The following is a 209477-nucleotide window of genomic DNA, read 5'->3' on the forward strand; positions in this document are numbered from 1 at the left end:
TTGGTGGAGATAAGCGGGATCGAACCGCTGACCTCTTGCATGCCATGCAAGCGCTCTCCCAGCTGAGCTATACCCCCACATCTGAACATCGTTTTTACCGCGCCAAACTCTTGGGAAGAAGTTTGGTGGAGATAAGCGGGATCGAACCGCTGACCTCTTGCATGCCATGCAAGCGCTCTCCCAGCTGAGCTATACCCCCGAGCCGTAAAAACTGTCGCGTGAAGCGACGGACGGCATAATATGAAACCCCCTTCGGAGTGTCAACGGCAAAATCACTTTCTGTGTTCGATCGCTGAAAAAGGCGGCAATCATCCCGCAATGGCGCGCTACCGCTGCAGTAAGCGCCTCACTCCACTCAATTTTCTGCTTACATAACTGCAAATAAAGACAGAATATTCCAGCTACCTCAAGTTAAATAGCCGTTAAATATGTTATGGGAATTTTCTTGTTTTCACCGAAATGACATGTGAAACTTAGCGTGCTAATTAAGCGGCTGCTGGGAAATCTTCCTGTGCACCGCGCTTCTACCAGGCGTTTGACGCTCCACTATTCAAAAAACGATTGAGATAATATGTCGCTGCATACACCAAAAGAGATCGCTCAACTGGCGATTCAAGCCGGCGTGGTTAAAAGCCGTGCATCCTTCAGTACCTTAATGCTTTTAGGTTTCATGGCTGGGGCCTTCATCGCCACCGGTTTTCTACTTGATCTGCATGTTATTAACTCTTTACCCGCAGATTGGGGTTCGTTTGGCGGCTTTTTAGGCGCAGCCGTCTTTCCGGTAGGATTGATTCTGACGGTGTTGGCGGGCGGAGAACTGTTAACCGGCAACATGATGCTGCTGCCAATGGCGTGGTTCGCTCGCCGTATTAGCTTAGCCAGCGTACTGCGTAACTGGTTGTGGGTGACGTTGGCCAATTTCCTTGGCAGCGTTGCGGTTGCCTGGTTCTTTGGTCACATGCTTGGCATGACTGAGGGAGACTATTTAAAGAAAACCGTCGCCATCGCCACAGCGAAGGCCAATGCTGATTTTCTGCACGCCTTTATTTCTGGTATCGGTTGTAACTGGCTGGTGTGTCTTGCTGTCTGGCTGGCTTTTGCCAGCAAAGATGTTGTTGGCAAAATCTTTGGCATGTGGTTTCCGGTCATGGCATTTGTCGCCATCGGTTTCCAACACGTTGTCGCCAACATGTTTATCATTCCTGCGGCTATCTTTGCAGGACAGATGAGCTGGGCTGAATATTTCCCTAACTTTATTGCCGTGTTTTTGGGTAATGGCGTAGGGGGTGCAATTTTCGTTGGCCTCACTTATTTCCTTGCTTTCCGCCCTGCAAGCGAGCAAGCCAGCGCTGCTCAATAAATATTCCTGCCTTTTGTCGACAGGCAAAAGGCAATTTCCTCTTGAGTTACTTTCACACGTTACGATTTGCTGTAATATGTAGAGCTAATGTATTGAACAGGGACAGCATCGTGAAAAAGGAATGGCTAACCCCCGAAGAGCTTGCAGTTGAAACGGGTTACAGTCGGCAGACGGTGAATAAATGGATCAAGCGTGAGAACTGGACCACTACACCAAAGCCGGGTGTACAAGGCGGTAAGGCGCGATTGATTCATATTGATGAACGCGTTAAAAGCTTTATCCAGTCAACACGTAACCTGAATGAGCCCGCCGCCATTTATGGTGCTCAACCTAATTCATTACCTGCGTTATTAATAAGTTCTGTCCAGCAAATGACGTCAATTGAACAAGATATGTTAGCTGCATTGATTTTGCGGGAAGGAATAAAAGGCGTTTTGCAGCGTCTTGGAATTAGCGAAGAGTGAAAGAAGCCGGAAGCATGATGCTTCCGGCTTTATTTTTAGGCTTGTGCCTCGCGCTCACGAATAAAGGCCAGCGCTTTTTCGATACGCTCTACGCTACGACTACGACCAATCGCTTCTACGGTCACATCAAGACCCGGTGATTGGCCCACGCCAGTAACAGCGACACGCAGCGGCATACCTACTTTGCCCATACCCACTTCCAGTTCATCAGCGGCATCCTGAATCGCCTGATGGACATTCTCAGCATTCCAGTCGCTAATAGCAGCCAGTTTATCGCGAACCACTTCCAGCGGCTGACGCGCTACCGGACGCAGGTGTTTTTTGGCAGCATCAGCATCAAACTCAGCGAAATCTTCATAGAAATAACGGCAAGTGGCCGCCATCTCTTTTAGCGTCTTGCAACGCTCACCCAGCAGCGTCACCAGTTTCGCCAGTTCAGGGCCGGTACGCGTATCAATTTTCTGCTCTTCAATATGCCATTGCAGATGTGTCGCCACATATTCTGGCGCCAGCGTATTAATATAATGGTGATTCAGCCACTGGAGCTTTTCCGTATTGAAAGCGCTCGCTGATTTGCTAACAGCATCCAGAGTAAACAGCTCTTTCATCTCTGGAATGCTGAAAATTTCCTGATCGCCATGTGACCATCCCAGGCGCACCAGATAGTTGAGCAGCGCTTCAGGCAGATAGCCATCATCGCGGTATTGCATAACACCCACAGCACCGTGACGTTTTGACAGTTTTTTACCGTCGTCGCCCAGGATCATTGATACGTGCGCATAAACAGGTACTTCTGCGCCAATCGCTTTCAGGATATTGATTTGGCGTGGCGTATTGTTGATATGATCTTCACCGCGAATAACGTGCGTGATCCCCATATCCCAATCATCTACCACCACACAGAAGTTATACGTCGGTGATCCGTCAGTACGACGAATGATCAGGTCGTCCAGCTCCTGATTACTGAACTCAATCGGTCCACGAATCTGATCGTCAAAGATCACTGAGCCGTCTTGTGGATTGCGGAAACGCACTACGCAAGGTTCATCCGCAGCGTGATGATCATGACTGTCGCGGCAGCGGCCGTCGTAACGCGGTTTTTCACCGTTCGCCATTTGCGTTTCACGCAGCGCTTCCAGACGTTCTTTCGAGCAGTAACATTTATAGGCCGTGCCCGCTTCCAGCATTTCATCAATTACCGCGTTGTAGCGGTCAAAACGTTTGGTCTGATAATAGGGGCCTTCATTCCAGTCGAGGCTCAGCCAGTTCATACCATCCATAATAGCTTCGATGGCTTCCGGCGTTGAACGCTCAAGATCGGTATCTTCGATACGCAGAACAAACTCGCCTTGGTTATGACGAGCAAAAAGCCAGGAATAGAGTGCGGTACGAGCGCCGCCCACATGTAAATAGCCGGTCGGGCTTGGCGCGAAGCGAGTTTTGATTTTCATTGAGTATTGCCTTAAATGCGCGGGTTCTCTGTCTGAATGACAAAAAACGGGTTAGACGCGAAAAACAGTGCGCACATTCTAGCATCTGGTGGTGAATCCTCAATGCATGCGAGCTAACTGGGCCTGATGAAAGGGTTCCTTTCTGCTAATAAAACCAGCACATTGGCTAAAAGCGCTCCAGGATGTTTAAATTTAAACCGAACGAACATTTAAGTTTTAAAAACCGTTGACTCAAAATCAACTATCCCTATAATGCGACTCCACACAGCGGGGGTGATTAGCTCAGTTGGTAGAGCATCTCCCTTACAAGGAGGGGGTCGGCGGTTCGAACCCGTCATCACCCACCACTCTTTAATTAACGTTTAGAGTTGGCCCGCAGTGAACAAGAGATAAGATATGGGTGATTAGCTCAGTTGGTAGAGCATCTCCCTTACAAGGAGGGGGTCGGCGGTTCGAACCCGTCATCACCCACCATATCTTAGTCAGATGACGCTCTTGTTAAGCAGTACCGAAGTGGGTGATTAGCTCAGTTGGTAGAGCATCTCCCTTACAAGGAGGGGGTCGGCGGTTCGAACCCGTCATCACCCACCATATCTTAGTCAGATGACGCTCTTGTTAAGCAGTACCGAAGTGGGTGATTAGCTCAGTTGGTAGAGCATCTCCCTTACAAGGAGGGGGTCGGCGGTTCGAACCCGTCATCACCCACCACTTCGGGTCGTTAGCTCAGTTGGTAGAGCAGTTGACTTTTAATCAATTGGTCGCAGGTTCGAATCCTGCACGACCCACCAATTCAGAGAAAAGCGCCTTTCAGGCGCTTTTTTCGTTTCTGCTGCACAGGTCTTAAACGTGCAGGATGAGAACCTGCAGCAGGTTCGACTGAATCGCCGGGAGCGATTCAGGCTGATGCGTCAGCATCACCCGCAGGGCGAGGCCCCGGATGGGCCGAGGCATATCCTGCACGACCCACCAATTCAGAGAAAAGCGCCTTTCAGGCGCTTTTTTCGTTTCTGCTGCACAGGTTGTGCAGGTTCGACTGAATCGCCCTTCCCCACCTTTTCCAAATCTTAACACTCCAGGCACTCAAGCCATGATCGCCCTCGCCGATAACGATAATGTCTATTTGCAAGGAGAAAACCATGTCCTCAATATCTGGCATTTTAAGCAGTGCCGTTAGTACCGGCAGCAGTGGCGGTGGAAGTGTCACCTCTCAAATCTCAGCGTTGAACAAACAAATCCAAAGCGTCACCAAACAGATAAAAGAGTTATCTGACAATCAGGATCTTACTGACGACCAAAAATCTGAAATGGAGCAGATGTATGAGTCGCAAATTGCCATGTTGGAAGCGCAAATTGCACAGCTTGAGCAAAAACAGGCTGAACAAGCGCAGCAGCAAACCGACAGTGCAAAGCAAAGCAGTGAAATAAAGGCGGACGGTGTAAATCGCCCGACAAGCAGTAATCAGATAGATGTCTACATTTAAAACGCCGGCTTAAGCGCGCGTTGTTGCGTCAGCAGCGTGGCCTGCTGACGCACTTCTTGCCATATCGCTTCCGCCGCAGGTGTTAACGAACGGTTTTTACGTTTAATGAGCGTCAGGCTGCGATTAATCTCGGGATATAAGCGTCGTACCGTTAATGCACGTCCTGCGGGTAAAGGCAAAGCAAGTGCAGGCAAAATGCTAATGCCAATGCCTGCTTCTACCATGGGGAAAAGTGTCGCGGGATGGCCAATCTCCTGTACTACCTCGACATCAACACCTTGTGTACGCAGCGCTGCATCAATTAACACACGACTTCCCGAGGCATAATCCTGCAATACCATTACGCGCTGATTGAGCATCGCCCACTGCGCTTGTTCAACACTCGCAAGTGGATCGTCATTGCGGCACAGTAATAAGAAAGGTTCATCAAGAATCGCCAGACAGCTAAAATCCGCATCGTTAAGTGGACCAATAACAATACCGAAATCAACTTCTGCGTTACGAACACTTTGTAAAACCCATTGTTGCACGCGGTCATGAAGGATCACTTTGATGTCAGGAAAGTTTTCCTGACTCGATGCCAGGCATTGCGGCATCAAATGCGCGGAGATAGTTTGGCTAGCGGCTATGCGTACAGTTCCACTACGTTGCTCGCCATAACTGCGAATATCTAACAGCGTCGTGTTCATCTCTTCCAGCAAGCGCTCCATGCGTGAAGCCAGTTGGTGTCCCGCCTCAGTCAACTTAACCTCACGCGTGGTGCGGTCCAGCAAACGCACACCAATTTCAGCTTCTAATTCTTTAATGCTGTGGCTCACTGCAGACTGGCTCAGTCCGATCGCCTGTCCCGCCTGACTAAATCCGCCGTGATGGGCAACAGCGACGAAGGTGCGAAGTTGACGTAATGTGTAATTCATAGAAATTACTCATAGATTGATGCAATAAATCAATTTTATTTCTAAACCCAGTTATCGCACAATCGGTTCATTGTAATTTTAACCGAGTTTTAACAATGGGATTTTTACGCATCGACCCGATGATGATCAAACTCATCATTACCGTGCTGCTCGCCTCTTTCTTACCGGCAAAAGGAGGCTTTGTTGATTTCTTCGAATACCTGACCACCGCTGCAATCGCCCTGCTGTTCTTTATGCATGGCGCGAAGCTTTCACGTGAAAAAATTATTGCAGGTAGCAGCCACTGGCAGCTTCACCTGTGGATCATGTGTAGCACTTTTGTGTTATTTCCTGTTCTCGGTTTACTGCTGGTGTGGTGGCATCCGGTCAATGTCGGTCCAGAAATTTATACCGGCTTCTTATATTTATGTATTCTGCCGGCAACAGTGCAGTCGGCTATCGCCTTTACTTCTATGGCGGGCGGCAACGTGGCTGCAGCGGTTTGCAGCGCATCAGCGTCCAGTTTACTGGGTGTCTTTATCTCCCCGCTGTTGGTGAATTTGGTGATGGATGTTCACAGCAGCGCGCCAACCGACGGTCTGGAACAGATTGGCAAAATCATGTTGCAGCTGCTGGTACCGTTCGTGTTAGGTCATCTGTCGCGTCGCTGGATTGCGGGTTGGGTCGAAAAACATCGTGGTTTGATTGGAAAAACTGACCAGACATCCATCTTGTTGGTGGTCTACTCCGCCTTCAGTGAAGCGGTTGTAAACGGCATTTGGCATCGCGTGGGTATTGATACGCTGCTGTGGATCCTTGCAGGTTGTGTGCTGCTGCTGTTCTTTGCACTACTGATCAACTACTTAGCGTCACGCCTGTTTGGCTTCAGCCGTGCCGACGAAATTGTAGTGTTGTTCTGTGGTTCGAAAAAGAGCCTGGCGAACGGTGTGCCAATGGCCAATATTCTGTTCCCGGCCAGCGCAATAGGAATGATTGTACTGCCGCTGATGATCTTCCATCAGGTGCAGTTAATGGTCTGCTCGTTTATCGCCGGACGTTATAAGAAAACCAATGAAAAACAGCTGGCGCAGCAGGTTAAAGCGACGGTTGTTGAATCTCAGAAATAATGACGCCAATAAAAAGCCCGCAGAAGCGGGCTTTTTTTATTCACTGCGTTTTAACGGCATCACCAGCCCTTCTAAACCTTCAATCTTAATCGCTAGCGTGAACTGCATCATTTCACCCAAGCGACCTGAAGGAAAGTCACCGCAGCGGGCAAACCACAGCAGATAAGGTTCGGGCAGATCGATCAGCATCCGGCCTTTATACTTGCCGAACGGCATGGCGGTATTGGCAATCTCAACCAGTTGCTGTTTGTCCAATTTATACTCCTAGCAGGCGAATCATTTCAGCTTCGTCAATGATCTCAATGCCCAGCTCCTGTGCTTTAGCCAGCTTAGAACCCGCGGCTTCGCCAGCAATCAGCAAGTCGGTTTTCTTCGATACGCTGCCGCTTACTTTGGCACCTAACGCAATTAAACGCTCTTTTGCATCGTCACGGTTCATCTGTGAGAGCGAGCCGGTTAAAACCACCGTTTTTCCGGCAAACGGGCTGTCGATCTCTTCAGCGTTGACCACTTCAACCTGCGGCCAGTGAATGCCAATATCATCAGTTAGCTGGCGAATAACCTCCCGGTTACTCTCCTCTTCCATGAAATTGCGCACATGTGCTGCCACCACTTTACCGACATCCTGCACGGCAATCAGTGCATCCAGATCGGCATCCATGACTTTCTGCAGATCGCCAAAATGGCCTGCCAGGTTCGCCGCTGTGGCTTCACCGACTTCACGAATCCCTAAGGCATACAGGAAACGCGCCAGCGTAGTGGATTTGGCTTTTTCCAACGCATCAACCACGTTCTGTGCCGATTTTGGCCCCATACGATCAAGGCCAGTTAATTTACCGGCGGTAAGGCGGAACAGATCGGCGGGCGTTTTGACGTACTCTTTTTCCACCAGTTGATCGATGATCTTGTCACCCATTCCATCAACGTCCATGGCACGTCGGGACACGAAATGCTTAAGCGCCTCTTTGCGCTGCGCCCCACAAATCAGGCCGCCGGTACAGCGGGCCACTGCTTCCCCTTCAACACGTTCTACGTCGGAGCCGCACACCGGACAGTGGGTTGGGAACGTCACCTCACGCGCATCATCAGGACGCTCGGTTGTCACGACATTCACGACTTGCGGAATAACATCACCCGCGCGGCGAATCACCACTTTGTCGCCAATGCGTAAACCGAGGCGCTCAATCTCATCGGCATTATGCAAGGTAGCGTTGCTGACCATCACGCCCGCTACCTGGACCGGCTCAAGGCGCGCAACCGGCGTAATTGCGCCAGTGCGCCCCACCTGGAATTCCACGTCACGCACAAAGGTCATCTGCTCTTGCGCCGGGAATTTAAAGGCGATCGCCCAACGCGGCGCACGCGCCACAAAACCTAAACGCTCTTGCAACGCCTGTGAATCTACCTTGATGACGACGCCATCAATATCAAAACCCAGCGACGGACGCTGCTGCTCGACTTCGCGGTAAAATGCCAGTGCTTCTTCAGCATTACGTGCAAGGCGAATGCGATCGCTGACCGGCAAGCCCCAGGCTTTAAATTGTTGTAGCCGCTCCATGTGGCTGTGCGGCATTTCCCCACCCTCTAACAAGCCAAAACCGTAGCAGAAGAAGGTGAGCGGGCGTTTAGCCGTAATGCGCGGATCAAGCTGACGTAACGAGCCCGCAGCTGCATTGCGCGGGTTGGCAAACACTTTGCCATCGGTGCGGCGCGCTTCGTTATTCAACTTCTCAAAACCGCGCTGCGTCATGAAAACTTCGCCGCGCACTTCAAGACGTGCCGGGATGTTATCGCCTTTGAGACGTAACGGAATGGCGTGGATGGTGCGCACGTTGGCCGTGATATTCTCACCAGTGGTGCCGTCACCGCGCGTTGCCGCCTGGATCAACAAACCGTTTTCGTACAACAAACTCACTGCCAAACCATCCAGCTTTAGTTCGCAGCAGTAAGTAATGTCATCGCTGCTTTTTAAGCGATCCTGCACGCGTTTGTTGAACGCGAGGAAACTGGTTTCATCGAAAGCGTTATCCAGCGACAGCATGGGAACTTCATGACGCACTTGCTCAAATACGGTCAAGGGTGCAGCACCAACGCGTTGCGTGGGCGAATCAGGTGTAATCAGGTCGGGATGCTGCTCTTCAAGCGCTCGCAACTCACGCATTATGCGGTCGTATTCAGCGTCCGGCACTTCCGGCGCATCCATAACGTGATAAAGATATTCGTGATGGCGCAGCGTAGTGCGCAGCTCGGTGATGTGATCCTGAACAGATTTCATAAAGCCCCATCAGATAAAAAACCCCCGACAAGCGGGGGTTTGCTAAAAACGTGTGTTAATTGTGCGCGTCGAACCTAAACGTCTACCACTTCGCGAATGCGAGCTTTGTAAGTTTCCAGCTTTTGCGGTGTCATCATGCGACGTTCATCATCCAGAACCACACCACCAACATCGTCTGCGATGCGCTGTGCTGACTGCAGCATCAGCTTAAAGTTCTGATGTGCGTCGCCATAGGACGGCACCATCATAAAGATGGAGATGCCTGGCGTGGAGAAGTCAGTCATGCCATCGGGATTGAATGAACCCGGTTTCACCATATTCGCCAGGCTAAACAGCACAGGGCCGCTTCCCGCTGGACTCAAATGACGATGGAAAATGTTCATTTCACCAAACTGGAAGCCCGCCTGCAAAATACCCTGCAACAGCGCTTCGCCGTTTAACTCACCACCAGAATGTGCCGCTACGTGCAGCACTAAAACTGCTTCTTTCGGTTTGTTCGCCGGCGCTTTCGCCGGTTCAGGCGCAGCAATCACTTCTGGCTCTGGCTCCGCCTGATAGGCAGGTTCAGGTTGTGCAGCTTCAAGTGGATCTAAATCCAACAGCGGATCGGCCTGAATTGATTGCGGAATGAACGGCGACTCAGCAGGCTGCTGAGGAACCGGTTCAGGACGCGGCTGCGGTTTTGGCTGCGGCGCGGGTGCCAGAAGCGGATCGCTTTCAGGCTGAGGCGCAACAGGGCGTGCCGCAGGTTGGCGCACAGGCTGCGTTGGCGCTGGCTTTTGCGGCGCCTCCGGCTGTGGCTCACGAATAGTGTCAAAACGCGGTTCCTGATGGCTTGGGCGCTCGTTGCGCACACGCACTTCACCGACGCCTTCTTCATCGTCGTCGCTCAGGTTCTCATCATCATGTTCGTCACGTTGTTTTAGACGTTTGTGCGGGCGATCGCGGAACACTGACGAGCGCTCTTTACGGCTGGTCCACAGCCCGTGAAGAAGGAGCGCTATAATGGCGATCGCGCCAACAACGATTAATATCAGACGCAAATCCTGCATCATTGTATTCTCTGTTGTTCCAATACCTTGCCACCGCGGCAAACTTTATCCTCTAACTGTATTTGCCCTGCTACACAAGTGCAAGTCTGTGCAGTATTTTCTGACAAATAAGTAGGACGCCCACGCTTTTTCGCTGTTTTTTTACCCAAACGGCATCTTACCATGAGAAAAAGCCAGGTTATTATGCTCGTGCCTTAACATCTTCAGGAGAATTGCCTTTATGGATCGTGAGAATTCTGTCTCATCGTTTAACGGCGTGCATTACTTTAGTCGCGGTTGGAAGCTGGTGCGTATGCCAGGCATCCGCCGTTTTGTGGTTATTCCTTTACTCGTCAATATCGTGATATTAGGGGGCGCCTTTACATGGCTGTTCTATCGCCTTGGTAACTGGATCCCTGCGCTGATGGCACAGATTCCTGACTGGCTGCAGTGGCTAAGTTACCTGCTTTGGCCGTTGTCTGTTATTTCCATTGTGCTGGTGTTTAGCTACTTTTTCTCGACCATTGCAAACTTGATTGCTGCCCCCTTTTGCGGCTTGCTGGCCGAACAGTTAGAAGGTCGTTTAACCGGTAAACCGCTGCCGGACAGCGGTTGGCTCGGCATGATGAAAGATATTCCACGCATTATGAAACGCGAACTGCAAAAGCTAGGTTATTACCTGCCGCGAGCTTTGGGATTACTGCTGCTGTACTTTATTCCAGGCTTCGGTCAAACCGTTGCGCCGCTGCTGTGGTTTTTGTTCAGCGCGTGGATGCTGTCGATACAATATTGTGATTACCCATTCGATAACCATAAAGTCAGCTTCCCGCGAATGCGAAATGCGCTACGCCAGCACAAAACGGCCAATATGCAGTTTGGCGCCTTGGTCAGCCTGTTTACTATGATCCCCATTATTAACCTTGTCATTATGCCGGTTGCCGTCTGTGGCGCCACGGCGATGTGGGTTGATCGCTACCGCGCTGACCTGGTTCGCGCTGACCTGCGTTAAACTTATCAGCCTGCCTTATGCATTTTTCTTCAGGGCTTATTGCCACCTGACATATAGATATGCGATTTCTTTCCTTCCGCAGGGGAGCAGAAAAGGTATGCTCTGAGGGTTCCCAATAATTCATACAGTTAAGGGCAGGCTATGAGTAAGATCTATGAAGACAACTCTTTGACAATTGGTCATACGCCATTGGTTCGACTGAACCGCATCGGTAACGGCCGCATCCTGGCGAAGGTAGAATCCCGTAACCCGAGCTTCAGCGTAAAATGCCGTATCGGTGCCAATATGATTTGGGATGCAGAGAAACGCGGTATTTTAAAACCGGGTGTTGAATTGGTTGAACCCACCAGCGGCAACACGGGCATTGCGCTGGCTTACGTGGCTGCCGCTCGTGGCTATAAGCTGACACTGACCATGCCTGAAACCATGTCCGTTGAGCGCCGCAAGCTGCTTAAAGCGCTGGGCGCAACGCTGGTGCTGACCGAAGGTGCCAAGGGTATGAAAGGTGCAATTGGTAAAGCGGAAGAAATCGTAGCCACCGATCCCGATAAATATGTGCTGCTGCAGCAGTTCAGCAACCCAGCCAACCCAGAAATCCATGAAAAAACGACCGGTCCAGAAATCTGGGAAGATACCGATGGCGACGTTGATGTGTTCATCGCCGGCGTGGGTACAGGCGGTACATTGACCGGCGTAAGTCGTTACATCAAAAACACCAAAGGCAAGAAAGAGCTCATTACTGTTGCTGTAGAGCCAACCGATTCACCGGTTATCGCTCAAGCGCTGGCAGGCGAAGAGATCAAACCAGGTCCGCATAAAATTCAGGGTATTGGCGCGGGCTTTATCCCAGGCAACCTTGATTTGGATTTGGTTGATCGCGTGGTTGCCATTTCTAACGAAGAGGCGATCAGCACGGCGCGTAAGCTGATGGAAGAAGAAGGCATTCTGGCAGGTATCTCTTCGGGTGCCGCGGTTGCTGCAGCACTAAAACTGCAAGAAGACGAAGCCTTCGCCAACAAAAATATTGTTGTCATTCTCCCCTCTTCCGGCGAGCGCTATCTTAGCACCGCATTGTTTGCCGATCTCTTCACTGAAAAAGAGCTTCAGCAGTAAGGCTGATAGTCTGAAATTGCCGAAAAAAGCACCCAAATGGGTGCTTTTTTGTGGTGTAGATCTCACTTTCACTACCCTGCAGATTGATTTCAATGATGCGGCTCTGGTATTTAGACAGCCAATTATTTCGATGCCTGAAATTAATCCATTCTTGAAATGGATCAAGCTGAATCGATTTACGGATTTGGCGAAACGGCGAATCACGGCATAATTAAAAACAGAAAAGCCCTCGACTTGTTTTGTGATGCTTTTCTGGAATGAATAACTCATTCATGCGCATTAATTGGTCAGCTTGACGCTATACCAGCGCACCTACACAGGCTAAAGTGTTGGCTCCAGGCTAGACTTTAGATTCATAACACCAATCCTGATAACGTTGGGGAAATAGAATGTTTCAGCAAGAAGTTACCATTACCGCGCCAAACGGTCTGCATACTCGCCCAGCTGCGCAATTTGTTAAAGAAGCCAAAGCTTTTCAGTCAGAAATCACCGTGACCTCTAACGGTAAATCAGCGAGCGCAAAAAGCCTGTTCAAACTTCAGACTCTGGGTTTGACTCAAGGCACCGTTGTTACTCTTTCCGCGGAAGGTGAAGACGAGCAGAAAGCAGTTGAGCATCTGGTTAAATTGATGGCAGAACTGGAGTAATCTCCTTTTCGCTTTCAGAAAACTGACTCCTCTGCGCCATTGAGTGCAAACATCTTGATCGCGGACAACTTGTCCGCGATATTGCTTCCGTAGAGTACGTGTCCCGTGACAATGGCACCGCAAAGAGTCAATCAGCCATCGTGATTAAAAGGTAGGGTTATGATTTCAGGCATTTTAGCATCACCAGGTATCGCTTTCGGCAAAGCTCTGCTGCTGAAAGAAGACGAGATCGTCATCAACCGCAAAAAGATTTCTGATGACCAGGTTGAGCAGGAAGTTCAGCGCTTCCTCGAAGGACGCGGCAAAGCGGCCATTCAACTGGAAGCTATTCGAGTCAAAGCGGGTGAGTCCCTCGGTGAAGAGAAAGCTGCCATCTTCGAAGGCCACATCATGTTGCTGGAAGACGAAGAGCTGGAGCAGGAAATCATTGACCTCATCAAGAAAGAGCACGCCAGCGCAGATGCTGCGGCTTATTCGGTGATTGATGGCCAGGCGAAAGCGTTAGAAGAGCTGGACGACGAATACCTGAAAGAGCGTGCCGCTGACGTACGCGATATTGGTAAGCGTTTACTGCAAAACATCTTAGGTCTGCACATTGTTGATCTGAGTGCTATTCAAGACGAATCCATTCTGGTGGCTAAAGATTTGACCCCATCAGAAACCGCGCAGCTAAACCTGAAAAAGGTGCTGGGCTTTATCACCGATCTGGGTGGTCGTACTTCACATACCTCAATCATGGCGCGTTCTCTCGAGATCCCAGCGATTGTGGGTACTGGTAATGTTACCACTTCAGTCAAAAACGGCGATTTCCTGATCATTGATGGCGTAAATAACACCATTTATGTCAATCCAGATGAAGCAAAACTGGATGAGCTGAAAGCCGTTCAAACACAATATCTCTCTGAAAAACATGAATTAGCCAAACTGAAAGATCTGCCTGCTATCACGCTGGATGGACATCAGGTTGAAGTTTGCGCCAACATCGGTACGGTACGCGATATCGCCGGTGCCGAGCGTAACGGTGCTGAAGGCGTAGGCCTGTATCGTACTGAATTCTTGTTTATGGACCGCGATTCACTGCCAACCGAAGAAGAGCAATTCCAGGCGTATAAAGCTGTCGCTGAAGGCATGGGTTCGCAAGCGGTAATTGTGCGTACCATGGATATCGGCGGTGACAAAGATCTGCCTTACATGAACCTGCCGAAAGAAGAAAACCCCTTCCTCGGCTGGCGCGCCATTCGTATTGCTATGGATCGCAAAGAGATTCTGCATGCGCAGCTGCGCGCTATTTTACGTGCATCCTCTTTTGGTAAGCTGCGTATCATGTTCCCGATGATCATTTCGGTTGAAGAAGTTCGCAGCCTGAAAGCGGAACTGGAGCTGCTGAAAGCGCAATTGCGTGAAGAAGGCAAAGCATTTGATGAGACCATTGAAGTCGGCATTATGGTCGAAACACCCGCTTCTGCGGTCATTGCGCGTCATCTGGCGAAGGAAGTCGATTTCTTCAGTATTGGGACAAACGATCTGACGCAGTATACTCTGGCGGTTGATCGTGGTAATGATTTGATATCGCACCTGTATAACCCAATGACGCCGTCCGTGCTGAACTTAATCAAGCAAGTCATTGATGCTTCTCATGCTGAAGGCAAGTGGACTGGCATGTGTGGTGAGCTGGCAGGTGACGAACGTGCTACACTACTGTTACTGGGAATGGGGCTGGACGAATTCAGCATGAGTGCCATTTCTATCCCAAGCATCAAGAAAATTATTCGTAATACGAATTTTGAAGATGCGAAGGAGTTGGCGGAGCAGGCTCTGGCTCAACCTACAGCGGAAGATTTAATGAACCTGGTTAACAAGTTCATCAAAGAAAAAACGCTCTGCTGATCCGCTAGATGCTGGCCCCAAATTACTGCTTAGGAGAAGATCATGGGTTTGTTTTCTAAACTTTTTGGCGATAAAACAGATAGCGCTGGGACAATTGACATCGTAGCGCCTCTGTCAGGCGAAATCGTGAACATTGAAGACGTACCAGATGTGGTGTTTGCTGAAAAAATTGTAGGCGATGGAATCGCAATCAAACCGAGCGGCAACAAAATGGTTGCACCGGTTGATGGCAAAATCGGCAAGATTTTTGAAACTAACCACGCTTTTTCAATCGAGTCTGAAAATGGTATCGAGCTGTTTGTTCACTTCGGCATCGACACGGTTGAACTGAAAGGTGAAGGCTTCAAACGTATCGCTGAAGAAGGCCAGCTGGTCAAAAAAGGCGATGTGATTATTGAGTTCGATTTACCGTTGCTGGAAGAGAAAGCAAAATCAACCCTTACACCTGTTGTCATCTCCAACATGGATGAGATCAAGGAAATGATCAAGCTGACTGGCCAGGTCACCGTAGGCGAAACGCCGGTGATTCGCATTAAGAAGTAAGCGACATCAGAATTGAAAAACGGCACCTTCGGGTGCCGTTTTTGTTCATAATAAAACGTGACTACGCTTTATGCTGGGTTAACGCAGCAAAGAGAGTTTTAAAGCTGCCAACGCGGTAGGCGAATCGTTAATTCCAACCCGCCCTCTGGGCGATTCAGCGCTTTGATTTCACCATGATGCGCCAGAACGACTTTGCGGACGATCGCCAGTCCTAAACCATATCCTTTGCCCATCAGCGGTGAATTTACCCGAACAAAGGGATCGAAGATGCTAGAGAGTTTCTCTTCATCAACGCCCGGCCCTTGATCGCAGACGCGAATCGCCAACCATTGGTTTTCGGCCTGCAAACGCACCTCAATATGTTGTCCCTTCATTGAAAAGCGCAGCGCGTTTCGTAACACATTCTCCACTCCGCGCCGAACTAACTCAGCATTGCCGCGCACGGTATAATCTGCATTTTCATCGACAAAAAAATCAACTTTCACGCCAGGAATCTGCGCTTCATAACGCACATCCGTCACCACGGCATGCAGCAGTCCGGTCAGATCAAAGTACTGCTCATCCGGCATGCTTTCATGCTCAGCGCGCGAGAGCGTAAGCAGCTCGCCGATCATTTTATCCAGCCGCCGCGCCTCTTCATCAATGCGATCCAGCGATGCGTTAACGCTTTCAGGCGTTTGTCGCGCCAGGCCGGTTGCCAACTGCAAGCGCGCCAGCGGTGAACGCAACTCATGAGAAATATCATGCAGCAACTCTTCGCGGGTACGCACCAGGGTATCAAGCCGCTCTACCATCGCGTCAAACGCCTGCGCTACGCTTGAAAGTTCGTCATGGCGCTTACGCATTATCGGATAGAGTCGCACGCTTAAATCGCCGTCTGCGACGCGGGAGAATCCTTCCCGCAGTTGACGCATTGGTCGTGTCAGGTTCCACGCCAACAGCAAACTGAACAGCAGCCCTACCGCGCCGGCAAAAATAAACATCGGTGTGGGGATATTCAGAATACTGTGCGGCATATCCATTCGGCTATCTTCGCGCATGCCTTTGACGTCGTAGCGCAGCTCGTACTGTTTACCGTCTGCGCCTTTTACCCAGCGCACAATCACATCAGGAATATGCCCTTCAAAGGGTGGGTTGAATCCTTCCGGCAACATTTCACCTTGTACCGGTTTGTCATGCTGAAGGATTTTAAAGAACTGGCGATCGTTGGGTTCCCAATCCGCCATCATGTCATTCAACGAGCTTGGACCACCGCGCTCAAGCACTGAAACTACCGAGGCCATCTGCAAATTCACAATACGACGAATAGCGATGACTTCTGGCGGTTCATGATGATTACCCGAAATGGAAAACCCAAGCCATATCAACTGACTAATAATAACGAACACCACCCAGAAGCCGATGAGGATCTTCCAGAACATGCGTCCGCGATAGCTGTATTTCATCGAATGCGATAACCAATGCTGCGAACGGTTTCAATATTGACGCTATCTGCGGTTAATGCGCTGAGCTTCTGACGGATATTGCTGATATGCACATCAACGCTGCGATCATAAGCTTCACGCGGACGCCCTAATCCCTTCTCTGATAACTCATCTTTTGACACCACACGATCGGGCGCACGCAACAGCAGATCGAGCAGATTAAATTCTGAGGCCGTGAGATCGAAGGCATTGCCCTGCCATTCGGTCATGCGCGTAGCCGGATTCAGCGTCAACTCGCCCCAGCGCAGCAGCTCCTTTTTATCCGGCAAGGGTGCCTGCTCTTCAAAGCGACGCAGCACGGCGCGCAGTCGCGCAACCAGCTCGCGCGGATAGCATGGCTTGGGTACATAATCGTCAGCGCCCATTTCCAGGCCAATAACGCGATCAATATTATCGCCCTTGGCGGTTAGCATGATCACTGGCATGCGGCTGTTCTGGCGAATTTGGCGTAACACATCAATGCCGCTCATGTCTGGCAGCATGATATCGAGAATAATGGCGGTATATTGCCCAGAAAGCGCGCCTTCAACACCCGCACTTCCGGTTAAAACCAGATGTGCATCAAAGCCTTCCGTAATCAGATATTGGCTCAACATGGTGCCCAGTTCTAAATCGTCATCAACAAGCAGAATTTTCATTTTTATCTCTCGTACAAAATTGCGGCTATTCTGTCCTGAACCAGCCTCGGACGCAGCTGGTTTTACGCGATCCTTACGGATTTAGCGCCAGAAGATTCTCAAGCTGACTATAGACAAAAAAGGCTTGTTGGCCCTAATTGAGCCAACAAGCCTTTTTAGAAAGCGGGAAATTAGCGATAAATGCCGGTTGAAAGGTAACGATCGCCACGATCGCAAATAATCGCGACCACGACGCTGCCAGGATGCGCAGCGGCAATGCGTAAAGCGCCGGCTACTGCGCCACCTGAGCTTACACCACAGAAAATGCCTTCTCTTCTTGCCAGCGCACGCATGGTTTCTTCGGCTTCCTGCTGCGACATGTCCATGACATCATCCACTAAATCGGGACGATAAATACCAGGCAGATACGCCAAAGGCCAACGGCGAATACCGGGAATACTGCTGCCCTCGCTTGGCTGAAGACCAATCACTTGCACACCGGTTTTATGTTCTTTGAGGTAACGTCCCACACCGGTAATAGTACCCGTGGTGCCCATGCTGGAAACAAAATGGGTCATGCGTTGGTGTGATTGTTGCCACAACTCCGGGCCGGTAGTTTGGTAATGACCCAGTGGATTATCAGGATTGTTGAACTGATCGAGCACCCTACCCTCGCCGCGTGCAGCCATTTCTTGCGCTAAATCACGCGCTCCCTCCATGCCCTGCTCGCGGCTAACTAATATTAACTCCGCACCGTAAGCACGCATCGCATCTTGCCGTTCCTGACTCATGTTTTCGGGCATCAGCAGACGCAGCGCATAACCTTTCATGGCGGCAATCATCGCTAAAGCGATACCGGTATTGCCGCTGGTGGCTTCTATCAAGCGATCGCCTGGTTTAATATCCCCACGCAATTCGGCCTGATTAATCATCGACCAGGCGGCGCGGTCTTTCACCGAGCCAGCGGGATTATTGCCTTCCAGTTTAAGCCAAACTTCGCTGCCGTTGGCGGGTGTGAGGCGCTGCAATTTAATCAACGGCGTGTTGCCGATGGTATTTTCGAGAGTTGTCACGGTGCATTTCCCGGAAAAAAAACCTTTTATATCCAAGTCACAAACGCGTTTTTTGCGCATGCTGATTCCAGCCAGTGGCTTCCGTCAGCTAACTCGCTTGCCGCCTTCCTGCGACTTGAATGGTTTAGGTTTTAAAGAAGAAAAGTAAAAAAGGGCGGGATTCGCTCCCGCCCTGTGTTGAAAAGAAAATATCAGGCGCTCTGAGCAAAGGCAACAGCGCGCAGCGGCGTTTTGTCTTGATAGAGACGCGCCTGTTGTAATCCGACAAACAGGCGTTCGCCACGGATTGGCGCCGTTTGGTCACCTTCAAACACCAGCGCGAAAGGCTCACTCTGCCAGCCGCTCGGCTGCACCACCAGCTGCCAGAAATGGCCGCGTGGGCTGACTTCTAAAATTTGTACCGGCAGCGGCGTTTCAAGGCTGCTCTGACGAGAAACGTCAATTTCCCATGGACGCAGGAACAGATCGACCTTGCCTTGATGCGCTGGCGTGTAGCCCAGCGGCCAATGATGCGCACCCACATGGAACTGCGAGCCGTGGATTTCGCCATCAAAGCGGTTCACTTCACCCAGGAATTCCAGCACAAAACGGGTCGATGGATCGCGCCATACGTCGTCTGGCGTACCCACCTGTTCGATGTTGCCTTGGCTCATCACCACGACACGATCGGCCACTTCCATCGCCTCTTCCTGATCGTGAGTCACGAACACGCTGGTAAATTTCAATTCTTCATGCAACTGACGCAGCCAGCGACGCAACTCTTTGCGCACCTGCGCATCCAGCGCGCCGAAGGGTTCGTCAAGCAGCAGGATTTGTGGTTCAACTGCCAGCGCACGCGCCAGCGCCACTCGCTGCTTCTGACCACCCGACAGCTGAGCCGGAAAACGGTTTGCCAGATGAGCCAGTTGCACCATCTCCAGCAAACGCGTCACACGCTGTTTAATCTCTGCCGCAGAAGGACGCTCGCGGCGCGGCAGCACCGTCAGGCCAAAGGCGATATTGTCGAACACCGTCATGTGGCGGAACAGCGCATAGTGTTGGAACACGAATCCCACTTGACGATCGCGCGCATGCAGCGTGCTCACATCTTTGTTATGGAACCGAATTTGTCCGCTGTTTTGATGTTCTAACCCGGCAATAATACGCAGCAGCGTCGTTTTGCCTGAACCGGACGGCCCCAGCAGCGCCATCATCTCGCCAGAAAGAATATCCAAAGAGATATCGTTCAGCACCGATGTGCGACCGAATGATTTATTGATCTGTTTAATCTCAATGCTCATGATTTTCCTCCTGTTGCGAGCGGTTGTGCTGATGCTCTAAGCGCCATTGCACAATGCTTTTCAGAAACAGCGTCACTATCGCCATCAGGGTCAACAGCGCAGCAGCCGTAAATGCGCCTACCGTGTTGTAATCCTGATGCAGTAATTCAACCTGAAGCGGCAAAGTATAGGTTTCGCCACGAATCGATCCCGAAACCACCGAGACCGCACCAAATTCTCCAATTGCGCGTGCGTTGGTCAGCACCACGCCGTACAGCATTGCCCAGCGAATATTGGGCAGCGTTACGCGGCGAAACATCTGCCAACCGGACGCGCCCAGTAACACCGCCGCCTCATCTTCGTGGCTGCCCTGGCTCAGCATCACCGGCACCAGTTCACGCACCACAAACGGACAGGTGACAAAGATTGTCGCCAGCACCATGCCAGGCCAGGAGAACATGACCTGGATATTATGCGCATCCAGCCAGCCGCCCGCCGGGCCGTTAACGCCCCAGAACAGCAAATACATCAGCCCCGCCACCACCGGCGAAACTGCAAACGGAATATCGAACATCGTCAGTAACAGCTGGCGACCCGGAAAGGTAAAACGCGTTACCAGCCAGGCCAGCAGCGTGCCGAAGACCAAATTAACCGGCACGGTAATCAGCGCTACCAGCACCGTTAACCAGATGGCATGCAGCATGTCGCCATCCATCAAGTTGCTGAAAGTCAGTCCCAATCCTTTATGGAGCGCTTCGTAGAAGATTGAAGCCATCGGCACCACTAACAGCAAAATGGAGATCAGCGCACCTGTGCCAATCAAAAACCATTTGCCCCAATTCACCGGCTGACGGTCGGCTCGATTGATTTGCGTAATCTCTGCCATTACTGACCTCCCAGACGGCGACCAAAGCGGCTCTGCAAGGTATTAATACCAAACAGCAGCAGCAGCGACGCAGCAAGAATCACCGAGGCGATAGCGCTGGCCGCAGGATAATCAAACTCCTGTAAACGCACAAAAATCATCAGCGAGGTCACTTCGGTTTTCCACGCGATGTTACCGGCGATGAAAATCACGGCGCCAAACTCGCCGAGGCTACGGGTAAACGACAGCGCGGTGCCGGCCAGCAATGCGGGTGCCACTTCGGGTAGCACGACGCGGCGAAAGCTCTGCCACGGTGTTGCGCCTAAAGTTTCTGCCGCTTCTTCATATTCCGGGCCTAACTCTTCCAGCACCGGTTGCACTGTACGAACAACGAACGGGATGCTGGTAAACGCCATGGCGATGGCAATACCAATCCAGGTGTAAGAAATTTTGATATCAAACTGAGCAAACCATTGACCGTACCAGCCGTTGACCGAGAAGAGACCAGCCAGGGTTAAACCCGCCACCGCTGTTGGCAGCGCAAAGGGTAAATCCATCAAGCCATCAAGAATGGTGCGTCCTGGAAAACGGTAGCGCGTTAAAATCCACGCCATCAACATGCCAAACACGGCGTTAAACAGTGATGCCACACCGGCTGCAATTAACGTGACTTTATACGCCGCGATCAGCTGCGGATTAGTAATCACATCCCAATATTGCTGCAGCGTCATGTGAGATAGTTGCATGATCACTGCACTGATCGGCAGCAGTAGAATTAAACAGGTGAACAGCAGGCTGGTGCCGAGGCTGAGTCCGAAGCCGGGCAGAACCCGTTTTTGGCTAGCTGCAAACATTATCCACGCCCCGCCGCTAACAGTTTGTCCAGTTCGCCACCGCTGACGAAGTGGGTTTTCATTACGTTATCCCAACTGCCGAACGCATCCTCAACCCGGAACAGATCGGTTTGCGGAAAGCGGTCTTTCTGTTCAGCCATCAGCTGTGGATTGCTCACGCGATAGTAATATTGCGTGATGATTTTTTGCGCTTCCGGCGTGTACAGGAAGTTCAGATAAGCTTTAGCGGCCTCTGCGGTGTTGTTGTGCTCGACATTTTTATCGACCCACGCCACCGGAAACTCCGCCAGAATATTGGTTTTTGGCACCACGACGTCGTAGTCATCTTTGCCATATTGATTGCGAATGTTGTTCACTTCAGATTCGAAACTGATCAATACATCACCCAAGCCTCGCTCAGCAAAGGTGGTTGTCGCCCCGCGTCCGCCGGTATCGAACACTTCTACATTCTTCAAAAACTGGGTCATAAATGCTTCAGTTTTGGCTTTATCACCGCCGTCCACTTTATTCGCTACGCCCCACGCGGCCAAATAGGTGTAACGCCCGTTGCCTGAAGTTTTAGGATTAGGAAAGATCAGCTTTACGTCTTTACGGGTTAAATCGGACCAATCATGGATTTGCTTTGGATTTCCCTTGCGGACCAGAAACGCCATGGTGGAATAAAACGGGGAACTGTTATTTGGCAGACGGGTTTTCCAGTCGGCTGGGATCAGATTGCCTTTGTCATGTAACACCTGCACGTCAGTGACCTGATTGTAAGTCACGACATCAGCGCGCAGACCTTGCAGAATAGCCAGCGCCTGTTTGGATGAGCCCGCATGTGACATCTTGATCGACAACTTATCGTTGGGGTGAGTAGCATCCCACTGTGTGGCAAACGGCGCATTCAGGGCAACAAACAGCTCACGTGAAACATCGTAAGAGCTGTTAAGCAATTCAGTTGCGTTAGCTGCGCCTGCCAGGCTCAGTGACAACGCGATACCGCTAACGATTTTTTTCATCGCTTTAAGAGTCATTTGGCACCCTGAAAAAGTTTGATGCGGATCTCGCCCGCTGAGGCACCAGTTTATTTATAACTCAGTGAAAACCTGTAACGGTTTTATATATCGTTTGATGATTTCAAAGTCGAAAAAAGCATAAGACACTGGCAAAGTTTATGTGGGATTCAGTAATGCCTGGCGGGGAATGAGGCTTTGCGCTTTTAATGCGGCGATATTGCAGACAGCGGCGATGTTAGTTCAGTGATTCAGTCCTTTCTGCACTGAATCACTGTTGAACAGTTTTAGTTGATTAAAGCATCAGCGCTGCCAAATTATTTTGCTCAGCTTCCACTTTTTCAGCGTGTCGTCTGACGGCATCAAGCCTTCTGGACCGTGCCCTTCACCGCTATAAACATAGCGTAAATGCTGGCCGGCCGGTGCGCGACACTCAACATCCCGGCTATCCAGACCGGAAGCCAACGCACAGTTGTTGAAGGCTTTGCTGTATTTATCGCTGAAAGCATCACCGATTTTGCTGCCATCGCTGCTAACGATATTGGCGTCCATGACTTCAACGCGCTCAACACGACTCTGGCCGTAAATCACCAGCTTAACCTGGCCTTCATCCAGCGCCTGCCAAAAGGAAACAACCTCACCATTCTGACCGCGCATGCCCTGACGCAAGTCGTAATTGCCGTTCAGCCCCTCTTTAATGGCGCTTTCGGTCATGGGTGTCGCGGCATTAAGGCCGCCGACGCCTTGTTCGGTAGCGGTTAGCGATGCGCCAAACCAGTTCCACGGCAACGCCGATGACCAATGATAACTCAGCGGATTCCACCAACTTACCTGCTGGCTGCTGTTAGCGCCGGAGCCGGAACTGGCGCAGCCGCTCAGCATAACGGCGACAATCAGTAGCGTGGAACGAACAGCTTTCATGCAAACTCCTGTTAATGAAATACTCAGTAAATGAAATGCTCAGTGGCGGAACTGATTGGAGTCGTAAAGCGGCAAAAAGTTTATTCGAGATGATGTTCAGGTGAAAAGCAGTCGCGCAGCCGGGTATTGAACTGGAGCCAGAGCAGCGCCAGCAGATCAAACAGCGTTAACAGCAGCGGCAGCGGAGAACTCAGTAGATCGCCCTGTGTGAACTGAACACCTTGCCACAGCAAATTAATCCACAGTGATAACAGCAGCACGTTGCGCCAGTATTGCCACAGGCGCGGCCAGCGGGTGCGATAACCGGTCAGTAGCATACCGAGCAGCGCCGGTGTGCCTAACGCCAACCCGATCCAAAAAGCCTGTCGATCGGGATAAAATAGCGCCAGGAGATCGTTACCTTGTTGTCGTGAAGCGCCCGCCATCACCAGCAGCAGCCAGGTTCGCGCCAGCAACAGCATTATCGGCCAAAAAAGAAACGGCAGCCGAAGCTGCCCTTTGCCGTCATATTCATCCGGCAGATATTTCAGCACATTAATACTCACGATCTTCTATCAATCGTTTGCCCAGCAGCATCGCGTCAACCGGTTCGTAATCCAGCTTCTCGTAAAACGCTACCACCTGATCATTCTCTTCGCGCACCATCAGATGGATTTTCGGACAGCCGCGCGCAATCAGTTTTTTTTCCAGGCGATTCATCAGCGCATTGGCAAAGCCACGTCCCTGATAATCGGGATGCACGGCCAGGTAATAAGCAGCACCACGATGGCCATCGTAACCGCCCATCAGCGTGCCAACCACTTCCCCACCCACTTCGGCCACAAGGAAAAGTTCGGGGTCGTGATTCATCTTACGTTCGATATCCATTTCAGGATCGTTCCATGGACGTAACAAATCGCAACGTTCCCAGAGCGTAATCACTTCTTCAAAATCTTCCTGGCGGAAGGCGCGGATTTCCATCGTCTTTACCTGCAATTAAGCACAATTTGCTGATTATCACGCATTCTTTGCGCTGCGCAACCCTGGAAAAGCCGAGCGCGGAGAAAAACAACGGTTTTTTCTGTTCGCGAGCTGAAATACAAAGTAAAGCCCTGAAATAGTTCCGTGCTCGCGAGTGGCATAACGTTACGATATAACACTGGGCACTATTTTCGCTGTTCTCGCTACGCTAATGGATTTGCACATGAAATTGCTCAAGCATTTGACCAACCGCCGCCAACTGTTGCTTTCCGGCATCGCGTTGGCCATTTTGTCGCCGCGCGGCGTAATGGCGAAAGAACAAGAGACGACGCTGCGCACCTCATCGCGTCACTCGCAGCCGACTCCATCCGCTAAAAACGGCAAGCGTATCGTGATGATCGATCCGGGCCACGGCGGCATCGATTCCGGGGCGGTCGGCGGTGAAGGATCTGAAGAAAAACATATCGTGCTCGAAATTGCTAACAATGTACGCCGCCAGTTGCAGGATCATCCGCGCATCGAAGTACGTCTGACGCGCGACAGCGATCACTTTATTCCGCTTTATCAGCGCGTGGAAATTGCCCATCAACACGGTGCCAATCTGTTTATGTCGATTCATGCCGATGGCTTTACCAGCCCAGACGCCAACGGCGCGTCGGTTTTCGCGCTCTCGAATCGCGGGGCCAGCAGCACCATGGCGCGCTATCTGTCAAAAAGAGAAAACGACGCTGATAAAATTGGCGGCGCGCAAGTGCAGCAGCAGGATCACTATTTGCAGCAAATTCTGTTCGATTTGGTGCAAACCGACACCATAAAAAATAGCCTGACGCTGGGTAAACACGTGCTCGATCAGATTCGCCCTGTGCATCATCTGCACAGTCAGCATACTGAGCAGGCGGCTTTTGCGGTGCTGAAATCGCCTTCTATTCCCTCGGTGCTGGTCGAAACATCTTTTATTACTAATCCACGCGAAGAGCAGTTACTCGGCACCAGCGCGTTTCGGCAAAAAATTGCCAGTGCCATCGCCAATGGCATCGTCAACTACTTTGATGAGTACGATCGTCGCCCGGCTTAGGTATAATCACGCCAAATTTTTTAACAGTAAGCGATATGCATGTCTGATATTTCCCGCGTAAAAGCCTTTCTGCTGCAGCTGCAGGAAGATATTTGTCACCGTCTCGCCGCTGAAGATGGCAGTGCCAAATTTGTCGAAGATAGCTGGCAACGCCCAGGCGGCGGCGGCGGACGTAGCCGTGTGCTGCGTAATGGCGCGGTATTTGAGCAGGCGGGCGTCAACTTTTCCCATGTACATGGCGACCAAATGCCCTCTTCGGCAACCGCACACCGCCCTGAACTGGCGGGACGCAGTTTTGAAGCGATGGGCGTTTCGTTAGTGGTCCACCCTAACAATCCCTATGTTCCTACCAGCCACGCCAATGTGCGCTTTTTTATTGCCGAAAAACCGGGTGCCGAACCGGTGTGGTGGTTTGGCGGCGGCTTTGATCTCACGCCCTTTTACGGTTTCGAAGAGGATGCGCTGCACTGGCACCAAACTGCCTTTAATCTGTGCCAGCCGTTTGGTGAAGAGGTCTATCCACGCTACAAAAAATGGTGCGATGACTATTTTTACATCAAGCACCGTGACGAGCAGCGCGGCATTGGCGGGCTGTTTTTTGATGACCTGAATGCGCCTGATTTTGAACACTGTTTCAACTTCATGCAGGCGGTTGGCAACGGTTTTCTTGACGCCTATCAACCGATTGTGGCACGTCGTAAAGATCATCCGTGGGGCGATCACGAGCGCCAGTTCCAACTGTACCGCCGCGGACGTTATGTCGAGTTCAATCTGGTGTGGGATCGCGGCACGCTGTTTGGTTTGCAGACTGGCGGTCGCACCGAATCGATCCTGATGTCGATGCCACCGCTGGTACGGTGGGAATATGATTACCAACCTGAAGCGAACTCGCCAGAAGCGGCGCTGTACCGTGATTTCTTACCCGTTCGCGACTGGCTTTCGCTTAATCCGCGAAAGTAACGGCATCGCAGCTTGCCATTGCGCGATTCACTTGCGCTCAGCCTGCCAAAATAATGGGCGCTGTATCAAGGCGGCAAAAAGCAATCATTCCGATGCGCTTACTGATGTCAGTGATTCGGATGATTGCTTGCAGCCAATGCAGAGACAGCGCCAAGTATGAAGGCAGGTTATAAAGGTTGGGTCTGTGCTTCTACCACCGCCAACGCCACCATATTGACAATCCGCCGCACCGAGGCGATGCGCGTCAATATATGCACCGGCTTGGTAATGCCCATCAACACCGGCCCGACCGTGACACCTTCCGAACAGGATACGCGCAGTAGGTTGTAACTAATACGCGCCGCTTCGACGTTCGGCATGATCAACAGATTCGCCGTCCCTTTCAGCGGGCTATCCGGCATTACGTCGCGGCGGATGCTTTCAATTAACGCCGCATCGCCGTGCATTTCACCGTCAATTTCTAGCTCTGGCGCGCGCTGTTTAATCAGCGCCAGCGCGTCACGCATTTTACGTGCGCCTGGCGCATTGGAGGTCCCATAGCTGGAATGCGACAGCAGTGCAATCCGCGGTTCAATACCAAATCGCCGCACGGTTTCAGCGGCCATCAAGGTGATATCTGCGAGCTGGTCTGGCGTTGGATCTTCATTGACGTAGGTATCAGCGATAAACGTATTGCCGCTGGGCAGCAGCAATGCGTTCATGGCACTCGCCACCTTCACGTCATCACGAAAACCAAATACATTTTCAATCACCTCATAATGCTTACGATAATCGCCGATAGTGCCGCAGATTAACGCGTCGGCTTCACCACGATGCACCATGATGGCCCCAATCAGTGTGGGATTGCCGATTACCGCGCGCTGCGCCTCTTCCGGTGAAACCCCACGCCGCTTCATGATCTGGTAATACTCATTCCAGTATTCTTTGAAGCGCGGATCGGATTCATTATTCACCACCTCAAAATCTTTACCCGCCTCAATTTTCAGGCCCTGCTTTTGTAGGCGCATCGCAATGACGTTAGGACGCCCAATGAGAATCGGCTTTGCCATGCCAAGCGACACCAGCTCTTGCGTTGCATGCAGCACACGAATTTCCTCTCCTTCGGCTAACACCACGCGTTTTGGCGCTTTGCGTGCCTGGGAAAAAATCGGCTTCATGAACAGGTTGGTTTTATAAACAAACTCAGTAAGCTGTTCGCGATAGGCATCAAAGTCTTGAATGGGCCGTGTCGCAACCCCAGACTCCATCGCCGCTTTAGCCACGGCGGGCGCGATTTTCACGATTAAGCGCGGATCAAACGGTTTGGGGATCAAATATTCCGGGCCAAAGCTCAAATCCTGATCGTCATACGCCGACGCGACGACATCGCTCTGCTCAGCCTGCGCCAGCGCCGCAATGGCATGCACCGCCGCCAGCTTCATCTCTTCGTTGATGGCCGTGGCTCCGACATCAAGCGCCCCACGAAAGATAAAGGGAAAGCACAGCACATTGTTGACTTGATTAGGGAAGTCAGAGCGACCGGTACAGATAATCGCGTCAGGCCGCACCGCTTTTGCCAGCGGTGGCATGATTTCGGGTTCCGGGTTTGCCAGCGCCAATATCAGCGGATCTTTGGCCATTTTTTCCACCATCTCTGGCGTCAGTGCTTTTGGTCCTGAACAGCCAAGGAAGATGTCTGCATGAGTAATCACCTCTTCCAGCTTACGCTTGCCGTTGTCCTTGATGGCGTACTCCGCTTTGGTCTGCGCCATGTTCTCTTCGCGACCTTGATAAATCACCCCTTTTGAATCGCAGACCACAATGTTGTGCTTCTGCAATCCCAGCGCCACCAGCAAATTCAGGCAGGCGATAGCAGAAGCGCCCGCACCGGAGACCACCAGTCGTACATCAGAAATGGCTTTATTGACGATGGTTAAGCCATTGATCACCGCGGCGGTACAGATAATTGCAGTGCCGTGTTGATCGTCGTGGAACACCGGAATCTTCATCCGTTTACGCAGCTGCTGTTCAATATAAAAACATTCGGGCGCTTTGATATCTTCAAGGTTAATGCCGCCAAATGTCGGCTCCAGTGCGGCAATCACTTCAATCAGCTTGTCAGGATCCAGCTCGTCAATTTCGAGGTCGAACACGTCGATGCCCGCGAATTTCTTGAACAAGACGCCTTTACCTTCCATCACTGGTTTACCCGCCAGCGCGCCGATGTTACCCAAACCCAGCACTGCGGTGCCATTTGAGATCACCGCCACCAGATTGCCACGTGCGGTGTATTTGTGCGCCGCCAGCGGATCTTTAGCGATTTCCAAACAGGGTGCTGCCACGCCTGGCGAGTAGGCCAGCGCCAGATCGCGCTGCGTCGCTAACGGTTTAGTGGGTGAAACCTGAATCTTGCCGGGGGTAGGAAATTGATGAAAATCGAGCGCGCTTTGCTTCAGTTGATCATCCATTTGGCATCCTTAGTCGCCAGGGAAAGTCGCACCAGTATAGGAATCATTACGCAGCAAGACGGTGAAGGCGCTCAAAGAAGCTCATTGTTAAACGGCACAGATTGTCACAGCTCCCCCAGCGTCATTTGCTTCGGCTGCTATGCTTATAGGTGGAATAAGGCGCACCCCACGGTTTAACACCGCATGACGGCAATTTCGCTCCATTCCCCTGGCAACAATCAGAGAAACCGCATTTTCATACGAAAGTGTCTGTTGCAAGGTTATGAGCCTGTGTTACCGGAAACAGAACGGCTGCGAGGCCAAAGGTGTCCCCTTTTCGCTTTAATGATTTCTTTTCAAGGAGTTTAGAGATGAACCAGCTAGAAGCCCTAAAACAGTTCACCACCGTCGTGGCGGACAGTGGCGATATCGAGTCGATTCGCAACTACCATCCTGAAGACGCTACGACCAATCCTTCCCTCATCCTTAAAGCTTCCGGTCTCGACGCCTATAAACATTTGATTGATGACGCTATCGACTACGCCAAAAAGCAAGGCGGCAGCAAAGAGACGCAGATCATCAATGCCAGCGACAAAGTGGCCATTAACCTGGGTATGGAAATCCTGAAAAGCATACCAGGCCGTGTTTCGACCGAAGTGGATGCGCGCCTCTCCTTCGATCGTGGCATGTGTGTCACCAAAGCAGAAAAACTGGTTCGCCTGTACGAAGAGTATGGCATTGATCGCTCTCGTATCTTGATCAAGCTGGCGTCAACCTGGGAAGGTATTCGTGCCGCAGAAGAGCTGGAGAAAAACGGCATCAAATGTAACCTGACGCTGCTGTTCTCTTTTGCTCAAGCGCGTGCCTGTGCCGAAGCTGGCGTGTTCCTGATTTCACCGTTCGTGGGACGTATTTATGACTGGTACAACAGCCGTAAACCGCTGGACCCGTATGTAGCCGATGAAGATCCCGGCGTGAAATCTGTGCGTCGTATCTACGACTACTACAAAAAGCATCGCTATAGCACCATCATCATGGGCGCGAGCTTCCGTAAAGTAGAACAGATCATCGCACTGGCAGGTTGTGACCGCCTGACCCTTTCACCCAACCTGTTGGAAGAGCTGCAAAACAGCGATGCGCCGTTAGAACGTAAACTTGAACCTTCTACTGAAGGCTTCCACCAGCCGGCGTCGCTCTCTGAAGCGGAATTCCGTTGGGAACATAATCAGGATCCTATGGCAGTAGAAAAACTGTCTGAAGGCATCCGCCAGTTTGCTGTCGATCAGCAGAAACTTGAAGATGTGTTGGCTGCTCGTCTGTAGTTTTCATCACATTATTCGTGGGCGAGACCTTTCTCGCCCGCAGGTATAACAAGGGAGAACCCTATGTCATCACGCAGAGAGTTGGCGAACGCGATACGTGCATTAAGTATGGATGCGGTACAGAAAGCAAACTCAGGCCATCCCGGCGCACCCATGGGCATGGCGGACATCGCGGAAGTGTTATGGCGCGATTTCCTGAAACATAATCCAACCAATCCCGCTTTTCTTGATCGTGACCGTTTTATTCTCTCCAACGGTCACGGCTCAATGCTGCTTTATAGCCTGCTGCACCTGAGCGGCTACGATTTACCGATTGAAGAGCTGAAAAACTTCCGCCAGCTGCATTCAAAAACGCCGGGCCACCCAGAAATTGGTTATACACCGGGCGTAGAAACCACCACGGGCCCGCTGGGTCAAGGTCTGGCCAATGCCGTGGGCCTGGCGATTGCCGAGCGCACCTTAGCCGCCCAGTTTAACCGTCCCGATCATGAGATTGTTGACCACTTCACTTATGTGTTCATGGGCGACGGCTGTTTGATGGAAGGCATCTCACACGAAGTGTGTTCACTGGCCGGCACCTTGGGTCTGGGCAAATTGATTGGCTTCTACGATCACAACGGCATCTCCATTGACGGTGAAACAGAAGGCTGGTTTACCGACGATACCCATAAGCGCTTCGAAGCCTATAACTGGCATGTGATCGGCGATATTGATGGGCACGATTCCGAAGCCATCAGCAAGGCGATTAAAGAAGCGCAGAGCGTTACCGATAAGCCATCGCTGATTATTTGCCGCACCGTTATCGGTTTCGGTTCACCGAACAAGGCAGGTAAAGAAGAGGCGCATGGCGCGGCGCTGGGCGAAGAAGAAGTCGCGCTGACACGTAAAAAGCTCGGCTGGAACTATCCGCCGTTCGAAATCCCACAAGATATTTATCAGCAATGGGATGCGAAAACAGCCGGTGCAGAGCACGAAAAAGCGTGGGATGCCAAGCTGGACGCCTACAAGCAAGCCCACCCGGAGTTGGCGCAGGAATTTCTCCGCCGCATGAATGGCGAAATGCCATCGACTTGGGAAGCGGATACCGCGAAATTTATTGCTGACCTGCAGGCAAATCCGCAAAAAATCGCCAGCCGTAAAGCGTCACAAAACTCGCTGGAAGTTTACGGCAAGCTGCTGCCAGAATTCCTTGGCGGTTCTGCGGATCTCGCGCCAAGTAACCTCACCATTTGGTCAGGTTCCAAATCGATTAAAGAGGATCACGCCGGTAACTACATTCACTACGGCGTGCGTGAATTTGGTATGACCGCGATTGCCAATGGTATCGCCCATCACGGCGGTTTTGTGCCGTACACCGCCACCTTCCTGATGTTTGTGGAGTACGCACGTAACGCGGCCCGTATGGCAGCGTTGATGAAAGCGCGTCATATCATGGTTTATACCCATGACTCCATTGGCTTGGGTGAAGATGGCCCAACGCACCAGCCGGTTGAGCAGCTCGCCAGCCTGCGTTTGACGCCTAATATGAGCGTCTGGCGTCCTTGCGACCAGGTTGAAACGGCTGTGGCGTGGAAAGCCGCCGTTGAGCGTCATCATGGTCCAACCGCGTTGATTCTGTCGCGTCAAAACCTGGCGCAACCGGAGCGTACGCAAACGCAGATCGACAACATTGCGCGCGGCGGTTACGTACTGAAAGATTGTGACGGTACGCCGGAGGTGATCCTGATCGCAACAGGTTCCGAGATGGAAATCACGCTGGGCGCTGCGGAGAAGCTGACAACGGGCGGCCACAAAGTTCGCGTGGTGTCGCTGCCGTCAACCGATCTGTTTGATGCCCAGGACAGCGCCTATCGTGAATCTGTGCTGCCATCGACGGTGAGAGCGCGTGTTGCCGTGGAAGCCGGAATTGCCGATTACTGGTTCAAATACGTGGGTATTGATGGTTCCATCGTCGGCATGACCACGTTTGGTGAGTCTGCGCCTGCCAGCAAGCTGTTCACGGAGTTTGGCTTCACGATTGAAAATATCGTTAGCCATGCCGAAGCATTACTCAAGCCGGTTTAATGCTTTCGCCCTTCCCGCTTAGCCGGGAAGGGCCATTTCAGTTCATAGCCTGAAACATAAAAAAATCTTTTCTCCCCTCTTCCTGTCTCGCCCAAACTGATTACTATAGATTTCCATCCGATTCTTATAGCGAACTCTCGTCTGTTGAAAATGCGCACATCTTATTTACTGGCCTTAATGGTTTCTCTGCTTCCATTAAAAAGCATGGCGCAGGTCGCGCCCGATCCATTACTGGCTTCGCAGATCGTTGATCGCTATGCCGAACACATCTTTTACGGCAGCGGCGCAACCGGCATGGCGCTGGTGGCCATTGACGGTAATCAGCGCGTATTCACTAGCTTTGGTGATACCCGTCCGGGTAACAACGTTCGCCCACAAAAAGATTCCCTGATCCGTATCGCCTCGCTGAGCAAACTGATGACCAGCGAAGTGATGGTAAAAATGGCGGAGCGCGGTCAAATTCGCCTTGATGATCCGCTGAGTAAATATGCACCGCCCGGCACGCGCGTACCCAGCTACAACGGTCAACCTATTCGTTTGATCAACTTATCGACTCACACCAGCGGACTGCCGCGTGAGCAGCCAGGCGGGAAACCTCATCGTCCCGTATTCGTCTGGCCTACGCGCAGCGAACGCTGGAACTGGTTGCCACAGGCAAACCTGAAAGCGGCACCGGGTACCGATGCAGCCTACTCCAATCTCGGTTACGATTTGCTAGGCGATGCGTTGTCACGCGCCGCAGGCATGCCCTATCCCGCGCTGTTTCAGCAATTGATTACTCGCCCGCTGGGCATGAAGGACACAACGTTTACGCCTTCACCAGAGCAGTGCGGACGTTTGATGGTAGCCGAGAAAGGTGCCAGCCCCTGTAATAATACGCTGGCGGCAATTGGCAGCGGCGGCGTTTACTCCACGCCCGATGATATGGGGCGCTGGATGCAGCAGTTCCTGAATTCAGCGGTCAGCCGACGTACGCCGCAGGTTGATCGTATGCAGACGCTGATTTATCAGCGCAGTCAGCTGCAGAAAGTGCAAGGTATGGATGTGCCGGGCAAAGCCGACGCGTTGGGCATGGGTTGGGTTTATATGGGTCCAAAAGAGGGTCGTCCGGGTATTATTCAAAAAACCGGCGGCGGGGGTGGCTTCATTACCTATATGGCGATGGTGCCGCAGCATAACATCGGCGTGTTTGTCGTGGTTACGCGTTCTCCGCTGACCCGCTTTACACCCATGAGTGATGGCGTAAATAACATGCTGGCTGAACTGGTCGGCAACCAAATCGGTTCACCCATGATGGTTCAAGCCATTCCTTAACGCTGCTGAGGAGTGGAACGCGACTGGCTCACCCACAACGTGGGCCAGTCATCGCTGCTGTGCCACGCGTCGCACGTTGATTCCTCAGCATATTCCGCCAGCACGAAACTGTTGCCATCGAACTGCCAGCGCGATGCTGAACCGCAATCGCCCAAACCGCGACCTTTTCCGAAGGTATAAAGCTGTCCAGTTGCCGCATCGTATTCGGCATTGATCAATTCAAGTTGACGTTCATTAATGGTTGGCGGTGTAAACGGCAGCGTCAGGCTAATTCCCCGCGCCACATAAGGCTGCTCGCGCGTCACTTCGAAAGCTAAATCAATCACGTTATATGCCCCCATTTCACAGCTCACCAACAGCAATGCCTTGGTATCAGTGAGCGGCGACACGCTGACTTCACGCCGCATCGGATCAAGCGAACAGGAATCGGTGTTAACGCGCCAGGTGCCGTAATCGATTAAACCGCTGGTTTCTTCTCGCGTCAGCGCCGCAGGTTGCGGTAGCGCCTCTGGCAGCGCAGGCACTTTAGGCTGCGGCGGCACATCCCAGATTGCGCGATCGCCGCGCTTTATCCAGGCGCTCATGCCGTTAACACGCCCTTGCACATCATCCATCAGCAGCAGCGCCGCCTTCATGCCGCGCAGGGAGATAAGGGCTTTGGGATCAAACGTGAGTTGCAGGCTTTTGGCTTCCATGACCAGATCAAGAAATTCGTCGATCGCGATGGCGTTGCTGGTAGCGAGATGATGGGGTTCGACCGTCCAGTGTTTCAGGTCGGGTTTCAGGCGGCGTTGATCAATCAGCAGGTTGTCTTTCAGATCACCGCCAGGCAGCTCACCGCTGTAGGCGCTGCCGTAGTCGATGCGCAGCAACGGGCGATCGTTCACCCCGGCGTGGCGCGAAATCGTCATGACTAATCCATTGTCGCCCGGAATATTGCGTGCCACGCAAAATGCCGCATTGTTGCAGGTCATCTGCCAGTCAGAAAATGACTTTTGCAGTGGATCGGCCCGCACGCTGGCAACAAAAAGAAAAGACAACACTAACAGCGATTTAATCCAATGCAACATTAAGAAAACCGGTCCCCAAATCTTTAAAGTGGAGATGATAACGCAACGGCGAACCCAAAGAAGACCGGAATCTGTGACCGCGCCCAGAAAGCGTTATTAACTGGCTAAAAAGCGTTCATCATCGTGATAAGCCGTAAAGAGTGAAGCTTAGGAAAACATCATCGTTTTTGCAGCGCTTTCGCTCAATCAGATTCATCGGACAATTTGCTCTGTTCTCGAATCGGTCAAATACACAGAAACGGTCAAATACGGTCATGCTATAGTCATTGCCCCTTTCTCGCTTATAACGTGAGTCGATCATGGACATCGCCGTTAATACCGCCTTTTTCGTGATATCAATCACATTTTATTTGTACGCCCCCTCCAAATTTTCATAAAAAATTAATAAACATCACTTTGCTCTCGCACAGCAAATATTGCCCTGTGGAGTCGTGTCCAGGACACATTTTTGCCGTGCGCCATCCAGTACTTTATTGTCATCGGAGGCCAGCATGTTGCCGATTGAACGCCAGCAGCGAATTATTGATGAATTAACAATTAATGGTCGGGTTATCGTCACCGAATTAGTTTCACTGTGTCATGTTTCGCAGGAAACCATTCGTCGAGATTTAAACCAATTAGAAAAACGCGGCCTGTTACAACGTAGCCATGGCGGTGCAGTACTGCCTAAAAGGCAAGCAGCCAATATTCAGGGAAATATCCGAGCCATAAATGAATATGAATTATCTTTTCGCCAAAGAATAAATGAACACGTCGATGCCAAAATGGCGATTGCCAAACGTGCGCTCGATTTTATCAGCGTGGGAGATTGTTTATTACTCGATAGCAGTACCACCTGTTTTTATTTGGCTCGGCAATTACCCGATATTGAATTAACGGTATTAACCAATTCATTACGTATTGTGCAGACGCTGGCAGCACGCGGCAGTATTCGCACCATTTGCTTAGGCGGGGAATATTCTGACCGCTATGAAGATTTCCACGGCATTGTTGCCGAGCAGCCGTTAAAAGAGTTTCAAATAAACAAGATCTTTTTTTCCTGTAGCAGTTTAGGTAACGACGGTTATTTACGTGAAGGCAATGAACATAACGCGCATTTAAAACAGCAAATGATTCTGGCAGCAGAAAGAAAACATCTGTTGATGGACAGCAGTAAATTTTTACGACCCTCATTCGCGCGTATTTGTCATTATCGCGATGTGGATTTTCTCATTACTGACCAATTAAAAGATAAAGAGCTGGAACAAGAACTGGCGTGGAACGGCGTGAATATTATTGATTGTTCACAACGCTCGCAGTCAATGCAGCTAATAAAAAATTAAACGGAGTCTTTATGAAAAAACATCTTATCGCCTGTTCTCTCATCGCCTTGTTTGCTGTTCAGGCTCAAGCTGCGGACAAATTACGCATGGGCATCGTCGTGAAAATTGGTGGTATTCCCTGGTTTAACGCCATGGAAGCGGGCATTAAAAGCCAGGCGGAAAAAAGTGGCATTGATGCCTGGATGGTTGGCCCAACGGCGGCTGACCCAGCGTTGCAGGTACGTGCAATTGAAGATTTGATTGCGCAGAAAGTCGACATTATTGGTGTGGTACCCAACGATCCGAAAGTACTGGAGCCGGTGCTGCAACGTGCCCGTGACGCCGGAATAAAAGTGATCACGCACGAATCACCAGGTCAGAAGTATGCCAACTGGGATTTCGAGTTGGTTGACGCACCCACGCATGGCATCAACCACATGAAAGCGCTGGCACAGTGTATGCACGAAGAGGGCAAATACGCCATGTACGTCGGCAGCCTGACCGTGCCATTGCATCAGGAATGGACTGACGCTGCGCTGAATTACCAAAAAGAACACTATCCAAAAATGCAGATGGTGACCGACAAGTTTGGTGTGGGCGAATCGCTGGATGACTCAATTCGCACCACCAACGAGCTGATGTCTAAATATCCCGATCTGAAAGGCATCATGGCCTTCGGCTCACAAGGCCCAATTGGTGCCGGTCGGGCCGTGATGAACCGCAATAAAATCAATCAAGTTTGCGTTATTGGTGCGTTTAGTCCGGGGCAAGGCGCGCAGTTGGTAAATCGCGGTGCGATCAAAGGTGGCTATATCTGGAACCCGGAAACGGCTGGCGAAGTGTTTGTACGGATCGCCGAAATGATGCAGAAAAACCAGCCGATTAAACAGGGTATGACTATCGAAGGCTTGGGCAACGTCAACGTGGATGAAGCTAATCACACCATCATCGGTAACAACACCGAAAGCCTGGACAAAGCCAACCTGCCGAAACTGATCAAACTGGGGCTGTAACCATGGAACGTGTCGAACCACAGACGCTCATCGTCCTCGACAATCTGTCAAAGACGTTTGGCGGTAACCGCGCACTGAGCGATATTTCGCTAACACTACTGGAAGGCGAAGTGCACTGCCTTGCCGGAACCAACGGCTGTGGCAAGAGTACGTTAATCAAAGTCATTTCCGGGGTGCATGCCCCGGACAGTGGCAGCCAGATCCGCCTTGGCAACAGCAGCCAGGGTTTTTCCAGGCTGACATCGCGTCAGGCGCGTGACTTTGGTATCCAGGTGATTTATCAGGATCTGTCACTGTTTCCGAACCTAAGCGTCGCCGAAAACATCGGTTTCGAACACAATCTGCGTGGTCTGTTTGGCTGGCATCGCGCAGGAAAACTGCGTGCCAGCGCACAGCGTATTGTTGAAGAGCTAAATTTCGACCTGAATTTAGATCTAAAAGTGGCGGAGCTTTCCATCGCTCAGCGTCAGCAGGTGGCGATTTGCCGCGCGCTGGTCGCAGATGCCCGATTGGTGATTATGGATGAACCCACCGCGTCGCTGACGCGCACCGAAGTCAACCAGCTGCTGCGCACCGTGCGCTATCTGAAAGAGAAGAACATTTGCGTGGTGTTTGTCAGCCATCGACTCGATGAAGTGCTGGAAATATCCGACCGCGTGACGGTTATCCGAGATGGTCGCAAAATGGGCTGTTGGTCAGCGCGTGATATGACTCCGCACCATCTGACCGAACTCATGACCGGCCTAAAGCTGGATTACTCGTTGAAATCCCCTTCTCACAATCCTGACCGCGTGATGCTCGAAGTCGAGCGACTAAGCCGCGCCGGGCAATATCACGATGTGAGTTTTCGTCTGTACGAAGGCGAAGTGTTGGGGTTATGCGGCCTGCTTGGCTCCGGGCGCACTGAACTGGCGCTGTCACTGTTTGGTATGACCAAACCGGACAGCGGTAAAATCTGGCTCGACAGCAAACCAGTACGTTTTCGTGGGCATGAAGATGCCATCAAAGCCGGAATCGGTTACGTATCCGAAGATCGGCTGACACTGGGTTTAGTGCAGCAGCAATCGGTGGCCGACAACATGGTGCTGCCGATCCTCGACAAGCTGCAAAACCGTTTTCACATTATTGACGAATACCGCAAGAACAAGCTGATCTTACAGTGGATTCAGCAGCTCGGCGTACGCGTGACCGATCCCAACCTGGCCATTTCCACCCTTTCTGGCGGTAATCAGCAGAAAATCGTGTTGGCAAAATGGGTGCTGACGCAACCCCGTATTCTGATCCTCGACTCGCCAACCGTTGGCGTAGATGTCGGTGCAAAAGCCAGCATCTATCAATTAATCCACGAACTGGCGCGTGAAGGATTGTCGATCATCCTGATTTCCGACGAAGTACCGGAAGTTTGGTACAACTGCGACCGTATTCTGCACTTTCGCGACGGCACCATTCATGCCGAATATCAACCCGATACCGTTGAACAACAACAGCTGGCGGAGGTGATCAATGCCTGACTTCTCTCGTTTACGCCCACATTCCAGTCAGGGTTGGCTCACTTGGGTGCTGCTGGCATTTATTGTTTTTTTCTCAGTGGCCAGCGACCAGTTTCTCAGCGTGCAAAATTTGTTAGACCTGGCGGAAAGCTACGCCGTAACCGGCATTTTCGCCCTCGGATTGTTTGTTGTCTTGGTCACTGGCGGCATCGATATCTCCTTTGCTGCGGTGGCTTCGGTGGTGCAGTACCTGATCGCCTCCCTGTTTGTGCACTACCAGTTTGATAACGCCCTTTTGAGCATTGTGCTGGCGGTCGTCTGCGGCACGCTGTTTGGCGTGCTCAACGCCTGGCTGATTACCACGCTGCGAGTGGTGTCGATCATCATCACCATCAGTATGCAATCGCTGCTGTTTGGCCTGCTGATGTGGATGACGGGCGGACGCAGTCTGTATGCGCTACCGGATTGGTGGATCACGTTGCGTAACGTGCTGCCGTTTGAATGGCAGGGTCAAACTTTCCAGGTCGGTTTGCCGCTGATCACCATGCTGGTTATTGCCGCACTCACCGCCGTGATGCTGAACAAAACCCATTTAGGCCGTCAGCTCTATGCGGTGGGCGGTGATGCCGAATCGGCGCGGCGCGTGGGTATTCGGGTTGGCCTGATTCACCTGTTCGCTTACGGCTGGCTGGGTGCAATGGCGGCGATTGGCGGATTGGTACAGGTCTATCGCATGGGTGAAGTGGTACCGAATGCGTTGGTTGGCGGTGAGCTGGATGTACTGGCAGCAACGGTGCTGGGCGGCGCGAGCCTGATGGGCGGCAAAGGCACGGTTAGCGGCACACTGATGGGCGTGTTCCTGATCGCCATCCTAAAAAATGGCCTCAACCTGATTGGCGTCTCTAACTACTTCATGAACATTGTGGTCGGCAGCGTAATCATGGTGGCGATTGCTGTCACTCACTACAAAAAACGCAAAGAAACTGACGTTAGTTTTGTCTGACGGAAGGAGGCGCTATGAAAAGATTTTCTGCATCGTTATCGGCATTGAAACCGGACGGCACCAATATTGGACTGATGTTACTGATCGCGTTTGCACTGGCGCTGTTCAGTATCTTGCTGCCGGGCCGTTTTCTGACTGACTCGACCTTCCTCAGCATGGCGTTTCAGCTGCCGGAGCTGGGCTTGCTGACGCTGGCCATGTTCATCGCCATTTTAAGTGGTGGCCTGAATCTGGCGATTATTACCACCGCTAACCTGACCAGCTTATTTATTGCGTGGGTGCTGTTGAGCATGCTGCCAGAGGGTGCCAGCACAGGTCAGCAACTGTTATGGCTGGCGCTGGCGGTGATTGGCGCGATGATCATCGCCCTTGTGATTGGCGTGATAACTGGCGTGATGGTAACGCGTATTGGCGCTCATCCGATTCTGGTTACGCTCGCCACCATGATGACCATCAACGGCATTGGTATTTGGCTGACCAAAGGTGCAGCGGTAAGCGGTATGCCCGCCGTGGTGCGCGCCTTGGGTTCCAACACCTTGCTGGGCGTGCCGTTGCCGCTGTGGGTATTCCTGATTGCCGCCGCGCTGCTGGCTCTGTTCCTTGGTAAAACCCGTGCAGGTAAATGCATTTACATGGGTGGCAGCAATATCAACGCCACCTGGTTTAGTGGCGTGAATACGCATCGCATGGTGGTGCTGGTGTATGTCATTTCTAGCCTGCTGTGCGTGCTGGCCGGGCTGATCATGATGGCACGCTTCAATTCGGCGCGAATGGGTTACGGCGACGCCTACTTATTGCTGACCGTGCTGGCCATCATCCTCGGCGGCACCGATCCCAATGGCGGATTCGGACGCGTCACCGGCGTGGTGCTGGCCCTGGTTGCGCTGCAAATCCTCTCTACCGGCTTCAACTTAATGAACATCAGCCAGCACGTCAGCCTCGCCATGTGGGGAGCGGTGTTAATCGTGGTGCTGGCCTTTAAACAGGGTAAAGCCCGACTCAATGAAAGCCGTGCCGTTAAGCGCAGCAAACTGCTGAGCACGGCGTTAAATCCTCTGACTCACAAAAAGGAAGTATGATGCGTATTCAAATCTCTCCGTCATTGATGTGCATGAATTTAATGGAGATCAAGCAGCAATTGTCTGTGTTGAACTCGCGAGCAGACTTCCTGCACGTTGACATTATGGATGGTCACTACGTAAAAAATATTACGCTGTCGCCGTTTTTCATTGAGCAGATTCGCCCCCATACGCCAGTAGCCATTGATGTGCATTTAATGGTGGAGCATCCCAACGATTTTATCGAAGCCGTGGCCAAAGCCGGGGCAGATTATATTTGCCCACACGCTGAGACCATCAACCGCGACGCGTTTCGGGTGATTAATCACATCCGTAGCCTGGGGAAAAAAGTGGGTATCGTACTGAACCCGGCCACACCGGTTTCGTTTATTCATCACTACATTCATCTGCTCGACAAGATCACCGTGATGACCGTCGATCCGGGCTACGCCGGGCAGCCTTTCATTCCAGAAATGGTGCAAAAAATTCAGGAGCTAAAAGCGCTGAAGCTGGCGCATGGCCATCGCTATTTAATTGAAATTGATGGCTCCTGTAATCAACGCACCTATAGCACTTTGCTGGACGCAGGTGCAGAAGTGCTCATTGTCGGCACATCCGGCCTGTTTACTATTCATGACGATCTCGCTACCGCCTGGACCATGATGCGTGACAGTATCGATACGGCGCAGGGCTTGCAGCAGGAGTCGGCATGAAATCACGCTGGCTTGGCATTGACATTGGCGGCACCAGTACACGCTTGCAGCTGATGGAAGAAGGTCGGGCATGGTCCGGCTTTCGTAAAGTGTCCACCGCCAGCTGGGCGCAACAACCGGATGCGCTCGCCGCGCTGGGCAATGTCATCAGTGAAACCTTAGAACAGCAGCCGGTTAGCGGTGTGATGCTCGGTTTACCCGGCATTCTCAGTCGCGACCGGCAGCAGGTTATTTCACTGCCCTTTATTCAGGCGCTGGATAACCAGCCGGTTGCCGCCATGCTCAGTCACAGGCTCAAGGTTCCAGTGGCAATGGATAAAGACGTTAACCACCTGATGCTATGGGATTTAATGCAGCTCGATCCCGTGCCAAACTGCGCGGTAGGTTTGTATCCCGGTACGGGTATGGGTAACAGCTTGTGGCTGGAAGGTCGGTTTTATCACGGTCATCATGGTGGCGCAGGAGAATTGGGGCATGTGCCGTTGTCCGGTAATTCCCTGCCCTGCCCTTGCGGCAACATGGGATGCGCGGAAACCTTAACCTCCGGGCATTGGCTGAGCCGCTGGGCCGCTAAATATGCGGCTGAAACCGACATGTCGCAACTGTTCACCCTACAGGGCGCTCACCCGGATTTGCAGGCGTTTGTGCAACGCTTAGCGGAACTCATTGCTACAGAGATGAATATTCTCGATCCAGAATATCTGATTCTTGGCGGTGGCGTGCTGTCGATGACAGATTTCCCGCTGGCTAGCTTGCGCAGCCGTATTCAGCAACATCTGCGTCCACCGGTAACGCGCGAGGGTCTGAAGATTATTTTCAGCCATGCTACCGATCATACCGGTTGTCGTGGCGCCTGCCTCGCAGCCGAACGGCGCTTCAGGAGTGAAGAATGAAAGGCAAAGTCTGTGTTTTTGGATCGTTCAACCTTGATGTTGTCGCCGGTATGACGCGCTTTCCGCTGCCGGGTGAATCACTGATTGCGCAACACAGCATGATGGGGCCCGGCGGTAAAGGCGCAAATCAGGCCACCGCCGCGTTGCGGGCAGGCGCTCGGGTGCATTACATTGGTAAAGTCGGCAATGATGATTTTGGCACGTTTGCCCGACGCCATCTGGAAAAGACCGGCTTTGATGCGATTACGCTGTTTACGTGTAAAGAAAAACCCACCGGCAATGCGTTGATTTACGTCGCCGGTAACGATGCGGAAAATATGATTTCGGTTTATCCGGGCGCGAATTTAACCGTGTCCGCCGCCGAAGTGACGCGCTGTCAGCCAACGGTAGCCGCGGCAGATATTCTCCTGGTGCAGCTGGAGAATAATCTTAGTGCAATAACCCGCATGATTGATAACGCCCGTGCAGCGAACACGTTCGTCATTCTGAATCCAGCACCGTTTCAGAAGATCAGCGACAGGCTGCTCGCCAAGGTTGATTTACTGACGCCCAACAGCACGGAAGCGACGCTGTTAACAGGCGTGACGATAACCGATATCTCCTGTGCACAACGCGCCGCAGAAAGATTGCATCGCAAAGGTGCGCGTCAGGTGATCATTACTTTGGGTACCGCAGGCGCGCTGCTTTCTACGGAAACACAGCAGTTACGTATTCCCCTGTTTCCCGCCACGCCGCAGGACACTACCGGTGCAGGCGATGCATTTAACGGTGCGCTTGCTGCACGTTTGGCGGCGGGCGAATCGCTGGAACAGGCGGCTTTATTTGCGGCGGCGTTTGCTTCGGTGTGCGTAGAGCGCGCAGGCGCGGCACATTCTATGCCGTCCTACGCGGAAGCCTTGTCGCGTCTGCACGCGCATCCGGAATGCCAACCTAATCTGCTGGCCGAAGATGTTAAGGCTTAAGCCAGCCCGCAATCTGGGCGTGCTGCAATAGCATGATAGTTTTGCCGTCGCGGATGCGCCCATCTTTCACCATCGCGAGTGCATCAGGGAATGTCATTTCCAGCACATCAATATCTTCATCTTCTACGCCGCCGCCCGCGTTGTCGCGCAGCGAATCATTATATTCAGCAGCAAAGAAATGAATCAGTTCCGTTACGCCGCCCGGCGACATATAGCAGGCATAGAGTTTTTCTACCTGGCCCACCGCGTAACCGGTTTCTTCTATCGCCTCTTTACGAATGCAATCTTCCGGCGAATCGTCATCGAGTAATCCTGCGCAGGCTTCAATCAGCATGCCGCTTTCATTACCGTTGATGTAGGTCGCGATGCGAAACTGGCGCGTCAGCACCACACTGTTTTTATCACGGTTGTAGAGCAGAATTGTGGCGCCATTGCCTCGGTCGTAAACTTCGCGTTTGTGGCGTAGCACTTCACCTTTTTTATCGGTGAGTTCATAGGTGAAGTTGCGCAGAACAAACCAGTTCTCAGACAGCAACTTATCTTTGATGATATTGATCTTTAACGACATGAAGTCTCCGCTACGTCTTTAAGGGGAGCCTGACATCATAGGACGGTGCCGTTCAGAAAACTATCTGAAACTGGTGCTGAAAGAGAATTTAGCGCACCGCGAGCGGCGATGCGCTAATGGGGTTAAAAGCCGTTTGGCTGATCTTTCATATCTGGCAAGTGGTGTGCGATGCCTTTGTGACAGTCGATACAGGTTTGCCCGGTTTCTACCGCTTTAGCATGCATTTTCGACGCAACGGTTTTCTGCTGGGTGAAATCCATGTAATCGAAGTTGTGGCAGTTTCGACACTCCTGCGAATTGTTGTTCTTCATCCTGCGCCATTCGTTCTGCGCCAACTTGATACGGTGATCCTCAAACTTCTGTGGGGTATCAATCAGGCCAAAAATCTTGGCATAAACCTCTTTGCTCGCCTGAATTTTACGGATCATTTTCGGGCCCCATTCATGCGGCACGTGGCAATCCGGGCAGGTTGCGCGTACACCGCTGCGGTTGTTGTAATGTACCGTTTGCATATATTCCTGATAAACGTTGTTGCGCATCTCATGACAGCCGATACAGAACTGCTCGCGGTTGGTCAATTCCATGCCGGTATTGAAGCCGCCCCAGAAGAGGATGCCTGCGCCAAAGCCAATCAGCAGTAAAGTGCCAAGCGCAAGACGACTTGGACGTCGCCACCAGCGCCACAGGCGTAAAAGTCGCTGTTTCATCCTCGCCTCACCGGCCAAAACCGGCGGCAGGCCGGAAGCTGTTTTCGACAATCGGCTTGGCATCGGTTTGCGGTACATGGCACTGCAAACAGAAGTAGCGACGCGGCGATACACTGCTGCTTACGCTGCCGTCGCGATCGGTGAAGTGCGTTGGGCTGACACGCGGCGCACCGGTGGTTAGATAACTTTGTGTACCGTGACATTGCAGGCAACGGTTCACATTCTTCGTTACCTGATAACCTTCCACGCTGTGCGGGATCACCGGCGGTTGGTTGACATAGTTTAGTGGCATTCTGCCCTGCTGCTTCGGCTGAAAAATCGCGCCACGGTGTCCAGCGTTAACTTCCGGCGAGGAGGAGAGATCGGCGCTTTCGTTAGCCCAGACTGCGCCGCCCAGTAACAGGGTGGCAAGAGTGATAAAGGTAATGATCGTTTTCATTGCGTCCTGCCTTAAATTTTAACCAGCTTAACGGCGCATTTTTTATAATCGTTCTGTTTTGAGAGCGGATCGGTCGCGTCCAGCGTAATGTTGTTCGCCATCACACCCGCATCAAAAAACGGCATGAAAACCAACCCTTGCGGCGGTTGGTTACGACCCCGCGTTTCCACATGAGCGAAAGTTTCCCCGCGACGTGAAACCACACGCACCTGCTCGCCACGGCGTAAACCGCGCGATTTCGCATCCAGCGGATGAATGTAAAGCAGCGCTTCCGGCACAGCGCGATGCAACTCCGGCACGCGGCGCGTCATGGTGCCGGTATGCCAGTGCTCCAGCACGCGACCGGTACAGAACCATAAGTTGTATTCCTCATCCGGCATTTCCGCTGGTGGCTCGTACGGCAGCGCAAAAATCACCGCTTTGCCGTCTGGCTGGCCATAGAAACGCACGCTTTCACCGGTTTTCACGTAGCTGTCGTAACCTTCGCGGTAGCGCCAGCGGGTCTCTTTTCCCTCCACCACGGGCCAGCGCAAGCCACGTGCTTCGTGATAAGCATCGAACGGCGCAAGGTCGTGACCATGACCGCGACCAAAGCTGGCGTACTCTTCAAACAAGCCTTTTTGCAGATAGAAGCCAAACGCACGCGCTTCATCATTCAGGCGATCGTCTGCCACTTCACTCAGCGGAAACCGGTCAACCTGACCATTTGCGTAAAGCACGTCATAAAGTGTTTTGCCACGCAGACTGGGATCCTGCGCCAGCAGTTCTTCCGGCCACACCTCTTCTAACCTGAAGCGTTTAGAGAAATTCACGATCTGCCAGAGATCAGATTTTGCTTCGCCCGGCGCTTTGACCTGCTGATGCCAAAACTGCGTGCGGCGCTCGGCGTTGCCATACGCGCCCTCTTTTTCTACCCACATTGCGGTAGGCAAAATGAGGTCCGCAGATAAGGCGCTGACGGTGGGATAAGGATCGGAGACCACTACGAAGTTTTGCGGATCGCGCCAACCTGGCATGCGATCTTCAGTGAGGTTTGGCCCGGCCTGCATGTTGTTGTTACACATTGACCAATAGGCGTTGAGCTTGCCATCTTTCAGTGCGCGATCTTGCGCCACTGCATGTAAACCGATTTTGGCGGGAATGGTGCCGCTCGGCAGCTTCCACAGCTTTTCAGCCAGCGCCCGGTGCTTATCATTGTTCACCACCATATCAGCGGGCAGCCGATGGGAAAACGTACCCACTTCACGCGCTGTACCGCAGGCGGAGGGCTGGCCGGTCAGCGAGAACGGGCCGGTGCCGGGACGCGAGATTTTACCGGTCAGCAAATGCAGGTTGTAGCAGAGGTTATTTGCCCAGACACCGCGCGTGTGCTGGTTGAAACCCATGGTCCAGTATGAAACCACTTTCACGTTTGGATCGGCATAAAGTTCAGCCAATGCCAGCAGTTGATCCTGCTCCACGCCGCTCATCTGGCTGGCTTTCTCAACGGTATATTCGGAGACGTGTCGGGCAAATTGATCAAAGTTGATCGGCGTTGAATCACCGCTGTCCGGGTTTTTTGCCGTGCTTTGACGTGGATCGCCAGGACGCAAACCGTAGCCGATATCCGTTGCGCCTTTACGTAAGGTGACGTGACGTGCCAGGAAATCTTTGTCGACCCGATTGGTTTGAATGATGTAGTTGGCGATAAAATTCATGATCACCAGATCGGTCTGCGGCGTAAAGACCATCGCATTGTCGGCTAATTCAAAGCTGCGGTGACGGTAAGTTGAAAGCACCGCCACTTTGACGTTTTCATTACTGAGGCGGCGCGCTGTCAGGCGTGACCAGAGAATCGGATGCATCTCGGCCATGTTTGAGCCCCACAGCACAAAGGCGTCGGCCTGTTCGATATCATCGTAGCAGCCCATTGGCTCATCCATGCCGAAGGTGCGCATAAAACCCACCACCGCTGATGCCATGCAGTGACGCGCGTTAGGATCAAGGTTATTGGTACGAAAACCGGCTTTCATCAATTTAGAGGCGGCATAACCTTCCCATACCGTCCACTGACCTGAGCCGAACATGCCTACCGATTCTGGCCCCTTGGCTTTCAGCGCTGCTTTGAATTTTTCCTCCATGATATCGAATGCTTGATCCCAGGAAACCGGGTAAAACTCGCCGTTCTTGTCATAACGTCCGTCGATCATGCGCAGCAAAGGCTGTGTCAGACGATCTTTTCCATACATGATCTTGGGCAGGAAATAGCCTTTGATACAGTTCAGACCGCGGTTCACTTCTGCTTGTGGATCGCCTTGCGAGGCCACCACACGCCCATTCTGCGTTCCTACCAGCACGCCGCAGCCGGTGCCACAAAAGCGGCACGGCGCTTTTTCCCAACGAATCGGTTCACCCATGCCAGGCGTGGCTTGCGTCACCGTCGGGATGGTTAAACCGGCGGCCATCGCGGCCGCGGCCGCCGCGTTAGCTTTCATAAAATCACGACGACTTAAGCTCATGATGCTTCCTTACTCTGTTCCAGCTCTTCGTCCTGCTGGTGATAGACCAGCGAAACGGCTAACACGCCGGGAATCTCTCGCGTTGACTCAATATTTCTCAGCAGGCTGGCGGCATCGGGTGCGCCCAACGTCACGGCCAGCGAGCCTTTCTCTTCTGATGCCGCCGCGACTGCCGCGTCATCCATTGCCAGTAACGCTGACTGCACTGCGGCGATATCCGCCGCGCGCGCCTGAATTACCAGGCCGCAAACATGCCAGCTATTTTCATTACGCATGCGCTAATCCTGTTGCAGAGACCGGGCAAAGCGCGATGCAGGCGCCGCATCCGGTACAGTTTTCGGGGTGAACTTCCGGTTGCGCTACGCCCAACCTGTTGAAGTGGAATGTGATGGCTTGCTGCTCACAACTCTCCTGACAGCTGCGACAGTTCACGCCCTGAAAAGCGATACAGCGCTCATCAATTTTTATTCTGAGTGGCCAAGGCTGAGCATCACGTAAGGTGAATAACGGCTGTGGGCAAGCATCCGCGCAGGCACCGCAAAAGGTGCATTCACCTTGTGAAAAATCTATCTGCGGCTCGCTGCCAGAAAGCAGAACAATAATTTGCGTGTCGCACGCGTCAACACAGCGTGCGCAGCCATCACAGCCGGGTTGATGACGCCACCAAGGCAAAGTGAAACCGTTCGGCCTACTCGTGTGTCGTTGCCCGGTTAAAAATCCTCTGCGTGACAGCGCCATTGCGCCCTCGTCGAATGAACAGTGTGTTGGCGCGTAAAATAGCCCGAGGGTTTACAGGGGTATATCACTCGAAGGGAGTAATTCCTGAAGGTGGATCAAAGGAAGGGGAAGCAGTATGAGGCGAGATCAAAAAAGCCAGCCCGAAGGCTGGCTTTAACGGAGGATCAACGCAAATTAGTGCGAGGATTCATCGGCCAGTTTGCTGGGTTTAACATCATCATCATGGCTGTGCAGATGATCATGTTCGGTCTGAGCGATGGCATTAACGCGCTTGCGCACGCCAAACCAACCAAGCACCAGCACCACAGCAATCAACGGAATTGAGGCGATGGTGTAGGTACCGTTTGGATAATCGAATGCCATTAACACCAGGACGCTGAACAGGAACAGCAGCGTCAGCCACGAGGTAAACGGCGCGCCTGGCAGCTTAAAGCTAACATCATCCGCTTTGCCCTCTTTGATCGCTTTACGCAGGCGCAACTGACACACCACGATAAACGCCCATGAAGAGATGATGCCCAGCGAAGCGATGTTCAGGACAATCTCAAACACCTGCGACGGCACATAATAGTTCAGCACCACGCCAATGATGTAAACGCCAATGGTGACCAAAATGCCGGCGTAAGGGACTTGCTGTCCACTCATCTTTGACATGAATTTTGGCGCCGAGCCGCCCATCGACATAGAGCGCAGAATACGGCCAGTTGAATAGAGGCCCGAGTTCAGACTCGACAGCGCGGCACTCAGCACGACGATATTCATGATGCTACCAATGTAAGGCATACCGAGTTTCGAGAAGAAAGTAACGAACGGGCTTTGACCCGCCTGATACGCATTCCACGGCAGTAATAACACCAGTAAAACAACCGAGCCAACGTAGAACAGGCCAATACGCCAAATCACGCTGTTGATCGCTTTAGGCAGCATGGTCTGTGGATCTTTACATTCGCCAGCGGCCGTTCCGACCAACTCGATAGAAGCGAAGGCAAAAACGACACCCTGAATCAAGACCAATGCAGGCAGCAAGCCGTGCGGGAACATACCGCCATTATCGGTGATCAAATGGAAGCCAGTGGTATTGCCATCCAACGGTTTGCCGGTGCCCAAAAACACCACACCAACCACCAGAAAAACCACGATCGCCAGCACTTTGATCAGCGCAAACCAGAACTCCATTTCAGCGAACCATTTCACACCAATCATATTCATGGTGCCAACAATGGCCAGCGCGCCAAGGGCAAATACCCATTGCGGCACATCACCAAACGCGCCCCAATAATGCATATAAAGCGCCACGGCGGTGATGTCCACGATACCGGTCATTGCCCAGTTAACGAAGTACATCCAGCCAGCCACATATGACGCTTTCTCACCGAGAAATTCGCGTGCGTAAGAGACAAAACTGCCGCTGCTTGGACGGTGTAAAACCAGTTCGCCCAAAGCACGTAAGATAAAGAAAGAGAAGATACCGCAGACTAAGTAGATGATGGCTAACGCCGGGCCAGCCGCTTGTAAACGCGCACCAGCACCGAGAAACAAGCCGGTACCGATGGCACCACCAATCGCAATCATTTGAACGTGACGGTTGCCCATCGCTTTTTGGTAGCCGGTGTCATGAGAGTTCAGCCAGCGTCTTTTCGCAGCGCGCATCTCGGCTGCTGATTTTTTTGTAGATTTCATAGCTTTCCTGTTTGTCCTGACCATCAATCCACGGCAAACCAATCGTTTGCGTTAAACCGTGCGAAATGGGGTATTTTCCTCTGTGCGCCAGCCTGTGAGTGAGAAGAAAGCGGCGCGGGAATTTACGGCGATGAATCCTACCCGTTCTGCGTGAACGAAGCAAAATATACCGCTGGGATGCACAGGTTGAATTGTAAGAAGGGTTTTTAACGCACAAAAAAACCGGCCATTGGCGGGCCGGTAAAAGCTACAGGGATGGAAAGCGGATCGAGATTAACGATAAATTTCTGCGGTGCCGGTCCACAAGCTGGAATCGCCTGGATTATCAACACCTATAACACGGTAATGGCTTGCGCCCATCTCTTCGGCTTTTTGTGAAAGTTGTTCTGTGGCGTCATCCATAGAACCTCTTACACTGGAGACAGAAACGCTACCTAAACTTTGCATGCCTTGCGCCTGCTCTCGATCAATAGGCGCGGCCGCCAGGGCTGTAAATGAAGCAGAAGCCAGCAGGGCACCGGCCAGAACTGCAGTCAGTTTTTTCATGGGATGCTCCTAAGCAAGATGATTTCGGTTATTACGGTATGAATTATTAGCGCCATAATGAAAGCCAACATGGTCACACTGTAAACTTGTTTAATCTTTAACCACCACCAGGTTTTTAATCCTGGATACTGTCAGTTTAGGTTGTTTTTTGTACAACCTGTAACAGTCTGTCTGAATATTGCGGGGCGTTGCTTGGCGCGGTACGCCGACTCTTTTATAATCCCGCGCTCAAACCAGGGATATTAAGGTGATTGTGAAACGTTCTGTTACTCGCAGTATTGCCCAAGCGCTTACCGCTATCGTTCTGCTATCACTGTTGAGTACTGGCTTGGCCCTGATCACGCTTTCCAGCAGCCTGCGCGACGCGGAAGCCATCAATCTGGCCGGTTCTTTACGTATGCAGAGCTATCGTTTGGCGTGGGACGCCACGCGTGAACCGCAACAGCTCGCGCATCATTTAACTCTTTACCAGCAGACGCTGGACGCACCGGCATTACACAATCTTGATCGCCCTTGGGTACCGCAAGAAGTCATTAATCGCTATCACCGACTGCGCAGCGCCTGGCCGCAGCTGCAACAAAATCTGCAACAGGGTGATGCCAACCTCTACCAACAGCAGGTCGCAATTTACGTCAACGAAATTGATCGTTTCGTGCTGGGATTGCAGCATTACGCTGAAGTGAAGATGCATTTGGTCGCTGTCAGTAGCCTGGTGGGCTTGATCGCCATTGTGGCGCTGGCATTGATGACGATTCGTTTTACCCGCCAGCAAGTGGTTGGCCCGTTGAACGCACTGGTTACTGCCAGTCGCTACATTGAGAGCGGTAATTTCGCTTTTCCTCCACTGAATGTCGTGCAGGAAAATGAACTCAAGGTGCTGTCGCAAACCTTTAGCGGCATGGCATCACGGTTGCAAACGCATTATCAGCTGCTGCAAAGCACGGTACGGACGAAAACAAGCGATCTAACCGAAGCTAATCGCACCCTTTCGCTGCTGTACAACAGCTCGCAAATGTTGACCGCCAGCCCGCTGCATCCCGCGCTATTTGAAAGTGTGCTAGCGAACGTGCTGGCGAATGAAAAGGTAGAGGCAATTCGGCTGGAAAGTGACAAGTTTTTGTTTTGCGCGGGTGTGAGTCGCAGCGAAAAAGCGTGGCAGCGCGTGCCATTGCAGCAGGACGAGCAGCAAATTGGCGAACTGCGCTGGCAAGCGTCTGATAGCGAACCACCTGAAGCGTTAATGCGCAGCCTGGCGGCCATGTTGGGGCGCGCCATCTGGATTTGGCAAACTCAAAAGCAATATCAACAGATGCTGCTGATTGAGGAGCGCGCCACTATTGCACGCGAACTGCATGATTCGCTGGCGCAGGGGCTTTCATTTTTACGTATCCAACTTACGCTGTTACGCCGCACCGTGGATAAATCTGATCAGGCCGCACATACAATCATCGCAGACTTTGATCGTGCGCTAGCCGATGTTTATCGTCAGCTGCGAGAATTATTGGCGACCTTTCGTCTGACTATCGAACAAGCCGATTTAGTCGCAGCAATGCAGGCGATGATTTTACCGCTGCAAGAGCAGGTTGATACGCAAATCAGTTTTGATTATCAGCCGGGATTACAAAGCCTTGATGCACAGCAGCAGGTGCACGTGTTGCAGATTGCACGCGAAGCAGTCGTGAACGCCATTCGTCATGCTAACGCGAGCAAAATTGCGGTGGAGTATCAGCGAACCGACGAGGGCGAGCATCTGCTGACCATCACCGATGATGGCGTCGGCATTGCCAGCCTCGATGAACCGCCGGGACATTACGGCTTAACCACAATGGCAGAACGGGCTGCACGACTATCGGGCAGCTTAAGCATCAATGCGCAAGCGCAGGGAACACAGGTGGCGTTGCGCTTTTCGCCGCGTCCGCCTCATCCGCTTGAATAGCGAGATAAAAAGCGTAACCGCAAACAGACTGTTCAAGGCACGACAGCGCCTTTTTACCGGGAGTAAACATGCTGACCTTAATGATTGTGGATGATCATCCGCTCATGCGCCGTGGCATCCGCCAACTGCTGACGCTTGAGCCTCGGCTGGAAGTGGTAGCCGAAGCAAATAACGGCACCGAAGCGCTGGCCGAAGCGCGTCGCCTGACACCCGATGTCATCCTGCTCGACCTGAACATGAAAGGCATGTCGGGGCTGGATACCTTAAAAGCGCTGCGCCATGAAGGGATTTCATCACGTATTTTGGTGCTCACCGTTTCGGATGCCCGTAGCGATATTTACGCCATGGTGGATGCGGGTGCTGATGGTTATCTGCTGAAGGATAGCGATCCCGACATGTTGCTTAGTCAGATTATGCAGGCGGCGCAGGGGCAAAAAGTTTTCAGTGAAGCGGTTGAAAATTATCTCGCTACGCGTCAATACAGTGCCAATCCGTTTCGCCAGCTGACAGAACGTGAACTTGATGTGTTGCAGGAAGTGGCGCGCGGATTATCAAACAAAGAAATCGCTACCACCCTGCATATTTCTGAAGAAACAGTGAAAGTACATATCCGCAATATGCTGCGCAAACTTGATGTGCGCTCACGCGTTGCGGCTACTGTGATGTGGCTGGAGAGCAGAAATAATTAACCTACCGGGCTGTTTTACACTTTCTCCACAATTTCTCCACGATTTACCATAATGTCGCACGTAGAGTAGGTTACGGCAGGAAATCGTGGATGATAGCGTTTCCCTCCCCCCTGCTTCGCGTCCTTTTCATTAAGGAACCGTTTTTTATAATAATGACGATACGCTGCTAAGGAGTGTCGATTCGATGTCGAATTTTTTCATCGACCGTCCCATTTTTGCCTGGGTTCTGGCGATTTTGTTGTGTCTTTGTGGCACGTTGTCCATCATTTCACTTCCTATTGAGCAATACCCCGATCTGGCTCCTCCTAACGTTCGTATCACGGCTAACTATCCCGGCGCATCCGCAGAAACGCTGGAAAACACCGTGACGCAGGTGATTGAGCAAAACATGACAGGCATCGATAACCTGATGTACATGTCATCCAACAGCAGCAACACCGGCCAGGCACAAATCACGCTGACGTTTACCGCCGGGACCGATCCTGATGAAGCCCGCCAGCAGGTGCAAAACCAGCTGCAATCTGCGTTACGTAAGCTGCCGCAAGCCGTTCAATCGCAGGGCGTTACCGTCAATAAAACCGGTGACAGCAATATATTGATGGTCGCTTTCGTCTCAACCGATGGCAGCATGGACAAGCAGGATATTGCAGATTATGTCGCCAGTAACATTCAGGACCCGCTGAGTCGTATTGACGGTGTGGGTCAGGTAGATGCTTACGGCTCACAATATGCGATGCGCATTTGGCTTGATCCCAATAAATTAATTGCCTATTCCCTGACGACAGATGATGTTGTTAGCGCCATCGAATCGCAGAATGCCCAGGTTGCCGTGGGCCAGGTCGGCGGTTTACCGGCGGTGGATAAACAAGCCCTGAACGCCACGGTGAATGCGCAATCAATGCTGCAAACGCCCGCGCAATTCAAAGCGATCACGTTGAAGAATAATCCTGATGGTTCAGTCGTCACGCTGGGCGATGTTGCAAGCGTCGCGTTGGGCGCGGAGAAGTACGATTACCTCAGCCGTTACAACGGCCAACAAGCTTCTGGCCTGGGCGTTAAGCTCGCTTCCGGTGCCAATGAGATGAATACCGACAAGCTGGTGCGCGCGCGTATTGAAGAACTGTCGCACTATTTTCCTCATGGGCTTGAAGCCAAGATCGCTTATGAAACCACCCCGTTTGTCAAAGCCTCGATCACAGACGTAGTAAAAACGCTGCTTGAAGCGATCGTGCTGGTGTTCGCGGTGATGTACCTGTTTATGCAGAATTTTCGTGCCACCTTGATTCCCACCATCGCCGTGCCGGTGGTGCTGTTTGGCACATTCAGCGTGTTATACATCTGTGGGTTCAGTATCAACACATTAACCATGTTTGCCATGGTGCTGGCGATTGGTCTGTTGGTGGATGATGCCATCGTCGTCGTGGAAAACGTTGAGCGCATCATGAGCGAGGAAGGCTTATCGCCGCGGGCCGCCACGCGAAAATCGATGGGGCAAATACAGGGCGCGCTGGTCGGTATTGCTCTGGTGCTGTCGGCGGTGTTTGTGCCGATGGCTTTCTTTGGCGGCACCGTAGGCGCGATCTATCGTCAGTTCTCGATCACTATCGTGTCAGCGATGGTGCTGTCGGTTTTGGTGGCAATTATCCTCACACCGGCACTCTGTGCCACGTTACTGAAGCCAATAGCGCAAGGCGAAACCCATGAACGCCGTGGCTTCTTCGGCTGGTTCAATCGTCACTTCAACACCAATGCTGAGCGTTACGAACGTGGCGTGGCCCGCATCCTGATGAAAGGCGGCCGCTGGTTAGTGTTATACCTGGGCATTATTGGCGTGATGGCGTTTCTGTTTATTAAATTACCGACCTCGTTTTTACCGCTGGAAGATCGCGGCGTCTTCCTGACGCAGGTGCAATTACCCGCGGGTTCAACTTTGCAGCAAACCGCTAACGTGGTGGCCCAGGTTGAGAACTACTACATGACGCAAGAAAAAGAGAATGTGTTGTCGGTGTTTTCAACCATCGGTGCAGGTCCCGGCGGAAATGGTCAAAACGTTGCGCGTCTGTTTGTCCGTCTAAAAGATTGGGAAGCGCGTCCGGGCGCCGATCGCACCTCATTCGCTATCATTGAACGCGCCACTGCCGCATTCCAGAAAATCAAGGAAGGTCGCGTGATAGCCAGTAGCCCTCCAGCGATTACCGGTATGGGCAGCTCATCAGGCTTTGACATGCAGTTGCAAGATCATGCAGGTGCCGGACATAGCCAGTTAATGGCCATGCGCGATAAATTGCTGGAGATGGCGGGTAGCGACAAATTGCTTTCGCGCGTACGTCATAATGGTTTGGATGACAGCCCGCAGCTGCAAATTGATGTAGACGAGCGTAAAGCTCAGGCGCTGGGTGTTTCAATCGATACGATTAATGACACGCTGACCACCGCGTGGGGTTCAACCTATGTTAATGACTTCCTTGATCGCGGTCGCGTTAAGAAAGTCTATGTGCAGGCCGCACCTGAATTCCGCATGCTGCCCGGTGATATTAACAAATGGTATGTACGCAATAGCAGTGGGCGCATGGTGCCCTTCTCTGCTTTTGCCACCAGCCGCTGGGAAACCGGCTCACCGCGACTTGAACGCTACAACGGCTATTCCTCGCTGGAGATAGTCGGCGAAGCGGCTTCTGGCGTCAGCAGCGGTGCGGCAATGGACCAGATGGAAAAGCTGGTGAATGCGCTGCCGCTGGGCGTTGGCTTTCAGTGGACTGGCGCATCCTATCAGGAACGCTTGTCCGGTTCGCAAGCGCCAGCGCTGTATGCCATTTCTCTGTTGGTGGTGTTCTTGTGTCTGGCGGCGCTGTATGAAAGCTGGTCGATACCTTTCTCGGTCATGCTGGTGGTGCCGCTTGGTGTGGTGGGTGCGTTAATCGCGACCTGGATGCGCGGGTTGGAGAATGACGTTTACTTCCAGGTCGGATTATTAACTGTGATTGGCTTATCGGCCAAGAATGCCATTCTGATTATTGAGTTCGCTAATGAGATGAACAGCAAAGGCCGAGAGCTGATTGAAGCGACGCTGGAAGCCTCGCGGCAGCGCCTGCGTCCTATTTTGATGACCTCGCTGGCGTTTATTTTTGGCGTGCTGCCAATGGCAATCAGTTCAGGTGCGGGTTCCGGTAGTCAGCACGCGGTCGGCACAGGCGTGATGGGCGGGATGATCTCAGCCACAGTGCTAGCGATATTTTTTGTCCCGCTGTTTTTTGTTGTGGTGCGTCGCCGTTTTCCGGCGCGTGATAAACCGCATGATTAACGTCTGGCCAGCGTAAAGCGGCATCGTGAAGTAAATTCGAGACAGAGCTCAGCGAGCAAGATCAATGTGACCTGAGTTGTGTCATGAAAAAACAAAGGCAGCCATTATCATGGCTGCCTTTTTATGTGTGTAGTCAGAATTTCAGCAAGGGGGGAAATACCCTGCTTTTTTCATCACGTGTTACTTGTGGCGTAACATCGCTTCGATAAATTCTTTCCAGTTCCCCATTTCTGTATCAATCATAAAAACCTCTCTTATTGTGCTGATAATTTTACGCCTGTTTTTTCTTCAAGTGAATACGTTTACACCTGTTATCACTATCGGCAGAGGCGAATAAAAGCTTTACTTTGCTGGATATGATTGCTGACGCACATTTCAGCAACTTATTAAGGCGACAGGATTTATTTATTTTTAACCCAGCGGTAGCATAAATTTTGTACATGAGGAAATTCTTAGAATGATAATGATGAGGTAAGTAACAATTTAGGACGATATTGAAACCGCTTTCGCAGGGTTAGTTAAGCTTTGTTTTCCCTTCTCTAACAGAGGTCAGATGCCGCATAGGATCACACTATGTTAAACTCGCGCTTTACTTTTATGACAGGAACCAGCGATGACAGCGCATTGGACGATGTTTGGAATAAAAAATTGCGACACGATTAAAAAAGCCCGCCGCTTTTTAGAGGCTGCCAGCATCGACTATCGTTTTCATGATTACCGCGCAGATGGCCTGAACGATGAGCAGTTACAGCAGTTTATTGACACGCTGGGGTATCAAGAGCTCCTGAACACGCGCGGCACGACCTGGCGTAAGTTACCGGAAGCCGAACGTGAAGCGATCACGGATGCTGATAGCGCCAAAGCGTTGATGCTGGCGCAACCCGCCATTATCAAGCGTCCATTGTTACGCGCGCCAGAGGGTTCGCTACTGCTCGGCTTTAACGAAACTACTTACCAGAACTTTATCCAGGAGAAGTCATAATATGTTTTGTCCGGTCATTGAGCTGACACAGCAGCTTATCCGTCGTCCTTCTCTCAGCCCAGATGATGCCGGATGTCAGGCGCTGCTGATTGCGCGCCTGGAAGCGATTGGTTTTCATATCGAAACCATGAACATTGATGACACCCTGAACTTTTGGGCGACGCGTGGACAAGGCGAAACGCTGGCGTTTGCCGGCCACACCGATATCGTTCCGCCGGGTGATGCGAACCGTTGGATTAATCCTCCTTTTGAACCGACTATTCGTGACGGCATGCTGTTTGGACGCGGCGCAGCAGACATGAAAGGCTCGCTGGCCGCAATGGTGGTGGCGGCTGAACGTTTCGTCGCCGCGCATCCGCAGCATAAAGGGCGTCTGGCGTTTCTGATTACTTCCGATGAAGAAGCCAGCGCGGCCAACGGCACGGTGAAAGTGGTTGAACGCTTGATGGCACGTAACGAACGCCTGGATTATTGTCTGGTTGGCGAGCCGTCCAGCACTGAAGTCGTGGGTGATGTGGTTAAAAATGGGCGTCGCGGTTCGATTACCGCCAACCTCACCGTTCACGGTGTTCAAGGCCATGTGGCGTATCCGCACCTGGCGGATAACCCGGTACATCGTGCCCTGCCTGCACTCGCTGAACTGACGGCCGTGGAATGGGATCGCGGTAACGAATTTTTCCCGCCAACCAGCATGCAGATTGCCAATGTGCAGGCCGGAACCGGCAGTAACAATGTGATCCCTGGCGAGCTGTTTGTGCAGTTTAACTTCCGCTTCAGCACAGAATCGACCGACGTGACGATTCGCCAGCGCGTCGCCGAACTGCTGGATCGCCATCAGCTGCGTTACACCATTGAGTGGAAATTATCAGGCCAACCGTTTCTGACCTCACGCGGCAAATTGGTCGATGCCGTGGTCAACGCAATAGCGCACTATAATGAGATTAAGCCGCAACTGTTAACCACCGGTGGAACCTCGGATGGTCGTTTCATCGCCCGCATGGGCGCGCAGGTGGTTGAGCTGGGCCCGGTAAATGCCACAATTCATAAAATTAACGAGTGCGTGAAGGCGTCCGACCTACAAATGTTGAGCCGAATGTACCAGCGCATCATGGAACAATTGATCGCCTGATCGCGATCGTAAGGAGTGGGGAAATGGAGTTTATTAAAGATTACTGGTGGATCTTAGTGATCCTGCTGATGGTCGGCGTGCTGATGAACGTCTATAAAGATCTGAAGCGCATTGATCATAAGAAATTTATGGATAACAAACCGGACCTGCCGCCGCATCGTGATTTCAACGATAAATGGGACGACGACGACTGGCCCAAGAAAAAGTGATTCAACAGCCCTCGCCAACGCGAGGGCTGTTTCACATCATCATGATGACATCATCATCACCCGGTTTCGCCCCACTTAACGCTTCATCAAAATAGCGCTTCGGTACGGTATAACGCAGATGATTTAATGCCAGCTGCATACTGCGATCGTCAATGGCATGCGCCAAATCCTCCACAATATCCAGAGTGACATCGCCACCCAACGCGGTCAGGGACTGCGCCGCTTTTTCGGCATGTTGCACTGGAATGACGTCGTCATCTTCTCCATGAATCAAATGAATCGTGGTGCGGGTGCTGGCCTTTTCCGGCAGGCTCGTAAAACGCCCACTGAAGATAACCGCGCGCCCCGCTAAATCGGTATGGGCTTTCACGCCTTCCAGCACCATGCTGCCGCCCTGCGAAAAACCGATCAGCGCCGTTGCTTCCGCGCGTACGCCGCTTTCCTGCTGCCAATGACGAACCGTATCCACAAATTGCGGCAGTGCGGCATTCACTCGCTGCTGCTCGCTTTGATCGTGGGTTGGCGCTTCAGCGAACCATTGACGACTCAAGCCTGGCGAACCTACCGATACGACCAAGGCTTCCGGGAACGTTCGGGCAAACCAGTTGCCGATTTCACCCATCGCATCAGGATTGTCGCCAACGCCGTGATAAAGCAAAAAGAGTTGTGCAGCCTTAACCGGCTGCTGAACGATAACGTATTGCAATGCCATATTGACCTCCTTCATTTACTTTACGCCGCGGCGCAGTAAATGATATTGGGAATATTTGAACGAGTCTGTGGAATTATTGCCATTGCTGACGCAGAGCCTCCGCGCTTTTTGCATCCAGCGCGACAAGCGCATCGGCTGCCTGTTGGCGTAACGCCGAGACGATCGCTTTGCGTCCGCTTAATCCAGCTTGCTTTGCCAGTGCGCTTAGCGCATCAGGCGTCTCAACGGCAGCCCGAAGCAGTGAAACCGGCTGATCCGTCGCGCTGATTAAACGCTGCAATACCGGCAAACTGGCTTCGAAGGGACGCAGCGCCCATGCAAAACCGGCGACCAGCGGTAAATCTTGAGCAGTAATCCTTTGCTCTATGGGCACCAACGCGAGTTTGATATTGATATGGCGCTGTAAAACGGGCCAGTCGCGCGCAAGCTGCAACGCTGCAGCATCTTGCAAATTTTGCCCCGCGGGTGTGATGGCACGAATCGCCATCGCCGCATAGCAGCCGCTACTGGCCTCGCGCTGGCTACCGATACGCACCAAGGTAAAACCGCAGGCGCGCCAAAAAGCCCAGAGAGATTCAGTGTAGCCGAAGCTGACCGAAAGGTAATCGCAGCCCATTTCGGCAGCGCGCGCTGCCTCAACCAAGGCCAGCCCGATCTTTTGACGGCGACATTCTGCCGCGACGGCGATACGGCTAATGCGTAATGAATGCAGCGTGGCAGCCTCGACAAATCCGCTGTGTGCAGCCAATGATTGTGCGATCAGGTTGCCGCGTGGTCGCCGTCGCCCCGCCCAAACAGCGCGCGCAAGATCGACAGATAAACCGCCCTCCTCCACCAGCCATAATGCGCCGGTTAAACCTGGCGCGTCACCGGCTAGCCACAAATGCATGCCGGGAGCATCAAGCAGTCGCCGTAAATCTACTGGCGAAGTGCGATAGTGCGCGCTGGTCAGCAAGCGGTAAGCCGTCTCAAGCAGCGTTTGGTTTTCGGGCCAGCTCGCCATGTTGAGCCGTTGAATGGATGCATCACGGTTTACTGGCGCCGGTAACGCATCTTCAAACATCAGCGCCTGATTAAGCCATTTTTCGAGCGGATCGGCACGCGACCAGCGCAACGGCTCATCCAGCGTGAAATAGGTAACGTGCGCCAGTTCGGCACAAAATTTCAGTATAAAACCCCGACCTGTGCCTTCGTAGCCTTGCACCGTGGTCGTCAGCAATACCCGCGGAAAACGCGCCAGCAGCGCATGCAGCAGCGGCGCAGGAATAGCAGCGGCCTCATCGACAATCAGCCAGTCAGCGTCTGGCGTTGTCGCCTGTTCGAGAATGGCGTCAGGTGCCATGAAGTGGTAATGCTCGCCGGCAAAACGCGCCAGCACCTCGGTGGACGCTTTTGCCGGCGCGGTGATTAAACAGCGGGTATTTTGCTGTGCCAGCATGCCTGCTAAGGCAGATTTACCGCGTCCGCGCGCTGCAGTGATAACCGCGACGCCACTGGATTGATTAATAAGCTGCGCGAGAATAGCTTGCTGTTGCTGCGGTGCCTGACATTGCCAGTTGGCTAGCATCGGCAAGGGGGTAATCTGCAGGTTCTGTTCTTGACGATGCAGTACAATATGCTCGTTTACGTCAATAAGCTGCTGCAGGCGATGAATGAAATTTGGCGTCGCAATCGGTTCTGCTACATCGCCCCAGCGCACGCTGTCATTGTCAGTGTGCCCGGGCCAATCGCGCCAGGCGGGCGCCAGCAGTAACAGCCAGCTTCCTGCTTTCAGCGTACCGACGAGGGCAGCAAAGGCTTCAGCATGAAATCCCTGACGGGCATCAAACACAGCGTGAAGAAATTCGCGGCCCAGCAAGGTACGTAGTGCGCCGGGCGCGCAGTGTAGCGTGGAAAACAGCGGCGACGCGCTGATACACAGCCAGTCACCGGTTAATCTGTTGAGCCAGTTTTGTGCCGTAGATAAACACCAATCCGCTTCGCCGCTGATAACGCAAAGCCGCCGAATGCCTGCTTGCTGCATCTGGCGGCTGATTTCCTCAAGCGTCATTTATTGTTCGCGAACGTATTACACTGGCCGGGATTGCCGCTGTCATAGCCATTTTTAAACCAGGTGTAACGTTGCTGCGACGTACCGTGCGTAAAGCTGTCTGGCACCACGCGGCCCTGGCTTTGCTGCTGTAAACGATCGTCGCCAATCGCTTCGGCTGCATTCAACGCTTCTTGCAGATCGCCCACTTCGAGGATTCTTTCCTGCTCCATGTAATGACCCCAAACACCGGCAAAACAGTCAGCCTGCAGTTCCATTTTCACTGACAGCTGATTAACCTGCGCCTGACTGGCATTTTGCTGCATTTCGCGCACTTTGGGTTCAATGCCAAGCAGTTTCTGCACATGGTGGCCGACTTCGTGCGCAATGACATACCCTTGCGCAAAGTCACCGCCCGCGCCGAGTTTGCTTTTCATCTCATCGTAGAAAGAGAGATCGATATAAACCGTTTGATCAGCGGGGCAATAAAAGGGGCCCATCACGGATTGGCCCGTGCCGCAGCCGGTACGGGTAGCACCGCGATACATCACCAGTTTAGGCGGTGCATATTGCTTGTTCATCTGCTTGAACAGCTTGCCCCACGTGTCTTCTGTGGTCGCCAGGATCACTGAAGTAAATTTTGCCGCCTCATCCTGATTGCTGTTGATGCTGCGCTGCTGTTGCTGACTGGATGGCGCAACTTGCTCACCCGTTAACAACGCTGTCAGGTCATAACCATAATATCCTGCCACTGCGACCACAATCAGCAGCACAATACCGCCTTTGCCGCGCGGGATTCGAATTTGGCGTCCTGTTCCATAACCCGACGACTGATTACGTCGATCTTCTACATTGTCACTTTCGCGACGCCCTTGCCAGCGCATGCTTCACTCCATTTCGCGTTTTGCTTAGATGGCATGATTTTAGTTGCACGCCGGAGCAATCACCAGCTTTGCTGCAAAATGAAAAAGAGGAGCCGAAGCGCCTCTTTTTACCGCATCAGATCAACGTCACTCAGTCGAGTTTCACGCCCAGACGCTGTGCAACTGCTTCATAGGCTTCAATCACACCGCCAAGGCTCTGACGGAAACGGTCTTTGTCCATTTTATCCAGGGTCTCTTTGTCCCACAGACGCGCGCCGTCTGGCGAGAACTCATCGCCCAGCGTCACTTCGCCGTTGAACAGACCGAACTCCAGTTTGAAGTCGACCAGAATCAGGCCAGCATCATCAAACAGTTTGCTCAGGACGTCGTTGGCTTTAAAGGTCAGTTCCTGCATGCGAGCCAGATTCTCTTTGCTCACCCAGCCAAAGGTTTCGCAGTAAGATTCATTGACCATTGGGTCGTGCTTGGCGTCATCCTTAAGGAAAAGATCGAACAGTGGCGGATTGAGTACCATGCCCTCTTCCACGCCCAGACGCTTAACCAGTGAACCTGCCGCACGGTTACGCACTACGCACTCAACCGGCACCATTTCCAGCTTTTTCACCAGCGCTTCGTTGTCAGAAAGCAGCGCTTCCATCTGGGTAGGAATGCCCGCTTCCTGCAGCTTGGTCATAATAAAATGGTTAAATTTGTTGTTTACCATTCCTTTACGATCGAACTGCTCGATTCGAGCCCCGTCACCTGCTGACGTATCGTTGCGGAATTCGAGTATCAGCAGATCCGGATTGTCGGTGCTGTATACGGTTTTCGCTTTACCGCGATACAACTCAGCTCGCTTTTGCATTTTGTTAACTCCAAACATGAAATAACCGGTGTTCAACGGCTTGAGCCGCTGCGGCGATTGCGCCTACGCAATCGTTTACTTCGCCGCGCGCTATTATGCCAAAAACAAAATAAAAAGGCCGGAGAATCTCCGGCCTAAAGCAATTTATTTGTTTAGCGCGCCTTGGAACACCGCGACCAACGCATCGTTTTGCGACTGGGTTAGCACGTGCCCTTTTGGATCGATAAACTGCAGGCTGCTGCGGTTGTCGAGATCGCCGACCTGCACTTTGTAATCACCGTTTGGCAGTTCAGGATCTTTGGCACCTACTTCATCCCACGTACTGCTGCCCGGCGCTTTGTAAGTCACGTTCAAGCTGCCTTGTGAGCGATTGCTGTCGGTGACCTCCATGCCGACGCGTTTCATCGCATCTGGCAGACGCTGCCAGGCTACGTTGAATGGCGTGCGCAGAACCAGCATGGGTAAACCGGTGTCATCGGCGCCGCTTTGCACATCGATGGCACCATTGACACGACCTGCGGCAGCATTGGCACTGGCGGTGTCAATTTTGTCCAACCCGGTGCTGATGTCATTTAACATCTGCGCGGTATAACGCTGGACTTGTACTGGCGAAGTGATGGTTTTGCCGTTCTGCTGCAGTTCGAGCAGACGCACGGTCAACACTTGCTGATAGCTTTGTGACTGAACGCTGATCTGGTAACGGCCACGATATTGTTCGTCTTCGTCGGCACGATTCCACTGTACCCAATCAGTGCTCAGCTCCTGACCCGCATCGTTACGTGAGGCAATCGGGAATTTGTAAGACTGCACCACGTTAACCACTTGCGGCCAGACCGAGCCACGGCTGTTTTCAATCATTAATGCGCCGGTATTGCTGCTGAACTGGGCACGCGTGCCGTTCATCAACGCCAAAGGCTGTGCCGGTGGACGAATATCAAGCTGTTTGCCAACAGCCGCATTGCTGGTCGTGCGTGGAACGTCGTAGTCACCACGCTGAACCGGCAAAATCATCCCGGCTGGCGCTTTAAGTTCGTGCAATTCGCTGGCCTGCAGATAGGATTCATCCCCACTGACCTGACGCTTATAACGCTGATCGCTCGAACATGCCGACAACAGCATCAGGGTGGAAAGCCCCACCACTGTGGCAACTGTTGACCGCTTAACTGAGTAATTCATTCATTCTCCCTAAATTATCGCAAACCCGCTTTAACCAGCGCCTGCTCCACCTTCGGCTGGCCTGCTGCTGTCAGTGGCGTCATCGGCAGACGCAGCGTGTCGTTAGCGATTAATCCCAGCTGTTTTGCAGCCCATTTCACCGCAATCGGATTGGGTTCACAGAAAAGCGTCTGATGCAGGTGCATCAGACGTTGATTCAAATGGCGTGCTTCAGCAAAGTTGCCTTGCTGCGCCAGGGTGCAAAGTTCAACCATTTCACGCGCAGCGATGTTCGCCGTCACGGAAATAACGCCTTTGCCGCCCAGTTGCATGAAGTCCAGTGCAGACGCATCGTCACCGCTGACCAGGATGAATTCATCATCAACCAGCTCTTGGATCTGACTAACACGCGATAAGTTCCCGGTCGCCTCTTTGATTCCGATAATATTTTTAATTTCAGCGAGGCGCGCCACGGTTTCCGGCAGCATGTCGCAGCCCGTTCGCGCAGGGACGTTATACAACATCTGCGGCAGGCTGGTGCTTTCGGCGATAGCTTTAAAGTGTTGATACAACCCTTCCTGCGTAGGACGGTTGTAATAAGGCGTGACGGTCAGGCAACCAACAACGCCGGAATTTTCGAAGCGTTTGGTGAGAGAGATACCTTCTGCGGTGGCATTTGCCCCGGTTCCGGCAATCACCGGGATACGTCCATCAGCCAGGTCAAGCGTCTGCAGAACCACATCTCCATGTTCGTCATGACTTAACGTGGCGGATTCACCGGTAGTGCCTACAGAAACAATCGCCGCAGTTCCGCTGGCGACATGATAATCAATCAGTTTTTTCAGACTCGCACGGCAGACATTACCTTTGTCATCCATCGGCGTGATGAGTGCAACAATACTTCCCGTAAACATTGGCGATCCCCTCGACAAACAAGTGCTTCATGGTACGTTTTACGCTTAGTGAAAAGCAAGCAAGCCACGCCATTCCGGCGCTTGTCAGCAGTTTTTTTTATGTTTACCTTATAGTTATTAGCGAATGCATAGGAAAACCCATTTTGCCGCAATCTCAGCCCCACCATTTGGTCATCACTGCGTTGGGTGTTGACCGCCCGGGAATCGTCAATACGATTACCCGCCATGTCAGCAGCTGCGGTTGCAACATCGAAGACAGCCGTCTTGCCATGCTTGGGGATGAATTCACTTTTATCATGCTGCTTTCGGGCAGTTGGAACGCCATCACGCTGATTGAATCGACTCTGCCGCTTAAAGGCGCGGAGCTGGAATTGCTGATTGTGATGAAACGCACGAACGCAAAGGTGCGTCCGCCGATGCCGGATACTGCGCTGGTACAGGTTGAAGTGCCCGACTCGCCACATATCATCGAGCGCTTTACCGATTTGATCGATAAACACCAGATGAATATTGCTGAATTGGTTTCGCGCATTACACCCGCTCAACACAATCAGCCGCCAACGCTCTATATTCAAATGACTGCCCACAGCCCAACGCGAACCGAAGGTGCGCCATTTGAACAGGCGTTTAACGCGCTTTGTCAGGAGCTGAATGCCCAAGGCACGCTGCGACTTTACAGTATGTCGGATGTAGAAAGTGTCGAGCAGGTGACGTCCACGCGCTAAGCTGTGCACGTGCTAAACCGGAGCTATTTCTCCGCATTGCTGTCGCTTAGCGGCCTAAAGCTATGTGGTGAAATACCCCCTGATGGTAATTTCCATTTGGCAGTTTCTCGTCAGATGGTGTATTACCCACAGCATGATTAAAAAATGGAGAGATGTGATGAATCCACTGAAAGCCGGTGATACTGCACCGAAATTTAGCTTGTCCGATCAGGACGGCGAACAAGTAAATTTGACCGACTTCCAGGGACAGCGCGTTCTGGTCTACTTCTACCCGAAGGCAATGACGCCAGGTTGTACCGTTCAGGCCTGCGGTCTGCGCGACAACATGGATAAGTTGAAAATGGCGGGTGTGGAAGTGTTGGGTATCAGCACCGACAAACCGGAAAAGCTGTCACGCTTTATCGAGAAAGAGTTGCTGAACTTCACGCTGCTCTCTGATGAAGATCACCAGGTAAGTGAGCAATTTGGCATTTGGGGTGAGAAAACCTTCATGGGCAAAACCTATGATGGTATTCATCGCATCAGCTTTCTGGTTGATGCGAATGGCAAAATCGAAAAAGTGTTCGACGACTTCAAAACGTCAAATCACCACGACATCGTACTGGATTACATTCAGTCTGCCTGATGTACTGCGGGCGCGGCGATCATCGCTGCCGCGCCCCGTTTCTTACCGTTTATGCTCCTCCAGTAAATCATCGGGCCAGGCATGCACCACCGCCTTCACTAACGTCGCGAGTGGGATAGCAAAAAACACGCCCCAGAAACCCCACATTCCACCGAAAATCACTACCGAAAGAATAATCACCAGCGGATGCAGATTAACCGCCTCCGAGAACAGAACTGGCACCAAAATATTGCCATCCAGCGCCTGAATCACTAAGTAAACAATGAACATGGTCCAGAAATCGCTGCCGAGTCCCCACTGAAACAGCCCCACGCCAATCACCGGAATGGTCACTAACATTGCGCCGATATAGGGAATTAATACTGATATCCCCACCAATACCGCCAGCAACAAGGCGTAATTGAGGCCGAGAAACAAAAATGCCAGCCAGCTGACAATACCCACCACCACCATTTCCAGCACTTTGCCGCGAATATAATTGGTAATCTGCTGGTTCATCTCTTGCCACACCACACCGGCTAAACCGCGATTACGTGGCAGCACGCGTCGCACCGCATTCAGCATCTGATCTTTGTCTTTCAACAGGAAAAACACCATCAGCGGCACCAGCACCAAATAAATCATCAGCGTCATCAAGCCAACCAATGAGGCCAGGGAATACTTGACCAGCGAATCGCCAACGCCGCTTAAGCGGCTACGCAAATTCTCTACGATCAGATCGATAATGCCTGCGTCCACCAATGCAGGAAAACGCTTCGGCAAGCCCGCCGCAAACACATAAAGTTTGTTGAGCATATTGGGCAGATCACGCGTCAGGTTGATGCCCTGTTGCCAGGCGACCGGGGCAACAATCAAGACCAGCACCAGCAAGATACCGGCAAACAGTACCAGCACAATCGTCGTGGCCCAGCTGCGAGTGCAGCCAACACGTTGTAAACGCGCGGTTGGCCACTCCAGCAAGTAAGCCAACACCAGCGCGACCAGCAGTGGCGCGAGTAATCCGCTGAGAAAGAAAAGGATGCAGAAACCGGCCAGCAGGATCACCAACAGGGCAATAGCCTGCGGATCGCTGAAACGGCGTTTGTACCATTGAATCAATAAAGCCAGCATACCTTTCTATCCATGACGTCATAAAGGACGACGATTGTACCGGATATTACTGGCCTGAAAAGGTGCTTAGTGCGGCGTCTGGCTTAACAGCGATACGCTTTTTCCTGATACGCATACGCAGTTACGGCCCGCTTGTTTTGCCTGATAGAGCGCAGCATCGGCTTGCTTAAGCGTGACCTCAAGCGCAACGTCCTCCCCGCACCACGCCGCTACGCCAATGGAAAGGGTAATGTTACCCACTTCTTCTATCCAGGCATTGGCTATGCTTTTACGCACGCGTTCTGCCATGACGCTGGCTTCATCGGCGGCGCTGCCGGGCAGTAGCATCAAAAATTCTTCGCCGCCGTTGCGGCACACTACATCCGTTTGCCGGGCGCTGGCAGTTAATGTGCGGGCGACCTGTTGTATCACGTTGTCGCCAACATCGTGACCCCACGTATCGTTAACCCGTTTGAAATGATCGATATCCAATGCCAGCACCGCAAAAGGTTGGCGCATCGTTTGGTAATAATCTAATACCGCATTGAGTCCGCGGCGATTAAACAGTTGGGTAAGGGGATCGGTTTGCGCTTCCGAGTTAAGCCGCCCGATCTTCTCTTGCACCAGGCCAATGCCGGTTAACAGTGCGCGTTTTACCTGCGCCGCTTCAAAATACCAGGCGCGAATAACGCTGATTTCTGTGGATACGCTTTGCGCATCCATCTTGCTGGCTTTGCGAGCAAGCTGCCACAGCGGCAGCGCAATCAGCCGCGCCAATATTACCGCCACCAGCAGCGTTAACAGCGCAAAGGGTACGGAATGCTTGAGCACCTTCATTAATAAGCCGGAAAGCGGTTCCAATGTGACATCCATTGGTTTGAACGTCACAACCATCCAACCGGTGGTGGGCACAATGGCATATCCCGCTAACCGCGTTTTTTCGTCACGGCTGGAAATCTGCAGCGAGCCGTTGGGTTTCTCTTCTCGTTCGTGCTCGCTAATAATGGCTGGCAGCACTTTGCCAATCAGCTGGCTGTTCTGGTGATAAAGCACCTGATTATTGCTGTCGATAACATAAACGCTGGAGCCATCGCGATAAAATTGCTGGCCCAACAGCGCGTTCAGAATGCTTTTCTTTTTGAGATAAATGGTGCCGCCAATATAGCCAAGATAGCGCCCTTCCCCATCCCATATCGGCCAGGAGACAAAAACGATCAGATTGTTGGCGGCTGAAAGGGTCGGTTTACTGATAACAGGCTGGCGCACAGCCAGCGCTTCTTTTGAGGCATCGCTGGTGAGATGCATACCTTTCAACGTTAGCGATTCGGGAGAGATGGCTTTAACAATGCCATTTGCGTCTACCACCGCCACCGAGTTGAAGCTGCTGGTTTGCTCACGCAGCCGGTCGACCTCAGTCGTGAGCAATTTAACATCATCGAAATCATTGCCGAGCAGTTTCGCACTGTAATGCAGCTGTGACTGCGCCAGTTGGAAAAAGATTTCAGTCGTCGACGCCAGCTTTGCCGCATAAGCGCGATTCGCCTCCAGCGTGCTGTCGATCAACACCATACGCTGCACGCGCCACGTGGCGTACATGGCATTGGTCAAGGTCACTACAATGCTGGCGATAACCAATACCGCGATCAGCGTGCGCAGGTCCGTTTTTGGACGTAGTCGCATTAGCATGGCGTTGCCGCCACAGTGAAATCATTCATTATTGGTCTGCCCGACTCTGTTATTTTTGTTAGTGTTTACAGCGTGCCCTGGTCATTTACGGTGTCAGTGTACACCTTGAAACCCAATAAGAGCACGTCTAAGCCGGACGACGCAGCCCGAAAGCAAGGATTTTACTGGTGCTAATTGCCTGAAGCTCTTTTAGGGCAAAACGTCAGAAGCGGGAAAATAAGGCGAGGAAAGCGTGAAAGGATGACAGCGGCAGTGACGCCGCTGTAGAGGAAAATTACAACATCAAGAAAGCGTAACCACTGTTTTGCAGGGTCGCAACGGTAGTACCGCTGGAAATTGTATGCGTCACCATGGGGTCAATCCAGTCGCGCTGATAGTTGTGGAAAGCCACAGATTGATCGCAAATTGATACCTGAACACCGGCTTTTTTTAGTTCGCTGATCAGTTTGAGGTTTGGGTTATCTACGCCGTAGGTTTTGCGGAACTGATCATTGCTCAACGCCGCAGGAACCGCATCGCTGTTGATTGAGACGACAAATTTCAGTTGATCGAGCGGCACGCCCGCTGCGTAATAAAGATTGGTGACGCGCGCTACGCGTTCCAGACCGAGGTTAGGCTGACGAATATCGCCTTCGCTGCGGTTGATCTGGAAAACAATTTTATTACTCAGGCCATCTACTGACCCAGGTTTAAAAGCTGGCGTGTCAACATAATGTATTTTTCCAAACCCCTCAATTGCCGGTGTGCTCCAAAAATCGGCAGGCTCAGATTTATTATCTGCAAATTTCCCGCTGACCTTATCCACTAATTCCGGTAATTGTAAAACATTGCCACCAATAAATCCGGCTACCGCTGCCACCACAATATACGCTGCTGGACGCATCGCTTACTCTCCTGTTTACTTTACATTTGTAGCCATGCATAACCCTGATTTTGCAGAGTCGACACCGTGGTTGGGCTGGAAAGTGCATGGACGACTGATTTATCAATCCAGTCATTAGGGTAATGGTGGAATGCCACCGATTGATCACAGACGGAAACCTTCACGCCAACTTTATTAAGTTCATTGATCAGTTTGATATTCGGATTATCAATGCCGTAAAACTGTTTGAAATGCGCGTTATCCAACATGGCAGGCGTTGCGTCGCCCGTTACTGATACCACAAACTTCAACTGGTCCGCGGGCACACCCGAGGCGATATAAAGATTAACGACGCGTGCGACGCGCTCCAGACCTAAATTAGGGTCGGTCATTGCGCCATCGCTACGCGTAATTTGGAATACGATTTTATTACTCAATCCTGCGACCGGTTTAAAGGCTGCATCCGCTTCGTAATGTATTTTACCGTAACCTTCTACCGCTGGCGTACTCCAGAAACCTTCAGGGTCGCTGGGTTGTGCCGTGAAATGCCGCATGACCTTTTCATAAATTACGCCACTTTGCGTAACGCCCGCGCCAATAGCACCACCAATAATGGCAATCAGCGCGTAAGATACAGCTGAACGCATAGATATCCTCTCATGCAAATAACGCGTTGCAGATTCATTTTTTGAATAGGGCTTATCTATATCACAGCACAATGAAAGTGAGCGCCCTCACGAAATGCGCAAAATCAAATTATAGTTTCCACTAAATATTATTATCAGCGACAATTAAACAAATTCCTGGATGGCACATCAACCCTTGCTTGTCTTATTCATGGCCCTTAATTTCCCACGCAAGCAAAGATAAACTGACCATCAATTAGCTTTTATACTACCAATTATTATTCCTGATAATTTTAAAATTTGACGTTCACGATAAAAAACAGCAATACAACCTCAGTTAATTCTTTATCTTTTTGCGCTATTTTTTCAGAGTAAACCTGGAAAAAAACATGCCACATTCAATTTTTTTGAGTAAATTTACATAACTTTAATTCGAAGCAATTTCGAAGCTAACGCTGTTACTTGGGCAAGAACGCATATTTAAACTTTTTTGTTAATTAGCGATAAGAATACACCGCAATAATTCTCTGTATTCCTGAATAGCGTTGCAAAATATGACAAGTGTTTAACTTTCGTTGACGTTAGCAAGACATTCAATTTTTTGCTGCAACTTAGCCCATTAGGTTAGCAAGGAGCGCGTGCTTTGGCAGAAAACCACATTTCTTTCTTACCGGGCTGTGGTTAAGATAGGCGCGAAGCGTGATTACCCCCTTAAAAAAAAAGAACATTACCGCTGCGCACCTGTCCAATCTCAGGGCTTCTCTACAGGATTACATCATGTTGAACCGGTTAAAGAAAACGCTGCTCGCCGCGCTCATTCCCACTTTGATGCTGACCAGCCTGGCACCTGCCAGTGCCGATGTCAGTGATTCGTTGCCCGATATAGGCACGACTGCCGGATCGACCCTTTCCATTAATCAAGAATTACAGATGGGCGACTTCTACGTGCGCCAGCTTCGAGCCAGTGCACCGCTGATCAATGATCCTTTGCTTAACCAATATATTAATCAGCTCGGTCAGCGGCTGGTCGCACATGCAGATTCGGTAAAAACGCCGTTTCACTTTTTCCTGATTCAAAATGATGAACTCAACGCCTTCGCCTTTTTCGGCGGTAACGTGGTGCTGCATTCAGCGCTGTTTCGCTATACCGACAACGAGAGCCAGCTGGCTTCGGTGGTCGCGCATGAAATATCCCACGTCACCCAGCGCCATCTGGCGCGAGCTATGGAAGATCAAAAACGCAATGCGCCGCTAACCTGGGTTGGTGCGCTGGGATCGATTCTGTTAGCAATGGCGAACCCGCAAGCCGGAATGGCGGCGCTGACCGGTACGCTAGCAGGCACGCAACAAGGGATTATCAGTTTTACTCAGGGCAATGAGCAGGAAGCCGATCGCATTGGTATTCAGGTATTACAACGCGCCGGATTCGATCCCCAGGCGATGCCTAATTTTCTGCAAAAGCTCGCCGATCAGACGCGTTTCTCCTCCAAACCGCCCGAAATTTTATTGACACACCCGCTGCCCGATAGCCGTCTCGCCGATGCACGCAACCGAGCTAATCAGATGCGTCCGGTCGTTGTGCAATCTACCGAAGACTTTTATATGGCCAAGGTACGTGCGCTGGGAATGTATGCCACGGGGCGCAATCAGCTGACCGACGAACTGCTCAGCCAATATGCTAATGGCAACGCACGCGAACAAATGGCCTCGCAATATGGGAAAGCGGTACAATTTTTACAGGCTAAAAGTTATGGCGATGCGAAAAAGATCATCGCGCCCTTGCTGGCGAAGCAGCCGAATAACGTCTGGTTTCTCGATATCATGTCAGATATCGAAATTGGGCTGAATCAGCCGCAGCAGGCGATAGCCTTACTCAACGGGGCAAGCGGCGCGAAAAACAGTCCGGTGGTACAGCTCAACCTAGCCAATGCCTACGTCGAAGCCAAACAGCCCGCCAATGCCAGCCGCATCCTGAATCGCTATACCTGGGCGAATAAAGATGATCCCAATGGCTGGGATTTGCTGGCGCAGGCCTCTGCACAACAGGGTTTGAATGATGAAGAACTTTCGGCGCGAGCGGAAAGTCTGGCGCTTAACGGCCAGCTCGATCAAGCCATTTCTGCGTTGAGCCGTGCCAGCACCCAGGTTCCACTCGGTAGTCTGCAGCAAGCGCGTTATGATGCGCGCATTGACCAGTTACGTCAGCTGCAACAACGCTTTAAGCAGTATCAAAAAGGATAACGATAATGGTGACCATTTATCACAACCCGCGCTGTAGCAAGAGCCGCGAAACGCTGGCACTGCTCACAGCACGCGGCATTGAACCGGAAGTGGTACTTTATCTGGAGACCCCACCGGATCGTGAAATGCTGCAAATTTTGTTGAAAAAGCTCGGTATGACCAGCGCACGGCAGCTCATGCGCAATAAAGAAGATCTCTATAAAGCGCTGGCGCTCGGTGAGGCTGACAAAAGTGAAAGTGAGTTAATTAACGCGCTGGTGGCGAATCCCAGGCTCCTTGAGCGGCCAATTGTGATCAACGGCGAGCAGGCGCGGCTGGGTCGACCACCGGAAGCGGTGCTCGACATTCTTTAAAAACGGAGTGTTAAAGGCCGAGCGTCTCTTTAACGAAAGGAATGGTCAGCTTGCGCTGTGCACTGATGGAGGCGCGATCAAGCCGATCCAGCGTTTCAAACAGCGTTCGCATTTCACGATCGAGACGCTTGAGCAGGAAGCGTCCCACATCTTCCGGCAGTTCGAATCCACGCAGACCGGCGCGCAATTGCAGCGCTTGCAGCTTATCTTCATCAGAAAGCGGCTGTAAACGGTAGATTTGTCCCCAATCGAGGCGCGAAGCCAGATCGGGTAAATGTAGATTGAGTTGTCGCGGTGGGCGATCGCCGGTGATCAATAAACGCGTATTACCGGTTTCCAGAATGCGGTTATAGAGATCAAAGATCGCCATTTCCCATTCAGCTTCACCTGCAATGCATTCAATATTATCGATACAGACCAGCGCCAACTGTTCCATGCCGTCTAAGACTTCCGGTACAAACCAGGTGCGTTTATCCAGCGGAACGTAGCCAACCGCTTCACCACGCGCAGACATTTCAGCGCACGCGGCGTGCAGCAAATGACTGCGTCCTCCGCCTTCGCGTGACCAGAAATAGAGATAGCTGCCATGATGTTGAGTGAGAGCACCCTTTAACGCAGCAATCAGCGACGGGTTTTCCCCTGGCCAGAAGCTGGCAAAGGTTTCGTCGTCAGGTAAATAAAGTGGCAATGATAATTGTGCCGGCGTGTTCAGAAGCACCTCAGCAAGCGAACAAGCTAAAAACCGGGGAAGTCTACCACAGTTTTTAAAAAGAGATGAATGAGGCTTCCCTGCCCCGCTTTGGTCTTAATGGCCGCTTTTTTCTTCGGCGTCCAGCACCACTTCTTCCGGTCGCAGTAGTGAGATGACGCGGAAAATCAACGCCAGCCCAACACCAACCAGCGTCGCTAATGCCATGCCTTTCAACTCAGCCGCGCCGATGTGCACTTTCGCGCCGCTCACGCCAATGATCAGAATCACCGAGGTGAGGATCAAGTTTTGCGCTTTGTTGTAATCCACTTTGGATTCGATCAACACGCGGATACCTGAAGCACCGATAACACCATAAAGCAGTAACGATACGCCGCCCATTACCGGTACTGGCACTGCCTGAATCGCTGCCGCCAGTTTGCCAACGCATGAGAGCAGGATGGCAAAGATAGCTGCGCCGCCAATGACCCATGTGCTGTAAACACGCGTAATCGCCATCACGCCGATGTTTTCGCCATAAGTAGTGTTAGGCGTAGAACCAAAGAAGCCAGAAATCATGGTCGATAAACCGTTGGCGAACATTGAACGGTGTAAACCGGGATCGCGGATCAAATCCTTTTTCACGATATTCGCTGTCACCACCAGATGCCCAACGTGCTCAGCAATGACCACCAGCGCAGCCGGTAGAATTGTCAGCATCGCCACCCATTCGAATCGTGGGGTATAAAAGGTCGGCAACGCAAACCATGGCGCGTTGTAAACGCTGGTCCAGTCGACAATGCCCATAAAAAAGGAGAGCGCGTAGCCCACCAGCACACCCACCAGAATCGGGATAATGGCGAGAAAACCGCGAAACAGCACCGAACCAAAAACCGTGACGGCCAGCGTAACCAAGGAGATGATTACCGTCTTGCTGTCTGGCGAACTGCCTTCAGCAGGTAACAATCCCGCCATATTCGCCGCTACGCCCGCCAGCTCAAGGCCGATGACCGCAACAATAGCGCCCATGGCTGCGGGCGGAAACATCACATCGAGCCAGCCGGTTCCTGCTTTCTTGACGATCAACGCCACCAGGCAGAATAACAGGCCACACAGGATAAAACCGCCAAGCGCCACTTCATAACCCAACGGTAACAGCAGCAGCACCGGTGAAATAAAAGCAAAGCTCGATCCTAAATAGGCGGGGATTTTACCTTTACAGATGAACAGATAAATCAGCGTGCCAATACCATTGAACAGCAACACCGTAGCCGGGTTGATGTGAAACAAAATAGGCACCAAAACCGTTGCGCCAAACATGGCGAACAGATGTTGCAGGCTGAGTGGAATAGTTTGCAGTAGCGGCGGTCGTTCGCTAACGCCAATGGCGCGACGTGTCATCAGTAATCCCCTGTCTCCTGTATACCGCGCATTGCCGTTGCGTTGGCTGCTCTCGCTCACCCGACCCACTTACTTAAGTAAGCTCAACGGTTTGAGATCGTTTGCCGCCTTGCTGCAGCGCGAGATATTTGGAGATGATGTTGTTTTATTTTTGCCAAAAAAAAGCCGACTCTCTCGCCGGCTGCTTTCTTTATTTGGTTCCGAAAATCTTGTCTCCGGCATCGCCGAGTCCAGGAATGATGTATCCCTTTTCGTTTAATCCCTGATCGATAGACGCGGTGTACAGCTCAACATCAGGATGCGCTTTTTCCAGTGCGGCAATCCCTTCTGGTGCGGCGACTAAGACCAACACCTTGATGCTGCTACAGCCCGCTTTCTTTAACAGGTCGATGGTGGCAATCATCGAACCGCCGGTGGCGAGCATGGGATCAACCACCAGTGCCAGACGCTCTTCAATATTAGAAACCAGCTTCTGGAAATACGGCACTGGCTCCAGCGTCTCTTCATCACGGTAGACACCCACTACGCTGATACGCGCGCTCGGAACATGCTCCAGCACGCCTTCCATCATGCCGAGGCCGGCACGCAGAATTGGCACTACGGTAATTTTTTTACCTTTGATTTGATCGACTTGCACCGGGCCATTCCAGCCCTCAATGGTCACGCTTTCGGTTTCCAAATCTGCGGTGGCTTCGTAGGTCAGCAAGCTGCCTACTTCCGAGGCCAACTCGCGGAAACGCTTCGTGCTGATATCGTGCTCACGCATCAAGCCCAGTTTATGTTTGACCAGCGGGTGTTTGACTTCCACGATCTTCATTGGTGTTCTCCCGGAATGAGTTGAGCTAAAAAAAAATCGCGGGATTATACCGCCTTTTCTTGTTTGCGCCATATGCCCTTGCGCAAAGAGGAAAGTTTTACCGCAATAAAATAAGGATTGATTAAAATCGCATGGCGCGCAATCTGAGACTCGCAAACGTTTGCCTGCGCTGTTAGAATTGCCGCGCTTTATTTTAACCACCAACCGCAACTCGCGTGGGGACCTCGCAGTGACCGACAAGACCTCTCTCAGCTATAAAGACGCCGGTGTTGATATTGATGCTGGTAACGCTCTGGTTGACCGTATTAAAGGCGTAGTGAAAAAGACTCGTCGCCCGGAAGTAATGGGTGGATTGGGCGGTTTCGGTGCGCTTTGTGCGCTGCCGCAAAAATACCGTGAACCCGTGCTGGTCTCCGGCACCGATGGCGTAGGTACCAAGCTGCGTCTGGCGATGGATCTCAAGCGCCACGATGCTATCGGCATTGATCTGGTTGCAATGTGCGTTAATGATCTGATTGTGCAAGGCGCTGAGCCGCTGTTCTTCCTGGATTACTACGCGACCGGCAAGCTGGATGTGGAAACCGCATCTGCCGTGATCACCGGTATCGCCGAAGGCTGTCTGCAATCGGGTTGTGCGCTGGTTGGCGGTGAAACCGCTGAAATGCCAGGCATGTATCACGGAGAAGACTACGACGTTGCGGGTTTCTGCGTCGGCGTGGTTGAGAAGTCAGAAATTATTGACGGCAGCAAAGTGCAAGATGGCGATGTGCTGGTTGCGCTGGGCTCTAGCGGTCCGCACTCCAATGGTTACTCGCTGGTGCGCAAGATTCTTGAAGTCAGCAACACCGATCCGCTGGTTGAACAGCTGGATGGCAAACCGCTGGCTGACCACCTGCTCGAACCGACCCGCATCTACGTGAAAAATATCCTCAGCCTGATCGAGCAGATTGACGTGCATGCTATCTGTCACCTGACCGGTGGCGGCTTCTGGGAAAACATTCCTCGCGTGTTGCCTGACAATACGCAAGCGGTGATTGACGAGAAGAGCTGGCAGTGGCCTTCTGTGTTCACCTGGATGCAGCAGGCGGGTAACGTTAGCCGTCACGAAATGTACCGCACCTTTAACTGCGGTGTGGGCATGCTGATTGCGCTGAGCCCAGCTGATGCTGACAAAGCGGTTGAACTGATGAGCGCAGCCGGTGAGAAAGCGTGGAAAATCGGTGTGATTAACGCCTCTGACTCTGAAGAGCGTGTGGTTATTAACGGATGAAAAAACTGGTTGTGCTGATTTCCGGTAACGGAAGTAATCTTCAGTCCCTCCTTGACGCCTGCGCAAGCGGGCGTGTTCACGGCAGTGTCGCTGCCGTGTTCAGTAACAAAGCCTCTGCCTTTGGTTTAGTACGGGCTAAAGAAGCCGGCGTGCCGACACATGCGTTAGCCGCCAGCGACTTCGCCGATCGTGAAGCTTTTGATCGCCAGCTAATGACAGAGATCGATGCTTACGCACCCGATCTGGTGGTGTTAGCCGGCTACATGCGTATTTTAAGCAGCGCTTTTGTGGCGCGTTATCACGATCGCCTGCTGAACATTCACCCTTCCCTTCTGCCGAAATATCCCGGCCTGCATACGCATCGTCAGGCGCTGGAAAATGGTGATGCCGAGCACGGTACATCAGTGCATTTCGTTACTGATGAACTGGATGGCGGTCCGGTTATTTTGCAAGCCAAAGTGCCAGTGTTTGCTGAAGACAGTGAGCAAGAGATTACGCAACGCGTTCAGCATCAGGAACACGCCATTTATCCGCTGGTGATTAACTGGTTTATCGAAGGACGATTGACGATGCGCGACGGAAAAGCCTGGCTGGATGGCGAACAGCTTCCGCCACAAGGGCACGCCCACGAATGATTTTCCAAGGAGAAGCCCAGGCTTCTCCTTTTGGTTTCCTCAACCGTAGCGCCCGGTAATGTAATCTTCCGTGCGACGCTCTTTCGGCGTAGTGAAAATCCGATCGGTTTCATCAAACTCTACTAATGCGCCGTTGTGCATAAAGGCTGTGTAATCAGATACGCGCGAAGCCTGCTGCATGTTGTGTGTTACCAACACCAGCGTGAAGTGCTGCTTTAGCGTGGTCATCAGCTCTTCAATCACCAACGTGGAGATCGGGTCCAGCGCGGAAGTCGGTTCATCCAGCAACAACACTTCTGGCTCGATAGCAATCGCCCGGGCAATCACCAATCGCTGCTGCTGGCCGGTAGAAAGCTTTAGCGCATTTTGGCCCAGCTGATCTTTCACTTCACTCCACAGTGCCGCCGCTCGCAGCGCGCGTTCGCAGGCTTCATTCAACACGCGCTTATCGCGCACGCCCTGCAAGCGCAAGCCATACACCACGTTTTCATAGATCGATTTAGGGAAAGGATTAGGCCGCTGAAACACCATGCCGACCCGCCGGCGCAAGGCAGAAAGATCCTGGTTAGGATTCATAATCGCCCATTGGTCGAGCAAGATTTCGCCCTCAATTCGGCAGTTATCGATCACATCATTCATGCGGTTGAAGCAGCGCAGCAGCGTTGATTTACCGCAGCCAGAGGGACCAATCAGCGCGGTGATGCGATTTTTAGGCACTTGCAGCGAGATATCTTGCAGCGCCTGGCGCTCGCCGTACCACAGCGAAAGATGGTTTACACGCAGCGCAATGTCAGTTTCGGGCGTCATAGTTATAGCCTGTTATTGAGTCATAAGGCGATAGCGCTCACGCAGACGGTGACGCAGGCCCATTGCCAGCAGATTTAGCGACAGAATGATCAGCACCAGCAGCAGTGCGGTAGCAAACACTACTGGCCGATCGGCTTCGATGTTTGGACTTTGAAACGCTAAATCGTAAATCTGAAAACCGAGGTGCATGAACTTGCGGTCAAGATGCAGATAGGGAAAAACAGCATCTACCGGCAGTTCAGGCACCATTTTTACGACGCCCACTAGCATCAGCGGTGCCGTCTCACCGGCAGCGCGCGCCACCGCTAAAATCAAACCGGTGAGCATTGCCGGAATCGCCATCGGCAAGACCACATGCCACAAGGTTTCGGCCTGCGAGGCACCCAATGCCAGCGAACCTTGGCGCAGGCTGTTTGGAATGCGCGACAAGCCCTCTTCGGTCGCGACGATCACCACCGGCAATGTCAGCAGCGCCAGCGTTAATGCTGCCCACAACAAACCTGGCGTACCAAAGGTTGGATTGGGTAATGCGTTACTGTAAAACAGCTGATCGAGCGTGCCGCCAACGCCCCAGACAAAGAAGCCGAGGCCGAATACGCCATAGACAATTGACGGCACACCCGCGAGATTCACCACCGCAATACGCACCAGACGCGTCAGTGCATTACGTCCGGCATATTCATGCAGCCAGACGGCAGCAACCACCCCGAACGGCATCACCACCACTGACATCAACAGCACCATTAATACCGTGCCAAAAATAGCGGGAAATGCGCCGGTTTCACTTTCGCCGTCTGCGGCTGAATCGCTGACAAAATGCCAGAGCTGTTGCACAAAATGCAGCAGCTTTTCATTAAGGTTGAGGGCATTGGGTGTCCATACGTCAACAATCTGCGTCAACGGAATCACATGATTATTGCCTTCCACATCACGCAGGATCAGCACGTCGCGCTGACTTTCATGCTGCAATCTCCCCAGCGTCGCGCTGAGGTGGTCAAAGCGCCGCTGCAATGCCGCCTGATTAGCCTGGTATTCTGACTGCACCTGCATATCAAACTGATTAGCCTGTCGCTGGCGCTCAGCTTGTTCATCCAACATGTCTAATTGCTTGTTGAGCCGCGCCATATCGATGCGCCGAATCTGGTTTATCTCACGAATCATGGTATGAACCTGAGCCAAACGCTGACGCAGCAGCGCATGGATGTTCTGCGCAGTAAGCACTTCATTATCTTCACGCAGGCCAACTAACCAGCCGTAAGCATTGCCGTGGCTGCGGCGTTGCAATACCAAAATATCTTTAGGTCTGCTCACCTCAGCCGGTTCGCGGCTGTAGGCAACGCGAAAATCGGGCGCATCCCAATCGCGGTTACCGGTTTTTATCAGATAACGATTCACATGGCCTGCGCTATTGCCCTGCTCATCCGCGGGGGCCGGAAACTGCTTTTGATGTTCCACGGTTTCGCCCAGTAAGCGGCTTTCGCTGCCTTCAGGCTGAGTGAAGGTGTAAAGATCCACAGGCTGCGGCCAAAAAACGCGTGCGCCCTGCCATGCCAGCAAGGCAATCAGGAGCGCGAACGCCAACAGGCAAACCGTGACAGCGCCTGCGGTTAGCCAGCGCCAGCGGTTATTTTGTCTTATCGCCCTCATGCTTGTTCCTCATGCTGGCTGTAGCGCTGACGCAAACGCTGGCGGATCAGCTCGGCGATGGTGTTAATCACTAAGGTAAAAATCAATAGCATCAACGCACTTAAAAACAGAATACGATAATGCGCGCTGCCCACCGCCGCTTCAGGCATTTCAATAGCAATATTGGCGGATAAGGCGCGCAGGCCGCTGAATAAGCCACCCTCGCTTTGCGGCGTATTACCCGTTGCCATCAGCAGAATCATGGTTTCGCCAACCGCACGCCCAAAGCCGATCATCAGCGCGGCAAAAATACCGGCTGAGGCACCCGGTAAGACCACGCGGGTTAAGGTTTGCCATGGCGTTGCGCCTAACGCTAGCGAGCCCTGCCCGAGCTGAGCGGGCACGCTGAACAACGCATCTTCGGCGAGTGTGAAGATCAGCGGCACCAGCGCAAAACCCATGGCTAATGCGGCGACCAGCAAATTGCGCTGCTCGTAATGCGGCATCCACTCGCCTGCATCACGCATCACCAGGGTCGGCAGCCACAGCGTCAGCAAGGTGACAAGCAGCAACAACGGCAGCAGCAGCAAGACTTCACGTCCCGGTTGACGCCAGCGCGCGGGTAGACGCGCGCTGAGCACGCCACACAGCAGCAGGCTGGCGGCTAAGGTAAGCGGCAGCAACAGCACGCCAATCAGCGCCTGGCTGATATGCGGTGCCAGCCATAAACCGGCAATCAACCCAATCACCACGCTTGGCAGCGCGCCCATCATCTCAATGGCGGGTTTAACCCAGCGGCGTAGACCCGGCGCCATAAACCAGGCGGTGTACATCGCAGCGGCTAAGGCCAGCGGTGTGGCAAACACCAACGCCAGGCTGGCCGCTTTTAAAGTACCAACCACCATCGGCATTATGCTGAACTTGGCTTGATAACTGTCGCCTGCGGCGGTGGATTGCCATACCCAATCAGCTTTCGGATAGTTTTCGTACCAAATTTTCTGCCAGAAACTCCGCCAGGTGACATCGGGCCAGGGATTATCCAGCTTGACGGTTTGCCAACTGCCTTTGCGTTCTATCAGTAAACTGTTGCCACTCGGCGAGAATTGCGCGTGCAGAATTCCGGGTTCAAGCTGACGCTGCAAAATGGGGCCATTCTGCTTGCTGGCAAACAGCTTCACCCTGCCCGTTTCTGAGTAGGTGGCGAATACACGGCGCTGAGATTCGGTAATGATCTGCGTGTTGCCTGCGCTGTGCTCAAAGGTGCGAATTTGATGCAGACGCGGGCCTTGTTCTCCCGCAATTGAAAACCATTGAGTAATTCCCGTTTCATCCTGAATCAGCAATGTTTTTCCGCCGGTTAATATGTGCAGGCTCTGCGGCACCTGCGACAGCGTTTGGGTTTCACGCAGCAGCGCTTGCTGATTATCCAGTTGCCAGACGCGCAGGACATTGCCTTCGCTGGTGTACAGCAGATCGCCTTGCGGCGAGAGAATAAATTGATCGACATGGGACAGCGGCAAATTGATGGCATTTGCCTGACGATCGGTGCCTAGCGTCAGGATGCTCAGCCCATTTTCGGTCAGGGCCGCAATACGCCATTGGCCTTGATTCAGCGACGCCAGCGACATTTTCTTTACCGCGCCCTGCGGCAGATGAAAGGGTTTATCACCCAGCGGGAAACGCCATTGCGCCTCGCCGCTTTGCATTGTCGGTTGCAGCAGCAATAAATCACCCTGCAGGTTGAGCAACAGTGTTTGCCGATCGGCGCTGGATACCACGTCACGCGGCGCAGGCGTCAATGTCAAAGCATGATCGGCGGGTTGCCCATTGAGCGGAATAAAACGGGCGGTGCCTGAAGTACTGATACGCCAACCATTGCTGCCATCATTACCTATCGCCAACGCAGGCGCACGATCCCATAACTGTTGCGTATTAGCCGGCTGCATGCTGGGCGCGCTGAACAGCGGCGTCACCACCCAAATCAGCCAAAAGAACAGCAGCAACATCAGCAACAGGATTGCGATGCCACAAGACGTGACCAGTCGCCGCGTTAAACGGTCGATCGCACGACGTCGGCGGTCGCTAAACTGGACGGGTATGTGGTTTACGCTCATGCGGTCCTAAATGCAGCGGAAAATAAGCCGCTATGTTGCCCGTAGCTGGTTGATAAGACAACTATTGACGTTGGACAAGCTTGCCATACTCTCGCCATAATGATGTTGGATACTGGATCTTCAGTCCTGCAACCGCGATACGGAGTAAGAATGGGTCAGGTAAAGCTATATATTGAAAAAGAATTAAGCTGGTTATCCTTCAATGAACGTGTCTTGCAGGAAGCAGCGGACAAAAGCAATCCACTGATCGAACGCATGCGGTTTTTGGGCATTTACTCCAACAATCTTGATGAATTCTATAAAGTGCGTTTCGCCGATCTCAAGCGCCGCATTCTTATTGGTGAAGAGCAAGGTTCCGCCAGCACGCCGCGTCATTTATTCAAAAAAATCCAACAGCGAGTGCTTAAATCTGACCAAGAGTTTGATACGCTTTATAACGATCTGCTGCTGGAAATGGCACGTAATCAAATATTCCTGATCAATGAACGTCAGCTTTCACCGAATCAACAAGTCTGGCTGCGCCACTACTTCAAACACGAACTTCGCCAGCACATTTCCCCGATTTTAATTACCCATGAAACTGATCTGACCGAATTCCTTAAAGACGATTACACCTATTTGGCGGTTGAAATTATTCGTGGCGAAAACATTCGCTATGCGCTGTTAGAAATTCCATCAGATAAAGTACCGCGCTTCGTTAACTTGCCTGCTGAATCACCGCGCCGACGCAAGCCCATGATTCTTTTAGATAACATCCTGCGTTATTGCCTGGATGATATTTTCAAAGGCTTTTATGACTACGATGCGCTCAACGCCTATTCGATGAAGATGACGCGTGATGCGGAATATGATCTGGTGACAGAGATGGAATCCAGCTTGCTGGAACTGATGTCTTCAAGCCTGAAACAGCGTTTAACAGCAGAACCGGTGCGTTTCGTTTACCAGCGCGACATGCCCGATACCATGGTAGAACTGCTGTGTCATAAACTGTCGATTACCAACTTTGACTCCGTGCTACCGGGCGGTCGCTATCACAATTTCAAAGACTTCATCAGTTTTCCCAATGTCGGTAAAAACAATTTAGTCAACCGACCGTTGCCGCAAATTCGCCATATTGGCTTTGATGGATTCCGCAACGGCTTTGATGCGATTCGTAACCGCGATGTCCTGCTCTATTATCCGTATCACACCTTTGAGCATGTCCTGGAATTGCTGCGTCAGGCTTCGTTTGATCCCAGCGTGCTGGCGATAAAAATCAATATCTATCGCGTCGCAAAACACTCACGCATTATGGATGCGATGATTCACGCTGCTTATAACGGTAAAAAAGTCACGGTGGTGGTTGAGCTGCAGGCGCGTTTTGATGAAGAAGCCAACATCTACTGGGCAAAGCGCCTGACTGAAGCGGGTGTACATGTGATCTTCTCAGCGCCGGGCCTGAAAATCCACGCCAAGCTCTTCTTGATCTCGCGCCGCGAGGGTGAAGATATTGTGCGTTATGCGCACATCGGCACCGGCAACTTTAATGAGAAAACAGCCCGTCTTTATACTGATTATTCTTTACTGACGGCAGATGCGCGCATCACGAATGAAGTGCGTCGCGTGTTTAACTTTATTGAGAATCCCTATCGTCCGGTGACGTTTGAGCATTTGATGGTTTCCCCGCAAAACTCACGTCGGATGTTGTATCAGTTGATCGATGAAGAGATCGCTAACGCGCAGCAAAAATTGCCGTCCGGCATTACTCTGAAAATTAATAATCTGGTGGACAAAGGACTGGTTGACCGGCTTTATACAGCGTCCAGCGTTGGGGTTAAAGTCAACTTGCTGGTGCGCGGAATGTGCTCGCTGATCCCTGATCTGCCCGGCATCAGCGAAAATATTCGCGTCACCAGTATTGTTGATCGTTACCTGGAACACGATCGCGTTTATATTTTTGAGAACAACGGCGATAAGAAAGTGTTCCTCTCTTCTGCGGACTGGATGACGCGTAACATCGATTACCGAATTGAAGTGGCGGTGGCGATTCTCGACCCGCAAATTAAGCAGCGCATCCTCGATATCATTGCTCTTCAGTTAAGTGATACGGTGAAAGCGCGCATTATTGATAAAGAATTAAGTAACCAATACGTTTCGCGCGGCAACCGTCGTAAAGTGCGCTCGCAGCTGGCGATCTATGATTACATCAAGAAACTGGAACAACCTGAATAAATCCTATGCCAATTTCCCAGAAGAGTACGCCTAAACCTCAAGAGTTTGCGGCGATTGACCTCGGTTCGAACAGTTTCCACATGGTTATTGCCCGTGTGGTTGATGGCGCTATGCAGGTGCTGGGCCGCCTGAAGCAGCGCGTGCATCTGGCTGACGGGCTTGACGCGAATAATCGTCTGAGCGAAGAGGCAATGGAGCGCGGCCTGAGCTGTCTGGCGCTGTTTGCTGAGCGTTTACAAGGCTTCAGAGCCAGCAATGTCACCATTGTCGGCACCCACACGCTGCGTCAGGCCGTCAATGCGGAAACCTTCTTGCAGCGCGCTGCGGACGTGATCCCTTATCCGATTGAAGTGATTTCCGGCCATGAAGAGGCGCGTCTGATTTTCATGGGTGTGGAACATACCCAGCCGGAAAAAGGCCGCAAGCTGGTGATAGACATCGGTGGTGGTTCAACAGAACTGGTGATCGGAGAAGATTTCGAACCACAGTTGGTGGAAAGTCGCCGCATGGGTTGCGTCAGTTTTTCTCAACTCTATTTCCCTAAAGGGGAGATCAATCGCGACAATTTCCGCCGTGCGCGTTTAGCCGCGGCGCAAAAGCTTGAAACGCTGGCGTGGCAATATCGCTTGCACGGTTGGCAGTATGCGCTGGGCGCATCTGGCACCATAAAAGCTGCCTGTGAAGTGCTGCAAGAGATGGGCGAGAAAGAGAAATTGATTACGCCTGAACGCCTTGAAATGCTTTATGACGAAGTCATGAAGCATAAATCTTTTGCAGCCTTGAGCCTGCCCGGTTTATCCGAAGAGCGTAAAAGCGTTTTCGTACCGGGACTGGCGATTATTTGTGGTGTGTTTGATGCGCTGGCGATCCGCGAATTGCGTCTTTCTGATGGTGCGCTGCGTGAAGGCGTACTGTATGAAATGGAAGGACGCTTCCGTCACCAAGATATTCGCAGCCGCACAGCGCAAAGTCTGGCTAATCACTATGCAATAGATAGCGATCAAGCTCGTCGCGTACTGGAAACCACCGAGCAGCTTTATCTGCAATGGCGCGATCAGCATCCCAAGCTGGCTAATCCACAATTAGCTGCGCTACTGAAATGGGCGGCGATGCTGCATGAAGTCGGGTTAACCATCAACCACAGCGGCTTGCAGCGCCATTCGGCCTACATTCTGCAAAACACCAATATGCCGGGTTTTAATCAGGATCAACAAATGTTGCTGGCTGCGCTGGTAAGGTTTCATCGCAAAGCCGTCAAGGTAGATGAATTGCCGCGGGTGACGCTGTTTAAGAAAAAGCAGTTTGTTCCGCTTATCTTTCTGCTGCGCCTGGGCACGCTGCTGAACAATCAGCGCCAGGCGACAACCCGCCCAGATTCACTCAAACTACGCTGTGATGATGGACACTGGACCTTAACGTTCCCGACGGGCTTCCTTAGCCAAAATAATCTGGTACAGCTCGATTTAGAGCGCGAACAGATTTACTGGAATGATGTAACCGGCTGGAAGCTGATTCTCGAAGAAGCCTGATGATGTGGGCGTTTAGCGCCCACAACACTAAAATAATGACTATGACGACATTAAAACAGAACATTTTTACTGAAAAATATGGCTTGACGCCAACCCACTCCGAAGTGCTGGAAGCCTTTCCTCAGCTCAAGGTTGGTAAAGCGTTGGATCTTGGCTGTGGCAATGGCCGCAACACGCTGTTTCTCAATCAGCAAGGCTTTGATGTCACCGCCTGGGATCATAATCCGCAGAGTCTGGCGCGCCTGAATAGCATCATCGCGGAAGAGGGTTTACAGGGGATTCATACCGAACAGCGCGATCTCAACAACACGCGTTTTAATGGCGGCTACGACTTTGTGCTGTCTACGGTGGTGATGATGTTTCTTCAACCAGAAACCATTCCGCAGTTGATCGCAGACATGCAGGCCAGCACGGTAAAATATGGCTTCAATCTGATTGTGGCAGCCATGAATACTGATGATACGCCCTGCCCGGCTGATTTTTCCTTTGCCTTTAAATCGGGTGAACTCAGCAATTATTACCGCAACTGGCACATTCTGAAGTACAACGAAAACCTCGGACAGCTGCATCGTACTGATGAAAATGGCAATCGCATTAACTGCCGTTTCGCTACGCTGCTGGCACAAAAAGCCAGCTACTGATTATTTTCGCTGTTTTTTTAGACAGCGATTGATTTCATCCGGCGACTGTGACTAAATATTGCAATCGCCCATTTGGGTCATTACAGGAACCACCCGCGTGAACAGCGCTTTATCCCCTCGAAGACGTCAGAAAACCGGTACCATGACCCGGATTGTTCTGTTGATCAGTTTTATCATCCTTGTTAGTCGCCTGATTTTTCTCCTGCCTGCTGCTTTCGAACATCATCAGCAAAAAAAATCCATGCATGAACCGGTAAGCCTTAGCGTCAACAATTCCCGTTAGCTAAACGTGTTTTTCACATGAATAAGTAAAACGCTGTCCAAATGACAGTGTGATTTTTTGCATCCCTTTTGCAAACGAAACGCTACACTTCGTGCTGGTGCTTTCAGACAAAAGGGACTCAATGTGTCTGCCTCTCACTCTCAACTTTTAAGTGAAATACGTCATCGTATTCTGACGCTGCTGCTCAATGAGCACGATCTGGTTGATGCGCTGCTGGAGAAATCCACCGACTTCAGCCCTGAACAGCAACGTGAAAATTCGATTCAACGCGAAAAGCTCGAACAGGATATCATCCAACTGCATGCCGCAGATTTGGCCGATATTCTTGAAGCGTTACCCGAAGAAGAACGCCAGGCGTTGTGGCGTTTAGTGCCGAATGAACGACGCGGTCATGTGTTAGTTGAAGCCTCCGAAACGGTCTGGGCCAGCCTGACCGAAGAGATGAGCGATCGCGATATTTTGCGCGCCATTGAGCCGCTGGATATTGATGATCAAGTCTGGCTGGCACGCTATCTGCCGCGCGATCTCACTGGACGCCTGCTCACCAAGCTGGAACCCGGATTGCGCGCTCGCATGCTCAACGTGGTGCAGTTTGACCGCGATCGCGTCGGGCGAGTCATGGATTTCAATATCCTGACGGTCCGTGCCGATGTCACTTTAGCCACCGTGCAGCGTTTCTTACGTCATCGTAAGAGCATGCCGACCGGTACCGATAAACTGTTTATCACGACCAAAGAAAATCAGTTACTAGGCGAGTTGCCATTAACTGATATTCTGCTTAATCAACCGCAAAAGCGTGTTTTTGAAGTGATGAACACGCACCCCACGACCTTTCAACTCAATGACAAAGCCGAAGACGCTGCCAGCGCCTTTGAACGCTATAATTTAATATCCGCAGCGGTCATCGACGCCAAAGGCAAGCTTATTGGCCGCGTCACCATCGAAGACGTTATCGATTTGGTGAACGAAGAGAACGAAAGCAATATCCGTAAAATGGGCGGTATCAGCCAGGAAGAAGACGTTTTCGCGCCGGTGCGTAAATCTGTTCGCAATCGCTGGGCGTGGCTGGCACTTAATCTGTGTACCGCCTTTGTCGCCTCACGCGTTATCGGCTTGTTTGAGTCAACTATTTCACAACTGGTTGCGTTGGCAACGTTGATGCCAATTGTTGCCGGCATTGGCGGCAATACCGGTAATCAGACCATTACCATGATTGTTCGCGCCCTTGCTCTGCACCAGGTTGAGCCTGGTAACTTCTCTTTTCTGATTGTCCGTGAATTGGGCGTTGCCTTGATTAACGGTCTTTTCTGGGGTGGCATCATGGGCCTGGTAACGTGGCTGATGTATGACAATGTTGCGCTGGGTGGCGTGATGATGCTGGCGATGGTGCTTAACCTGCTGCTTGCAGCATTAATGGGCGTGCTGGTGCCCTTGGTGATGACCAAAATGAAGCGCGATCCGGCGATTGGTTCCAGTGTGTTGATTACCGCTATCACCGATACAGGCGGCTTCTTTATCTTCCTTGGCCTGGCAACCGTTTTCTTAATAAACCATTGATTCACATAACAACAGGATGGAGAAATGATGTTTAATATTGATGATTTTGTACAAGCAAAAACCGGTGGACCAAAGATGTTAGTTCTGCGAGTGGAAGGCGATACGTTATGGTGCGCACGCGTAGACGACGCGACAAAAAAGGAAATTGAAGTAAAGGCCGACAGCGTGAATGTGTATCACGAAGACGGTGATTTCGGCGTCTGTTAATCAAAAAAGCCCCGCTTTTACGGGGCTTTTTGCATTACGGATTATCTTGCTGAAGGTTGTCATTACCTATCCCGCCAATGAACGGTAAACGCAGACGAAATGGCGTAAAATCCAGCCCCATATTCAAGCCTAAAATGTTAAGTTCAAAGCCCTCTTCCGCACCAAGCGTAATGCCCGCCACGCCCAAAACAGAGACTTGCACACCTCTGCCAGAAGGCGGCAAGCCAATCGGGCGCCACAGCGGACGGTAATCTTTTCCCAACGCATTAGCGGGCAGATCCAGTTTTAGCGCAGGAACGTCGCGGCCAATGTGCGCCAGAAAAGTGTTGCTGTTGGGCCCAGGCCACGCATGATATGTCTGCGGCCAGGGATACGATTTAATGGCTGCTTCAATCTGAGGAATCATCGCTTCAGCCTCAGGTCCGCGATGATTTACCAGCAAGCGCGGTTTCGCACCGTACCAATATCCATCGGCGATGTTGGTGTTGCGTCGTACTTTATCCCCGCTGCCCCAACTGATCACCTCGTAGCGGTTGTATTGCGTTTCCCCGGCACGTTTAAAGATAATCCATGGATGCACCGCCACCGCGCCCTTCCAGCCATAGGTCGGCGCAGCATAAACCTGCACAATCGCTAAGTTGGCGTAAGCACGTGGATCGGGCGCAATCCCGGCAGAATCACGTCGTGCAGACCACCAGCCGCCCTGACTTGGCGCGTCACTATGCCGTGTCGCCTGCGCAATACTTGCACCCAGTGATAGCAGCAATACAGCAAGAAAACAGAGACTGAACACTTTTAGTGGAAGCATGAAGTTATCCCGGTAAGTAAAGGCAGAGAAAGAAAATCGCCAGTCAATCTGGCGATTGAACTGGCGATTTAATCATCAACACATCTCAGGATAAGTCAGAAACTTATTCCCATTCAATGGTTGCCGGCGGCTTGCCGCTAATATCGTAAACGACGCGGGAAATACCGTTAACTTCATTGATAATGCGGTTGGAAACGCGGCCAAGGAACTCATAAGGCAGGTGCGCCCAATGTGCGGTCATGAAGTCGATGGTTTCAACAGCACGCAGCGAAACAACCCAGTCATATTTACGGCCATCGCCCATCACACCCACTGAACGTACCGGCAGGAACACGGTAAAGGCCTGGCTGACTTTGTTGTAGAGATCGGCTTTGTGCAACTCTTCGATGAAGATCGCATCGGCACGACGCAGCAGATCGCAATACTCTTTCTTCACTTCGCCCAGTACGCGCACGCCCAAACCTGGACCCGGGAACGGATGGCGGTAAAGCATGTCGTAAGGCAGGCCCAACTCCAGACCAATTTTGCGCACTTCGTCTTTGAACAGCTCTTTCAGCGGCTCAACCAGACCCAGCTTCATCTCTTTCGGCAGGCCACCCACATTATGGTGTGATTTAATCACATGGGCTTTACCGGTAGCAGAAGCAGCAGACTCGATAACATCAGGATAAATGGTACCCTGCGCCAACCATTTCACTTCAGTCAGCTTGGTCGCTTCTTCGTCAAACACTTCAACGAACACGCGGCCAATGGTTTTGCGTTTAGCTTCTGGTTCGTCAATACCTGCCAGCGCGTCAAGGAAGCGCATCTCAGCCGGTACGTGAATGATGTTCAGACCGAAGTGGTCACCAAACATATCCATTACCTGCTCTGCTTCATTGAGGCGCAGCAAACCGTTGTCGACAAATACGCAGGTCAGGCGCTCGCCAATGGCGCGGTGCAGCAGCATAGCGGTAACGGAAGAATCCACGCCACCTGATAAGCCAAGAATGACTTTATCGTCACCAATCTGCACACGCAGACGTTCAACAGCGTCTTCGATGATTTTTGCCGGTGTCCACAGCGCTTCACATTCACAGATATCGATGATGAAACGCTCAAGCATGCGCAGACCCTGACGCGTGTGCGTCACTTCTGGATGGAACTGCACGCCGTAAAAACGTTTCTCTTCATTGGCCATGATGGCAAACGGACAGGTTTCAGTGCTGGCAACGGTCACGAAGTCAGCGGGGATTGCCGTGACTTTGTCACCGTGGCTCATCCACACATCCAACAGCGGCTTGCCTGTGGCGCTGATCGCATCTTCGATGTCGCGAACCAAGGCACTTTTGGTGGTCACTTCAACCTGAGCATAACCAAATTCACGCTCGTTAGACCCTTCAACTTTGCCACCCAGCTGAATCGCCATGGTCTGCATGCCGTAGCAAACGCCCAGCACCGGTACGCCAGCGGTGAAGACATATTCAGGTGCACGTGGGCTGTTGAGTTCGGTGGTGCTTTCCGGGCCGCCGGAAAGGATGATGCCGCTGGGATTGAACTGGCGGATCTGCTCTTCGGTGACATCCCATGCCCAGAGTTCGCAGTACACGCCCAGTTCACGTACGCGACGTGCAACCAGTTGAGTATATTGAGAACCAAAATCGAGAATTAGAATGCGGTGCTTATGGATATTTTCCGTCGTCATTGAGGTGTTTCCAGAACGGTGACTTGATAATAAAAGCGCCCGGCTTGAGCCGGGCGGGAAATCTTACGGGATTATGAACCCATGCGGTAGTTCGGTGACTCTTTGGTGATGGTCACATCATGTACGTGGCTCTCATTGATGCCCGCGCCGCTGATGCGAACAAATTCAGCTTTGGTACGCAGATCGTCAATGGTTGGGCAACCGGTCAAACCCATGCAAGAGCGCAAGCCGCCCATCTGCTGGTGAACGATCTCTTTCAGACGACCTTTATAAGCTACGCGACCTTCGATGCCTTCCGGCACCAGTTTATCTGCGGCGTTGTCAGTCTGGAAGTAACGGTCAGATGAGCCTTTAGACATCGCACCCAGTGAACCCATACCACGATAAGATTTGAATGAACGGCCTTGATACAGCTCGATTTCACCAGGTGATTCTTCAGTACCCGCCAGCATGGAGCCGACCATCACACAAGATGCGCCCGCTGCGATAGCTTTCGCAATGTCGCCTGAGAAGCGAATGCCGCCATCAGCAATAACAGGAATGCCGGTCCCTTCCAGGGCTTCTACTGCGTCGGAAACTGCAGTGATCTGAGGTACACCCACACCGGTAACGATACGCGTAGTACAGATTGAGCCAGGGCCGATACCGACTTTTACTGCGCTCACACCTGCTTCTACCAGCGCTAATGCGCCCGCTCCGGTTGCCACGTTACCGCCAAGAATTTCGAGATCGGGGTATTTTGCGCGGGTTTCGCGAATACGCTGAAGTACCCCTTCAGAGTGTCCATGGGAGGAGTCGATAAGCAGCACGTCAACACCTGCCGCCACCAGCGCATCAACACGCTCTTCGTTGCCAGCACCGGCGCCAACAGCAGCACCCACACGCAGACGGCCTTGAGCGTCTTTACAGGCGTTTGGTTTACGTTCCGCTTTCTGGAAGTCTTTGACAGTGATCATGCCCAGCAGGTGGAAGCTATCATCCACCACCAGCGCTTTCTCAACACGTTTTTCATGCATTTTTTGCAGAACCACGTCACGCGCTTCGCCCTCTTTCACCGTCACTAAACGCTCTTTCGGCGTCATGACCGCAGAAACAGGCTGCGTTAAATCAGTCACAAAGCGAACGTCACGACCGGTAATAATACCGACCAGTTCGTTGCGGGTGTTTACAACCGGGTAGCCTGCAAAGCCATTGCGCTCAGTCAACGCCTTCACGTCTGCCAGCGGGGTAGTTGGCAGCACGGTTTGTGGTTCGGTTACTACGCCGCTTTCATGTTTTTTAACTTTGCGAACTTCATCCGCCTGGCGTTCAATCGACATATTTTTGTGAATGAAGCCCAAGCCACCTTCCTGCGCCAGCGCGATGGCCAAGCCCGCTTCAGTCACGGTATCCATGGCAGCGGAAAGCATAGGAATGTTTAAACGGATATTTTTGGTCAGCTGAGTGCTGAGGTCAGCCGTATTTGGCAAGACGGTGGAGTGTGCAGGAACGAGCAAAACGTCGTCGAAAGTGAGTGCTTCTTTAGCGATTCTTAACATGGCAATACTCCACCTCGGGTGAATGAGAATAGATAAAATATTGCCGCGGCATTATACAGGGCGTAATCGATTGCCTCCAGCTTTATTTAAGAAAAAGTCTTGATCCGCTGTATCAGCCCTGTAGTATCGACTAATTAACCTGCTGATTTGGAATTTGATCTTCGTCACATGTCGCTACCTCAAACTGCCAATATTTTTACTGTCAGCCGCCTCAATACCACGGTGCGTCAGCTACTGGAAAAAGAGATGGGCCTGGTTTGGCTGAGCGCGGAGATCTCAAACTTCACTCAACCCGCTTCGGGTCACTGGTACTTCACGCTTAAAGATGACGGCGCCCAAGTACGCTGCGCCATGTTCCGTAACAGTAATCGTCGCGTTACCTTTCGTCCGCAACACGGACAGCAGGTTTTAGTCCGCGCCAATATCACGCTGTATGAACCACGCGGCGACTATCAGCTCATTATCGAAAGCATGCATCCCGCAGGTGAAGGTTTGTTGCAGCAACAATTTGAGCTGCTGAAAACCAAGCTAGCGAGTGAAGGCCTGTTTGAGCCACAGCATAAACAAGCCTTGCCGGACCCGGCGAAACAGGTTGGCGTGATCACCTCTTCCACCGGCGCAGCGCTGCATGATGTGCTGCGTGTGTTGCATCGCCGCGACCCTTCCTTGCCCATTGTGATTTATCCGACCGTCGTTCAGGGTGTAGACGCCCCCGCCGCGATTGTTCGTGCGATTGAAGTAGCAAACCTGCGCAACGAATGTGATGTCTTGATCGTGGGCCGCGGCGGTGGCTCACTGGAAGATTTATGGAGCTTCAACGATGAGCGTGTCGCACGCGCTATTTTTGCCAGTCGCATTCCTATCGTCAGCGCAGTAGGCCATGAAACTGACGTGACCATTGCCGATTTTGTTGCCGATCTGCGAGCGCCAACGCCTTCTGCTGCCGCAGAAATTGTCAGCCGCAATCAGATTGAACTGCTGCGTCAGTTGCAGGCTCAGCAGCAGCGGATGGAAATGGCCATGGATTATTATCTGGCTCGTCAGCAGCGCCTGTTTAGTCGGCTGGATCATCGCTTGCAGCAGCAACATCCACAGTTGCGTCTGGCGCGTCAGCAAACGGCCCTGTATCGCCTCCAGCAGCGTTTGGATGATGCCATTGACACACGTCTGCGTACGGCGACGCGCCAGCAAGATCGCTTAACGCAGCGGTTAAATGCGCAGCAACCTCAGCAGCGTCTGTTTCAGGCGCAGCAATCATTGCAAAACTGCCATTATCGTCTGCAACAAAGCATGGAAAAATTGCTGAACCGCGATAAACAGCGCTTCGGCACCTTAGCCGCTCAGCTTGAAGGCGTTAGCCCTTTGGCCACGCTGGCACGTGGTTTTAGCGTCACCACCGATACCGCCGGCCAGGTAGTAAAAAACCGTGGTCAGCTTCATGAAGGCGATTTGCTTCGCACCCGACTCGATGATGGTTGGGTAGAAAGCCAGGTCACAAAGCTTCTGCCCGAAAAACCGCGTCGCCGCAAAACAACTTCCTGAGGTCGTTACTATACTTTTTGGCACATTCATCGTGCCAAGGAGTTGGAAATGGCTTTCAGTGTTATTCCCCCTTACATCTTAAGCAAAATCATTGCGCACGGTTCTGGCCATCAGCAGGAAGAAGCGCGCCGTACATTAACCCATGTCCAACATTTGATGGCTGAACCCTGGCATAAACCCACTGGGGTAAAAACCGCTGTAGGCGGTCAGGTCGAACGTGAAATTTACGACGCGCAAAATGAGCAAACGCTGCCAGGCAAACTGATTCGTCAGGAAGGTCAGTCGTCAAATGGTGACATTGCGGCTGAAGAAGCCTGGAATTATCTGGGCACCACCTATGATTTTTTCTGGCAGGTTTATAAGCGTAACTCCCTCGATAACCAAGGGCTTAAGCTGCCAGGCACCATTCATTACGGCAAAAATTATCAGAACGCCTTCTGGAATGGTCAGCAAATGGTGTTTGGTGATGGCGACGGTGAGATTTTTAATCGTTTCACCATCGCTATTGATGTGGTCGCCCATGAACTGGCGCACGGCGTGACTGAAAATGAAGCCGGGTTAATCTATTTTGAGCAGGCTGGCGCACTGAATGAGTCACTTTCAGACGTGTTTGGCTCACTGGTCAAACAGTTCAGCAAGAAGCAGAGCGCCGATCAGGCTGACTGGATTATCGGTGAAGGCTTGTTGGCAGAGGGCATCAAGGGTCGTGGATTACGTTCCATGTCAGAACCCGGCACGGCTTATGACGATCCGATGCTTGGCAAAGACCCGCAACCCGCACATATGAATGATTACATTCAGACCCGCGATGATAACGGCGGCGTGCATCTCAATTCTGGTATCCCTAATCGCGCTTTTTATCTCGCGGCAAAAGCGCTGGGTGGTTATGCATGGGAACTGGCTGGTCAGGCCTGGTACGACACCTTGTGCGATAAAGAGCTGCCACAGGATGCCGATTTTAAAACCTTTGCTCAATTTACTGTGAAGCACGCTGAAAAGCGTTTCAATCGTTCAGTTGGCAGCGCAATTGAGAATGCATGGAAAGAGGTTGGCATATTATGAGTGACCTTCCCCCACTCACCGACGATGCGGTCATTGTCGTGGCACGTGAAGGCGGCATCGCTTTTTTCCCGGGTCTACGCGGTGAGCGACGTTTCACGCTAGGCCAGCTTCCTGATCCGCAAAAGCAGCGCGTGTGTCATGTGCTTGAACAGGCAATGCCATTGGGCGAGCCGGAGGAGAAAGCCGCTCAGGTTGGGCGCGGGGATCAGCGCTATTTTCGTATTCAAATTCACTATGCCACGCATCAAGAGGTCGGTACCCTGGTCCTGTTGATACCGGAACAGGTTGCGCCACCCGAACTCGAATCGCTCTGGCGTGACGGCGAATAGCCATAAAAAAAGGCCGACATTGCTGTCGGCCTTTTCATTACTTCACATTACTTGTTATCAGGTAATGCGTAAGCAATTACGTAATCACCACGATCTGGCGACTGGCGTGCGCCACCGGCCGAGATGAGGATGTACTGCTTACCGGTTTTCGGTGAAACGTAGCTCATTGGGCCGCCTTGGCTGCCCACTGGCAGACGTGCTTTCCATACTTCTTTACCGGTTGAGCTGTCGAAAGCGCGCAGATAGTAATCCTGCGTACCGGCGATAAACACCAGCCCGCCCTGCGTCGCCAGCGTACCACCCAGCGTTGGCATACCGACTGGCATTTTCACGCGCATTTTGATGCCAAATGGACCGGTATCCTGCACGGTACCCACTGGCACCTGCCAAACTATTTTCTGCGTTTTCATGTCAATCGCAGAGAGCGTACCGAATGGCGGAGCCTGGCACGGAATGCCCAGCGGTGACATGAAGCGGTTTTTGTTAACCGCATATGGCGTGCCTTTCAGCGGAACCGCGCCCATACCCGTATTGATGGCTTCACCGCCGTTGCTACCGCGTGAAATCTTACTGGTATCAGCTGGGATCATCTGCACCCACAGGCCCAGACGCATATCGTTAACGAACAACAGATTGTTATTCGGATCGGTCGACATGCTGCCCCAGTTCATCCCACCCAGTGAACCTGGGAAGCTCAGGGATTTATCCGTATCTGGTACAGTAAACAGCCCGTTATAACGCATTGATTTAAAGCCGATACGGCACACCAGCTGATCAAACGGCGTTGCACCCCACATGTCAGACTCTTTCAGCGTCTGGTTGCCAATCTGTGGCATACCGGTCGAATGAGGCTGAGTTTTGGTGTATTGCTCGTTCGGGATGTGGCCCTGCGGCATTGGCAGCTCTTCGACCTTGGTCAACGGCTTACCTGTCATGCGATCCAGCACGAAAATCATGCCAGTCTTACCACCGATAACCACAGCAGGTTTCGTGCTACCGTCCTTCATCGGGAAGTCGATCAGGCTAGGCTGCATCGGTAAGTCAAAGTCCCACAGATCGTTATGAACGGTCTGATAAACCCACTTCTCTTTACCGGTAGTCGCATCCAGTGCCAGCACAGAGGCGCCATATTTGTGATCAAGCTCGTTACGGTTAGCCCCCCACAAATCCACTGACGAACTGCCCATTGGGATAAACACGGTGTTCATAGCCGGATCATAGGACATAGGTGCCCAAGAGTTCGGCGTGCTGCGTGCAAAATCTTTACCTGGCATCAGGATCGCATTCGGATCCACATTACCTGGATCGAACGCCCAACGCATTTTACCGGTGATAACGTCAAAACCACGCAGTACGCCACCAGGCATATCGGTTTGAACGTTATCCGCCACGCGACCACCAACGACAACGGTGGTGCCCGCAAGCGTCGGGGCAGAAGTCAGCTGATATTGTGGATCAGGCGCCTGGCCCAGACCCGCTTTCAGATCGACCTGACCGTTGTTGCCAAAGCCCTGGCACAATTCGCCATTGTCAGCATTGATAGCAATCAGGCGCGCATCGATCGTATTCATCAGGATACGGCGCTGACAGGTATCGCCGGTTGGCAAATTCACCGCAGTCACCGGCGTTGAGTCCGGTTTTGACGGCTGCGTCAAAGGTTTGGTCGCATCAAAGTACGCCAGACCGCGGCAGCGAGGCCATACTTCAGCCTGTGCATTGATCTCACGTTTCCAAATCTGCTTGCCGCTGTCTGCTTCTACTGCAATGACGTTGTTATGCGGAGTACAGATATAGACCGTGTTTCCTACCTGCAACGGCGTTTCCTGATCTTCTGCACCGTTACCGGTTGGACTGTCTGGAATATCACCCGTGCGGAAAGTCCAGGCAACCTGAAGGTCTTTTACGTTGTCGCGGGTGATCTGATCCAATGCAACAAAGCGGCTGCCTTCCGGCGTATTGCCATAATTATCCCAGTCTTTCTGTTGTTTCGCTTTATCAACAGGGATAAGCGGCAACTGCTCGCCAGTGGCGGCGACAGTCGGATGAGGCTGGAACATTTGAACAAATGTCACCACCATACCCACAGCTAACACGGCAGACAGCACATAAGAAATTTTAGCCAGCGAGGCTTTGCCTTCACGCTTACGCAGCGCAGGCCACGTTAAAAAGGCCAGGATCATCAGCCCTGTTGGTACCATTAGACGCGAAACCAGCGGCCAGAACACCAAACCAGCGTCAAAAAGCGACCAAATCAAGGTGCCGACAAACATCAGCAGAAACAGCGTCACTGCGGAAGATTTACGGCGGAAGAACTGAATCGCCGACAAAATCGTGACGATACCCGCAATTAAGAAGTACCAGCTTCCGCCAAGACCGACGAGTTTACCGCCGCCGATAGCGAAGAACAGACCGATGGCAAGCAGCACCAGTCCGAGCAGTACAGACCATATTCCCAATCCTTTGCCGGAGCGGGACGATGTTTCAGCCATAACACTAACTCTCCTGAAAAAATAAAGCACCCGCGCCTCAGTAAACGAATGAAGACGTAACTGAGGCTAATGCATTGGATATCACTTTATTTTAAATCGAATTTGAACGGACTCGCGTCCGTGATGCAGGCTATGTGAGCCAGTAGACATAAAGAATCGTCTGGCTCTGCCTCACAAAGCGGCAGGATTGTACCACTTGGTACATTAAGAGGTGAACATCTATAACGCGGTAGTTACGATGCAATAGCATTTTTGCTACAAAGATGAGGTTAAGTGTTTAAAATTACACGCTTCCCGCCAATGGCAGCGTTTTGTTTATAGAAGTAAAAAAATGTGTCACGCGCTAAGGGGTATAAATTTCACTCTTTTTTTGGAAATTAACCCATGACCCTGAGGGCAAAAGTAATCCACTGCACCGCACGCTTTTAGTACGTTCAGTGGCTGGAGACAATCTGGACAGACCGCTTGTGCCGGCAAATGGAAGCCGCATGCTTCACAGATAAACACACCTTCTCTCAGCGTTAGCGTCTGCTGACATTTTTCACACGTTACATTCATAACCGCACCTCGCCTTATGAGTTGGCTGCTCAAACCAAAAAAAGAGGGCCAATTGGCCCTCTTTTATTAACGCTTATTTTTTATTTTTCTTGAGGTGCGCCATCAAACGTTTACGTTTACGCATCTGCGTTGGATTAAGCAGGTTACGTTTACCTTCGTACGGGTTATCACCCTCTTTGAACTGAATACGAATCGGCGTTCCCATCACATTCAGAGAACGACGGAAGTAGTTCATCAGGTAGCGCTTGTAAGAGTCTGCCAGGTCTTTCACCTGATTACCGTGGATCACGACGATTGGCGGATTATAACCGCCAGCATGCGCATACTTGAGTTTCACGCGACGACCACGTACTAACGGCGGCTGATGATCTTCAGCAGCCATGTTCATGATACGCGTCAGCAACGAGGTGTTAACACGTTTAGTCGAACAGTCGTAAGCTTCGGTAATCGATTCAAACAGATTACCCACGCCGCTGCCATGCAGCGCAGAAATAAAGTGGATGCGAGCAAAATCGATGAAGCCCAAACGGAAATCGAGCGTCTCTTTCACTTCGTCACGCACTTCCTGTGACAGGCCATCCCATTTATTGACTACGATCACCAATGAACGCCCACTGTTCAGAATGAAGCCCAGCAGGGAGAGATCCTGATCAGAAATACCGGTACGCGCATCGATCACCAACATCACCACGTTAGCGTCTTCAATCGCTTGCAGCGTTTTAATGACTGAAAATTTCTCTACGGTATCGGAGATTCTGGCGCGCTTACGCACACCTGCAGTATCGATGAGTACGTATTCGCGCCCATCACGCTCCATTGGGATATAAATGCTGTCTCGCGTCGTGCCCGGCATATCGTATACCACCACGCGATCTTCGCCGAGGATACGGTTAGTCAGGGTAGATTTACCGACGTTAGGACGCCCTACAATAGCCAGCTTGATTGGCAAACCGGTTGGGTCGAATTCTTCCTCTTCCTCTTCCGCCAGCTCATCGCTCTCTTTCGCCGCCAATGCTGCCCAGTAAGCTTCGTTTTCTTCCTCTTCCGTGACTTCAACTGGCTCAACCTGCTCCATCCACGGCAACAGCGCGGTTTCTAACAGGCTGGTGACACCGCGGCCATGGGAAGCAGCGATAGCGTGAATCTCACCCAAACCCATCGAGTAGAAATCGACAACGGCTGAATCAGGATCGAGTCCGTCAGTTTTGTTCGCGACCACGAAAGTGGCTTTGCGACGTGAACGCAGATGATTTGCGATCTGTTGATCAGCTGGCATCATGCCTGCACGTGCATCCACCATAAAAAATACGACGTCAGCTTCTTCAATCGCGAGCAACGATTGCCCCGCCATACGCACTTCGACACCATCTTCAGTACCGTCAATACCGCCGGTATCGATGACAATAAATTCGCGCCCTTCCACTTCGGCGCGACCATATTTGCGATCGCGAGTCAGTCCAGGAAAATCCGCTACCAGCGCATCACGTGTGCGGGTTAAGCGGTTAAATAGCGTAGATTTTCCCACATTGGGACGCCCAACTAGCGCGACCACAGGTACCATAACAATGCCTCAATAAATAATTAATCGCCTGAATGGCGTGATTATAACGGTTCTTGCCGCTAAGTTCAGGCTTAAGGCGCAAAGAATACCATGCCTGACTAAAAACGAAACGGCCCCTGATCAGTCAGGAGCCGTTTTCATGGAAGGATTTCACCTACCTGACGCTTACCCTTTAGCGGGTAATCGCATAAACCTCACCATCTTTTGACTGGATCAGTAACTTGTCGCTGGCCACCACAGGTTCTGTCTGGAAGCCAGAGCTGTCCAGCTTCTGCTGGGCAACAAAGCGGCCATCCGTGGTGTTCATCCAGTGCAGATAACCTTCGCTGTCACCCACAACGATGTAGCCGTTGTACAATACTGGCGACGTTAGGTTACGGTGCAGCAGATCGCTTTGACGCCAAATCGCTACGCCACCATCTGTGTTCAACGCTATAACGCGGTCATCCTGATCAACCAGGTAAATGCGGCCCGCATCAACAATCAGATCTTTCACACCGCCGATTTCACGTTTCCACAAAATCTGACCTGAACGCAGATCTAACGCCGTTAAATCACCGTTGTAAGCCAGGGCGTAAACCACACCGTTAGCGACAACAGGCGTAGTATCAACATCGTTGAGACGATCAATTTCAGTTGCGCCACTTGGCTGCGAAATACGTTGCTGCCAAATCAACTGCCCCTGATTCAAGATCACCGCGCTGACGCGGCCGTTATCGCCGCCAACAATCGCACCGCCGAACGCCACGGCTGGCGCAGATTCACCACGCAGAGAGAGTGCAGGCATATCAAGGTTGACGCTCCACTTGATTGCGCCGCTGCTCTGATCCAGACCCTGCAACATGCCGTTGCTGGTATGAACCAGCACTAAACCATCGCTGACAACCGGACGTGATAGCGCTTCGCCAGCCACTTTAGTTTGCCAGGCAACCGCGCCGTCGCTGCTGTTTAATGCATAAACCTGTCCGCGCTCGCTGCCAACATAAACGCGATCGCCATTCGCTGTCAGGCCGCCGGAGAGCAAGGCTGAGCGATTACTGGAAAAGAAGCCGGTTTTCTCAGAAAGATCGATTTTCCATTTTTCTTTCCCGTTTGCTGCATCTAACGCTTTCACGATACCGAAGCGGTCGGCAGCATAAACGGTGCCATCCAGCCAGGCAGGATGCAGATTGGAATAGAAATCACCAATGCCATCGCCAACCGATGTGCTCCACGCTTCTTGTGGTGTGAATTGGTTTTCGACCTTAGGCAACGGGGCCATTTTTACTACATCTTCTTCGCCGCTAAACAGCGAACAACCGCTGAGCAAAGTGACTGAAATCAGCCCCGGCAGCAGGTATTTACGTAATTCCATGCGCTCTCTCTCGACTGGCTTAGCTTAAGTTATTCATCTTCATCTGCATCATTTGCTTCAATGCCGGAGAGGCGTCAGATTCTACCCCTTTACTCCATGCATCGCGCGCGCCCTGCTTGTCGCCTTTGCTCAGCAGCGCTTCGCCGCGAATGTCGGCGACAATGGCTGTCCAGCCATCACCCTTTACACCGTCAAGGGTTTTAAGCGCCGCATCAGCTTGATTCTGTTGCAGTTGAATGCGAGCCAGGCGCAGGTTAATGACTGCCTGCAGGTTGGCATCTTTAGTATCTTTCAGGCCGTTCTGTAACTGCGTTGCCGCTTTATCGAGCTGGTTGCTGTCAACATACTGTTTTGCCACATCCATAGAAGCCAGCGCACCGTAAGTGTTGCTGTTTTCATTGGCAAAGTTGCTGACAGCTTCCAGCGTCTGAGGCTTATCTGCCTGCATAGCGCTGGTAAGCTGCTGATACTGTGCCGAAACGGCTTTGGCCGAGCTTTCTTGCTGACTCGCCCAATAGCGCCAGCCACCCAACGCGGCAATGCCGATCACTACGCCAACGGCTAACGCCTTGCCATTGTTGGCAAAAAAGCGGCGAAGCGCATCAACCTGTTCGTTATCATTGCTATAAACTTCCACGCAATCCTTCTCCTTTCAATGGTCGTTGCTGTGACACGCTTACTGTAACAGCGTGCGCAATGCAGCAGCAGCCTCTGCCTGCGCCAGCGTTTGCTGATCGCCACTGCGCAGATCTTTAATCACCACCTGGCCAGCTTTCACTTCGTCTTCGCCCACGACCAGCGCGACGCGTGCGCCCCACTTATCAGCGCGTGCAAATTGCTTTTTGAAGTTGCCGCCACCGAAGTTGGTCATCAACTTCAGTTCTGGCACTTCATCACGCAGTTTTTCTGCCAGCTGCATCGCTGCTGACTGCACGCCCTGACCCGAAGCGATAACATAGACATCGACAACGCGAGTCGGTTCAAATTCAGGATTAACCGCCTGAACCAGTAACACCAGACGCTCCATGCCCATGGCAAAACCTACGGCTGGTGTAGCACGACCGCCGAGCTGTTCAACCAGGCCATCATAGCGACCACCGCCACATACCGTGCCTTGCGAACCCAGGCTATCAGTAACCCATTCAATCACGGTGCGGTTGTAGTAATCGAGACCGCGTACCAGACGCTGGTTAACGGTATAAGCAATGCCTGCATCATCCAACAGCGCACAGAGACCATCAAAATGCGCTCGCGACTCGTCGTCGAGATAGTCGCCCAGTTTTGGCGCGTCATTCAGTAATTGCTGGATATCAGGGTTTTTGCTGTCTAATACGCGCATGGGATTGGTGTACATGCGGCGTTTGCAATCTTCGTCCAGCGTCTCTTTATGCTGTTCAAGGAAAGCGACTAACGCATCACGATAATTGGCACGCGCTTCAAGTGAACCGATGGAGTTGAGTTCCAGGCGAACGTGATCGGCAATGCCCAACGCTTTCCACCAACGGGCATTAAGCATGATCAATTCAGCATCGATATCCGGTCCTTGCAGACCAAACACTTCGACGCCCATCTGGTGAAACTGGCGATAACGGCCTTTTTGCGGGCGCTCATAGCGGAACATCGGTCCCATGTACCACAAGCGCTGCTCTTGATTGTAAAGCAAACCGTGTTCGATGCCGGCACGCACGCAACCTGCGGTGCCTTCCGGGCGCAGCGTCAGACTTTCACCGTTGCGGTCGTCAAAGGAATACATCTCTTTTTCAACCACATCGGTGACTTCACCGATAGCGCGTTTAAATAACGGCGTTTGTTCAACGATCGGCATGCGAATTTCGCTGTAGCCATAGCTCGCCAGAACCTGTTTCAGAACGCCTTCAATCCGTTGCCAGATGGCTGTATCCGCAGGCAGATAATCGTTCATCCCGCGAATAGCTTGAATATTCTTCGCCACGTTAGAATCTCTTAATGCAAAAAAACCTGTGCGGCATCATACCTTATGAGGATGAAACCGCACAGGTTCAGTCAAAAAAGTCACGCGCGCAGCCTGCGCACGCCATTATTTTTCCAGGTGCTGTACGTCAATGCGACGGCTTTCGTCGAGCATTGAGGCTTTAGCGCGAATGCGCGCTTCCAGCTGATCGATCATATCGTCATTGTCGAGACGAACGCGCTGACGCACGCCATCTTCGTAAAAACCACTCTTCTTGCTGCCACCGGTTACGCCAAGCGTAGAGATAGTCGCTTCGCCTGGACCGTTGACGACACAGCCGATAATCGAAACGTCCATCGGCGTGATCAGGTCTTCAAGGCGTTGCTCCAGCGCGTTCACCGTGCCAATAACGTCAAATTCCTGACGCGAGCAGGTTGGGCAAGCGATGAAGTTAATCCCACGCGAACGAATACGCAGCGACTTCAAAATATCGAATCCGACTTTTACTTCTTCTACAGGATCGGCAGCCAGCGAAATACGCAGCGTGTCACCGATACCTTCTGAAAGGAGAAGGCCTAAGCCAATCGCTGATTTCACTGCACCTGCGCGTGCGCCGCCTGCTTCGGTAATACCGAGATGCAACGGTTGTTCAATTTGTTTTGCCAGCAGGCGATAAGATTCAACAGCCAGGAAAACGTCAGACGCTTTCACGCTGACTTTGAACTGATCGAAATTCAGGCGATCAAGGTGATCAACGTGACGCATGGCGGATTCGAGCAGCGCCTGCGGCGTCGGCTCGCCATATTTTTCCTGCAGATCTTTTTCCAGCGAACCGGCATTTACACCGATACGAATGGGAATGTTGTGGTCACGCGCGCAATCAACAACCATACGAATACGTTCGTTGTTGCCAATGTTACCTGGATTGATACGCAGACAATCGACGCCATATTCAGCGACTTTTAGTGCAATGCGATAATCAAAATGGATATCGGCGACCAGCGGAACGTCGACTTGCTGTTTAATCAGCTTGAACGCTTCGGCGGCATCCATTGTCGGCACGGAGATGCGAACAATGTCCACGCCTACGCGCTGAAGGGCTTTAATTTGATTAACTGTTGCAGCCACGTCGGTGGTGCGGGTATTGGTCATCGACTGAACGGCAATAGGCGCACCGTCGCCGACTGGCACCTTGCCGACGTAAATACGTTTAGATTTACGACGGATAATGGGTGCTTCGTTATGCATATTTCTTCTCCACAATTGCCCGGTACGCAATACGCTGTTATTGCGCACCTAATGTCAGGCGAGCAACCTGGTTAGTACGGATAAAACGACTCAAATCAACAGGCTGGTTCTGGTATTGCACCTGAACTGCTGATGGCGCGCCAATTTTCAGGCGATACGGCGCAGTTCCGGCAAGGCTAAGTTTACCGCCGCTGCGTTGCAATCCGCTGAACAATTTTTTACCGGTCGCGTCTGTGACTTCTAACCAGCAATCCGCGTTAAATGTCATAACAACGGCATTAGGATCGGTTGCTGGTTCACTTACTGCAGCGGCACCCACCGGCATTTGTGGTGCGGTTGGTGCTGCTGATGTGTTTACCGGCGGCTGGCTAGGTGAAACCACAGCATTGTCTTGTGGCGACGGTACCGTGTTATTCGCGTTAGTCGCAGGTGCAGGCGTATTAGCAACGCTGTTTTCTGTTGCGGCAGGCGCGGTATTGCTTTCGTCTGGTGCGGCAGGCGCAGCGGTGTCATCCGCTCCGCCGTCGCCCGCGTTTTCACCCAACGGGATGGATTGACTGTTGTCACCGTTGCTGCTGCCGTTCTGATCGGCCATCGTGACCAGTTCATCTTGCGACGCTTTGTGGTTTTGCCACCACCAGGCGCCCGTCAGACCCACGACCACAAACAACACCAGCCAGGTGAAGATCATCAACCAACCGTCGCGCTTTTTGCGGCGCTTGCCCAAGGAGAAACTTTGCATCGGTTCGATTTTTGCTGCACGCACCGGCGTTTGTTTCGCCATCATTGGCAGCAATTCCTCTTCAGGAATATGCACCAGACGTGCGTAAGAGCGAATGTATCCGCGCAAAAACGTTGAGGCTAAATCAGCAGGCGATTTATCTTCCTCAATGTCTCGTACGGTAGAAAGTTTCAGACACAGGCGTTCAGCAACGTTCTGCTGCGTCAGTCCCATCTGCTCACGGGCCAGACGCAGGCGTTCGCCTGTAGAATGTACTGCAGAGTTCTCTTGAGTGGCTTCAGTATTCATTAGCTAAATAACGCTGGTACTGTATCGATTGTGGAAAACGTCGCGCTAACTGGTCGCCATAACGAGTAATGTCTGCGGCATTTTCCTGTTGCGCGGCGAAACGTATGTGTAACGCCAGACTGCGTGCCGTTTCTGGCAAACGTTGCTGGTAAATCTCTAACAATAACGGTGTGTTAACCGATTGGTGAGTCTCCACCAGCCTTTCAGCTTCGGCCAACATGGACTCTCCTTTGCCCCGATCCGCATCCAGCGCGTGCAGTATGGCTGAACGTGCTGACTCATCGTCGCCTGCCTGCAGATAACAATATCCCGACAGTTCGAAAGCATCGATGCGGGCGTCTCCTTCCTGCGCATCCATTGCCCGTTTAAACTGTTGATGCGCTTCGTCATACTGCCCTAAAGCGCAAAGAAACGCACCGTAATTGTTAGCAACGTATCCATTCTTTGGTGCCAGCCGCTGAGCCACAAGAAACTGCCTGGTCGCGGCAGCAGAATTTCCCTGTAGCCGCGCCAGTCGAGCCAGCGCCAAAGGCACCCGATAATCACGGGGCGCAGCAGCCTGAGCGCGCAGAAAGTTGCGCTGTGCTGCGGCATAATCTTCTACTGCTAAATAATGCATACCTAACTGTAGACGGACTTCTGCCGCGCCAGGTTGTGGTGTATTGCTGACACAACCGCTTACAACAAACAGCGCCACTAATTTTGCTAACACGCCTGCAGGTAATCCTTTACGCATTTTACTTCCCCCATGTCGCTTGATTAGCTGGCAGCAGCCTGCCACGAGCGACACCAACGGGGAATATTATGCGTCAGGGTTTCAGAGCGCCTTCACAGAGATCAGTTCGCCTGCCATTTTTTTCTTCAGGGTACGTTTGGTACGGTCAATGACTTCACCCGCCAGCTGACCACAAGCAGCATCGATATCATCGCCACGGGTTTTACGCACAATAGTGGTAAACCCGTAATCCATCAGGACTTTTGAGAAGCGGTCAATGCGGCTGTTTGAGCTGCGTCCATAAGGTGCCCCTGGGAAGGGGTTCCATGGAATCAGGTTGATTTTACATGGCGTCTCTTTCAGCAGTGCGGCAAGTTCGTGCGCATCATCAGTGCTGTCATTAACGTGATCGAGTAAGACGTACTCGATGGTGACACGTCCCTGGTTAGCATTGGATTTTGCGATGTAGCGTTTTACCGCTGCCAGGAACATTTCAATGTTATATTTTTTATTGATTGGCACGATATCGTCGCGCAGTTTGTCGTTTGCGGCATGCAGCGAGATCGCCAACGCAACGTCAATCATATCGCCGAGTTTGTCGAGCGCAGGCACCACGCCAGAGGTAGAAAGCGTCACACGGCGTTTAGACAATCCAAAACCGAAGTCATCCAGCATGATTTCCATCGCCGGAACCACGTTGTTCAGGTTAAGCAGCGGTTCGCCCATGCCCATCATCACAACATTGGTGATCGGACGCTGGCCGGTCAATTTTGCGGCACCGACAATTTTTGCCGCGCGCCATACCTGACCGATAATTTCGGACACGCGCAGGTTGCGGTTGAAACCCTGTTGGGCAGTCGAACAGAATTTACACTCCAGCGCGCAACCTACTTGTGATGATACGCACAGTGTGGCGCGATCGCCTTCCGGAATGTACACGGTTTCCACCAGCTGATCGCCCACGCGGATCGCCCACTTAATGGTGCCATCGGCGGAGCGCCACTCTTCTGCCACTTCCGGCGCGCGGATCTCGGTCAGCTCCATCAACTTAGTGCGCAGCTTTTTGTTGATGTCAGTCATCTGCTCGAAATCATCGCAGCAGTAGTGATACATCCACTTCATAACCTGATCGGCACGGAAAGGCTTTTCGCCAAGCGAAAGGAAAAATTCGCGCATCTGCGGACGACTCAGATCCAGCAAATTAATTTTTTGGCTTTTTGGGGAAACAACAATGGGGGATGCGGACGATGGCGTCACAATCTGTTCGGACATAATGTTCTCTGGCCTCGTTGTTACACGTTATGGCTCTGGTTAAGAATAGGTAAAAAATTGCGCCCTCACTAAGAAAGCTTAATGAGGGCGCAATATTGTACAACATCTGCTGCCTGATGCCAGGCGGGATCGAAATCCTTGCGCAGATTTTTGTAAAGCCAGCTATCCGTTTATCGCGAAGCGATTAACGAGTGCGTGGGCAAATTTCGTTTTCGCCGAAGAAGTAAGCGATTTCACGTGCTGCGGATTCTGCTGAATCTGAACCGTGAGTCGCGTTCTCAGTGAAGCTGTCAGCGTAGTCTGCACGCAGCGTGCCCGCCAGCGCGTTCGCTGGGTTGGTTGCGCCCATCAGATCGCGGTGACGCTGAACGGCATTTTCGCCTTCCAGCACTGAAACTACTACTGGGCCAGAAGTCATGAACTCAACCAGACCGTCAAAGAAAGGTTTGCCCTGGTGCTCAGCATAAAAACCTTCAGCCTGCTCTTTGCTCAGCTGCAGCATTTTCGCGCCAACGATTTTGAAGCCTGCGCTTTCAAAACGGTTGTAGATTGCACCGATCACGTTTTTAGCGACGGCGTTTGGCTTGATGATAGAAAAAGTACGTTCGATTGCCATGATGACCTCTGTCTTGATGTCCTGAAGAAACCGGGAAGCGCACGCCCCGGCTAAGAAACGGCGCCGATTATAGGGGTTGAGTCAGGCATTGCCTATCAGAGATCCCATAATTTGTTGAAAAATATTGATCTCTGTCGAAGTAATGGCTCAGTAAGTGTGCAATCAGCCGGTTTGCCCTCATTGAACGGTAAAGTTCACCGAGGCGAGTTGACCGGTTTCATCCATCACCACCAATTGATATTCACCCGGGGTGTTCAGGGCCAGCGACTGCGTATTGGTTGGGCTCTCCTCTGCCAACGGCTCACCATTAAGAAACCACCAGCGTTGATTTCCCTGACCGCCTTGCACCGTAACCGGTAAAACCAATGATGTTTTCCCGGGCAGTGGCTGCACGATCTGCCCCTCAATCACCCCGGTTAAAATCAGCGGCAGCACATTTCCCTGCTGTAGCGGTGGGCATTGCAGATCACCAGGCGGCAACCTTTGGCTGCGACGCTCAGCTTTTGCCAACCATGGCTCCAGCGGCAGCGGCCACATAATTTGCTCGTGAGGTGTGGCTTGCGGACAATCCGCAGCAACACGTAACCCTTTGGCATTTTGCCAGTAGCGCAGCCGCAAACCGCTAAATCCCTCCTGGCCGGGCGCAAGCAGCGTGGGTGGCAGCGTATTATCCAGCACCCAGCTTTGTCGCCGTTGTCGGCAGTTTGTGTCACCCGCCGGTAAAGGTTGTCCGCCAGGCCAGCAAATGCTCGCGCTGCTGACGGAGGCAGGACGCGGATCGCCCGGTGCGCGGTTGCCCGATAAGCGGCTCATCAGCACGCTATTCACCTGATTCAGTATCGGAATGGCGGTGGCAACGCCATATTGCCCTGCAACCGGGGTTGCATCGGGCCGTCCAACCCAGATTCCGATTAAATAACGTGGATTAATGCCTATCGCCCATGCATCACGATAGCCATAACTGGTACCGGTTTTCCACGCCAGCGGCACCACATCCGTCACAGTGCCATTTCCCGCAGGTTGTGCTTCACCGGCCAAAATGCGCCTTACAATCCATGCCGCGCCCGGCGAGAGCAAGGGACGCTCATGCAAAGGCTGATCCGCCAGCCAGCGCAAATTTGCCGCATTGCCATGACGAGCGAAAGCGCTGTAAGCCGCCAGCAGTTCATCCATGCGCGTGCCAGTGCCGCCAAGGATCAGCGAAAGATTAGGTTCTGCGGCGGGCGGAAAGCGCAAATTCAATCCTACGTTGCGCAAACGCGCAGTGACATTTTTTGGCCCTAGCGCTTCCAATAGTTGCACTGCTGGCAGATTGAGCGAGCGTTCCAGCGCGTCACTGGCGCTGACCGGCCCATGAAACCCGCTATCAAAATTGCCGGGGCGATAGTTACCAAAACGGCGAGGAACATCCTGCAACAGTGATTCCGCATGGATCAATCCGTCATCCAATGCCATGCCATATATAAAGGGTTTGAGCACCGATCCTGGCGAACGCACGCTGGAAATCATATCCACATGGCCAAAGCGGCTGTCATCGTTGAAATCGACTGAGCCAACGTAGCCACGCACCTTCATCGACGTATGATCCACCACGAGCATCGCTAACGAGCTCCGGGGCGGCAGTTGCGCTTTCAGGTTTTCTGCCACCCTCTCCAGTTCACGCTGCAATGCGGGATCGAGGGTTGAGACGATTTTGTTTTCGTGGGTTTGCGTTAGCAAACGTCGCGCCAGCAGCGGCGCCATTTGTGGCATTTGGCGTGGCGGCAGCCAAACCGCTTCCTGCCTGATTTCTGCCACCTCTTTTGGGGTCCAAACGTGGTATTCAGCCAAACGATCCAGCACTTTGTTACGCGCTTTTTCTGCACGTTGCGGCCAGCGATCGGGACGTAAACGGCTGGGCGCCTGCGGTAATACCGTCAACAATGCCGCTTCGCCTTTGGTCAACTGTGAAGGCGGCTTACCCAACCAGCTCCAGCTTGCCGCACCCACACCTTCTAAGGTGCCGCCGAAGGGTGCTCGATTGAGATAAAGGGTTAAAATTTCCTGTTTAGAGAGATGCCATTCAAGCTGCACGGCACGCCACGCTTGAATGATTTTGCCACGCAGGGTACGCGGTTGAGGATCGACCAATCGCGCCACTTGCATCGTTAAGGTACTGCCACCCGAGATGATTTCACCGCTGGAGAGATCTTGCCAGGCGGCACGAATTAACGCGAATGGATTGATACCCGGATGGTGCCAGAACCAGCGATCTTCATAAGTCAGTAGCGCTTCTACGTAAGCGGGCGCGACATCTTCCGGCGTGACGGGATAACGCCAGATGCCCTGCCGATCGGCAAAGCGCCACAGCGGCGTGCCATCTTCCGCCACGACGACACGTGCAGGTTGCACCTGATGCAAGGGAAGAGGGAATAACCGATCCAACGCCAAAGGAAGCGCGAATAATGTCAGAAAAAAAAGCGGCAGCCCGAGCCACCGCTTGTTGAAGTGCACGCGCTTCACCCGCACGCATCCTGCTTAACGCACATGAAGCATCTCTGCCGTATTGCCCACCGCGCGCCATTCCGGCACATACATTGACTCCACCTGCGGCGGCGGCATTTTATAGCGGCCTGGCGTAACGGCACGTGCCAGATAGATCAGCGTGGCAGGCCGATAGGTATCCACAGCCAACGCCGCCACGAAGCGATCGTCACGAAACTCAATGTGTTTGATGTCTACCTGCTGCATATCCATCATGCTCTCCTTGAGAGCATCGGCGCTGTCGCCGAGGCTGGCACTGCTGTCAGCGAGGTTCTGATTCTCCAGTTCCAGACCCGCAGGCAACATATCGACCACCAGCACATCGTTAACGCTTTTCTTCGCTGACACGGTTAAACGCACCATGATTAATTCACCGCTGTTCAAATTGTCGAGATTGGCGGCTTTGCCGTTGAGTGTGAAATACTCGCGCTTGATACCCAGCACGTTACTCATCGGTGCAGGCGATGAAGCGGGATACCCCACCACGTTGAGACTGGCATACAGCGGCGAACGACTTTCATTGCTAACCTCCACGCCACGCATCAGCTGCGTTTCATTCAGTGCGGTGTTCAGCAATCCGTCACTGCTCAGCGGTTCCCGATGACCGGTCAGTGTCGCCTGCCATTGGTCACCTTTACTGTTTTGCAGCGTTCGTGCCGCCAGGAACAACGCATTATTTTCTTGTGTAGAGAACCAGCGCTTGCCATGAACCGCTTTGGTCAGCGCCAGCAGCAGCGTGTTTTGTAAATCCGGTTGGAGATTATTTTCCGCCAGCAAAGCGATCATTAATGCGCGGTCGCGAACGTCACTGCCGTAATCACCAAATCCATCATTGTCTGGACGATTCATCGCAGCGCCCTGCCCAATGGCCAGCTGCGCACGCTGTTCATCGCCCATCAGTTTTAACGCAATACCCAATTGCATGAGCGCCAGCCCTGATTTCGCCTTGTCGCGTTTTTCATATAGCGCACGCAACGCCCCTAACGGCGCTTTCTGCTGCCGTGCCAGCACCAGTCCCGCGTATGCCTGAACGCTAAAACGCAGCGCCTCAACGTCATTGCTCCAGCCTTTGTCAATTTGTGACGGATCTTGCAGATAGCGCAGCAGACGCTCATCGGCGCGGGCGATGACACCTTCTGGCAGCGCATACCCCGCTTCGTTGGCACGCAATAAAAAGTCAGCGACATACGCTGTCAGCCAAAACTCCTCTTCGCTTTGTTTGCTCCACAAGCCGAAGCTGCCGTTGGGCCGCTGCATTCCCGCCATGCGAGCAATACCGGTATCAATGGCGGCACGACGCGCATCGTCGCTGCTGCTTTTGATGCCCATTGCCATAAGTTGCGCATGGCGGGTAAATACCGACGGCCAGATTCCGCTGGCGGTTTGTTCCAGGCAGCCATAAGGATAAGCGTACAGCTCGCTGATGTAGCTGGCGATGTTCAGCGGTGGACGATTGCTGAGCGACAATCTGCCGCTTAAGGTCTCTTTCTCCATTCCGCTGAACGCAGTTGCCATCACTTGCCACGGCTGATTGGCCGTAATCACTGCATCGAAATTCAGTGTTTCCGCTGGATAAGCGGGCCGCACGCCTATTTTCCACTGCTGCTTGCTGGACTTGAGATTTTCACCCGGCAGATTCAGGCCAGACACTTCAACGTCTACGCTGCCATCACCAAAGCCGTTCAGCGCTTTAACCGGCACTTTCAGCGTGGTTCGCGCGCCTTTCGCCAGCGTCACGTTTTGTGTCACTGCGCCATTCAGTGCAACCAATCCGTTGGCAGAGAAATTCACTTTTAACGTTTGCGGGAGATCGGTGAGATTAGTGATATCCAGCGCCAGGTTCGCTTGGTCGCCGCCCGCCAGGAAGCGCGGTGTGGCGAGTTCGGTAATAAGCGGTGCAGCGACCACCAGCTTGCGCTCTGCTGCGCCAAAACTCTCCTCACTCCAGCCTTGGGCCATCAGGCGCAGCTCACCGTTAAAGGTTGGAATCGGCAGTTCCAGCGTGCCTTCCCCGTTTTCATCCAGCGTGACCGCCTGTAATTGCTGCGCCACAATATTGACCTGTGTGACCGGCTTTTTGCCGCCGCGCCGCATGGCATCTTCGCTGGCATCGCCGCCGAAGCGTAATGCCGCCAGCCGCCCTCCGCCTTCAATCAGCTGGCCAAATACATCATATTGATCGGCGTTGTAACGTTTACGGCCAAAGAAGGCGTCCCACGGGTTCGGGGTTGAATAATCCGTGATGCTGAGTACGCCGCTATCCACGGCCGACAGCAGCAGATGAATCTGCTGCGGTAGTGCGCCACCTTCCCGGCTGGCTTTTATGTTGATTTTCACCGTTTGATCGGGACGAACCTTGTCAGGTGCGTCGAGTGCCAGCGTTAAACGCCGCGCTTCTGTTGCCATGGGTAAATGCAGTAAACCCACCGCGCGTTTTGGCGTAGCACCGCTGACTTTATCCCCTTCACGCACCACGATGGCGCTGAGATAGAGATCGTGGCGCTGCCAGCTTTTATCGATGGGCACAGCGAGGGTGGTACCGCCAGCGGGAACATCCAGTGCCTGCCACCAAAGCGTGCCACTGCTCGATTCAACCAACAGATAACCTTTGCCCGCTGCGGGCGATTCCACCTGTATCTGTGCAGTATCACCCGGTTGATAAGCCGCTTTATCGAGCTTCAACTTGACCTGATCCGGGCGTAATGCGCCAGTGCCGTTGGTGTTATCCTGCCAGCTGTAACCGGCCTGGAATCGCACGCTACTAACAATTTTCTCACCGGCCTGCACTTCCAGACGATAGGCGCCCCACTCCACCGGGAAACTGACTTTGCTGCTGCCGCCAGCAGGAATCGTGATGCGCTGTTCATCTTCCTGCAGATCTTTTTGATCGAAGCGTGATTGCCAACCTTCGCTGTCGGAAAAGCTCCAGTAATAGTCGTGGCGTTCACGAATGAGTCTGACATCCAGATTGTTTACGGCGAGCTTTTCACCCTTGCTGTTGGCATACAGGATATCAAACTCGGCCTGGCTATTTTCTGGCACCGTGGGTTCGTCATGGTAGCTATCGTTGCGGTAGTCATAGACGGCTTTGCTGCTGAACAGCGGGCGAATACCCGGCAGCGCATCGGCTGGCCAAATCGCCTGGGTTACACGACGCGTGACCGGACGACCACCGGTTTCAAGCAGGCTGGCTTGTAGAATCAGATTGAGCGGCGAATGACTTTCTGCCCACTGACTTTCAACCGCCAGTTGCGCCTGACCTTTTGCATCCAGCTTGAGGTCGACGTCACCCAGGCTGCGCGTTAATCCCTCTTCGGTGATATCACCAAACTGATAACCTGGCAGCGCAGCAACTGCTTCACGTGCCGGACGAAGATAAAGCTGGCCTTGCAGCTGATTTCCCGCGGCGGGTGCGCCATAAAGATAACGCCCAGCAATATCAAAAGTAATGTCAGCATCAGCGTGTTGCGGCTTATCGCTGTTTTTCAGAGTAAGCGCCATGCGCTCTGGCAAAAAGTCCTCTACCTGAAATTTCCACTGTCGCGGCAAATTGTCACCGGTATTCAGGCGCAATGACCATTCGCCGGTCATCGCAGAGGCTGGTAACGTCAGACGCTGTTGGTAAAAACCCTTTTCCGTCTGCCAGACAAAGCTGCGCGACACTTCACCATCCGGTTGCAGCAGCTCAGCTTTGATGGGCTGCGCGGGCAACGGATTGCCATAAACATCACGCAGCAGAGCGTTAACTATCACCGTTTCGCCTGGACGATACAGATCGCGTGGCCCAAATACGAACAGCTGTTTTTCGTAACCTTGCGGCCCGGCGACAGGGAATTCAGCCAGATCGAGCGCCGGGCGAGTGAGATCAATTAATGAAGTCTGTTCACCCAGGGTGGCGAGTAGCAGCTTGCCTTTGGGTTGAGCTTTGAAGCGTAAATGCCCGTTATTATCGCTCTCGCTTTTTTCCAGTTGCTGCCCTTTCTCATCCAGCAACTGCACGCTGACGCCTGAAAGCGGTGCGCCAGTTTCCAGGCTTTGGGTAAAGAGATCATATTGCGTAGGGAAGCGATGCAGCGACAGACCAATATCGCTGAGCGTAAACAACGTGGCGGGCGTGCTGTAGTGATAACTGCCAGCCTGTTTCATCACCGCCAGATAAACACCCGGCTGCTTGAGAGCATCCACGTTGCTCAGCGGTAGCTGCAATTTTTCACGTGTATTGCGTGCTGGATTGAGATCAAAGCGGCCGGTATAGACCAAATCTGCGTTTTTCAGTAAATCGTCAGATTGCCAACTCGACAAGTTGCTGCCGTAATTCCACTGAGCCAAAAAATCTGCCAGCGTGGCGTTTTTAACCCGGAAAAAATCCACATCAACGCGCGCAATATTTAGCGCAAGAACCGGTAAACCTTGCGTCAAACGCAGCGGCAACAATGAACCCCGGCTGGCAAATCCCACCATCGGTTGAATATCGCGGGTGGTAAGCTTTTGCGAGAAAGGCGCGCTAAGGCTTTCACCGCTGGCGGCACGCAGCGCGGCATTGACCTTCAGTGACAGCTTACGGGAGGGTTCAGGGTGACGAAAACGCAGCGCTTTACGGTTGTTTGAAAGCTCCCAACCGCCGTCAACTTTTCCGCGTTCATCATCGGTCAGTGTGACCAGGCGAGAGAAATCCTGCTTTTCATCGAGCGGAGCATTGAAGGTCAGCACTAACGTCGCTGCGCCGTCCAGCTGTAATTCAGAGAGATCACTCACCTGAAGCGGCTTGGCTAGCGATGTTGCCGTCACTGACTCAGCGGCAACAGCTGAAAAAGAAGTAAGCGCTGCGGTACTCAGCAGCACACTGCTCAACAGCATGCTGAGCAGCAGCCGGTTAATGCGTTTGTTCATGGTAAATCCTTCACCCAGACCCAGAAGAGGTTGTAAATAACGCTGCGCAATTTCACATCAACGCCGCCATTTAATCAACGCTTTCCCTTGAGATAGCGCGCCCATTACCGGAAACTGGCTCTTCCTGAATCTTGAGAAGAGGTTGCTATGACAGCTCCCCTGTTTGTATCCGCTGACTGGTTGAATGAACATTACACCGACAAAGACCTGCAAGTGCTGGATGCGCGAATGCTGCCGCCAGGCATGGAGGCGGTGCGGGATATTCAAGCCGAATATCTGACAGGCCATTTACCTGATGCGCCTTTTTTCAATATTGAAGCGCTCTCCGATCACACCAGCCCCTATCCGCACATGATGCCGCGCGCCGAAGGTTTTTCAGTGGCGATGCGCGAACTGGGCGTCAGCAGCGATAAACATTTAGTGGTGTACGATGAAGGCAACCTGTTCTCGGCACCCCGTGCATGGTGGATGCTGCGCGCTTTTGGCGTACAGCAGGTTTCTATTTTAGCGGGCGGTTTGCAGGGCTGGAAAGCGGCAGGCTTCCCGGTAGAAGCCGGCCCGGTTACGCTGCCAGAAGGCGAGTTTGAAGCCACCTACGATGAAAGCCAGGTTAAGCGTTTGAATGATGTGTTGCTGATCAGCCATGAAGGCGGTGCGCAGATTGTCGATGCGCGAGCCGCGAATCGCTTCAATGCAGAAGTGGATGAACCGCGGCCCGGACTGCATCGTGGTCATATCCCGCGTAGCCTGAATGTGCCGTGGAACAATCTGGTGGCGAACGGCGAGTTAAAGCCGGTAGCTGAGCTGCGCGACCTGTTTGTTAAAGCGGGTGTGGATATTGAAAAACCGGTGGTTGCCAGCTGTGGATCGGGTGTGACTGCGGTGGTGGTGATTCTGGCGCTGACTGCGCTGGGTGCGCGTAATGTCGCGCTGTATGACGGTTCGTGGGGCGAATGGGGCAGCCGCGACGACTTACCCATTGAGAAATAAACGTATTAATTGAAAAAGTGCGGCCTGTTTAACGATAAACAGTGCCGCACTTTTTTTAGATAATACGCTGGCTGCCCTTGAAGTCGCGCAGGAAACTGCCCCAGCGACGTTCATAAAATGGCGTAATGTGGGCGGTAAAAAAGTGGCTGATGCCGCGATCGTCCAGCGTCACTTCGCAAATATCGATGGGCGCATCATCCGGTAAGGTATCAGTCGCTACGCTGCCTGCAGCCTGAATGATGGCGTCAATATCGCTTTCCGCCTCGATGCCAATCAGCAGATTTGGCTCTTCTTCCGCACTTTCACGAATGCTGGCGACAAAGGCGCGTCGCACCTGTTTGTACTTGCTGAACAGCTGGGTCAGAGAATCGATCATCTGCGCAGGCGGTTCCGCCACTTCTGATAACAGCAGCGCATGCCCGCCTTCCAACACTGTTTGTTGGCTCAGCGCATCGCCCTGCTCGCCCAACAGATGGCTGATCTCAGCCGCAGAAAACTCTTTACCGCTCGGCAATTTTGGGTTCAGAAACAGCGCTTCGCCACGTGTCATTTCGAACAGCGTGCGAACCGGCAAACGCAGATAAGCTTGTTCAGCACTGATGGCTTCGCTCATCGCGTGTTCAGAGGTAAAAAACGGAATGACGCTGCTGCCATCTTCTTTTTCCCAGTGCTGCAAATCGACCGGTGTATTGGCATCCAGCTGCTGTGCAGTGCTTTCACCTGGCACCCAGGCATCTGCTTCCAGCAATAACTGGAAAAACTCGGGACGATGCGCAGGCTCGGTTGCCGCCAGCTTCAGCACTTCTTCAAGACGATTCATAATCTACTCTCAAAAAAGCGGCGGCCTGTTTGCCGCCGCTGGGATCGTTTACTTCAGTAACAGGTTTGCCAGCGTACGTACGCCAAGACCGGTTGCACCCGCAGACCACTGATCCACTGCGGCTTTGCGATAGGTGGCGGAGCAGTCAATGTGCAACCAACCTTGCTGATAATCGCTGACAAAATGCGACAGAAAAGCAGCCGCGCTGCTGGCACCCGCAGCATGTGCTGGGCTGGCAATATTGTTCAGATCGGCAAAGTTTGATGGCAAATGGCTACGATGGAATTCTGCCAACGGCAAGCGCCAGAACGGCTCGTTCTCACTGACTGCGCTGCCCATCAGTGACTGCGCCATGACATCATCAAAGGTAAACAGGGCGTGATAATCGTTGCCGAGCGCCGTCTTTGCCGCACCGGTCAGCGTTGCCGCATCAATCAGTAAAGTCGGCTTTTGCTCGCTGGCATCAATCAGGCCATCGGCCAGGACCAAACGCCCTTCCGCATCGGTATTCATGACTTCAACGGATTTGCCGTTACGATAGCGAATGATATCGCCCAGTTTGAAGGCATTGCTGCTAACCATGTTATCCGCGCAGCAAAGATAGAGTTTTACGCGCTTATTAAGACCGCGTGAAATGGCCATCGCCAGCGCGCCAGTCACCGTTGCCGCACCGCCCATATCGGATTTCATTGAGTCCATGAAGCTGCTCTGCTTCATGCTGTAACCGCCAGTATCAAAGGTGATACCTTTGCCGACCAGACAAGCGTAAACCGGTGCTTTGTCGTCGCCGGTTGGGTTGAAATCCAGGGCAAGAAAAGCGGGTGGGCGATTTGAACCGCGCCCAACCGTATGCAAGCCCATGTAACCTTGCTCGCGCAGATCCTCGCCTTTGGTAATGCGATAGCTAACAGCATCGCCGCCTACTTCACTGATCAAATCCACTGCGCTGTGCGCTAAATCTTCTGGCCCCAACTCTTCTGCTGGCAGGTTAATGGTGTCACGTACCCAATCAACGATTTTCAGGCGGCGAGCAAACTCAGCTTGCTCATGCTCACCCAGTGTCGGCCAGTCAACCTGACGTTTGCCTTTTGGTCCACGATAGCCTTGCCAGAAAGCCCAGCACTGTTCGAGGTGCCAGCCCTCACCGACCAGCGCGACATGGCGAACGCCCTGACCATCAATTTTGCGTGCGCCGCGTTGAATCGTCATCAGCGCATCAGCGCCGGTAATATGCAGCGTCATACCGCTGTCGTTGCTGGTCAGAATGGCTTTTTCGCCCCAGCGCGCATCGGCGGGCTGGTTGCTAAGAGTGATGTTCATCGGTTGCGTGGTCATCGCGAAGCTCCGTATACGTTATAAGTGTCATCCAGGCAAAGTGTAGGTACGGCCTGTGAAGGTGTTACATGGAATGTGCAGACAATCCTGATAACAGATTATTTCAGGCGATGCCAGCGCATCCCGGACAATAGCGCCCTTTCCAGAATCATGCGGCTTAACGATTAGCGTGCAGCAGAATTCAAGGCGCGCAGACGTGTGACCGATTTTTGCACCAATGTGATGGCGTAATCGATCTCTTCTTCAGTGGTAAAACGGCCAAGCGAAAAGCGCAGCGAACTGTGTGCAAGTTCGTCGCTCAGGCCCAAGGCTCGCAGCACGTAAGAAGGTTCAAGACTGGCAGAAGTACAGGCTGAACCCGAGGAGAGCGCTAAATCTTTTAGGGCCATGATCAACGATTCGCCATCAACATTGGCAAAGCTGACATTAAGGATATTGGCAGAACTTTGCTGCAGATCGCCGTTGAGGTAGACATTATCGAGCACGCTAAGCCCTTGCCATAAACGATCGCGCAGTTGCTGCAAACGCGCCATCTCTTGTTCACGCTCTTCATGGGCGATACGGTACGCCTCACCCATGCCGACAATCTGGTGCACCGGCAACGTTCCCGAACGCATACCGCGCTCATGACCGCCGCCATGGATCTGGGCCGCAATTTGAATACGCGGTTTACGCCGCACGTAGAGCGCGCCAATGCCTTTCGGGCCGTAGATTTTATGCGCTGAAAAGGACATCAAATCGACGTTTAGTTTGCTGAGATCAATGGGTAATTTGCCGACGCTTTGTGTGGCATCAACATGAAAGAGAATATCGCGCTCACGACACAACTCGCCCATGGCAGCGATATCCTGAATGACACCAATTTCATTATTGACGTGCATGATTGAAACCAACACGGTGTCATCACGCAGCGCCGCGCGCAGCGCATCCAACGTGATGATGCCATTAGCGGCAGGCGTTAAATAGGTCACGTCAAAGCCTTCGCGCTCAAGTTGTTCACAACTGTCGAGCACCGCTTTGTGTTCCGTTTTGCTCGTGATGATGTGTTTGCCGCGCGCCTGATGAAAATGGGCAGCGCCTTTTATGGCGAGGTTATCTGATTCAGTCGCGCCGGAGGTGAAAACAATTTCACGTGGATCGGCATTAACCAGTTCCGCCACTTGATTGCGCGCAACGTCGACCGCTTCTTCAGATTGCCAACCAAAACGGTGAGAACGCGAGGCCGGATTACCAAAGGTGCCGTCCAGCGTCAAAAATTGCATCATTTTGCTGGCCACACGCGGATCGGCCGGCGTGGTTGCGGCGTAATCCAGGTAAATCGGTAATTTCATTGCGCTACAGCTCCGTATAAAAATTCATACGTATTTATAGCAGAAACGGCCCTGACCGCGTTAGCAGTAAGGGCCGAAGAGGCAGGGATTAAGAGGCGCGTAGGTTAACGTTAATTTCCTGAGCACGCGGCTTCTGGAAGCGACGGTTGTCATTCGCATTTTGACGATCGGCAACATCAAGGATTTCCTGATTGTTGACCAATTCAGCCAGCGTAATGTTGTTCAGGAACTCACTAATGCGCACGCTCAGATCGCGCCACAGAACGTGAGTCAGGCAACGCTCGCCGCCCTGGCAACCTTCTTTGCCCTGACATTTAGTGGCATCGACAGATTCGTCAACCGCCGTGATCACTTCGCCTACCGCGATAGCATTCGACTCTTTACCAAGCAGATAACCGCCACCCGGGCCGCGAACACTGGCCACTAAGCCATTTTTACGTAAACGCGAGAATAACTGCTCCAAATACGACAGCGAAATGCCCTGACGCTCAGAAATATCAGCTAGCGGAACCGGGCCTTCATGGGAATGAAGGGCAACGTCCAGCATAGCAGTAACGGCATAACGTCCTTTGGATGTCAGTCTCATAGCGTACGACCTCAATAGCGTCCGGTTATCGGAGGATTAGCGAAAGATGTCCGAAGTCTGACATTCCCGAGTAAATTGGTCAACTATTTAACCGAGTATTTTAGTCAAGTATTTAACCAAGTAATTTACTCAACTATTATCGTCGCCATCCTTGCTGTTTTTACGCTTCTCAAATGAAGAAAGCATGCCGCGCAAAATATTGAGCTCATCACGTTCTGGACGCGCACGGGTATAAAGGCGACGCAATTTGCTCATTACCTGGCCCGGATTGGCTTCACGAATAAAGCCGCTGCGCAGCATCATCTGTTCCATGTGCTGATAAAAGCGCTCAAGATCGTCGACCAGCGGATAAGGTGACGCTTGATACTCTGGTTTTGGATCGGCTTTTTCTTGCGCCTGCAGCCATGCCATGCGCACTTCATAGGCGATGATCTGTACCGCCATCGCCAGGTTCAGTGAGCTGTACTCTGGATTAGCCTGAATCGCGACGTGATAATGGCATTTCTGCAATTCGTCGTTAGTTAGCCCCACGCGCTCACGACCAAACACCAGCGCGACCGGCGCTTGCTGGCCCTCTTCCACACTTTTGATGCCGCATTCGCGCGCATCGAGCATTGGCCATGGCAGCGAACGTGAGCGTGCGCTGGTGCCAACAACAAGGCTACATCCGGCGATCGCCTCGTCGAGCGAGTCAACGATTTTGGCTTCGCCAATAACATCGCTGGCGCCTGCGGCCAGGGATATAGCTTGGGAATCCGGCTTCACCAGCGGATTAACCAGATAAAGATTCGTTAAACCCATGGTTTTCATGGCGCGCGCAACGGAGCCCATGTTGCCGGTGTGGGAGGTTTCCACCAGCACAATTCGAATATTTTGCAGCATAATTGGGATTGGTCAGAAAATGATGGCGCTCAGCCTAACATAAAAACAGGACATTTACCGAACACGCTGATATACTCCGCGCCGTTTTCCCCGTTCTTTAACATCCAGTGAGAGATACCGATGCATCCGATGCTCAACATCGCCGTGCGCGCAGCGCGCAAGGCCGGAAATTTAATTGCCAAGAATTATGAAACCCCGGACGCCGTCGAGGCTAGCCAGAAAGGCAGCAACGACTTCGTTACCAATGTTGACCGCGACGCAGAACGCCTGATTATCGAAGTTATTCGTAAATCATATCCGCAGCACACCATTATCACCGAAGAAAGCGGTGAACTGGCGGGCGAAGATCAGGACATTCAATGGGTAATCGATCCGCTGGATGGCACCACCAATTTCATCAAACGTCTGCCCCACTTCTCTGTTTCTATCGCTGTGCGCATCAAAGGCCGCACCGAAGTTGCCGTGGTTTACGATCCAATGCGCAATGAGCTGTTCAGCGCAGTACGTGGTCAAGGCACACAGCTTAATGGATATCGTCTGCGCGGAAGCATCGCTCGCGATCTGGATGGCACTATTCTGGCAACCGGCTTCCCGTTCAAACTGAAGCAGCACGCGCCAACTTACATGAACATCGTTACCAAACTCTTTACTCAGTGTGCCGATTTCCGTCGCACCGGTTCAGCTGCGTTGGATTTAGCGTATGTTGCAGCAGGACGCGTTGATGGTTATTTCGAGATCGGCCTTAAGCCGTGGGATTTCGCAGCAGGCGATTTGCTGGTGCGTGAAGCAGGCGGTTTGGTCACGGATTTCACGGGTAATCACGGCTATCTGCACTCAGGTAACCTCGTAGCGGGTAATCCTCGTGTCGTAAAAGCGATGCTTTCCTCTATGCGTGAAGAACTGAGTGAAGCGCTGAAGCGCTAAAAGCAGAGAGGTATCGCGCGACAGCGTGAACGAAAAAGGCGGCATTCCTATGCCGCCTTTTTTATTGCCTTTCAGAGACTAAAGAAAATTAACGACGTTCGTGGCTCAGAACCTGATGCGGCTGAGTACGACGGCCAATCATTCCCATCACACCGGCCAGGATAGCTTCAATAATTAGCATGAAGAAAGCGTACCAGCTGGCTTTTGCCGTAGCAGCGGCAGCCTGCTCAGCCGCTTCACGCGCTTTTTGCTCAGCCTGCTGTTTGAGTTCCTGATATTTCTGCATCGCCTGTTGGTAGCTCTGTTCAGTCTGGGCCACAATCTGATCGACTTCCTGATCGCTTTTCCCAGTACGCGCTTTAATGATATTTTTCAAAGCGTCACGATCGGCTGCTTGTAATGTATCTGAGTGACGATCCATGATGCCGCGCAGCCAGTTTGTTAAGTCAGTATCAGCATTTTGTGGCTGCTTAGCTGTATCCGCCGCTTGGTTCTCTGCATTTTGCGCTTCTTTATTTGCATCCTGCTGTAAGTTCTCTGGCTGTAATTCCGGCTTGCCCGTTTGGCGCAGCGTGGTTTCCAGCTCATTTTGCAGATCGCCTAAATTAATATTATTTTCTTGTAGCTTATCTTTTGCCATTTGCGTAACCGACGGCGCGGCGGCGGAAATACCACTACCCAATGCCTGAAATCCTGAACCCACAATATTCATTGCACCGCCTAATACGCTGCTGGCGAGTGAAACTGCGAGCCAAATGGTAAATAATGTGCTCAGGCCGAACATTAACAAACCATGCATTGCACCTTCACGCTGCGCTAAACGTCCGGCAACGTAACTACCTGCAGCCATAGCCAGCAGCATATTAATGGCGGTCCACACCAACGCACCTGTGCCGAGATGCTGCAGTGGATTCTTTTCTTCCATAGGATCGATGGTGGTGGCGCCAATTGCGGTTCCAAGCAGGGCTAATAAAATGTGCACGATCAAAGCACATATAACCCCTGCGAAAACAGCGCTCCAGGAAATACGTTTCAATGGTAAGCCGGCAGGCGTTGTTGCCACCGTTTGCGTAGTACCATTACTAATCCGAGTTTCAGCCATAATGTATTCTCCTTGCGACAGACGTAAGTAAAAACTTTTAATTATCTAACCGAGTGAGTTAATACCCTTTGGTTGTTATTCAGCGTAGACAGAGAAAACTCATTTCACCAGCAAAGCGTGAAGAGATAAAAATATTACCGAGGCGTGAAAAAATAACTAGCGAGGAGAATAGCGCGTGGAAATATAAATTCCGCTGCGCTTTTTTAATAATTAGAAAGGGCGAATTCCACCGGTTAATGCGGGTTGTGCTGATTGCCATAATAGTGTTCCGGCAAATATTAATAGCAGGCTACACAACAGCGCCAGCAGGGGCATCAAAAGGCGTGCACTTTTCGCTACACCGCTGACGCGTGCCAACCGCTGGGCTAAAGCACGTGATCGCTGCACGAACAAGCCAATGGCGGAGATAGTCAGTGCGGTGCCCACGGCCATTACTGCTGCCGATGCCACGCCCCAGAGATAGACGCCGATGACCTTAGCGAACAGCAGCATCATGATGGCACCCGAGCAAGGGCGTAAACCCATCGACATCACCACCAGTAACTGCGTCTTGCCATTCACCGCCTCAGAAATTTGCTGCGCGCTGGGCAGATGCGCGTGACCGCAGCCGCAATGTGCATCGTGTTGATGATCAGGCCGTAAAGTATAGATTTTTAGTACCGAACGCTGCTGCCGTTGCTGCCAAAGCGACTGTAGCGCGCGATAACCTATCCAAATGCCTAATCCAATCACCAGCAAATAGCTGCCCTTTTCAAGCCAAAAACTGCCGAGATGAAGCTGACGTGACGACGTTTGCAGAATAACTAGCATGAGCGTCACTAACACGATGGCAACTGTACCTTGCAGCAGCGATGCCAGCAGCGTGAGTTTCAAGCTGGTTTTTAGCTTTGCCGGATGGGTTGCCAAAAAAGTGGTGATGACGACTTTGCCATGTCCCGGGCCCAGCGCATGCAGCACGCCATAGAGCAGGCTGAATAACAGCAGTGAAAGGCCAGCCTGATGAGGTTGATCAGCTACCTGCTGCAACAACTGGGTCATTTCGCGGTGCAGCGTTTTCTGCCACAACACGCTCTGCAACAGAATCTGCGACCAGTGCAGCCAAAGGGTCACGCCCAGCACCATCAATAATGCAGCCAGTAACCAAAGCGGCCAGCTGCGCATCACGCGTGGCGACAGAGACATCAATGACATGTCAATATCACCGTTTGGGCAAATTGCCGTCCTAAATCGACTTCTTCCGGCGGCGCGTCTGCTTTGTCCAGAGACAAGGCATATTGCTTCAGTGAATCGTTTGGTTTGGGCGTGTTAAGGTCAAATGCACAGCGCGACTGCAAACGGGCTGGCAAGCTCAACGCGCCTGCATTGTCATAAAACATATCGACAAAATAGGTGGGATCGAATGTCAGGATTTCGAAGCGCTGGCCGCTGAGTATGGGGGGTTCTGCCAGCGGCAGGATGAATTCCAGCACCGCTTTGTGACCGTTACGTGAGAGCTGATACTCTTTTGGTAAATTCAAAAATTTCACCCGCTGTTTATTGTGCCAGATTTCAGAAAAATAGTGCTGGCCCAATACATTAGCCATGACGCCTGCCGCCAACTTTTTCCAGATCACCGAACCCGGTTTCGCGTCACCCGCGTCATATAACAGATCAGCGGAGGTGATCTCATCCATCGTCCAGGTCATTTTCAGGCCGGTAAAATGATCACCATCAACGACTAATTCAGTTTTCATATCGATAAAGCTGTGCGGATGCGCTAAAGCCGTCGAACTCATCAGTATCAGCAAAGCAAAAAGTGTGCGTTTCATAATGTTATAAAGTAACGTTCCTGATGAAAAGAATCCATAAGTAACAAAATTTTGTGACCCGCTTTAAACCTCTGAGCAAAAAACCGGACAATTTACGCGGTGTCGCAGGCGGTTGACTATTCTTAGCTCAAAATTACCCGCTGGAATTTTGATTGATGAGTTCTGCTACATCTTCAGCACCACTCTTCACCCGTTCCCAGCGCCGTTGCCATCTCTTGCTGCTGTTGTTTCTGCCGACTCCCGCATTAACGCTAGAAAAAATTTGCCAGCTTAATGGCGTAGATCCTGCGGTTGCCCGACAGGATATCGCGGATGTCGGTGACGAGATACAGCGCTACCACCAACTTGAACTGCATCAAATGGTGGACGGCAGCTTGCGCATCCATGGCACGGAGTTGGACCGACGTATCTGTTTGCTGCATAACCTGCGGCGTAGCTTGCGCTTGTCGGAAGATTTTGTTCGTGATCATTTCGCTGCGCCGCTGCGTCAACGCTTGAAAGTCATGAAAATTGAGAAAGTGCTCTACGATGAGATCAATTTGCAGGCGCTTATCCAACATTGTAGCCAGCGGCTGGCGCGTGATTTTACGCCACGCGATCGTCTTTTTTTACAGATTTTAATGAAATATGGGCTATGCCAGCGCCAGCCCGCACTTTTCAATGAACAGCAATGTGCATGGCTACTCAATAAAGCTGAACGGGACGTTGCAATGGATGTGATTCATCATTGGCAAAAGCGTTGCCACCTTGCACCGCATCCCTCCGAAGCTGAATTTTGGACGCTGCTGTTTAGCCTGATCCATGCGCCCAATGCAGAATCGTTGAAGCATCCCAGTGAATACCGTTTGATGATCTCCACCGACAGACTGATCGATGATTTTGAGCGCTGCGCCGAAGTCACCTTCGCTGATCGCAGCGAATTGCGGCAGCAGCTTTACACCCATTTAGCTCAGGCGCTGGATCGCCTCCATTTCACGATTGGCATTGATAACAGCGTGGCGCTTGACGTTGCTCACCTCTATCCACGCCTGCTGCGGACCACGCAACAAGCGTTAACTGCGTTTGAGACAGATTATGAAGTGGCGTTTAACCCGGAAGAGATCAGCCTGATTACGGTGATTTTCGGCGCGTGGCTGATGCAGGAAAACGCGTTGCAGGAGAAGCAGGTGTTGCTGCTAACCGGCGAAAATCCTCAGCTAGAGCAAGAGGTGGAACAGCAAATTCGTGAGATTACCTTGTTGCCAATTAATATCAAATATCTGGCAATACGGGATTTCCAGCGCGATGGTGCACCGCGCGAGATCGATATGGTGATCTCGCCCTATGCAACCTCGCTACCGCTGTTTTCACCGCCACTGATCCATGCTGAACTGCCGCTGACCGCACATCATCAGCAGCGGATTCGTTATTTACTGGAGTCGTAACGCGGACGTAAAAACAGAGCAGGCAGTGCTACCAGCGCCATGACCCAAAACAGATGCCCCTGCAAATGTGTGAACAGGACACCGCAAATCATGGTCATTACCGCAATACCGCCGCCCATCGCCAACGCAGAGTAAAGCGACTGCAGGCGGATCACTTCCGCACCTTTGCGTGCGGCAATAAAACGCATCGCGGCCAGATGACACACCGTGAAACTGCCGCAATGAAGAATTTGCGCCACAATGAGCAACGGTAGCGCGGTGCTGGCGCCTAATAAGCTCCAGCGAATCAAGGCGCAAATACCCGACAACAACAATAAATCGCGTGCGCTCCAGCGGTGGAATAATCGATTACTCGAAGCAAACACGATGATTTCTGCCACAACGCCCAGTGACCATAAATAGCCCACCACCGAGGCAGAATAACCGCTTTCTTGCCACCAGATAGCACTGAAGCCGTAGTAAGCGGCGTGCGCGCCCTGCAACAGCGTGACGCATAACATAAAGCGCCAGACTGCATTTTCACGTAATAAAGATCGCCAGGCTTGCCAGCCACCGTCTGCGGCACCTTGTCTTTCGCTGCCCTGCGGTCGTGTAGCGGGTGACAGCATCATGCCCGCCAACATACAAATCCCACCAAGTGATAACAACGCTAAGATTGCCTGTGATGAGTACGCGCTGACCAGCAGGCCCGTTAATGCCGAGCTAATCACAAAGGCCAGCGATCCCCACAGTCTTACAGGGCCGTACGCCAGGCCAATTTGCTGCGTCCAGGTTGCGGCAAGCGCATCGCTAAGCGGCACCAGCGGCGAGAAAAACAGATTGAAGCCCACCATCACCATCAGCAGCCACAGCCATTGCTCTCCTACCCAAAAACCTACCGCAAACAGACAGGTCATTAATGCCAACAAGCGCAGCGCGGTAATGAGTTGAGCGGGATTTCGTACTTGTGAAGCAATCAGCAAGCTGCCGACAAAACGCGCCACCATGCCACAGCCGAGCAGCAGACCAATTTTCTCAGCATCAAGGCCTGTGCCTTTTAACCACACGCCCCAGAAAGGCAGGTAAATGCCATAACAAAAGAAGTAAGTGAAGTAGCTCAATCCGAGCCATTTGGCGGAGCCGATTGCCATATTCCCTCCAGCAAAGATGCTGCGACGCAGCAAGAATGGCCGCTACTTTGGCAGAGCACTGTAGTTGCGGCAATAAAAAAGGATGGCTTTCGCCATCCTTTTTTCTGCTAACCCTGGCGACTAAACGCTTACGCGTAAACCGGCAAACGGCTGCAAATTTCCAGGACTTTCTGCTTGATGCGTTCGATAGTTGCTTCGTCGTTGATGTTATCCAACACGTCAGCAATCCAGCCAGCCAGCTCACGCACGTCCGCTTCTTTGAAGCCACGACGCGTTACAGCTGGGGTACCGATACGCACGCCTGAAGTCACAAATGGACTCTTAGGATCGTTTGGTACGCTGTTTTTGTTCACGGTGATGTTCGCACGTCCCAATGCAGCATCGGCTTCTTTACCGGTCAGGTTTTTGCTCACCAGATCGATCAGGAACAGATGGTTGTAGGTACCGCCAGAAACAATGTTGTAACCGCGTTCAATCAGCACTTCTACCATCGCTTTCGCGTTTTTCGCAACTTGCTGCTGGTACGTTTTGAACTCAGGCTCCATCGCTTCTTTGAAAGCAACGGCTTTACCTGCAATGACGTGCATCAACGGGCCGCCCTGGCCACCCGGGAACACCGCAGAGTTCAGCTTTTTGTACAGCTCTTCGTCGCCGCCTTTTGCAAGGATCAAACCACCACGAGGACCCGCAAGGGTTTTGTGAGTGGTTGAAGTGACGATGTGAGCATGCGGAATTGGCGTTGGATAAACGTCAGCTGCGATCAGACCCGCAACGTGTGCCATATCCACGAACAGATAAGCGCCTACGCTGTCTGCGATTTCACGCATTTTTGCCCAGTCGCAGATACCTGAATACGCAGAGAAACCACCAACGATCATTTTAGGCTGATGGGTTTTCGCCAGCTCAGCCAATTCGTTGTAATCAATTTTACCGGTTTCATCGATGCCGTAAGGCACCACGTTGTAGAGCTTACCGGACAGGTTTACCGGTGAACCGTGCGTCAGGTGGCCACCGTGTGCCAGGTTCATACCCAGAATGGTGTCGCCCGGCTTCAGCAGCGCGGTATAAACAGCGAAGTTAGCCTGGGAACCAGAATGGGGTTGCACGTTAGCGTAGTCTGCACCAAACAGCGCTTTTGCACGGTCAATCGCCAGTTGCTCAACGATATCAACGTATTCGCAGCCGCCATAGTAACGTTTGCCCGGATAGCCTTCCGCGTATTTGTTGGTGAGCTGAGAACCTTGCGCCTGCATAACACGCGGGCTGGTGTAGTTTTCAGAAGCAATCAGTTCAATGTGCTCTTCTTGACGCACTTTTTCTTGCTCCATCGCCTGCCACAACTCGGCATCATAATCGGCAATGTTCATATCACGCTTTAGCATCCGCATCTCCTGACTCAGCTATCTTTTTAACGGCAATTTAAGCCCCGCTAGGGGCGAAGGCCCACAGTGTAAACCGTTTTAACTAGTGACGGTAGCGCGAATCCCCTCTTTTTACGCAAACGTTTGGCCCCGCACTGGCAAAGGTTTTTTACGCCGTTTTACACGCCTTAAGCCTCACTATTTTTCCTCACGTTGTGAGGGAAGTTCTCTGACGATGCAACGAAAAGTTGCCAAATTTATCCCTGTAAAAAAGTAGGGGGTAATTTACAGTTAAACCAAGCGGCTATAAGATGCATTTAAAATACAACTTAACAAACCAAGGGATTCCTTATGCTTGATGCACAAACCATCGCTACCGTGAAATCAACCCTTCCTGCCGTTGCGGCCTGTGGCCCAAAACTTACCGCCCACTTTTATGACCGCATGTTGTCGCATCACCCTGAACTGAAAAACGTGTTCAACATGAATAACCAGCGCAACGGCGCGCAGCGCGAAGCGCTGTTTAATGCTATTTGCGCCTACGGTGCGAATTTAGAAAACCTTGCGGTGCTGTTGCCCGCCGTGGAAAAAATTGCGCAGAAACATACCAGCCTCAATATTCAGCCTGAGCAATATGCCATTGTCGGCGAGCATCTGTTAGCAACCATTAAAGAGCTGTTGAATCCAGGCGAAGAGGTATTGGCGGCTTGGGGACGTGCGTATGGTGTGCTTGCGCAGGTGTTTATCCAGCGTGAAGAGGCAATTTATCAAGAATCTGAGCAGCAGGTGGGCGGTTGGCGAGGTACGCGTGCTTTCCGTATCAGCGCTATTGAGCAACAAAGCGCCGTGATCAAAAGCATCACCTTGACCCCGATTGATGGCGGTGCGGTGGCAACCTTCCAGCCGGGACAATATTTGACGGTACATTTGCATCCTGCGGCGTTTGAGCATCAGCAAATTCGTCAATACTCCCTGACCCACAGCAGCAACGGCAAAGATTATCGCATTGCGGTGAAACGTGAAGCGCAAGGCACGGTTTCTGGCTATTTGCATCAGCACGCTAAAGTAGGTGATGAGGTTCAACTGGCCGCCCCACACGGCGATTTCTTTATGCAGATTGATCCTGCCACGCCGGTTGCGCTGATTTCCGCCGGCGTCGGCCAAACCCCAATGCTGGCGATGCTGCATACCCTAGCCGACCAACATCACGCCGCGCCGGTAAGCTGGCTGCATGCCACTGAAAACGGTGAACAGCACGCGTTCAGTGAGGAGGTTACCACGACGGGCAAACGCCTGAATGATTTCGTTCAGCAGATTTGGTATCGCGAGCCTACTGAACAGGATGCGGATCGTTTTAATGCACCAGGCTTGATGGATGTGACGTTGATGTCAGCACGCTTACAAGATAAGAATACGCATTACTATCTTTGCGGTCCGCTAGGCTTTATGCAGTTTGTCGGCACTCAACTGCGTGACGCGGGTGTAGAGGCCGATCGCATTCATTATGAAGTCTTTGGCCCGCACAAAGTTTTGTAGTGAATGCCTTACAATAAAAAAGCCCGCAGCGTTGACCGTTGCGGGCTTTTTGTTGAACCTGGCTTAAATCGCTTCTTCGTCTTCTTCGCCGGTACGGATACGCACTACGCGCGCAACGTCGAATACAAAGATTTTACCGTCACCAATCTTGCCGGTTTGCGCGGTTTTCATAATGGTTTCGACGCAGGTATCGACGATATCATCCCCCACCACCATTTCAATTTTCACTTTTGGCAGAAAATCGACCATGTATTCCGCACCACGATAAAGTTCGGTATGACCTTTCTGACGACCAAAACCTTTGACTTCACTTACGGTCATCCCGGTGATGCCGACTTCAGCTAAGGCTTCACGTACATCATCGAGTTTGAATGGTTTGATAATTGCATCAATCTTTTTCATATCGGACCCTTTTCTCTCTCCCTCCGTGGTCGGAAGGGTTTCTCAAGTATAAATGTTCCTGGCGGTGCCGCGGGCTTATCGTGCCTTTTGCGGCAGAAAACTACTCTTTAAAATCACTGGCGTCCAGTTCATGGCGCGACAGCAGCTTATAAAATTCGGTGCGGTTACGTCCAGCCAGACGAGCCGCATTCGTCACGTTGCCTTTGGTCATCTGCAACAGTTTACGCAGGTAGTTCAGCTCAAACTGATTTCGCGCCTCGACAAACGTGGGTAGCGCGCTGTTTTCGCCGGTCAGCGCTTGCTCAACTAACGCATCACTAATCACGGGCGAAGAGCTAAGCGCCACGCATTGCTCTATTACATTCACCAGCTGACGCACGTTTCCCGGCCAGCTTGCCGAGATTAATCGTTTCATGGCATCCACTGAAAAGCTGCGAATCTGGGGTTTATGCCGTTCCGCGGCCTGACGTAACAGGTGATTAGCTAACAAAGGAATATCTTCCGTGCGCTGGTGCAGCGTAGGAATCTTTAAATTCACGACATTCAGACGATAGAAAAGATCTTCGCGAAATTCTTTCTTCTCCATCTCTTTCGGCAGATCGCGATGCGTCGCGGAGATGATGCGTACATTGATGGCAATATCATGGTTGCTGCCCAGCGGACGCACTTTGCGCTCCTGCAATACGCGCAGCAGTTTGACCTGCAGCGCCTGCGGCATATCGCCAATTTCATCAAGAAACAGCGTGCCACCTTCCGCAGCCTGGAACAACCCTTCACGTGCACTGACCGCGCCAGTAAAGGCCCCTTTGGCGTGACCAAACAGCTCTGATTCCAGCAACTGTTCCGGGAGCGCGCCGCAGTTAATGGCGATAAACGGTTGCGTCGCGCGTGGACTCGCCGCGTGAATCGCCTGCGCCAGAATCTCTTTTCCGGTTCCGCTTTGACCATTAATCAATATGCTGACATCGGATTGCGCCACCATGTGCGCCTGTTCAAGCAAATGCAGCATTTGTGGATTGCGCGTAACAATCGCTTCGCTCCAGCGGTTATCGTTGATCGGTGCCCGCTGCGCCAGCGCGTCGTCGATAGCCTTGTATAAAGCATCGCGATCCACCGGCTTAGTCAGAAAACTGAATACACCTTGCTGAGTAGCAGATACTGCATCTGGGATCGATCCATGCGCGGTAAGAATGATCACCGGCAAACCGGTATGACGTTTCTGGATCTCGCCAAATAGTGCCAGACCGTCCATCTCATCCATACGCAGATCGCTGATCACCAGCTCGATCTTCTCTTTTTGCAGCAGACGTAACGCTTCAGGCCCACTGGCAGCGGTGGTGACTTGATAACCTTCGCTGCTCAGACGCATCCCTAACAGTTTCAATAAGCTGGGATCGTCATCCACCAGCAACAGGCGCGCCGGTTGTTTTACCATTACTGATCCTCTTCTTGCGGCAAGGCTGTGCCGTGGGTGCTGTCGGAAACGTCCGGTGCTTTACGCGACGAGAGCTGGCGTTCGATGTCGGTCAGTCGCTCCAGCTTGTGCTGGGTGTCGGCTAATTGTTGACGCATTTGCAGTTGTTGCTGTCGCAGATGATCCATCTGCACGTCACTCGATTGTTGCAGATGAGAATAGCGTGTACGCGTCTCGCTTAGATCAAGTTGCCCCGCCTGATTGCTGCGCCAGAGCTGAATAAGGGGACGAACCGCCGCTGGAAAGGTATTACTGAAGGCATCAAGCGTCACGACATAATCGCGTCGTTCTAACGGCGTGACGTTACCGTTAGCCAGTAATACGCCCTGTTTAAAGGCGCGCGACCAGTTTTCAGCTGGCCAGCGATGAGCTTCAGCTCGTGCTTGCGCAGGCGACAAACGTTCAGCGCAATCAATAGCACGCAGCCAGTAAAGTGGATTGCTCATGGCTGCGTCCGTTTCAATCTGCCAGACATTGTCGCAATCTGTAGCAAGGTAATCGGCTAATTTCACATCAGGCTCTGCAACCGGCTGTGTCGAAGCGTGCGAAGGTGAAGCGGGAGCAGTCTGGCATCCGCTGAGCAACAGGCCGCTTAACATGCTTAGCAACAAAGGTGTAAAGAGTTTCATCGATCAGACGTTCCCGGCTGTGGTGTTCAGTTCAATGCGAAAACAAACGTCGGCGTCTGGGCTATCGACCAATGTAAGATCGCCAAACATGCGACGAACACAATCTTTGGCGATGCTCAGTCCCAGTCCGCTGCCTTTGATCGGCCCCTGACGCTGTTGGCTACCTTGAAAAAAAGGCTCGAAAATCATTTTTTGCTCTTCTGCGGGGATCGGCGTACCGGTATTTGCGACCTCAATCCAAATTCTGTCGCCCTGCTGCTGGCTGCGCAGCCAGATGTTACCGGATTCGCTGCCGTAGTTTACGGCGTTGGAATAGAGATTATCAATAACGCGCATTAGCAGCATCGGCTCCGCCAGACAACGCGTCACCTTAAGCGCGATTTCGGTGTGCATCAGTTTAGTTCGGGCGGGCAAAGCATGTGCGCTGACGACCATATCGATGATCTCATCCAACGCTACCGTTTCAAGCGGCGTTGGGCTGTCGGCCAACTTACGATTGTAGTCGAGCAATTGTTCAATCAGTTGCTGCAAATGACGGCTGCTGCCATCCAATATCGCAACAACCTCTTTTTGATCGGTATTGAGCGAGCCGACCACTTCGTCAGCCAGCAGTTCGGCACCTTCGCGCAGGCTGGCTAACGGCGTTTTCAGTTCGTGGGAAAGATGGCGTAAAAATTCGTGGCGTTGGGTTTCTAGCCATGCCAGCCGTTCGCTTAGCCAGACAATACGTTGACCGAGTGAGCGCAGCTCACGCGGCCCACGAAAAACCACGCTGCTGCCCAGTTCTCGCCCTTCGCCAAGTCGATTGATCATACGTTCAACGCTTTTCACTGGGCCGATAATCATACCGGTAAACAACAGCATCAACGCCAGGCTGATGATGAATAAAATCAGCGCCTGCCAGCCGAAAAACTGTCCACGATCGGCAATTTCACGCTGCAGTTGTAAACCCCGCGAGAATACAACCTGTCGCGTGTCCTGCACTAACTGCGCATTAGTGGCTGAAAAGCGATCCAACGCTTGCGATGCAATCGCAACGGGATTTCCATTGTCGCATTGCAGCTGGGTCAGCTGCGGCATGATAGCCTGCACCGTTTGGAAAGCGGGCAGTTCCGGCAGGCTATTCGCGTGCGAGCTTAGCATTTGGTTATAGCGGGTGAGCTGGGTTTGATAAAGACGTGACAAGGTGGCGTCGTCTAAAACGCAATATTGTCGATAGCTGCGCTCTAACTCCACCGCGGTGCGCGCCATCGCCTCACTGCGACGCACATCGGTAAACGTGTTGCGATTGGTATTAGCCGCCTGCTCGCTCAGGGCTGAAAGGCTTTCCCATGCTTGCCATGCCAGCACCAACAGCGGTAAAAGCACCAGCAAAAATGCCATCAACACCAGTTGACGCAGTGAACGGGGAAATAAACGCCATTTTTTCACGCAGTCGCTTCCTCTAAAAAACGCTTATCGGATGCTAGCGGACTCTGCTAAGGGAAGGAAGGGAAACAAATGAAAACGGCAGGCGCTAAGGCCTGCCGTTAACGCGACGCCGGGACATCGCGGTAAGAATAGGTGGAGCCTAACTCAACGTTGCGTCCGATGCTTGATAACGTTGCTAAGCAAGCGATTATCGGTGGGGTGGACGACAGGCTCCGTTTGGTGCGTCATTCGATTTTTATGAGCTCTGGGCCGTGAAGCCTGGCAATCATAAACAGGTGAATGAGCCGCATGTAAATATAAGCAATTTGCGTGCCAATATAATTAATCACTTTATTATCAGATAATTACCACAAGCTGGTTCGCGTCGCATCGCGAAGTGTTCCATTTGGTCTGAAAAAGTGTCGCCAATAGCCAACACTGAAAACCAAGAATGAATTTAACATTTAAAATCAAAAGGATATGTGTCGCTGTTTGGAGACGCAACAAGTTGCCGTTTGTCGCCTTTTTCCTACAATTGCGATATTAAAAACAAGGAGGCATCGCTGCCTCCTTGTTTTCTAACGCTTTTATAATCAGCCCAACTGCTTACGCGCGTTGCGGAAAATGCGCATCCATGGGCTGTCTTCGCCCCACTCTGCCGGATGCCATGAATTGCTTACCGTACGGAATACACGTTCCGGGTGTGGCATCATGATCGTAACGCGACCACTTTCGTTGGTCACGGCGGTGATGCCGTTTGGCGAGCCATTCGGGTTAGCCGGATAGGTTTCTGTGACTTTGCCGAAGTTATCGACAAAACGCAACGCAACCTGACCTTTCGCTTCCAGCGCCGCGAGGTGTGTGCCATCACGCACTTCAACAAAACCTTCACCGTGCGAAACGGCGATGGGCATATGAGAACCGACCATGCCATCCAGCAACAGCGATGGGCTTGCTGCAACTTCAACCAGACTAAAGCGTGCTTCAAAACGCTCTGACTGGTTACGTACAAAGCGTGGCCACAGCTCACTGCCTGGAATCAGTTCACGCAGATTGGACATCATCTGGCAACCGTTACACACGCCCAGCGCTAAGGTTTGCGGGCGATGGAAGAAGTTTTCGAACTCATCACGCACGCGGGTGTTGAAGAGGATTGACTTCGCCCAGCCTTCGCCTGCGCCCAGTACGTCACCGTAAGAGAAGCCGCCACAGGCAACTAAAGCCTGGAATTCTTCCAGACCGCGTCGACCTGCCAGCAAATCGCTCATGTGCACGTCAACTGCCGTGAAACCTGCGCGATCAAAAGCGGCTGCCATCTCAACATGTGAGTTAACGCCTTGCTCACGCAATACGGCAACACGCGGACGCGCTCCGGTAGCGATCATTGGCGCAGCAATATCCTCTTCCGGTTTGAAGGTCAGATGGACGTTCAGGCCCGGATCGTTGTCATCTTTCTTGGCTTCATGCTCTTGATCGGCACAAACCGGGTTGTCACGCAGGCGCTGCATCTGCCAGGTGGTTTCTGCCCACCAGGTACGTAACGTCGTGCGGCTTTCGCTGTATACGGCGCTGTCACCCGCGCGGATAACAAAGCGATCGCCCTGCTGTGCGCTACCCAATACATGGCTGCAAGCGGCTAATCCGTGAACGGCAAGAATCTTCTCTACCGCAGCACGATCGGCAGCATTAATTTGAATCACCGCGCCCAACTCTTCAGTAAACAAGGCCGCCAGCGCATCGCTGCCCAGTGCAGCAATATCAACATCCACGCCGCAATGCCCTGCAAACGCCATCTCTGCCAGCGTTACCAGCAAGCCACCATCGGAACGATCGTGATAAGCCAGCAGTTTCTGCTCAGCCACCAGCGCCTGAATAGCATTAAAGAAGCCCGCCAGCTGCTGCGCATCACGCACATCTGCGGGTTTGTCACCTAACTGACGATAAACCTGCGACAGCGCCGTTGCGCCCAAGGTGTTCGCGCCATTGCCCAGATCGATAAGCAGCAGCAGGTTATCCTGCTCTACCTGCAGTTCTGGCGTTACAGTGCGGCGTACATCATCAATGCGCGCAAATGCGGTGATCACCAGCGACAGCGGTGACGTCATTTCACGCTGCTCGGTACCTTCTTGCCAGCGGGTTTTCATCGACATTGAGTCTTTACCCACTGGAATAGTGATGCCCAGCGCCGGACAGAGCTCTTCGCCCACCGCTTTAACCGCTTCGTACAAACCGGCATCTTCACCCGGATGGCCCGCTGCAGACATCCAGTTTGCTGAAAGCTTAACGCGCTTCAGTGAACCAATCTGCGTGGCTGCAATGTTAGTCAGTGCTTCACCTACCGCCAGACGGCCAGACGCGGCGAAGTCTAGCAAGGCAACCGGCGCACGTTCGCCAAGGGCGAAAGCTTCACCGTGATAGCTGTCGAGGCTTGCAGTGGTGACCGCGCAGTTCGCAACAGGGATCTGCCAAGGGCCGACCATCTGATCGCGCGCGACCATGCCGGTAACGCTGCGGTCGCCGATCGTGATAAGAAAGGTTTTTTCAGCCACGGTAGGCAAATGCAGTACGCGATTGACCGCATCAGTCAATGTGATGCCATCGCGCTGTAATGCAGTGCCTTGCGCCTGCTGCTTAACCACATCGCGAGTCATTTTGGGCGTTTTGCCCAGCAGCACATCCAGTGGCATATCGATTGGCGTATTATCGAAATGGCTGTCAGCCAGACTCAAATGCAGTTCTTCGGTGGCTTCACCGATCACCGCATAAGGAGCGCGTTCGCGCTGGCAAATAGCAGCAAACTCAGCCAGTTTTTCTGGTGAAACCGCCATGACGTAACGCTCTTGTGATTCGTTACACCACACTTCCAGCGGGCTCATACCTGGCTCATCGCTGAGAATGTCGCGCAAATCAAAACGCCCACCGCGACCACCATCGCTAACCAGTTCAGGCATGGCGTTCGATAATCCGCCCGCACCGACGTCGTGGATAAACAGAATCGGGTTGTCATCGCCCAGCTGCCAGCAGCGGTCGATCACTTCCTGACAGCGACGTTCCATTTCTGGGTTGTCACGCTGTACAGAGGCAAAATCGAGATCGGCGTCAGACTGACCCGATGCCATCGAAGACGCTGCGCCACCGCCCAAACCAATATTCATCGCCGGTCCGCCCAGCACAATCAGTTTGGCACCCACGGTGATCTCACCTTTCTGTACATGATCGGCACGGATGTTACCGATGCCGCCTGCCAGCATGATCGGCTTGTGATAACCGCGCAGCTCAGTACCGTTATGGCTATTAACTTGCTCTTCGTAGGTACGGAAGTAGCCATTTAACGCCGGACGACCAAATTCGTTGTTAAAGGCTGCGCCACCCAGCGGGCCATCGGTCATGATGTCCAGCGCGCTTACGATGCGCTCTGGCTTACCAAAATCCTCTTCCCATGGCTGTTCAAAGCCGGGAATACGTAAGTTCGATACCGAAAAACCAACCAAACCGGCTTTAGGTTTGGAACCTCGTCCCGTTGCGCCTTCGTCACGGATTTCACCACCGGAGCCGGTTGCTGCACCCGGCCACGGAGAAATGGCGGTTGGGTGGTTGTGGGTTTCAACTTTCATCAGGATGTGTGCTGCTTCCTGATGATAGGCATATTCGCCTTTATCGGCGTCTGCAAAGAAACGGCCCACTTCGGAGCCTTCCATCACAGCGGCGTTATCTTTATAAGCAGAAAGGACATAATCAGGCGTCTGCTCAAAGGTATTTTTAATCATCTTAAACAGCGATTTTGGCTGTTTCTCGCCGTCGATAATCCAGTCAGCGTTGAAGATTTTATGACGGCAGTGCTCAGAGTTGGCCTGCGCGAACATGTACAGTTCGATGTCGTTTGGGTTGCGACCCAATTTTGTGAAGGCGTCGAGCAGGTAATCAATCTCATCTTCTGCTAACGCCAGGCCCAGATTAATGTTCGCCTCAACCAGCGCCTGACGACCCTCACCCAGCATATCCACGCTTTTTACGGGCTGTGGCTCATGATGCTCGAACAGCTGCTCGGCCTGCGCCAAGTCACTGTAGACGGTTTCCATCATGCGATCGTGTAGCAGCGAGGCCAGTGTTTGCCACTGCGCTTCGGTTAATTGCGGTGCTTGCACATAAAAGGCCATACCGCGCTCAAGACGACGCACCTGCGGTAAATCACAGTTATGGGCAATATCGGTCGCTTTAGATGACCACGGCGAAATAGTACCTGGGCGCGGCGTGACCAGCAGCAGACGCCCTTGCGGCGCATGTTCAGCGAGAGAAGGACCGTATTTAAGCAGGCGCTGCAAGCGGGCTTTTTCATCGGCACTTAGCGGCGCGCTGACATCGGCAAAATGGACGTACTCAGCGTAAATATCACTCACCGGCAGATGAGCGTCCTGAAAGCGGGTCAGCAATTTGTTTACACGAAAAGCCGACAGGGCGGGCGAACCACGCAGAATTTCCATCATTAAAGATCTCTCGTCTTCGAAGCGCCGGGCGACGCTTCATTGGGCGCAACAGGGAAAACGGGGCACATTATAGAGAAACAGCTCTCTCGACGAAACCGTTTGCGCAAAATTAATAGCCCACCGGATTTGCCTGAATTTTGCACAAAAGCTGCTTTATGAGTTGCTCTGCTTCGCTTTGTTGCGCAAAATGCCCCTCGCTCGGGGAGATCAAAAAAGATCAATACTGCCTATAAAAGACAGAGGCCTTAGAGCCATCGAGAGATAACTATTTGAAACGCCTAAAATTTAATTATCTGTTTATCGGTCTGGTTGCTGTGTTGTTAGCGATGGCTTTGTGGCCATCCATACCCTGGTATGGCGGCGGACAAGACACGATTTCACAGATTAAATCACGGGGAGTACTGCGTATCAGTACCATTAACTCCCCGCTGACTTACTACACCATCAATAAATCTCCGGCCGGAATGGATTACGAGCTGGCAAAACGCTTCGCCGACTATTTGGGCGTGAAACTGAAAGTCACTGTACGTCCTAATCTCAGTGACCTGTTTGACGACCTTGACGATGGCAAAGCGGATTTGCTCGCGGCGGGTCTGAACTACAACAGCGAACGTCTGGCTCGTTATCAAACCGGGCCAAGCTACTACAACGTTTCGCAGCAGCTGGTGTATCGCGTGGACAAACCGCGCCCTAAAAACCTCGGTGATTTGAAGGGGCGACTAACGGTTGCTTCGGGTTCAGCCTATTTATCGACATTGAAGAACGCTAAATCCAATCAATTTCCCGATCTCGACTGGGCAATCGCCACCGATCAGAGCCCGAAAGCCCTGCTTGAAGCAGTGGCTGACGGTAAACTCGATTACACCGTAGGGGATTCTGTCACTATCGCTTTGCTGCAGCGGATCCATCCTCAGCTGGCAGTGGCCTTTGATGTAACCGATGAAGAGCCGGTAACCTGGTATGTGCCACACAGCGATGACGATAGCCTGAATGCCGCCCTACTCGACTTCTTTAACGGCATGGGCGAAGAAGGTGCGATGGCGCGGCTGGAAGAGAAATATCTCGGCCACGTTGGCACGTTTGATTACGTTGATACGCGCACCTTTCTACGCGCCATCGACAGCACCTTACCAGACATCAAACCGCTGTTTGAAAAGTATGCAACCACTATCGACTGGCGTTTACTGGCGGCCATCTCTTATCAAGAGTCGCACTGGAATCCGCAGGCCACCTCGCCCACCGGCGTGCGCGGTATGATGATGCTCACACGTAACACTGCCGACAGCCTGAATGTGGATGACCGTACTGATGCTGAACAAAGTATTCGCGGTGGTAGCCAATATTTACAGAATATGATGGAAAAAGTGCCGCCGACAATTCCTTCAGATGAGCGCATTTGGTTTGCGTTGGCCGCTTATAATATGGGCTATGCGCATATGCTTGATGTGCGGAAACTCACCGCCAAACAAGGCGGTAATCCAGACAGCTGGGCGGATGTGAAGCTGCGATTACCCATGTTGAGCCAAAAACGCTATTACGCACAGACCACATATGGCTATGCACGCGGTCACGAAGCGTATAACTACGTTGAAAATATCCGTAAATATCAGATCAGTTTAGTGGGGTATTTGCAGGAACAAGACCGACGCATTGCCCAGCAAGCGGCATTGGAAGCAGAGCTGGGCAAAGGTTATCCGGCCGTCGAGCCGAAAATAGCGATGAACTAAACCTCGCGCTGCGCCAGTCGCAGCGCTTTTTTTTGCTCACGCCGCATGCGGAAGAAATCACTGAGCATGCCAGCACATTCATCAGCCAGCACGCCGTTGACCATTTCGATTTGATGATTCATTCCCGGATGGCCCAGCACATTGATTAATGATCCTGCTGCACCGGTTTTCTCATCGCGAGCGCCAAACACCAAGCGAGTAATGCGGCTATGTATCATTGCCCCCGCACACATTACGCAGGGTTCAAGCGTGACGTAGAGCGTGGTATCAAGCAGTCGATAGTTTTCCAACACTTTCCCGCCCTGACGCAGAGCCATGATTTCAGCATGCGCAGTAGGATCCTGTTGTCCGATGGGTCGGTTCCAGCCTTCGCCGATAACCCGATCGCCTTGCACCAGTACTGCACCAACCGGAACCTCGCCTTGCTCCCAGGCTAAACGCGCCAGCCCCAGCGCATGCCGCATCCAGTATTCATCTTGTTGTTGGTTCACGCTGGTCACTCCCGGCTGCAGAAAAGCGGCGCATTATAGCGATCTCTTCACCAGATTCGAAGCAGCTTATTCGAGTTGCTGCAACTCACCGCCTGGCGTCACGCGCCAGCGATGTTGGCAGAAAAACAGCAGTGGGTTATCTTGCTTGCTGTCGCTGTAACCGCTGTAAAGTTGTAGCGGTGTGCCAATCTTTTCTTCCAGTTGTGCCACTTTTTCATGGCCGAGACAGCGCATCGCGAGCACACGACCACCCAATCCACGCTGCATTTGGCTGGCGATGAGTTTAACCCGTGGCAAGAAAGCAGAGTCGAAGTAGACCTGCTCGACCAGCGATTGTGGCGAGCCGGTAATTAACCACACGTCTGCATCATCGCTGCTGAGATAGTCAGTCAACCGCTGCTGTACCACCGGAAAAGCTTTTACCCGCAGACGAAACCATTGCGCAAACTCTGCTTCCAGACGTAATAAGGTGTTTTCAGAGCGACCAAATGTAATTGACCATAGCAGCAGGCTCATCGGCCAGCGCGCTGCCCGCCCTTTAAAAAGCAAGCCCAGTCCTACCACCGGCAGCAATGGCACCACCAACAATACATTTAGCGGCTTACGCCGCAGCAAATAACGCATAAAGGTGCCGAACATGTCCTGTTGATGCAGAGTGCCATCCAGGTCAAAAAACACCACGCGACGTTGTGTACCTTTGGTCAAACAACTCTCCTTTTCGCTGATTTTGCGTTAACAGCCTTTATTGTAGCTATCATCAGGCGACGCGGCGATGACTGTCATTTTTAATTCCAATGACTACAATCCACGATGAATAGTTTATTCTTCTCAGAATAATTCTTAATACCTTGAGGATCGGGCATGAGTTCATTGCTGCGTATACGCCAGCTCTATCCACGCCTGGCGCTGAACGAGCGCCGACTGGCAGATTTTTTGTTATCGCAACCGGATCGGGCTCGACATCTCAGTTCACAAAAACTGGCTGAAGAGTCGGGTGTCAGCCAGTCAAGCGTGGTGAAGTTTGCCCAGAAACTGGGCTACAAAGGCTTTCCGGCGTTGAAGTTAGCGTTAAGCGAATCGCTGGCAGACAAGGATGCGATTACCGTGCATAACCATATTTTAAGTGACGATCCGCTGAAAACCGTCGGCGAGAAATTATTGGCTGAAAAGCTTTCTGCGATCCGCGCCACGCTGGATATTAATAGCGAAGAGAAGCTTCGTGACGTCTTGCTGTTACTTAAAAATGCCCGGCGCACTTTATTAGTGGGTATTGGCGCGTCAGGTTTAGTGGCAAAAGACTTTTCGTGGAAACTGATGAAGATTGGGATTAACGCAGTCGCTGAGCAGGATATGCACGCATTGCTGGCAAGCGTTCAGGCGATGGGTCCCGGCGACGTTTTATTGGCAATCTCCTATACCGGCGAACGCCGTGAGATTAATTTGGCCGCACAGGAAGCCGCAAGCATAGGGGCAAGCGTGCTCGCTTTTACTGGCTTCACACCTAACACCTTACAACAGTGCGCAACGCATTGCCTTTATACCGTGGCAGAAGAACAAAGCACGCGTAGCGCGGCTATCTCTTCAACGACTGCACAGTTAGCACTCACCGACCTGCTGTTCATGGCGCTGGTACAAAACGATCCAGAACGTGCCTCCAGCCATATTCGTCACAGTGAAGCCTTAGTGAAAAAGCTGGTCTGATCAGACTCAACACGTATAATACCCGCGTTTTTTCTGTTGTTATCAGGTGGGATTATGGCGCTGTTGATCACGGCCAAATGCATTAACTGCGATATGTGCGAACCGGAATGCCCGAATCAGGCCATTTCGTTGGGTGATATGCTTTATGAAATTGATGTCAGCCGCTGTACAGAATGCGTTGGACATTATGATGTACCCACTTGCCAGAGCGTCTGCCCTATCGATAACACAATTATTATCGATCCACAGCACACCGAATCACGCGATGCGCTGTGGGAAAAGTTTGTCGAGCTGCACGGCTAACTTTCGATGATTACCGTGGCGCAAGCATAATGACGCTCATCTGCCAGCGTGACATGCACAGCGTTTACGCCCAGCCGCTGAGCCACTTCGGCAGCATGCTGAAAAAAGCGTAAACCTGGCTTACCCAGGTCATCGTTGTACACTTCAAACTGGTTGAAGGCTAAACCACCGCGAATACCGGTGCCAAAAGCCTTCGCTGCCGCTTCTTTCACCGCAAACCGCTTTGCCAAAAAGCGTACAGGCTGCTGATGCGCCTGATACTGCTGCCATTCTGCTTCACTCAACACGCGACGCGCTAAACGATCGCCAGAGCGTTCAATCACTCCCGCGATACGCTCAATTTCTACGATATCGGTGCCCAGCCCGAGAATAGCCATTAGCGACGCGCTTCTCTCAGCAACTGCTTCATCTCTTTTACTGCGTCTGGCAGACCGCTCATGACAGCGCGTCCAATGATCGCATGACCAATGTTCAGCTCGTGCATTTCCGGCAGCGCAGCAATCGGCAGTACGTTGTGATAAGTCAGACCATGACCGGCGTTTACTTTCAAACCGAGGCTGGCGGCAAAAGTCGCAGCCTTGCGAATACGTGCGAGTTCAGCCTCACGCGCTAAACCTTCTGGCGCTTCGGCGTAGGCACCGGTGTGAATCTCAATATAAGGTGCGCCGCTGGTCACGGCTGCTTCGATTTGACGATGATCGGCATCGATAAACAGTGAAACCAGAATACCGGCTTCGCTCAGCAGCTTAACTGCCGCATTGAGTTTGTCTTGCTGGCCAGCCACATCCAGCCCCCCTTCCGTCGTTACTTCCTGACGTTTTTCTGGAACGAGGCAGCAGAATTGCGGTTTGATTTCGCAGGCAATGCCGATCATTTCATCCGTGACGGCCATTTCCAGATTCATGCGCGTCTGAATGGTATCACGCAGAATACGGACGTCGCGATCGGTGATATGACGGCGATCTTCGCGCAGATGAACAGTAATTCCATCCGCACCCGCTTGCTCGGCAATAAACGCTGCCTGCACCGGATCGGGGTAATGAGTGCCACGCGCGTTACGTACCGTGGCGATATGATCAATGTTGACCCCTAATAGCAACTCAGCCATGACAATCCTCAGTTCTTTAACGTCGAAATTATGAGTGTAACGTGTTGCAAGCCATAAGCGGTATGACCAGCGCTATTCACTCGCCGCGTCGGGTTTCTTTTTCGGCACAAACTGGCGAAACAGTTCCTGACTTTTTAATGGCTTGCCCCCTAAATAGGGTTTCAGCGCCATGCGAGTAAAACGTTTAGCGGCACGTAAGCACGCCGCGTCGGGGAATTCACGCTCACACAACGCACGCAACTCTCGCCCGGTAAAGCTGCGTTGATTCACCACCAAACTGGCGATAAATCCCTTCTCTTCGCGATAACTGTAGGTCATTGCATCAGCAATAGGTTCGCCGCTACCGGCACAATGCAGGAAGTCCACGCCATAACCAAGATGGCCCAACATCGCCAATTCAAAGCGACGTAACGCCGGCTCCGGCGAGCCGCTGCTAGCAGCCAGTTCCTGAAGACAATTGAGATAATCGAAAAAGAGTTCCGAGAAGGGAATTTCCTGCTCCAGCACGCGAGACAACAGCTCGTTGACGTACAGGCCGCAGTAGAGCGTGGTGCCGTTTAACGGTAAAGCCAGCGACACGGCTTCTGCATTGCGCAGCGTTTTGACCTCGCCACGCCCACTCCAGCGAACTAACAGCGGTGTAAACGGCTGCAACGCACCTTTAAGCTGTGAACGCCGGGAGCGTGCGCCTTTGGCAAGGACACGCACCCGGCCCTGACTCTCGCTAAACAGATCGAGCAGCAGGCTGGTCTCGCTGAAAGGGCGACTATGCAGCACAAAGGCGCGTTGCCAGCCTTCCATCGGATTAGAGATCGTCTACATAACCCAGGCTACGCAGCGCACGTTCGTCGTCTGCCCAACCCGATTTCACCTTCACCCACAGTTCGAGATGCACTTTTGATTCAAACATGTCTTCCATGTCTTTACGTGCTTCGATACCAATGGTTTTGATTTTGGCGCCTTTGTTACCGATCACCATCTTCTTCTGCCCTTCACGTTCGACCAGAATCAGACCATTGATGTCATAACCGCCACGTTCATTAGAGACGAAGCGTTCAATCTCAACGGTGACCGAATAAGGCAGCTCAGCACCCAAGAAACGCATCAGCTTTTCACGAATGATCTCAGATGCCATAAAGCGCTGTGAGCGATCGGTGATGTAATCTTCCGGGAAATGATGCTCAGCGGGCTTGAGGTGCTTGCGGCAAATTGCGGCAATGGTATCGACGTTTTTACCGCTTTCTGCAGAGATCGGTACGATATCCATGAAGTTCATCTGTTCGCTAAGGAACTTCAGATGCGGCAGCAGAATGCTTTTATCCTGAACGTTGTCGACCTTGTTTATAGCAAGCAGTACCGGCACTTTGCCGTCGCGCAGCTTGTTCAACACCATTTCATCATCTGGTGTCCAGCGCGTGCCTTCTACAACAAAAATCACCAGCTCAACATCGCCGATTGAGCTGCTGGCTGCACGGTTCATCAGGCGGTTAATCGCGCGCTTCTCTTCCATGTGCAAGCCCGGCGTATCGACGTAAATCGCCTGATAAGCGCCTTCGGTATGAATACCCATAATGCGGTGGCGCGTGGTCTGCGGCTTACGCGAGGTGATCGACACCTTCTGCCCCAGCAACTGGTTCAGTAAAGTGGATTTGCCGACATTGGGTCGGCCTACAATTGCGACGAAGCCGCAATAGGTAACGTGTTCGCTCATTCGAGTCCTAACTTAATCAGCGCTTGTTCAGCGGCTGCTTGTTCTGCTTTACGGCGGCTGGAGCCTACGCCCACTACCGGTTCGGCCATGCCACTCACCTGACAGTGAATGGTGAATTCCTGATCGTGGGCTTCGCCACGCACCTGCACCACTAAATAACTTGGTAGCGGCAGATGACGACCTTGCAAATACTCTTGCAGGCGCGTTTTAGGGTCTTTTTGTTTGTCGCCAGGGCTGATTTCGTCCAGGCGCGTCTGATACCAGTCAAGGATCAGTTGTTCCACCGTCTGGATACTACTGTCGAGGAAGATACCGCCAATCAGCGCTTCCACCGTATCCGCGAGGATGGATTCGCGACGGAAACCGCCGCTTTTCAGTTCACCCGGGCCCAAACGCAGGCATTCGCCAAGATCGAACTCTCGTGCCATCTCAGCCAGCGTATTACCGCGTACCAACGTGGCACGCATGCGACTCATGTCACCTTCATCTACCCGCGGGAAGCGGTGATAAAGTGCATTTGCAATCACATAGCTGAGAATAGAATCGCCAAGAAACTCAAGACGCTCGTTATGTTTACTGCTTGCGCTACGGTGTGTGAGCGCTTGCTGTAACAATTCCGGATGAATAAAAGTGTAGCCCAGTTTGCGCTGAAGCTTGTTAATCAAGATGGGGTTCATGCGATTCCAGTTCTTTTTTGCGTCTGTGACTCTGCATACCAAACAGGGCTGAGATTCCAACACATTCTGTTTGGTGTGCAGTGGCCTCCCGCTGGAGGCCACTTGATTGCCTGAGGATCAGGCGATTACTGTCAGTGAATGCCGCCAATTCGACTGAGTCGAACACCGGTTGGCCACTGACCTTCTTGTTTATCAAAACTCATCCAGATAGCGACCGCTTTACCGACCAGATTGCGTTCTGGGACAAAGCCCCAGTAGCGGCTGTCGGCGCTGTTATCACGGTTATCGCCCATCATGAAATATTGCCCTTGCGGCACCACCCAACTTGACTGTGGATGGCCTGGCTGCTGGTAATACATCCCCGCCTGACTTTGTGCTTCGTTCACCAGCAGAATGTCATGAGTAACATTACCCAGCGTCTCTTTACGTGTACCCAGGCGCAAACCGCCGCGCATGTTCTCACCCTGAGGGACTTGGTAGAAGCCATTACCGGCTTCGTTACCATCAAACCCGCTGAAGGTCTGAATAAAGCTGCTTGGTGCCACATCGGTATAAGTCACCGGCAACGCAGTCGTACAAGCTTTATCCTGGTTGCAGTTCGGATTCACCGTCAGCGTTTTACTGTAAGGATCGTAAGTGACTTTGTCGCCAGGCAAGCCAATAACACGTTTGATATAGTCCAGGCTTGGATCTTTCGGGTATTTGAATACCGCGATGTCACCACGCTTTGGCTGACCAGTGGGAATGAGTGTGGTTTGCGTAATGGGATCTTTAATGCCATATGCGAACTTCTCAACCACAATAAAATCACCAATTAACAGTGTTGGCATCATTGATCCAGACGGAATCTGGAACGGTTCGTAGATAAACGAACGCACAATGAACACCACCGCGAGAACGGGGAAAACGGACGCTGCCGTTTCAATCCAACCGGGCTGTGGCGACACTTTTGCCAGCGTTTTGCTGTCCAGCGTGTTACCTGTCTGTGCTTGCGCTGCGGCTTGTTGGGCACGACGTGCAGGCGCCCATTTGAACCGATCGATACACCAGATAATGCCTGTAATCAGTGTTGCTATCGCCAGAATCAGGGCGAACATATTAGCCATTGTAAGTCCTTATTTGCTGTCCTTACCGACATGCAGAATGGCAAGGAACGCTTCCTGCGGCAGCTCAACGTTACCGACCTGCTTCATTCGCTTCTTACCGTCTTTCTGCTTCTGCAACAGTTTCTTCTTACGGCTAACGTCACCGCCATAACACTTGGCGAGAACGTTTTTACGCAGCTGTTTAACTGTTGAGCGAGCAATGATGTGGTTGCCAATCGCCGCCTGAATTGCAATATCGAACTGCTGACGTGGGATGAGTTCTTTCATTTTCTCAACCAGTTCACGTCCACGATACGGTGCATTTTCATTATGGGTGATGAGCGCAAGCGCATCTACACGTTCAGAGTTGATCAGAACGTCGACGCGCACCATGTTAGAGGCTTGAAAACGTTTAAAGTTATAATCCAACGAGGCATAGCCGCGTGACGTCGATTTCAATCGGTCAAAGAAGTCGAGAACCACTTCAGCCATTGGAATGTCATACGTCAGCGCAACCTGATTGCCATGGTAAACCATGTTGGTTTGCACGCCACGCTTCTCGATGCATAGCGTAATGACGTTGCCCAGATATTCCTGAGGCAGCAGCATATGACACTCTGCAATCGGTTCACGCAGTTCTTGAATATTGTTCAGTGGCGGCAGCTTGGATGGGCTGTCGACATAGATCACTTCACCACCGGTGGTTTCGACTTCATAGACCACTGTTGGTGCGGTGGTGATCAGATCGAGATCGTATTCACGCTCCAGACGTTCCTGGATGATTTCCATGTGCAGCAAACCGAGGAAGCCACAGCGGAAACCGAAGCCTAGCGCGGTAGAGCTTTCTGGCTCATAAAACAGAGAAGCATCGTTCAGGCTGAGTTTACCCAACGCGTCACGGAAAGCTTCGTAATCATCAGAGCTGATTGGGAATAAACCCGCGTAGACCTGCGGCTTCACTTTTTTGAAGCCTGGCAATGCTTTATCGGCTGGGTTACGTGCGCCAGTTAAAGTATCGCCTACGGGTGCGCCAAGAATGTCTTTAATCGCACAAACTAACCAGCCTACTTCACCGCAGTTTAACTGCGTGCGATCAACCTGCTTCGGCGTAAAGATGCCAAGGCGATCGGCATTGTAAACCTGCCCCGTACTCAGAACTTTGATCTTGTCGCCTTTGCGCATGGTGCCGTTCTTAACACGCACCAGTGACACCACGCCAAGATAGTTGTCGAACCAGGAATCGATGATCAACGCCTGAAGCGGCGCATCAGGATCACCTTCCGGTGCTGGAATATCACGTACCAGTCGCTCAAGCACTTCGGGGACGCCAACGCCGGTTTTAGCTGAGCAGCGAACCGCATCAGTGGCATCGATACCGATAATATCTTCGATTTCTTGCGCCGCACGATCGGGGTCGGCCGCTGGCAAGTCAATTTTGTTTAGGACCGGCACCACTTCCAGATCCATCTCAATCGCTGTGTAACAGTTAGCCAGGGTTTGCGCTTCTACACCCTGCCCGGCGTCCACCACCAGCAATGCCCCTTCACAGGCAGCCAATGAGCGAGAAACTTCATAAGAGAAGTCAACGTGTCCCGGAGTATCGATGAAATTGAGCTGGTAAGTTTCGCCGTCTAACGCTTTATAATCGAGAGTTACGCTTTGCGCTTTGATAGTAATACCGCGCTCGCGTTCCAGGTCCATGGAATCCAGAACCTGCGCAGCCATTTCGCGATCGGTTAAGCCACCACAAATTTGAATCAGGCGGTCAGAGAGCGTCGATTTGCCGTGGTCAATGTGCGCGATGATGGAGAAATTTCGGATGTGCTTCATTTATATGAATATCTTCACGTAGAAAATCAGTTGGAAACCTGAGCACAGACACATTCAGGAAGATCGCTCTTTACCCACAATCCTGTCAGCCTCATTAATGACGACGCATATTACACTGTTAAGGCCGCGCATAAAAGAATGGAACGTGATGGAATCACAACAGATTGTGGCGAGAGGGGACATGACGAAGGCCGCGAGCTATGCGGCCTGGATGAGGATCACGCTTCGCTTTCAACGCGCAGCGCATCAGGCGGTAAAGCGATATTGAGTATTACAGGCTGGAAGGCTTCGCGGTCACCAAATTTCATCGACACACCTTTTGCCACAATAAAACCGCCAATGCCGCCTAATAAGGCCCCACTCGCTGCCGCAAGATCACTATTAAATAGCGCCTGAAATAGGCCAGCAAGAAGGAAAAGGCCAAACAGCGGTGTCATATATACCAGTAACGCTGAACCGAGCAGACTGCTTTCTTTTATACCCAATTCAATACGTTGGCCCGGTTCCAGCGGTTTGCTGCTGGCGATCTGCATGACATGAGCATTCTTTGGGCCAAGCTTGTTAAGCATATGGCTGCCGCAACCTTTACGCGCTGAGCAGCTACTACAGGAGGTTTTCGCCTCAGTATGCAACGTTGCGATACCATCCTGCCATGCCACCACGGTGGCCCATTCTCTCATCATTTTTGTGACCCTAAATCGATGCTGTCCGCAATGCGTTTTGCCGTCGTAGGCGGTAACTCGCCGACGACCGTTATCTCACTATTATTACGCAAAACGGTTTGTACGGTACGACGTCCAGTGCGCAATGTCTGGGTCGTGCTGCTTTTATCGGCTGAGGTAACGTTAATGGCAAAACTGAACAGGCCGTCACTGTAAAGCCGTGATTCGACACTTTTGTTCATTGCCGGGATGTCACGACGATTTTGGGACACAAGCGCCATGCCCGCTGGAATCCAGGAAGGCTGCCACGTCAGCGTCGCTTTATCGCCTTTCGGCACGGAGAGTGATGGCGGTAAATTCGCTTTCTCCAGCCCTTGCATCAGATTACGTACGCCTTCATCAACAGCAAAACTGATTACCCTGAATTGCTCAAGTGTTTCGCCATCACGGTCCAGTAAATCAATTCGCAACGGCAACTTAGTATCCACATCCAGCCAGACTACATAGCTGTAGCGCGTGCCGTCGCGCGAAACAATGCGCAGTACATCGCACATTTGATCGGCGATACGAGAACGGCCAACAGTAATGAAATCGTAAGCGCTGCTGAGTTTTGAGAAGTCGGCGAAAATCAGTGACGGTAACGCATCAATGATGTGATTACCTGGCAGAGAGAAAGGATCAAGGCCGGGCTCAAAATAGCTAATATCGTTACCGCGCTGAATAATTTCACGGCGCGGTCCATCCATCTGCAATAGCTGAGCGAAAACGCGGTTATCAATCACGGCATGACGATAACGCAGCGATTCAATACCGATGCGAGAAACGTTGATATAGGCGAATTCGTAGTTGAGGTTCTGGCTTGCCTGCTCCATCTGTTGTAACAACGCCCCAGACGCAGAGGTTTGCGCTGGGGCGGTAGATGACCAAAGCAGACTGCCTGCCAGCAGGCTAACGGCACACCAAAGCTGCTTCATTACTGCTGCTGAATTCCTAAGGATTGAGTTCCGGGAACATTGGTTTGCGCTTGTTTAGGCGCGTCAGTTTCAAACTGCAGTTGATCAGCGTGCAAACGACGCTGCAATTCATAATCCTGCAGCATGGCATTAACGCGACGACGTTGATCCTGAACCTGTTGATTAGCGCTGTTAGTATCAAATGCATCAGACGGCACACCTAAACTGACGGGGGATGCCTTGCCCATCATGGGCAGCGTATTGAATACCGGCGAATCTGAAGATTCAACGCTGCTGCTTCCTGGCTGATTGTAATGCTGAACACCCACAATCACAGCCAGAGAAACACAAGCTGCAACGCCGACCTGCGTTAACTGTGCAGCCCACGGACGCATCTTGTGCCAGAACGGCATTTTTTCCCAGCGAGACGGTTCTGGCTGCGCTTCAGGAATCAACGTAGTGATTTTACGCAGCGGCTCTTTTTCGATAGCAGCAGCTACGCTTGCAGATATATCAAAATGCAGGACATCGCCAACATCGCCACGCATTGTGTCGCGAATCAGATGGTAGCTTTCCCAGCTTTTCTGTAGCTCAGCATCCTTTGATAACGCCGAAAAAAGTTCGTTATCAAGGGTTTCACCATCCATTAAAGCGGAAAGTTTTTCTTTCTGCATGCCTAAGTACCCTTCCAGTAGCCGTTATCACTGACGTTGGATAAGCGGTTGAACCTTATTATCAATAGCCTCTCGTGCACGGAAGATACGCGAACGTACGGTACCTACCGGACAATCCATGATGGCGGCAATTTCTTCATAACTTAGCCCATCCAGTTCCCTGAGGGTGATTGCCATACGCAAATCCTCAGGAAGCGCCTCAATGGTACGAAAGACAATTTGTTTCAGTTCTTCTGACAACATTAAGTTCTCAGGGTTCGAAATTTCTTTCAGTGCACCTGCACTTTCAAAGTTTTCCGCATCAATTGCATCCACATCACTAGAAGGTGGACGACGCCCCTGAGCAACTAAGTAATTTTTAGCGGTATTGACCGCAATTCGATACAGCCAAGTATAAAAAGCACTATCGCCACGGAACGAGTCCAGTGCGCGGTAAGCTTTAATGAAAGACTCCTGAACTACGTCAGGCACGTCCCCTGAGGGAACATAGCGTGAAACCAGGCTCGCCACTTTATGCTGGTAACGAATAACCAGTAAGTTGAAAGCCTTTTGATCTCCCTTCTGAACCCGCTCAACGAGAACCTGATCCGTTAACTGCTCGCTCATCCGAGGTAATGTCTCCCCAAATTCATTTCTAATGCGTAAAGGAACTGCCAGCACATCTCATTGTTCTGAGCAAGCATGCGCTTAGAGTCATGATATGGCGTAAAGTTCACTTATCGCCCTGATTATTACCGCTCCGCTGCAGATCATGCAGCTTGTTGTTTATCGTTCAATGTAAGGAGCGCAAATCGCTGGCAGAGTAACCCATGACAACGGCTTTTTCATCTTTAAATCCTTACCCACATCTATGTTTGGTATAAAAAACACTTTTTAAACCATGCGTGTACTAACTCGCTGATAAGAAACTATATATTTTAAAAAAGAGATTTTAGAGTCGATAATTTGTTCAAAATACTTCACAGAAATCGACATAAAGCTTATGCTCGGCCCATCCTTGTTTAGTAAATTAAACACTATGAAAACTCACTCACTTCCAGATTATCAGTGCGATGTCATGATTGTAGGCAGTGGCGCTGCAGGCTTATCCCTGGCGCTGCGTTTAGCTCAGCAGTACAACGTCACCGTATTGAGCAAAGCGCAGGTGAATGAAGGGTCTACGCTGTATGCTCAGGGCGGCATTGCCGCAGTCTTTGATGAAAATGACAGTATCGATTCTCATATTGAAGATACATTAATTGCTGGCGCAGGATTATGTGACCGCAACGCTGTCTCGTTTATCGCCAACAATGCCCGTCATTGTGTGCAATGGCTGATTGATAATGGCGTTGCCTTTGATCTCGATCCGCAGGCTGCCGGTGATATGCGTTATCACCTGACCCAAGAAGGCGGGCACAGCCACCGCCGCATTTTACATAGCGCTGATGCTACCGGACGTGAAGTCGAAACGACTTTAGTTAGCCAGGCGCTAAACCATCCTAATATTCGCATACTCGAACGTACCAATGCCGTTGACCTCATACTTTCCGATAAACTTGGCTTGCCAGGGCCACGTCGGGTCGTAGGTGCCTGGATTTGGAACCGTAATCGCGAACAAGTTGAAACCTGCTGCGCGCGAGCGGTGGTTCTGGCGACAGGTGGCGCAGCGAAAGTCTATCAATACACAACTAACCCAGATATTGCTTCTGGCGATGGCATTGCCATGGCCTGGCGCGCCGGTAGCCGCGTGGCTAATCTTGAATTCAATCAGTTTCACCCGACCTGCTTGTTTCATCCACAAGCGCAAAATTTTTTGCTCACAGAAGCGCTGCGCGGTGAAGGTGCTCGACTGGTTCGTGCAGATGGCACTCGTTTTATGCCTGACTTTGATCAGCGCGGAGAATTAGCGCCGCGTGATGTGGTGGCACGCGCAATCGATCATGAAATGAAGCGATTAGGCGTAGATTGTATGTATCTTGATATAAGCCATCAGCCTGAAGAGTTTATCCGCGCTCATTTTCCCATGATTTATGAGAAGTTGCTGACTTTCGGTTTTGACTTAACTAAAGACCCCATACCGGTAGTACCGGCGGCGCATTACACATGCGGCGGCGTCATGGTTGACCAACAAGGTCGTACCGATGTAAACGGCTTATATGCTATCGGTGAAGTCAGTTATACCGGCTTACACGGCGCTAACCGCATGGCCTCAAACTCGTTGCTGGAATGTCTGGTTTATGGCTGGTCTGCAGCGGAAGATTTAATCCGTACGCTGCCTGAAATTAGCCTCGTGGATACGTTGCCAGCGTGGGATGAAAGTCGAGTGGACGACGCCGACGAGCGCGTTGTGATTCAACACAACTGGCATGAATTACGGTTATTTATGTGGGATTACATGGGGATTGTCCGATCCACTAAACGGCTGGAGCGAGCGCTTCGCCGCATTAATTTGCTGCAGCAAGAAATTAATGAATATTATGCTCACTTCCGGCTCTCCAATAACTTATTAGAGTTACGTAATCTGGTGCAGGTCGCGGATCTCATGGTGCGCTGTGCGCTGGAGCGAAAAGAGAGCCGCGGCCTGCACTTCACTCTCGATTACCCTGATCTACTGCCGGAAGCCTTGCCAACGATACTGGCTCCCGATGCTTACATAAACAAATAGAAGTCACGCGTTAAGCCGCACCAATCTTCGGAGTAATGGGTGTCCTTAGCGCGGATAGCGAGGCGTTCAAGTAACGTTTCGCCTGGGCTGGGCGAAAAAGCGAGCAGTACACGATGTGGCGGACGTTCTGCGTATTCCGCCACGTCAAGGCGGAAACGTAAATGCCAGCCATCAGCCAGCGCTAACGCGCTAAAGTCTTGCCCCACCGTTTCTGGCAGCACTACACAAAAAAAGCCATCTTCTTCGATGAGTAACGCTGCGCTACGCAATAATGTTTGATGATCGAGCGTCGCGGTCGAGCGCGCACTGTCACGTTCGGGACTTGAGCACGCAATGCCAGGCGCAAAATAAGGTGGATTACTGACAATTAATGAATAACGTTGTTCGCTGTTTTCAGCCCACGAGGCAATATCTTGCGGGTGAACATGAATGCGTGTTGACCAGGGTGACTGTTGAATATTTTCGCGTGCTTGCTGTGCCGCCTGGCTATCCAGTTCAACCGCATCAATATGAACGGTTTCCGGCGTGCGTTGAGCCAGCATCAGCGCAATAAGTCCGCTTCCGCTACCGATATCTAAAATGCGTTTTACATTGGCAATGGGCGACCATGCACCTAATAAAATGCCATCAGTGCCCACTTTCATTGCGCAGCGATCGTGTGCAACAAAAAACTGTTTAAAGGTAAAACCATTCTTTTTTAACTGGGGCCGCCCAGCCGGTTTGTCCTGCATCATTCTCTGCTACCATTGATTTTTCTGCCGTACGACAGCGCATCAGTGTAACGTGACGTGTAGTGGAATTCACGTAACAGACGATGCCGGACGCAGAGGATGCGGATTAACAGATGAAGATTATGTTTGATCTGTCTATAATCAGCGCCCCAAACTGAGGTAGACCATGACAGTAACCACATTCTCCGAACTCGAACTTGACGAAAGCCTGCTAGAAGCGCTGCAGGAAAAAGGCTACACGCGCCCAACAGTGATCCAGGCTGCTGCTATTCCGCCCGCTCTGGAGGGCCGCGACGTTCTGGGTTCGGCACCTACCGGGACCGGGAAAACCGCCGCATTTTTGCTACCGGCGTTGCAGCATCTACTCGACTTTCCACGTAAGAAATCAGGCCCACCGCGCATTTTGATCCTCACGCCAACGCGTGAACTGGCCATGCAGGTTGCCGATCAAGCGCGTGAACTGGCTAAACATACTCATCTCGACATCGCGACCATTACCGGCGGCGTCGCCTACATGAACCATGCTGAAGTCTTCAGCGAGAATCAGGACGTCGTCGTTGCCACGACCGGACGCCTGTTGCAGTACATCAAAGAAGAGAACTTTGATTGCCGCGCCGTAGAGACGCTGATTCTTGATGAAGCCGACCGCATGCTGGACATGGGTTTTGCGCAGGATATCGAAACCATCGCCGCTGAAACGCGTTGGCGCAAACAGACGATGCTGTTTTCCGCAACGCTGGAAGGCGAGAACATCAAAGATTTTGCTGAGCGTCTGCTTAACGATCCGGTTGAGCTTGAAGCCGATCCAAGCCGTCGCGAGCGTAAAAAAATCCAGCAGTGGTATTACCGCGCTGATGATCTCGAGCATAAAACCAAGCTGCTTGTTCATCTGTTAAAGCAGCCAGAAGCTACGCGTACCATTGTGTTTGTTCGTAAGCGTGAACGTTTACACGAGCTGGTAAGCTGGTTACATGATGCAGGGATTCGTAGCAGCTATCTTGAAGGTGAGATGGTGCAGGCTAAGCGTACTGAAGCGCTGAAACGCTTGGTAGATGGCCGAATCAATGTTTTAGTCGCGACCGATGTTGCCGCGCGTGGTATCGATATTGATGACGTCAGTCACGTCATCAACTTTGATATGCCACGCACCGCAGATACCTATTTACACCGCATTGGCCGTACCGCTCGTGCGGGCCGTAAAGGTATCGCGATATCGTTAGTTGAAGCGCATGACCATATCTTGCTGGGTAAAATCACCCGCTATGTCAATGAGCCGATAAAGATTCGTACCATCGATGAGTTGCGCCCGACTACGCGAGCACCAAGTGCAAAAGCGACAGGTAAACCGTCGAAAAAGGTGCTTGCGAAGCGCTCTGAGAACAAAGATAAAGAAGTTGAAAAGCCACGTGTGAAGAAACGTCATCGTGACATGAAAAACGTCGGCAAACGCCGCAAGCCGAGCGGTGAAGCAGCAACTACCGGTAAAGCTGAATAAATCGACACCCAGACAAAAAATCGCCTCCTAAAAAGGCGATTTTTTTGTTTATATAACGATTAATAACGCGTTGGAGATGAAACTAAGCTCTGATCAGTATAAAGCTAATGTTCACTCACGCTGAAAGGTGTTATTTCTTTCTATCTTTATAATTATAAAAAGAAAACATGCTGTGTGAGTCTTGTCTCTTTTTTCTACCAATGATTCATAAACGCCGGAACGCCGTTATTACAAACTTTCAGTAAAAGTGCGGGTAATCACGTCACGCTGCTGTTCAGGTGTCAGTGCATTAAAGCGTACCGCATAACCTGAAACACGAATGGTTAACTGCGGATAGTTCTCTGGGTGTTTAACCGCATCCTCCAGCGTTTCACGGCTTAGCACATTCACATTTAAGTGCTGCCCCCCTTCCACGCGAACCTGCGGCTTCATTTCCAATGGCACTTCACGATACGCAATTTCACCCAGCTCTTTCACCGCTACAACCTGATCTTCTACATAATCCCCTTTCGCGCACAGGCAACGCGCTTCTGCTTTCTCATCGTCCAGCAGCCAGAAAGAGTTGAGAAGTTGTGGATTGTTAGCCTGAGTAATCTGGATACCAGTAATCATGATTGAGCCTCCAAGGCATTGCATTGACTATTGCCAATCTGGTGAAGAAATCAAATAGAGGCGTTGGTATAGCATTGTTGAAGTGATGAAGATTTGACCTGCATCAATCTCATCGGGGCAAAAAAAATCGCTTTTATTATCTTATTGATTTATCTGAACAACATTGATCAACATTTGTTGTCTTTTTAAAATATTTTTACCCTTCTGCTCTTTAGCGAGAACAGCTAAGCTTAAGACATCGATTTTTGAAGGAGCTAAACATGGCTGAAAAGCTGAGCTGGCATGATGTGCTGGCAGAAGAGAAAGAGAAACCTTACTTCGTTGAAACCTTAAAACTTGTTGCCAATGAGCGTGCTGCAGGGGTAACTGTTTATCCTCCCCAAAAAGATGTTTTTAATGCGTTTCGCTTAACTGAACTGGATGATATTAAGGTTGTTATTCTAGGACAGGATCCTTATCACGGCCCAAACCAGGCGCATGGTCTGGCTTTTTCAGTGTTGCCGGGCGTTCCTACCCCGCCTTCCCTACAGAATATGTATAAAGAGTTGCAGCAAGATATTGAGGGCTTCCAAAAACCCAATCACGGCTTTCTCGAAAGCTGGGCTAAACAAGGCGTGATGTTGCTGAATACGGTTTTAACCGTAGAAGCGGGAAAAGCGCATTCGCATGCGCGTTTCGGCTGGGAAACATTCACGAATAATGTCATTGCAGCCATCAACCAACATCGGGAAGGTGTGATCTTTTTACTCTGGGGCTCTCACGCGCAGAAAAAAGGCAGCATTATCGATCGCGAGCGCCATCACGTTTTACAGGCTCCGCACCCTTCCCCGCTTTCAGCACATCGTGGTTTTTTTGGGTGTCAGCACTTTTCTAAAACCAACGCGATTCTGACTGAAGAAGGCAAAACGCCCATTAACTGGACACCTGTTCTGCCTGAATAAGCCAAATGCAAACGGCCGCGACAATGCGCGGCCGTCTAGCAATTTTCAGACGTAAACTCAGCCTTTGGCTTTTGCTACCGCAACCATTGCCGGACGTAACAGACGACCATTTAAGGTATAGCCGCGCTGCATCACTAACATGACGTGATTCGGTTCGAAATCTTCAGATTCCATCATTGACATAGCTTGATGCACTTCTGGATTAAACGGCACACCCGTTTCGCCAATGACTTCTACACCAAACTTACGTACTGCACCCAATAAGGATTTCAGCGTCAGTTCAATGCCTTCAATCATAGACGCCAGCTTCTCATCTTCTTTATTAGCCACTTCCATCGCACGCTCAAGGCTGTCGATAACAGGCAGCAGTTCGTTAGCAAATTTTTCTAACGCGAACTTGTGCGCCTTCTCTACATCCATCTCAGCACGACGACGAATATTCTCAATCTCTGCTTGCGCGCGCAGCTGCGCATCACGAACGCCGGTCTGAGATTGCGCTAATTCGGCTTCAAGTTGGGCGATACGCTCATCACGAGAATCCACCTCAACCGCTGTCTCCGCGTCCTGTGGTTGCTGCTGATCCTGCTCAATTTCGTCTGAGACTTGCTCGTTAGGGGTGTTATGTTCTTTACTACTCATGAATTTCTCCGCGTTTTGCACATTCATTTCGCTGGTTGGCTTATTATGGGGATCGGTTTGGCGGTTTCAAGGGAACCTATCACATTGCCTTGCCGTTTTAGCTTATAAGGAATACCCATTACATGAACAAACACTTTAACTGCATTGGTATCGTGGGTCATCCACGTCATCCTACTGCGCTCACCACCCACGAAATGCTTTGGCGCTGGCTAACAGCCAAAGGTTATCAAGTGATCGTTGAGAAGCAGATCGCGCAGGAACTTTCCCTGCATGATGTGCAAACCGGTACGCTTGCAGAAATCGGTCAACAAGCCGATCTTGCGGTTGTTGTTGGCGGTGATGGAAACATGCTGGGCGCAGCGCGTGTACTGGCGCGTTATGACATTAAAGTGATTGGTATTAACCGCGGCAATTTAGGCTTTTTAACCGATCTCGATCCTGATAATGCTCAACAGCAATTAGATGAAGTGTTGCAGGGTAATTATTTTGTCGAAAGCCGCTTTTTGCTGGAAGCGCAGGTTTGCAGGCATGACTGTTCACCACGTATTGGTAGCGCGATAAATGAAGTCGTACTTCATCCTGGCAAAGTCGCACATATGATTGAATTTGAAGTCTATATTGACGAAGTATTTGCCTTTTCACAGCGTTCAGATGGCTTAATTATTTCTACGCCAACCGGCTCAACGGCCTATTCACTTTCTGCCGGCGGCCCAATATTGACCCCCTCTTTGGATGCCATTGTTTTAGTGCCTATGTTTCCGCATACCTTGTCCGCGCGTCCATTGGTGATTAACAGCAGCAGTACGATTCGATTACGTTTTTCATCACGGCGTAGTGACCTGGAAATCAGCTGTGACAGCCAAATTGCCTTGCCTATACAGGAAGGTGAAGATGTTCTGATCAGGCGTAGCGAGAATCACCTTAACCTCATCCATCCAAAAAATTATAGCTATTTCAATACGCTAAGCTCCAAACTCGGCTGGTCAAAAAAATTATTTTAAAAAATTGCGTGCCCTCTTTACTGGATAAAAAACCAGTTTATACTGTATGAAAAACCATATCTGTTTTTACATACAGGTGATTCTATGCTGGCACAACTGACCATCAGTAATTTCGCTATCGTTCGTGAGCTCGACATTGATTTTCAACGCGGTATGACAGCAATCACTGGTGAAACCGGTGCAGGTAAATCCATTGCCATTGATGCGCTGGGTTTATGCCTTGGCGGCCGTGCTGAGGCTGACATGGTACGTCAGGGTGCCAGCCGGGCCGATTTATGTGCCCGCTTCCAGTTAAAGTTATCACCTTCAGCCCAGCGCTGGCTGGAAGAGAATGATCTTGATGATGGCAACGAATGTCTGCTTCGCCGTATCATCAGCGCAGATGGCCGTTCACGTGGTTTCATTAATGGTACTGCTGTCCCGCTTTCTCAACTGCGTGATCTCGGCCAGTTGCTAATCCAAATTCATGGTCAACATGCTCACCAGCTGTTGCTCAAAGCCGATCATCAAAAACACCTTTTAGATGCTTATGCTGGTCATGACGATTTGCTACAGCGCATGCGCAGCCACTATCAAACCTGGCATCAGAGCTGTCGCACACTGGCACAGCATCAGCAACTGGCGTTTGAACGCGAAGCGCGTCGCGAACTACTGCAGTATCAGTTGAAAGAGCTGAATGAGTTTGCGCCGCAAGCGGGTGAATATGAGCAGATTGATGAAGAGTACAAACGCCTGGCTAACAGCGGTCAACTTCTTTCAACCAGCCAGCAGGCTTTACAACTGTTGGCTGACAGTGATGACAGCAATCTGAATAGCCTGCTTTATAGCGCTCGTCAGATGTTGTCAGAACTGGTTACGCTCGACGATAAAGTCAGTGGCGTATTCAATTTGCTTGAAGAAGCAGCGATTCAGCTCAGCGAAGCCAGCGATGAATTGCGTCACTACTGCGACAGCCTGGATCTTGATCCAAACCGCTTGTACGAATTAGAGATGCGCATTTCTCGGCAGATCGCGTTAGCGCGTAAACATCATGTCACGCCTGAAGGTTTACCTGAATTTCATCAGCAGTTGTTGGCAGAAGCAGAGCTGCTTTCGCAGCAAGAGAGTGATCAAGAGAGCTTGCAAACTCTGGTAACTGAGCACTATCAAGCTGCATTGCACAGCGCTGAGCAATTGCATGAACAGCGTTTGAAGTTCGCAAATGAATTGCAGCAGTTGATCACCCAAAGCATGCATATGTTGTCGATGCCGCATGGCCGCTTCACTATTGAACTGATGTTTAATCCTGATCAGCTCACAGCTGACGGCGCCAGCCGCGTTGATTTCCAGGTTACGACTAACCCGGGTCAACCTTTGCAACCATTGGGTAAAGTTGCCTCAGGCGGTGAGCTTTCCCGTATCGCCTTGGCCATTCAGGTTATTACCGCGAAGAAAATGGAAACGCCGGCAATGATTTTCGATGAAGTTGATGTCGGTATCAGCGGACCTACGGCCGCGGTAGTGGGCAAGCTGCTGCGCCAGTTAGGCGAGTCTACTCAGGTCATGTGCGTGACGCATTTACCGCAGGTTGCGGGCTGTGGTCATCAACATTTCTTCGTTAGCAAAGAGACGGACGGTGAGATGACAGAAACGCATATGCAGCCGCTGGATAAGCGAGCCCGCCTACAAGAACTGGCGCGTTTACTGGGCGGCAGTGAAGTCACTCGCAACACGCTTGCTAACGCTAAAGAACTTTTAGCGGCCTAAGAAGGCACTTTTTTAACACAGCGCGGTCATATGCATGCTCTGTAGAGGTTCCCAATAGCGAAAAGGTTTATTATCATCGGCACCTTATGTCGCCAAAGTAATAAAGCCTGCCGCAAGCAGAGTTCAGATTTTGATGGCAACAAAAAGCCTGTTGAAAGGCGTTTGGCCCCAGAAAAGGAATGTATAAATGCGCTGTAAAACGCTGACTGCCGCGGCAGTGGTAATGTTAATGATGACCGCCGGATGTTCCACTTTAGAGCGCGTGGTTTATCGTCCGGATATCAATCAGGGTAATTACCTGGTTGCTAATGATGTGGCCAAGATTCATACCGGCATGACTCAGCAACAAGTTGCTTACACGCTGGGTACTCCAATGATGAAAGATCCGTTTGGCAGCAATGTCTGGTATTACGTTTTCCGTCAGGAACCGGGTCATGAAAGCGTAAAACAGCAGACGCTGACGCTTAACTTTGACGGTAATGGCGTACTCACAAACATTGATAACAAGCCGAACCTGACTCCAAAACGCGGTTAGTGTGGGATCAAGAATGATAAAAAAGGCGCATTTAGCGCCTTTTTTCATTTCGCTGGCTCGGGCCTGTTGGGAGTCATGCGGTGAGCAAGAAGATGTTATAGAGTTACTTTTTGCTGCTTGCCCGCTCAGCACGTTGCCGACGCAACTCTTTGGGATCGGCAATCAGCGGGCGGTATATTTCAATACGATCACCTTCGTCCACGCTGTCACTTAGCTTTACAGGACGGCTAAAAATACCCACCTTATTACTGCTAAGGTCGATCTCCTTACGCAACTCCAGTAACCCTGACGCTTTGATGGCCTGTTCTACCGTGCTGCCCTGCTCTACTTTAACGTAACGCAGATACTGTTTTTCAGGCAGTGCATAAACCACCTCAACGGAGATATCAGGCACTGTAAACCTCTTTGGCCCGCTGGGTGAAAGCCTGAACCATGCTATTAGCCAACTCTTTGAAGATGCGTCCAAAGGCCATCTCTACCAGCATGTTGGTAAATTCAAACTCCAGGCTTAATTCCACTTTACAGGCATCATCACCTAATGAGACAAAACGCCAGCCGCCAGTTAATTTACGAAATGGCCCATCAACCAGCTGCATATGGATGCTCTGGTTGTCTGTCAGCGTATTAAGCGTGGTAAACGTTTTGCTGATGCCCGCTTTCGAAACATCGACGGACGCTGTCATTTGATTCTCTGACGCATCCAATACGCGGCTACCGGTACAACCCGGCAGGAATTGGGGATATGCATCCACATCATTTACTAATTGGTACATCTGCCCGGCACTGAAAGGCACCAGCGCCGAACGACTAATCTGAGCCATAATGGTTCCTGTTCGTCACAAAACCGCTAAATAATAGCATTTTCAGCGGTTAAACAAAAATTCCTCGGTGTTTGGGTGTGCTAGAATATCCTGTTTCCTGACGCCCCGCTGGACTGGGGATGCGATAACCGACCAAGTGATGTAAAGTACTCAGCACTATGACAAAGAAAAAATCACATAAATCCGGTTCTGCCACAATTGCCATGAACAAGCGTGCCCGCCACGAATACTTCATCGAAGAAGAATTCGAAGCAGGTTTGTCGCTGCAAGGATGGGAAGTTAAATCACTCCGCGCTGGAAAAGCTAACATCAGCGAGAGCTATATCTTGCTGCGCGATGGCGAAGCTTTCTTGTTCGGCTCGACCTTTCAACCCTTAGCTGTCGCGTCAAGTCACGTTGTTTGTGATCCAACACGCACCCGCAAGTTACTGTTGAAACAGCGCGAACTTGATTCGCTGTTTGGCCGAGTAAATCGCGAAGGTTATACCATCGTAGCCTTGTCGCTATACTGGAAAAACGCGTGGTGTAAATTGAAAATCGGCGTAGCTCGCGGTAAAAAAGAGCACGATAAACGCTCGGATATTAAAGATCGTGAATGGCAAATGGATAAAGCGCGCATCATGAAGAACGCCCGCCGTTAAACGCTGGATTCTGATGCGATTTTTTGCTAGTATTTGAAGTCTTGGGGCTGATTCTGGATTCGACGGGATTGTGAAGCCTTAGGAGCATGCCGAGGGGCGGTTTGCCTCGTTAAAAGCCGCAAAAAAATAGTCGCAAACGACGAAAACTACGCACTAGCAGCTTAATAACCTGCTTAGAGCCCTCTCTCCCTAGCCTCCGCTCTTAGGACGGGGATCAAGAGAGGTCAAACCCAAAAGAGATCGCGTGGACGCCCTGCCTGGGGTTGAAGCGTTAAATCCTATCAGGCTAGTTTGTCAGTGGCGTGTCCGTTCGCAGCTGACCGGCGAATGTAAAGACTGGACTAAGCATGTAGTGCCGACGGTGTAGTAATTTCGGACGCGGGTTCAACTCCCGCCAGCTCCACCAAAATCCTTCGAAGATGATTCCAGAGTCATCCGTAGAAGTCCTAGAAGCCCGCGTGGCATAAGCCCTGCGGGCTTTTTTGTGTCTGTAACCTTCCGAGACGATCCGCCTGAATCCGGAGATAATTGGTATACGAATTGGTATACGCTAGAATGTATGCCAATTCCGTATACCAATTTATGCAGGAAATGTAGACATGGCCAGGACTACGCGCCCTCTCACCAACACAGAAGTTCTTCGCTCCAAAGCCATTGATAAAGATTTGACGCTGCATGATGGCGACGGACTTTTTATGGTGGTGAAAACCACCGGAAAGAAGCTCTGGCGCTTTCGCTATCAAAGGCCAGCAACAAAGCAGCGCACCATGATGGGCCTCGGTGCCTTCCCTGCCCTGTCGTTGGCAGATGCTAGACGCGTGCGTGCTGATTACCTCTCATTGTTAGCTAATGGCATTGATCCACAGACACAAGCCGAACAGGTTACAGAACAGCAGCAGATTGCGTTAGACAGCATTTTCTCAACCGTGGCCGCTAACTGGTTTGCTTTGAAGCAGGCCAGCGTTACGCCGGACTATGCAAAGGATATATGGCGCTCTCTTGAGAAAGATGTTTTTCCTGCTATTGGAGAGATTCCTGTGCAGGAAATCAAAGCTCGTAAGCTGGTTGAGGCGCTAGAACCCATCAAAGCCCGTGGTGCTCTTGAAACCGTTCGCCGTCTGGTACAGCGTATCAACGAGATTATGATTTATGCCGTTAATACCGGGCTAATTGATGCTAATCCTGCTTCTGGGGTCGGTATGGCGTTTGAGAAGCCTAAGAAGCAAAATATGCCGACGCTACGGCCTGAAGAGTTACCGAAGTTGATGAGCTCTCTGATGATGTCTAATCTCTCCGTTCCGACTCGATGTTTAATTGAATGGCAGCTCTTGACCCTTGTCAGGCCATCCGAAGCTTCTGGCGCTCGATGGGTAGAGATTGATCTTGATAGTAAGCTCTGGACAATCCCAGCTGAACGCATGAAAGCAAAGCGTAAGCACGTTGTCCCTTTATCATCTCAGGCGTTAGACGTTTTGGAGACAATGAAACCCATTAGTTCTCATCGTGAGTATATTTTTCCTAGCCGAAATAACCCGAAAATGCCAATGAACAGCCAGACAGCTAATGCCGCTATAAAGCGTATTGGTTTTGGGGGGCAACTGGTAGCACACGGTTTACGCTCAATAGCAAGCACAGCTATGAATGAGCATGCTTTTAACTCAGATGTGATTGAGGCTGCATTGGCTCATTGTGAGAAAAATGAAGTAAGAAGAGCCTACAACAGGTCAACCTACCTTACACAGAGGGTAGCGCTTATGGAATGGTGGGGCAACTTCGTAAAAAATCGATAAGCATCCCTTGTCAAAGTTTATGAATTGTTTTAGCTTATTTTTATCTTTACGCGTGGGTTTAAAGCCTTAAACCTGGTCGGGCGATTAGCCAGACATCTAGCATTGAGGACACTTAGGGTTGCGCAAAAGCACTTCTCTAACGATCCTTGGCAGGAGCGTCAGAGAAGTCTTTTGCGCATCCTTTAGGTAAAGATCAAAACAAAGCGGCTTCCGCTTTGTTTTTTTATGGAGAGAATAAGTTGGGAAAGGCGAACAATGAAAGTTATGAAGAAGTTCTCTGCAATGAGTACGAATCGCTTTCATTTAAAAACTTTTCCCTTTCTCTCTCACCCCACAAAATATTCATTTGTGGTGGTAAAGTTAATACAGGGAATGTATACCCTCAAAGCTTACGAGACAGAATAATAGCTTTTTTTGAAGTCACCGATACTGATGGCTTATCTGACTCTTTCATAATGGCAGAAACCTTCAAAGACTATTTTAGAGAAAACACTTATTCTGATTTGTTCACCTTTGAAGATGACATAGCAAAACTATCAACGTTAGTGATTATCTGTTTAGAAAGTCCAGGTTCGCTTGTGGAGCTTGGTATGTTCGCAAATGTAAGCGACACTAAGAAACTATTAATATTTGTTCCCGATGAACATGTAGAGGCAGAAGATTCATTTATATTTCTTGGCCCGTTATCATTTCTAAAAAGAAAAGATATTGAATCAGTTCACACTTTCCCTTGGCCAAAATCAGATACAGAACATTACGCAGACTTGCCATTAGTCATTGAATGCATAAAAAACAGGTTAAAAACAGCAAATAAAAAGGCGCCCTTCTCCCAATCCAACCCTGCACACATTGCACTTTTGATATTCGACATAATTCTCATCTTTTATCCAATAAAAGATTATGAAATTGAACTAGCCCTCATAGCAATGAATATTGAAAGCTCGAATGAAAATTACATTAAAAGGATTCTTTACTTATTACAAGCAATGGGCATGATAGGAAAGAAAAAATACAGCAACATTACATTCTATTACCCACTTGAAAATAATAAAAGAGTTTACCTAGGCAAGGACAATCAAGGTCGGATCAAGGAATATAAATCCATGAGAGTTAGGGCGGTGACATCATTTGTGCTATCTGAGGATGAATCTTCTCGAAAAAGAAAACTGGCACTAGCTGCTATTACTCGAATTCTTGAGGAGCAAAAAGCAAAATGAGTTTACTTGAACAGTTTTCTTCTGCTCTCTTCATGGATAAAGCATCTTTAAAAAGCTTTATCTATACAGCTCCACGTCGATACAAAAGATACCCCATCCCTAAAAAAAATGGGAATGGGTTCCGCATAATAGCTCAACCCTCTAAACAAATAAAATCATTACAAAGGCTTGGAATTTCACTCTTAGCTATTTTTCTAAAAACGCATTACTCTGCTCATGCGTATGTAGAAGGAAAAGGAATTAAAACCAATGCTGCTGCCCATCAGGGCAACGACCATTTACTCAAAATGGATTTCAAAGATTTCTTTCATTCAATTACACCTGACATTTTAATAAAAACACTGGATAAAAATGACGAGAAAAAGACATTAGATGAGGAGGATAGATATATAATCTCTCACCTATTCTTCTGGAAGTTACGAGGCAATAGCCCGTTAAGACTCAGTATTGGGGCGCCTACATCACCAATAATTTCCAATGCAATTATGTATGACTTTGATGAAGAAATAGCAGACTATTGCGCAGACTTAAATGTCAGATATACGCGGTATGCAGATGATTTAACGTTCTCAGCTAAAGATAGAGAATGTCTTACGACTATACCTAACGAAGTAAACATTGTACTTAGAAAGAACTTTGGCTCTAAAATAAGAATCAACAAAGAAAAAACCTTGCATTGCAATAAGTCAATGAACAGGAGCGTGACAGGAGTTATTTTGAATAATACAAATGACAGCTTGTCTTTAGGTAGGAAAAAGAAAAGAATGATAAGTTCTTTTGTTCATAGGTTTTCATACAGCCTTTTGGATCAACAAGAAATCAACTATCTTAATGGTATTTTAGGACATGCAGCTCATATTGAACCTCAATTTGTTGAAAGATTGAAGGAGAAATACGGACAAGATGTAATTGCCAAAATCAAAGCCTCCATTGAATATTTATAATTCACTCTTCCTATCTTTGCGACATGACTGACAAACTAAGTGCCGTTGCGCGCGCTCGTAGCCCCGCCACGCCTGCCCGCTTTGTGTAGCGGTTTTCATGCGCCTGCATGACGGGTATCAGGCCGTGCCACTGCTGGCCTGAACGGGAGAAAAACAGGTGCATTTATTCATGCGTTTTCATGCAGCATAGACATGCACTGCCGCAACGGCAGGCCAGCCAGAGAAAAGAACGTAAAAAACCCGGCGCGGTGGCCGGGTCAGGAGCTGAATGTTTATGCTCAGACTGGGATGTGCTGACGGTTTGAAAGTTTGCTGGCCGCGCCATAGCGGTTCAGCGTCTGCGGTAGCCGCGCCGGTGCCTCCTCTGCCGGTTCCGCAACCACGGCTGTTTTCTGCGGCTTCATAATAATGGCGTCCAGACTTTCAAGGGTGGTGAAAGTACAGGAGCACTCAATATTCCGGCACTGATACCACGTCTTTTTCAGCGTGCCGGTCTGGTACTCGCTGGTACGCGTGTGTGCGGTTGTGCCGCACTCCGGACATTTCATTGCCATATCAGCCTGCCCCCTGTTGCGCGTTCAGCTTTTTCAGGCGGAACTGATAGCGGAAATGGCTGGCCGGAGTGTAGCCGGTAAAGCAGTCCGTTCGCATTTCCTCATCCGGAAACAGCCCGGTTTCATCCAGAATGGCCTGATAAGGTTTCCCGGCTACAGGCTGACTGTTTTCAGCCTGGCGCACTATGGCTAAACGCAAAACCTGTATGGCCGCATTCAGTCCGGCAGAGCCGTTCAGATAAGGAGCCAGCGCGCTGGTCAGTTCGCTGCCGTGTGCGGCCATAAAGGCGGTCAGCGCCTCATTCACGCAGGCATCCATTACCCGGCGCTGCGTCATAATTCCTTCGCGCGCCGCGCAGTTTATCTGCCATTCCAGCACATCCAGCCATTCGCGGAGATTATCCATCCGTTCGCCGTAATCCGCCGGTTTAACGTCATCTGCTTTCAGCGCATCCACCTGCTGCTGCCTGTCCTCACGGCTTGCGCGTAAGGCACGCCAGTTTTCTCCGGCGCTGCGGCACTGGTTCAGGGCGTTCTGTGGGGTGGTCAGGTTGCTCATTATGCTTTCTTCCCCGCAGCCATTTTACGCTGAACGGTAATGCGGTGGCGTGCCGCCGGGGTGGAAGCATTTCGCGCATCATTATCTGCCGGAGATACGGGATACAGTCCCGCTTCTTTAAGCAGCGTATCGCCTTCCACTGACGGCATCTGGTTTATGGCTTTTGCCGTAATTTCTGACTGAACGAACAGCTTAAACAGCGTGTCGGCGTCGCTCACGCCTTCTAAGCCACCGGCGTGCTCATATCTCATGGCGTGCATTCGCAGGCTGAGTGCATTAATCAGGGCCTGTCCGTGCTCTTTCATAAACTGTGCCCAGACGTGACGGGAATGCACCTTTATCAGCGAATGATGGGCGCTGATGTAGGTTATCGCCCGGTCGCCGGTCGTCCAGGGCAGGGTTTCCGTTTCGGCCTGGTGTACGGCCATCCGGCCCTTACAGCCCAGGCGATACCTTTATCACGCTTATCTGGCGTATATGGAGGCGAACGGCTATAAAAACCCGCTCAGCATGAAGATGTTCAGCCTGGCGCTGGAAAGTATCCTGCGGGAATACGGCCTGCACTACATGAAGCGGCGCACGAAGCTGGGGATACAGACCAACCTCGACCTGACGGAAGAAAGCAGCACCGACTGGCTGCCAAAGTGCGACGACCCTGCAGCGGTATGACTAACCAGAACCGGCGAAAGCCGGTTTTTTATGCCTGAACTTTAGCGGTGATGAATGATATCCTTCACCCTTCACCTGACGTTCACCAAGTAATTGACTGATATATATAAATAAAAAATGAAGGTGAACAGTGTGAAGGGTTTTCTGTAAAATCTTTTTTAAGTAGAACGGTTTTCAATAAAATTACCGTTTGCAGTAAGAATCTCAAAGTAATCTAAAGTGACTATTCAACTGAAGAGCGGACCGCACACTTCTGGCAAGCCATAACATTGAGAAGGACTGATGATATTTACCCTTTCGTCGACTAAATACCAGAAGAATTCATTTATCGAGTTCTACTGCAATGATTTATTCATTTCTAACCAGTATGCTGCCATCAGCAGATGGCTTTTTCTTCATAGATTAAGCGTGATATATTATTATCAAATTTTAATGCGTATAATGTGGACGGCATAAATGATCACTATTGAGCATGCAGTTGATTTAGCTAGACCTTGGGCGGTGAAGTTATTCGAAGAAAAAATACTCCCTTTTATTTTTAATAGAGGCGCTGACTTTTATAAGAAAGAAAAGAATATACTGAAGCTTAAGAGTCAGATGTCTGACTATTTAGCAAAAACAAAAGCGCAATGCTCATTAATTAACTCCCTGGCCTTCCCAAACATTTTAAAAAAGGTTAATGATATATATGTCCCATTAACTCTATCAAAGTTAGACTCTAGAGAAACAAGTGATCATATAGTTCGCAGAGGCGATATACTTTTAGATCAATTTAAGAACATTTTAATAATAGACAATGCCGGAATGGGTAAGTCGACGCTGATGAAGAAAATCGTTGTTGACGTCATAGACAACTCGGGTGAAATCCCCATATATATAGAATTAAGAACCCTTAACAACAGCCCAATCATAGATCAAATTAAAAACCTTATAGGGCTAGATAGCTTCAGTGATGATAGCACATTAAAAAGAATACCTTTTACCTACTTCTTTGACGGTGTAGATGAAATACCTTTCGATATTAAGAACGATCTAATAAAAAGAATAAAAACCTTTAGCGATGAAATGTCTGAATCTAAAATCATTATAACATCAAGGCCAGACCAGTCTCTACTCGAATTACATTCCTTTAGTAGATTTAAAATTCGACCGCTGAATTTAAATCAATCATATGATTTAATAAAGCTGTACGATGTAAACTCATCGAAGATTGGTAATAGCTTAATACTTTCCAATAAACTTATTGCTGAAATAAAAGCAATGAAGGAAGCAGATAATAGCGCCATCATTGAATTCTTAACAACGCCCTTATATGTTTCACTTCTTTTCTGTTCTTACAAATATAAACCCGTAATCCCGAGACGCAAGGACCTTTTTTATAGCCAAGTTTTTGAAGCACTTTTTGAGACTCATGATCTTAGTAAAGAAACAGGTTACGTTAGAAGAAAAGAGTCTGGATTAGACATAACTGACTTCAGCATACTTTTGCGTAGATTAGCTTTCTGGTGTTTAAAAAACAATGGTAGATTAGAGTTTAGTAGAGGAGAACTTGAAAGTGTGCTAACTGGAATCATCGAAAAAATCAAGGGAATCAATGTAAAGCCAATAAAGTTTATAAGCGATCTTACATATTCAGTCCCCTTATTCATTAAGGAAGGTTCGCTTTATCGTTGGTCTCACAAGTCACTAATGGAATATTTCTGTGCTGAGTTCATTTGTATTGAGGTTAAAGATAAGAGAGATGAATTATTACTGAAAATGTATGAAAGCAATAGCTCCGTTAAATTTAAAAATATAATTGAACTTTGCTCTGATATTGATTACGACTCTTTCAGAAAGTCTATACTAAAACAAAGCCTCCATCAATATTTCGAACATTCTGAAAAAATATTATCTTTTGAATCTCTCAATGAAAGTGATAAAGAAATTTGGACGAGCATTAGTTTTTTCTCCGATTTAAACCTACTTTTAACTCCCTACAGTCACGCAAGTTTAGGAGATTTCGATATATTTGAAAATGAAAAATCCCCCAATAACAACTTTGAAAATAGTTTTATAGGGTTTCGTGATTACGTCACTCACATCACATATCCATCCTCTCTTAAAAGCACTGTCTTCGAAATAATCAGGTTAAGAAACCCAGAATATTTCTTTAGAGAAAAAGACTATTACGATAGATTGTACTTTGACGCACTTAAAGTGCCGGAAAACATGATAATTAGGACTAAAAATGGGGAGGTTGTTGCTTTTAATAATGAAATCATCCCCGATATCATAGGTATTATCCTTCAGTTTAGGCATACTTTAACGACTCCTGTAATACACAGACAAGCAGCTAGCAAGATTCTACATGATATTACTTCAGACACATCTAACGGGGTAAATGACTTACTCGAAGGATTTGACTAAAAAACTCACCATCAACCAAATATCATATTTCACGCTTGAATTTTATGACCCAATAAAGAATTAGTGAATATAGGTGTGTTTATGAGAGCTGAATTTTTCGCCAATGAATGCACTCCTTGGCTCTGGAGTCCTTGACACTGAGTACTCGGGTGTAAGAAGTGCAGTAGTTAAAAGCATATCTAACGATATAAGTTAAGCCCTAACAGGTCTTGAAATATAGGTTGATGAATGAGATTGGTATACGCTTAGGTATACCAATTATTAAAAAATATATAAATAATCAACTAAATCATATGTTTGACAAATAAATTCAGACTCCGCCAGCCCACCAAAATTCTCCATCGGTGATTACCAGAGTCATCCGATGAAGTCCTAAGAGCCCGCACGGCGCAAGCCCTGCGGGCTTTTTTGTGCCTTAAATTAGCGCTGCGAAATCTGAATTTTCCTGAATAAATCCAAACTTTTTAGACACCTTGAGAAGTACCTCGTAAAATGTGATTGTTTTCGTGATGCCTAAACGACGAAAACCCAATGATCGCCAATGTCCAAACTCTGCCAATTTTTTCCAGTATCACCGTTTGTGTTATTGATACGAAAAGCGGCTGAAATAAGGTATAAAGCCGCATGAAAATCCCAAACAGAATCCAACCGCTGGTCGATGACGGCCTGATAGACGAAGTGCTCCAGCGTCTAAAAAGCGGCAAAGAAGCAGACGTGTACACTGTCTTATGTGGTGACAAAATCCAGTGCGCCAAAGTGTACAAAGAAGCAACACAACGTAGCTTTAAGCAGGCCGTGCAGTACCAGGAAGGTCGTAAAGTCCGTAATTCGCGTAATAGCCGTGCAATGCAAAAAGGTTCCAAATTCGGACGCAAGCAGCAAGAAGAGTCCTGGCAAATGGCGGAGGTCGATGCGTTGTTCCGTCTGGCTAACGCGGGTGTGCGCGTACCACAGCCTTATATGTGTATCGACGGCGTGTTACTGATGGAGCTGGTCACGGATGTTGAAGGTATGGTCGCTCCTCGTCTTAGCGATGTGACCTTAACAGAAGAAAGTGCCATTGCTGATTTCGATACCATGATTCGCAATATTGTGCGCATGTTGTGTGTAGGCATCGTACATGGCGACTTATCAGAATTTAACGTGTTGCTCGATGCGAATGGCCCGGTAATTATCGACTTGCCGCAGGCGGTAGACGCCGCTGCTAACAACCATGCTCAATCAATGTTTGAACGCGATGTGAATAACATCACCGCTTATTATGGCCAGTTCGCACCACAATTATTGCAAACGCGTTATGCGAAAGAAATTTGGCTGTTATATGAAGATGGAAAATTAACGCCAGAAACACCACTAACCGGTCTCTTCGTCGAAGAGAATCACACAGTGGATATGGATTCGTTGATGGATGAAATCATTGCAGCGGAAGATGAGTTTTACGAGCGGCAGCGCGCAAATAAAGAGCGAGACGATGAATAAATGCCAGAACGATATGCGTCGCTGAGGTGCTTTAGCAGCAGAAAAGAATCGTGGAAAGAGAAGCAGCCAGACGCTGAATACACGCAATCTGCTCCAGTCGAATTAAGCTATCTCATTTAAAAAAGCCCGTGAAAGCGGGCTTTTTTGTCTTTGATACCCACAGTAACTTTTAGCCAAAGCAGCGTTGTAAACTGAGATGTGGGCTTGCTAATACACGAGCATCACCCGTAAAAGCTTTAATCGCTGGTGCCATAGAGACTTGTGCCAATGCAACATTATCTGCCCCCTCATCTAATGCTTTTTTGATCGCTTCAGCTATTAACGCAAGATAGTTATCTCGATCGCCTGATTTAAAGATCTGCCATGCTTCCGATACCAGTCGTACTTCAGGCTGTAACCGTGTCGTATCTCGACAAAAAAGGGCTGTCGTGGTCGCTAATGTAGACGGTGCGGCATAAAGCACCACCGACTTTCCGGGACGATCACCTAATACATCTGCCAACATTTGATCGGTTCGGTACACTGCGCATCTCTTTTCCAAACAAGGGAAATTTTCAGCTACTGCACCCAGCGTTGAACAGGTGATCAAAACGGCGTCAAAATGAGGCATTATCGACTGAATAAAAGAGACCAATTGCTGCTTTAGTTCCACCGTCAATCCGCCTGCCCGCTCAGCTTCAGCCAACCAGTGCGGCATGACAAGATGACTTAAATGAATAGCGGGAATGTTGAGTTTACAGGCAGCGTCGTCAAAAATAGCGATATTACTCGCGGCGGTATGTAAGCAGGCTACAGCCATTAGATTTTCCATTCATTGAGTGCGTTACGCCAGTAAAACATCAATGGACGATATTCAACTTCATCAAAAGTTGCAACAATATTATCAGGTTAACTTTACGCTTTTTAATCAAGCGTAATATTAAAGCCATACCAATGATTAATTTAGAATATCAATTTTATTGTCGTTATTAACGCCTGAACTAACCCCCTAACCTCTTAACGACTGGTAGATAATATTTGTAATTTTCTCGCCTACGGTTACATCATCTATTTGTAACTCTTCCTGTAAAACCTTTTCACGTTTTAACCGCATTGGATCGCGATCGTTGACAATATTTTCCACAAACCGTGCAATATCCTTTTCATTCCTTGCCACATCATAGGCATCATAAATGAAATCTGCAGTTTTATTCAGTCCGTAGCACGTTTTATGGGTTAGATAAAGAATGGGTTTTTTCGAGGGGAGGTATTCAAGTAAAAAAGATCCCATATCAGCAATAAGCGCATCAGATTGGGAGAATGAAGATTTATAATCATGACTGAAGTCCCAGCTAACATTATTCCGGGCCTTTGAGATATCAACGAGCTTTTGGTAGTTATCCTGAGTCTTTTGACTTGCCACATTCAACCACTGTTTTAGCAAAGGATGAGGACGAATGATCACATGAACATCATCACGTTCAATCAGTTTTATGATGGCCGCATGATAAATATTAAATGTGCTGTACATCTTCCGGTTTCCCGGCAGGATAAAATGGGGTGTCCAAAGAAACGTTTTAACCTTCCCCTTCGTTTTATTCTCTTCATCAAAACCATAACGGCGATCGTAATAATCAAATTTAGGATGCCCCGTGACATAGACATGCTTATTACCTGCATGGCATTGAGACGCAAACTCTTTTCTGTGTCTTTCGGAGCGAGAGAAAATCCATGTCGCTAAATTTTGACATAGCAAATTGTATTGATACACCATGGTTTCTTCACCGATGCCTGTATCGAGCGCATAAGGAATATAGGCAATTTTAACGCCACGCTGATACAGATATTCGCTGCGAAAAGCTTCTGGCCTCGCTTCATCATAAGGATTCTGCAGGAAAACGACATCAGGCTGGCGTGAATCCAGCGAATAATCCTCGAAACCAATGTAATCGAGCGACCTCTCTTTGAGTATGCCGCGCTGGATATCACCCCTTAGATCGGTGGCGTTGAAGTTCAGATAGGGCACAACAACAATACGACAATCAAAAGCGGGATTACTGCGCATAGCATCAATCACCGATTCAAAATTTGTCCATCCTGGCGGCCACTGGAAGTAAAAGTCCACTTTGATTGGGCCAGAGGGTGAAGGTGATAATTTTGCAGGAGAGATGATTTCGTGTAATGGCTTGTTAAACTGCGAGCGACAATCACTCTTTTCGCTCATGCTTTTATCAGTAAATGGGCTGCCGCTAGTGGGAAAAATGCCTAGCCATAAATCCCGATGCATACTTGTGTGCCAGTTTACGTCCAAAGCATACTCTTGCTCACTTTTTCCCTGAAGCAAGGCTTGTAATCCACAGCGGTAATTGGTTAATAACGAGGTGTAATAATCTTTATTAACCACGTAGGCACAGGCAGATCCCGCAACATTAACGCGGACCAGATAATCAACCGTTTTAACCGGCGTAACTTTATAGTAATTTGCAGCGAAGAGCGCAACGCTCCATTTTATCTTCGATAACGCATTGAGAAAGCGATTTATATTTTCATAATTATTTTCACACTCATTAAAACAAAAATCATCCTCAATGATAAAAGCGTTATGCCAACCCTGCGCTTGCGCCATCTCTACTGCATTAATATGTGCTTGAGTCCGATGACAAGCTGAAGATTCACCTGATGGCGTTTCAATACGAACAATTTTATCATCAGGTACCCCCAAAGCACGCAATTGGTCAGCGAGGAACGCCCAGCGGCCTTGATCTCCATCAAGTATTATTAATATAAATTTATCAATAACCTGCCAGTTTATCATCGCCATAATACCATCATATCTTTTACAGTTAATAAACATCACCTGCGGGCAAGCCTGATACTGACTTACTCACTGAAATGACGTGCCTATTCACCTAAAGCGACAAAGCGGGTTAAAACTTAAATCCCCTATTAAAAAAGACAAATCCATTCAACCGTTTAAAAGAGTGGAACACGATTTTTTTATTTTAACCACCCTTATTAAATATACGTTCACGCAAAGATCCGAAACTTTTCTATTTACTCAAACTGATTGAAAAAAAAGATCGATAACTCCCCTTAAAATAAAATTGCGTCACCGGATTAGGTTATTAATGCGCTAATAACCGCTAACAGAAGTATGCATTTTTTCTCGGCTCTATTACGCTTGTAGCGTTTGAACGTAATGTCTGCCCACTCGCTTATAACTGCATCGTCAGCCTTATACCTTTTTTGCATATCATTAGCCTATTTTCGACTATTCTTCGTCTCGGCCCTTTCGTACACTCGCGTTACTTTTTTTAGGCAAGGAAATTTCATGAAAAAAATAATTCCATCACTGCTGGCAATGACGCTGGCTGCAGCCTTCACAGCCCATGCCGCCACGCCAAAAGATACGCTGGTGATTGCTCAATCAACTGATGATGCCGACAGTTTTGATCCGGCCAAAGGTTTTGAACTTACCACCGTGCAGGCTTTTACCAATATCTATCAACGTCTGGTGCAGTCTGATCCGCAAAATCCTATCGATCTTCAGCCGACATTAGCCACTTCCTGGCAAGCTGGCAGCGACAATCGCAGTATGACGTTTGAGCTGCGTAAAGATGCGAAATTTGCTAGTGGCAATCCGCTGCGTCCAGAAGATGTGATCTTCTCGTTGGGTCGCGTGGTTAAGCTGAACCTTGATCCTTCTTTTATTCTTACCCAACTCGGCTGGAACAAAGACAACGTTGATACTTTCTTGAAGAAAGTCGATGACAATCATGTTCAGATCAGCTGGAGTGCTAACGTCAGCCCAACATACGTTCTGAGCCTGCTTTCTGCGCCGGTTTCATCCATTGTTGATGAAAAAACGGTGATGGCGAATGCTAAGAATGGTGACTTCGGTAATCAGTGGTTAGCAACACATTCTGCAGGCAGCGGTCCTTACCAGATCCGCAAAGTCGTTCTGCATGAAGTGGTGTTGCTGAGCGCCAACCCAACCTCACCTGCAGGTGCGCCAAAGCTGAAAAACATTTTAATTAAAAACGTACCGGAACCCGCTGCTCGCCGTCTGTTGCTGGAGCAAGGTGATGCGGATATTGCCCGCAACCTGGGTGCTGACCAGATTGCTTCACTTAAAGGTAAAGCTGGCGTGAAGACCGAAGCCATTCCAATGGCGTCGCTTTACTATATTCAGTTCAATATAGGCGCCAATGATACGCTGAAAAATCCGGCGTTTTGGGAAGCAGCGCGTTACCTGTGGGATTATAACGGCATCGCCAATGACTTGCTGAAAGGCCAGTTTGATGTGCATCAGACTTTCCTGCCGAAAGGTTTCCTCGGCGCGCTGAACGATACGCCCTACAGCTATGATCCTGAAAAAGCCAAAGCGATTCTGAAAAAAGCGGGTTTAAACAACGTCTCCTTTACGCTTTCTACCAGCAATCAACCGCCATACCTTGATATCGCGCAAGCGTTACAAGGCAGCTTCGCCAAAGGCGGCGTGAAAGTGGACGTGGTGCCGGGATTAAGCTCTGAAGTCTCTACTAAAGTAAAAGCGCATCAATACCAGGCTACGCTCAATGCATGGGGTTCCGACTATTTCGATCCGAACACCAACGCCGCTTCTTACGCTTATAACCCGGAAGATGGCAGCAAAACCCTGGCTTATCGATCAGACTGGCATATCCCGGAACTGAATAAGCAGGTATTAGCCGCAACCGCTGAAAGCGATCCAGCGAAGCGCGTTGCATTATATGAAGCTATGCAGCGCGAAGTGCTGAAGAACTCGCCGTATGTGATTGGTATGCAGGCGAAAAACCTGATTGCTCTGCGTGATAACCTCAAAGGCTATGTACAGGGCATCAACCCTGACATGGTTTACTACTCGCAGGTTACGAAGTAATGGCAAATTCTGCCCACTCTGCCGGGTTCGCCCGGCATTTTTGGCAGCGTGCCGGGCGCGTTTCCACCAGCTTGCTGTCGCTGCTGGTGACGTTGCTCGGCCTGCTCGCCTTCACCTTTATGTTGTCGCACCTTTCACCGATCGATCCGGTGCAGCAGATTGCGGGCGATCACGCCAGCGAAGCGACCTATGAGCAGGTACGCCACGAGCTGGGTCTGGATCAGCCAGTATTAATGCAGTTCTGGCACTACATTGAGCATTTGGCGCGGGGCGATCTGGGTGTGTCACGGTTGACTAACCAGCCGGTCAGCAATGATTTGATGCAGACTTTCCCGGCGACGATTGAACTGGCCAGCTGCGCAATGATCTTCGCGGTAGTGTTTGGTGTTAGCCTGGCGTTACTTGCGGCATGGAAGCCAGGCAGCATCATCGATAACATCGCTCGCTTTATTTCACTGTTGGGCTATTCAGTGCCGGTGTTCTGGCTTGGCCTGCTGGGCATGCTGCTCTTTTACGCCGTGCTGCATTGGTCAGCCGGACCGGGACGACTGGATGATATCTGGGTTTATACGCTGGAGCCAAAAACCGGTTTTGTGTTGATCGACAGCTGGCTGTCGGGCGAGCCAGAGATGTTCCGTAATGCGATTGCGCACTTATGGTTGCCAGTAGTGATTTTGGGCCTGCTGGCGATGGCAGGTATTACGCGCCTGTTGCGTGCTGCGCTGCTGGAAGAGAGCAGCAAAGAGTATGTGACGCTGGCTCGCGCCAAAGGTGCCGGACGCGTTCGTATCCTGCTGCGTCATATCTTTCCCAACGTACTTGGCACGCTGGTCACGGTGATTGCCCTTTCCTACGCCACGCTGCTGGAAGGTTCAGTGCTAACCGAAACCGTGTTTGCCTGGCCTGGCGTCGGTCGCTACATGACCAACGCGCTGTTCTCCGGCGATGTGCCCGCAATTCTGGGTGCCACATTACTGATTGGCGGCTGCTTTATTTTAATTAATGCGCTGGCGGATGCCCTTACCTGGTTAACCGATCCGAGAACCCGATGACGCAACAACTCTCTGAACTTGAAACTGTGCGGCCTCGACGCCGCCAACGCCGCGTCACCTCATTAACGATTGGTCTGACGTTAGTGGCGATCCTGATCCTGATGGCGCTGCTGGCTCCGCTGCTTTCGCCTTACGATCCCAACCTGCAAACCATATCGAATCGCCTGCTGCCGCCTTCCGCGCTGCACTGGTTCGGCACTGACGGCTTTGGTCGCGATTTGCTGTCCCGCGTGATTTACGGTGCGCGTCCAACGCTACTGCTGGTGTCGTTGATTTTGATTCTGACCATCCCGGTTGGTCTACTGATTGGCATCACCGCAGGTTACGTCGGTGGCTGGACGGAACGTGTGCTGATGCGCATCACCGATATCTTCCTGTCGCTGCCCAATCTGGTGATTGCACTGGCGCTGGTATCAATTATGGGGCCGGGGTTAATGAACGGCGCGCTGGCGCTGGCGCTGACCAGTTGGCCACCGTTTGCTCGCCAGGCTCGTGCTGAAACGCTGGCGCTGCGCCGCAGTGATTACCTTGCCGCCGCACGTATGCAGGGCATTACCGGCTTCCGCCTGATGTTTGGCCATATTCTGCCACTTTGCATGCCGACAGCGGTGGTGCGAGCGGCCCTGAGTCTGGGCGGCATTATTCTTTCTGCTGCTGGCCTCGGCTTTCTCGGCATGGGCGTACAGCCGCCAACGGCTGAATGGGGTTCAATGGTCGCGGAAGGCAGTAAAGTCATTTTCGACCAATGGTGGGTTGCTGCCGCTCCGGGCGCCGCGATTCTGTTCGCCAGCCTCGCTTTTAATCTGACAGGCGACGGCCTGCGTGACCGACTGGATACCCGACATGCAAAATAATGTCTTACTTCATGCCGAGTCGCTCACTATTCGTAGCGATGATGCGCTGCTGGTAGATAACATCAGTTTTACCCTTGGCCGTGAGCGCGTGGCGCTGGTGGGCGAATCTGGCTCGGGTAAATCTCTGACTGCTCGCTCCCTGATGGGCCTACTCTCCCCTGCTCTGCATTTACAGGCAAAACAGCTGCAAATAGCCGGAGAAAACGCGCTGAAGTTACGTGAGCGAGACTGGAATACGCTGCGTGGCAACCGCGTTGCGATGGTGATGCAAGATCCGAAATATGCCCTCAATCCTACCCGCACAATCGGCTGGCAAGTTGAGGAGCCGCTGCTGCTGCATCGCCGCCTCAGCCGCGCTGAGCGTAAAGAGAAAGTGTGCGAAATGCTCAATGCAGTGGGATTACCTGATCCACGTCGACTGATGCAAAGCTATCCCCACCAGCTTTCTGGCGGCATGGGCCAGCGCGTGATGCTGGCGATCGCCTTGATCACCGATCCCGATTTCCTGATTGCTGATGAGCCAACATCCGCACTGGATCATGCTATGCGCGATCAAGTGCTGGCGCTGATCCGTGGTTTAGTCGAAGCGCGCAATATGGGGTTGTTGCTGATCAGCCACGATCTTCAGCAGGTTTCAGAGCACTGCGAACGCGTGATGGTAATGTACAAAGGCCAACTGCTGGATACGCTGCCGGCTAATGAGCTGCCTAACGCCACCCATCCTTATACGCGCACCTTGTGGTCGTGCCGCCCGAGCAAAGCTACGCATGGCCAAACGCTGCCGGTGTTGGATCGTGCTGCGCTGGAGGTGAATCGTGATTAATTTGCAGAACCTGAGCGTAGCGCACAAGCAGGGTTACGAGCTGCGTACCGTGGTGTGTGATGTCAATCTCCAGGTTGAAGCGGGTGCCTGCTTTGGTTTGGTTGGCCCATCCGGCTGCGGTAAATCTTCGCTGCTGTGGGTTATGGCCGGACTCAATCCGCACTGGCAAGGCAAGATGCAGCTGGCGGGTAAAGATGTTGCGCCGGGTAAACCGTTTACCGGCGAATTGCGTCGCGACGTACAGATGGTTTTTCAAGATCCCTACGCCTCGCTGCATCCGCGTCACCGCCTGCGTCGTACCCTTGCCGAGCCGTTAAAATTGCTGAGGCGCGACAACATTGACGATCGTATCAATCAAGGCTTTCGCCATGTTGGCCTGGATCCGGCACTGGCGGATCGCTATCCGCATCAGCTTTCAGGCGGTCAACGTCAGCGTGTAGCGATTGTACGTGCGCTGCTGCTTGAGCCGAAGATCCTGCTGTTAGATGAGCCGACGTCGGCACTCGATATGTCGGTACAGGCTGAGATCCTTAACTTGCTAAGCGATCTGAAACGCCAGGATGGCTTAACCATGGTGTTGGTGAGTCACGATCCTGATGTGATCGATCACATGTGTGACAGCGCGGTACGCATGGCGCAGGGCCGCATCATTGAGCAGATCGGCGCGTAGTACTTGAAGCGTGGTCCAATTTCGTCGTAGGGTAAAATCCCGTAAACGGAATGCTGAGGACCACGTGTTTTCGATTCAACAAGAACCTTTCTCACCCTGCGCTGCCACGTTAATTGCCGCGTTAGATCACTGGCAAAACGCCCTTTACCCGCCCGAAAGTCAACATTGCACCGACCTCACGGCGCTCGCAGACGATGAGCTGATTCTGCTGATGGCGCGAGATACACAAGGCCGCGCAGTGGGATGTTTGTCGTTAATGATTCAGCCAAACGGTTTTGGTGAATTAAAACGTCTGTTTGTTGCACCCGAGATGCGTGGACAAGGTGTGGCAGAACAGTTGATGTCCGACATTGAAACGCAGGCGCGTGACGCCGGTTTACAGCAACTCAGACTGGAAACCGGCCTACATCATCACGCCGCGCTGCGATTTTACCAGCGTCTGGGCTATCAACGCTGTGCAGCCTTTGCGCCTTACGGTGACGATCCACTCGGCGTCTATCTCAGTAAAACGCTTTAATACGCCATTCCGCCCCGCTTCTCTGTGCGTTAGCCAGATTGAATGATGAGAAAGTCGCGGTTTAACGCCTTCATGCAAACGCGAAGCCGTAACGGCTATACTCGCGGCATTGATGACATAAAAGGAGTGAAAAATGACGGTTAAATTACGCCCGCTGGAAAGGGAAGATCTGCACTTTGTTCATCAACTGGATAACAACGCCAGCGTGATGCGTTACTGGTTTGAAGAGCCTTATGAGGCGTTTGTTGAGCTTTACGATCTCTACAACAAGCACATTCACGATCAAACTGAACGTCGCTTTGTGGTTGAGCACGATGGGCAAAAAGCCGGGCTGGTGGAATTGGTTGAGATCAATCATGTCCACCGCCGCGCAGAGTTTCAGATCATCATCGATCCTACGCATCAAGGCAAAGGTCTCGCCAGCCAGGCGGCTAAGCTGGCGATGGATTATGGTTTCTCCGTGCTTAATCTTTACAAGCTCTATCTGATTGTTGATCAGGAGAACGAGAAAGCGATCCACATCTACACCAAGCTGGGTTTTGAGATTGAAGGCGTGCTAAAGCACGAATTCTTTATCAACGGCGAATACCGCAACACCATCCGCATGTGTATTTTCCAGCACCAGTATCTGGAAAAGCATAAAACGCCAGGCGGCATGCTGCAACCTACCGCGCAGTGATTAACCGCGCGCGCCAACCGGGTTCATAAACGGACGTGGATGCTCTGGTTTAAGGTTGTACATGCCGCCATAGAAAGGATCGACCAGCAGCCAGCCAGGGAATCCGCCCAGCGGAATGTTACCTAACAGATACCAGAGGTTGGCGCGCGCCTCGATGGGCATCGTCACCGGCACATAGCCAGGACTTTCCAGCATCAGCAGATAATGTTTTTTACCGAAGTAACGGCCGGTTGATTTTTCCAGCTCAACGGTTTGCGGCGTGAATCCCTGAGCAACCGCGCGGCCGTTCTCATCCTGCACCGTGAAGCGTGCGCCCTGCGGCAGGGAATCGATGCGTACCGATTGGGTTTCGTTGCCGACAATGGTGGCACAACCGCTAAGCAGTAGTGCAGCGGCCAAAGCCAGAATTCGCTGTTTCATGAAGGGATCCACTAAAAGGTCAGGAAGCACAGTCTAAACTGCCCTTCCCGCCTTTTCACGCGTCTCAATCGCGCTATCATCGCCCGATTCTGCTGCCTTATTGCGGTTGACAACGGTGCGCGATAGCCGCGATGTCTTTCGGCGAGGTGCGACAGCAACCGCCAATGAGACGTGCGCCAGCGTGTTGCCATTCCGGTAATTTGTCATGCAAGGTGCAGCCCGAAGGCGCGGAGTGCCAGGTTTTGCTGCTGGCATCATATTGCTCGCCAGAATTGGGATAAACCACCAGCGGTTTGTCGGTTAACGCCTGAAGCTGTTTCAGCGCAGGCGTAACGCTTTCCAGTGCCACGCAGTTAATCCCCAACGCCACCACTTGCGGCTGTGCATCAAGATAGGCCACGACCTCGCTCAACGGGGTTCCATCGCTGATGTGTTCCGCATCCCGCAGCGTGAATGAAAACCAGGCCGCGCTGTGAGGAAATTCCGTCAGCAACTTCACCAGCGCCTGAGCTTCAGCAAACGAAGGCAAGGTTTCACATGCCAGCAGATCCGCGCCCGCTTCCAGCAGCGCTTTCACGCGTGGCCGGTGAAACGCCATCATTTCCGCTTCTGGCAGTGCGTAATCACCGCGATACTCTGATCCGTCAGCCAGATAAGCGCCGTAAGGCCCAACTGAACCCGCCACCAGCAGCGTCTGGTGCGCGCCTTGCTGCGCAAGAAAATCCTGACGAGCACGTTTCGCCAGCTCAACGCTTTGCGTAATCAGCGCCAGCGATTGTGTTTCATTCAGACCTCGCGCTGCGAAACCCTGCGGCGTCGCTTGATAGCTGGCGGTAATTGCACAGCGCGCCCCGGCGGCGAAATAGTCATAATGCACCTGATAAATCAGCTCAGGGTTTTCCATTAATACCTTGGCAGACCACAGCGCATCAGCCAGATTGCAGCCACGCGCTTCCAGTTCAGTGGCCAGCGCGCCATCAAGAATCAGCGATTCAGATTCCGTTAGCGCCTGCGCGACAGGATTAAGCGACATCGTTGGCCTCCTCAGCCTCAGGGAATTTTTTATTTTTGTGCGTTATATGGTATGCGCCATAGCAAAGCAGCACAAACGGAATGCCGCACCATAAGGCGATGCGTTGAGTGGGATCGAATGCCAGACCTATACAGGCCATCAGGCAAAGCAGAAAGCCAAGAATCGGCGTCAGTGGATACAACGGTGCACGGTAAGCCAACGCGTTAAGCGACTTGCCTTGTTGGAGGTGATGACGGCGGAACATGAAATGCGATGCGCAAATACTCAGCCATACTGCAACCACCGCAAAACCGGAAATCGCTGACAACGCCACGAACACCGTGTCTGGCGCAATCACGCTGGAAAACAGCGCTAACAGCCCGCCAATCATACTCATCGTGATAGCGAACAGCGGCACACCGCGTTTATTTACACGGGCAAAGGCGCGCGGCAGCGTGTTCTCATTGGCCAGCGACCACAACATACGACCTGACGCGTAAAGTCCCGAATTGGCGGCTGACAGAATCGCCGTCAGGATCACAAAGTTGATGATATCCGCCGCCCAGGGAATACCGATTTTCTCAAAAACCAGCACAAAGGGGCTTTTCACAATGCCCGCCTGATCCATGGGAATCAGCGCCGCCAACACCAGCACCGTACCGATGAAGAAGATGATCAGGCGCGCCACGGTGGTGCGAATCGCCAACGGCAGGACTTTCTGGGGATTCTGCGTTTCGCCCGCTGCAATACCGATTAGCTCGGTGCCGGAGAAAGCAAAGTTTACCGCAACCATGGTCATCAAAATGGGTAACACGCCATTTGGCAACCAGCCATGCGCGGTGAGGTTACTCAAACCCGGCGCGGCCGTGCCATCTTTCAGCGGGATAAAGCCGAACATCGCGCCCGCCCCAAGAATGATGAAAGCAATAATCGTGATCACTTTGATCAGTGAGAACCAGAACTCTCCTTCCGCAAAGAAGCGAGTTGAGATGACATTCAACAGATAAATGGCGATACAGAAGACTAAACACCAGATCCAGACTGGCACCTGCGGGAACCAATACTGCATGCAAAAACCCGCGGCCGTCAGGCTTGAACCCAGTGCCACCGTCCAGGTCAGCCAGTAAAGCCAGGCCACGGTATAACCGGTTGCCGGGCTAAGATAACGCGCAGCGTAAACGTGGAATGCGCCTGTTTCGGGCATTGCCACCGACAGTTCGCCAAGGCACACCATCACCAGCCAAACTACGAAAGCGCCAATCAAATAGGCCAATAATGTGCCTGCTGCGCCCGTGGTTGAAATGATGTAGCCGGTGTTAAAAAACAACCCAGTACCGATTACACCGCCCAGCGATAGCATCACCAGGTGGCGCGCTTTCATGGTTCTTTTAAAGGGATCCTGTGAAGGATTATTTTGCTCGCTCATAACTTTATCCGTATGGACGTCTAAACATCTATATCGAACAGCGTTATACGCGTCACAGCCAGGAATTGCAACGTGATGAAAGGTAAGGATTTGACAGCAGGCGGGTCAGAGCCCCGTCGCGGCGGGGCCTGATGCGTTAGCCAAAAACACTTTGCAGGTAGCGTTCAAGCGCCATGCGTGAACTGAAACCATGAGGAATACCATAATGTTCCTGCGAATCACCCGCCAGATAGAGCGGAAATTGGGTGTAATGATCACAGGTTTTCATTTCTGATGCCGGTTCAGCAAAAGGTTGGCTTTTCTCTTTTAGCGTCGGATGAATGACCAGCGCCGTGCGCCCCATTCGCGCTTCGCGATTAACATAAACGTAGTTGTCACCACGACGATATCCGTACGCGCGTGGCGTGATTTCATCCACTTCGAAACCCGCTTTTTCCAGTACGCGCGCTACCTCATCTGGTCGTAAATACATGCTTAATTCTCTCCTCTTCAAAAGCCTCGCAACCTTACAACAGCATGACAGACCTGGCGTTCGGAATTTTCCCTAAAGGCCACTCTCGCGTCTCGTTTAGCAAAAGGTCGTCTACACTCAGTATTACGTTTTAAATCAAAGGGAGCCAAAAAATGTTTAATCGAACCAGCAAAAACGATGACATTGATATTAATCAGGATGTGAACGAGCTCGCAGATTCACTCGAAGCATTGCTGAAATCTTACGGCAGCGATGCAAAAGATGAAGTGACCAACGCCCGCAGCCAGGCAGAGACACTGCTTAAGCAAACGCGCGCTAAACTCAATGGCAGCGGAAATCGCGTATCCCAGGTCGCACGCGACGCAGGCTATCAGGTTGACGCTTACGTGCATGACAAACCGTGGCATGGCGTGGGTATCGGTGCAGCAGTAGGTATCGTGCTGGGTGCGCTGCTGGTTTCTCGCCGCTAACACCTAAAGTATTGACTAAGCCTCGCATTTTGCGGGGCTTTTTTATGCCTGTTTTTTGACCTGATCTCTTTACAAAATAATTTTTCAAATGCGGAAGGCGCATGGCAACTGGCGTTAGCCGCTTTCTGGCAGTGCAAATCTCAAATCCCTATATATAGTGCGCTTGATCTCCACAAACACTACATCTAGTATTTAGCTCATCAGCACGACACAAGATGTCAGCAAGGACGAAGCCCACAGCAAACGGTATTTGCTTCGTATCTCGCGACCTGAACCCTTTACAGAGAGGAATACGAATCATGCGCATTATTATTTACACCAAAAACAATTGTGTCCAGTGTAATGCCACTAAAAATGCCATGGATCGTAACGGCATCACTTATCAGTTGATCAATCTCGATAGCCAACCCGAGGCTATCGACAACCTAAAATCGCTGGGTTATCGCCAGGTTCCAGTGGTTATGGCGGATAACGATCACTGGAGCGGTTTCCGTCCCGATAAAATCGCCAGCCTCCGTCAGCTTGCCGCTGTCGGCGGATAACGTCATGTTCCCACTGGTCTATTTTTCCAGCCAGTCGGAAAACACCCATCGATTCGTGACCCGACTGGGCTTGCCCGCCCGCCGCATTCCGCTTAACGCGAAACAACAGCTGCACATCGACCAGCCTTATATTCTGGTGGTGCCCAGCTATGGCGGCGGGAGCAGCCGTGGCGCTGTACCCAGGCAGGTCATTCAGTTTCTCAATGATGAAGCTAACCGACGCGGTATTCGCGGCGTCATTGCTGCCGGTAACCGCAACTTCGGCGAAGGATATTGCCTTGCGGGCGACATCATTGCGAAGAAATGCCAGGTTCCCCGTCTCTACCGATTTGAATTGATGGGAACCCTCGAAGATATCGCTAATGTAAAAGCGGGAGTAACCCAATTTTGGCAACAACAGACACCCTCAATAATCTGACGCTGGATTATCATTCGCTCAATGCCATGCTGAACTTGTACGATGCCGATGGCCGTATCCAGTTCGACAAAGATCATGAAGCGACGCGCCAGTTTTTCCTGCAGCACGTTCAACCTAACACGCTCGCCTTTGATTCGGCCGCTGAGCGTTTGCGCTACCTGGTGGCGGAAGGTTACTACGAAGCAGATGTGCTTAATCAATACGATTTCACTTTCTTGTGTGCTATCCACGACGAAGCCGATGCCTGGGGTTTTGAGTTCAAAACTTTTCTCGGCGCCTGGAAGTATTACACCAGCTACACGCTGAAAAGCTTCGATGGCAAACGCTATCTGGAAACCTTTGAACAGCGTGCTTGCATGGTGGCGCTGACGCTGGCGCAGGGTGATGAAGTGCTGGCGCGTGCGCTGCTGGAAGAGATCCTCAGCGGCCGTTTCCAACCTGCAACACCGACGTTTCTAAACTGTGGCAAACAACAGCGCGGCGAACTGGTTTCCTGTTTCCTGCTGCGTATTGAAGACAATATGGAGTCGATTGGCCGGGCGGTGAACTCTGCGCTGCAACTTTCGAAGCGCGGCGGCGGCGTGGCTTTTCTGTTGTCCAACCTGCGTGAAGCGGGTGCCCCAATCAAGCGTATTGAAAACCAATCTTCCGGCGTGATTCCGGTGATGAAAATGCTTGAAGATGCGTTTTCTTATGCTAACCAGCTGGGTGCACGTCAGGGCGCGGGTGCAGTTTGGCTCAACGCGCACCATCCCGACATTTTCCGTTTCCTTGATACAAAACGTGAAAATGCCGATGAAAAGATCCGCATTAAAACCTTGTCGCTTGGTGTCGTTATCCCCGATATCACTTTCCAACTGGCGAAAGAAAACCGCCCGATGGCACTGTTTTCACCGTATGACGTTGAGCGCATTTATGGCCAGGCATTTGGTGATATCAGCATCAGTGAGAAGTATGACGAAATGCTGGCGGACGATCGCATCCGTAAAACCTATATTCAACCCCGCGACTTCTTCCAGACGCTGGCTGAAATCCAGTTTGAATCGGGTTATCCCTACATCATGTTTGAAGACAGCGTAAACCGCAGCAACCCAATTGCCGGTCGCATCAACATGAGCAATCTCTGTTCTGAGATTTTGCAGGTCAACAGCGCCAGCGAATTCAATGACGATCTCGGTTATCGCCGCATCGGTAAAGATATCTCCTGCAATCTCGGTTCGTTGAACATTGCGCATGCGATGGATTCCCACGATTTGGCACGCACAGTGGATGTCGCCGTGCGCGCGCTGACGTCGGTGTCGATGATGAGCCAGATCGATTCGGTGCCTTCGGTCGCCGAAGGGAATCGTCGATCACATGCCATTGGTTTAGGGCAGATGAATCTGCACGGTTATCTGGCGCGTGAAGGTATCGCCTACGGTTCACCTGAAGCGTTGGATTTCACCAATCTCTACTTCTATTGCGTAACCTATTATGCGCTGCGTACCTCGAACCATTTGGCGGAAGAGCATCAGCAAACGTTTGAGGGTTTTACCGCGTCGAAATACGCCGATGGCAGCTACTTTGATAAATATTTGCAGCGTGAATGGTTGCCGCGTACCGAACGCGTGACACAGCTGTTTGCAGAGGCTGGCTTGACGTTACCGACGCATGCCGATTGGCTGGCGCTACGTGACGCAGTTATGAAACACGGTTTGTACAATCAAAACCTGCAGGCGATTCCGCCAACCGGTTCGATTTCATACATCAACCATGCGACCTCCAGCATTCACCCTATCGTGTCGCGCATCGAGATTCGTAAAGAGGGCAAAACGGGCCGTGTTTATTACCCCGCGCCGTTTATGACTAATGACAATCTCGACCTGTATCAGGACGCTTATCAGATTGGCCCGGAAGCGATTATCGATACTTACGCTGAAGCGACGCAACATGTTGACCAAGGCTTGTCATTGACGCTGTTTTTCCGCGATGACGTCACCACGCGCGACATCAATAAAGCCCAGATCTATGCGTGGAAGAAAGGCATCAAGACGCTGTATTACATACGACTTCGTCAAATGGCGCTTCAAGGCACAGAGGTTCAAGGCTGCGTTTCTTGTGCGTTGTGATGAAAACTAATGAACTGAAAACTATGAAACTAAAACAAATTCAAGCAATTAACTGGAACCGCATTCAGGACGATAAAGATCTTGAGGTGTGGAACCGCCTGACCAGTAACTTTTGGCTGCCAGAAAAAGTGCCACTGTCCAACGACCTGCCCGCCTGGCAGTCGCTGGATAAGCAGCAGCAGCAGCTGACGATCCGGGTGTTTACTGGCCTGACGCTACTCGACACCATTCAAAACGTGATAGGTGCGCCAGGGCTAATGGATGATGCGATAACGCCGCATGAAGAGGCGGTACTGTCGAACATCAGCTTTATGGAAGCGGTACATGCACGCTCCTACAGCTCCATTTTTTCGACGTTATGCAATACCAATGATGTGGATGCCGCTTACGCGTGGAGCGAACAGAATGAACCGCTGCAAAACAAGGCGCGTATCATCCTTGAGCATTATCGTGCCGATGATCCGCTAAAGAAGAAAATCGCCAGCGTGTTTCTGGAATCATTTCTTTTCTACTCCGGTTTCTGGCTGCCAATGTATTGGTCGAGCCGCGGTAAACTCACCAATACCGCCGATTTGATTCGCCTGATCATTCGCGATGAAGCCGTACACGGTTATTACATCGGTTATAAGTTCCAAAAAGCTTTAGAAAAGGTCGATGAAGGCCGCCGCGAAGAGCTGCAACAGTTTGCTTACGATCTGCTGCTGGCGTTGTATGAAAATGAGGTAGCCTACACCGACGCGCTGTATGCCGATGTGGGCTGGGCTGATGAAGTCAAAACCTTCCTGCATTACAACGCCAACAAGGCGTTGATGAACCTTGGCTATGAAGCGTTATTCCCGGCGGAGTTGACCACGGTTAACCCAGCAATTCTTTCTGCACTTTCACCTAACGCAGACGAAAACCACGACTTTTTCTCGGGTTCAGGTTCTTCGTACGTAATGGGAAAAGCGGTAGAAACCGAAGACGAAGACTGGAACTTCTAATTTCCCCAATCGGGCCACTTTAGGCCCGAATAATTCTGCATTACACCCCGCATTCATTCGCAAAATCCCACTCTATTTTTTTTAATATATCCGTTCAATTAAATCATCATTTCACCGCCCATTCTGCTGCAATACGGCCTCTCTTTTAGCCGCTTTCACAACCAAACAGGCCGAAACAGGATTAAATTCGCTTTGCGATTTCAAAAAAAATAATTCAGCCGCATCCCTTACAGGCACTAGGAATATTCGCCATTGACACGCTTTCAGGGCGCGCCAATATCTGACTCAGGGTTGTCAGATAATCTGAGTATGCTACGGTATGGCCTGCTTAAATTTCATCGGGAAAGCAGTTTGATATTAAAAAATTTAACCAGGATTGTATTACTGCATGGCAATTAAACTCGAAGTAAAAAATCTCTATAAGATATTTGGCGACAATCCAGAACGCGCCTTTAAATACATAGAAAAGGGAGAAGGAAAGGACGTTATTCTCGAGAAAACCGGTTTATCTCTCGGGGTTAAAAATGCCAGTCTGGCCATTGAAGAAGGCGAGATCTTCGTCATCATGGGGTTATCCGGCTCAGGAAAATCGACCATGGTTCGCCTTCTCAATCGTCTGATAGAGCCCACTCGCGGCCAGGTCATCATTGATGGTGTCGATATTGCTAAAATATCGGACAGCGAACTGCGTGAAGTGCGCAGAAATAAGATCAGCATGGTATTCCAGTCATTCGCACTCATGCCACATATGAACGTGCTAAATAATACGGCTTTTGGCATGGAATTAGCGGGTGTTGATGTTGTTGAACGCCAGGAAAAAGCGTTAGATGCATTACGTCAGGTCGGCCTGGAAAATTATGCTCATGCTTACCCCGATGAACTTTCTGGTGGTATGCGTCAACGCGTTGGATTAGCCCGCGCATTAGCCATTAATCCTGACATATTATTAATGGATGAAGCCTTCTCTGCACTTGATCCGCTTATTCGCACCGAGATGCAGGATGAGCTGGTAAAATTACAGGCTAAACATCAGCGTACCATTGTATTTATTTCCCACGATCTTGATGAAGCGATGCGTATTGGCGATCGCATTGCCATTATGCAAGGCGGTGAAGTGGTTCAGGTGGGAACGCCGGATGAAATCCTCAATAATCCGGCCAATGATTATGTGCGCACCTTCTTCCGCGGCGTGGATATTAGCCATGTTTTCAGCGCCAAAGATATTGCTCGTCGCAGCGCTGGCGCGTTAATTCGCAAAGCGGCTGGTTTTGGTCCTCGTTCCGCCATTAAATTGCTGCAAGATGAAGATCGTGAATATGGCTACGTGCTGGAAAAACAGAAATTTGTCGGCGTTGTTTCAACCGATTCACTTAAAGCGGCTTTAGCGGCGGGAGAAGGCCTCGACAGCGCCCTGCTCTCGCTTCCTGCTGCGGTTCCTGCGGATACCTCGCTGAATGATTTGCTCTCGCATGTGGCTCAGGCGCCTTGCGCCGTGCCGGTTATCGGAGAAGAGAATCAGTACGTCGGTATCATTTCAAAGAGCATGTTATTACGCGCTTTAGATCGTGAAGGAGCCCAGCAATGAGTAAAGATGCAAGCAATCCGTGGGACGCTGCCAGCACACCCGCACAAACACCCCCACCAGCAGCCGATCAAAGCAGCGATCCCTGGTCAAGTCCAAGCAATGCAACATCGCCTGCCGACAGCAGCAATGCTGCAACACCAAGCGATGGAGGCGGCGCTGATGCATGGGGTGCTTCAGGCAGCAGCGGTGGGCATGATGCCGCAGCCAGCAGCGGCGACTGGTTAAACAGCGCGCCTGCGCCGCAGCCCGAGCATTTCAACCTGATGGACCCGTTTCATAAAACATGGATTCCGCTCGATCATTGGGTAACTGAAGGGATTGATTGGGTAGTGACCCATTTCCGTCCGCTGTTCCAGGGCATTCGCGTACCGATTGATTACATTCTTAGCGCGTTCCAGCAGATGCTGATGGGTATGCCTGCGCCTGTCGCGATTGTGCTGTTTGCACTCATCGCCTGGCAAATTGCCACGCCGGCAATGGGGATCGCCACGCTGATTTCACTGATTTTGATTGGTGCGATTGGTGCATGGTCACAAGCGATGGTGACGTTGGCGCTGGTCTTAACCGCGCTGCTGTTCTGTATCCTTATTGGATTGCCGTTGGGGATTTGGTTAGCGCGCAGTGAACGTGCGGGACGTATTGTGCGTCCGCTGCTGGATGCGATGCAAACCACACCCGCCTTCGTTTATCTGGTGCCGATTGTGATGTTGTTCGGTATCGGTAACGTGCCTGGCGTCGTGGTGACCATTATCTTTGCTTTGCCGCCCATTGTGCGCCTGACCATCCTTGGCATTAAACAGGTGCCTGCCGATCTGATCGAAGCGAGCGAATCTTTTGGTGCCAGCCCGCGTCAAATGTTGTTCAAAGTACAGTTACCGCTGGCGATGCCAACCATCATGGCGGGTGTCAACCAGACACTGATGCTGGCGCTGTCAATGGTGGTTATCGCGTCGATGATCGCCGTGGGCGGCTTGGGACAGATGGTATTACGCGGTATTGGTCGTCTTGATATGGGCCTCGCCACTGTTGGCGGCGTGGGCATCGTGATCCTCGCCATTATTCTTGACCGACTCACGCAATCAATGGGCCGCGATAGCCGCAGCCGTGGCAATCGCCACTGGTATTACTCTGGCCCGATTGGCCTGCTTTTATCCCCTTTCCGCAAAAAATGATTTTTCGGGCGGCACGCTGTGCCGCCAGCCTTGAAGCGACACCTAAAAATAAGGAATGACTATGCGCAAGACAGCTCCTCTGCTCGCCGCCGTGTTAACGACTTTCGCCGTTTCACACGTCTCCGCTGCCGACCTGCCAGGCAAAGGCATTACAGTTAAACCGGTTCAAAGCACCATTTCTGAAGAGACTTTTCAGACACTGCTGGTTAGCCGTGCGTTAGAGAAACTGGGTTACACCGTCGAAAAACCGAGTGAAGTCGATTACAACGTTGGCTACACCACCATTGCTGCGGGCGATGCCACATTCATCGCGACCAACTGGAAACCGCTGCATGATGATATGTATAAAGCGGCTGGCGGCGATGCAAAATTTTATCGGGCAGGAACTTATGTTACAGGTGCCGCGCAAGGCTACCTGATTGACAAGAAAACGGCTGAACAGCACCACATTACAAATATTGAGCAGTTGAAAGATCCGAAAATTGCCAAGCTTTTCGATACCAATGGTGACGGCAAAGCCGATATGACAGGCTGCACACCGGGCTGGGGCTGCGAAGCGGTCATTAATCATCAGATCAATGCCTTCGGCCTGAGCAATACGGTGGAGCACAACCAAGGTAATTACTCTGCGATGATTGCCGACACCATCACGCGCTTCAAGCAGGGTAAACCGGTTCTCTATTATACCTGGACACCGTATTGGGTCAGCGATGTATTAAAACCAGGCCGTGATGTGGTGTGGTTACAGGTGCCTTTTTCATCCATGCCGGGTGAACAGAAAAATGTCGATACCAAGTTACCGAATGGCTCAAACTACGGCTTCCCGGTGAACACCATGCATATCGTGGCAAACAAAGCCTGGGCTGAGAAAAACCCAGCCGCCGCGAAACTGTTCTCCGAAATGAAACTGCCGCTGGCCGATATCAACGCAGAAAATGCTGCTATGCACGATGGACAATCTTCTGAAGATGCTATCAATGGTCACGTTGATGGTTGGATCAAAGGCCATCAGGCTGAATTTGATAAATGGGTAACCGATGCCCAGGCTGCTGCTAAATAAAAAGCCACACAACGATCAAGGGCGGAACTTTCCGCCCTTTTTTGATCTTTTTTCCACTGGTATGTCCTGTTAATTAACACAACATTGAAATAGTTTTTTGAGTTACTATTAACTCATTATGATTATTACCCACCGTTCCCCTCAATGAATGCTTCCCGCCAGCGCTTAACGCCTGCATTAGTCCTGCTAATGTCGGTCGCTACAGGTTTGTCGGTTGCTAGCAATTATTATGTGCAGCCTCTGCTTCATACCATTGCTCAACAGTTTGATCTCTCAGTCAATCTAGCGGGATTTATCGTGACAGTCGCACAACTCGGCTATGCCTGCGGATTACTGCTGCTGGTTCCGCTGGGCGACATGCTGGAGCGGCGCGGACTGATCGTTGTCATGAGTTTGCTGGCCGCAGGCGGCATGGTGATCACGGCCCTCTCCACTTCGTTTGCCTTGTTACTGCTCGGTACGCTGATTACTGGCCTGTTTTCGGTGGTCGCACAAATTCTGGTGCCACTGGCCGCCACGTTGGCCGATCCAGATCGGCGCGGGAAAATTGTTGGCACGGTAATGAGCGGCCTGTTGTTAGGCATTTTGCTGGCGCGAACTGTTGCAGGTTTATTAACGCAGTTTGGCGGATGGCGTACCGTTTACTGGACCGCCAGCCTCTTAATGGCGCTGATGGCCGTGGCCTTGTGGCGCTTTTTGCCATCAACCAGGCAATCGGTTTCGCTGAATTATCCTCAACTGTTACGGTCCATTTTCCGTTTATATGCTGAAAATCGGGTGATTCGCACCCGCGCTTATACCGGTTGCCTCTCTTTCGCGAACTTCAGTGTAATGTGGACTTCGATGGCATTTCTGCTCTCTTCGCCACCTTACAATTTTTCGGAAAGCCAGATAGGCCTGCTGGGTTTGGTTGGCGCGGCAGGTGCACTGGCGGCACGTCAGGCCGGTGCGTTAGCCGATAAAGGCAAAGCAAAACTGACGACCAGCGCTGGCCTACTGATCATGCTGGCATCGTGGGCCGCTATTGCGTTGGGAGCACATTATCTTACTGCGCTGATTATCGGCATTTTGCTGCTCGATCTGGCTGTGCAAGCCGTCCACATCACCAATCAAAGCGTCATTTATGCGCAAAAGCCGGAGGCTCGTAATCGCCTCAACGCCGGTTACATGACCAGCTATTTTATCGGGGGTGCCTTCGGTTCATTCTTGTCGGCCAATGCTTACCATCTTGCGGGTTGGTATGGCGTCTGTGCTGCAGGTGCCTTAATGACATTAGTGAACCTTTTGATTTGGTGGCGTGGACACCGTTTTGAGAATGTTTAGGAAACGTAAAAGCGCCACCAAACTTTTGGTTGTGTCTGGTCACATTTGATTGGCTTTGTTATTGTTAGGCATAAAGCTATTCACTAAAGTTATTTTTTCTCGCGAAATTATTTGCTTTCGCACCGTTTTGATAGCGCATGCTGCCGCTGTTTGGCGCAGCGGGCGCGGGTTTCGCGCCCAAGGTCAGGGATAGACCTGGAATCACCCGATGTTGACAATGTGATCGTTCCCAATCACCAGCGGAAAATATGACCACGATTATTCTGTCACCAGAGTTATTATACTAGTTGCAATTAGTGAGGTTTTTTTAAATGGAAAGTTCGTTTACTCCCATTGAACAGATGCTAAACATCCGTGCTAACCGCCATAAAGATTTCCCGTTGCAGGAGATCATTCTGACGCGCCTGTGTATGCACATGCAGGGAAAGCTGTTAGACAACCGCAACAAAATGCTCAAGGCGCAGGGAATTAACGAAACCTTGTTTATGGCGCTGATTACGCTGGATGCGCAAGAAAACCAGAGCATCCAACCCTCAGAACTCAGCTCAGCGCTGGGCTCGTCGCGCACCAATGCTACGCGCATTGCCGATGAGCTGGAAAAGCGCGGCTGGATTGAACGTCGTGAAAGCGAACACGATCGCCGTTGCCTGCACCTGCATCTGACCGAAAAAGGCAATGACTTCCTGCGACAGGTTCTGCCGCCACAGCATCAAAGCCTGCAATATTTGTGGTCTTCTTTGTCGGTAGATGAGAAGTCACAACTGGAAGGGATTACCCGTAAGTTGCTTAACCGCTTAGATAAAATGGACGAAGATCAGCTTATCGCCTCGCTGTCGCGCTAATAGCAAGAAGTGCGACACAATCACCCTTCGAAACCGTTATTTTAATCCCCTTTTTATCAGGCCAGCGCTCAGTCGCTGGCTTTTTTCGACTCGGGCGTCTGCGAGAAGGGATCCCCGCACCCCGGTTAAATGGAAAACGTGGAGAACGACATGAGTGCAACGGCAGAAGCACAAAGCCCGCAACAGCCTGGAAATAAAAAGAAAAAGCGCAAAGTTGTGCTAACAGGGCTGGCGATCATCTTTGTGCTGATCGGTATTGCGTGGCTGGTTTATTGGTTTTTGGTGCTGCGTCACTATCAGGAAACAGATGACGCTTATGTTGCCGGTAACCAGGTGCAGGTGATGGCACAGGTTTCAGGTAGCGTGAATAAAGTGTGGTTCGACGACACTGATTTCGTCAAAAAAGGAGATGTGCTGGTTTCGCTGGATAAAACTGATGCCGAACAGGCGTTTGAAAAAGCGCAAACGGCGTTAGCCACCAGCGTACGTCAAACGCATCAGCTGATGATTAACGGCAAACAATACCAAGCCAGCATCAAGCTACAGCAAACTGCTTTGCAGCAAGCCGAAGCCGATCTAAAGCGCCGCGAACCGCTAGGCGCTTCTAACCTGATTGGTCGTGAGGAGCTGCAACACTCGCGTGATGCAGTAGCCACAGCCAAAGCACAGCTCGATGTCGCTGAACAGCAATACAACGCGAATCAGGCGATGATTCTCCAGACCTCGCTGGAAAACCAGCCAGCGGTAAAACAGAGCGCCGCAGAGCTACGTGATGCCTGGTTGGCGTTGCAGCGTACCGATATTCGTAGCCCAATGGATGGATATGTTTCGCGTCGTAGCGTGCAAGTTGGTTCACAGATCAGCACCAGCACGCCGTTAATGGCAGTGGTGCCTGCCACCAATTTGTGGGTGGATGCCAACTTTAAAGAGACTCAGCTGGCAGGCGTGCGTATCGGCCAGCCCGCCACCGTGGTCGCTGATATTTATGGCGATGAAGTGGTTTATCACGGCAAAGTTGTGGGGCTTGATATGGGCACCGGCAGCGCCTTTTCGCTGTTGCCCGCGCAGAACGCAACCGGGAACTGGATCAAAGTGGTTCAGCGTCTGCCGGTACGTATCGAGCTGAATCAGCTAGATATTGCTCAACATCCGCTGCGTATTGGCCTTTCAACCTTGGTGAAAGTGGATACCAGCGTGACGGGCGGCAGTGCGCTGGCCACCAGCGTACGCCAACAAGCGGCTTACAGCAGTAATGCGCTGGCGATTGACCTCATGCCGGTTAATCAGCTGATCACCGATATCGTCCGCGCCAACGCCGGATGATGATGCGGAGGCTGTAATGGCACAAAAACCGCTTGAAGGGATGCCGCTGGTCTTAATGACCATCGCGTTGTCGCTGGCGACGTTCATGCAGGTACTGGACTCGACCATTGCTAACGTGGCTATTCCTACTATTGCCGGTAATCTCGGCGCCTCGAACTCACAAGGCACATGGGTCATTACCTCGTTCGGGGTGGCAAATGCCATCTCGATCCCGATTACCGGCTGGCTGGCAAAACGCATTGGTGAAGTGAAGCTGTTCACCTGGGCGACCATCCTGTTTGCTATCGCCTCTTGGGCGTGCGGCATGTCAGAAAGCTTGGAAATGCTGATTTTCTTCCGCGTGATTCAAGGCATTGTTGCTGGCCCGCTGATTCCGCTGTCGCAAAGTTTACTACTGAGTAATTACCCTCCGGCGAAGCGCAGTATCGCGCTGTCGCTGTGGGCAATGACGGTGATCGTGGCCCCTATTTGTGGCCCGATTCTCGGTGGCTGGATCAGTGACAATTATCATTGGGGTTGGATCTTCTTCATTAACGTGCCGATTGGGGCGGTGGTGGTGATGTTAACGCTGCAAACCTTGCGTGGCCGCGAAACCAAAACCGAAATACGTCCTATTGATATGGTCGGGTTAGTGTTGTTGGTGGTCGGCATTGGTTGTTTGCAGGTGATGCTGGATCGCGGCAAAGAGCTCGACTGGTTTAGCTCAACGGAGATCATTGTGCTAGCCGTTGTGGCGGTGATTGCCTTGGCTGTGCTGCTGGTTTGGGAGCTAACTGACGACCATCCCATAGTCGATTTGTCGTTGTTTAAATCACGTAATTTCACTATCGGCTGTTTGTCGATTAGCCTGGCTTACATGCTCTACTTCGGCTCGATTGTTTTGCTGCCGCAGCTATTGCAGGAGGTATATGGCTACACGGCAACCTGGGCAGGACTGGCGTCAGCGCCGGTCGGGATTATTCCGGTTATCCTGTCGCCAATTATTGGCCGCTTTGCCCATAAGCTGGATATGCGTCGTCTGGTGACCTTCAGCTTTATTATGTATGCCGTCTGTTTTTACTGGCGTGCTTACACGTTCGAACCAGGCATGGATTTTGGCGCATCGGCATGGCCGCAGTTTATTCAGGGCTTTGCGGTAGCGTGCTTCTTTATGCCGCTGACGACGATTACTTTGTCGGGTTTGACGCCGGATCGTCTGGCGGCAGCCTCAAGTCTGTCGAACTTTGTCCGAACGCTAGCGGGCTCGATTGGCACGTCGATTACCACTACCCTGTGGACCGATCGCGAATCCATGCATCACAGCTATTTGTCGGAATCTGTAACGCCGTATAATGTTAATTCGCAGCAGATGTACGATAAGTTGGAAAGTATGGGCATGACACATCAGCAAGCGTCAGCTTATATCGCGCAGCAAATTACCAATCAGGGATTGATCATCTCGGCAAACGAGATTTTCTGGGCATCGGCGGGCGTATTTTTGATTCTGCTGGTGCTGATTTGGTTTGCGCGTCCACCTTTTGGTGCGGGTGGCGGCGGAGGCGGTGCGCACTAACGCTAAAAAGCAAAACGGGCCTTTCGGCCCGTTTTTTTATGCGTTTTGACGCCACCATTCAGCAAGCAATACGCCGGTCGCAACCGAGACGTTGAGGCTTTCAACGTTACCGGTTCCGCCGATTGACACACTCATGTCGCCCTGCTGGAAAGCACTGTCCGACAAGCCTTCGCGCTCCTGGCCCAATACCAACACCATTTTGGCCGGCAATTTAGCCTTCGCCAATGGCGTACCTTCATGGCTTGACGTCGTGACAATGGTGTAACCGGCTTTACGGAACGCTTCAAGGCCTTCGTTGAAGGAGTAAGCACTGATGGATTGCACATACTCTGCTCCGCCTTCTGCGGTGCGAACAGCCGCACCCGATTCCAGCAGCGAGGCATCATTCACCAGCACACCTTTCACACCGAAGTGTGCGCAGCTTCGCATAATGCCGCCGAGGTTGTGTGGGTTGCTGACATCTTCCAACGCTAAGATGCAATCTTTTTCATCGGCTTTGCTCAACCACTCTGATACTGCCATGCCCATGCGTTTTTTAATCAGGAAGCAAACGCCGCCATGATGTTCAGTGCCTGAAGCTTTGGTGATCTCAGCATCTTCTACTACATGGTAGGCTTTGCGGTTTGCTGCTAACCAGCGCAGCGCTTCACGGAAACGCGGCGTCACTTCCTGAACAAACCAGGCGCGTACAATCGCTTCCGGGCGGCTCTGGAACAGCGCCTGACAGGCGTTTTCACCATAAACACGCGTCTCTTCTAAACGCTGACGGCGAATCTGTTCTGGATCGACAAAACTTTTACCGCTGATGCCGCCGTGATCGGGTTTGTCATCTGCTGCTTCAGTTGAAGCAGACGGCGGACGGGAAATGGTACGCCAAGGTGAATCTTCGCCGCCACCGCGTGGTTTACGGCTGTCGTCGAAACGGTCATTGCGTGGACCTGAAGAGCGACCTTCGTTGCGGTCGTTGCGCGGGCCTGAAGAGCGGCCTTCATTACGGTCACTGCGAGGGCCAGAAGGACGCGCTTCGCTGCGGTCACCATATGGACCGGAAGAACGACCTTCATTACGGTCGTTGCGTGGACCTGAAGAGCGGCCTTCATTACGTTCAGTGCGGGGACCAGAAGAACGACGAGTATCTTCCTGGCGGGCAGCGGGACGGCCACCTTTGCCTGTACGAGGATTGGGTGCACGTGCACTTTTATCGTCCTCGCCACGCACATACATCACTTTGACCTTACCACTTTTGCCTTTAAATTCGTCGTTCATTTGTTCCTCCTGCATTGAGAGCGCGAAGATTACCTGATGTGCTGGCGCTTAGCTATCAACTATTGAACCTATTGGGAAATCCAAATTGAGCGGTTCTTTTACCCCTTTCATAATGGACAATAAATACCAGACTGACACGTTCCAACCTCAGAGGTTCCTATGAATACGGTATGTGCTTCCTGCCAGGCAACCAATCGCGTTCCGCAAGAACGACTTGCCGATGGAGCAACATGTGGTCGCTGCGGCACCGCGTTATTTAATGGCGAAGTGATTAGCGCTACTGCTGCCACGCTAGACAAGTATCTGCAAGATGATTTGCCGGTTGTCGTCGATTTTTGGGCCCCCTGGTGCGGGCCTTGCGTGAACTTTGCACCGGTATTCAAAGATGTTGCCGGTGAACGAAGCGGACAAGTGCGCTTTATTAAAGTTAACACCGAAGCCGAACCTGCGCTTAGCGCGCGTTTCCGCATTCGCAGCATTCCTACCATTATGCTGTTTAAGAAAGGCGAAATGGTTGACATGCTTAACGGTGCAATGCCAAAAGCGCCGTTTAATGAATGGCTCGACGAATCGCTTTAATCCTCAAAGGCCAGCCACGCTGGCCTTTTCCTTTTCTGTTGCGCTTCGATTACACTGACGTTTTTCCTGTCCCGAATAATCATGTCTGATAACGCCGTATTACGCCTGCGTACTCAACGCCTGGCGCGCGCCACGCGCCCTTTTCTCGCTCGCGGTAACCGTGTGTTGCGCTGTCAGGGTTGCCTGTTGCCAGAAAAACTCTGCCTCTGCTCCTCAATCCAGCCACAAACGGCACGCAGCCGCTTTTGTCTGGTGATGTTTGATACGGAACCGATGAAACCAAGTAATACCGGGCGTTTGATTGCCGATATTCTGCCGGAAACGCAGGCTTTTGGTTGGTCGCGCATCGAACCGGATCCGTTATTACTGCAAGCCGTGGCTAATCCCATGTATCAACCGCTGGTGGTTTTTCCTGCTGCCTATGCTGATCCTGACCGCGAAGTGTTAACTGCCCCGCCGCTGAGCGGTAAACCGCCACTGTTTATTATGCTGGATGGTACCTGGAGCGAAGCGCGTAAAATGTTCCGCAAAAGTCCGTGGCTGGATGCGTTGCCGGTGATGTCGCTCAATGTCAGCACACCGTCGCGTTATACCCTGCGTGAAGCGCACGGTGAGGGGCAACACTGTACCGCCGAAGTGGCGGCAGCGCTGCTTGAACAAGCAGGAGATCGATTCGCAGCCGATGCACTACTTAACCATTTCGAGCAATTCCGCGCCGCCTACTTAGCCGGTAAACCGCATCATCCTGGCCAGGCAACAGAAATCTGAAGAAGATCTGTAGCTTGCGATCTGCCGGGCGGCAGGGTCGCTAAAAAGCGTTTACAATCATGCAAATCCTGAGCTCTGGAGAGCGAGATGAGCCAACGCGGACTGGAAGCGCTGTTACGACCTAAATCGATTGCGGTGATTGGTGCTTCAGTAAAGCCCGGGCGTGCCGGGTATTTTATGATGCGCAATCTGTTGGCGGGCGGCTTTAGCGGCCCGGTTCTGCCGGTCACGCCAAAATACAAAGCGGTCAGCGGCGTACTCGCCTGGCCCACCATCGACAGTTTACCTTTCGCACCCGATCTTGCAGTGATCTGCACTCACGCCCGACGCAATTTTGAACTACTGCAACAGCTCGGCGAAAAAGGCTGCAAAGCCTGCATTATTCTCTCCGCTCCTGCCAGCCAGTTAGAAGAGCTTAAAGCCTGTGCCAGCCGATGGCAGATCCGTTTGCTCGGCCCCAACAGTTTAGGCTTGCTCGCGCCGTGGCAAGGTTTAAATGCCAGCTTTTCGCCAGTACCGATTGAAAAAGGCCGTATCGCGTTTATTTCGCAATCCGCTGCCGTTTCCAACACTATTCTGGACTGGGCGCAGCAGCGTAACTTGGGATTTTCCTGGTTTATCGCTTTAGGCGATAGTTTAGATACTGATGTTGACGATCTGCTCGACTTCCTCGCTCGCGACGGCAAAACCAGCGCCATACTGCTCTATCTTGAACACCTAAGTGATGCGCGACGTTTTGTCTCTGCTTCGCGCAGTGCATCGCGTAACAAACCCATTTTAGTGATAAAAAGTGGCCGCAGCCGGCAGGCACAAGCGCTACTCGGCACCCACAGCGGGCTGGATGCCGCCTGGGATGCCGCAATTCAACGCGCCGGATTGCTGCGGGTGCAGGACACACATGAACTCTTCACAGCCGTGGAATCATTGAGTCATATGCGTCCACTGCGCGGCGAGCGTTTAATGATTGTCAGCAACGGCGCTGCGCCGGCCGCGCTGGCGCTTGATGAACTTTATGCGCGTAACGGCAAGTTAGCGACGCTGAATGCAGAGACACTACAGCAGCTCGCCGACGTATTACCAGAAGGGACCGGCTACGGTAATCCACTGGATTTAAAAGACGATGCTACGCCAGAACGCTACGTTGCCTGCATCAATATTCTGCTGAATAGCCATGATCTTGATGCATTGATGATAATCCATGCACCTAGCGCCGTTGCGCCTGCTACGGAATCAGCAGAGCAGTTGATCAACGCGATTTCTCAGCATCCGCGTGGCAAGCTGGTTACGCTGCTGACCAACTGGAGCGGTGAGTTTTCATCGCAGGCTGCACGGCGTGCTTTTACCCAAGCAGGGATCCCAACCTGGCGTACGCCTGAAGGTACGGTGACGGCATTTATGCATCAGGTGGAATATCGCCGTAATCAAAAGCAGTTACGTGAAACGCCAGCCCTGCCCACCAGCCTGACGCAAGATAGCGCGCAGGCACATCAGTTACTGTCTCAAGCGTTGGAAAAAGGCATTACCTCGCTTGATACGCATGAAGTTCAACCCGTCTTAGACGCATACGGTTTAGCGACATTACCTACATGGATCGCCAGCGACAGCGCGGCGGCGGTGGCCATTGCAGAGCAGATTGGTTATCCGGTAGCGCTTAAGCTGCGCTCGCCAGATATCGCGCATAAATCAGATGTACAAGGCGTGATGCTTTATTTGCGTAACGCTGCAGAGGTGCAAGGTGCGGCAGACGCGATTTTTGATCGCGTTAAACACACTTTGCCCCAGGCACGTATCGAAGGTTTATTAGTGCAAAGCATGGCGAATCGCGCGGGAGCACAAGAACTGCGTGTGGTTGTTGAGCATGACGCCCTGTTTGGCCCCATTATCATGTTGGGAGAAGGTGGCGTTGAGTGGCAAGCCGATAAACAAGCTGCCGTTGCGCTGCCACCGCTGAACATGACGCTGGCGCGTTACCTGGTGATTCAGGCGATTAAAAGTGGCAAAATTCGCAGCCGTAGCGCGTTGAACCCGCTTGATATTGCTGGCTTGAGTCAATTGCTGGTTCAGGTATCTAACCTTGTCGTGGATTGCCCGGAGATTCAGCGGCTCGACATCCATCCGCTGCTGGTGTCTGGCAATGACTTTACCCTGCTCGACGTAACGCTGAACCTTGCCCCTTTCAGCGGTGACAATGAAGCGCGCTTGGCCATTCGTCCTTATCCTCAGCATCTTGAAGAACAGGTTGAATTAAAAGATGGTCAATATTGCCTGTTCCGGCCTATTTTGCCTGAGGATGAGCCGCTGCTACGCGATTTTATTGGACAGGTCACTAAAGAAGATCTCTATTATCGCTATTTTAGTGAGATCAATGAATTTACTCATGACGATCTTGCCAATATGACGCAGATTGATTATGACCGTGAAATGGCGATTATTGCCCTCCGACAGCATCAGGGGCAGCCAGAAATTATTGGCGTGACGCGGGCCATTTCTGATGCGGATAATGTCGATGCGGAATTTTCGGTGCTCGTGCGCTCTGATTTGAAAGGCCTTGGCATGGGACGACGTTTACTGGAAAAGATGATTCGCTATACCCGCGATCACGGTCTGCAACAATTGAACGGTATCACCATGCCCCATAATCGCGGCATGATTACTTTGGCGCGAAAACTCAACTTTCATGTTGATATTCAATTGGATGACGGTATTGTCAGTCTTAAATTGTCGCTGCAGGATGATATCAACTAACCTTGTAGAGAAAGGTAAAAATCGCCCCGATCAGCGTCGTTGATGTTATTATTTATCGTTATGACCCTGATTTGATGGCAAAAGGCCATGCAATGAACAGAGAAGAAGTGCACTGTGATGTTGTCTAAATTTAAACGTAATAAACACCAACAACACCTCGCACAGCTGCCGAAACTGTCACAATCCGTTGCGGATGTGTCGACACTTTACTCGCCTGCCGAATTTCGTCAGACGCTGCTGGAGAAGATCGCGGCAGCGCAATCCCGCATTTGCATCGTTGCGCTTTACCTGGAAAATGATGATGGTGGTCGCGCTATCATGAATGCACTCTATGCGGCGAAACAAGCGCGCCCGCATTTGGATATCAGCATTCTGGTTGACTGGCATCGTGCGCAGCGTGGACGTATTGGCGCCGCTCGCGGCCTGACCAACGCTGACTGGTATTGCGAGATGGCGACGCAGCATGCGGATATCGCTATTCCCGTTTACGGCATTCCGGTAAACACGCGTGAAGCGCTCGGTGTACTGCATCTTAAGGGCTTCATCATTGATGATACGCTGCTTTATAGCGGTGCCAGCCTGAACGACGTCTATCTGCATCAGCATGATAAATACCGTTATGACCGCTATCAGATAATCCGAAATCCAGTGCTGGCTGATACCATGTTTGAATGGATGAATATCAACCTAAAGCAGGCAGAAGCAGTAAATCGGCTGGATTTTGCTGAACGCCCTTCAAGCCCGGAAATTAAAAATGAAACTCGCCAGTTCCGTCAGGATCTGCGCGGTTTTAATTATCAGTTTGAAGGTAACGGACATAATGAAGAGCTGACGGTAACGCCGCTAGTGGGATTGGGCAAACGCAGCTTACTGAACAAGACCATCTTTCATTTGATGCCTTGCGCGGAGCAAAAACTGGTAATTTGCACCCCTTACTTTAATATGCCCGCGATTTTGGTCAGAAACATCATCCACTTACTGCGTCAGGGTAAGAAGGTTGAGATTATTGTTGGCGATAAAACTGCTAATGATTTCTATATTCCTGAAGATCAGCCGTTTAAAATTATCGGCGCTCTACCTTATCTCTATGAAATTAATCTTCGCCGCTTCCTGAGTCGCTTACAGTATTATGTGGATAACGATCAGCTAGTTGCGCGATTGTGGAAAGATGGCGAAAACAGCTATCACCTGAAAGGGATATGGGTCGACGATGAATGGCAGCTGATTACCGGTAATAACCTTAATCCGCGTGCATGGCGACTCGATCTTGAAAATGCAGTATTGATTCACGATCCGCTGCAACAGCTTACGGAGCAACGTGAAAAAGAGTTAACGTTGATTCGTCAGCATACGACTGTGGTGAAACATTATCGCGAGCTGGAAAGTATTGCCGATTACCCTGCAAAGGTTCGCAAACTTATCCGCCGCCTGCGTCGTATCCGTATCGACCGTTTGATCAGTCGCATTCTATAATCGGCGTGGGCTTTTCAGGAAAACCCACCCGTATTTTGCTGTTTGCTGCTGTGCTCTGTAACGGTTGTGCTCACGTCGCGGAAGATCGCTGGACAGGCAAGGATAAAGCAGAGCATTTCTTTGCTTCAGCGGCTTTGGCAGCGGCTGGCAGCGAATATGGCGATCATCAGCACCTATCCACGCGTCAAAGCAGCACGATAGGAATGATGTTTTCTCTGAGTTTTGGCGTCGGAAAAGAGTGGTTTGACAGCCGCCACGATGGCAGCGGCTGGAGTTGGAAAGATTTAGCCTTGGATGTTGCCGGAGCGTCTAGCGGCATCGCTTTGTGGAATTTGAGCCATTAAAGCTTGATGCCCTTGCCACGTTTGTGCAGCATTAGTGAGACTAAAAATGCCAGCGCGCCCATTGCCGAAACGTACCAGAAGAAGGTCGTTTCAATTCCCTGTTGCTTCATCAACAAGGCAATGTATTCTGCCGAGCCTCCAAAAATTGCATTCGCAACCGCGTAAGATAAACCCACACCTAATGCTCGCACCTGCGGCGGAAACATCTCAGCCTTCAAGATGCCACTGATCGCGGTATAAAAGCTGGTGATGAGTAAGGCAAGCATAATCAGTAGAAAAGCGATCCATGGACTTTGTACATTTTGCAGCAGAGTCAGGATTGGAACAGTACAGATCGCTGCACCCGCCCCGAAGATCATCATCGATCCACGTCGACCAATCTTATCTGACAATGCCCCAATGGCGGGTTGCAACAACATGAAGAACAGCAATGCGCCAGTCATCAATCCGCTCGCTGTTTTAGCATCCATACCTGCTGTATTAACTAAATACTTCTGCATATAGGTTGTGAAGGTATAAAAGCTGAGTGAACCGCCGGCTGTAAAACCTAAAACCATTAAAAAAGCACGCGTATGATTACGCAGCAATCCACGAACGCTGCCTGCATCTTCATGTTCACGGCTTTTCTTGTCCGAAGTTTCTTCCAGAGATCGACGCAGCCATAACGCCACAATAGCCAGTGCTGCACCAAGGAAAAACGGGATACGCCATCCCCAGTTACGCAGTTCTTCGTCGCTGAGGGTGAACTGCAATATGACCACCGTCAACACTGCCGTTAATTGGCCACCAATCAGGGTGACATATTGAAAAGAAGCGTAGAATCCTTTACGTCCTTCAAGCGCGACTTCACTCATATAGGTTGCGCTAGTACCGTATTCGCCTCCTACTGATAAGCCCTGAAACATACGTGCCAGTAACAAAATAATGGGTGCAGCAACCCCGATGCTTTCATAGCCAGGCAAACATGCAATGACCAGTGATCCAAAACACATCATGCATACGGAGATCAGCATTGATTTCTTTCGGCCATGGCGATCTCCAATATAACCAAATAACCATCCCCCAATGGGTCGCATTAAAAAACCCGCGGCAAATACGCCGGCTGTTTGCAGCAACTGCGTTGTGGTATCGCCTGCCGGAAAGAAAATATGTGCGAAGTAGAGTGAGAAAAATGAATATACATAGAAATCAAACCACTCAACTAAGTTGCCCGATGATGCACCTACGATGGCCCAAATGCGTTTTTTTGTTGAATCAGGATGCGAGCTTTCGTCGCTTTGGTTTTTGATGATATCTGTCATGCCTTGCCTCTTTTCCTTGCTGATAAGCAGCGTTAAAGGATTGAGTAAAGCATTTGTTAAGGGCTAACGGGAAGTGGATCAACTCTGATATTGCGATTTGTGACTGGACCGATTATTTGCTTGTAACACATGCAATTTTTACAGGGAATACCTGTATAAATTGTTGTTGAGAGCTGGCTATATTGAGTGATTTAAAAACAAATAGGTACCAGAAATCACTTTATGGCGGGAGGGTACTGATGAAAGCGCTGAGGCCTTAACCGGCGGACACGTTATTGCCGTGGCCGGCGATGCCTGCCCGGCGCTTCACGTCCCCGTTCTGAACATCAGCCGGCCTGACCGGGTGGCTGACTTTATCGCCGGCTGGCTTGCCGGCCGCTGAGCCGGCGGTATTTAGCACCTGATGCGCCGGTATTTACCGCTTGCCGCTGCCGTCTGCCCGGATGCAGGACGTAAAAAAGCCCTTTGCGGATGCAAAGGGCTTTTTACTTAATTGATGCCTGGCAGTTCCCTACTCTCGCATGGGGAGACCCCACACTACCATCGGCGCTACGGCGTTTCACTTCTGAGTTCGGCATGGGGTCAGGTGGGACCACCGCGCTACAGCCGCCAGGCAAATTCTGTTGTCCCGCGCCGCTTCTGCCGCGCAGGTGTATCCGTCGAACAAGCTGAAAATCTCTGTCTCTACAACCAAAACGCCTCTGGCGTTGTAAGGTTAAGCCTCACGGGTCATTAGTACCGGTTAGCTCAACGCATCGCTGCGC

At 51.3% G+C, this 209477-nt stretch carries 187 protein-coding genes, 7 tRNA genes, 1 rRNA gene, 2 other RNA genes and 2 pseudogenes; 94 read left to right on the forward strand and 105 right to left on the reverse strand.

Annotated elements, in window-relative coordinates; translation table 11 throughout:
• Position 1 precedes the first annotated feature (1 nt).
• Positions 2-77: transfer RNA gene (locus tag SC127_RS02685), tRNA-Ala, on the reverse strand.
• A gap of 46 nt (positions 78-123) precedes the next feature.
• A tRNA-Ala gene (locus tag SC127_RS02690) sits at positions 124-199 on the reverse strand.
• Between the two features lie 372 nt (positions 200-571).
• Here SC127_RS02690 and SC127_RS02695 point away from each other — a divergent pair.
• A complete protein-coding gene (locus SC127_RS02695) occupies positions 572-1360 on the forward strand; it encodes a formate/nitrite transporter family protein (protein ID WP_215845976.1) in 789 nt (262 codons plus the stop codon).
• Positions 1361-1470: 110 nt separating this feature from the next.
• Positions 1471-1824 (forward strand): YfeC-like transcriptional regulator, encoded by a 354-nt coding sequence (locus SC127_RS02700; protein WP_215845975.1) that lies wholly within the window; start codon positions 1471-1473, stop codon positions 1822-1824.
• A gap of 35 nt (positions 1825-1859) precedes the next feature.
• On the opposite strand, the gene gltX is transcribed toward SC127_RS02700, so the two are convergent.
• Complete coding sequence (gene gltX, locus SC127_RS02705) at positions 1860-3275, reverse strand: glutamate--tRNA ligase (RefSeq protein WP_215845974.1); 1416 nt, start codon at positions 3273-3275, stop codon at positions 1860-1862.
• A 271-nt stretch (positions 3276-3546) separates the two neighbouring features.
• Between gltX and SC127_RS02710 the strand changes: the two genes are divergently transcribed.
• The 7 genes from SC127_RS02710 (at position 3547) to SC127_RS02740 (ending at position 4756) form a co-directional block, all read left to right on the forward strand.
• A tRNA-Val gene (locus SC127_RS02710) sits at positions 3547-3622 on the forward strand.
• Between the two features lie 51 nt (positions 3623-3673).
• Positions 3674-3749: transfer RNA gene (locus tag SC127_RS02715), tRNA-Val, on the forward strand.
• Positions 3750-3790: 41 nt separating this feature from the next.
• Positions 3791-3866, forward strand: a tRNA-Val gene (locus tag SC127_RS02720).
• A gap of 41 nt (positions 3867-3907) precedes the next feature.
• Positions 3908-3983 (forward strand) — tRNA-Val (locus SC127_RS02725).
• Between the two features lie 4 nt (positions 3984-3987).
• Positions 3988-4063 (forward strand) — tRNA-Lys (locus SC127_RS02730).
• 44 nt (positions 4064-4107) lie between these two features.
• A non-coding RNA gene (locus SC127_RS02735) (RtT sRNA) lies at positions 4108-4244 on the forward strand.
• Positions 4245-4411: 167 nt separating this feature from the next.
• Positions 4412-4756: a FlxA-like family protein gene (locus SC127_RS02740; protein ID WP_243077455.1), complete on the forward strand. Its 345-nt coding sequence runs from the start codon at positions 4412-4414 to the stop codon at positions 4754-4756.
• Here the strand turns inward: SC127_RS02740 and SC127_RS02745 are convergent.
• Entirely contained in the window at positions 4753-5673 is a 921-nt protein-coding gene (locus SC127_RS02745; RefSeq protein ID WP_215845972.1) for a LysR family transcriptional regulator, read from the reverse strand. The two genes, SC127_RS02740 and SC127_RS02745, sit on opposite strands and share 4 nt — an antisense overlap.
• A gap of 95 nt (positions 5674-5768) precedes the next feature.
• On the opposite strand from SC127_RS02745, the gene SC127_RS02750 reads away from it, so the two are divergent.
• Positions 5769-6779 (forward strand): bile acid:sodium symporter family protein, encoded by a 1011-nt coding sequence (locus SC127_RS02750; RefSeq protein ID WP_243077454.1) that lies wholly within the window; start codon positions 5769-5771, stop codon positions 6777-6779.
• Positions 6780-6815: 36 nt separating this feature from the next.
• Here the strand turns inward: SC127_RS02750 and SC127_RS02755 are convergent, their stop codons facing one another.
• The 3 genes from SC127_RS02755 to zipA all read right to left on the reverse strand — a co-directional run bounded on the left by SC127_RS02755 (position 6816) and on the right by zipA (position 10109).
• Complete coding sequence (locus SC127_RS02755) at positions 6816-7034, reverse strand: DUF3820 family protein (RefSeq protein WP_215845970.1); 219 nt, start codon at positions 7032-7034, stop codon at positions 6816-6818.
• Between the two features lies 1 nt (position 7035).
• Positions 7036-9054, reverse strand: coding sequence for an NAD-dependent DNA ligase LigA (ligA, locus tag SC127_RS02760; RefSeq protein ID WP_215845968.1), 2019 nt, complete (start codon positions 9052-9054; stop codon positions 7036-7038).
• A 74-nt stretch (positions 9055-9128) separates the two neighbouring features.
• Positions 9129-10109 carry a cell division protein ZipA gene (gene zipA, locus SC127_RS02765; protein WP_332625124.1) on the reverse strand — a complete coding sequence of 327 codons (981 nt, stop codon included), beginning with the start codon at positions 10107-10109 and terminating at the stop codon, positions 9129-9131.
• Between the two features lie 217 nt (positions 10110-10326).
• Between zipA and cysZ the strand changes: the two genes are divergently transcribed.
• The 5 genes from cysZ to crr all read left to right on the forward strand — a co-directional run bounded on the left by cysZ (position 10327) and on the right by crr (position 15284).
• On the forward strand, positions 10327-11094 hold the full coding sequence (gene cysZ / locus SC127_RS02770) for a sulfate transporter CysZ (protein WP_243077453.1): 768 nt from the start codon (positions 10327-10329) through the stop codon (positions 11092-11094).
• Between the two features lie 141 nt (positions 11095-11235).
• The gene (gene cysK / locus SC127_RS02775; protein WP_243077452.1) at positions 11236-12207 is read left to right on the forward strand and encodes a cysteine synthase A; all 972 of its coding nucleotides are present in this window, start codon (positions 11236-11238) and stop codon (positions 12205-12207) included.
• A 389-nt stretch (positions 12208-12596) separates the two neighbouring features.
• Positions 12597-12854, forward strand: a complete 258-nt coding sequence (gene ptsH / locus SC127_RS02780) for a phosphocarrier protein Hpr (RefSeq protein ID WP_003848868.1) — start codon at positions 12597-12599, stop codon at positions 12852-12854.
• A gap of 159 nt (positions 12855-13013) precedes the next feature.
• The gene (gene ptsI, locus SC127_RS02785) at positions 13014-14741 is read left to right on the forward strand and encodes a phosphoenolpyruvate-protein phosphotransferase PtsI (protein ID WP_215845965.1); all 1728 of its coding nucleotides are present in this window, start codon (positions 13014-13016) and stop codon (positions 14739-14741) included.
• 42 nt (positions 14742-14783) lie between these two features.
• Positions 14784-15284, forward strand: coding sequence for a PTS glucose transporter subunit IIA (crr, locus tag SC127_RS02790; protein WP_215845963.1), 501 nt, complete (start codon positions 14784-14786; stop codon positions 15282-15284).
• Between the two features lie 98 nt (positions 15285-15382).
• Here crr and SC127_RS02795 read toward each other — a convergent pair whose 3' ends face one another.
• The 10 genes from SC127_RS02795 to SC127_RS02840 form a co-directional block, all read right to left on the reverse strand.
• Complete coding sequence (locus SC127_RS02795) at positions 15383-16729, reverse strand: ATP-binding protein (protein WP_215845962.1); 1347 nt, start codon at positions 16727-16729, stop codon at positions 15383-15385.
• Positions 16726-17406, reverse strand: coding sequence for a response regulator transcription factor (locus tag SC127_RS02800; RefSeq protein WP_215845960.1), 681 nt, complete (start codon positions 17404-17406; stop codon positions 16726-16728). The genes SC127_RS02795 and SC127_RS02800 overlap by 4 nt, the downstream gene beginning before the upstream one ends.
• Positions 17407-17576: 170 nt before the next feature.
• Positions 17577-18458 carry a cysteine synthase CysM gene (cysM, locus tag SC127_RS02805; RefSeq protein ID WP_243077451.1) on the reverse strand — a complete coding sequence of 294 codons (882 nt, stop codon included), beginning with the start codon at positions 18456-18458 and terminating at the stop codon, positions 17577-17579.
• A gap of 191 nt (positions 18459-18649) precedes the next feature.
• Complete coding sequence (gene cysA, locus SC127_RS02810) at positions 18650-19738, reverse strand: sulfate/thiosulfate ABC transporter ATP-binding protein CysA (RefSeq protein WP_215845957.1); 1089 nt, start codon at positions 19736-19738, stop codon at positions 18650-18652.
• On the reverse strand, positions 19728-20603 hold the full coding sequence (cysW, locus tag SC127_RS02815) for a sulfate/thiosulfate ABC transporter permease CysW (protein ID WP_215845955.1): 876 nt from the start codon (positions 20601-20603) through the stop codon (positions 19728-19730). Before cysW ends, cysA begins: the two co-directional genes overlap by 11 nt.
• Positions 20603-21436: a sulfate/thiosulfate ABC transporter permease CysT gene (cysT, locus tag SC127_RS02820; protein WP_215845953.1), complete on the reverse strand. Its 834-nt coding sequence runs from the start codon at positions 21434-21436 to the stop codon at positions 20603-20605. Before cysT ends, cysW begins: the two co-directional genes overlap by 1 nt.
• Positions 21436-22452, reverse strand: coding sequence for a sulfate ABC transporter substrate-binding protein (locus SC127_RS02825; RefSeq protein ID WP_332625132.1), 1017 nt, complete (start codon positions 22450-22452; stop codon positions 21436-21438). Before SC127_RS02825 ends, cysT begins: the two co-directional genes overlap by 1 nt.
• 282 nt (positions 22453-22734) lie before the next feature.
• Positions 22735-23352, reverse strand: coding sequence for an RpoE-regulated lipoprotein (locus tag SC127_RS02830; protein WP_243077449.1), 618 nt, complete (start codon positions 23350-23352; stop codon positions 22735-22737).
• A gap of 80 nt (positions 23353-23432) precedes the next feature.
• The gene (locus SC127_RS02835; protein ID WP_442955738.1) at positions 23433-23891 is read right to left on the reverse strand and encodes a DUF2919 family protein; all 459 of its coding nucleotides are present in this window, start codon (positions 23889-23891) and stop codon (positions 23433-23435) included.
• Complete coding sequence (locus SC127_RS02840; RefSeq protein WP_243077447.1) at positions 23887-24312, reverse strand: GNAT family acetyltransferase; 426 nt, start codon at positions 24310-24312, stop codon at positions 23887-23889. The genes SC127_RS02835 and SC127_RS02840 overlap by 5 nt, the downstream gene beginning before the upstream one ends.
• A 223-nt stretch (positions 24313-24535) precedes the next feature.
• Here SC127_RS02840 and amiA point away from each other — a divergent pair, with 223 nt between their 5' ends.
• Entirely contained in the window at positions 24536-25387 is an 852-nt protein-coding gene (gene amiA / locus SC127_RS02845) for an N-acetylmuramoyl-L-alanine amidase AmiA (RefSeq protein ID WP_332625134.1), read from the forward strand.
• A gap of 39 nt (positions 25388-25426) precedes the next feature.
• Positions 25427-26347, forward strand: coding sequence for an oxygen-dependent coproporphyrinogen oxidase (gene hemF, locus SC127_RS02850; protein ID WP_243077446.1), 921 nt, complete (start codon positions 25427-25429; stop codon positions 26345-26347).
• A gap of 167 nt (positions 26348-26514) precedes the next feature.
• Here the strand turns inward: hemF and maeB are convergent, their stop codons facing one another.
• Positions 26515-28794: an NADP-dependent oxaloacetate-decarboxylating malate dehydrogenase gene (gene maeB / locus SC127_RS02855; RefSeq protein WP_215845945.1), complete on the reverse strand. Its 2280-nt coding sequence runs from the start codon at positions 28792-28794 to the stop codon at positions 26515-26517.
• 350 nt (positions 28795-29144) lie between these two features.
• Between maeB and tal the strand changes: the two genes are divergently transcribed.
• The 3 genes from tal to ampH all read left to right on the forward strand — a co-directional run bounded on the left by tal (position 29145) and on the right by ampH (position 33473).
• Positions 29145-30095, forward strand: a complete 951-nt coding sequence (tal, locus tag SC127_RS02860; protein WP_215845944.1) for a transaldolase — start codon at positions 29145-29147, stop codon at positions 30093-30095.
• Between the two features lie 63 nt (positions 30096-30158).
• A complete protein-coding gene (gene tkt / locus SC127_RS02865) occupies positions 30159-32159 on the forward strand; it encodes a transketolase (protein WP_332625136.1) in 2001 nt (666 codons plus the stop codon).
• Between the two features lie 150 nt (positions 32160-32309).
• Positions 32310-33473 (forward strand): D-alanyl-D-alanine-carboxypeptidase/endopeptidase AmpH, encoded by a 1164-nt coding sequence (ampH, locus tag SC127_RS02870; RefSeq protein WP_243077444.1) that lies wholly within the window; start codon positions 32310-32312, stop codon positions 33471-33473.
• Here ampH and SC127_RS02875 read toward each other — a convergent pair.
• Positions 33470-34543, reverse strand: coding sequence for a DUF1176 domain-containing protein (locus tag SC127_RS02875; RefSeq protein WP_243077443.1), 1074 nt, complete (start codon positions 34541-34543; stop codon positions 33470-33472). The two genes, ampH and SC127_RS02875, sit on opposite strands and share 4 nt — an antisense overlap.
• Positions 34544-35034: 491 nt before the next feature.
• On the opposite strand from SC127_RS02875, the gene SC127_RS02880 reads away from it, so the two are divergent.
• The 8 genes from SC127_RS02880 to SC127_RS02915 are packed head-to-tail and all read left to right on the forward strand — an operon-like array spanning position 35035 to position 42976.
• On the forward strand, positions 35035-35865 hold the full coding sequence (locus tag SC127_RS02880) for a DeoR/GlpR family DNA-binding transcription regulator (protein ID WP_243077442.1): 831 nt from the start codon (positions 35035-35037) through the stop codon (positions 35863-35865).
• 11 nt (positions 35866-35876) lie between these two features.
• The gene (locus tag SC127_RS02885; protein WP_243077441.1) at positions 35877-36857 is read left to right on the forward strand and encodes a substrate-binding domain-containing protein; all 981 of its coding nucleotides are present in this window, start codon (positions 35877-35879) and stop codon (positions 36855-36857) included.
• Between the two features lie 2 nt (positions 36858-36859).
• Positions 36860-38368: a sugar ABC transporter ATP-binding protein gene (locus SC127_RS02890; protein ID WP_243077440.1), complete on the forward strand. Its 1509-nt coding sequence runs from the start codon at positions 36860-36862 to the stop codon at positions 38366-38368.
• Entirely contained in the window at positions 38361-39350 is a 990-nt protein-coding gene (locus SC127_RS02895) for an ABC transporter permease (protein ID WP_243077439.1), read from the forward strand. Before SC127_RS02890 ends, SC127_RS02895 begins: the two co-directional genes overlap by 8 nt.
• A gap of 14 nt (positions 39351-39364) precedes the next feature.
• Positions 39365-40429: an ABC transporter permease gene (locus SC127_RS02900; RefSeq protein ID WP_243077438.1), complete on the forward strand. Its 1065-nt coding sequence runs from the start codon at positions 39365-39367 to the stop codon at positions 40427-40429.
• Positions 40429-41121 carry a D-allulose 6-phosphate 3-epimerase gene (gene alsE / locus SC127_RS02905; RefSeq protein WP_243077437.1) on the forward strand — a complete coding sequence of 231 codons (693 nt, stop codon included), beginning with the start codon at positions 40429-40431 and terminating at the stop codon, positions 41119-41121. Before SC127_RS02900 ends, alsE begins: the two co-directional genes overlap by 1 nt.
• Entirely contained in the window at positions 41118-42014 is an 897-nt protein-coding gene (gene alsK / locus SC127_RS02910) for an allose kinase (RefSeq protein WP_243077436.1), read from the forward strand. Before alsE ends, alsK begins: the two co-directional genes overlap by 4 nt.
• On the forward strand, positions 42011-42976 hold the full coding sequence (locus tag SC127_RS02915) for a ribokinase (RefSeq protein ID WP_332625145.1): 966 nt from the start codon (positions 42011-42013) through the stop codon (positions 42974-42976). The genes alsK and SC127_RS02915 overlap by 4 nt, the downstream gene beginning before the upstream one ends.
• Here the strand turns inward: SC127_RS02915 and nudK are convergent.
• From nudK to SC127_RS02955, 8 genes are all read right to left on the reverse strand, one after another.
• Positions 42966-43544: a GDP-mannose pyrophosphatase NudK gene (gene nudK / locus SC127_RS02920; protein ID WP_215845934.1), complete on the reverse strand. Its 579-nt coding sequence runs from the start codon at positions 43542-43544 to the stop codon at positions 42966-42968. The two genes, SC127_RS02915 and nudK, sit on opposite strands and share 11 nt — an antisense overlap.
• A gap of 122 nt (positions 43545-43666) precedes the next feature.
• Positions 43667-44251, reverse strand: a complete 585-nt coding sequence (gene napC, locus SC127_RS02925; RefSeq protein WP_215845933.1) for a cytochrome c-type protein NapC — start codon at positions 44249-44251, stop codon at positions 43667-43669.
• A gap of 7 nt (positions 44252-44258) precedes the next feature.
• The gene (napB, locus tag SC127_RS02930) at positions 44259-44690 is read right to left on the reverse strand and encodes a nitrate reductase cytochrome c-type subunit (protein ID WP_332625148.1); all 432 of its coding nucleotides are present in this window, start codon (positions 44688-44690) and stop codon (positions 44259-44261) included.
• Between the two features lie 11 nt (positions 44691-44701).
• Positions 44702-47188, reverse strand: a complete 2487-nt coding sequence (gene napA / locus SC127_RS02935; RefSeq protein ID WP_332625149.1) for a nitrate reductase catalytic subunit NapA — start codon at positions 47186-47188, stop codon at positions 44702-44704.
• On the reverse strand, positions 47185-47463 hold the full coding sequence (locus SC127_RS02940; protein ID WP_332625151.1) for a chaperone NapD: 279 nt from the start codon (positions 47461-47463) through the stop codon (positions 47185-47187). Before SC127_RS02940 ends, napA begins: the two co-directional genes overlap by 4 nt.
• A complete protein-coding gene (napF, locus tag SC127_RS02945) occupies positions 47456-47860 on the reverse strand; it encodes a ferredoxin-type protein NapF (protein WP_332625153.1) in 405 nt (134 codons plus the stop codon). Before napF ends, SC127_RS02940 begins: the two co-directional genes overlap by 8 nt.
• A gap of 240 nt (positions 47861-48100) precedes the next feature.
• Positions 48101-49606 carry an L-asparagine permease gene (ansP, locus tag SC127_RS02950; protein ID WP_243077431.1) on the reverse strand — a complete coding sequence of 502 codons (1506 nt, stop codon included), beginning with the start codon at positions 49604-49606 and terminating at the stop codon, positions 48101-48103.
• A gap of 273 nt (positions 49607-49879) precedes the next feature.
• Positions 49880-50152 carry a YdgH/BhsA/McbA-like domain containing protein gene (locus SC127_RS02955; protein ID WP_215845924.1) on the reverse strand — a complete coding sequence of 91 codons (273 nt, stop codon included), beginning with the start codon at positions 50150-50152 and terminating at the stop codon, positions 49880-49882.
• Positions 50153-50399: 247 nt separating this feature from the next.
• Here SC127_RS02955 and narQ point away from each other — a divergent pair, with 247 nt between their 5' ends.
• The 3 genes from narQ (at position 50400) to acrD (ending at position 56078) form a co-directional block, all read left to right on the forward strand.
• A complete protein-coding gene (narQ, locus tag SC127_RS02960) occupies positions 50400-52088 on the forward strand; it encodes a nitrate/nitrite two-component system sensor histidine kinase NarQ (RefSeq protein WP_332625156.1) in 1689 nt (562 codons plus the stop codon).
• Between the two features lie 68 nt (positions 52089-52156).
• The gene (locus SC127_RS02965; protein ID WP_215845921.1) at positions 52157-52777 is read left to right on the forward strand and encodes a response regulator; all 621 of its coding nucleotides are present in this window, start codon (positions 52157-52159) and stop codon (positions 52775-52777) included.
• Positions 52778-52961: 184 nt separating this feature from the next.
• A complete protein-coding gene (gene acrD, locus SC127_RS02970; protein WP_215845919.1) occupies positions 52962-56078 on the forward strand; it encodes a multidrug efflux RND transporter permease AcrD in 3117 nt (1038 codons plus the stop codon).
• Positions 56079-56258: 180 nt separating this feature from the next.
• Here the strand turns inward: acrD and ypfM are convergent, their stop codons facing one another.
• Positions 56259-56321 carry a protein YpfM gene (ypfM, locus tag SC127_RS22545; protein ID WP_215848231.1) on the reverse strand — a complete coding sequence of 21 codons (63 nt, stop codon included), beginning with the start codon at positions 56319-56321 and terminating at the stop codon, positions 56259-56261.
• A 370-nt stretch (positions 56322-56691) separates the two neighbouring features.
• Between ypfM and SC127_RS02975 the strand changes: the two genes are divergently transcribed.
• From SC127_RS02975 to SC127_RS02985, 3 genes are read left to right on the forward strand one after another with little or no spacing between them, the layout of a single operon-like run.
• Complete coding sequence (locus SC127_RS02975; protein ID WP_215845917.1) at positions 56692-57060, forward strand: ArsC family reductase; 369 nt, start codon at positions 56692-56694, stop codon at positions 57058-57060.
• 1 nt (position 57061) lies between these two features.
• Positions 57062-58189: a succinyl-diaminopimelate desuccinylase gene (gene dapE / locus SC127_RS02980; RefSeq protein ID WP_215845915.1), complete on the forward strand. Its 1128-nt coding sequence runs from the start codon at positions 57062-57064 to the stop codon at positions 58187-58189.
• Positions 58190-58212: 23 nt separating this feature from the next.
• On the forward strand, positions 58213-58398 hold the full coding sequence (locus tag SC127_RS02985) for a YpfN family protein (RefSeq protein WP_047715355.1): 186 nt from the start codon (positions 58213-58215) through the stop codon (positions 58396-58398).
• A gap of 31 nt (positions 58399-58429) precedes the next feature.
• On the opposite strand, the gene ypfH is transcribed toward SC127_RS02985, so the two are convergent.
• The 6 genes from ypfH to dapA form a co-directional block, all read right to left on the reverse strand.
• Positions 58430-59110, reverse strand: a complete 681-nt coding sequence (gene ypfH, locus SC127_RS02990; protein WP_243077426.1) for an esterase — start codon at positions 59108-59110, stop codon at positions 58430-58432.
• A gap of 73 nt (positions 59111-59183) precedes the next feature.
• Positions 59184-61160 carry a tRNA(Met) cytidine acetyltransferase TmcA gene (locus SC127_RS02995; RefSeq protein ID WP_332625167.1) on the reverse strand — a complete coding sequence of 659 codons (1977 nt, stop codon included), beginning with the start codon at positions 61158-61160 and terminating at the stop codon, positions 59184-59186.
• Complete coding sequence (gene ypfJ, locus SC127_RS03000) at positions 61157-62023, reverse strand: KPN_02809 family neutral zinc metallopeptidase (protein WP_215845911.1); 867 nt, start codon at positions 62021-62023, stop codon at positions 61157-61159. Before ypfJ ends, SC127_RS02995 begins: the two co-directional genes overlap by 4 nt.
• Positions 62024-62153: 130 nt before the next feature.
• Positions 62154-62867: a phosphoribosylaminoimidazolesuccinocarboxamide synthase gene (purC, locus tag SC127_RS03005; RefSeq protein ID WP_215845909.1), complete on the reverse strand. Its 714-nt coding sequence runs from the start codon at positions 62865-62867 to the stop codon at positions 62154-62156.
• A 144-nt stretch (positions 62868-63011) separates the two neighbouring features.
• The gene (gene bamC / locus SC127_RS03010) at positions 63012-64043 is read right to left on the reverse strand and encodes an outer membrane protein assembly factor BamC (RefSeq protein WP_215845907.1); all 1032 of its coding nucleotides are present in this window, start codon (positions 64041-64043) and stop codon (positions 63012-63014) included.
• A gap of 14 nt (positions 64044-64057) precedes the next feature.
• Positions 64058-64936, reverse strand: coding sequence for a 4-hydroxy-tetrahydrodipicolinate synthase (dapA, locus tag SC127_RS03015; protein WP_215845905.1), 879 nt, complete (start codon positions 64934-64936; stop codon positions 64058-64060).
• A gap of 143 nt (positions 64937-65079) precedes the next feature.
• Between dapA and SC127_RS03020 the strand changes: the two genes are divergently transcribed.
• Both SC127_RS03020 and bcp read left to right on the forward strand, forming a co-directional pair.
• Positions 65080-65661, forward strand: coding sequence for a glycine cleavage system transcriptional repressor (locus SC127_RS03020; protein WP_215845903.1), 582 nt, complete (start codon positions 65080-65082; stop codon positions 65659-65661).
• Between the two features lie 157 nt (positions 65662-65818).
• Positions 65819-66286, forward strand: a complete 468-nt coding sequence (gene bcp, locus SC127_RS03025) for a thioredoxin-dependent thiol peroxidase (protein WP_215845901.1) — start codon at positions 65819-65821, stop codon at positions 66284-66286.
• Between the two features lie 42 nt (positions 66287-66328).
• Here the strand turns inward: bcp and SC127_RS03030 are convergent, their stop codons facing one another.
• The 4 genes from SC127_RS03030 to SC127_RS03045 all read right to left on the reverse strand — a co-directional run bounded on the left by SC127_RS03030 (position 66329) and on the right by SC127_RS03045 (position 70570).
• Entirely contained in the window at positions 66329-67396 is a 1068-nt protein-coding gene (locus tag SC127_RS03030) for an AI-2E family transporter (RefSeq protein WP_215845899.1), read from the reverse strand.
• A gap of 66 nt (positions 67397-67462) precedes the next feature.
• Complete coding sequence (locus SC127_RS03035) at positions 67463-69061, reverse strand: sensor domain-containing diguanylate cyclase (protein WP_332625172.1); 1599 nt, start codon at positions 69059-69061, stop codon at positions 67463-67465.
• A 274-nt stretch (positions 69062-69335) separates the two neighbouring features.
• Positions 69336-69944, reverse strand: a complete 609-nt coding sequence (locus SC127_RS03040) for a DsrE family protein (protein ID WP_215845898.1) — start codon at positions 69942-69944, stop codon at positions 69336-69338.
• Positions 69945-69964: 20 nt separating this feature from the next.
• On the reverse strand, positions 69965-70570 hold the full coding sequence (locus SC127_RS03045; RefSeq protein ID WP_215845896.1) for a DsrE family protein: 606 nt from the start codon (positions 70568-70570) through the stop codon (positions 69965-69967).
• Positions 70571-71326: 756 nt separating this feature from the next.
• Between SC127_RS03045 and SC127_RS03050 the strand changes: the two genes are divergently transcribed.
• Both SC127_RS03050 and arsC read left to right on the forward strand, forming a co-directional pair.
• Positions 71327-72790, forward strand: coding sequence for a beta-barrel assembly-enhancing protease (locus SC127_RS03050; protein ID WP_215845894.1), 1464 nt, complete (start codon positions 71327-71329; stop codon positions 72788-72790).
• A gap of 5 nt (positions 72791-72795) precedes the next feature.
• Positions 72796-73143, forward strand: a complete 348-nt coding sequence (arsC, locus tag SC127_RS03055) for an arsenate reductase (glutaredoxin) (protein ID WP_215845892.1) — start codon at positions 72796-72798, stop codon at positions 73141-73143.
• A gap of 10 nt (positions 73144-73153) precedes the next feature.
• Here arsC and hda read toward each other — a convergent pair whose 3' ends face one another.
• The 3 genes from hda to upp all read right to left on the reverse strand — a co-directional run bounded on the left by hda (position 73154) and on the right by upp (position 76049).
• Positions 73154-73855 (reverse strand): DnaA inactivator Hda, encoded by a 702-nt coding sequence (hda, locus tag SC127_RS03060; RefSeq protein WP_243078467.1) that lies wholly within the window; start codon positions 73853-73855, stop codon positions 73154-73156.
• Positions 73856-73948: 93 nt separating this feature from the next.
• The gene (gene uraA / locus SC127_RS03065; protein ID WP_243077421.1) at positions 73949-75232 is read right to left on the reverse strand and encodes a uracil permease; all 1284 of its coding nucleotides are present in this window, start codon (positions 75230-75232) and stop codon (positions 73949-73951) included.
• Positions 75233-75422: 190 nt separating this feature from the next.
• Positions 75423-76049 (reverse strand): uracil phosphoribosyltransferase, encoded by a 627-nt coding sequence (gene upp, locus SC127_RS03070; protein WP_215845890.1) that lies wholly within the window; start codon positions 76047-76049, stop codon positions 75423-75425.
• A 229-nt stretch (positions 76050-76278) separates the two neighbouring features.
• On the opposite strand from upp, the gene purM reads away from it, so the two are divergent.
• Entirely contained in the window at positions 76279-77319 is a 1041-nt protein-coding gene (gene purM / locus SC127_RS03075; RefSeq protein WP_243077420.1) for a phosphoribosylformylglycinamidine cyclo-ligase, read from the forward strand.
• A complete protein-coding gene (gene purN, locus SC127_RS03080; protein WP_215845887.1) occupies positions 77316-77954 on the forward strand; it encodes a phosphoribosylglycinamide formyltransferase in 639 nt (212 codons plus the stop codon). The genes purM and purN overlap by 4 nt, the downstream gene beginning before the upstream one ends.
• A gap of 39 nt (positions 77955-77993) precedes the next feature.
• Here purN and pstB read toward each other — a convergent pair whose 3' ends face one another.
• The 3 genes from pstB to SC127_RS03095 are packed head-to-tail and all read right to left on the reverse strand — an operon-like array spanning position 77994 to position 82501.
• Positions 77994-78761: a phosphate ABC transporter ATP-binding protein PstB gene (pstB, locus tag SC127_RS03085; protein WP_332625176.1), complete on the reverse strand. Its 768-nt coding sequence runs from the start codon at positions 78759-78761 to the stop codon at positions 77994-77996.
• Positions 78762-78773: 12 nt separating this feature from the next.
• Complete coding sequence (gene pstA / locus SC127_RS03090) at positions 78774-80408, reverse strand: phosphate ABC transporter permease PstA (protein WP_332625178.1); 1635 nt, start codon at positions 80406-80408, stop codon at positions 78774-78776.
• A complete protein-coding gene (locus SC127_RS03095) occupies positions 80405-82501 on the reverse strand; it encodes an ABC transporter permease subunit (protein ID WP_243077417.1) in 2097 nt (698 codons plus the stop codon). The genes pstA and SC127_RS03095 overlap by 4 nt, the downstream gene beginning before the upstream one ends.
• A 150-nt stretch (positions 82502-82651) precedes the next feature.
• On the opposite strand from SC127_RS03095, the gene ppk1 reads away from it, so the two are divergent.
• From ppk1 to SC127_RS03125, 6 genes are all read left to right on the forward strand, one after another.
• Positions 82652-84712, forward strand: a complete 2061-nt coding sequence (gene ppk1, locus SC127_RS03100) for a polyphosphate kinase 1 (protein WP_243077416.1) — start codon at positions 82652-82654, stop codon at positions 84710-84712.
• Between the two features lie 5 nt (positions 84713-84717).
• Complete coding sequence (gene ppx / locus SC127_RS03105) at positions 84718-86241, forward strand: exopolyphosphatase (RefSeq protein WP_215845882.1); 1524 nt, start codon at positions 84718-84720, stop codon at positions 86239-86241.
• A 41-nt stretch (positions 86242-86282) separates the two neighbouring features.
• Positions 86283-86882 (forward strand): tellurite resistance methyltransferase TehB, encoded by a 600-nt coding sequence (gene tehB, locus SC127_RS03110; RefSeq protein WP_370661482.1) that lies wholly within the window; start codon positions 86283-86285, stop codon positions 86880-86882.
• Positions 86883-86979: 97 nt separating this feature from the next.
• On the forward strand, positions 86980-87165 hold the full coding sequence (locus tag SC127_RS03115; RefSeq protein ID WP_243077415.1) for a YfgG family protein: 186 nt from the start codon (positions 86980-86982) through the stop codon (positions 87163-87165).
• Between the two features lie 123 nt (positions 87166-87288).
• Complete coding sequence (mgtE, locus tag SC127_RS03120) at positions 87289-88722, forward strand: magnesium transporter (protein ID WP_332625181.1); 1434 nt, start codon at positions 87289-87291, stop codon at positions 88720-88722.
• Positions 88723-88749: 27 nt separating this feature from the next.
• Positions 88750-88929 (forward strand): DUF2158 domain-containing protein, encoded by a 180-nt coding sequence (locus SC127_RS03125; RefSeq protein ID WP_215848229.1) that lies wholly within the window; start codon positions 88750-88752, stop codon positions 88927-88929.
• A 34-nt stretch (positions 88930-88963) separates the two neighbouring features.
• Here SC127_RS03125 and SC127_RS03130 read toward each other — a convergent pair whose 3' ends face one another.
• From SC127_RS03130 to guaB, 3 genes are all read right to left on the reverse strand, one after another.
• Positions 88964-89737: a DUF3750 domain-containing protein gene (locus tag SC127_RS03130; RefSeq protein WP_243077414.1), complete on the reverse strand. Its 774-nt coding sequence runs from the start codon at positions 89735-89737 to the stop codon at positions 88964-88966.
• A 103-nt stretch (positions 89738-89840) separates the two neighbouring features.
• A complete protein-coding gene (guaA, locus tag SC127_RS03135) occupies positions 89841-91421 on the reverse strand; it encodes a glutamine-hydrolyzing GMP synthase (RefSeq protein ID WP_243077413.1) in 1581 nt (526 codons plus the stop codon).
• 71 nt (positions 91422-91492) lie between these two features.
• A complete protein-coding gene (gene guaB, locus SC127_RS03140; protein WP_215845877.1) occupies positions 91493-92959 on the reverse strand; it encodes an IMP dehydrogenase in 1467 nt (488 codons plus the stop codon).
• A gap of 168 nt (positions 92960-93127) precedes the next feature.
• On the opposite strand from guaB, the gene xseA reads away from it, so the two are divergent.
• From xseA to SC127_RS03155, 3 genes are read left to right on the forward strand one after another with little or no spacing between them, the layout of a single operon-like run.
• Positions 93128-94501, forward strand: coding sequence for an exodeoxyribonuclease VII large subunit (gene xseA / locus SC127_RS03145; protein ID WP_332625183.1), 1374 nt, complete (start codon positions 93128-93130; stop codon positions 94499-94501).
• Between the two features lie 48 nt (positions 94502-94549).
• Entirely contained in the window at positions 94550-95563 is a 1014-nt protein-coding gene (locus SC127_RS03150) for a M4 family metallopeptidase (RefSeq protein WP_243077411.1), read from the forward strand.
• Positions 95560-95892, forward strand: coding sequence for a protealysin inhibitor emfourin (locus tag SC127_RS03155; protein WP_243077410.1), 333 nt, complete (start codon positions 95560-95562; stop codon positions 95890-95892). The genes SC127_RS03150 and SC127_RS03155 overlap by 4 nt, the downstream gene beginning before the upstream one ends.
• A gap of 47 nt (positions 95893-95939) precedes the next feature.
• Here SC127_RS03155 and SC127_RS03160 read toward each other — a convergent pair whose 3' ends face one another.
• From SC127_RS03160 to SC127_RS03220, 13 genes are all read right to left on the reverse strand, one after another.
• Positions 95940-98381, reverse strand: a complete 2442-nt coding sequence (locus SC127_RS03160) for a glucose/quinate/shikimate family membrane-bound PQQ-dependent dehydrogenase (RefSeq protein WP_332625198.1) — start codon at positions 98379-98381, stop codon at positions 95940-95942.
• 336 nt (positions 98382-98717) lie between these two features.
• Complete coding sequence (locus SC127_RS03165) at positions 98718-98939, reverse strand: zinc ribbon domain-containing protein (RefSeq protein ID WP_243077408.1); 222 nt, start codon at positions 98937-98939, stop codon at positions 98718-98720.
• A 73-nt stretch (positions 98940-99012) separates the two neighbouring features.
• Positions 99013-100500, reverse strand: coding sequence for a ribosome biogenesis GTPase Der (gene der / locus SC127_RS03170; protein ID WP_215845870.1), 1488 nt, complete (start codon positions 100498-100500; stop codon positions 99013-99015).
• A 172-nt stretch (positions 100501-100672) separates the two neighbouring features.
• On the reverse strand, positions 100673-101854 hold the full coding sequence (gene bamB / locus SC127_RS03175; protein WP_243077407.1) for an outer membrane protein assembly factor BamB: 1182 nt from the start codon (positions 101852-101854) through the stop codon (positions 100673-100675).
• A 19-nt stretch (positions 101855-101873) separates the two neighbouring features.
• Positions 101874-102491 carry a YfgM family protein gene (locus SC127_RS03180; RefSeq protein WP_215845868.1) on the reverse strand — a complete coding sequence of 206 codons (618 nt, stop codon included), beginning with the start codon at positions 102489-102491 and terminating at the stop codon, positions 101874-101876.
• Between the two features lie 39 nt (positions 102492-102530).
• Complete coding sequence (gene hisS, locus SC127_RS03185; protein ID WP_243077406.1) at positions 102531-103805, reverse strand: histidine--tRNA ligase; 1275 nt, start codon at positions 103803-103805, stop codon at positions 102531-102533.
• A gap of 105 nt (positions 103806-103910) precedes the next feature.
• A complete protein-coding gene (ispG, locus tag SC127_RS03190) occupies positions 103911-105032 on the reverse strand; it encodes a flavodoxin-dependent (E)-4-hydroxy-3-methylbut-2-enyl-diphosphate synthase (protein WP_243077405.1) in 1122 nt (373 codons plus the stop codon).
• A 37-nt stretch (positions 105033-105069) separates the two neighbouring features.
• On the reverse strand, positions 105070-106062 hold the full coding sequence (gene rodZ, locus SC127_RS03195) for a cytoskeleton protein RodZ (RefSeq protein ID WP_215845865.1): 993 nt from the start codon (positions 106060-106062) through the stop codon (positions 105070-105072).
• Positions 106052-106798: a type IV pilus biogenesis/stability protein PilW gene (gene pilW, locus SC127_RS03200; RefSeq protein WP_243077404.1), complete on the reverse strand. Its 747-nt coding sequence runs from the start codon at positions 106796-106798 to the stop codon at positions 106052-106054. The genes rodZ and pilW overlap by 11 nt, the downstream gene beginning before the upstream one ends.
• 81 nt (positions 106799-106879) lie before the next feature.
• Positions 106880-108049 (reverse strand): bifunctional tRNA (adenosine(37)-C2)-methyltransferase TrmG/ribosomal RNA large subunit methyltransferase RlmN, encoded by a 1170-nt coding sequence (locus SC127_RS03205; RefSeq protein WP_215845863.1) that lies wholly within the window; start codon positions 108047-108049, stop codon positions 106880-106882.
• Between the two features lie 184 nt (positions 108050-108233).
• Entirely contained in the window at positions 108234-108665 is a 432-nt protein-coding gene (gene ndk / locus SC127_RS03210; RefSeq protein WP_003848684.1) for a nucleoside-diphosphate kinase, read from the reverse strand.
• A 177-nt stretch (positions 108666-108842) separates the two neighbouring features.
• Positions 108843-111167, reverse strand: a complete 2325-nt coding sequence (gene pbpC / locus SC127_RS03215; RefSeq protein WP_332625204.1) for a peptidoglycan glycosyltransferase PbpC — start codon at positions 111165-111167, stop codon at positions 108843-108845.
• Positions 111168-111182: 15 nt separating this feature from the next.
• Positions 111183-116078 carry an alpha-2-macroglobulin family protein gene (locus SC127_RS03220; RefSeq protein ID WP_332625206.1) on the reverse strand — a complete coding sequence of 1632 codons (4896 nt, stop codon included), beginning with the start codon at positions 116076-116078 and terminating at the stop codon, positions 111183-111185.
• A gap of 147 nt (positions 116079-116225) precedes the next feature.
• Between SC127_RS03220 and sseA the strand changes: the two genes are divergently transcribed.
• On the forward strand, positions 116226-117068 hold the full coding sequence (sseA, locus tag SC127_RS03225; protein WP_332625208.1) for a 3-mercaptopyruvate sulfurtransferase: 843 nt from the start codon (positions 116226-116228) through the stop codon (positions 117066-117068).
• A 55-nt stretch (positions 117069-117123) separates the two neighbouring features.
• Here the strand turns inward: sseA and sseB are convergent, their stop codons facing one another.
• From sseB to trmJ, 5 genes are all read right to left on the reverse strand, one after another.
• Positions 117124-117888: an enhanced serine sensitivity protein SseB gene (sseB, locus tag SC127_RS03230; RefSeq protein ID WP_215845861.1), complete on the reverse strand. Its 765-nt coding sequence runs from the start codon at positions 117886-117888 to the stop codon at positions 117124-117126.
• Positions 117889-117936: 48 nt separating this feature from the next.
• Complete coding sequence (pepB, locus tag SC127_RS03235) at positions 117937-119223, reverse strand: aminopeptidase PepB (RefSeq protein WP_215845860.1); 1287 nt, start codon at positions 119221-119223, stop codon at positions 117937-117939.
• Positions 119224-119387: 164 nt separating this feature from the next.
• Entirely contained in the window at positions 119388-120554 is a 1167-nt protein-coding gene (locus SC127_RS03240) for an IscS subfamily cysteine desulfurase (protein WP_332625212.1), read from the reverse strand.
• An 88-nt stretch (positions 120555-120642) separates the two neighbouring features.
• A complete protein-coding gene (iscR, locus tag SC127_RS03245) occupies positions 120643-121140 on the reverse strand; it encodes a Fe-S cluster assembly transcriptional regulator IscR (protein WP_215845858.1) in 498 nt (165 codons plus the stop codon).
• A gap of 129 nt (positions 121141-121269) precedes the next feature.
• Positions 121270-122022 carry a tRNA (cytosine(32)/uridine(32)-2'-O)-methyltransferase TrmJ gene (gene trmJ / locus SC127_RS03250; RefSeq protein ID WP_215845857.1) on the reverse strand — a complete coding sequence of 251 codons (753 nt, stop codon included), beginning with the start codon at positions 122020-122022 and terminating at the stop codon, positions 121270-121272.
• 120 nt (positions 122023-122142) lie between these two features.
• On the opposite strand from trmJ, the gene suhB reads away from it, so the two are divergent.
• Positions 122143-122946: an inositol-1-monophosphatase gene (suhB, locus tag SC127_RS03255; protein WP_215845856.1), complete on the forward strand. Its 804-nt coding sequence runs from the start codon at positions 122143-122145 to the stop codon at positions 122944-122946.
• Positions 122947-123034: 88 nt separating this feature from the next.
• On the opposite strand, the gene SC127_RS03260 is transcribed toward suhB, so the two are convergent.
• From SC127_RS03260 to SC127_RS03270, 3 genes are all read right to left on the reverse strand, one after another.
• The gene (locus tag SC127_RS03260) at positions 123035-124048 is read right to left on the reverse strand and encodes a TIGR04086 family membrane protein (RefSeq protein WP_215845855.1); all 1014 of its coding nucleotides are present in this window, start codon (positions 124046-124048) and stop codon (positions 123035-123037) included.
• A 210-nt stretch (positions 124049-124258) separates the two neighbouring features.
• Entirely contained in the window at positions 124259-125239 is a 981-nt protein-coding gene (locus SC127_RS03265; protein ID WP_332625214.1) for a nickel/cobalt transporter, read from the reverse strand.
• Positions 125230-125856 (reverse strand): DUF1007 family protein, encoded by a 627-nt coding sequence (locus tag SC127_RS03270; protein WP_332625216.1) that lies wholly within the window; start codon positions 125854-125856, stop codon positions 125230-125232. Before SC127_RS03270 ends, SC127_RS03265 begins: the two co-directional genes overlap by 10 nt.
• 155 nt (positions 125857-126011) lie before the next feature.
• Between SC127_RS03270 and csiE the strand changes: the two genes are divergently transcribed.
• Positions 126012-127280, forward strand: coding sequence for a stationary phase inducible protein CsiE (gene csiE, locus SC127_RS03275; RefSeq protein WP_332625217.1), 1269 nt, complete (start codon positions 126012-126014; stop codon positions 127278-127280).
• Here csiE and SC127_RS03280 read toward each other — a convergent pair.
• Together SC127_RS03280 and glyA are read right to left on the reverse strand one after the other, a co-directional pair.
• A complete protein-coding gene (locus SC127_RS03280) occupies positions 127262-128410 on the reverse strand; it encodes a 3-phenylpropionate MFS transporter (protein ID WP_243077394.1) in 1149 nt (382 codons plus the stop codon). The two genes, csiE and SC127_RS03280, sit on opposite strands and share 19 nt — an antisense overlap.
• 128 nt (positions 128411-128538) lie before the next feature.
• The gene (gene glyA, locus SC127_RS03285; protein ID WP_215845852.1) at positions 128539-129792 is read right to left on the reverse strand and encodes a serine hydroxymethyltransferase; all 1254 of its coding nucleotides are present in this window, start codon (positions 129790-129792) and stop codon (positions 128539-128541) included.
• Between the two features lie 327 nt (positions 129793-130119).
• Here glyA and hmpA point away from each other — a divergent pair.
• A pseudogene (gene hmpA, locus SC127_RS03290) lies at positions 130120-131307 on the forward strand (NO-inducible flavohemoprotein); the annotation flags it as partial.
• A 63-nt stretch (positions 131308-131370) separates the two neighbouring features.
• On the opposite strand, the gene glnB reads toward hmpA, so the two are convergent.
• From glnB to purL, 5 genes are all read right to left on the reverse strand, one after another.
• Positions 131371-131709 carry a nitrogen regulatory protein P-II gene (gene glnB, locus SC127_RS03295; RefSeq protein WP_007886217.1) on the reverse strand — a complete coding sequence of 113 codons (339 nt, stop codon included), beginning with the start codon at positions 131707-131709 and terminating at the stop codon, positions 131371-131373.
• Between the two features lie 100 nt (positions 131710-131809).
• A complete protein-coding gene (gene glrR, locus SC127_RS03300; RefSeq protein WP_243077392.1) occupies positions 131810-133144 on the reverse strand; it encodes a two-component system response regulator GlrR in 1335 nt (444 codons plus the stop codon).
• Positions 133144-133812, reverse strand: coding sequence for a two-component system QseEF-associated lipoprotein QseG (gene qseG, locus SC127_RS03305; RefSeq protein WP_215845850.1), 669 nt, complete (start codon positions 133810-133812; stop codon positions 133144-133146). Before qseG ends, glrR begins: the two co-directional genes overlap by 1 nt.
• A 3-nt stretch (positions 133813-133815) precedes the next feature.
• Positions 133816-135243 carry a sensor histidine kinase gene (locus tag SC127_RS03310; protein WP_243077391.1) on the reverse strand — a complete coding sequence of 476 codons (1428 nt, stop codon included), beginning with the start codon at positions 135241-135243 and terminating at the stop codon, positions 133816-133818.
• 572 nt (positions 135244-135815) lie between these two features.
• A complete protein-coding gene (gene purL, locus SC127_RS03315) occupies positions 135816-139706 on the reverse strand; it encodes a phosphoribosylformylglycinamidine synthase (RefSeq protein WP_332625224.1) in 3891 nt (1296 codons plus the stop codon).
• A 269-nt stretch (positions 139707-139975) separates the two neighbouring features.
• Here purL and mltF point away from each other — a divergent pair, with 269 nt between their 5' ends.
• Positions 139976-141433 (forward strand): membrane-bound lytic murein transglycosylase MltF, encoded by a 1458-nt coding sequence (gene mltF / locus SC127_RS03320; protein ID WP_215845848.1) that lies wholly within the window; start codon positions 139976-139978, stop codon positions 141431-141433.
• Here mltF and tadA read toward each other — a convergent pair.
• A complete protein-coding gene (gene tadA, locus SC127_RS03325) occupies positions 141430-141924 on the reverse strand; it encodes a tRNA adenosine(34) deaminase TadA (protein WP_243077389.1) in 495 nt (164 codons plus the stop codon). The genes mltF and tadA overlap by 4 nt on opposite strands.
• A gap of 66 nt (positions 141925-141990) precedes the next feature.
• On the reverse strand, positions 141991-142629 hold the full coding sequence (gene yfhb, locus SC127_RS03330; RefSeq protein ID WP_215845847.1) for a phosphatidylglycerophosphatase C: 639 nt from the start codon (positions 142627-142629) through the stop codon (positions 141991-141993).
• A gap of 156 nt (positions 142630-142785) precedes the next feature.
• On the opposite strand from yfhb, the gene SC127_RS03335 reads away from it, so the two are divergent.
• The gene (locus SC127_RS03335) at positions 142786-143625 is read left to right on the forward strand and encodes a MurR/RpiR family transcriptional regulator (protein WP_215845846.1); all 840 of its coding nucleotides are present in this window, start codon (positions 142786-142788) and stop codon (positions 143623-143625) included.
• A 54-nt stretch (positions 143626-143679) separates the two neighbouring features.
• Entirely contained in the window at positions 143680-143928 is a 249-nt protein-coding gene (locus tag SC127_RS03340) for a YfhL family 4Fe-4S dicluster ferredoxin (protein WP_243077388.1), read from the forward strand.
• Here the strand turns inward: SC127_RS03340 and acpS are convergent.
• The 11 genes from acpS to rpoE all read right to left on the reverse strand — a co-directional run bounded on the left by acpS (position 143925) and on the right by rpoE (position 153234).
• Positions 143925-144305 carry a holo-ACP synthase gene (gene acpS / locus SC127_RS03345; RefSeq protein ID WP_243077387.1) on the reverse strand — a complete coding sequence of 127 codons (381 nt, stop codon included), beginning with the start codon at positions 144303-144305 and terminating at the stop codon, positions 143925-143927. The genes SC127_RS03340 and acpS overlap by 4 nt on opposite strands.
• Positions 144305-145036 carry a pyridoxine 5'-phosphate synthase gene (gene pdxJ, locus SC127_RS03350; RefSeq protein ID WP_243077386.1) on the reverse strand — a complete coding sequence of 244 codons (732 nt, stop codon included), beginning with the start codon at positions 145034-145036 and terminating at the stop codon, positions 144305-144307. Before pdxJ ends, acpS begins: the two co-directional genes overlap by 1 nt.
• Before the next feature lie 72 nt (positions 145037-145108).
• Positions 145109-145837 carry a DNA repair protein RecO gene (recO, locus tag SC127_RS03355; RefSeq protein WP_332625230.1) on the reverse strand — a complete coding sequence of 243 codons (729 nt, stop codon included), beginning with the start codon at positions 145835-145837 and terminating at the stop codon, positions 145109-145111.
• Positions 145838-145841: 4 nt separating this feature from the next.
• Positions 145842-146747 carry a GTPase Era gene (era, locus tag SC127_RS03360; protein ID WP_215845842.1) on the reverse strand — a complete coding sequence of 302 codons (906 nt, stop codon included), beginning with the start codon at positions 146745-146747 and terminating at the stop codon, positions 145842-145844.
• Positions 146744-147424, reverse strand: a complete 681-nt coding sequence (gene rnc, locus SC127_RS03365; protein ID WP_215845841.1) for a ribonuclease III — start codon at positions 147422-147424, stop codon at positions 146744-146746. Before rnc ends, era begins: the two co-directional genes overlap by 4 nt.
• Before the next feature lie 131 nt (positions 147425-147555).
• Entirely contained in the window at positions 147556-148530 is a 975-nt protein-coding gene (lepB, locus tag SC127_RS03370; RefSeq protein WP_215845840.1) for a signal peptidase I, read from the reverse strand.
• Positions 148531-148539: 9 nt separating this feature from the next.
• The gene (gene lepA / locus SC127_RS03375; RefSeq protein ID WP_243077383.1) at positions 148540-150339 is read right to left on the reverse strand and encodes a translation elongation factor 4; all 1800 of its coding nucleotides are present in this window, start codon (positions 150337-150339) and stop codon (positions 148540-148542) included.
• A gap of 218 nt (positions 150340-150557) precedes the next feature.
• Positions 150558-151022 (reverse strand): SoxR-reducing system protein RseC, encoded by a 465-nt coding sequence (gene rseC, locus SC127_RS03380; protein ID WP_215845839.1) that lies wholly within the window; start codon positions 151020-151022, stop codon positions 150558-150560.
• Complete coding sequence (gene rseB / locus SC127_RS03385; protein WP_215845838.1) at positions 151019-151975, reverse strand: sigma-E factor regulatory protein RseB; 957 nt, start codon at positions 151973-151975, stop codon at positions 151019-151021. The genes rseC and rseB overlap by 4 nt, the downstream gene beginning before the upstream one ends.
• A complete protein-coding gene (gene rseA, locus SC127_RS03390) occupies positions 151975-152628 on the reverse strand; it encodes an anti-sigma-E factor RseA (RefSeq protein WP_332625232.1) in 654 nt (217 codons plus the stop codon). The genes rseB and rseA overlap by 1 nt, the downstream gene beginning before the upstream one ends.
• A gap of 27 nt (positions 152629-152655) precedes the next feature.
• Positions 152656-153234, reverse strand: coding sequence for an RNA polymerase sigma factor RpoE (gene rpoE / locus SC127_RS03395; protein ID WP_243077381.1), 579 nt, complete (start codon positions 153232-153234; stop codon positions 152656-152658).
• Positions 153235-153610: 376 nt separating this feature from the next.
• Between rpoE and nadB the strand changes: the two genes are divergently transcribed.
• Entirely contained in the window at positions 153611-155272 is a 1662-nt protein-coding gene (nadB, locus tag SC127_RS03400) for an L-aspartate oxidase (protein WP_243077380.1), read from the forward strand.
• Here nadB and trmN read toward each other — a convergent pair.
• Complete coding sequence (trmN, locus tag SC127_RS03405; protein WP_332625233.1) at positions 155257-156006, reverse strand: tRNA(1)(Val) (adenine(37)-N(6))-methyltransferase TrmN; 750 nt, start codon at positions 156004-156006, stop codon at positions 155257-155259. The two genes, nadB and trmN, sit on opposite strands and share 16 nt — an antisense overlap.
• A 163-nt stretch (positions 156007-156169) precedes the next feature.
• On the opposite strand from trmN, the gene srmB reads away from it, so the two are divergent.
• Positions 156170-157498 carry an ATP-dependent RNA helicase SrmB gene (srmB, locus tag SC127_RS03410; protein ID WP_215845836.1) on the forward strand — a complete coding sequence of 443 codons (1329 nt, stop codon included), beginning with the start codon at positions 156170-156172 and terminating at the stop codon, positions 157496-157498.
• Positions 157499-157726: 228 nt separating this feature from the next.
• Here the strand turns inward: srmB and grcA are convergent, their stop codons facing one another.
• On the reverse strand, positions 157727-158110 hold the full coding sequence (gene grcA, locus SC127_RS03415; RefSeq protein ID WP_243077378.1) for an autonomous glycyl radical cofactor GrcA: 384 nt from the start codon (positions 158108-158110) through the stop codon (positions 157727-157729).
• 260 nt (positions 158111-158370) lie between these two features.
• Between grcA and ung the strand changes: the two genes are divergently transcribed.
• Positions 158371-159051, forward strand: a complete 681-nt coding sequence (ung, locus tag SC127_RS03420) for a uracil-DNA glycosylase (RefSeq protein ID WP_332625236.1) — start codon at positions 158371-158373, stop codon at positions 159049-159051.
• A 57-nt stretch (positions 159052-159108) separates the two neighbouring features.
• Here ung and grpE read toward each other — a convergent pair whose 3' ends face one another.
• On the reverse strand, positions 159109-159690 hold the full coding sequence (gene grpE, locus SC127_RS03425; RefSeq protein WP_215845835.1) for a nucleotide exchange factor GrpE: 582 nt from the start codon (positions 159688-159690) through the stop codon (positions 159109-159111).
• A gap of 122 nt (positions 159691-159812) precedes the next feature.
• Between grpE and nadK the strand changes: the two genes are divergently transcribed.
• The 3 genes from nadK (at position 159813) to bamE (ending at position 162972) form a co-directional block, all read left to right on the forward strand.
• A complete protein-coding gene (gene nadK / locus SC127_RS03430; RefSeq protein ID WP_243077376.1) occupies positions 159813-160691 on the forward strand; it encodes an NAD(+) kinase in 879 nt (292 codons plus the stop codon).
• Positions 160692-160775: 84 nt separating this feature from the next.
• Positions 160776-162437, forward strand: a complete 1662-nt coding sequence (gene recN / locus SC127_RS03435; RefSeq protein ID WP_215845833.1) for a DNA repair protein RecN — start codon at positions 160776-160778, stop codon at positions 162435-162437.
• Positions 162438-162624: 187 nt separating this feature from the next.
• Positions 162625-162972, forward strand: coding sequence for an outer membrane protein assembly factor BamE (gene bamE / locus SC127_RS03440; protein WP_215845832.1), 348 nt, complete (start codon positions 162625-162627; stop codon positions 162970-162972).
• A 103-nt stretch (positions 162973-163075) separates the two neighbouring features.
• Here bamE and SC127_RS03445 read toward each other — a convergent pair whose 3' ends face one another.
• Both SC127_RS03445 and SC127_RS03450 read right to left on the reverse strand, forming a co-directional pair.
• A complete protein-coding gene (locus SC127_RS03445) occupies positions 163076-163366 on the reverse strand; it encodes an RnfH family protein (RefSeq protein ID WP_215845831.1) in 291 nt (96 codons plus the stop codon).
• Positions 163359-163793 (reverse strand): type II toxin-antitoxin system RatA family toxin, encoded by a 435-nt coding sequence (locus SC127_RS03450; RefSeq protein ID WP_215845830.1) that lies wholly within the window; start codon positions 163791-163793, stop codon positions 163359-163361. The genes SC127_RS03445 and SC127_RS03450 overlap by 8 nt, the downstream gene beginning before the upstream one ends.
• A 158-nt stretch (positions 163794-163951) precedes the next feature.
• Here SC127_RS03450 and smpB point away from each other — a divergent pair, with 158 nt between their 5' ends.
• From smpB to SC127_RS03475, 5 genes are all read left to right on the forward strand, one after another.
• Entirely contained in the window at positions 163952-164434 is a 483-nt protein-coding gene (smpB, locus tag SC127_RS03455) for an SsrA-binding protein SmpB (RefSeq protein ID WP_215845829.1), read from the forward strand.
• Positions 164435-164477: 43 nt separating this feature from the next.
• Positions 164478-164840, forward strand: a transfer-messenger RNA (tmRNA) gene (ssrA, locus tag SC127_RS03460).
• A 193-nt stretch (positions 164841-165033) separates the two neighbouring features.
• Positions 165034-166224, forward strand: coding sequence for an integrase domain-containing protein (locus SC127_RS03465; RefSeq protein ID WP_332625239.1), 1191 nt, complete (start codon positions 165034-165036; stop codon positions 166222-166224).
• Positions 166225-166463: 239 nt separating this feature from the next.
• Positions 166464-167441: a retron St85 family effector protein gene (locus tag SC127_RS03470; protein WP_332625240.1), complete on the forward strand. Its 978-nt coding sequence runs from the start codon at positions 166464-166466 to the stop codon at positions 167439-167441.
• Positions 167438-168385, forward strand: a complete 948-nt coding sequence (locus SC127_RS03475) for a retron St85 family RNA-directed DNA polymerase (protein ID WP_332625242.1) — start codon at positions 167438-167440, stop codon at positions 168383-168385. Before SC127_RS03470 ends, SC127_RS03475 begins: the two co-directional genes overlap by 4 nt.
• A 278-nt stretch (positions 168386-168663) precedes the next feature.
• On the opposite strand, the gene SC127_RS03480 is transcribed toward SC127_RS03475, so the two are convergent.
• From SC127_RS03480 to SC127_RS03490, 3 genes are read right to left on the reverse strand one after another with little or no spacing between them, the layout of a single operon-like run.
• Positions 168664-168939 (reverse strand): ogr/Delta-like zinc finger family protein, encoded by a 276-nt coding sequence (locus SC127_RS03480; RefSeq protein ID WP_332625244.1) that lies wholly within the window; start codon positions 168937-168939, stop codon positions 168664-168666.
• 1 nt (position 168940) lies between these two features.
• Positions 168941-169498: a phage polarity suppression protein gene (locus SC127_RS03485; protein ID WP_332625245.1), complete on the reverse strand. Its 558-nt coding sequence runs from the start codon at positions 169496-169498 to the stop codon at positions 168941-168943.
• Positions 169498-169926: a phage polarity suppression protein gene (locus tag SC127_RS03490; RefSeq protein WP_332625247.1), complete on the reverse strand. Its 429-nt coding sequence runs from the start codon at positions 169924-169926 to the stop codon at positions 169498-169500. Before SC127_RS03490 ends, SC127_RS03485 begins: the two co-directional genes overlap by 1 nt.
• Positions 169927-169939: 13 nt before the next feature.
• Between SC127_RS03490 and SC127_RS03495 the strand changes: the two are divergent.
• From SC127_RS03495 to SC127_RS03505, 3 genes and pseudogenes are all read left to right on the forward strand, one after another.
• Positions 169940-170167: pseudogene (locus SC127_RS03495) on the forward strand (winged helix-turn-helix domain-containing protein); the annotation flags it as partial.
• Between the two features lie 456 nt (positions 170168-170623).
• On the forward strand, positions 170624-172576 hold the full coding sequence (locus tag SC127_RS03500) for an NACHT domain-containing protein (protein WP_332625248.1): 1953 nt from the start codon (positions 170624-170626) through the stop codon (positions 172574-172576).
• A 624-nt stretch (positions 172577-173200) separates the two neighbouring features.
• Positions 173201-174055 (forward strand): PA4780 family RIO1-like protein kinase, encoded by an 855-nt coding sequence (locus tag SC127_RS03505; RefSeq protein WP_215845823.1) that lies wholly within the window; start codon positions 173201-173203, stop codon positions 174053-174055.
• A gap of 169 nt (positions 174056-174224) precedes the next feature.
• Here the strand turns inward: SC127_RS03505 and SC127_RS03510 are convergent, their stop codons facing one another.
• Both SC127_RS03510 and SC127_RS03515 read right to left on the reverse strand, forming a co-directional pair.
• Positions 174225-174854, reverse strand: coding sequence for a glutamate racemase (locus SC127_RS03510; RefSeq protein WP_332625250.1), 630 nt, complete (start codon positions 174852-174854; stop codon positions 174225-174227).
• A 189-nt stretch (positions 174855-175043) separates the two neighbouring features.
• Positions 175044-176855 carry a CDP-glycerol glycerophosphotransferase family protein gene (locus SC127_RS03515; RefSeq protein WP_332625252.1) on the reverse strand — a complete coding sequence of 604 codons (1812 nt, stop codon included), beginning with the start codon at positions 176853-176855 and terminating at the stop codon, positions 175044-175046.
• Positions 176856-177365: 510 nt separating this feature from the next.
• On the opposite strand from SC127_RS03515, the gene SC127_RS03520 reads away from it, so the two are divergent.
• The 7 genes from SC127_RS03520 (at position 177366) to speG (ending at position 183529) form a co-directional block, all read left to right on the forward strand.
• Positions 177366-178934: an ABC transporter substrate-binding protein gene (locus SC127_RS03520; protein WP_332625254.1), complete on the forward strand. Its 1569-nt coding sequence runs from the start codon at positions 177366-177368 to the stop codon at positions 178932-178934.
• On the forward strand, positions 178934-179986 hold the full coding sequence (locus tag SC127_RS03525) for an ABC transporter permease (RefSeq protein WP_215845821.1): 1053 nt from the start codon (positions 178934-178936) through the stop codon (positions 179984-179986). Before SC127_RS03520 ends, SC127_RS03525 begins: the two co-directional genes overlap by 1 nt.
• Positions 179983-180840, forward strand: a complete 858-nt coding sequence (locus SC127_RS03530) for an ABC transporter permease (RefSeq protein WP_215845820.1) — start codon at positions 179983-179985, stop codon at positions 180838-180840. Before SC127_RS03525 ends, SC127_RS03530 begins: the two co-directional genes overlap by 4 nt.
• Positions 180830-181663 (forward strand): ABC transporter ATP-binding protein, encoded by an 834-nt coding sequence (locus tag SC127_RS03535; protein ID WP_332625256.1) that lies wholly within the window; start codon positions 180830-180832, stop codon positions 181661-181663. The genes SC127_RS03530 and SC127_RS03535 overlap by 11 nt, the downstream gene beginning before the upstream one ends.
• Complete coding sequence (locus tag SC127_RS03540) at positions 181656-182333, forward strand: ABC transporter ATP-binding protein (RefSeq protein ID WP_332625258.1); 678 nt, start codon at positions 181656-181658, stop codon at positions 182331-182333. Before SC127_RS03535 ends, SC127_RS03540 begins: the two co-directional genes overlap by 8 nt.
• A gap of 64 nt (positions 182334-182397) precedes the next feature.
• Positions 182398-182850, forward strand: coding sequence for a GNAT family N-acetyltransferase (locus SC127_RS03545; protein ID WP_243077370.1), 453 nt, complete (start codon positions 182398-182400; stop codon positions 182848-182850).
• A 133-nt stretch (positions 182851-182983) separates the two neighbouring features.
• Positions 182984-183529 (forward strand): spermidine N1-acetyltransferase, encoded by a 546-nt coding sequence (speG, locus tag SC127_RS03550; protein WP_215845816.1) that lies wholly within the window; start codon positions 182984-182986, stop codon positions 183527-183529.
• On the opposite strand, the gene SC127_RS03555 is transcribed toward speG, so the two are convergent.
• The 4 genes from SC127_RS03555 to SC127_RS03570 form a co-directional block, all read right to left on the reverse strand.
• A complete protein-coding gene (locus SC127_RS03555; RefSeq protein WP_215845815.1) occupies positions 183530-183949 on the reverse strand; it encodes a hypothetical protein in 420 nt (139 codons plus the stop codon).
• A 97-nt stretch (positions 183950-184046) separates the two neighbouring features.
• The gene (mmuM, locus tag SC127_RS03560; protein ID WP_332625261.1) at positions 184047-184982 is read right to left on the reverse strand and encodes a homocysteine S-methyltransferase; all 936 of its coding nucleotides are present in this window, start codon (positions 184980-184982) and stop codon (positions 184047-184049) included.
• Positions 184972-186387 carry an S-methylmethionine permease gene (gene mmuP / locus SC127_RS03565; RefSeq protein ID WP_243077368.1) on the reverse strand — a complete coding sequence of 472 codons (1416 nt, stop codon included), beginning with the start codon at positions 186385-186387 and terminating at the stop codon, positions 184972-184974. Before mmuP ends, mmuM begins: the two co-directional genes overlap by 11 nt.
• A gap of 136 nt (positions 186388-186523) precedes the next feature.
• Positions 186524-186859, reverse strand: coding sequence for a DUF2002 family protein (locus SC127_RS03570; protein WP_031376461.1), 336 nt, complete (start codon positions 186857-186859; stop codon positions 186524-186526).
• Positions 186860-187011: 152 nt separating this feature from the next.
• Here SC127_RS03570 and SC127_RS03575 point away from each other — a divergent pair, with 152 nt between their 5' ends.
• The 12 genes from SC127_RS03575 (at position 187012) to emrB (ending at position 200237) form a co-directional block, all read left to right on the forward strand.
• Positions 187012-187329, forward strand: a complete 318-nt coding sequence (locus SC127_RS03575) for a DUF883 family protein (RefSeq protein ID WP_215845812.1) — start codon at positions 187012-187014, stop codon at positions 187327-187329.
• A gap of 299 nt (positions 187330-187628) precedes the next feature.
• A complete protein-coding gene (locus SC127_RS03580; RefSeq protein ID WP_332625265.1) occupies positions 187629-187871 on the forward strand; it encodes a redoxin NrdH in 243 nt (80 codons plus the stop codon).
• A 4-nt stretch (positions 187872-187875) separates the two neighbouring features.
• Entirely contained in the window at positions 187876-188289 is a 414-nt protein-coding gene (nrdI, locus tag SC127_RS03585) for a class Ib ribonucleoside-diphosphate reductase assembly flavoprotein NrdI (protein WP_332625267.1), read from the forward strand.
• The gene (gene nrdE / locus SC127_RS03590; protein ID WP_332625268.1) at positions 188259-190397 is read left to right on the forward strand and encodes a class 1b ribonucleoside-diphosphate reductase subunit alpha; all 2139 of its coding nucleotides are present in this window, start codon (positions 188259-188261) and stop codon (positions 190395-190397) included. Before nrdI ends, nrdE begins: the two co-directional genes overlap by 31 nt.
• Positions 190398-190420: 23 nt before the next feature.
• Entirely contained in the window at positions 190421-191380 is a 960-nt protein-coding gene (nrdF, locus tag SC127_RS03595) for a class 1b ribonucleoside-diphosphate reductase subunit beta (RefSeq protein WP_215845808.1), read from the forward strand.
• A 388-nt stretch (positions 191381-191768) separates the two neighbouring features.
• Positions 191769-192965 carry a glycine betaine/L-proline ABC transporter ATP-binding protein ProV gene (gene proV / locus SC127_RS03600; RefSeq protein ID WP_215845807.1) on the forward strand — a complete coding sequence of 399 codons (1197 nt, stop codon included), beginning with the start codon at positions 191769-191771 and terminating at the stop codon, positions 192963-192965.
• Positions 192962-194137, forward strand: coding sequence for a glycine betaine/L-proline ABC transporter permease ProW (proW, locus tag SC127_RS03605; protein ID WP_332625270.1), 1176 nt, complete (start codon positions 192962-192964; stop codon positions 194135-194137). Before proV ends, proW begins: the two co-directional genes overlap by 4 nt.
• Positions 194138-194198: 61 nt before the next feature.
• Complete coding sequence (proX, locus tag SC127_RS03610; protein WP_215845805.1) at positions 194199-195197, forward strand: glycine betaine/L-proline ABC transporter substrate-binding protein ProX; 999 nt, start codon at positions 194199-194201, stop codon at positions 195195-195197.
• A gap of 144 nt (positions 195198-195341) precedes the next feature.
• Positions 195342-196520, forward strand: a complete 1179-nt coding sequence (locus SC127_RS03615; RefSeq protein WP_332625272.1) for an MFS transporter — start codon at positions 195342-195344, stop codon at positions 196518-196520.
• Between the two features lie 311 nt (positions 196521-196831).
• Positions 196832-197362, forward strand: coding sequence for a transcriptional repressor MprA (mprA, locus tag SC127_RS03620; RefSeq protein ID WP_215845803.1), 531 nt, complete (start codon positions 196832-196834; stop codon positions 197360-197362).
• A 150-nt stretch (positions 197363-197512) separates the two neighbouring features.
• Positions 197513-198685, forward strand: a complete 1173-nt coding sequence (emrA, locus tag SC127_RS03625; RefSeq protein WP_332625273.1) for a multidrug efflux MFS transporter periplasmic adaptor subunit EmrA — start codon at positions 197513-197515, stop codon at positions 198683-198685.
• A gap of 16 nt (positions 198686-198701) precedes the next feature.
• Positions 198702-200237, forward strand: coding sequence for a multidrug efflux MFS transporter permease subunit EmrB (gene emrB / locus SC127_RS03630; RefSeq protein WP_215845801.1), 1536 nt, complete (start codon positions 198702-198704; stop codon positions 200235-200237).
• Positions 200238-200273: 36 nt separating this feature from the next.
• Here emrB and SC127_RS03635 read toward each other — a convergent pair whose 3' ends face one another.
• The gene (locus tag SC127_RS03635; RefSeq protein WP_332625275.1) at positions 200274-201503 is read right to left on the reverse strand and encodes a tRNA/rRNA methyltransferase; all 1230 of its coding nucleotides are present in this window, start codon (positions 201501-201503) and stop codon (positions 200274-200276) included.
• Between the two features lie 159 nt (positions 201504-201662).
• On the opposite strand from SC127_RS03635, the gene trxC reads away from it, so the two are divergent.
• From trxC to SC127_RS03665, 5 genes are all read left to right on the forward strand, one after another.
• On the forward strand, positions 201663-202082 hold the full coding sequence (gene trxC, locus SC127_RS03640; RefSeq protein ID WP_215845799.1) for a thioredoxin TrxC: 420 nt from the start codon (positions 201663-201665) through the stop codon (positions 202080-202082).
• 81 nt (positions 202083-202163) lie between these two features.
• A complete protein-coding gene (locus SC127_RS03645) occupies positions 202164-202850 on the forward strand; it encodes a tRNA-uridine aminocarboxypropyltransferase (protein WP_243077362.1) in 687 nt (228 codons plus the stop codon).
• Positions 202851-202937: 87 nt separating this feature from the next.
• Positions 202938-205595 carry a bifunctional acetate--CoA ligase family protein/GNAT family N-acetyltransferase gene (locus SC127_RS03650; protein ID WP_332625279.1) on the forward strand — a complete coding sequence of 886 codons (2658 nt, stop codon included), beginning with the start codon at positions 202938-202940 and terminating at the stop codon, positions 205593-205595.
• 117 nt (positions 205596-205712) lie between these two features.
• Positions 205713-207068, forward strand: a complete 1356-nt coding sequence (pssA, locus tag SC127_RS03660) for a CDP-diacylglycerol--serine O-phosphatidyltransferase (RefSeq protein ID WP_215848227.1) — start codon at positions 205713-205715, stop codon at positions 207066-207068.
• Between the two features lie 35 nt (positions 207069-207103).
• A complete protein-coding gene (locus SC127_RS03665; protein WP_442955737.1) occupies positions 207104-207412 on the forward strand; it encodes a YfiM family lipoprotein in 309 nt (102 codons plus the stop codon).
• On the opposite strand, the gene SC127_RS03670 is transcribed toward SC127_RS03665, so the two are convergent.
• A complete protein-coding gene (locus tag SC127_RS03670; protein WP_215845795.1) occupies positions 207409-208713 on the reverse strand; it encodes an MFS family transporter in 1305 nt (434 codons plus the stop codon). The two genes, SC127_RS03665 and SC127_RS03670, sit on opposite strands and share 4 nt — an antisense overlap.
• A gap of 498 nt (positions 208714-209211) precedes the next feature.
• A 5S ribosomal RNA gene (gene rrf / locus SC127_RS03675) occupies positions 209212-209327 on the reverse strand.
• Between the last annotated feature and the right edge of the window lie 150 nt (positions 209328-209477).

The organism is Pantoea sp. T14 (genome assembly GCF_036663535.1).
Lineage (GTDB): Bacteria > Pseudomonadota > Gammaproteobacteria > Enterobacterales > Enterobacteriaceae > Pantoea > Pantoea phytostimulans.

Excerpts from the sequence above, each read along its gene's own strand:
- acpS (WP_243077387.1), bottom strand. The coding sequence starts at position 144,305 with ATGGCTATTCTCGGGCTGGGCACCGATATCGTAGAAATTGAGCGTATC.
- SC127_RS03165 (WP_243077408.1), bottom strand. The coding sequence starts at position 98,939 with ATGAATGTAACGTGTGAAAAATGTCAGCAGACGCTAACGCTGAGAGAA.
- ndk (WP_003848684.1), bottom strand. The coding sequence starts at position 108,665 with ATGGCAATCGAACGTACTTTTTCTATCATCAAGCCAAACGCCGTCGCT.
- SC127_RS02800 (WP_215845960.1), bottom strand. The coding sequence starts at position 17,406 with ATGAAAATTCTGCTTGTTGATGACGATTTAGAACTGGGCACCATGTTG.
- speG (WP_215845816.1), top strand. The coding sequence starts at position 182,984 with ATGACGGTTAAATTACGCCCGCTGGAAAGGGAAGATCTGCACTTTGTT.
- trmN (WP_332625233.1), bottom strand. The coding sequence starts at position 156,006 with ATGATGCAGGACAAACCGGCTGGGCGGCCCCAGTTAAAAAAGAATGGT.
- srmB (WP_215845836.1), top strand. The coding sequence starts at position 156,170 with ATGACAGTAACCACATTCTCCGAACTCGAACTTGACGAAAGCCTGCTA.
- SC127_RS03575 (WP_215845812.1), top strand. The coding sequence starts at position 187,012 with ATGTTTAATCGAACCAGCAAAAACGATGACATTGATATTAATCAGGAT.
- lepB (WP_215845840.1), bottom strand. The coding sequence starts at position 148,530 with ATGGCTAATATGTTCGCCCTGATTCTGGCGATAGCAACACTGATTACA.
- trmJ (WP_215845857.1), bottom strand. The coding sequence starts at position 122,022 with ATGCTGCAAAATATTCGAATTGTGCTGGTGGAAACCTCCCACACCGGC.
- trxC (WP_215845799.1), top strand. The coding sequence starts at position 201,663 with ATGAATACGGTATGTGCTTCCTGCCAGGCAACCAATCGCGTTCCGCAA.
- SC127_RS03530 (WP_215845820.1), top strand. The coding sequence starts at position 179,983 with ATGACGCAACAACTCTCTGAACTTGAAACTGTGCGGCCTCGACGCCGC.
- tkt (WP_332625136.1), top strand. The coding sequence starts at position 30,159 with ATGTCATCACGCAGAGAGTTGGCGAACGCGATACGTGCATTAAGTATG.
- grcA (WP_243077378.1), bottom strand. The coding sequence starts at position 158,110 with ATGATTACTGGTATCCAGATTACTCAGGCTAACAATCCACAACTTCTC.
- pstA (WP_332625178.1), bottom strand. The coding sequence starts at position 80,408 with ATGAGGGCGATAAGACAAAATAACCGCTGGCGCTGGCTAACCGCAGGC.
- cysW (WP_215845955.1), bottom strand. The coding sequence starts at position 20,603 with ATGGCAGAGATTACGCAAATCAATCGAGCCGACCGTCAGCCGGTGAAT.
- pdxJ (WP_243077386.1), bottom strand. The coding sequence starts at position 145,036 with ATGGCTGAGTTGCTATTAGGGGTCAACATTGATCATATCGCCACGGTA.
- SC127_RS03270 (WP_332625216.1), bottom strand. The coding sequence starts at position 125,856 with ATGAAACGCACACTTTTTGCTTTGCTGATACTGATGAGTTCGACGGCT.
- smpB (WP_215845829.1), top strand. The coding sequence starts at position 163,952 with ATGACAAAGAAAAAATCACATAAATCCGGTTCTGCCACAATTGCCATG.
- guaA (WP_243077413.1), bottom strand. The coding sequence starts at position 91,421 with ATGACGACGGAAAATATCCATAAGCACCGCATTCTAATTCTCGATTTT.
- era (WP_215845842.1), bottom strand. The coding sequence starts at position 146,747 with ATGAGCGAACACGTTACCTATTGCGGCTTCGTCGCAATTGTAGGCCGA.
- nrdF (WP_215845808.1), top strand. The coding sequence starts at position 190,421 with ATGAAACTAAAACAAATTCAAGCAATTAACTGGAACCGCATTCAGGAC.
- uraA (WP_243077421.1), bottom strand. The coding sequence starts at position 75,232 with ATGACACGTCGCGCCATTGGCGTTAGCGAACGACCGCCGCTACTGCAA.
- SC127_RS02900 (WP_243077438.1), top strand. The coding sequence starts at position 39,365 with ATGAAAAGATTTTCTGCATCGTTATCGGCATTGAAACCGGACGGCACC.
- bamC (WP_215845907.1), bottom strand. The coding sequence starts at position 64,043 with ATGAATTACTCAGTTAAGCGGTCAACAGTTGCCACAGTGGTGGGGCTT.
- rodZ (WP_215845865.1), bottom strand. The coding sequence starts at position 106,062 with ATGAATACTGAAGCCACTCAAGAGAACTCTGCAGTACATTCTACAGGC.
- SC127_RS02940 (WP_332625151.1), bottom strand. The coding sequence starts at position 47,463 with ATGCGTAATGAAAATAGCTGGCATGTTTGCGGCCTGGTAATTCAGGCG.
- rseB (WP_215845838.1), bottom strand. The coding sequence starts at position 151,975 with ATGAAGCAGCTTTGGTGTGCCGTTAGCCTGCTGGCAGGCAGTCTGCTT.
- dapE (WP_215845915.1), top strand. The coding sequence starts at position 57,062 with ATGTTTTGTCCGGTCATTGAGCTGACACAGCAGCTTATCCGTCGTCCT.
- sseB (WP_215845861.1), bottom strand. The coding sequence starts at position 117,888 with ATGAATCGTCTTGAAGAAGTGCTGAAGCTGGCGGCAACCGAGCCTGCG.
- tal (WP_215845944.1), top strand. The coding sequence starts at position 29,145 with ATGAACCAGCTAGAAGCCCTAAAACAGTTCACCACCGTCGTGGCGGAC.
- maeB (WP_215845945.1), bottom strand. The coding sequence starts at position 28,794 with ATGGATGATCAACTGAAGCAAAGCGCGCTCGATTTTCATCAATTTCCT.
- cysT (WP_215845953.1), bottom strand. The coding sequence starts at position 21,436 with ATGTTTGCAGCTAGCCAAAAACGGGTTCTGCCCGGCTTCGGACTCAGC.
- bamE (WP_215845832.1), top strand. The coding sequence starts at position 162,625 with ATGCGCTGTAAAACGCTGACTGCCGCGGCAGTGGTAATGTTAATGATG.
- SC127_RS03500 (WP_332625248.1), top strand. The coding sequence starts at position 170,624 with ATGATCACTATTGAGCATGCAGTTGATTTAGCTAGACCTTGGGCGGTG.
- SC127_RS03340 (WP_243077388.1), top strand. The coding sequence starts at position 143,680 with ATGGCGCTGTTGATCACGGCCAAATGCATTAACTGCGATATGTGCGAA.
- SC127_RS03220 (WP_332625206.1), bottom strand. The coding sequence starts at position 116,078 with ATGAACAAACGCATTAACCGGCTGCTGCTCAGCATGCTGTTGAGCAGT.
- SC127_RS03670 (WP_215845795.1), bottom strand. The coding sequence starts at position 208,713 with ATGACAGATATCATCAAAAACCAAAGCGACGAAAGCTCGCATCCTGAT.
- nadK (WP_243077376.1), top strand. The coding sequence starts at position 159,813 with ATGAACAAACACTTTAACTGCATTGGTATCGTGGGTCATCCACGTCAT.
- ppk1 (WP_243077416.1), top strand. The coding sequence starts at position 82,652 with ATGGGTCAGGTAAAGCTATATATTGAAAAAGAATTAAGCTGGTTATCC.
- recN (WP_215845833.1), top strand. The coding sequence starts at position 160,776 with ATGCTGGCACAACTGACCATCAGTAATTTCGCTATCGTTCGTGAGCTC.
- SC127_RS03510 (WP_332625250.1), bottom strand. The coding sequence starts at position 174,854 with ATGGCTGTAGCCTGCTTACATACCGCCGCGAGTAATATCGCTATTTTT.
- SC127_RS03475 (WP_332625242.1), top strand. The coding sequence starts at position 167,438 with ATGAGTTTACTTGAACAGTTTTCTTCTGCTCTCTTCATGGATAAAGCA.
- SC127_RS02995 (WP_332625167.1), bottom strand. The coding sequence starts at position 61,160 with ATGACGCTTGAGGAAATCAGCCGCCAGATGCAGCAAGCAGGCATTCGG.
- bcp (WP_215845901.1), top strand. The coding sequence starts at position 65,819 with ATGAATCCACTGAAAGCCGGTGATACTGCACCGAAATTTAGCTTGTCC.
- SC127_RS02895 (WP_243077439.1), top strand. The coding sequence starts at position 38,361 with ATGCCTGACTTCTCTCGTTTACGCCCACATTCCAGTCAGGGTTGGCTC.
- SC127_RS03570 (WP_031376461.1), bottom strand. The coding sequence starts at position 186,859 with ATGTATTTACGACCAGATGAGGTAGCGCGCGTACTGGAAAAAGCGGGT.
- lepA (WP_243077383.1), bottom strand. The coding sequence starts at position 150,339 with ATGAAGCACATCCGAAATTTCTCCATCATCGCGCACATTGACCACGGC.
- alsE (WP_243077437.1), top strand. The coding sequence starts at position 40,429 with ATGCGTATTCAAATCTCTCCGTCATTGATGTGCATGAATTTAATGGAG.
- gltX (WP_215845974.1), bottom strand. The coding sequence starts at position 3,275 with ATGAAAATCAAAACTCGCTTCGCGCCAAGCCCGACCGGCTATTTACAT.
- SC127_RS03520 (WP_332625254.1), top strand. The coding sequence starts at position 177,366 with ATGAAAAAAATAATTCCATCACTGCTGGCAATGACGCTGGCTGCAGCC.
- SC127_RS03515 (WP_332625252.1), bottom strand. The coding sequence starts at position 176,855 with ATGGCGATGATAAACTGGCAGGTTATTGATAAATTTATATTAATAATA.
- SC127_RS03280 (WP_243077394.1), bottom strand. The coding sequence starts at position 128,410 with ATGGCAATCGGCTCCGCCAAATGGCTCGGATTGAGCTACTTCACTTAC.
- SC127_RS03485 (WP_332625245.1), bottom strand. The coding sequence starts at position 169,498 with ATGAGCAACCTGACCACCCCACAGAACGCCCTGAACCAGTGCCGCAGC.
- SC127_RS03490 (WP_332625247.1), bottom strand. The coding sequence starts at position 169,926 with ATGGCCGTACACCAGGCCGAAACGGAAACCCTGCCCTGGACGACCGGC.
- nrdI (WP_332625267.1), top strand. The coding sequence starts at position 187,876 with ATGTTCCCACTGGTCTATTTTTCCAGCCAGTCGGAAAACACCCATCGA.
- xseA (WP_332625183.1), top strand. The coding sequence starts at position 93,128 with ATGTCGCTACCTCAAACTGCCAATATTTTTACTGTCAGCCGCCTCAAT.
- sseA (WP_332625208.1), top strand. The coding sequence starts at position 116,226 with ATGACAGCTCCCCTGTTTGTATCCGCTGACTGGTTGAATGAACATTAC.
- mmuP (WP_243077368.1), bottom strand. The coding sequence starts at position 186,387 with ATGAGCGAGCAAAATAATCCTTCACAGGATCCCTTTAAAAGAACCATG.
- ypfH (WP_243077426.1), bottom strand. The coding sequence starts at position 59,110 with ATGGCATTGCAATACGTTATCGTTCAGCAGCCGGTTAAGGCTGCACAA.
- SC127_RS03480 (WP_332625244.1), bottom strand. The coding sequence starts at position 168,939 with ATGGCAATGAAATGTCCGGAGTGCGGCACAACCGCACACACGCGTACC.
- SC127_RS03465 (WP_332625239.1), top strand. The coding sequence starts at position 165,034 with ATGGCCAGGACTACGCGCCCTCTCACCAACACAGAAGTTCTTCGCTCC.
- emrB (WP_215845801.1), top strand. The coding sequence starts at position 198,702 with ATGGCACAAAAACCGCTTGAAGGGATGCCGCTGGTCTTAATGACCATC.
- SC127_RS02975 (WP_215845917.1), top strand. The coding sequence starts at position 56,692 with ATGACAGCGCATTGGACGATGTTTGGAATAAAAAATTGCGACACGATT.
- proX (WP_215845805.1), top strand. The coding sequence starts at position 194,199 with ATGCGCAAGACAGCTCCTCTGCTCGCCGCCGTGTTAACGACTTTCGCC.
- SC127_RS02880 (WP_243077442.1), top strand. The coding sequence starts at position 35,035 with ATGTTGCCGATTGAACGCCAGCAGCGAATTATTGATGAATTAACAATT.
- SC127_RS02955 (WP_215845924.1), bottom strand. The coding sequence starts at position 50,152 with ATGAAAAAACTGACTGCAGTTCTGGCCGGTGCCCTGCTGGCTTCTGCT.
- ligA (WP_215845968.1), bottom strand. The coding sequence starts at position 9,054 with ATGAAATCTGTTCAGGATCACATCACCGAGCTGCGCACTACGCTGCGC.
- SC127_RS03045 (WP_215845896.1), bottom strand. The coding sequence starts at position 70,570 with ATGCGTTCAGCTGTATCTTACGCGCTGATTGCCATTATTGGTGGTGCT.
- SC127_RS03035 (WP_332625172.1), bottom strand. The coding sequence starts at position 69,061 with ATGCTAATGCGACTACGTCCAAAAACGGACCTGCGCACGCTGATCGCG.
- SC127_RS02830 (WP_243077449.1), bottom strand. The coding sequence starts at position 23,352 with ATGAAAGCTGTTCGTTCCACGCTACTGATTGTCGCCGTTATGCTGAGC.
- pilW (WP_243077404.1), bottom strand. The coding sequence starts at position 106,798 with ATGCGTAAAGGATTACCTGCAGGCGTGTTAGCAAAATTAGTGGCGCTG.
- mmuM (WP_332625261.1), bottom strand. The coding sequence starts at position 184,982 with ATGTCGCTTAATCCTGTCGCGCAGGCGCTAACGGAATCTGAATCGCTG.
- purN (WP_215845887.1), top strand. The coding sequence starts at position 77,316 with ATGAAAAAACTGGTTGTGCTGATTTCCGGTAACGGAAGTAATCTTCAG.
- ampH (WP_243077444.1), top strand. The coding sequence starts at position 32,310 with ATGCGCACATCTTATTTACTGGCCTTAATGGTTTCTCTGCTTCCATTA.
- acrD (WP_215845919.1), top strand. The coding sequence starts at position 52,962 with ATGTCGAATTTTTTCATCGACCGTCCCATTTTTGCCTGGGTTCTGGCG.
- crr (WP_215845963.1), top strand. The coding sequence starts at position 14,784 with ATGGGTTTGTTTTCTAAACTTTTTGGCGATAAAACAGATAGCGCTGGG.
- SC127_RS03130 (WP_243077414.1), bottom strand. The coding sequence starts at position 89,737 with ATGCTTCCACTAAAAGTGTTCAGTCTCTGTTTTCTTGCTGTATTGCTG.
- napB (WP_332625148.1), bottom strand. The coding sequence starts at position 44,690 with ATGAAAACGATCATTACCTTTATCACTCTTGCCACCCTGTTACTGGGC.
- SC127_RS02875 (WP_243077443.1), bottom strand. The coding sequence starts at position 34,543 with ATGTTGCATTGGATTAAATCGCTGTTAGTGTTGTCTTTTCTTTTTGTT.
- SC127_RS03260 (WP_215845855.1), bottom strand. The coding sequence starts at position 124,048 with ATGGCTGAAACTCGGATTAGTAATGGTACTACGCAAACGGTGGCAACA.
- amiA (WP_332625134.1), top strand. The coding sequence starts at position 24,536 with ATGAAATTGCTCAAGCATTTGACCAACCGCCGCCAACTGTTGCTTTCC.
- SC127_RS02890 (WP_243077440.1), top strand. The coding sequence starts at position 36,860 with ATGGAACGTGTCGAACCACAGACGCTCATCGTCCTCGACAATCTGTCA.
- SC127_RS03450 (WP_215845830.1), bottom strand. The coding sequence starts at position 163,793 with ATGGCTCAGATTAGTCGTTCGGCGCTGGTGCCTTTCAGTGCCGGGCAG.
- nadB (WP_243077380.1), top strand. The coding sequence starts at position 153,611 with ATGCTCGGCCCATCCTTGTTTAGTAAATTAAACACTATGAAAACTCAC.
- upp (WP_215845890.1), bottom strand. The coding sequence starts at position 76,049 with ATGAAGATCGTGGAAGTCAAACACCCGCTGGTCAAACATAAACTGGGC.
- ung (WP_332625236.1), top strand. The coding sequence starts at position 158,371 with ATGGCTGAAAAGCTGAGCTGGCATGATGTGCTGGCAGAAGAGAAAGAG.
- mprA (WP_215845803.1), top strand. The coding sequence starts at position 196,832 with ATGGAAAGTTCGTTTACTCCCATTGAACAGATGCTAAACATCCGTGCT.
- bamB (WP_243077407.1), bottom strand. The coding sequence starts at position 101,854 with ATGGAATTACGTAAATACCTGCTGCCGGGGCTGATTTCAGTCACTTTG.
- purL (WP_332625224.1), bottom strand. The coding sequence starts at position 139,706 with ATGATGGAAATTCTGCGTGGTTCGCCCGCCCTGTCGGCTTTTCGTGTA.
- alsK (WP_243077436.1), top strand. The coding sequence starts at position 41,118 with ATGAAATCACGCTGGCTTGGCATTGACATTGGCGGCACCAGTACACGC.
- tehB (WP_370661482.1), top strand. The coding sequence starts at position 86,283 with ATGACGACATTAAAACAGAACATTTTTACTGAAAAATATGGCTTGACG.
- SC127_RS03635 (WP_332625275.1), bottom strand. The coding sequence starts at position 201,503 with ATGAACGACGAATTTAAAGGCAAAAGTGGTAAGGTCAAAGTGATGTAT.
- SC127_RS03040 (WP_215845898.1), bottom strand. The coding sequence starts at position 69,944 with ATGCGTCCAGCAGCGTATATTGTGGTGGCAGCGGTAGCCGGATTTATT.
- rseC (WP_215845839.1), bottom strand. The coding sequence starts at position 151,022 with ATGATGAGAGAATGGGCCACCGTGGTGGCATGGCAGGATGGTATCGCA.
- SC127_RS03150 (WP_243077411.1), top strand. The coding sequence starts at position 94,550 with ATGGCTTTCAGTGTTATTCCCCCTTACATCTTAAGCAAAATCATTGCG.
- glrR (WP_243077392.1), bottom strand. The coding sequence starts at position 133,144 with ATGGTAAAACAACCGGCGCGCCTGTTGCTGGTGGATGACGATCCCAGC.
- SC127_RS03645 (WP_243077362.1), top strand. The coding sequence starts at position 202,164 with ATGTCTGATAACGCCGTATTACGCCTGCGTACTCAACGCCTGGCGCGC.
- SC127_RS03265 (WP_332625214.1), bottom strand. The coding sequence starts at position 125,239 with ATGTCATTGATGTCTCTGTCGCCACGCGTGATGCGCAGCTGGCCGCTT.
- SC127_RS03125 (WP_215848229.1), top strand. The coding sequence starts at position 88,750 with ATGTTTAATATTGATGATTTTGTACAAGCAAAAACCGGTGGACCAAAG.
- hemF (WP_243077446.1), top strand. The coding sequence starts at position 25,427 with ATGTCTGATATTTCCCGCGTAAAAGCCTTTCTGCTGCAGCTGCAGGAA.
- napA (WP_332625149.1), bottom strand. The coding sequence starts at position 47,188 with ATGAGCTTAAGTCGTCGTGATTTTATGAAAGCTAACGCGGCGGCCGCG.
- ptsI (WP_215845965.1), top strand. The coding sequence starts at position 13,014 with ATGATTTCAGGCATTTTAGCATCACCAGGTATCGCTTTCGGCAAAGCT.
- emrA (WP_332625273.1), top strand. The coding sequence starts at position 197,513 with ATGAGTGCAACGGCAGAAGCACAAAGCCCGCAACAGCCTGGAAATAAA.
- qseG (WP_215845850.1), bottom strand. The coding sequence starts at position 133,812 with ATGAAACTCTTTACACCTTTGTTGCTAAGCATGTTAAGCGGCCTGTTG.
- glnB (WP_007886217.1), bottom strand. The coding sequence starts at position 131,709 with ATGAAAAAGATTGATGCAATTATCAAACCATTCAAACTCGATGATGTA.
- SC127_RS02840 (WP_243077447.1), bottom strand. The coding sequence starts at position 24,312 with ATGGAAATCCGCGCCTTCCGCCAGGAAGATTTTGAAGAAGTGATTACG.
- ptsH (WP_003848868.1), top strand. The coding sequence starts at position 12,597 with ATGTTTCAGCAAGAAGTTACCATTACCGCGCCAAACGGTCTGCATACT.
- SC127_RS03615 (WP_332625272.1), top strand. The coding sequence starts at position 195,342 with ATGAATGCTTCCCGCCAGCGCTTAACGCCTGCATTAGTCCTGCTAATG.
- SC127_RS02915 (WP_332625145.1), top strand. The coding sequence starts at position 42,011 with ATGAAAGGCAAAGTCTGTGTTTTTGGATCGTTCAACCTTGATGTTGTC.
- SC127_RS03335 (WP_215845846.1), top strand. The coding sequence starts at position 142,786 with ATGAGTTCATTGCTGCGTATACGCCAGCTCTATCCACGCCTGGCGCTG.
- SC127_RS03205 (WP_215845863.1), bottom strand. The coding sequence starts at position 108,049 with ATGTCCGAACAGATTGTGACGCCATCGTCCGCATCCCCCATTGTTGTT.
- iscR (WP_215845858.1), bottom strand. The coding sequence starts at position 121,140 with ATGAGACTGACATCCAAAGGACGTTATGCCGTTACTGCTATGCTGGAC.
- pssA (WP_215848227.1), top strand. The coding sequence starts at position 205,713 with ATGTTGTCTAAATTTAAACGTAATAAACACCAACAACACCTCGCACAG.
- der (WP_215845870.1), bottom strand. The coding sequence starts at position 100,500 with ATGGTACCTGTGGTCGCGCTAGTTGGGCGTCCCAATGTGGGAAAATCT.
- SC127_RS03050 (WP_215845894.1), top strand. The coding sequence starts at position 71,327 with ATGTTGAACCGGTTAAAGAAAACGCTGCTCGCCGCGCTCATTCCCACT.
- SC127_RS02985 (WP_047715355.1), top strand. The coding sequence starts at position 58,213 with ATGGAGTTTATTAAAGATTACTGGTGGATCTTAGTGATCCTGCTGATG.
- SC127_RS02750 (WP_243077454.1), top strand. The coding sequence starts at position 5,769 with ATGGGATTTTTACGCATCGACCCGATGATGATCAAACTCATCATTACC.
- SC127_RS02745 (WP_215845972.1), bottom strand. The coding sequence starts at position 5,673 with ATGAATTACACATTACGTCAACTTCGCACCTTCGTCGCTGTTGCCCAT.
- SC127_RS03555 (WP_215845815.1), bottom strand. The coding sequence starts at position 183,949 with ATGAAACAGCGAATTCTGGCTTTGGCCGCTGCACTACTGCTTAGCGGT.
- grpE (WP_215845835.1), bottom strand. The coding sequence starts at position 159,690 with ATGAGTAGTAAAGAACATAACACCCCTAACGAGCAAGTCTCAGACGAA.
- SC127_RS03240 (WP_332625212.1), bottom strand. The coding sequence starts at position 120,554 with ATGAAATTACCGATTTACCTGGATTACGCCGCAACCACGCCGGCCGAT.
- SC127_RS03650 (WP_332625279.1), top strand. The coding sequence starts at position 202,938 with ATGAGCCAACGCGGACTGGAAGCGCTGTTACGACCTAAATCGATTGCG.
- SC127_RS02965 (WP_215845921.1), top strand. The coding sequence starts at position 52,157 with ATGCTGACCTTAATGATTGTGGATGATCATCCGCTCATGCGCCGTGGC.
- SC127_RS02795 (WP_215845962.1), bottom strand. The coding sequence starts at position 16,729 with ATGAAATACAGCTATCGCGGACGCATGTTCTGGAAGATCCTCATCGGC.
- SC127_RS03580 (WP_332625265.1), top strand. The coding sequence starts at position 187,629 with ATGCGCATTATTATTTACACCAAAAACAATTGTGTCCAGTGTAATGCC.
- guaB (WP_215845877.1), bottom strand. The coding sequence starts at position 92,959 with ATGTTAAGAATCGCTAAAGAAGCACTCACTTTCGACGACGTTTTGCTC.
- ispG (WP_243077405.1), bottom strand. The coding sequence starts at position 105,032 with ATGCATAACGAAGCACCCATTATCCGTCGTAAATCTAAACGTATTTAC.
- proW (WP_332625270.1), top strand. The coding sequence starts at position 192,962 with ATGAGTAAAGATGCAAGCAATCCGTGGGACGCTGCCAGCACACCCGCA.
- SC127_RS03160 (WP_332625198.1), bottom strand. The coding sequence starts at position 98,381 with ATGGCTGAAACATCGTCCCGCTCCGGCAAAGGATTGGGAATATGGTCT.
- glyA (WP_215845852.1), bottom strand. The coding sequence starts at position 129,792 with ATGCTAAAGCGTGATATGAACATTGCCGATTATGATGCCGAGTTGTGG.
- recO (WP_332625230.1), bottom strand. The coding sequence starts at position 145,837 with ATGGAAGGCTGGCAACGCGCCTTTGTGCTGCATAGTCGCCCTTTCAGC.
- pepB (WP_215845860.1), bottom strand. The coding sequence starts at position 119,223 with ATGACCACGCAACCGATGAACATCACTCTTAGCAACCAGCCCGCCGAT.
- cysZ (WP_243077453.1), top strand. The coding sequence starts at position 10,327 with ATGGATCGTGAGAATTCTGTCTCATCGTTTAACGGCGTGCATTACTTT.
- SC127_RS02885 (WP_243077441.1), top strand. The coding sequence starts at position 35,877 with ATGAAAAAACATCTTATCGCCTGTTCTCTCATCGCCTTGTTTGCTGTT.
- ypfJ (WP_215845911.1), bottom strand. The coding sequence starts at position 62,023 with ATGCGCTGGCAAGGGCGTCGCGAAAGTGACAATGTAGAAGATCGACGT.
- nudK (WP_215845934.1), bottom strand. The coding sequence starts at position 43,544 with ATGTCGTTAAAGATCAATATCATCAAAGATAAGTTGCTGTCTGAGAAC.
- cysK (WP_243077452.1), top strand. The coding sequence starts at position 11,236 with ATGAGTAAGATCTATGAAGACAACTCTTTGACAATTGGTCATACGCCA.
- napC (WP_215845933.1), bottom strand. The coding sequence starts at position 44,251 with ATGAAACAGCGACTTTTACGCCTGTGGCGCTGGTGGCGACGTCCAAGT.
- SC127_RS02740 (WP_243077455.1), top strand. The coding sequence starts at position 4,412 with ATGTCCTCAATATCTGGCATTTTAAGCAGTGCCGTTAGTACCGGCAGC.
- cysA (WP_215845957.1), bottom strand. The coding sequence starts at position 19,738 with ATGAGCATTGAGATTAAACAGATCAATAAATCATTCGGTCGCACATCG.
- rnc (WP_215845841.1), bottom strand. The coding sequence starts at position 147,424 with ATGAACCCCATCTTGATTAACAAGCTTCAGCGCAAACTGGGCTACACT.
- csiE (WP_332625217.1), top strand. The coding sequence starts at position 126,012 with ATGAGTTCTGCTACATCTTCAGCACCACTCTTCACCCGTTCCCAGCGC.
- arsC (WP_215845892.1), top strand. The coding sequence starts at position 72,796 with ATGGTGACCATTTATCACAACCCGCGCTGTAGCAAGAGCCGCGAAACG.
- SC127_RS03155 (WP_243077410.1), top strand. The coding sequence starts at position 95,560 with ATGAGTGACCTTCCCCCACTCACCGACGATGCGGTCATTGTCGTGGCA.
- SC127_RS03525 (WP_215845821.1), top strand. The coding sequence starts at position 178,934 with ATGGCAAATTCTGCCCACTCTGCCGGGTTCGCCCGGCATTTTTGGCAG.
- rseA (WP_332625232.1), bottom strand. The coding sequence starts at position 152,628 with ATGCAGAAAGAAAAACTTTCCGCTTTAATGGATGGTGAAACCCTTGAT.
- SC127_RS03535 (WP_332625256.1), top strand. The coding sequence starts at position 180,830 with ATGCAAAATAATGTCTTACTTCATGCCGAGTCGCTCACTATTCGTAGC.
- SC127_RS02695 (WP_215845976.1), top strand. The coding sequence starts at position 572 with ATGTCGCTGCATACACCAAAAGAGATCGCTCAACTGGCGATTCAAGCC.
- SC127_RS03095 (WP_243077417.1), bottom strand. The coding sequence starts at position 82,501 with ATGAGCGTAAACCACATACCCGTCCAGTTTAGCGACCGCCGACGTCGT.
- ansP (WP_243077431.1), bottom strand. The coding sequence starts at position 49,606 with ATGAAATCTACAAAAAAATCAGCAGCCGAGATGCGCGCTGCGAAAAGA.
- SC127_RS02825 (WP_332625132.1), bottom strand. The coding sequence starts at position 22,452 with ATGACTCTTAAAGCGATGAAAAAAATCGTTAGCGGTATCGCGTTGTCA.
- zipA (WP_332625124.1), bottom strand. The coding sequence starts at position 10,109 with ATGATGCAGGATTTGCGTCTGATATTAATCGTTGTTGGCGCGATCGCC.
- purC (WP_215845909.1), bottom strand. The coding sequence starts at position 62,867 with ATGCAAAAGCGAGCTGAGTTGTATCGCGGTAAAGCGAAAACCGTATAC.
- rpoE (WP_243077381.1), bottom strand. The coding sequence starts at position 153,234 with ATGAGCGAGCAGTTAACGGATCAGGTTCTCGTTGAGCGGGTTCAGAAG.
- proV (WP_215845807.1), top strand. The coding sequence starts at position 191,769 with ATGGCAATTAAACTCGAAGTAAAAAATCTCTATAAGATATTTGGCGAC.
- dapA (WP_215845905.1), bottom strand. The coding sequence starts at position 64,936 with ATGTTTACGGGAAGTATTGTTGCACTCATCACGCCGATGGATGACAAA.
- SC127_RS03030 (WP_215845899.1), bottom strand. The coding sequence starts at position 67,396 with ATGCTGGCTTTATTGATTCAATGGTACAAACGCCGTTTCAGCGATCCG.
- ppx (WP_215845882.1), top strand. The coding sequence starts at position 84,718 with ATGCCAATTTCCCAGAAGAGTACGCCTAAACCTCAAGAGTTTGCGGCG.
- SC127_RS03505 (WP_215845823.1), top strand. The coding sequence starts at position 173,201 with ATGAAAATCCCAAACAGAATCCAACCGCTGGTCGATGACGGCCTGATA.
- suhB (WP_215845856.1), top strand. The coding sequence starts at position 122,143 with ATGCATCCGATGCTCAACATCGCCGTGCGCGCAGCGCGCAAGGCCGGA.
- pstB (WP_332625176.1), bottom strand. The coding sequence starts at position 78,761 with ATGACGCCCGAAACTGACATTGCGCTGCGTGTAAACCATCTTTCGCTG.